Genomic DNA, 227,893 nt, shown 5'->3' with positions numbered 1-227,893 from the left:
TCGCGGCGGAAGTCGGCGCCGACATTCTCCGGCAAGGCGGCAACGCGGTTGATGCCGCGGTCGCCACTGGCTTTGCGCTTGCCGTCACCTATCCACGCGCCGGGAACATCGGCGGCGGCGGCTTCATGGTGATCCATTCGGCCGAGCGCAATGAAGACGTCGCCATCGACTATCGCGAGACCGCACCGGCCGCCACCACGCGCGATATCTTTCTGGGACCGGACGGCAAGCCCGATACCGACAAGTCGCGCAATTCCGCGCTTGGTATCGGCGTGCCCGGCACGGTGGCCGGATTGGCGCTGGCGCTGGAGAAATACGGCTCCGGCCGCTTCACGCTAGCGCAAATCCTTAAGCCCGCCATCGAGCTCGCACGAGATGGTTTCGTGATCGCCGACGACACCGCCGACACGCTGCCGGACCTGTATCGCCGGATGGCGCGCTGGCCGAACTCGGCCAAGACGTTCTCCCGTGACGACGGCACGGCGCTGCGAGAGGGCGACCGTCTGGTTCAGGCCGATCTCGCGGCAACGCTGTCGGCGATTGCCGAGCAGGGACCGCGCGGATTTTACCAGGGGCCGGTCGCCGAATGGCTGGCAAAAGCCGTCCGCGATGCCGGCGGCATCATGACGGCGGACGATCTCAAATCCTATGAGGCAGTGATCCGCAGTCCCGTGCGCGGCAGCTATCGCGGCTACGAGATCGTGTCGATGCCGCTGCCCTCGTCCGGGGGCACGGTGTTGCTGGAGGCGCTGAACATTCTCGAAGGGTTTCCCATGGCGGACATGAAGCAGGGCTCGGCGCCCTCGTTGCATGTCATGATCGAGGCCATGAAGCGCGCGTACGCCGACCGGGCGCGCTATCTCGGCGATCCCGCCTTCGTCAATGCGCCGGCGAACATCCTGATTGCGAAGGATTACGCGGCGAAGCAACGCGCCAGCATCGACCTTGCGCGCGCTACGCCCGCCGAGGCGTTATCCGTGAGCCTGCCGCGCGAGGGCAGCAATACCACGCATTATTCCGTCGTCGACGCCCGCGGCAATGCCGTCAGCAACACCTATACGCTGAATTTTTCCTATGGCGTCGGCCTCGTCGCCGATGGCACCGGCGTGCTGCTCAACAACGAGCTCGACGACTTCACCGCAGCACCCGGCGCGGCGAACGCGTTCGGCCTGGTCGGCTTCGAAGCCAATTTGCCGGGCCCGGGCAAAAGGCCGCTGTCGTCGATGTCGCCCACCATCGTGCTGAAGGACGGCAAGCCGGTGCTGGTGACGGGCTCGCCGGGCGGCAGCCGCATCATTTCAGCCGTGCTGCAGGTCGTGGTCAACGTGCTCGATTACAAGATGGACGTCGCCACCGCCGTGGCCGCACCCCGGCTGCACCATCAATGGATGCCGGACGTGGTACGCGTGGAGCGCGGTTTCCCGCAGGAAACGCTGGATGCGCTAAAGGAGAAGGGCCATCAGGTGGTCGAGCCGCTCGGCCAGACCTCGGGCAATTCGATCGCCGTCACGCCCAGCGGCCTGCTCGGCGCCCCCGATCCGCGGACAAGAGGAGCAGCGGCGGTAGGGCATTAAGCGCAGCGATGGGACAATGAAGCCACGCACTCGTGAGGGACGTACCAGTGGAAGGGTTCCCTCCCCCCTTGCGGGGGAGGGTTAGGGAGAGGGGTGCCACTTGCTCGACTGTTCGACGCATCGCACGGACAAGGCTCTCGGCTTCGCCGATCGCTTCGCGAGGTTCGTTGACCCAGGATCAATTATGTCTGCCGTTAGCGCCCGTGGCTTACCCTCTCCCCAACCCTCCCCCGCAAGGGGGGAGGGAGCCGTTCGTTCGTGCGTCCATAACTGGAGGTTCTCGTCATGACATCCCTCAAAGGCAAGACGTTGTTCATCTCCGGCGCCAGTCGCGGCATTGGGCTGGCGATTGCGCTTCGCGCCGCGCGTGACGGCGCCAATATCGCGATTGCGGCGAAGACCGCCGAGCCGCATCCGAAACTCAAGGGCACCATCTACACCGCGGCGGAAGAAATTCGCGCCGCCGGCGGCAAGGCGTTGCCGGTGCTGTGCGACATCCGCGACGAGGCGCAGGTGATGGCGGCGATCGAGCAGACCGTCGCCGAATTCGGCGGCATCGACATCTGCGTCAACAACGCCAGCGCCATCAGCCTGACCAACTCGCAAGCAACCGACATGAAGCGGTTCGACCTGATGTTGGGCATCAACACCCGCGGCACGTTCATGGTGTCGAAATACTGCATCCCGCATCTGAAGAAGGCGGAAAACCCGCACATACTGATGCTGTCGCCGCCGCTCGACATGAAGACGAAATGGTTCGAGCATTCCACCGCCTATACGATGGCGAAGTTCGGCATGAGCATGTGCGTGCTGGGCTTGTCGGGTGAGTTGAAATCCGCCGGCGTCGCCGTCAACGCGCTATGGCCGCGCACCACCATCGCCACCGCCGCGGTCGGCAACCTGCTCGGCGGCGAGGCGATGATGCGCGCCAGCCGCACGCCCGAGATCATGGGCGACGCCGCGCACGCGATCCTGACCAGGCCGGCTCGGGAATTCACCGGACAGTTCTGCATCGACGACAAGGTGCTGTACGCGTCCGGCGTCAGGGATTTCGAGCACTACCGCGTCGATCGGTCCGTGCCGTTGATGTCGGATTTCTTCGTCCCCGACGACGACGTGCCGCCGCCCGGCGTCACCGTGCAGGCGCTGCCCTCGGTCGGCGCCGCGCAGACGTCGCGCTAGAAGCCCGTGGAGCATGTGAACTTGCGAAAGTGGATCGCCCCGGCTGGTGAGGGAAGTGATCGCGGCGGTGCAGCCATGAGAGACCGTCAGTGCGAGGAGATGTCACCGCCCGACCACATACGGCCCGCCCTTTTCCAGCGCGCGCGCATAGGCCGGCCGACCCTGGATGCGTTCGAGAAACGCCATCGCCTTGGGATGGCCCTGCTCCAGCCCGCCGCGCGCCGCGGCGGCTTCCAGCGGAAAGCTCATCTGGATATCGGCGGCGGTGAATTCATTGCCGGCGAACCATTCGCTCTTGCCGAGTTCGCTCTCCCAGTAATCCATGTGCTGCTTGAGCTGCGGATTGACCAGGGTGGTCAGCGCCGTGTTGGAGACCTTGCGCACCAGCGGCCGCAGCAGCGCGGGCGCGCGCTTCGGCATCAGCGTGAACAGCAGCTTCAAAAGCAGCGGCGACATCGCGGAGCCTTCCGCATAGTGCAGCCAATAAGTGTAGCGCAGCCGCTCCGGCGTGTTCGGCGGCGGGATCAGTCGACCATTGCCATAAGTGCCGACGATGTATTCGCAGATCGCGCCGGACTCGGCGATCGTGTTGCCGTTGTCGGTGATGACGGGCGATTTGCCGAGCGGGTGAATGGCGCGCAGCTCCTTCGGCGCGCGCATGTCCGGCTGGCGCTGATAGCGGACGATCTCGTAAGCGACGCCAAGCTCTTCGAGAAGCCAGAGCACACGCTGGGAGCGTGAGTTGTTGAGATGATGAACCGTCAGCATGGCGTCCCCCTGGAGTTGGCGTGGCGTTGGTGCCAGCCGGGGGATGGAAAGTCGAGACGACCTTGAGTCAGGTCATATTTTACCCGGGGAATATTGACATCCAAAATTTATCCGGGTAAATATAGCACACCGAAAATCCAGAGTATCTCCAATGGCTGACGCGTCTCGCCCCCTGTTCACAGCCTTCATCGGCCCGCAACGCCTGGCGGCCGGCCCCCACGCCGAGGTCGCACTGGCGGTCATGCAGGCTTCCCGCAGGCCTGCCGTGCTGCCGATCATCATATTCAACGACGCGACCGGCCAGCCGATCGATCTCGACCTTCGCGGGGCCGAGGGCGACGTTATTGCCCGCCTGCCGCAACCGGCCTCGCCTCCGGAAGTCGAAGCCGATGAGGCTGCGGCGGCGATTGAGCCGCGCGGACGGGGGCGGCCCAGGCTCGGCGTGGTAGCGCGCGAGGTGACGCTGTTGCCGCGCCATTGGGAATGGCTCGGGGCGCAGCCCGGCGGAGCGTCGGTGGCGTTGCGCAAGCTCGTCGACGAGGCGCGCCGCGCCAATGGCGATGCGGATCGCGCCCGCGCGGCAAGGGATGCCGCCTATCGCTTCATGTCGGTGATGGCCGGCAATCTCGCCGGCTTCGAGGAAGCCTCGCGGGCGTTGTTCGCCGATGACCGGCGGCGCTTCGTCGCTCTCGTCGCCGGCTGGCCCGACGATATCCGCGACCACGTCGTCAAGCTCGCCTTCAGCGATCGCACCGAGCCATAGGCGCGATCGCCCTTCAGCCGAATTTCCAAAGTCGCTCGCCCGCCACGCCTTCCAGAATATTACGATCGTCATAGTGCTGTGGACGCGCCGGCTGCCTTGCGTCACAATGCGCCAAAACGTCCAAGGAGACTGCCGTGAGTTCAAATCCGCAATTCCTGTTCGATTTCGGCAGCCCCAACGCCTTCCTCAGCCATGAAGCGATTCCGGCGATCGAAAAGCGTACCGGCGTCAAGTTCGAATATGTGCCGATCCTGCTCGGCGGCATCTTCAAGGCCACCAACAACAAGTCGCCCGCCGAAACGCTCGCTGGCATCAAGAACAAGCGCGAATTCCTCGCGCTGGAAACCGAACGCTTCGTGAAGCGCTTTGGGGTCAAGCCCTACGTCTGGAACCCGTTCTTCCCGGTCAACACGCTGAACCTGATGCGCACGGCGGTGGCAGCCCAGTTCGAGGGCGTGTTCGAGAAGTATGTCGATGCTGCCTTCCACCACATGTGGGTCGAGCCAAAGAAGATGGATGATCCCGAAGTCGCAGCCAAGGCGCTGACCTCGTCCGGCCTGGATGCTGCCAAGCTGCTGGCGCGATCGCAAGATGCGGATGTAAAGGCCAGGCTGATCGAGAATACGCAAAACGCGGTCGACCGTGGCGCGTTCGGCTCGCCGACGTTCTTCGTGGGCAAGGAAATGTTCTTCGGCAAGGAACAACTTCGCGAAGTCGAGGAAATGATTTCGGGGAAGTAGCTGCCCAGACCAGACCACATGGTAGGCAAGCGAATGGTGAGTAGCGAATAGCGAATAGTTGGGAGTAGATTGCAGCCAGCATCTTCCTACTCGCCATTCGCTACTCGCTATTCGCCCGTTCCAAAATCAACAATAAGGAAAGTTGATCCATGCGTATTCTCGTGGTCGGGGCCGGCGCCATCGGCGGCTATTTCGGCGGCAGGCTGCTTCAGGCAGGAAACGACGTGACGTTCCTGGTCCGGCCGAAGCGCGCATCCGAACTCGCAAGCGCCGGTCTCGTCATCAAGAGCCCCGCCGGCGACGTGACGCTCGAGAACCCGCCGACCGTGCAGGCCGACAAACTCACCGAGACATTCGACGTCGTGCTATTGAGCTGCAAGGCGTTTGACCTGGAGGATGCGATCAAATCTTTTGCTCCTGCAGTCGGGCCGCAAACCGCAATCATCCCGCTGCTCAACGGCATGCTGCACCTCAGCGTGCTGGACAAGAAATTCGGGGCCGACCGCGTGCTCGGCGGCCTCTGCGCGATCGCGGTGACGCTCAACGAGGCCCGCGAGGTAGTTCAGCTCGCGCCGATGCAATCGCTAAATATTGGCGAGCGCGACGGCTCGATGTCGGAGCGGGTGCGTGCGATTGCAAAAGTGTTCGACAGCGGCAAGTTCGGCGCCGCGGCCAGCGAACACATCATGCAGGACATGTGGGAGAAGTGGGTTTTCCTTGCTTCGCTCGCAGCCTCCACCTGCCTGATGCGCACCTCAGTCGGCAACATCCTGGCAGTGGCTGGCGGCAAGGATTTTCTGCTCGGCATGCTCGATGAATGCAGCGCGATCGCAAAGGCGTCGGGCTACGAGCCGACGGGACCGTTCTTCCAGCGTACCAGCGGCTTGTTGACCACCGAGGGCTCGCCGATGACCGCCTCGATGTTCCGCGATATCAAGGCGGGACTGCCGGTGGAAGCCGATCATGTGATCGGCGATCTCGTCGCACGCGCCGACGCGGCGAAGATTCCGGTGCCGAAGCTGCGCATCGCCTATACGCATCTGAAAGCGTATGAGAAGCAGCGGGGGTGAGGTTCACATCCGGTGTCGTCCCTGCGTTCGCACTAGGGCATCTACACGCTTGCCGGGCCATATACGAGGAGTTGGAAGCGAGCCATTCCCATGTGGAAGGTGATTGGTCCAGGTGGGCGATGAGAGGCGTAACCGGTCCATCCGCCGAGCTTTGCGATGATCCATGCCGCCCAGGCGACAGTGTTGGGGCGATGGTGGTTCTTCTGGAGCTCGGTGCGGCCTTTCAGGGTTTTGTTGATGGCCTTGAGCGCTTCGATCTCGTCCGGCGTGAACACAAATTCGACCTGCAATTGTTCGCCGCCATTGCGGGCTTGAACGAGCTGGATGACGATACATGCTACTCTGGTGGCGATCGCCACGAGTTTGATCAGGCCTTCAGCGCTGTCGAGCTGACTATCCTCGATGCGCAGACCCTGGCTCTTCAGCGAGCGAAAGAGCTGTTCGATGATCCAGCGCTGCTTGTACCAGGAGACGATCCGCCAGGCATCGGCGGCGGTGACGACCGGATGAGTGGTCAGGAGCAACCAATGAATGGGCTTGGCGCTCTTCGGGGGGTGCAACTCGACGACCTCCACGAAGCTGACTTTGACGCCCTGTGGCAGGTCTTTCACGCCGGGGCGCTGCGGTCGTTTGAGCACAACGGTTCCCAGGCGCATGGAGAGGTGGGCCTGGCGACCGTGGCGATCCATTCGCTTTGGTAGATCGATCACCGCCTTGTCGCAGAAGCGGGCCCGCGCGACCGCCTGATAAAGCGTGCCGCCATCGACCAGCGCATGGTCGTGCATGGCGCGCGACAGGAGGTGGACATTGTCAGCGGGTGTCAGCGACCAGTGAGCAAAGAAATCCCCCTCGCGGTCGTTGACGACGGTGATCATACGAGCAGCGACCAGAACCTCGCAGCCTTGCTTAGCCGTCGTCACCCAGCGCGCCGATTCCTTGTCGGCCAAGGCGCGCTTCTCGTGAGCGATCCTGGCCTTGCGCTTGCGCGTCCACACCTCACCGCCGGTGAGCCCGAGACAGACCCCGCTATCGGCATCGACCGCCATCATGGCATGCAGCAGCACGCCGCGAGCATTGCCTTTGCCGACCTTGCCCAAGTCGCGCCGATGTCCCGGACGAGTGTGGAAGTTGATCTCGCTGGTGTCCTGGATCGACAGCACATGACGCCCGCTGACCGCCATCGACGTCTGCAGGCTCCAGCCTTCAATCAGCTTGTCGATCGTGACTTGCGGATTGTTCACAAACCGCCAGAACGCCATGTTCGCGGCCCAGTTGCCCTGCGCCATCTGGCGCAAACAGACACTGCGCGTGCAAAGCATAGCCCGGAGAAGCGCCGCCCCCTTTTATCGAGGCGAACGTCTCCAAACTTACCCAGGGACAAATCCGGTTCCTGCTGCATCTCTGGCGCTCCTTCGAATCAAAGCGCCAGAGAGAGAATCATACAAAACGCTGCGGCGAACGCACATCATGCCGCCCCGAGTCAATCTGTCGCGTCCCCAAGACGTGTAGATGCCCTAGTGCGAACGCAGGGACCCATAACCACCAACGCAGATTGTTAGCGCAAACCAGACCTACATCACCCAAACGGAGAAGCCGCGGCGTATGGGTCCCTGCGTTCGCAGGGACGACGTCAGAGATGCGCGAGATAATGCGCGAGCGCCTCGATCTCTTCCTCGCTGAGGGAATAGGCGATGTCCGTCATCGCAGCCATCGCGCCGCCGGATCGCACTCCCGATTTGTACTCGCGCAGCGCCTTGACCAGGTATTCTTCGCGTTGGCCGGCGACGCGGGCGACCCCCTTGGTGCCGGCGTAGCTATCGGTGTGGCATGACGCGCAGCGCCGGCCTACGGCCGCCTGCTCGCCCTTCTTCGACAAATCAGGATTGTCGTCAGGCTTGGGCGCTTTCGGCGGTTCGAGCGAAGCGTAGTAGGCACCGAGGTTGCGAATATCCTCATTATTGAGCTGTTCGACGATCGGCTGCATTTGTTCGTTCTTGCGGGTGCCGGCACGAAAGAACACGAGCTGCCACTGGATGAATTGATCAGGCTGCGCCGCCAGCGAGGGAGTGTTCTCGATCTGCGAAATGCCACCCTCGCCATGACAATCGACGCACAGCTCGGCTTTCGCCTTGCCGGCCGCGATATCGGCGGCGCGGGCGAGCGGCACGCAAATCACGAGCGCCAGCAGCGACCCCATCAATGCACTTCGCATTTCAACTACTCTCCGACCTGTGCATCAAACAGCAAAGGCTGCGGCCACCCGTTCCCCAGGCAAACCGCAGCCTCTGCCAGCTCAAATCCTACTTCTTGGTGTAGCTGATGCGGTAGATCGCACCGGCCCAGTCGTCGGCCACGAGGACCGAACCGTCCTTGTCCAGCAAGATATCGTTCGGCCGGCCGAGGTAGCCCTGGTCGCCTTCGAGCCAGCCAGAGGCAAAGATCTCCGATTTGGCGTTCTTGCCGTCGGCATCGACGATGACGCGCTTGATCCGGGCGCCCTGGTACTTATGCCTGTTCCAGGAGCCGTGTTCGGCGATCAGGATGTTGTTCTTGTACTCGGCCGGGAATTGATCGCCGGTATAGAACTTCATGCCGAGCGGCGCGACGTGCGCGCCCAGATTGACGACGGGCGGCGTGAATTCCGAACACTTGTGGCCCATCGCGAATTTCGGGTCCGGCATATCGCCCTGGTGGCAATAGGGATAGCCGAAATGCTCGCCGATCCTGGAGATCATGTTCAGCTTGTCGCTCGGCATGTCGTCACTGACCCAGTCGCGGGCGTTCTCGGTAAACCAGTATCGCCCGCTGCGTGGATCGATGTCGCCGCCGACGCTGTTGCGGACGCCGAGCGCCCAGATTTCGGCGTTGCCGGTCTTGGGATCAACGCGGCGTATTTGCGAAACGCTGGTCGGCGGAATGCCGATGTTGAAGGGAGGACCGAACGGCAGGTAAAACCAGCCATCCTTGTCGACGGTGATGTATTTCCAACCATGAGCGATGTAGGACGGCATGTCGTCATACACCACCTTGCCGGCGCCGAGGTTGTCGAGATTGGCCTCGGCATTTTCGTATTTGATCAGCTTGTCGACCGCGACGACGTAAAGCGCGCCATCGAGAAAGGCGAGGCCGGTCGGCATCTTGAGACCCTTGAGAATGGTCTTGACCTCCTTCTTGCCGCCATTGTCCTTGATCGCATAGACATTGCCGAGGTCGAACGAGCCGACGAACAGCGTGCCCTTGTCGCCCCACGCCATCTGCCGTGCGGACAATACGTTAGACGCGTAGACTTCGATCTTGAAGCCGTCGGGCAGCTTGATCTTCTTCATCAGCGCCGCCAGTTCTGCGTCCGAGGCGCCGGTCGGCGGCCCTGACGGCGGAGCGAGGCCCTTTTGTTGTTCGGTCTCATCGCCGAGGAACCAGTCCGGCGGCGGATTGGTCCAAAAATCCTTGGTGCCGGACTCGTATTTCTTCAGGGCCTTCTGCTGCGCGCTGGCCTGGCTGACCCCCGCGACAACGAGAATGGCTGCGAGCGCAAGAATAGATCGATTGAAAGCCGATTTCATCGCGTCACTCCCCTAGTGCAGCCTGGCGGCTGCGCCTGTTATTATTTTGAACGTTCGAGAGGCGAATTTGGTCTGGTGAAGTAGGACAGACCAAAAAATGGTAGCACATCCGCTGCCGGAGAGAAGCGCGCGGCGCGCGGCTCGGTACGACCAAGACAAATTGTGAGACGGATTGCCAAGCCGCACGTTAATACGCTCTTGCAATCCGCTCTTGCGCCCGCTGCATCGCAATATCCGCGTCGAGCTAATGCGCGCAAGGCGCACGAGTGGGCGGCGTTCCACATCAAGCGGACTGCTTGCGCTGGCACCCAATTGGTAAACGAACAACGCAATTGTGGTTCATTTCATACAGGAGCGGATCAAACCCTGAGAAAACCATTCGGCATATCCTTCAATGTCAGTCTCCCCTCGCCCGGGTTTGAGCGAGCGTCCGTATGGGCAACAAGCGGATCATCCTGCTCTCGGACGGCACCGGCAATTCCGCCGGCAAGGTCTGGCGGACGAATGTCTGGCGTGTGTTCGAATCGCTGGATCTGACGAGTTCGCAACAGATTGCGTTCTATGACGACGGGGTCGGCACCTCGTCCTTCAAGCCGTTCGCGATCCTGGGCGGCGCCTTCGGCTTCGGCCTGAAGCGGAACGTGCTCGATATCTACAAGTTTGCCTGCCGCAACTATCGCTCGCATCTGGACTATCTGGCGCTCGAGGCTGCCGCTGCGAAGGCCGAGGGTCGCGAGGAGAGATACGGTCCCTGGCAGAGCGACGACATCTTTGCATTCGGGTTCAGCCGGGGGGCCTTCACCATCCGCGTGGTGAACGGGCTGATCTGCGAACAGGGCCTGGTGAAATACCAGACCGAAGAGGAGCTCGATCGAAAGGTCGCGGCGGCCTACCGCGCGCACCGGGCAGAGACGTTCAAATCGCAGTTTCAGGTCGAATGGGCATTTCGAAAGCTGCGCAACCTGTTCGTGTCAGCCAAGCACGACAAGAACGAGCGCCCGGTCGATCACATCGCCTTCCTCGGCCTTTGGGATACCGTCGCCGCTTACGGCCTGCCCATCGACGAAATGACCCGCGGCGTCAGCCGCTATCTCTGGCCGCTCGAACTGCCGGACCGACAGCTTCACCCACTGGTGCGCAAGGCCTGTCACGCGCTCTCGCTCGACGATGAGCGCACCACGTTTCATCCGCTGCTGTGGGACGAGAGTCCGGAGACCGTTGTCACCGGTACCCGGAAGACCAGTTCGGAACGGATCACCCAGGTCTGGTTCGCCGGCGTGCATTCCAACGTCGGCGGCGGATATCCGGACGACTCGCTCGCCCATGTGTCGCTGACCTGGATGTTGTCAGAGGCGCGCAGCCGCGGCCTTACCTTGAAGGCGGCGCCGGGAGCCGATCCCGACGCATTCACGCGGGTGCGGTCGACCCAGGACAAGGACGGCCGCATCTACGATTCCCGCAACGGGCTCGCCGGCTACTACCGCTACGGGCCACGGAGCGTGGCCGCGCTGTCGGATACGAAATTTTCCGACGACAAGCGCGATTGCGTGAAGATTGCAGTGCCGAAGATCCACGAAAGCGTGTTCGACCGGATCTCCGTCGATGCGCATCTCTACGCGCCGGTCGCACTGCCACCGGTCTACGAAGTATTGACCTACGACGAGAGGATCGTCACCCCGGACAAGCTGACCGTCCCGCCGGGCAGACCGAAATATGAGAGCCTGGCCTCCGCCCGTCGGCGCGAGCTCACCCAGGAGCACGTCGTCGGAAGTTCGATCTGGCGGCGACGCATCATCTATTTCCTGACCGTCATCGCGTCGCTCTATTTGCTGACCTATCCGCTTACATCCACCGCGCCGGCGGCCGCCGAATTCACCACGCCCCTGCGGCCGCTTTCCGACCTCATTCGGATGGTCGGGCTCGCGTTGCCGGGCGCGGCCTCGCGCTGGATCAACGCCTATGCGAGGGAGCCGCTCTGGTTTGTGCTTTGCGCCGGTCTTGTCGCGCTGCTGCTATGGTTGAGCGCCAGCCTTAAGAACCGGATCACCGATCAGATGCGCCGCGCGTGGCGCGTGAGCCTTGCAAAGGTCGACTTGCACCGGAGCGAATCCAAACCAAGGCTCGGCCTGAGCACATCGCAAATGGTGGTGCTGGCTGGCCTGCTCTTTATCGCGCTCTATCCGCTACCGGGCTGGACCGGCTACAGCCTGCCAAAGCTGTCTGCCTCGCCGCAGACCTTCATCGACCGGATAACCCACCCCTATTTCCAGTTCTTCGCCTTTGCCGTCCTGGTCACCATGTTGCTCCCCGACAGGACGATCGCGCGCTTCAGACTGAAGGACGCCTACCGGCGATTGCTCACCAACGTCAAACTCAAGGTCGCGCCTGCATTCTTTGCGGTTTTCTTCCTGGTCGGCGGCATCGCTTTCGCCAGCCACTATCTTTTCAACATTCGCGACAGCCTTGGCCACTTCTGCCAGCCAGCGGAAAAGCCAATCACGCTGGAGGTGTGCGATCCCGATGATATGAAGCTGTGCAAGCGCGCGCCCGACGGCAGCTTCCCTGGCACCTGCACGTCGGCGGCGTGCCGAGGGGTCAACTTGGCCGCATTCAACACCGCCGACCTTTGCACACCCGTGGGCGTCATGCTCGAGAGGCGCGGACATTATCAGTTCATCCTGGAGAAGGATGGCGACTGGTCGTTTCTCGGCGCGCCATCGGGCCCGGGCGGAATGCCGCTCCGTGCGTTCCTGCCCAACTGGAAGAAGGACGGTGCAACCGATCCGACCGTTCTGCTGGGCCGATTCGCTTTGCTGGCGGCAGCTTACCCGCTCAAGCGAACGCTCGACCGGCCCTTTGGCCACGTTATCCTTCGCTACGGCGAGACCGGCAATGAGGAGAACTTCATTGATGGCGAGCCAGCGAACGGCCGCCTTGACGAGAAATTCAGAGCGACCCGCGACGGGCAGTTGTTCGTCTATCTGAACCAGCCGGTCAGCGGCGTCTTTCCGGGTCTGTTTCGCAACGTGAATTCGGGAAAGGCCCGGATCTGGGTCTATCGCATCCCGAGGTGAGCCACCCGTCAGGAGATGCCGCCGCCGGAGGCGCACCCGTTGCCGGCGGTAAACGAAAGGCCGCCAAATGGCGGCCTTTCGTTGGATCTAGTGCTTTGCCATAGAGAAAATCTGGAGCGGGCGAAGGGGCTCGAACCCTCGACCCCGACCTTGGCAAGGTCGTGCTCTACCACTGAGCTACACCCGCATCCGAGATGGCGGCGATCGCTCGCCGTCAACGGCAGACCTATGCCAAATGCGGGCTGCGAATGCAACAGTCCGCGCACGGTCCGAAGCTTTTCCGGATAATCCGATTTCTTTGACCAAATAGGCTCGAATCGGTCCGAAACAACGGCAAAATGGAATTTATCGGGCCTCGTGCCATCACCGGGAACCCAGAATTAGCCACCCGCGCGATAGCCCGATTCGCGGGCCGCTGGCCCCGGGGCCACTCGGACGGCTCGGAACGCCGGCCAGAGCGACGGTTGCACCCTTCATCCGTCGAATGCCCATGGCCAACACAGCCTGCAGAAGACGGCGAAGCCGGACCGATTGATTTTTGCGGCCAAGCCGCCATCTAGCGAACGAGAACTTGGTGCCGGACCGTGCTAGAAGCAGCCCGACCCGCAGCCGATATTCTGCGTTCCTTCTCGAGACATCAGGTGAGGATACCGTGACGATAGTTGAGCAGGGCGGCGGCCCGGCACCGCAGGCAGTACCCGATCTGATCAAGGAGACGACCACCCAGACCTTCGTGAAGGATGTCATCGAGGAATCGAAGCGCCAGCCGGTGCTGATCGACTTCTGGGCGCCCTGGTGCGGCCCCTGCCGTCAGCTCACGCCGGTGCTGGAAAAGGCGGTTCGGGCCGCCAAGGGTAAGGTCAAACTGGTCAAGATGAATATCGACGAGCATCCGGCCATTCCGGGCCAGATGGGCATCCAGTCGATCCCGGCGGTGATCGCGTTCGTGGGCGGCCAACCCGCCGATGGTTTCATGGGCGCGGTGCCGGAGAGCCAGGTCAACGCCTTCATCGACAAGCTCACCAAGGGCATGACGGCGCCGGGTGAGCCGAACATTGCGGAGATCCTGAAAGAGGCTGAGGCCGTGCTGGCGGAAGGCGATCCGGCCGCCGCAGCACAGATTTATGCCGAGATACTCGGTTTCGATGCCACCAATATCGCCGCACTGGCCGGACTGGCGAAGTGCTACGTGACGACGGGTGCCGTCGAACAAGCCAAGCAGACGCTAGCGATGGTGCCGGAATCGAAGCGCAACGATGCCGCCGTCAAGGCGGTGCAGGCCTCGATCGATCTTGCCGAGCAGGCGCAGTCGGTCGGCCCGGTGACCGAGCTCGAACAAAAGGTCGCCGCAAACCCGCTCGACCATCAGGCGCGATTCGACTTGGCCACGGCGCTCAATGCGCTCGGCAAGCGCGCGGAGGCGACCAACCAACTGCTGGAAATCGTCAAGCGCGATCGGAAGTGGAACGACGACGGCGCGCGCAAGCAGCTCGTGCAGTTCTTCGAGGCGTGGGGCGGCACCGACGAGGCAACCGTCGAGGGACGCAAGCGGCTGTCGACGATCCTTTTCTCGTAGGACGTATTCCGCGCGCGGGACATGGTTTTGTGAAGAGAACACCCACCAAACCAACGAACTGACCGGGACTGCAGATGCCGATCAATGCCGAATACCGCGGACCCGGCGAGCTTCCCGAAATCATTCCGGTATTTCCGTTGCCGGGTGCGCTGTTGCTGCCGCGCGGCCAGATGCCGCTCAATATTTTCGAGCCGCGCTATCTCGCGATGGTGGACGACGCGCTGCGCGACGGCCACCGGCTGATCGGGATGATCCAGCCGGACATTTCCCACTCCAGGGACGAGACAAGGCCGGTGCTGTTCCAGGTCGGCTGCGTCGGCCGCATCACCCAGCTCGCCGAATCCGGCGACGGCCGCTACATCCTCGAATTGACCGGGGTCGCGCGCTTCAAGGTGGTCGAGGAAATCGCAGCGCTGACTACGTACCGGCAATGCAAGGTGGACTTCTTCCCCTATGCCGATGATTTCGTCGCGCGCAAAGGCGAGGAGGAAGTCGACCGCACGGCGTTGCTCGACGTGCTGAACGATTTTCTAAAAGCCAACAATCTGAAGGTGGATTGGGAAGGTATCGAGAGCGCGCCGAACGAGGCGCTGGTCAATGCGCTCGCGATGATGTCGCCGTATGGTCCGGCGGAGAAGCAGGCGATGCTGGAGGCGCCGGACCTGAAAACCCGCGCCGAGATCCTGATTGCGGTGACCGAAATGGACCTCGCCAAGAAGCGCACCAGCGGCGACACCGGGCTGCAGTAGATGCAACCCACTCCCCGAAGCGGTTCAGGCACGTTGCGAGGCCTGCCGCTAATCCACATGTACCCTGCTTGACGCCCCTTCAGTGCGCCATGGTCCGAGCAGCCTTGCGCCGTCGCGCCGGTTGAGCCTGGGGGCGCACCATTGACGGAACGCTGGCGCCACTCATTGGTCGGCCAAGATAATAGCCCTGCATTTCAGTGCATGCCTCTGCATGGAGGATTTCGAGCTGTTCCTCGGTTTCGACTCCTTCGGCCGTCGTCGTCCTGCCGAGATTGACCGCAAATCGAACCACCGCGCGAGCAATCAGGCGCGATTCCTCCTTTGCATCCGACAATGCGTTGACGAAGCTGCGATCGATCTTGATCTTGTCGAATGGAAACCTCTGAACGAGGCTTAGCGATGAATAGCCGGTCCCAAAATCGTCCAGGGCGATTCGCACACCCAATTTGTGTAACTGATCGAGCGCAGCGAACACGGCCTCGCTGTCATGCATGGTGACCGTCTCGGTGACCTCGAGCTCAAGTCTTTGTGGCGCAATTCCCGAATTCGCGAGCGCCGCCACGATGATCGAAACCAGCTCTTTGCTCCTGAATTGAGCGGGTGACAGGTTTACTGCGATCCGCAGATCGGTGGGCCATTTGGCCGCCTCGGCACAGGCGGCCCTCAGCACCCATTCTCCGAGAGGCACGATCAAGCCTGTTTCTTCCGCAAGCGGGATAAAGTCGGCAGGCATGACCAGGCCGCGCTGAGGATGATGCCAGCGCAACAGCGCCTCAAAGCCGCTGGTTTCTCCGCTCGCAACATTGACAATCGGCTGGTAGTGGAGCTCGAATTCACCCTTGGCAAGCGCATCACGCATATCGCGCTCCAGGTTGCGCCGGGCACGCATGAGCTGGTCCAGCTCGGGCTCGAAGAAGCGGAATGCGCCGCGTCCGCCGCTCTTGGCGGAATAGAGCGCGAGATCTGCGCTCTTCAGGATCTCGTCAGGGCTGGTTCCGTCGCGCGGCGCGATAGCAATGCCGATGCTGGTGCCGATGGTCACCCGATGGTCGCCGAGATCGAAAGGTTCGCAGAGCGCGTGGCTGATTTTCTCGGCGAGGGCCGCGGCTTCGACGACGGGATTGGTCACATAGTCGATAACGGCGAACTCGTCGCCGCCCAGCCGTGCAATCAGCGCCGTATCGCGGATGCATTCGAGCAGCCGCGCGGCGACGGCTTGCAGCAGCTTGTCACCTGTCGGATGACCGAGCGTGTCGTTGACTTCCTTGAAGCGATCGAGATCGAGCATCAAGACGGCAAGACCGGATCCGCCCTCGCGGATGATTGCAAGCGCGTGCTCCATGCGCACTCTCAGCCGCACGCGATTTGGCAGGTCGGTCAGCGCGTCATGCTGGGCCATATGGATGATCCGGGCTTCGGAGCGCCGCTGCTCGGTGACGTCGAGGTGCGTCGCCACCCACCCGCCGCCTGCCATTGGCTGTCGAGTCACGCAGATCAGCCGGCCATCGGCAAACTCGTCGATGCGGCTTGCGGTTGCGTTCACGGGCAGCGCGTTGATGGTCGAGACTAATTGCTGCGCAGCCTCGCCCTTGAGGATACCGGTGGCGATGCGATGCTGGATGATCTCGCGGTGCGGTGTCCCCGGTCTCAGCAGTTCCGGCGGCAGCCTGTACATTTCGGCATAGCGGGCATTGCAGACGACGAGCCGCTTTTCTGCATCGAACATGCAGAGGCCCTCACCCATGTGATTAATGGCTGTGTCCAGCCTGAGCTTCTGTTCTTGCAGTTCTCGCTGGGAGCGTTCGACCTGCTGCCGGGCGACCGAAAGCTGGCTGATTATTTCCTCGAATTTGCTGGTGCGGCTGGCGAGGCGGCGATCCGCCAACACGCCAATCAGGCTCATTCCGAGCACCGATAAAGCCACGCCGGCGATCGCCAGGGCAAGGAAGCCGGGAGAGAGCGACAGCGTGTGGGATGTCTGCGTCGGGTCGGGCACGATCTGCACCGCGCCCATGGCGGTGAAATGATGCGAGACAATTGCAAGGGTCAGCATGAGCGCCGCTGCCAGCGTGCCCCTTTTTTCCTTATAGCCAAGCGCAATCGCCAGCGCGGCAGAACTGAAGAATATGCCGAGGCCGATCGAGACAAACACGAGGTCGAGCGACCAGGTTACGTGGCCCGGCACTTCGAGCGCCCACATGCCGAGATAGTGCATGCTCGCAATGCCTGCGCCTATGACGGCACCGCCGGCTGCCGCGCGCCACCGTCCGGAATTCCTGACAGCAAGTCCAAAGCCACTGGATGTCAGTATCATCGCTGCGGCAAGCGACAGCGCCGTCAGGACGAGGCCGTAGTCGGTTGATACGCCAGGCTCGTAAGCGAGCATTGCGACGAAATGCGTCGCCCAGATTCCGTATCCGATCGCAGCGCCTGCAATTGCGATCCAGATCAGCCGCGTTCGGGCCTGTGAAGCAATTGCGCGATGAAAGATGTTGACGGCAACGGTGCTGGAAACGAGGCAAACCAAACCAGCGAGCAGAACAAGCCGCCAATCGTGCTCGGCAATAAGGCAATTAAAAACGCGGAACATATTACGGGCCCCATCGTCAATGCTGCCGATGAAAGCGCGTAATTGGCATTGTCCCGTTAATTTCGTGCAATACCGGGTTCCATGCTTATTGGGCCGTAAATGCAATCGGCGCAATGACAGCCGAATCCCCGTAAAACCACCGGAAGCCTGTTACCTTGATACCGTAATGATTGCGCAACAGGTCGAGCGACGTAGCACTAGTTGCCAGGAGCGTGGGCTAATATCCCGCAATTGCCAGTACCACGACGGCGCCAAGGGCTTTCCAGCCGAAGCCGCGTCCGCGCGACCACCACGCATTGGCGGCGGCGGCAAAGGCGTAGACCGCGACGATCGTTGCGACGATCCAGTGCCGCGCGCTCTCCGATCCAAACGAGGGCGCGGCAATCAGCAGCACTCCGCCGCCGATCCAGGCCACCGTACCCGCCTGCCATACCAGGCGGATGAGGGTGCGCAGGCTTTCGGGCTGAATGGTCGCCTTGGCGAACACCTTGGTTTCCCCGAGCACGCCATGGATCAGGGCCACCGTTATGCCGGCGACGCCGGCGCATTGCAAAATCAGATCGCGCATCGATAACGTCTCCATACACTGCTGTATGGCATGCGCTGCATTCTGGCGCCTGTCAATACAGTGGTGTATGGTGGTAAGATCGCGGAACCCAGATGAGCAATCAACTAGCGGCAAAGGACTGGCTCGATCAGGGCCTGAAGACGTTGGCGACCCGTGGCTTCACCGCACTGAAGGCGGAGCCTTTGGCCAAGGCGATGGGAGTGTCGCGCGGCAGCTTCTATTGGCATTTCGCCGATATCGGCGCGTTCCATGCCGCAATCCTCGCACGCTGGCATGAGGTCGCGGCCGAGCAGATCATCGCCAATGTCGAGGCGGCCTCGAAGGACGAGAACCCGCTCGCGCTGCTGCTGCGCCGCGTGTTCGGCGAACGGCTGACGCTGGAACGGGCGGTCCGCACCTGGGCGAGCGTCGATCCTGCCGCCCGCGCCGCCGTGCAGGCGATCGACCGGCGCCGGCTCGGCTACGTCGAAGGTCTTCTGATGCAATCCGGATTGTCGACGGATGTGGCCCGCGCCCGGGCGCAAATCCTGTATTGGGCATTTCTCGGCTTTGCGCTGTTGGATCAGCCATTGCCGAAGGCACGACAAGAGGCCGTGGTCGACGAATTGGTACGGATGTCAGCGTCATGACACCTCGCGATTTGGTATGCTAAGGGGCTACGCCTATCTGGAGAGAGTAAATGACAGCCCCGCCCGAACGCCTCGACGGCACCGTCGATCGAAAGTTGCTGGAGATCCTGGTCTGTCCGGTGACCAAGGGTCCGCTCGAATTCGATTCGAGCCGGCAGGAATTGATTTCGCGTTCCGCCAAGCTCGCCTATCCGATCCGCGACGGCATCCCGATCATGCTGCCGGAAGAGGCGCGGAAGATCGAGTGACGAAGCCGGCGAATGGTGAGTGGCGAACAGCGAGTGGTCTATTCGCCACTCCCTATTCGCCATTCGCCTTCTACAGCGCCTCGCCCTTCAACAATCGCGGCACCTCGCCCGACAATCCCGCTGCCTGGCGGATGAACAAGTTCTTCAGCGGCGGCGCGCGATCGACGAGGCCGAGCCCGATATCCCGCACGGTTCGCAGCAGCGTCGATTCGTTCGAGAACAGAAAATTCAGCGAGTTGGTCGCAACGCCCATGGCCATGGTGTCGAACCGCCGCCAGCGCTGGTAGCGGTCGAGCACATCGGCCTGCCCAGGATCGATGCCGAGCCGGGCCGCATCGACCACGACTTCGGCCAACGCCGCGACGTCCTTCAGGCCCATATTGAGCCCCTGCCCCGCGATCGGATGAATCACATGCGCGGCGTCGCCGACCAGCGCCAGCCGCTCGGCGATGAATGAGCGCGCAACGAAATAGCCGAGCGGAAACGCGCGCGGCTTGTCGAGCGCCTTGATCTCGCCGAGGTGCAGCCCGAAGCGCTTCTCGAGCTCATCGTGGAATTCGGCTTCGCCAAGCGCAGTGATGCGTGCGGCCTCGTTCCGGTTCTCGGTCCACACCAGCGACGAGCGCTTTCCATTCAGCGGCAGGATCGCGAACGGACCCGCCGGGAGAAAATGCTCTTCGGCACGACCGTGATGATCCCGCTCATGGCCGACGGTGACTACGATGCCGGATTGATCGTAGTCCCAGCCATGGGTGGCAATGCCGGCGCGCTCGCGCAGTCTTGAGCGCGCGCCGTCGGCGGCGACCAGCAGGCTTGCCTCGATGACACCGCCGTCGGCGAGCGTCACGGTGACGCCATCGGAACGTGAATCGTAAGTCGAAACGGCGGTAGCCCGGAGATCGATGCCATCGGCCTCGGCGCGCTCCACCAGCGCGTCGATGAGGCGGCGATTCTCGACCATGTGGGCAAACGGCTCGCCGGGTTCGACATCTCCCGCAAACGTCAGGAATACCGGGCGTGTCGCGTCATCCAACCTGGAGTCGGTAACGACCATGTCGAGGATGGCTTGCGAATCCGACACCTGATTCCAGACGCCGAGCGTCTCAAAAAGCCGCCGGCAGGCGGCCACAATGGCGGTCGCGCGTGGGTCGCGGCTCGGCCGCTGCCCGAGCGCGGGATCGGCGACGACAACGGGAATCTCCGCGCCAAGGCCCTGGCGGAGCGCCAGCGCCAGCGCCAGCCCGGCAAAGGCGCCGCCGCAGATGACAATACTTCGCTGTGTCGCCATGCCATCCGTACCTGGTTAGCCCTCAGACCAGACTTGCTACCTGATAATAGCTGGGCGAAACAGAGCCGAGAAACAAGGTCCTTAACCAGATGTCATTCCGGGGCGCACTTAGCGCGAACCCGGAATCCAGAGGTTTGGCACGAGATTCTCAGGGGCGCAAAGGGCGCCCCGTAGTTCGCCTCTTCGAGGCGCCCCGGAATGACGGCGCCTCCACGAATTGAAAGCACCACCATGTCCAAAGGCCTGATTGACCTGATTTCCATCCTCGATCTGGAGCCGCTCGAGGTGAACCTGTTCCGCGGCAACAGCCCGAAGACGAGCTGGCAGCGGGTGTTCGGCGGACAGGTGATCGGGCAGGCCATGGTCGCGGCATGCCGCACTGTCGAAGGCCGCCTGCCACATTCGATCCATTGCTATTTCATCCTGCCCGGCGATCCGCAGATTCCGATCGTCTACGAGGTCGAACGGCTGCGCGACGGCAAGAGCTATTCGACAAGGCGCGTCACCGCGATCCAGCACGGCAATGCGATCTTCTCCATCATGGTTTCTTTTCATGCCGAGGAGGAAGGCGCCTTCGACCATCAGGACAAGATGCCGGACGTGCCGCCGCCGGAGAAACTCACCGCCGAGGAAGTGGCAAAACAGCCGATGTTCCGCGAGATGCCGGAATTCATCCGCCGCTACTACGAATCCGACCGGCCGATCGAACTGCGCCCGGTCGAGCTCGGCCGCTATTTCGGCCAGAAGATCGACGACGGGCGCATCCATGTCTGGATCCGCACAGCAGCCAAGCTGCCCGACAATCCGGCGCTGCACATGTGCGCGCTGGCCTATGCGTCGGATTTCTCGCTGCTTGACGCGGTGATGGCGCGCTACGGCCGCACGCTGTTTGACAAGCGCATGATGCCGGCGAGCCTCGATCACGCGATGTGGTTTCACCGACCGTTCCGCGCCGACGAATGGCTGCTCTACGCGCAGGATTCGCCGAGCGCGCAGGACGGCCGCGGATTGACCCGCGGCCTGATCTTCAAGCCTGACGGCACACTGGTGGCGTCGGTCGCCCAGGAAGGCTCGGTCCGCCAGCGCAAGTAAGAGCGTGACCTCTTACGCTTTCGCCAGCGTTCCGCGCTCGGCCAGCGCGAATTGCGACGCGTACCAGCGTGCGTACCAGGCCAGCATCCACGGGATCGGAATGATGAAGATGCAGGCGATCACGAACACGATGGTTCGCCACAGCACTTCCAGTCCGGACGCGGTGAAGATGACCTCGCGCTGCGTGCCGTCGATGTTGCGGCAGATCCAGCGCATCCAGGCCGTGACCACCCAGGCCCAGCCGACGATGGTAATGAAGGACACATACAACAGCACATGCCAGCCGACATAACCCAACGCGCTGCCGTTGAAGGCGATCGGAAGCGGCTGGTCATTGGAGCTCAGGTTGGAAGCGATCCAGCGAATGACCATCCAGGCCAGCACGGCCTGAACCGGGATCGAGAGGTATTGCAGGTAATAGAGGTCGGCCGAGCCCACATAGGTCAGAATGCCCATGGCGATGAAGACGTACCAGATGTCGAAAGGCTGGCCGGTGAAAGCAAGGTTCGGCCGGCCCGGCACGTAGAGCCGGGAAAAGATCCAGCGATAGAACCAGGTCGCAACCCAGGGTGCCGGAATCACCAACACCATGCCGATGACGAACACAAGGCTGCGTCCGAGGAGCTCCCACAGCCCGACATCGATCGATAGCGCACCGCCGCCGTACCCTCCACCTGCAGCCGTAGGTGGGCCACCAGTTTGCGCGAAGGCGGGCGGGCCAGATCCGCCGGGTATCATCCCCGGAATTTCTCCTGCCCGCTGCCAGCCCGACATTCCCTCGGTCCAGACCAGCGTATCCGCCCCGACCATGCCGCGGGTGATGAGGTCGCGAAGCTGGGCCTCCGGATAAGGGCCCTGTTGCTGTCCGTTGGCTGCATAAAACCACGATCGGTTCGACATTTTATTTCCTTGAGCCGTGGAAAATGGAGGTAGCCGGCGGGCGGCTGGGGGTGAAACCGCATTTTGGCGGACGTTACAGGTGCCTGTACAGTGATCGATGTCACCAGCTCGAAATGTTTTCCCCTTCTACCTGCAACTTTTTTGTGCCATTTGCCCAGAAAGATGCCAGATTTGCGTCGGCGGTCCGCCGTCGGGGCACCCAGCCTGTTGCGTGCTCAAAAATACCCCAGAGAAATGAAGGCCTGACCATGAAGCTCGTCGTCGCGATCATCAAACCCTTCAAGCTTGACGAGGTACGCCAGGCGCTGACGGCCATCGGCGTCCACGGCATGACGGTGACGGAGGTCAAGGGTTACGGCCGCCAGAAGGGCCACACCGAAATCTATCGGGGCGCCGAATATGTCGTGAACTTTCTGCCCAAGCTCCGAATCGAAATTGCGGTCGCCTCCGACGTTGCGGACAAGGCGGTCGAGGTCATTACCGCGAACGCGCGTACCGGGCAGATCGGTGACGGCAAGATCTTCGTCACGCCGATCGACCATGCACTGAGAATCCGCACCGGCGAGACCGATAGCGACGCGCTCTGAGACATCACGGAATTCGAGGCGCGGCGGCAACGACGCTGAACGCGCGAAGCCAAGAAGCGGCAACGAAACGACAACCGGCCGGGGGAATTTTATGGGGGCACCATCGTATCGTGCAGCAGGCAATGCTGCGCTCATTGCTCTTGCGGCGAGCTTCGCACTCATCACGCCGGCGCAAGCCGAGACGTCCACCATCAGTGCCGCCGACACCGCGTGGATGATCGTCGCCACCGCGCTGGTGTTGATGATGACGATACCGGGCCTGGCGCTGTTCTATTCCGGCATGGTGCGCAAGAAGAACGTGCTGGCGACCATGGCGCAAAGCCTTGCCGCGGTCGCGATCATCTCGATTCTCTGGGTAGCCTTCGGCTATTCGCTGGCTTTTGTCGGCGATGGCGCCTGGATCGGCTCGCTCGATCGCTGGTTTCTGACCGGCATGACGATGGAGAGCGTCAATCCGGCGGCGAAGACGATTCCGGAAGCGCTTTTCATGCTGTACCAGATGACGTTTGCGATCATCACGGTGGCGCTGGTGGCGGGCGCGGTGGCCGACCGGATGCGGTTCTCGGCCTATCTCCTGTTCTCCGTCGGCTGGTTCATGTTCGTCTATGTGCCGCTCGCGCACTGGGTGTGGGGCGGCGGTTTTCTTGCCACCATGGGCGTGCTGGATTTCGCCGGCGGTCTCGTCGTGCATCTTTCCGCCGGCGTCGGCGGACTGGTGGCCGCGATGGTGATGGGCCGGCGTCACGGCTATGGCAGCGAGAACCTCGCGCCGTTCGACCTCTCGCTCGCCGTGATCGGCACCGGATTGCTGTGGGTCGGCTGGTTCGGCTTCAACGGCGGATCGGCGCTGGCCGCGAACTCGCGCGCGGTCATGGCGATCACCGCGACGCATCTGGCCGCCTGCGCCGGCGCGCTGACCTGGGCCGCGATCGAATGGGCAACACGACGCAAACCGTCGGTACTCGGCATGATCTCGGGCGCGGTTGCAGGCCTCGGCACAATCACGCCAGCCTCCGGATTCGTTGCGCCCTGGCATGGCGTCGTGATCGGCGTCGTCGCGGGAACGCTCTGCTTCTGGGCCTGCACCTGGCTCAAGCAGCGCTTCAAATATGACGACTCGCTCGACGTGTTCGGCGTTCACGGCATCGGGGGATTGACCGGCACATTGCTCGCCGGCGTCTTCGCGGTGAACGCGATCGGGGGCACTGCCGGCCTGATCGAGGGCAATGCGCAGCAGGTACTGACCCAGCTCTATGGCGTCGCGGTCACGCTCGTCTGGTCTGGCGGCATTACCTTTATCCTGCTCAAGCTGGTGGGCGTGTTCGCGCCGCTGCGGGTATCTTTCCAGCAGGAGCTGGAAGGCCTCGACATCTCGCAACACGGCGAAGCCCTGCAATAGGCCACCCACCGAATTACCGTTTGCTCTGCTGCTGGGCACGATTGCGGCCGGCCGTCAGGCCCTGCCCACGTTTTGGGCACGTCTGACTACGCTTTGGGCGCGGCGGAATGGCGCGGGAAGATGCAACTCTCGCAAAGGGCGAAAAGGTCCGGATTCATAGTCTGTTAGGGAACGATCCCGATCTGGCACGGCATTTGATTCTAAGGGTCTCGGCTGTGCCCGCGTAGTGAACATCTCCGCGTGGTGAACCTCAGTCGAGAACGCCCGGTCCGCTGACCCGGGCCCAAGCGGGGACCAAGACCCATGAAAATTGTTATGGCGATCATCAAGCCATTCAAACTCGAAGAAGTCCGGGACGCCCTGACCGCCATAGGCGTTCACGGCCTCACGGTGACGGAAGTCAAAGGCTATGGCCGCCAGAAGGGCCATACGGAAATCTATCGTGGCGCCGAATACGCCGTGAGCTTCTTGCCCAAGATCAAGATCGAGGTCGCGGTCGCCTCGGATCAGGTCGACAAGACCATCGACGCCATCACATCGGCTGCCAAGACCGGACAGATCGGCGACGGCAAGATCTTCGTCATCAACCTCGACCATGCGGTACGCATCCGCACCGGCGAGGCAGATGCCGCGGCCCTCTGATTTCGCGCACAAACCTTACCACTCAGGAGTAAAATCAAATGACGTTTAAACGTCCCTATAGCGCGGGACTGGCGGCCCTCGCAGTCGGCCTGTTCGCCGCGACCGCTGCCTACGCCGAGCCTACGGTCAACAAGGGAGACAACGCCTGGATGCTGACGTCGACAGTGCTGGTGCTGTTGATGACGATTCCGGGTCTGGCGCTGTTCTATGGCGGTCTCGTCCGCTCCAAGAACATGCTCTCGGTGCTGATGCAGGTTTTCTATACTGTCTGTATCGTCACCCTGCTCTGGGCGCTCTACGGCTACAGCCTTGCCTTCACCGGCGGTTCCGACTTCATCGGCGGCTTCTCCAAGGCCTTCCTGATGGGCGTGACCACAGATTCGAAGGCGGCGACCTTCAGCGTCGACGCCAACATCTCGGAGCTGGTCTATATCTGCTTCCAGATGACCTTCGCGGCGATCACGCCGGCCCTCATCGTCGGCGCCTTTGCCGAACGCATGAAGTTCTCGGCGATCGCGTTGTTCATCCCGCTCTGGGTCACGCTGATCTATTTGCCGATCGCCCACATGGTCTGGTACTGGCCTGGTCCGGATGCGATCACCGATGCCGCCAAGGCGCTTGCCGCTGCGGCTGATGGCGCAGCGAAGACCGCGGCGCAGGCCAAGCTCGACGAGATCAACGCCGACGCCGGCTGGATCTTCAAGAAGGGCGCGATCGACTTCGCCGGCGGCACCGTGGTGCACATCAATGCCGGTATCGCCGGTCTTGTCGGTGCGCTGCTGATTGGCAAGCGCGTCGGTTACGGCAAGGAGCTGATGGCTCCGCACTCCCTCACCATGACCATGATCGGCGCTTCGCTGCTCTGGGTCGGCTGGTTCGGCTTCAACGCCGGATCGAACCTCGAAGCCTCCGGCGGCGCCGCGCTCGCCATGACCAACTCCTTCGTTGCGACCGCAGCGGCGGCGATGGCCTGGATGTTCGCGGAATGGATCGTCAAGGGCCACCCCTCGGTGCTCGGCGCGCTGTCGGGCGCGGTCGCGGGCCTCGTCGCCGTCACGCCCGCGGCCGGCTTCGCCGGTCCGATGGGAGCGATCGTGCTCGGTCTCGTGGTCGGCGTCGTGTGCTTGTTCTTCTGCACCGTGGTGAAGAACTCGCTCGGCTATGACGACTCGCTCGACGTGTTCGGCGTCCACTGCGTCGGCGGCATCGTCGGCGCGCTCGGCACCGGTATCCTGGTGAATCCGGCCCTCGGTGGCACCGGCGTCATGGATTACGTCGCGGGCAAGATCGCAGACTACGACTTCGTCGCGCAGATGACCTCGCAGCTCTGGGGTGTCTGCACCACGCTGGTGTGGTCCGGCATCGGCTCGGCGATCCTGTTCAAGGTCGTCGATGTGATCGTCGGCCTGCGCGTCAACGTCGAAACCGAGCGTGAAGGCCTCGACGTCACCGAGCACACCGAGCGCGCCTACAACATGTAAGTTCTCCCTGGGTGCGATCTCTTAGAAGGGATCGCATCCACAACTCCGGTTCGGGCACATACCCGGCAATGCCCTGACCGTTGAGGGGCTCCAGCGCAAGCTGGAGCCCCTTTCTTTTTGTGCCGCTATTATTCCCGTTCCGGCGCGATCAGTTCGACAGTAGGGAAATAGGTTCGATAACGCCTTGCATCGCGTGTTAGCAGAGGTAGCTGTTCGACAGCGGCGTGAGCGCCAATGAATAAATCCGCCAGCACGCCAGTGCGAAGGCCCCCGGCGCCGCGGTACCGCAGGTAAGCCTTGCCCGCGAGAAAGAGCGCGGAGCGCGGGATCGCCGCCAGTTCGATGTCCAAATTGCGGAGCATCGCGTCCACGCTTTCGACCGTGGCGTAGCGCGTCGATATCTCGGCGTAGATGACATCATTGATGATAAGCGGCCCGGACGAGGCCGCTTGTTCGAGCCGTTGTTGCGACCAGTCCGCCCATGTTTCACCGTCGGTGACGACATCCAGGAGGACGTTCGAATCGACGAGCGTCATTCCGGTTCGCCACGCAAGAGAGCCATCAGCTCATCGGTCGTCATGCCTGGCCCAGCCGACCCTCGCGCTTTGGCAAACCTGCTAGGCGGCCGAGGCCCATCGGCTTTTTCGATCACCACACCGCCATCGGCGCTGCGGCGGAAATCCACCTGGCTGCCAGGCTGAATCCCCAAATAGTCGCGGACACGTTTCGGAATTGTCACTTGGCCCTTGCTCGTGACTGTCGTCGCCATGGCGGAACTCCCGGAAGTAATACCAGTTGAAAATATGGTAATACCCCGCAAATTGTCCAGACCAGCCGATGGTTAATCGCGTCTTAACCTCGCCGTATCTATGGTGGTTTGATGGGTTTCCGGGGCTCGCTTAAGTCCTTTGACCGCTTTTGAAAGTGCTGGCGTTTCAGACATGGCAATGATCGCCTCTTCCGGCGTGGCGCAGGGCGCCGGCAGTGCAACCCCTGCCGGTCAGGCCGAACGCTCGCCGTTCTTGCGCACGACCGAGCTGCTGGCGCCCTACCAGCCGGCCAAGCCATTGATCACGCTGTCATTAGGCGAGCCGCAGCACCCGGTGCCTGGCTTCGTCGGGCCGGTGCTGGCGAAACACATTGCCGAGTTCGGCCGCTATCCGTTAGCTAAGGGCATCGAGCCGTTCCGACGCGCCGCCGCCAGCTGGCTTTCGACCCGGTTCCAGCTCCCCCGCCCGATCGACCCCGAGAGCGAAATCCTGGTGCTGAACGGCAGCCGCGAAGGGCTGTTTTTTGCGGCGATCACCGCCGCCCGCTATGTTGGCCCGCGCAAGGGCAGGCCCGCGATCCTGATGCCTAACCCGTTCTATCCGGCCTATGGCGCAGGCGCCCGGGCCGCTGGTTGCGAACTGATCTACCTGCCGACCACACTCGCCAACGGATTCCTACCGGATCTCGATACGCTCGACGAGGCGACACTGGCCCGAACCGTCGCGATGTTCATTGCCTCGCCCGCCAATCCGCAAGGCGCCGTCGCCTCGCGCGACTACTTCACGCGGCTGAAGACCCTCGCCGACCGCTACGGCTTCATGATCCTGAGCGACGAGTGCTATTCGGAAATCTACACCAGGCAGGCGCCGGGCAGCGCCCTGGAATGCGCCGGGCCTGATTTCACCAACGTCGTTGCATTCCAGTCGCTGTCGAAGCGTTCCAATCTGCCGGGCATGCGCGTCGGCTTTGCCGCCGGGGATGGAAAGTTCCTCGCTGCCTTTCACGAGTTGCGCAACGTCGCGGCACCGCAGGTGCCGGTGCCGCTGCAACACGTCGCGGTCGCCGCCTATAGCGACGAGACGCATGTCGAAGAAAACCGCAGGCTTTATCGCATCAAGTTCGATCTTGCCGATCAGATCCTGGGCAGCCGCTACGGCTATGTGCGGCCTGCCGGCGGCTTCTGCGTCTGGCTCGACGTATCCCAGCGCGGCGGCGACGAGGCGGCGGCGGTGAAGCTTTATCGGGATGCTGGCGTCCGCGTGATCCCCGGCAGCTATCTGTCGCGGCTGCAGCCCGACGGCTTCAATCCCGGCGCGGGCTACATCCGTCTCGCGCTGGTCTCAGACAGTGAATCAACGGCCGAGGCATTGCACCGGCTGGTCGAAATTCTGGATTAATCGCAGGGCCCCAATGAGCATGCCAGCGATCGAACGTGTCATTCCCCTGGTCGGTCATCTGCCGGTCTCGATCCGCGAGGCCCTGGCGCGGCGGCTGCGCGAGCTTGCCGGCCTCAGCCTGATCGCGCTGTCCGGCGTGGCGGCGGCGGCGCTGATGACGTGGTCGGTGCAGGACCCAAGCTTGAGCCACGCGACGTCGCGCCCGATCCGCAACGTTCTCGGCTACCCCGGCGCAATCGGCGCCGATCTGTTGATGCAGATTCTCGGCCTCGGCGCGATCATGCTGATCCTCCCCGTCGCGGTGTGGGGTTGGCGCATGCTGACCCATCGCGCCTTCGACCGCGAAGCGCTACGCCTTGGGTGCTGGATTCTATCCACGGTGATCGCGGCAGGCTTTGCAAGCTGCTGGCCGCATGGCGGCGCGTGGGCACTGCCGACCGGGCTTGGCGGCGTCGTCGGCGACGCGCTGGTGCGTGCCCCCGCCGTCGTGTTTGGCCCAGCCGGCTTCACCTATCGTCTCGTGCTCGGCATCATCCTGTTTGCGGCGATGGCTGCGGCCTTTCTGTTTGCCAGCGGCTGGGGCTCGCGCCCGAAAGAGGAAGAGCTGACGCCGATCGAGGACGATGACGCGCCCTTCGTTGAAGAAGAGGATCGCAGTTCGGTATCGCTCGGATGGGTGTACCATGCCCTGATGAGCGCAAAGGCTCGGCTCGGATGGCTGATGGGCGTGGCCTACCGATCGCTGGTGTCGAGTTCGCCGCCGCCTCGCAAGTCCTCATTCGAACGTCAGGAACCGAGCCTCGGCGGTCGCTCCGCGCCGGCATTGGCCCCGCAGCAAGAGGAATTCGAGGACGAGGAAGAAGAGGAAGAGGAGGACGAGGAAGTCCCGGCCGCACGCGCTCCGCGTAAGAAGCCTGCACCGCGCGCGGCGGCGCGCAAGTCCGACAAGTTCGAACTCCCTTCAGTCTCGATGCTGACGGCGCCGAAGGCGTCGGACCGGCAACCGCTCAGCAAGGCCGAACTGGAGGCCAATTCGCGCGCGCTGGAAGGCGTGCTCGGCGATTTCGGCGTCCGCGGCGAGATCGTCAAAGCCAATCCCGGCCCGGTCGTGACGCTGTACGAACTCGAACCGGCGCCCGGCATCAAATCCTCGCGTGTCATCGGCCTTGCCGACGACATCGCCCGCTCGATGAGTGCGCTTTCGGCGCGCGTCGCCGTGGTTGCCGGCCGCAATGCCATCGGCATCGAGCTACCGAATGCGCATCGTGAAAAAGTTTACCTGCGTGAATTGCTGACCACAAAGGACAGCAACGAGTCGACGGTGAAGTTGCCGCTCTGCCTCGGAAAAAACATCGGCGGCGAATCCATCATCATCGATCTTGCTCGCACGCCGCATATGCTGATCGCGGGCACCACCGGCTCCGGCAAATCAGTCGCCATCAACACCATGATCCTCAGCCTGGTCTATCGCCTGAGGCCGGATCAGTGCCGCCTGATCATGGTCGATCCCAAGATGCTCGAGCTCTCCGTCTATGATGGCATCCCGCATTTGCTGACGCCGGTCGTGACCGACCCGAAGAAGGCGGTGGTGGCGCTGAAATGGGCTGTGCGCGAGATGGAGGAGCGCTACAAAAAAATGGCCAAGCTCGGTGTGCGCAACATCGACGGCTATAACCAGCGCCTCGTCGAAGCCAAGGCCAAGGGCGAGGAGCTGACGCGCACGGTGCACACCGGCTTCGACAAGGAAACCGGGAAGGCGATCTACGAGGAAGAAAAGCTCGAGCTCGAGCCGCTGCCCTATATCGTCATCATCGTCGACGAAATGGCCGACCTGATGATGGTGGCCGGCAAGGACATCGAAGGCGCGGTGCAGCGCCTGGCGCAGATGGCGCGCGCCGCCGGCCTGCACGTCATTCTCGCGACGCAGCGTCCGTCGGTCGACGTCATCACCGGTACCATCAAGGCTAACTTCCCGACCCGCATCGCATTCCAGGTCACGTCGAAAATCGATAGCCGCACCATTCTCGGCGAGATGGGCGCCGAGCAACTGCTCGGCCAGGGCGACATGCTCTATATGGCCGGCGGCGGTCGCATCAGCCGCGTGCATGGACCATTCGCTTCAGACGAAGAAGTCGAGAAGGTGGTGCGTCACCTCAAGACGCAAGGCGCACCGGAATATCTGGAAGCGGTCACTGCGGAGGAACCGAGCGAAGAAGACGGCGCGGTATTCGATTCCACCGGCATGGGCGGCGATGGTGGCGGTGACCTGTTCTCGCAGGCGGTTGCGATCGTCAAGCGCGACCGCAAGGCCTCGACGTCCTATATTCAGCGCCGGCTGCAAATCGGCTACAACCGCGCCGCTTCGCTGATGGAACGAATGGAACAGGAAGGCATCGTTGGGCAGGCGAATCACGCCGGCAAGCGCGAAATTCTGGTCGAGGAGGAAGAGGGCGGATTCTAAAGCGCCGAACGTGGATTCGGCGCAACGATTTCACGGAAAAACGATATCTCCTTTGGTCGAAGCGCGATAAACTGGCCGGCAGCGGGATGCCTCGTCGAATAGAGATCCGAAATATCTGATGACACAACAACCCACCCATCGCGGGCTGCGCTCCGGACTGGCCCTTTTGATCGCCACATTCATCGCCGGCTTCGCGACATCGGCTCTCTCGCAGACCGTGCCGGTTCCGAAGCCCGCGCCCAAGGCCCGCGACGCCAGCATGCAGATGAGCGCACAGGAAAAAGCGCCGATGACCACCGGTGCCACCCAGGCGCCGCCAAATCCGGTGCTTCCGGACCCGCGCCGCAATGTCCCGGCCAATGTTTTTGCAACCTTTGATGCCAACCAGAAGGCGCAGGCTGCGCGGGTGAGTTCATATCTATCGTCGCTACAGACGTTGGTCGGAAATTTCGTGCAAGTCGGCCCAGACGGCAGCAGGACCAAGGGCGATTTCTACATTCAGAAGCCGGGCAAGGTACGTTTCGAATATGACGACCCGAGTCCGATCGCGATTATCGCCGATGGTTCATCGCTGGCCGTGCGCGATCGCAAGCTCGCCACCCAGGACATCTATCCGCTGTCGCAAACGCCGCTGCGTTTCCTGCTGTCGGACAGGATCGATCTGTTGAAGGACACCAATGTCGTCAGCGTCACGGCCGATGACGTCTACATCAGCGTCACCATCGAGGAGAAGCAGGCCCTGATCGGCACCAGCCGATTGATGCTGATGGTTGGCGTCAAGGACGGCCAGCTCAAGCAATGGACGGTGACCGACCCGCAGGGTTACGACACCACGGTTGCGGTCTACAATCTGGACTCGTCCAAGAAGGTCGACCCCGGCCTGTTCAAAATCGACTTCACCAACTATTTCACTCCGGCGAACTGAGCGACGGCGTTCGTTCTCCTTCTTTCTGCGGAGCCGCAGGGTGGGCAAAGCCACCGGTCGCGCGAATGCGCGCCCAGCGACGAGCGCAGGGCGCTCGCGGAGTGATGACAGGCTCCGCGTGCCCACCATTTTCATCGAGATTGGGGTGCATGGTGGGCACGGCGCTGAGCACCTTTGTCCCACACTACGAAATTCCACCTGTGGACAATGCGCGCGACGTCATCATGAACCGTGGTAAGACGCGGCTCCCATGCGTTTTTCCCTGACAACGTGGAATATCAACTCGGTGCGCCTGCGCATCGATATCGTCGCCAAATTCCTCAAATCGGCGCGACCGGATGTACTGTGCCTGCAGGAAACCAAATGTATCGACGATGCTTTTCCGCTGAAGCGGTTCAAGCGTCTCGGCTATGAGCATGTCGCGCTGAACGGGCAGAAGGGCTATCACGGCGTCGCTATCGTCTCGAAACTGCCCTTCGATACCACCGATATCAGAACCTTCTGCGAAAAGATCGATTCGCGGCATATTTCGGTAGCTTTCGGCGAGAAGGCCCAGCTTGCAAAGCCACTGGTGCTGCACAATTTCTACGTTCCGGCCGGCGGCGACATTCCCGATCCCGCGCTCAATCCGAAGTTTGATCACAAGCTGAAATTTCTCGACGAGATGAAAGCCTGCGAACCGCTGCATCCGCGTGGTGACGACCGGCATATCCTGGTCGGCGACCTCAACGTTGCACCACATGAAAACGACGTGTGGTCGCACAAGCAGCTTCTGAAGGTCGTCTCGCACACGCCGATCGAGTGCGAAAAGCTCCTGGCCGCGCAGGCCCATGGCGAATGGTTCGACGTCGCGCGCGAACGGATCCCGCTTTCGGAAAAGGTCTATACGTGGTGGAGCTACCGCGCCGCCGACTGGACGGTGGGCGACCGTGGCCGTCGGCTCGACCACATCTGGGTCTCGCGCGCGCTGAAGGACGCCGTCAGCGATTTCAGGATTACCCGCGATGCGCGCGGCTGGGAGCGTCCATCGGACCACGTGCCTGTCACGGTGACGCTGGAGGTGTAGGTTCTTCGTCGCCCCTGCGAACGCAGGCGCCCGGACGGCGGAGCTCAAATACTGAGTTTCGCGCCCGCCATCAGAATATCGCTGGCGAGCTGGCTGGTCCGGGTGGCGAGTTCATCGCGCAGGCGGCGCGCCGCGGCGGGGTCACTTTCGAGCACGCGCTGAAACAGGCTGCGTGACACCCGGATGGCCGAGGAATGATCAACCGCGACCGCGCTGGACGGCCGTTTCATGGCCACGATCAGCGCCAATTCGCCGATCAGGGCCCCGGGGCCCGCAACGACTTCAGCGCCGCCGTCTTCGACGCGGAACGAACCTCGCTGAACGATGTAGCCCGCATCCGCGTCATCGCCCGCATTGAACAGATAATCGCCGGGAGAGAAATCGCGCTGCTCCGAGCCGATCGCCAGCATGCGCAGCGCCGCCGTTCCCAACAGGCGTAATGTCGGGACCCGCTCAAGCAGGGCTACATCATCGTCGATCGACATGGACCGTTGACCGGGATGCGCGAAAATTACGAATCGTGGCTGCGAATCGTATCACGGCACCAGTTTGTAACCACCGGCTTCCGTCACCAGGATTTCCGGGTTGGCCGCATCTTTCTCGATCTTCTGCCTGAGGCGGTAGATGTGGGTTTCCAGCGTGTGCGTGGTAACGCCCGAATTGTAGCCCCAGACTTCCTGCAGCAGCGTCTCGCGCGACACCGGCAGTTGGCCGGCGCGATAAAGGAAGCGCAGGATCGCGGTTTCCTTCTCGGTCAGTCGCACCTTTCTGGCATTGGCGGCGGTCAGCATCTTGGAGCCGGGCCGGAAGCTGTAAGGACCGACGGAGAATACCGCGTCCTCGCTGGCCTCGTGCTGGCGGAGCTGCGCCCTGATTCGGGCGAGCAGGACGGCAAACCTGAACGGCTTGGCGACGTAGTCGTTGGCACCCGATTCGAGCCCCAAAATAGTGTCGGAGTCGGTGTCGTGGCCAGTCAGCATGATAATTGGCGCCTTGAAGCCGCCCTTGCGAAGGCTGCGCACGACCTCCCTTCCATCCGTATCCGGCAGGCCGACATCCATCAGCACCAGATCGGGGGAATTGGCTTTGGCGGCGCTGGCGCCCTTGGCGCCGGTATCGACTGCGGAGGCTTCGAATTCCTCATGCAGCGACAATTGCTCCACCAACGTATCGCGCAGATCGGTGTCGTCATCCACGATCAGGATCTTGCGGGCATTGGGCATAGGATACGATCCTCTTGAGGCAGGCGGCGGACACAAGCGAGAGCGTCTCAAAGCCGGGTCTTGGTCGATAACAACCTGATTCGCAGGCAAACTTCACAAGCAAGCCGGGTTATCAGGCACTGATTCGCATTGAGGTAGGAGATTGTTACAGTTTCACAAGCCGAACCGCAGTCTATCCCAAATTTGAGGCGCGTTTGGATGAATGTCCTGTAATGCCGCCAAATAGAGCAATTGAGGTAGGGCAAGCAACCCCCGGGTTCGGGTATTGGCATGGAAAGTAACGCCATTTCAATCACTTATCAGACATATGCGCGTGATCGGCCGTTGACGGCGATCCGGGTCCGCAGGGCTGCCGGCGACCCCTGCCGGGGCTGGCTGACGGCGGACGGTTGGACCGTGCCGGTGGCACTTGGCCGCGGCGGCATCCTCGTCAACAAACGGGAGGGCGACGGCGGCACGCCGCGAGGCACCTATCATCCGCTGCAATTGTGGTGGCGCGCCGACCGCCATCCCAGGCCGCGGACCTATCTGCCGGTCCGGCCGATCCGGCCCGAAGATGCCTGGTGCGAGGACCCGCAGGACCGCCGTTATAACCAGCCAATCCGTCTGGTCCGGGATCAGGCCGGTGACCGGCTGACGCGCGAGGATCACCTCTACGACTTCATCATCGAAATCGATCACAACAGCGCGCCGCGAATTGCCGGCCGTGGCAGCGCCGTGTTCCTGCATCTGGCGCGGACCAATTTCTCGCCCACGGCGGGATGCGTCTCGATGACGAAATCCGCCATGCTGCGGCTGCTGCGGCGGATGGGACCGCAGACTAAAATCATCATCGGCTGATGGGGAAGCGAAAACAATGCTCGACAGGAACGCAATAACGGCCGCGTCAAAGATCCTGCACGACCACTGGCGCGCCGGCACCAAATTTTCCGGCCTCGACGAATCGCTGCGGCCGCGCGATCGCATTGAGGCCTACGCGATCCAGGCGGGAATCGAAAAATACTCGTCCGATAGCTTGTTCGGCTGGAAGATCGCGGCCACCAGCGAGGCCGGACAAAAGCACATCAACGTCGACGGCCCGATGGCTGGGCGCATTCTGGCCGAAACCGTCATCCACGACGGCGGAACGGCTTCGATGGCAGGCAACGAAATGCGCGTCGCCGAACCCGAATTCGCCTTTCGCATGCGTGTCGATCTGCCGGCGCGCTCCACGCCCTATACGACGCAGCAGGTTCTCGATGCGGTCGACACGCTGCATCCGGCCATCGAAATTCCGGATTCGCGGTTTGAGAATTTCGTTACCGCCGGCGAAGCCCAACTCATCGCCGACAATGCCTGTGCGCATCTGTTCGTGTTGGGGCCGGCGGCAACCGCCGACTGGCGTTCAATGGACCTCGTCGAGGAACGGCCGGTTATCACGATGCGCGGCCAGCAATTCGTTGGCCACGGCAAGAACGTGTTGGGCGATCCGCGCATTGCGCTGACCTGGCTCGCCAATGAACTGCGCCAGCTTGGCGTGATGCTGAAGGCCGGCCGCGTCGTCACTACCGGCACCTGTCATGCACCGCTGCCGATTCAGTCAGGCGATTTTTGCGCAGCTGATTTCGGTTCGCTCGGCAACGTGTCGGTGAGGTTCGAATAAGCGTTGCTCACAATCGATGTCGTCCCTGCGAACGCAGGGACCATAACCACCGTCGCTCGTTGGCACGGAAAGTAACTACCCCATCACCTTACCGGTAAGCCCGCGGCGTATGGGTCCCTGCGTTCGCGAGGGACGACGGCACAGACTTTTATCGCGCGCCAAAAATCGCCGAGCCGATGCGCACATGCGTCGCACCCATCTGGATCGCGACTGCAAAATCGGCGCTCATGCCCATCGACAGATTTTTCAGCCCGTTGCGCGCGGCGATCTTGGCCGTCAACGCGAAATGCGGCGCCGGCGCCTCGTTGACCGGCGGGATGCACATCAAACCGGAAATGACCAGGCCGTATTTGTCGCCGCAGCTCGCGATAAAGGCATCTGCCTCGCCGGGCGCGATGCCGGCCTTCTGCGGTTCCTCGCCGGTGTTGATCTGAACGAACAAGTCCGGACGCTTGTTCTGCGAATTGATTTCCTTGGCGAGCGCTTCGCAGATGCTGGGTCGGTCGACCGAGTGGATGGCATCGAACAACGCGACGGCCTCCTTCGCCTTGTTGGATTGCAGCGGCCCGATCAGGTGCAACGCAGTTCCGGGATAGGCCAACACCAGCGCCGGCCATTTCGCTTTGGCCTCCTGCACGCGATTTTCGCCGAACACGCGCTGCCCGGCCTCGAGGACAGGCGAAATGGCCGTGGCGTCGAACGTCTTCGACACCGCGATCAGCGTCACCGATGCGCGCTCGCGGCGCGCCTCCTTGCAGGCGCGCGCGATCTCTTGCTCCACCTGAGCCAGGCCATTTGGTAAAGACTTGGTTAGCGGTGTCGCCATCTCTCTCGCGTGATGTCCTGATTTCGGTCGGATGTTTTACGGCATTTCCTCGAATTTTACCAAGTTCGAGAAAGCCTTTTTGAGCCCTTCACACTACCGTGCCGTGTGGGGGGCATGATGTCTGGCGTTACTTTCAACCGCAAACGGGTCAAACTCAAGAAGCTTCTGGGAATCCGGGCACGGCTTGCGCTGCTCGCCGTGATGCTGGTGGCGCCCTTGATGCTGGAACGGGTCCGTTCGCTCGAAGACGCGCGCGCCAAGCAGATCGCGATGGCTTCGGAGGAATACGCCAACATTACGCTGCACACTGCGGAGACCCAGCGCGAGGTCGTCTCCTCGGTCGAAGCCATGCTGAAATCGGCTGCCTATATCCGCGCCTCCAGCGGCATCGGGCGCAGTTGCGAAATCTTGCGCGCCAGCCTGCCGACCAACCTGCCCTGGATCCGCAGCATCATGATCGTCAGCAAGGACGGCGTGGTGCAGTGCTCGACGCTGAACATGCTGGTCGGCCTCAACATCGGCGACCGTGAGTATTTCCGAAAAGCACAACAGACCCGCGACTTCGTTTTCAGCGACTATTTGTTCGCCAGGGTAAGCAATAGACCGATCCTGATGGCGGCCTATCCAGTAGCCGCAATCAATCAAGAAGAAGACGCCGTGGTGGTCGCCGGCATCAATCTCGACTGGATGTCGAAGATCATGGCCAAGCTCGGCGGACGGCCGGGGATTTCAGCGCTGCTGGTCGACGGCGCCGGCGTCGTGCTGGCCGCGCCGGCGGATGAGGCCAGCATGATTGGCAAGCCGCTCAACAACGTGCCGCTGCTGACGGCCATCGCTCACAAGGCGCTTGTTTCCGACACCCCGATGGGCTCGCTTTCCTTCACCGCAGCCGACGGGTCGCAACGCGCGATCAGTTTCGCGCGCATTCCCGGCACGCAGTCCCGGCTGATCGTCAGCATCGACGAGGCCAAAATCACGGCGGCGATCAACCGCGATATCCGCACCGCCTACCTGCAGCTCGGACTAGTCTGCCTGTTCGTGTTGCTCGGCGCGCTGATCGGCGCGGAAAAGCTCATCATCAACCCGATCGAAGTCATGACCGGCATGGCCAGGCGATTCGGCGAAGGCGACTGGTCGGCCCGCGTCTCGCACAGCCGCCTGCCGTCGGAATTCATGCCACTGGCCCGCGCCTTCAACGCGATGGCGGCGCAACTCAGCCAGCGCGAACGCGAGCTCGTTGCCACCAACGACCGGCTCACCGTGATGGCCTCGATCGACATGCTCTCCGGCCTCGCAAACAGGCGCGGTTTCCAGAGCCGGCTCGATTTCGAATGGATGAAGGCGCAGCAGTATCATAGCGAGCTGTCGCTGCTGATGATCGATGTCGATCACTTCAAGCTCTACAACGACACCTATGGCCACCCCGAAGGCGACGCCTGCCTCACCCGGATCGGCGAAGCGCTGGCCAGCATCGCCGCCGATAATCTGGGCTTTGCCGGCCGCTATGGTGGCGAGGAGTTCTGCCTGCTGCTGCCGAACACCAGCACGCAGAAAGCACTCGAGATCGGTGAAACCGTGCGCGCCACCGTTCAAGCTCTCGCCCTGCCACACATCACCTCGAGCTACTGCACCGTCACCGTCAGCGTCGGCGTCGCCGCGACGCTTCCGAACGACGCCCAAACTCCTGGTGACCTGATCGAGGCGGCGGACGCCGCCCTCTACGCCGCCAAACACCGCGGGCGAAATACCGTGGTCGAGCACGGCTTTGCAAAGCTGGTGGACGAGGCGGGGATCGCGATGGCCGGGTGAGCGGACGCTCCACGCCATCGGCTAAAACGCTCTTCTCACTGTCCCAACCCGTTGACCCCGCAGCCGCTTCTGTGGCCTAGTCCGCCGTCCTCTGGACGGGACCCGAATCCACAAAAAGCCTACGATTCCATGACCTCCGAACGTTACAACGCCCGTGATTCCGAGCCGCGCTGGCAGCGCCAGTGGGACGAAAAAGCGATCTTCGCCTCGAAAAACGACGATCCGCGGCCGAAATACTACGTGCTCGAGATGTTCCCCTACCCGTCCGGGCGCATCCATATCGGGCATGTGCGGAACTACACGCTGGGCGACGTGCTGGCCCGCTTCATGCGCGCCAAGGGTTTCAACGTGCTGCACCCGATGGGCTGGGACGCCTTCGGGCTGCCGGCCGAGAATGCCGCGATCGAGCGCAAGGTCGCGCCCAAGGCCTGGACCTACGACAATATCGCCGCGATGAAAAAGCAGTTGCGGTCGATCGGGCTGTCGCTCGACTGGTCGCGCGAGTTCGCGACCTGCGATCCCGCCTATTACAAGCATCAGCAGAAGATGTTCTTGGACTTTCTGCGCGCGGGACTGGCCGAACGCGAGAAGCGCAAGATCAACTGGGATCCGGTCGACATGACCGTCCTCGCCAACGAGCAGGTGATCGACGGCCGCGGCTGGCGCTCCGGCGCCGTCGTCGAGCAGCGCGAGATGAACCAGTGGGTCTTCAAGATCACGAAGTACTCGCAGGAACTGCTGGACGCGCTGGATGGGCTGGATCGCTGGCCGGACAAGGTCCGGCTGATGCAGCGCAATTGGATCGGCCGCAGCGAAGGCATGCTGGTGCGTTTCGCGCTCGATCCGGCCACAACGCCGACGGGCGAATCCGAGCTGAAAGTCTTCACCACGCGACATGACACGCTGTTCGGCGCAAAATTCATGGCGATTGCAGCGGACCATCCGCTGGCGCAGGCTGCGGCTGCGAAGAACCCGAAGCTTGCGGAATTCATTGCCGAGGTCAAACGGATCGGCACCGCGCAGGAAATCATCGATACCGCCGAGAAGCAGGGTTTTGACACCGGCATCCGCGCGGTCCATCCGTTCGATCCGAGCTGGAAGCTGCCGGTTTACGTCGCCAACTTCGTGCTGATGGAATACGGCACGGGCGCGATCTTCGGCTGCCCGGCGCATGACCAGCGCGACCTCGATTTCGTCAACAAATACGAGCTCGGCAACACACCGGTGGTCTGTCCCGAAGGCCAGGACCCAAAAACCTTTGTTATCACCGATACCGCCTATGACGGCGAGGGCCGCATGATCAATTCTCGCTTCCTCGATGGGATGACCATCGAGCAGGCGAAGGAAGAGGTGGCGAAGCGGCTCGAAGCAGAAGTTCGCGGCAATGCGCCGGTCGGCGAACGCAAGGTGAATTTCCGACTGCGCGACTGGGGCATTTCGCGGCAGCGTTACTGGGGCTGCCCGATCCCGGTGATCCATTGTCCGAAATGCGACGTGGTGCCGGTGCCCGACGCCGATCTGCCGGTGACGCTGCCGGAGGATGCCACCTTCGACAAACCCGGCAATGCGCTCGACCATCATCCGACCTGGAAGCACGTCACCTGCCCGAAATGCGGCGGCAAGGCGCAGCGCGAAACCGACACCATGGATACCTTCGTAGATTCGTCCTGGTATTTTGCGCGCTTCACCGATCCCTGGAACGAGAAGGCGCCGACCACGCCCGATGTCGCCAACCGGATGATGCCGGTCGACCAGTATATTGGCGGCGTCGAGCACGCGATCCTGCATCTGCTCTACAGCCGCTTCTTCGCCCGCGCGATGAAAGCGACCGGCCACATCGGCATGGACGAGCCGTTCGCCGGCATGTTCACGCAAGGCATGGTGGTGCACGAGACCTACCAGAAAGCCGACGGCTCCTATGTGACGCCAGCCGAGGTGAAGGTCGAGACCGGCGGCAATGGCCGCCGGGCCACGCTGCTCGACAGCGGCGAAGAGGTCACGATCGGCGCGATCGAAAAGATGTCGAAGTCGAAGAAGAACACCGTCGACCCCGACGATATCATCGCGACCTATGGCGCCGACGTCGCGCGCTGGTTCATGCTGTCGGACTCGCCGCCGGATCGCGACGTGATCTGGAGCGACGAGCGCGTGCAGGGTGCCTCACGCTTCGTGCAGCGGCTGTGGCGGCTGGTCAATGAATCCGCCGAAATCGCCAAGGTGGCCCCGGCCGCGCGGCCGGCTTCGTTCGGAGTGGACGCGCTTGCCTTGCGAAAAGCGGCCCATGGCGCGCTGGACAAGGTGTCGTCCGGGATCGAGCGGCTGCATTTCAATGTTTGCCTTGCTCATATCCGGGAATTCACCAATGCGCTGGCCGAGGTGCTGGGCCGTGAGGAGAAGCCGGCGCCGGATCTGGCCTGGTCCGTCCGGGAGGCGGCAATCATCCTGGTTCAATTGTTCTCCCCGATGATGCCACATCTGGCCGAGGAGTGCTGGCAGGTTCTGGGGCAGTCCGGGCTGATTTCGGAGGCCAACTGGCCCCAAATCGAACGCGATCTGCTGGTTGAAGACACTGTGACGCTGGTGGTCCAGGTCAATGGCAAGAAGCGGGGTGATGTTACCGTGCCACGGGTCGCCCAAAATCCGGAAATTGAGGCTGCCGTTTTGGCGCTCGATGCGGTAAAACTCGCCCTCGGCGGCAAGACCGTCCGCAAGGTAATCGTAGTTCCCATGAGGATCGTGAATGTCGTTGGCTAGGACCCGGATCGCCGTTCGGCTCATCGCCGTCGCCGCTCTGGCGGCGCTCACAGCGGGCTGTTTCCAGCCGATGTATGCCGAACGCACGGACGGCAAGCCCGGCTTGCGCGAAAAGCTGATGGGCGTGGAAATCCCGCCGGTCGACAAGAACAACGCCTCGCGGGAAGCCCGAATTCAGGTCGAGATCCGCAACGCGCTGGCGTTCAAGCTCTACGGCAACGCCACCGGCATGCCGCCGACCCATCGGCTGGTGCTGCGATTTAACACCACGCGCAGCTCGCTGATGATCGATCCGAACACCGCGTTGCCGACGAGCGAAAACTACGGCATCGATGCGCAGTACAATCTGATCGACCTTGCGACCAACAAATCGGTTATGACCGGGACGACCTTCTCCCGCGTGTCCTATGACACCTTCCAGGGCCAGATGCAGCGCTTCGCCCGCGCCCGCGCATTCCGCGACGCCGAGGACCGCGCCGCCAACGAGATCGCGGAAAACATCCAGACTCGGCTCGCGTCCTACTTCTACGCCGGCACCTGACAACGATCGTCATTCCGGGGCGCGCGAAGCGCGAACCCGGAATCTCGTTCCGACAATCTCCAGATTCCGGGTCTGAGGCCTTCGCCCGCATCCCGGAAATGACGAATGAAGGTCCGTCGTGGTCGCACTCCGCGGAAAAGACATCGACGCTTTTCTCGCCCGGCCCGATGCCGGCCGCCCTATCATCCTGCTGTACGGTCCTGACGCCGGTCTCGTGCGCGAGCGCGCCGACGCGCTGATTGCATCGGCAGTCGACGATCCCAATGATCCCTTTTCGCTGGTGCGGCTCGACGGCGACGAGCTGGCGGCCGAGCCATCGCGACTGGTCGACGAGGCGATGACGATCCCGATGTTCGGCGGCCGGCGCGCCATTCGTGTGCGCGCTGGCTCCCGCAGTTTTGCCAGCGGCGTCGATACGCTGGCTGATTCGCCGATCAAGGATTGCCGCATCGTGATCGAGGCCGGCGAGTTGCGGCCGGAATCGCCGCTGCGCAAGGCCTGCGAGCGCGCCAAGAGCGCAGTCGCCATCGCCTGCTATCCCGACACCGAGCGCGACCTCGCGAGGCTGATCGAGGAGGAACTACGGACTTCCAATTTGCGCATCGCCTCCGATGCCCGCGCCGTGCTGATGTCGCTGCTCGGCGGCGACCGCCAGGCCTCGCGCAACGAGCTCCGCAAGCTTGCTCTCTATTCCCACGGCAGGGGCGAGATTGCGCTCGACGACGTCATAACCGTCGTGTCCGATGCGTCCGAACTAAAACTCGACCCGATCGTCGATGGCGCGTTCGCCGGCAAGCCTGACCTGGTCGAAAGCGAATTCGCCAAGGCGATGGTCGCCGGCACCTATCCTGGCGTCATCATTTCGGCCGCCCAGCGTCAGGCTGCCTGGCTGCACAAATCGGCGCTTGCGGTTGCTGACGGAACGCCCGTCTCCACCTTGCTCGAGGGCGGCTATCCGCGTCTGCACTTCTCGCGAAAGGGCGCCGTCGAAATCGCGCTGCGCAATTTCAGCGCGCCGCGGCTGGCCGGGATCATTGACCAGCTCGCGACCGCCGCGCTCGACATGCGCAAGCAGGCCTCGCTGGCGTCAGCCATCGCGCTGCGCACGCTGCTGTCGATTGCGGCGAATGCGAAGCGAAGGGGATAAGCTATCAGGCCAGAATCTCGGCGTCGTCCCTGCGAACGCACGGACCCATAACCACAGGATCTTGTTGACTAGGAAGGCCGTCGAGCAGTTCGCCTAATAAATTCCGCCGCGGCGTATGGGTCCCGGGTCGCGCGGAGCCTGTCATCGGGCGCGCGTTCGCGCGACCCGTTGGCTTGCCCGGGACGACGGAGATATCTCAACTCCCCTTCTCCAGCCGCCGCATCACTTCGTCGAGTTGTTCGAGGTTGCGGTAACTGATCTGGACTGTGCCGCCGGGATCGCGGTGGTTGACGGTCACTTTGAGGCCGAGCGCGTCGCTGACGCGTTTCTCCAGCGCGATGGTGTCGGGATCCTTTGTCTTGCCGCCACCGCTGCGCGCCTTCTGCGGCTTGCGCTCTGGCACGCCCTCTTCGTGGGCAAGCGCCTCGGTCTGACGCACGTTGAGGCCTTCGGCGACAATGCGCTTGGCGGCCGCCAGCGGATCGGGCACGCTGATCAGCGCGCGGGCGTGTCCCGCCGACAATTCACCGCTCGCGATAAGGGCCTGCACCTCCGCCGGCAGCTTTGTCAGCCGCATCATGTTGGCAACGTGGCTGCGGCTCTTGCCGACTTCCTTGGCGATGTCTTCCTGGCTTCGTTTGAATTCGTCGGCCAGCGCGTGATAACCTTGCGCCTCTTCCATCGCGTTGAGGTCTTCGCGCTGCACGTTCTCGATGATCATGATCTCGAGTGCGTCGCTGTCGCTGACATCGATGGGAACGATCGGCACCTCGTGCAAGCTGGCGAGCTGCGCCGCCCGCCAGCGCCGTTCGCCAGCGATGATCTCATAGCGGTCTTGCGCGCCTTTCACCGGCCGCACCACGATCGGCTGGATCACGCCGTGCTGCTTGACGGAGGAGGCGAGCTCGCCCAGTTCGGCATCGGAAAATGTCCGGCGCGGGTTGCGGGGATTTGGTTTTAAAAATTCGATCGGTACCTTGCGCTGGTTGCGCGGCCGTTCGACATGCGCGGCCTCGCCGCCGACGTCCCCGATCAGACTTGCGAGACCACGACCCAGTCGCGAACGCGTTTCGTCGGCCATCGCCGCCAACTCCCTAGGATTCACTTGGCTACTCCACTACAGAATTCGATTGCCAGTAGGGTGGGCAAAGCGACGCGTGCCCACCAGCTTTCGCGACGGCGCGCGTAGGATGGGTAGAGCGAAGCGAAACCCATCTCCTTCATCGCGCGCCTTGATGGGTATCGCTGCGCTCAACCCATCCTACATTCCCTCTAATGCGTCCGCAGCTCGCGCTCGCGCTGGATCACTTCCGTCGCAAGCTTCAGATACGCTTCGCTGCCGACGCATTTGAGATCGTAGACCAGCACCGGCTTGCCGTAGGACGGCGCCTCGGAGATGCGGACGTTGCGCGGGATCATGGTGTCGTAGACCTTGGAGCCCATGAATTGCCTGACGTCAGCGACCACCTGGTTCGACAGGTTGTTGCGCGAGTCGAACATCGTCAGCACGATGCCGTGGATCGACAGGTTCGGATTAAGCGTCGAGCGCACCTGCTCCACCGTCTGCAGCAATTGCGACAGACCTTCGAGCGCAAAAAACTCGCACTGCAGCGGCACCAGGATCGCGTCCGACGCTGCCATCGCGTTGACGGTGAGCAGATTGAGCGACGGCGGACAATCGATCAGCACATAGGTGTATTCGGTGTCGGGCGCCGCGTTCTTGTTCAACGCCGCGATCGCATCGCGCAGGCGGAACGCGCGGCCCGGCGTCGTGCCGAGTTCGAGCTCGAGGCCCGACAGATCCATCGTCGAGGACGCGATGTGCAGCCGCGGCACCGCGGTGGCAACCACCGCGTCGCGCAGCGGCGCTTCACCGATCAGCACGTCGTAGGTCGAGCAGTTGCGGTTGCGGCGATCGATGCCAAGGCCTGTCGAAGCGTTGCCTTGCGGATCGAGATCGACGATCAGCACGCGCTCGCCAATCGCGGCGAGCGCGGTGCCAAGATTGATCGCTGTGGTAGTTTTGCCGACGCCACCCTTCTGGTTGGCGAGCGACAGGATGCGTGGATGAGGCGGTGGAGTTGGCTCCCTATCCTCTTGATATAATTCATCTAATTCGGTCATGCCCGATCGCCATGTGTGATCGCGGAAGGGTTGCGCCGCTCGATGCGATCGAGTTCGACGATCCAGCCGTGCCCGCCCGTTCGGCTGGAATGGAGTCGCGGTTCAATATTCCAATATTTGGTGGCCTCGGTCAATTCGGCCTCTACATCTTGACCCTTGAGAAACAAAGCTTTTGCGCCTTCTCTCACAAACGGCTCCGCGAAGCCGACAAGCTGATGTAATGGAGCCAGCGCCCGCGCGGTGACGCAATCGACTCGGCCACCGATTCTATCCACAATATCCCCGATTCCTGCCAAATGCACGGTCGCAGCCGCAGATGTCACGCGGACCGCCTCGCGCAAAAAGGCTGCCTTTTTGGCGTTTCGCTCGACCAAATGGACGTTGGCGCCCGGCGTCTGCGCCAATGCGCATGCCAGCACCACGCCGGGGAAGCCTCCACCGCTACCGAGATCAACCCAGATTTTTGCGGACGGCGCCAGGTCGAGGAGTTGCAGTGAATCGGAGATGTGACGAGTCCACAGATTCGGAAGCGTCGATGGCGCCACTAGATTCGTCTTGGACTGCCATTCGATGAGGAGGTCGACATAGTGCTTCAGCCGCATCTCCGTTTCACGTGAAACGGGGGTGAGGGCCAGAGCGGCGGCCTTGTCTGAGGGCAGGACTGGGGAGAGGCTGGGAGCGGCGGCCTTCGCCATAATGGTCTCGCTGAGCGCAGCATGGTAGGATGGGTGAAACGAAGCTACACCCATCAATCGCCGGAGCACCCGGCGATGGGGTATCGCTACGTTCCATCCTACATTCTTGTTTCACGTGAAACAGATTTTTACGCACTCACCTTCGCGTTCTTGCGCCGCGCTTCGCGACGCAGATACGCCGCCAGGATGCCCAGCGCCGCGGGCGTCAAACCGTCAAGCCGACCCGCCTGCCCCACCGTCCGCGGCCGTGCCGCTTCGAGCTTGGCGCGCGCTTCGTTGGAAAGTCCGGGCACGTCGGCATAGTCGATATCGGTCAGGACCAAACCCTCGTCGCGCCGAAAGGCATCGACATCGGCGGTCTGGCGCTTGAGATAGACATCGTATTTGGCGTCGATCTCGAGATGCACGGCGATCGACGGATCGATGGCCAAGAGCTCCGGCCAAATGCTGCGCAGGGCAGTCCACTCAATCTCCGGGTAAGCAAGCAATTCAAACGCCGAGCGCCGATGGCCGTCCCGGTTCAATGCCAGGCCATGCTTCGCAGCTTCGCTGGGGGTGATCGCCAGCGACTTGGCGAGCGACTTCGCGGACTCCAACGCGGCCATCTTGCCGCGATGCCGCTGCGAGCGCACCTGTCCTACGCAGCCCAAGGCGATGCCCTTGTCGGTCAGACGCTGGTCGGCGTTGTCGGCTCGAAGCGTCAGGCGGTACTCGGCCCGCGAGGTGAACATCCGATATGGTTCGGTGATGCCGCGGGTCACGAGGTCGTCGATCATCACCCCAAGATAACCGTCAGCGCGATCGAGCACGATCGGATCGGCGTCACCCGCCATCAATGCAGCGTTCAGACCGGCAACGATTCCCTGGGCCGCCGCCTCTTCATATCCCGTCGTGCCGTTGATCTGCCCGGCCAGGAAGAGACCCGGCAGGCGCTTGGTCTGCAGGGTCGGCTCCAGTTCGCGCGGATCGACGTGATCGTATTCGATGGCATAGCCCGGCCGAACCATCTTCACCCGTTCAAGCCCGGGGATGGTCGCGAGGATCGCGAGCTGAACTTCCTCCGGCAGCGAGGTCGAGATGCCGTTGGGGTAGACGGTGGAGTCGTCGAGCCCCTCCGGCTCCAGGAAGATCTGGTGGCCATCACGATCGCCGAATCGGACAATCTTGTCCTCGATCGAGGGACAATAGCGTGGGCCGCTGCTCTTGATCTGCCCGGAATACATCGGTGAACGATGCACATTGGCCCTGATCACCTCGTGGGTCGCCGGGGTCGTCCGGGTGATCCCGCATTGAATCTGCGGCGTCGAGATCCGATCGGTCATGACCGAGAACGGCTCAGGCGGATCGTCGCCGGGCTGCATTTCAACGGCGGCCCAGTCGATGGTCGTGCCATCGAGCCGCGGCGGCGTGCCGGTCTTCAGCCGTCCAAGCGTAAAGCCGGCGCGCTCGAACGAGGCCGACAGCCCCATCGCAGGCGCCTCCCCGACCCGGCCCGCGGGCCAGTTCTTCTCACCGAGATGGATCAGCCCGCGCAAAAAGGTCCCCGTCGTGATGACCACGGCGCCCGCCGAAAGCTGCCTTCCCTCGACCAAGCGAACTCCAGCGACCCGGCCGTTCGAGACGATCAGTTCGTCCGCTTCACCTTCGATCACGCTGAGATTGGCTGTCTCCTGGATCGCCGTCTGCATGGCCGCAGCATAAAGCTTGCGATCTGCCTGGGCGCGCGGTCCGCGGACGGCCGGACCCTTGCGGCGGTTCAACACCCGAAACTGTATACCGCCGGCGTCGGCCACCCGGCCCATCAGGCCATCGAGAGCATCGACTTCGCGGACCAGATGACCTTTGCCGAGACCGCCGATAGCGGGATTGCAGGACATTGCCCCGATGGTCGCAAACCGATGGGTCACCAAGGCCGTCTTCGCACCCATCCGCGCAGCCGCGCTCGCGGCCTCACAACCGGCGTGGCCGCCACCAATAACAATGACGTCGAAGGCGTCTGCTTGGAAAATCATGCCGCGACTTCTATCGCGGAGTTGGAGAACGCGGAAGAAAGAATTGTTTGGATGGGAATTTGAGGGCCCGGTGTTTCACGTGAAACATTCCAGGGCTCACAGATCTGTTTCACGTGAAACGGGGTGGTAGGGAAGCCTTACTTTCCCACACAGAACTCCCGGAAGATAACGTCCAGAATGTCCTCGACATCCACGCGCCCCAAGAGCCGCCCCAGCGAATGGGCTGCCATGCGCAATTCTTCCGCCGCCAGCTCCTCGCCCCGCCCGACTACCTGAACACAGCGCCGCAACGAGGCCGCGGTCTCCTGCAAGAGTAGGCGCTGCCGGGTTCGGCCGATCAGGCCACCCTCGCTTCCGCCAAAGTAATTCTGCGTGAAACCAACCAGGGCCGCGATCAGCTCGGGCAAGCCATCGCCTCGGCTCGCCGAGATCTGAAAACCGCCCTGCCCTGACGCATCGGCCAATGGCCGACCTATCTGTTCGAGATCGATCTTGTTTCGCACGCTCCAAACCGGCGCATCCCAATCGTGGTCGATCGTTGCCCCCGGCGAGTCGGAGAGCCACAGCACGAGATCCGCATCCGCGGCCCGGGACCTAGCGCGACGGACGCCCTCCTGCTCGACTGGATCGTCCGTCTCACGAATCCCAGCGGTATCGATCACGGTCACTGGATAGCCGTCGAGATCGAGCTGCACCTCAATAATATCACGCGTGGTGCCGGCGTGCGGCGAGACGATCGCGACCTCGCGGCGCGCGAGCTGATTCATCAGCGTCGATTTGCCGACATTCGGCGGTCCGGCGATCGCGACGACGAGGCCATCGCGAAGCCGCTCACTCCGCCCCTGCTCCGCCAGGACTTCCTCGATCTCAGCCAACAGCACTTCGACTTTCGCCAACGCCGGCGCGATCAATTCGGCAGGCACGTCTCCCTCATCCGAAAAATCGATCCCAGCCTCGATCAGGGCCGACGCTTCGATGATCCGCGCACGCCAGTCGCGAGCTCGGTCACCAAGCAGCCCCTTCAATTGGCGCAGCGCCTGGCGCCGCTGCCGATCGGTATCGGCATGGATGAGATCGTCGAGTCCTTCGGCTTCGGTGAGGTCGAGCTTGCCGTTCTCGAAGCCGCGCCGGGTAAATTCGCCGGGCTCGGCCGGACGCACATTTTCAAACGCAGAAAGCGCCGCGAACAACGCGTCCAGCACCGCGCGCCCGCCATGGACGTGAAATTCCGCGACGTCTTCCCCGGTCGCGCTGGCCGGACCCGGAAACCACAACACCACGGCATCATCGATCGGCCGCTGGCCGACATCATGGAGGAGCGCCCGCGTGGCCATTCGCGGCGACGGCAATTTACCAGCCAGCGCCGTCACGAGCTTCCCGGCCTGCGGACCCGAGACGCGCACCAAGGCAATCGCGCTCGGTGGCCGGCCCGACGATAGCGCAAAAATGGTTTGGTCCCGCGGATGCATAGCCTATTTGTGCGGGAGGTCCTGAAAAGGCAACGCGATTCGATTCGGCGGCTGAGAACGCAGGCCGACGTCCGCTGACCTTATTGCAGCAAAGGTGCAGCAGCTATGCTGCAAAACTGGAAGAGGCGCCCCTGCCCTGATCTCAGTTCGAAATAAACCATATGAAATTCAATGGCTTATTTGGTTAACCAATCAATAACGCCAGTTTTCCGATGCTGCATCGGTGCCGCAGCGATGGCCGCAGCATGAAAAAAGGGCGCCCCGCGGTGCGAGACGCCCTCCCCTAAGCCTGGCTTGGCGGCTCAGGTATTCATCGAGTCGAAGAACTCGGAATTGTTCTTGGTGTTGCGGAGCTTGTCGAGCAAGAAGTCGATTGCGTCCATGGTGCCCATCGGATTGAGGATCCGGCGCAGCACGTACATCTTCTTCAGAAGCTGCGGATCGGTGATCAGCTCTTCCTTGCGCGTGCCGGAGCGCGAGATGTCGATCGCCGGGAAGGTCCGCTTGTCCGAGACCTTGCGGTCGAGGATCAGTTCGGAGTTACCGGTGCCCTTGAATTCTTCGAAGATGACTTCGTCCATGCGGCTGCCGGTATCGACCAGCGCGGTGGCGATGATCGTCAGCGAACCGCCCTCCTCGATGTTGCGCGCGGCGCCGAAGAATCGTTTCGGCCGCTGCAGCGCGTTGGCGTCGACACCGCCGGTCAACACCTTGCCGGATGACGGCACCACGGTGTTGTAGGCGCGGCCAAGACGCGTGATCGAGTCGAGCAGGATCACGACGTCGCGGCCGTGCTCGACCAGGCGCTTGGCTTTCTCGATCACCATTTCGGCGACCTGAACGTGACGCACCGCCGGTTCGTCGAACGTCGAAGACACCACCTCGCCCTTCACCGATCGCTGCATGTCCGTGACTTCTTCCGGACGCTCGTCGATCAGAAGCACGATCAGATAGCACTCCGGATGATTGGCCGTGATCGAGTGCGCAATGTTCTGCATCAGCACGGTTTTGCCGGTGCGCGGTGGCGCCACGATCAGCGCGCGCTGGCCCTTGCCGATCGGGGCGACGATATCGATCACCCGTGCAGAAAGGTCTTTTCGCGTCGGGTCTTCGAGCTCGAGACGAAAGCGCTGATCCGGAAACAGCGGCGTCAAATTATCGAAGTTGACCTTGTGCTTGGACTTTTCCGGATCTTCGAAATTGAGCGTGTTGACTTTCAGCAGCGCGAAATAGCGTTCGCCTTCTTTCGGGCTGCGGATGTGGCCTTCGATGGTGTCGCCGGTGCGGAGTCCGAAGCGGCGGATCTGCGACGGCGAGACGTAGATATCATCGGGGCCGGGCAGGTAGTTGGCGTCGGGCGAGCGCAGAAAGCCGAAGCCGTCGGAGAGAACCTCGACGACGCCTTCGCCGATAATGTCGATTTCCTGGATCGCGAGTTGCTTGAGAATGGCGAACATCAGCTCCTGCTTGCGCATGGTGCTGGCGTTCTCGACCCCGCTCTCTTCGGCGAACGTAACGAGCTCGGCCGGCGTTTTCGATTTGAGGTCTTGGAGTTTCATTTCCCGCATTGGGGTGGTCCTGTGGAGTGTCTTTTAAGAAGGATGCGAAGCTGGCTTTGGGGAAAGCCGGACACGAAAAATGGAAGGTCCGCAGGTCTAAGCAAGGAAAGCGCCGGTGAGGCTTCAAACCTGATGCGGCGGCCGGTCCAATGAAGGAGCCGGAACGCAGCCACATCCGCCTGCGTGGGGTGGGATTTCGATAATATAGAAAATCGGCCGCCGCTTCGCAAGCAGGTGAAAAACCGACCGACCCACGAAAAGGGCGCCCTAGAACGGCTTCACGATCACCAGGATGACGATAAAGATCATCAGGACGGTTGGTACCTCATTGATAATACGAAAGAATTTCTGGCTTCTGGTATTCCGGTCGGCAGCAAAATCCTTAACCCAGCGAGAAAAAAAGCCGTGGACACCCGACAGGATAAGCACCAGCGTCAGTTTGGCGTGAAACCAGCCGGAAGTGTACCAATGTCCGCTCCAGGCCATATAGATGCCGGCCAGCCACGTGACGATCATCGCGGGGTTGATGATCACCTTCAGCAGGCGCCACTCCATCACTTTGAAGGTTTCGGATTGCTTCGATCCGACCTCGGTTTCGCAATGATAGACGAACAGCCGCGGCAGATAGAGCATGCCGGCCATCCACGAGATGACGGCAATCACATGCAGCGCCTTGATCCACGGGTAGGCCGTGATCGTGATCCACTCGTACATTGCAGCCGCCCTGATCTCCGGAACGTTCCGATCTTCTGAAGCGTTGCGAAGAAGCTCCGCAAGCGTGGGACGCAAGACATATCCGCAAAGCACCGCTTCCCTAAACTAATAATTTTAGAATCTTAGGTTTGAGTCTAAGTGACGGTGATTTGGACTCATACAAAATCGTCCAGCCTCTTTGCGAGGCTTGTTCACATCCATCACCAATTCTGGCCAAACACTGGATCGTCCTGATAACACCACGTGCATCAATCGCTTGCGATGTTTTGTGGTCAGCTTATGAAGAGACAAATCCACATCTTCTCACTATCATTGCCGCGAGGCGTTGGACTTGTCCTCGCGTGAGGCCCTGTGAAGAAACCAAGGGTTTTCCCGAAGGCGGCGATCCAGGGCCCGATATCTCGGTTAAGCTCCACAGGATTCACAGGAATACACAGGGGTTCTGGTGCCCACGACCGGCAACTATTTTCATCTTCATCTGGTCTCGGACTCGACCGGCGAGACGCTGATCACGGTGGCGCGCGCGGTCGCCGCGCAATACGCCAACGTGACGGCGGTCGAGCATGTCTATCCGCTGGTGCGCAGCCAGAAGCAGCTCGACCGCGTGCTCGACGAGATCGAGGAGGCACCGGGCATCGTGCTCTTCACATTGCTGGAAAAGGACCTAGTCGCCCGGCTGGAAGCCAAGTGCAGGGATATCAACATACCGAGCCTCTCCATCATTGGTCCGGTGATGCAGTTGTTCGAAGCCTATCTGGGGGCGGCGACGACGGGCAGGGTAGGCGCCCAGCACGTTCTGAACGCGGAATATTTCAAGCGCATCGACGCCCTGAACTACACCATGATGCATGACGACGGACAGCACGTCGAAGGCCTGGAAGAGGCGGATGTCGTTCTCGTCGGCGTATCCCGCACCTCGAAGACGCCGACTTCGATCTATCTCGCCAACCGCGGCGTCCGTACAGCGAACGTGCCGCTGGTCCCTGGCATTCCGCTGCCGCACCAACTGGAGGCACTGAAAAAGCCGCTGGTCGTCAGCCTTCATGCGACGCCGGAGCGGCTGATCCAGGTCCGGCAAAATCGCTTGCTGAGCATGGGCGCCGATACCCCCAATGATGATTACATCGATCGTCAGGCAGTGGCCGATGAAGTAGCCTATGCCCGAAAACTGAGCGCCAGATTCAGTTGGGCGCAGCTCGACGTGACACGGCGTTCGATCGAGGAAACCGCGGCGGCGGTGCTAAAATTGTTCACCGATCGCCCAGCGGCAGCGGCTTCCGGAATGACGCAGCCAAGATGACCATTTGGCGTGGACAACACCAGCTGATTCTCGCCTCTCAAAGCCGCGCGCGGCAAATGCTGCTTGCCAATGCCGGCATTTCCTTCGACGCCGTTCCTGCCGATATCGACGAACGATCCGTGCAGGAGAATTCAGGTCTTTCCGCGCCCGGTGAAATCGCCGGCCTCCTGTCGCGCGAGAAGGCGTGTTTCGTATCGTCGAAAAATCCCGGCCGTTATGTCGTCGGCGCCGATCAGACGCTGGCTTTGGGAAGCCGGCTGTTCACCAAGCCGGCTAGCCGCGCACAGGCCGCAGAGCAATTGCGCCTGCTTGCCGGCCAGACGCACGAGCTGCACTCCGCCGTTGCGGTTGCCCGCGACGGCAAGCTAGTATTTTCCGATGTTTCGGTCGCGCGCCTGACCATGCGCGCTCTAAGCGGGGCGGAGATCAGAGCGTATCTGGACGAGGCCGGCGAAGCCGTGACATCCAGCGTTGGCGCCTATCAGCTCGAAGGACTGGGCATACATCTATTCGATCGCTTCGAAGGCGATCACTTCACGATTCTCGGCCTGCCGTTGTTGCCGTTGCTTGCATTCTTGCGCCGCGAACGACTGTTGGGAATTTGATATCCTCATGAGAGTGACGAACCCTATGCGGATTCTCGGACTCACCGGCTCGATCGGGATGGGGAAATCCACCACCGCAAAACTGTTCACCGAGGCGGGCGTGCCGGTTTACGACGCCGACGCAGCCGTTCACAAAATCTATGAAGGCGAGGCGGCGCCCGCGATCGAAGCCGCGTTTCCCGGCACGACGGTGGACGGCAAGGTCGATCGCGCCAAATTGTCCGCCAAGGTGGTGCATGACCCTGCTGCCATCAAGCAGCTCGAGCAGATCGTTCACCCAATGCTCGGCGCGTCCCGCCAGAAATTCCTCGATGAGGCCGAGCGGTCCGGCGCGCCGGTTGTCGTGATGGACATCCCGCTGTTGTTTGAAACCGGCGGCGAGAAACGCGTCGATGCGGTAGTCGTGGTCACGACCGATCCGAAAACCCAGCGTGAACGAATTTTGGCGCGCGGCACCATGACATCAGAGGCGCTCGACGCCATTCTGGCGCGGCAATTGCCCGATGCCGAAAAGCGCAAGCGCGCGGATTTCGTGGTGGATACCTCGCATGGGCTGGACCCGGTGCGCGCGCGGATCCGCGACATTCTGGCCGAGGTTGTTAAGATGCCGCAGCGGCGGACCTGATTCGTCGAAACTTCGGTCTCTCACATCCATGCGCGAAATCGTTCTCGATACCGAAACCACGGGCCTCGATCCGCTGCGCGGCGATCGGCTGGTCGAAATCGGCTGCATCGAGATCTTCAACCGCATGCCGACGGGGCAGACGTTTCACCGCTACATCAATCCCGAGCGCGACATGCCGGCGGAAGCCTTTGCCGTGCACGGCCTGTCGACCGAGTTCCTCGCCAGCAAGCCGCTGTTCACCGAAGTGGTTGAGGAGTTCCTGGAATTCATCGGCGACGCACCGCTCGTCATCCACAATGCCTCATTCGACATCAGCTTCATCAATGCCGAGCTCGACCGCATCAAGCGGCAGCCGATCTTGCGCGACCGGCTGGTCGATACGCTGCTGTTGGCGCGCCGCAAGCATCCCGGTGTATCGAACCGGCTGGACGATCTCTGCTCGCGCTATGCGATCGACAATTCCCGCCGCACCAAGCATGGCGCGCTGCTCGACGCCGAGCTCTTGGCCGAAGTCTATATCGACCTGATCGGCGCGCGGCAGTCGCAACTGATCCTGGCGTCGGAAACCCGCATCACGGTTGCCAGCGGAATTGGTGATACGCCACGCCGGCAGCGCGAAATACCGCTGGCGCCGCGAATCACCGACGCGGACCGCGAGGCCCATCGCGCCTTCATCGCCACGTTGGGCGACAAGCCGATCTGGAACGATTTTCTTCCGGCAGCGGTCTAGCGGCAAACAAGACGCCGCTCGCCCTTTAGCTCGGCTTTGCGCCCGAGGTGGCCTGTGCCGCAGCCTGCCGTTCCATGTTCTGGCGGTACAGGCCGACAAAATCGACGGGGTCGAGCATCAAAGGCGGGAAGCCGCCGTCGCGCACCGCGGTTGCGATGATCTCGCGGGCGAACGGGAACAACAGCCGCGGGCATTCGATCATGACCAGCGGATGAAGCTGTTCCTGCGGCACGTTGACGATGCGGAACACGCCCGCATAGGCGAGTTCGAAACTGAACATCACTTTGCTGGCATTTTCAGCCTTGCCCTCGATCGAGAGCGTCACTTCGAACTCGTTTTGCGCGAGATTGTTCGCCGAAACGTTGATCTGGATGTTGATCGCCGGCTGCTGCTGTTGCGGCGCCAGCGAGGAGGGCGCGTTCGGATTCTCGAACGACAGGTCCTTGGTGTACTGTGCCAGCACGTTGAGCTGGGGAGGGGCCTGTTCGGGAGGCGCGCCGTTGCCGTTGGTCATGAAATCTCTCCTGAAGCGCTCGCGAGCGCGGCCCGGGTTCGTCTGAGAATGCGTTTTCCGGGCGAGTGGCTATCATAGCCGCGGCTCATTCCACAAGGACGACGGCTCGCGGGCAGACCAGCCCGGCCGTCAATTATGGCGGATATGCCTAATACCGCCCCGCCAGCCGCGCAAAATGTACCGTAAATAATTGAATGTGCGTGATTTCCGGCCATGATCGGGTTTCCCCTCGCCGCCAAAACGCGCTACAATTAGCCCGCGCCAAAACGCGCCATTGGCCGGGCGCAGTTTCATGCCTACATGCTGCAGTCTCGATCGATGATGTAATCTCTGCCGTTCTCAGGGAAATCTCGTAAGAGAGCTTCTCACCAGGGAACGCTCGACCGCCGGGCCCGTTGCCGGCGCTGGAACCAGAAAGCGAATACGACGTGGATATTTATACCATCATCTTCCTGGCGCTGGCGGTCTTTATCTTCCTGCGCCTGCGCAGCGTCCTCGGACAGCGCACCGGGAGCGAACGTCCGCCCTATGATCGCGCCGCTCCCAACGTCGTGCAGCGTACGCAGGACAACAACGTCGTTCCCATGCCGGGTACCGTCATCGATCAGACGCCGCTGGCGCCGAATGCCGATGTTGCGCCGGCCGATCGCTGGAAAGGCATTGCCGAGCCGGGCACGCCGCTCGCCGCAGGTCTCGATGCCATCACCGCCCAGGATTCCTCATTCGATCCGCGGCACTTTCTCTCCGGCGCCCGCAGCGCCTACGAGATGATCGTGCTGGCCTTCGCCAATGGCGACCGCCGGGCGCTGAAGGATCTCCTGTCGAGCGAAGTCTATGAGAGCTTCGAGGCCGTGATCAAGGATCGCGAGAGGCACGAGCAGAAAACCGAAACGCGGTTTGTTTCGATCGACAAGGCCGAGCTGGTGAATGCGGAAGCCCGCGACCGCGCGGCGCAACTGACGGTTCGCTTCGTGTCGCAGATGATTTCGGTCACACGCGACAAGACCGGCGCCATTGTCGATGGCAACCCCGATAAGGTCGCCGATATCACCGATGTCTGGACTTTCGCCCGCGACACGAGCTCTCGCGATCCGAACTGGAAGCTGGTTGGCACTGGAAGCGCGGGCTAAGACGCGAAGCCTTGCGGGGCTTGCGCTGGGCGTGCTCGCTTTGGCGTGCTCGATCGCACCATCGGATGCCGCGGCAGTGCGCCATTCTCGCGCGCAAAAGCCTTCGCATCCGCTGCCTGTCCGGCAGCTGCCATACCCACTACTCGAATTCCCGTTTCAAATTAGCGGCGGCCAGTATGCGCCGGTCGCCTGGTCCGAGATCGCGGGCTGGCGCGAGGACGATCATCTCGCCGCCTACAAGGCATTTCGCACGAGCTGCAGGCCGATAGCGGCGCAGCAAAAGCCGCCCGCCGATCCAAAGGCACTCGGTATGTCGCTCCGCGATCCCTGCCGTATCGCCAAGGGCCTCGAAGTATCAGATGGCGTGAAGGCGAGGGCCTTCTTCGAGGAGCACTTTCTTCCCTTGCGCATTTCGCGGCTTGGTGAAGGCGAGGGTTTTGTTACCGGCTATTACGAACCCATCGTCGACGGCTCACGGACGGAGAACGAGGTCTACAAGGTACCGGTCTATCGCCGGCCCTCGAACCTGTTCGTCCGGGGCACCACGCAGAGCTCGGCCGGCTTGCCCAACAAGGGCCAGGTGTTCCGCAAGATCGGCCGCCGCAAGCTGGTGCCCTATTACGATCGCGCCGAGATCGAGGATGGCGTAATCGCCGGCCGCGGCCTCGAAATCTGTTGGCTGAAGGACCAGACCGACCTGCTATTCTCGCAGATCCAGGGCTCGGCGCGGGTCAGCCTCGACGACGGCTCGACCGTTCGCATCAATTACGATGCGCATAATGGTTTTCCCTATACGCCGGTCGGCCGCATCCTGATCGAACGCAACATCATCCCCAAGGATCAGATGTCGATGCAGAAGATCCGGGAATGGATGGAACAGAATCCTAACGAGGCCGACGAGCTGCGGCGGCAGAACAAGTCCTACGTCTTCTTCCGCGAGGTGCAGCTTTCCGACAAGGACGAGGCGGTTGGTGCCCAGGGTGTGCCGTTGACGCCGGGCCGGTCGATCGCGGTCGACAAATCACTGCATGTCTATGGCACGCCGTTCTTCATCGAAGGCGAACTGCCGATCGAATCGGAGCGATCGAAGACACCGTTTCGCCGCCTGATGATTGCGCAGGACACCGGCTCCGCCATCGTCGGCCCCGCGCGCGCCGATCTCTACTTCGGCGCCGGCCTCGACGCCGGCAAGGTGTCCGGCCGCCTCCGCCACAGTGCCCGCTTCGTGATCCTGGTGCCGAAGAGCCTTGATCCGGTGGCGCGTGGCCGCAAGATGCCGGTGCCCGACGAACGGCCGTCGGAGACGATCGCAAAACTGTTCCCGCAAACCGATCCATCGAAGGATCCGTCCAAGGATCCGAAGAATGCCGGAAAGCCGTCCGATGTAACGGCGGCGACCAACGCCAAGCCCGCGATGCAGGTGACGACATCGTCTGCAACCAGGCCCTCGTCGGCCCAGGCCGCCGTAGCAGAGCCAATACCGCTTCCAGAACCGCGGCCGAAGGTTGAAGCGGTTTCGGCAAAGCCGCAGCCGCGTCACCTGCGCCCATATCGCCATCGTCGATGAAACGCCGGTCGTCGAGTTTGATTCCCGAATTGCCGGAGCCGCCGCGCCGCAAGCGCGGCCTGAGCGAAGAGGAGCGCGCGCTGTGGGAGAGCGTCGCCAAGCAGGTCAAGCCGCTGCGCAAGCGGCACCGCGCCTCGAAGCCGTCGGCTGCTCCGGCGGAAGCCGAGCACAAGATGGCTCCGAAAGCCGCCGCTTCACCGAGGCACGTCGCGCCGGCGCGAATGGTTGCGCCTTCAAAGCCGGAACCGCCGCCGCTGGCGCCGATCGGCCGTCGCGAGCGATCGCATCTGTCGCGTGGTCGCAAGGAGATCGATGCAAGGCTCGACCTGCATGGCATGACGCAGACGCGCGCGCATCGCGCGCTGTTAGGTTTCCTGCAGCGCGCCCATCATGACGGGCTGAGCTTCGTGCTCGTCATCACCGGCAAGGGCAAGATGGGTGCTGAGTCCGAGCGCGGCGTGCTGCGCCGTCAGGTGCCGCAATGGCTCGGACTACCGGAATTCCGCGCGCTGGTAGTCGGCTTCGAGGAAGCCCATATCGGCCATGGCGGCGAGGGTGCGCTGTACGTGCGCGTGCGACGTGCGCGTTCCTAATCTCGCTTAAAGCGTTTTCAAGCGAAAGCCCGCCCCGGACTTGATCCGGGGTGGACACCGGTTCGCATCAAGAAAACGCGTCAAAACAAGGATCTGTTGATGGCTACAAAATAAACCGGCTCAAATCCGTGTTCTTGGCGAGATCGCCGATGTGCTTCTGCACGTAGTCGGCGTCGACCTTGAAGGTCTCGCCATGGCGGTCCGGTGCGGAGAATGAAATCTCGTCGAGCACGCGCTCCATCACCGTCTGCAGCCGCCGCGCGCCGATATTCTCGACCGTCGAATTGACCGCGACGGCGACATCGGCCAGCGCATCGATCGCGTCGCCGGTGATGTCGAGCGTCACGCCTTCGGTCTGCATCAGCGCGACATATTGCTTGATCAGCGATGCCTCCGGCTCGGTCAGGATGCGGCGCATGTCGTCGCGGCTCAGCGCTTCCAGTTCGACGCGGATCGGCAGGCGGCCCTGCAATTCCGGCAGCAGGTCCGAGGGCTTTGCGATGTGGAAGGCGCCGGAGGCGATGAACAGGATATGGTCGGTCTTCACCGCGCCGTGCTTGGTCGTGACGGTGGTGCCTTCGATCAGCGGCAGCAGGTCACGCTGCACGCCCTCGCGCGAGACGTCGCCGCCGACGCGGCTTTCGCGCACGCAGATCTTGTCGATCTCGTCGAGGAATACGATGCCGTTGTTCTCGACCGCGGCGATCGCCTCCAGCACGAGCTGATCGTTGTCGAGCAGCTTGTCGGATTCCTCGTTGACGAGGATTTCATGCGAGCCCTCCACCGTCAGGCGACGGGTCTTGGTCCGCCCGCCAAGCTTGCCGAAGATGTCGCCGATCGAAATCGCGCCCATCTGCGCGCCCGGCATGCCCGGGATCTCGAACATCGGCATGCCGCCGGACGACTGCGTCTCGATCTCGATTTCCTTGTCGTTGAGCTCGCCGGCGCGCAGCTTCTTGCGGAAGGAATCGCGCGTGGCCGGGCTCGATGCCGGGCCGACCAGCGCATCGAGCACGCGTTCCTCGGCGGCGAGTTGCGCGCGGGCCTGCACGTCCTTGCGTTTGCGCTCGCGGACCTGGATAATCGCGACCTCGACGAGGTCACGGATGATCTGCTCGACGTCGCGCCCGACATAGCCGACCTCGGTGAATTTCGTGGCCTCGACCTTGAGGAAGGGTGCGCCGGCGAGCTTTGCCAGCCGCCGCGCGATCTCGGTCTTGCCGACGCCGGTCGGCCCGATCATCAGGATGTTTTTCGGCAGCACCTCTTCGCGAAGCGAGCCGGTGAGCTTCAGCCGCCGCCAGCGGTTGCGCAGCGCGATCGATACCGCGCGCTTGGCGTCGGCCTGGCCGACGATGAAGCGGTCGAGTTCGGAGACGATTTCACGGGGAGAAAAGTCGGTCATACGTCCATCTTATACGGATAGGGTCGGTTGCGGGAGGCGACGCGTCAGCGCCAGTGGTGTCAATTTCAGTATCCCGGCACGCAATGGCCGCCAGCCGGCGCTCAGCAACAGCACGAACGCACCGAGCACCAATACGGTGAGCGGGATTGTCATGTCGGAAATGCCTGACTGCCGAATCAACGCCCAGAAGGCCACGCCAGCGTAGGAAAGACCTGATACCAGCATCGCGCGCCGGTCGATCAGAATAGCGACAAAGCTCAGTGCCAGAAACAGTGCCAGTATCAAGACGGCTGTGCCCTGATCGAGCTTTGAGGCTTGCGTCACGAGGCCACGGGTCACGGAGTGGACGATCAGCGGTGCGGCCAGCAGGTGCAGCCAGAACGCTACATCGGTTCGCCTTGTCCGCCGCTCCAGGTCGGCCATGTCGAACTGCATCGCCAAAGCGAAAACGGCAAGACCGCAAATCAGAATTGCGGCGTTATAGGCAATGGACGGCAGGTCCGGCGCCAGTCCGTAAAAGAGGCTGAGCACGGTGGCTGTCAGGGCGGCGCAGCCGGCAGCAATGGTAATTGGCACTCGAAATCGCCAATAATGCAACGCGACCAGCAGCACGGTAATAAACGCAGCGCTCGCCACGATATTCGGTCGACTGATGTAGATGTCGAGCAAGCGGCCCAGGCCGTGATCAGAAAAACCAGAGGTACCGGCATCGATCGCATGGCTGGCGGCGAAAAAGACTGCACACGCAAATACGACCAGAAGCACGATGCTAGGCAAGGCCATGCGCCGGATACGGGTGAAGAACTCGGCAAGCAGCCACGCTGCAGCTGCTATTGCGATGCTGGCGCCGAGCCCGCCTGCGGCCCGCGTCGCGAAAAATCCAATTGCGCCGAGAAACATGGCGAGGCCAATGGTGACGAAGATATCGCTGAAGCCGCCAATGAAGCGAAGCTGCTCGTCGTCGGGTGAGGCGGGCAATTCTGGCGGCTCGCCGGCATTTTCCAGTGCGCGCAGGCGTTCCGCCTGCTCGGCCGTGATGATGCCGCGCTCGACCCCTTTCGCCAAAATCTCGCTTGCCATCATCGACACTGGAACCTCTGGGATTAAGTAAGCCGGATTGGAGCCGTCGCAAGCAGCGGATGCGATCGCCTCTAGATGATCGGTGGCCTCGCCTGCCAAGCCTTGATCGCATCGAAGGGATGGATCAGCATGATGATGTTGAGCGTCAGATTGTCGCGAATGTGGAGCGCCAACACCAGCTCGAACAGGATCACGAGCGCCAAGGTGAAGGCCACCGGCAGCTTTTTCGCCAGCAGGAAGCCGCCGATCATCGCCAGCGAATCCGAGATCGAGTTGACGATGGTATCGCCGAAATAATCCAGCGAGATCGTGCCGGCACGGTAGCGGTTGATGATCCAGTCGGAATTCTCGACCAGTTCCCAGCCGCCTTCCAGCAGCATGGCGAGGATCAGGCGGCCCTGCCAGGCGAGGCGAGGGAATACAAGGACGGCCGCGCCATAGAACAGGATGCCGTGCAGGACGTGCGAGAGCGTGTACCAGTCGGCAACGTGCTGCGAGTTCTCCGAACTCTGCACCACGCCGTGCCAGAGCTTGACGTAGCCGCAGGCGCAGATCGGCAGGCGTCCCATCCCGTACAGGATCGCGGCTTGGGCTGCGAGGATAGCGACAGCGATCGAAAGCCAGTGCCAGCCTGAAAGCGTGCGGGTAATCGGCGCGTTGTCGATGCGGCTGGTCGAGGTCATGCGTTGCGGACCATCAGAAGAGCGGGGCCATCAGGTGTATCGACCATGCCGGCTTTTTCAAAGCCCGCTTTCTGGTAGGCGCAAACCGCCCTTGTGTTGGCCGGGTCGGGATCGGTGACGATGCGCGGTGCGCCATTACGCAGGCGCTCGCCGACGAAGGCGCGAATGAGCGCCGAGCCATGGCCGCGCTCGATCAGGCCGGGCTCGCCGATGAAGAGGTCGATGCCGCGGGTGCCGTCCGGATGCTCGCCGAAGCCGGTATTCCACTCCGTCAGTGCATAGCACTGCAGATAAGCGAAATCGCTGCCGCCGGTCGAGACGATGAACTGGTCCATCGCCGGTTCGTTCAGGTCGCCGCTGACTAGGTCAAATTGTTCGGCCGGATCGCCCCACCATTTTACGACATGCGGCTCCGCCAGCCAGCGGCGAACCAGCGGCAGGTCGTCCATAGCCATCGGGCGGAAGACATATTCCGGCGCCATGACCGGCGGCTCCCCTCAGAGCGTTTCGATCGTGACGTTCCGGTTGGTGTAAACGCAGATGTCGGCAGCGATATCGAGCGCCCGGCGCACGATGGTTTCGGCGTCCTTGTCGGTATCGACAAGCGCGCGGGCGGCCGCCAGGGCATAATTGCCGCCGGAGCCGATCGCCATCACGCCGGCTTCCGGCTCCAGCACGTCGCCGGTGCCGGTCAGGACCAGCGAGACGTCCTTATCGGCGACGATCATCATCGCCTCCAGCCGGCGCAGATAGCGGTCGGTCCGCCAGTCCTTGGCCAGTTCGACCGCCGCGCGGGTCAATTGCCCCGGATATTGCTCAAGCTTGCTCTCCAGCCGCTCGAACAGGGTGAAGGCATCGGCGGTCGCCCCGGCAAAACCGCCGATCACGTCGCCCTTGCCGACTTTCCGGACCTTTTTGGCGTTGGCCTTGATGACGGTCTGGCCGATCGAGACCTGACCGTCGCCGCCGATTACCACTCTGCCGCCCTTGCGGACCGTCACAATCGTGGTGCCGTGCCAGATCGGCAGGTTGTTTTCAGATGCTTGCATGGATCGCCCTCTTTCCAGTCAGATTTAGGGGTTGAGGGGAGGGGTTACAATCGCGCCGTTTCACCCCTGAATCCGGTCACCATGGGCTGAAGTTCAGCCCTTCAAACGTCATCCCGCAGTAGCGAAGGTGACATCCGCCTGTTAAAAGGGCCGCGTTTTCGGCCCCAAGCGGCCCAAGGGAAGCAGTTTTCATGCGCACAGCGTCCATCAAGCGCAAGACCAAGGAAACCGACATCGAGGTCGCGGTGAACCTCGATGGCACGGGCGTGTCCAAGGTTTCGACCGGCATCGGCTTTTTCGACCATATGCTCGATCTCTTGGCCAGGCATTCCCGCATCGACATCACGGTCAAGGCGGATGGCGATCTGCATGTCGACCACCACCACACCACCGAGGACGTCGGCATCGCGCTGGGCCAGGCCGTCAAGCAGGCGCTCGGCACCATGGCCGGCATCACCCGCTATGCCTCGATCCACATGCCGATGGACGAAACGCTCTCGCGCGTCGTCATCGACATTTCGGGCCGGCCGGTGCTGGTGTTCAAGGTCGACTTTCCGCGCGACAAGGTCGGTCAGTTCGATACCGAGCTGGTGCGCGAATGGTTCAACGCCTTCACCATCAACGCCGGCGTGACTTTGCACGTCGAGACCTTATATGGCGAGAACAGCCATCATATCGCCGAATCCTGTTTCAAGGGTCTGGCGAGGGCGCTTCGTGCCGCGGTTGCGATCGATCCGCGCGCGGCGGGCGAGGTGCCTTCCACCAAGGGTCAGCTCGGCGGCTGATTGCCTGTTCTCGTTTTCGTTCGCGGCGGAGAGATTCGATGCCGGTCTACACAGTGCATGCTCCCATAGCCAATGGCGCCGATCTTCCGGCGACCGACAAATTCGTGTTTGTCCGTGACGGCTTCCATTTCTGGGCTGCGGTCGCGGGCGTGATCTGGCTTTTGTGGCATCGGCTGTGGCTGGCGCTGATCGGCTGGATTGTTCTGATGACAGCCGTGCAGTTCGGGATGTCGGCGCTGGGCGCCAGCCGCGGGACGATCTTCGCTGTTGATGTCCTGCTCGCCATCCTGATGGGCCTCGAAGCGGCCAGCCTGCGGCGCTGGACGCTGTCACGGCGCAATTGGCGCCAGCTCGATATCGTGGTTGCCGACGACGAGGAAGCTGCCGAACACCGCTTCTTCGAACGCTGGACCGGCCGGCAGCGCGGGCTGATCAACGACCAACGGTCGGTCGACCGCGGCGCACCGCCGCCGACCCGCAACATTCCGGGCCAGTCGTTCTCCAAACCACCGCCGCCCTTGCCGCAAGGCGGAATCATCGGCTTGTTTCCGGAGCCGGGAGGGCCACGATGACCGTTGCGATCGTCGATTACGGCTCGGGCAATCTTCACTCGGCGGCAAAGGCCTTTGAGCGCGCCTCGCGTAGCATGGAAGATCCGCAGAAGGTCATGGTGACGCGCGATCCGGAGGCCGTGTACCGCGCCGACCGCATCGTGCTGCCCGGCGTCGGCGCCTTCGCCGATTGCCGCCGCGGCCTCGATGCGGTGGACGGCATGCTTGACGCGATGACGGAAGCCGTGCGCGTCAAGGCGCGGCCTTTCTTCGGCATCTGCGTCGGCATGCAGTTGATGGCGACGCGCGGCAAGGAGCACGTCACGACCGAGGGCTTCAACTGGATTGAAGGCGACGTCGAGAAGATCTCGCCGCGCGAGGAAAATCTGAAAATCCCGCACATGGGCTGGAATACGCTTGACCTGGTCCGCGAGCATCCGGTGCTGGAGCGGCTGCCGCTCGGGCCGAAGGGCCGCCATGCCTATTTCGTGCACTCCTATCACCTCAACGCCTCCAATGAGGCCGATGTGCTGGCGCGTGCCGACTACGGCGGGCCGGTGACCGCGATCGTCGGCCGAGACACCGCCATCGGCACGCAGTTTCACCCCGAGAAGAGCCAGCGTTTCGGCCTGGCCCTGATCTCGAACTTTTTGAAGTGGAAGCCGTGATCCTCTTTCCTGCCGTCGACCTGAAAAACGGCCAATGCGTGCGCCTCGAGCAGGGCGACATGGCGCGCGCGACCGTGTTCAACCTCGATCCTGCGGCGCAGGCGCGCGCTTTTGCCGAGCAAGGGTTTGAATATCTCCACGTCGTCGATCTCGACGGTGCCTTTGCCGGCAAGCCGATGAACGCGCGGGCGGTTGAGGCGATGCTCAAAGCGGTCACCATGCCGGTGCAACTCGGCGGCGGCATCCGCGATCTCAAGACTGTGGAAGCCTGGCTCGACAAGGGCATCGCCCGGGTCATCATCGGCACCGCGGCGGTGCGCGATCCGGAGTTGGTGAAGGGTGCGGCGAAAAAATTCCCCGGCCGCGTCGCGGTCGGACTCGATGCGCGCGATGGCAGGGTTGCGGTGGAAGGCTGGGCCGAGACCTCGCAGGTGACCGCGCTCGAAATCGCGCAACGGTTCGAGGATGCCGGTGTCGCTGCCATCATTTTCACCGACATCGCGCGCGACGGCCTGTTGAAGGGCCTCAACCTCGATGCCACGATAGCGCTCGCAGAGCGTATTTCCATTCCCGTGATCGCATCCGGCGGGTTTGCCTCCATTGAGGACGTCAAGGCGCTGCTCGAGCCGCGCGCCAAGAAGCTCGCTGGCGCCATTGCCGGCCGCGCGCTCTATGATGGGCGGCTGGATCCCGCCGCCGCTTTGACGCTGATCCGCAGCGCGCGCGCCGCGGCCTAGGAGTTTTCGCGATGTTCAAGGTCCGCGTCATTCCCTGTCTCGACGTCAAGGACGGCCGCGTGGTCAAGGGCGTCAATTTCGTCGACCTACGCGACGCCGGTGATCCTGTCGAGGCGGCGATCGCATATGACGCGGCCGGCGCCGATGAATTGTGCTTCCTCGACATCACTGCCACCCACGAAAACCGTGGCATCATGCTCGATGTGGTGCGGCGCACGGCGGAAGCCTGCTTCATGCCGCTGACGGTCGGCGGCGGCGTCCGTACCATCGAGGACATCAAGACGCTGCTGCGTTCTGGCGCCGACAAGGTCTCGATCAACACGGCAGCCGTCTCCAACCGTGAGTTCGTCAAGCAGGCGGCGGAAAAATTCGGCGAGCAGTGCATCGTGGTCGCGATCGACGCCAAGCGGGTCAAGCGCGGCGGCGGCTCGGACCGCTGGGAGATTTTTACCCATGGCGGGCGCAACTCCACCGGGATCGACGCCATCGAATACGCGCAGGAAGTGGTCTCGCTCGGCGCCGGCGAGATCCTGTTGACCTCGATGGATCGCGACGGCACCCGCCAAGGCTTCGACCTGCCGCTGACGCAGGCCATCGCCGACAGTGTCCCCGTACCGGTCATCGCCTCTGGCGGCGTTGGCAATCTCGACCACCTCGTCGACGGCATCCGCCAGGGCCATGCCACCGCGGTGCTGGCCGCCTCGATATTCCACTTCGGCGAATTTACCATACGCCAAGCCAAGGAGCATATGGTGCGCGCCGGGCTGCCGATGCGGCTCGATCCCTGACGACTCCCTGTCACAAAAGTGCTAAGTCCTTGCCCGGGACGGCGTCCTGGCCTTTGGTCGGTCGCGAGTGTTGAGTTCGGTTGATGTCGCGTTTTACGATCCATGATCTGGCCGCCACCATCGATGCACGGGCCGCATCGGGAGGAGAGGCGTCGTACACCCGCAAATTGCTCGACAGGGGCGCCGAGCACTGCGCCAAGAAGCTGGGCGAGGAAGCGGTGGAGACCGTGATCGCGGCGGTCGAGAACAACCGCAGCCACCTGATTGCCGAAAGCGCCGACCTGCTGTTTCATCTGCTGGTGTTGTTGAAGTCGCGGGGCGTGAAGCTGGAGGACGTCGAAGCCGCGCTGGCGCAGCGGACCTCGATGTCCGGGCTCGAGGAGAAGGCGTCGCGCAAGCGCGACTAGCCGAGAGGGCAGCTCATGGATATCCGCACCCCGGAACAGCAATACAATCCCTACCGTATCTTCACGCGCGAGCAGTGGGCGCGGTTGCGCGACGACACGCCGATGACGCTGGAGCCGGGCGAATTCGAGCGGTTGCGCTCGATGCATGACCGCCTTGACCTGCAGGAGGTCGAGGACATCTACCTGCCGCTGTCGCGACTGTTGTCGATCTATGTCGATGCGACCGATCGGCTCTTCCGGGCGCAGCGCCAGTTTCTCGGTATCCGCGACCGCAAGGTCCCCTACATTATCGGCGTCGCCGGCTCGGTCGCCGCCGGCAAATCGACCACCGCCCGCGTGCTGCAGGCGCTGCTGGCGCGCTGGTCGCCCCGCCCCAAGGTCGACCTGGTGACGACCGACGGGTTCCTGTTTCCCAATGCCGTGCTCGAGCGGCAGGGGCTGATGCAGAAGAAGGGCTTTCCCGAGAGCTACGATCTGCCGATGCTGCTGGCGTTTCTTTCCGACATCAAAGCCGGTCGCCGGCCGGTACGCGCGCCGGTCTACTCGCATCTGGTCTACGACATCGTGCCGAACGAGTGGATCGAGGTCGATCGCCCGGACATCCTGATCGTCGAGGGCGTCAACGTGCTGCAGACCGGCCGACTGCCGCGCGACGGCAAGGCGGTGCCGGTGGTGTCGGACTTCTTCGACTTCTCCGTCTATATCGATGCCGAGGAACCGGTGCTGCGCGAATGGTATGTGCGGCGCTTCCTGGCGCTCAGGGACACCGCGTTCCACGACCCCAAATCGTACTTCCATCGCTACGCGGTGCTCTCCGACGAGGAGGCGACCGCGACCGCGATCGCGATCTGGGAGCGCACCAACCTCGCCAACCTCGAGGACAATATTTTGCCGACCCGGCCGCGGGCGACGCTAATCCTGAAAAAACGCGCCGATCATCTGGTCGAGACGGTGGCGCTGCGGCGACTGTGATTGCTGTCGTCCCTGCGTTCGCACGGACGACGTCGAGTTTTGTTTCGACCTCACGCCGCGATGTGCCGTGACGCGATCAGCCCGGCGAGCGCCTCGGCGAGTTTTTCGCGGTCGAGCGGCTTGATCAAGAATCCGTCCATGCCGGCTTCGAAGCAGGCGTAGCGATCTTCCACCAGCGTGTTGGCGGTGAGCGCGAGGATCGGCGTCCGGCTGCCCGGCTCGCCGGATTCGAGGGTACGAATCCGTTTGGTGGTTTCGATGCCGTTGAGCTGCGGCATCTGGATGTCCATCAGGACGAGATCGTAGGGGCTGCCCGCGGATTTCGCCGACAGCCAGGACTCCAGCGCCTCGGCGCCGTCGGTGGTGATGACGGCGTGATGGCCGAGCCGGCTGAGCAACGATCGGATCAACAGCGCATTGATCTGGTTGTCCTCGGCAACCAGGATCGACAGGCCCTTGGCTGACGGCTCGGCCGGCGTCTCGCTTGGGTCGATGGCCGGATCCAGGCTCGGTGCGGCCACTTCCGGCGCGGCCGTCATGCGCGCCGCGAGCGAGGCTGCGCGCAGCGGTTTGACCAGATAGCCGGTGAGGGCGGAAGTGGCGGATGGTTGCATTTCGTGCCGCGTCGCCGGCGTAAACATCACGATGCGCTGGGTGGCATGAAGGCGCGCGGCTTCGCCGAGCCGTTCGATTTCGGCGAGCCCCAGCGCGTGATCGATCAGCACGGCGTGCCAGGCGCGCTCGGGCAGCAGGGCCTCTGCGACGTTGGCGTCTGATACCATGCAGGTCTGCCCGCCCCAGCGCTGCAGCCGCCGCGCGGTCAGCGAGGCCTCGATGCTCGCGGGGGAGACCAGCATGATCGAGTGGCCGGAAAGAGCCGGCGCCGCAAATGAGATTTGTTCGCCGCCCGCGGCGGCAAGGGGAAGCGATACCTCGAATGTCGAGCCCATGCCGGGCGTGCTCGCCAGCGCGATGCGGCCGCCCATGCGCTTGACGATACGGTCGGAGATGCTCAAGCCGAGACCGGTGCCGCCGTAGCTGCGGGCGATCTTGTCGTCGGCCTGCTCGAACTCGCGAAAGATCCGCTCGCGTGCTTCGGGGGCGATGCCGATGCCGGTATCGCGCACCAGGAAACTGATTTCATTGGGCCAGATGCCGGGCTCGACGATCAGGGCGACACCGCCGGTGGAGGTGAATTTTATCGCATTGCCGGCGAGATTGAGCAGCACCTGCCTCAAGCGAGCTGCGTCGCCGATCACGTGCGTCGGCAGCCGTTCGTCGACATAGGCGGCCACCTCGATCTTCTTGGCCTCCGCGCGCGGCGCGAGCAATTCGGTGATGTCCTCGATCAGGCCCGACAAGGCGAACGGACGATGTTCGAGGTCGATCTTGCCGGCCTCGATCTTGGAATAATCCAGCAGTTCCTCGATCAGCGAGAGCAGCGCGTCCCCGGAGGTCTTCACCGCCTTGACATAGGTCGCCTGTTCCGGCGTCAGCGGTGTATCCATCAATAGGCCGCTCATGCCGATGATGCCGTTGAGCGGCGTGCGGATCTCGTGGCTCGCCATCGCGAGGAAGCGCGACTTGGCGCGGCTTGCGGCGTCCGCCTGATCGCGGGCCTCGGTCAGCGCGCGTTCGCTCTCGGTGCGATCGGTAACGTCGCGGCCGACGCTTTGCATTTCCGCTCGTTCTCCGGCGTCGTTGCGGACGAACCCTTCGCGCCATGCGATCCAGCGCGGGCCGAGCGGTCCTTCGATCCGCTGGTCGTGAACGCGGGTGCCGGTCGGTTCGAGCGCGGTGTCGCCCTGCTCGAGAACGGTAAGCGCGAAGCGGCTGCCGATCAGCGCGTCGCGCGGCATTTGCGCCAGCTCGCAATAGGCGTCGTTGGCGTAGGTGATGCGACCCTCGCCGTCGCGCAGAACGATCAGATCGCCCTGCGATTCGAACAGCCGTCGGGTACGCTGCTCGGCTTCCTGCAATTCCCAGTTCCGGTCAGCCAACGCTTCGTTATGCAGCGCGACCTTGCGCATCTTCTTGCGCAGCAGGCGAAGCCGGAAGCTGAAGGTGGCGAGCGCGACGCAGGCGATAGCAAACAGGAAGGCGACGCCGATTGCAAAAGAGTGCGGATCATAGCCGGAGTTTTCCGTCTTGGCTCCAGTGATGAAGCCAAAGGCTCCGCCGAACACGACCGAGAAGATCATTAAGGAGCGCAGCGCGAAGGTAAGCCAGGGATGACGGCGGCCGAAGCGGCGAAAGCGAAGTTTGATCCGGAAAGTCCGTCCCATCGCCAATGACCCTAAGCTTGCTGCTTGAATTGAACCGGCCTGCTTCGCCGCCTCTCGCGGAAGAACGATGCGTCGCCGATGTTGCAAAGTGCTTGAGGCTCCCAGCGGCATCACGGCCGCGATGAGAACAAGGTGAATGAAAGGTTAACCGAGCATGGTCCGGACCCGGAGGGCCGCGTTCGCGCAAAGTGGCAACCGGCTTTCCGAAAAGACCATGCTCCAAACCTAGAGCGACGCCGCTTCGATGCGGTGGCGCTCGCCACGAGCGCCGACGATCAGGGCGGCGGCATCGAGCAGCGAAAAGCTCTTCGAAGACACGAAGATGCGGTGCTCGGCCGGTCCATCCCTGGAAAGGTAGATCACGGGATCGGAGCTTGAGGGATTTCGGGAGATCGCAATCAGGAGCGGCGGCGCATTGCTCGCGCAGGCGCCGGCTTCGGCCGTATCGATATCGTCGATCACGGTGAAGTCGGCCGCTTCCGCGTTGTCGGTAATCTGGACCCGCACCGTCGCGCGGCCCGGATCGCTGGTGAAACTGACGTGCCGGTGCGCCTGCCAGGAGAGGGCGGCGATCTGGACGGAAGTGCCTGATAATTCGATGCAGGGCCGCGGACCGACCAAAAATTCGCCGCGCGCGAACAGCGCGACAATTGCCAGCGGAATCACCGAGGCCAGAATCTTCAAACGCAACATGATACGCTACTCGCTCACCATAAGTCCGCGACATGGGACCTATGGTTGGCAGAGGGTAAAGGAAACTAGTTACCGCCGCGTTGACGCGGGTTGTTTTTGCGCGGCTCAGCATCTTTGGTGCGAGTGAGGCGAAGCGGGCTGGCGGGCGAACGACGTGGTGGGATGTCACACCCCGCGAAGGCGCGGTATTCAGTACGCTGCGGCCCATCCACGTCATTGCGAGCGGAGCGAAGCAATCCATCTCTGCGCGCATGTGGTGACGATGGATTGCTTCGCTCCGCTCGCAAGGACGGGAAGATAGCGACGCACACACCACTGTCGTCCCCCGCGAAGGCGGGGGATCTACCGTGATGTTCGTCAAGAGGTCGATCATGGGCGAGAGTGCGGCATCGTGCTCGCCGGTCAAGGCGACCGCTGCGCGGCGGCGATGCCGGCCTTGACCGGCTGCGCTCGCTGCCGCGTTGGCTTGCCATGATCGAAGGCTCATGCCGCAGGCCTGGCTGCGTGTCTCCAATCTGATCGGTCACGGATCATGGCGTTGAGCGTCACCAGCATTTTGCGCATGACGGCGGTGAGCGCGACCTTGCCCAGGCGATGATTGTCATCGACCAGATGTCGGTAGAAGGCCTTCATGACCGGATTGTGCTGGATCGCGCTGCGGGCGCCGTTGAAGAGCACTTTGCGCACGCTGGAGCGGCCATGACCAATGGACGCATGCCCGTGCTGCTTGCCGCTGTCGCGCGTGTGCGGGGCAAGGCCGCAAAGGGCCGCGATTTTCTTGCCTGACAGATGTCCGAGTTCCGGCAGGTCCGCGATCAATGTTTCCGCGATGGCGGGGCCGACACCGCAGAAGGTTTGCAGCCGCCGGCTGGTCTCGGCATGCGCGGAGCTTGCGATGCGTTCGGCGATGGCCTTGTCGACCGTAGCGAGTGAACGCTCAAGGGCGGCAATGACCGCCCGCAGGCTCTTGCGCACAATGGCGCTGTCTGCCACGTCGCAGCGGCAGGTCTCGGCATGCAGCAGAGCCTGTAACTGCCGGCGCCGCGATGCGAGTTCACGTAAGACCTCATCGGCCTCTGGAACCGACTCGATGTCGCGGCGAGCGAGCTCCTCGGCGGCAAAGTCGGCCAACAATTTGGCGTCGATGCGGTCCGTCTTGGCCTTGATGCCACGCCGCCTGCGATAGGCGACGACTTCGTTCGGGTGCACCTGCTTGAAGGCGACCTTCGCGCGGCGGAGACACCGTCGCAGAAGCCGCTCATAGCCGCCCGTCGGCTCGAACGCGACCAGGCCGATCGAGCCGGCCCCGATCTGCATAAACCAAGCGTCAATCGCTCGCTCACTGTTCGCGATCCGCTTGACCCGACTGTCACCCGCGATCGCAATGTCGATCCACTCCTTGGCAACGTCCACCCCGATCACCATCTTGTCCATGTGGCTGTTCTCCGACAGAATATGCATCTGGTCGGCACGCCGGATTGCAATGCGGGCTCAGGCCCTCTCTACCGTGCGCGTGTCAGACCGTAACGCCGGCGGTCCTAAGATTCCCACGGTCTTGCAGGACCTGACCAGTACTCGAGGGGCCGCCGGCGCCCCATCCAACAGGATGGCGACGCCATCATGCAATCCAGTACGCCGCGGCTTATCGGTTCTATCACCGGCGTCTCTGGGTCGCCTGGTCAAGCCGGGCGATGACGACTGAGTATGAGGAGCCGATCTCGCGACGCGTTGCGCCCGACCTGCTCTCAACTGTCGAGATCATCACGCAGGCTGTGCCCGGCCGCGCGTTACTGTTCGGCTGCGGTGACGACCACCGGCCGGATGAAGGCGGCGATGACAGCGAAGACGAACAGCTCAGCACGACGACCGGTCTCAGGTACCTTGCCGGGCTGCGCATCATCTTTCGTTGACGTGTCGACCATGTACCGACCTGCCGTCTCGGAAATCGAACAACCAGCGAGCCGGCCACACGTTCCCCTTGTGCTAGGCTATTCTGCCGCCATCGGACGAAGGCGACGCCATTCCGCCCCACTCCTAGATGCGCCACCGGGCCCGCTGGCAGCATGATTGCGTGCCAGGGGTCACTCATTGATCAGGATCAAAAGAAGAATGATAAATGAATGAATTATTTTATGCTCTTTCGGCATCCCGCGTGCCGAACGGGGATGGTGCGACGCGCTACGCCGCGCGCCGCAGATCCTCCGCCAGCGCGCGATACGATAGCGCCTCCGCCAGATGCAGCCGGCCGATCTTTTCCGCACGATCGAGATCGGCGAGCGTGCGCGCGACGCGCAGCACGCGGTGATAGCCGCGCGCGGTCAGCTTCATGGTTTCGGCGGCGTCGCGTAAAAGTTTTTGGCCTTGTGCATCCGGCTGCGCGATCGTCTCCAGCAGCGAAGCCGGCGCTTCGGCATTGGTGCGGATGTGCGGCATGCCGGCCGCGGCGTAGCGCGCGAGCTGGATACTGCGGGCAGCGGCGACACGGGCTGCGACTTCGGCAGAGCCTTCGCTTGGCGGAGGAAGTATCAGATCGGCGGCGGTGACCGCCGGTACCTCAATGCGCAGGTCGATGCGATCCATCAGCGGGCCGGAGATGCGCATCTGGTAATCCGCGGTGCAGCGGTCGACCGGTGCGCGCCTGCAGGAATAGCCGGGATCATAGGCCTGGCCGCAGCGGCAGGGGTTCATCGCCGCGACCAGCATGAAGCGCGCCGGGTAGGTGACACGGTGGTTGGCGCGGGACACCGAGACCTCGCCGTTCTCCAGCGGCTGGCGCAGCGAGTCGAGCACGCGCGGATCGAATTCGGGCAGTTCGTCGAGGAACAGCACGCCCTGATGCGCCAGCGAAATCTCGCCGGGTCTGGCGCGCAGGCCGCCGCCGGTCAGCGCAGCCATGCTGGCGGAATGATGCGGTGCGCGGAATGGCCGCCGCGCGGTCAGCGCGCCGTCGCGGATTTCGCCGGCGACGGAGGCGATCATCGACACTTCCAAAAGTTCGGATGGCGACAGCGGCGGCAGGATCGAAGGCAGCCGCGCCGCCAGCATCGACTTGCCCGCACCGGGCGAGCCGATCATCAGCAAATGATGTCCGCCGGCCGCCGCGATCTCCAGCGCACGCTTGGCGCTCTCCTGGCCCTTGATATCGCGCAAGTCGAGATGCGTCGCTTCCGGCTCGTGCACTTTCGGCTGCGGCCGCGACAGCACCTGCGTGCCTTTAAAATGGTTGGCGATCTGGATCAGCGATTTGGCCGCGATGATCTGGATGTCCGGGCTCGCCCAGGCCGCTTCCGAGCCGCACGCCGCTGGACAGATCAGTCCTTCCTCGCGTGCGTTCGCGCCGATCGCCGCCGGCAACACGCCCGCAACGGCTGCAATCGAGCCGTCGAGCCCCAGTTCGCCCAGCACGGTAAAGCCGTTGAGTGCGTCCGGCGGGATCGCGCCGATCGCCGCCATCAGGCCGAGCGCGATCGGCAGATCGTAATGGCTGCCTTCCTTCGGCAGATCGGCCGGCGCGAGATTGACGATGATCCGCCGCGCCGGCAGGGCCAGCCCCGAGGCGATCAGCGCCGAGCGCACCCGCTCGCGCGCCTCCGACACCGCCTTGTCGGGCAGACCCACAATGGCAAAGGCCGGCAGCCCAGGCGCGACCTGCACCTGCACGTCGACCGCGCGGGCCTCGATCCCCTCAAAAGCTACGGTAGATACCCGCGCAACCATGCTGCCCCCCGCGACGCAATCGAAGGTAGCGGGGAACCGGGGAGCAAGTCAAGAACATTAAGAGAACATTGTGCACCTAGGGCCTGTCAGCGCACATCCTGCATCGACATACCGGTGCTCAACCGATCGTCGACATCTCGACCGGCACTAGCGCTCCGTTCGCATGTACGGGCTGTGCTCAGAAACAAGCTTCAGCGCCGGATCATCAGCGAGAACGCGCACCGCCTCTGTCTTTGCAGGGCTCTCATTCTCAGGGTTACCCCGGACGCTCCACACAGCGAGCCAGACGACGAGCATTCCGGCTCCGATAGCCACCATATCCTTGGTCATTTGCCGGGCCTCCAAACTGGCTGCCAAGCGCTGAGGAAAGACCAATTTCGGCGAAGCGGGATGGTTCCTAAGGTGGGCCTTTCGATGAAGGCCCTCGACGACGCATCTCACCCGCACGCATGCAGGTGTGCGGCAGCACCTGGATGATCCGGGGCCGACCACCGGCCGACCCCAAATCAAGCGTCCTTCTCAGAGCTGCATGTTCATCGGTTCGGGATAATACCTGAAACCGTCGCCGTTCTTGGCGACGTGGCCGTAGCCGGGCCAGGCGAAGTGATAGGACATGACCGGGATCTTCTGGGCGGCGAGCATGTCCAGCATCTTCACCCGCGAGGCGGCCGCCTGCTTTGGGTCGCTGTCGTAGGAGAATTCCATCCGCGGTTTCTCCAACAGCAGCACCGCGTGATGCGAGAGGTCGCCGAGGAAGCAGAAGGATTTGCCTTTCGAACTGACCATGAAGATGGTGTGGCCGACGGTGTGGCCGGGCGCTGCGAGCGCGGTGACGCCGGGCAGGAATTCCTGGTTGTCCTTGATGAAGACGATGCGGTCGCGCACCGGCATCAGGTTCTTGCGGGCGTGGATGATAAAATCCTTCAACGGACTGCCGAGCTTGCCTTCATCTGTCCAGAAATCGAAATCGCTCTGGGCGATGTAGACCTGCGCGTTCGGGAATAGCGGCTTGTCGTCGGCGCCGACCAGGCCGCCGATGTGATCGATATGCGCATGCGAGCACACCACGGCGTCGATATCGCTCGGCTTGATGCCGGCCGCCATCATGTTCTTCTGCTGCTGGCCGGTGGTCGGGCCGAACGCCTTTGACGTGCCCATGCCGGTATCGAACAGGATCAGCTTGTCGCTGGTATTCACGATCGGCGAGTTCTGTTCGAGCACGACGTGGTCCGGATTGAGGAAGTTGTCGGACAGCATCTTCTTCACTTCTTCCTTCGGCACGCCGGTAAACGTGCCGGAGGGATCGCCGAGCGGCAGCGGGCCGTCGGAGACGACGGTCACTTCGGCGTCGCCGAGCATGAAGCGGTGCCAGTAGGGCGTCTGCGTGCCAAGTTTTGGCGCCTTGGCCAGCGCGCTGCCGCCGAGCATCGTTGAAGCGCCAAGACCCATTCCGAGTCCTGCGCCGAGCGCAAGCAAAGACCGTCGCGAAAGATTCGTCGTCATGCCTCTTCCTCCACAAATTTAATTGATTGCAGTACGTGCCCGGACGAACTCATCCGTGCCTGCAGGCTGCTCCCGCTTCCCGAAATTGGCAAGTGGGATGAGGAGGCACGACAGGGATGCGAAAATGACAATGGCACCGCGGCGCGTCGCGGCGATATTGCAGGACAGGTTTCGAAGGTCGGCATCGACGGCTACCAATCGTAGTCGTCGTACATCCACTCCCTTGGGTATCGAGGCCGCGATCTCGCTTGCGGCGGCGACCGTTCGGGCTTGCGCAAGGTCGGAGCCGGCTGGGTCGGACGCGCTGACGTCTTGGGCGGGGTCTGCTCGGAAACCTTCGCGAGTTCGCGTTTCATCTCTTCCTGGCTTGCCTTCATCTCCCCAATGGCTTTTGCGTTGTCGCTGGCCATTTGTTGCTGGTTCGCCTTGAGCTGTTCGATGGTTCGCTCCAGGTTCGCGAGGTCGCGCGCGATCGTTTGCAGCAACTGTGTCTGTTCGGGGGGCGCGGCGGTCGTTGGCGGCGAGGCGTCTTGCGGCGGTGCGGCCTGAGCCAAGGTCGGTGCTTGCAGTGGCGATACTTGTGGTGGTGATGCTTGCGGTGGTGGTGCAGTTTCAGCCGCGGCTACGTGAACGGTTGATGGATCGGGCTGCGCGGGAGATGGCGGATCTTCCGGCGGCGACGATGGCGTTGAAGCGGGCTGCGGCGCCCACCAGGCGATAACCGGCTTGGCCCCGTCGCCATAGGACGATTGCAAAACGAGGGCAGCGACAATGATGCACGCTGCCAGAGGCAAAGCAACGAGGGTCCGGAGCGCCGGCCTTTTTTCCGGTGATGGCGCGCCAGGTCGCGGCGGGTCGGGTCGGGCCGGAGCCGATGCATCGCGTTCCATCTTTGCAAGCTGTTCAGTCAAGCGCGTGAGCTGCTCATCCGCGCGCTTGATCTGTTCGTGGGCGTGCGAGAGCCGCTCGTCGGCGCTCACGACCTGGGGATCGCGCCTTTCAGCTTCTTTCGGAGGTGGTGTGGAGTTCATTGGCGTTTTCCTCTTCGTCCAATGTCGTCCGAAGGTGGCCGGTCGGCCATCCGGCAGCGCTTCGTGCAGTCTTGCCCACAGCATGGCCGCATGATGGTAGAATATGGGATCACACGGCGATAGCGCATTCAATCCGGCAGGCTACGGCCGATGACGCAGAACGACGCGGCTCTCCTCGCCGGTTCCAATCGGCCGGCGCACGCAATTCATCCGGCCTAAGTCGCGGATGAGCGCGCAGCGAAATTATTTCCCGGCGCGCTTCTTCTCGATGGTATCCCAGATCTTTGCCGCCACGTCCGGGCCGTTGAGACGCTGGATGGCGCGGATGCCGGTCGGGCAGGTCACGTTGATCTCGGTGAGGTTGCCGTCGATCACGTCGATGCCGACGAACAGCAGGCCGCGTTCGCGCAAGTCCGGGCCCAGCGTGTCGCAAATCTCGCGCTCGCGCGGGGTAAGGTCGGTCGCCTGCGCGGCGCCGCCGCGCACCATGTTGGAACGGAGGTCGTCGGGGGCCGGCACGCGGTTGACGGCGCCGGCGAACTCGCCGTCGACCAGGATGATGCGCTTGTCGCCGTGCTTCACCTCGGGGAGGAAGCGCTGGATCACCCAGGGCTCCCTGAAGGTGACGGAAAACATGTCGAACAGCGAGCCGAAATTCATGTCCTGAGGCATCACGCGAAACACCGCCGCACCGCCATGGCCGTGCAGCGGCTTCATGACGACCGCGCCATGCTCATCACGGAACGAATTGATTTCGTCGAGGTTACGCGAGATCAGCGTCGGCGGCATTAGCTGCGGAAAGTTCAGCACGAACATCTTTTCCGGCGCGTTGCGCACGCTGGCGGGATCGTTGACGACCAGCGTCCTGGGATGGATTCGTTCCAGCAAATGCGTCGAGGTGATGTAGGCGATATCGAACGGCGGCTCCTGCCGCAACAGGATGACGTCGAAGGCTTCGAGCGGCTCGCGCTTCGGCTCTCCCAACGTAAAGTGATCGCCGACCTCGTCGCGCACCGTGAGGCGCTGCACCGGCGCCACCAGCTCCTCGCCGCGCAGCGAGAGCTGGTCCGGCGTGAAATAGGAAAGGCTGTGCCCGCGCTTTTGCGCTTCCAGCATCAGGGCAAAGGTCGAATCGCCGCGGATGTTGATACGCGCGATGGGGTCCATCTGGACGGCGATATTCAGTTTCATGAGTTGAGGGTCCGCAGGTCAGGAGGGATTGGTTCAGGTGCTGGCGTCGAATGCCGCTAACAGATGGCGTGGCAGACGCCTGGGCGCAATCAGGACGGCGTCAAAACGGAGCTCGAATTCGGCATGCTCGGGATGCGCCATCAGCCAGGCTTGGGCGGCGTCGATGATGCGGGCCTGCTGGCGCGGCGTGACGGCATAGGCGGCGTCATCGAGGCTGGCGCGCGCCTTGACCTCGATGAAGGCAATCAAACTGCGCTTCCTCGCCACCAGGTCGATCTCGCCATAGGGGGTGCGGAAGCGTTTGGCCAGGATGCGGTAGCCTTTTGCCATCAGATAGGCCGCGGCGCGGCTTTCGGCGGAAAGCCCGGTGCGAAATGCCGCAACCCGCTCGGGCGCAGCGAGTTTCGTGGTCGCGTCAGGCGGCGTGGTGCCGTCAGTCTTCGCCATCGTCGCCCCTGACTTCTTTGGCGAGCTCCAGCGCGCGGGCATAGACTTCGCGGCGCGGGCGGCCCGAAAGCTCGACCGCATGCGCGACGCTGTCCTTGACGCTTTCGCGCGCCAGCGACGATCGCAGCAGGTCGTCGAGGTCGTGCTGGGTCATGACATCGGCGTTCTTGCGCGGCGGGCCGACCACGAGCACGAACTCGCCACGGGTTTCCAGCGTGGCGGCCGTCCTTGCCAGCTCGGCGATGGGGGCGCGCTTGATGTCTTCGTGCAGCTTTGTGAGTTCGCGGCAGATCGCGGTGTCGCGCCCGGCCATGATCTCGGCGAGGTCGGCGAGCGTTTCCTGCACGCGGTTGCCGGATTCGAACATCACCAGCGTGGCATCGATCCTTGCCAATTCGGCCAGCCGGGTCCGCCGCGAGACTTGCCGAGCCGGCAAAAATCCCTCGAAGTAAAACCGGTCGGTCGGGAGTGCTGCGACCGAAAGCGCCGTCAGCACCGAGGACGCACCGGGCACCGCGATCACGGCATGGCCGGCGGCAGAGACCTCGCGCACCAGCTTGAAGCCGGGATCGGAGATCAGGGGCGTGCCGGCGTCCGACACCAGGGCGATGGAAGCGCCCTGCGCCAGCCGCTCCAGGATTTTCGGCCGCGCCATCGCCGCGTTGTGCTCATGATACGGCTTGAGTTCCGCCGAGATCGCATAGCGCTCGATCAGGCGGCGGGTGATGCGGGTGTCCTCGCAGGCGATGATGTCGACGCCGGCCAAGGTCTCCAGCGCGCGCAGAGTGATGTCGCCGAGATTGCCGATCGGGGTTGCCACCAGATAGAGGCCAGGAACCGGCTTCGGGGCATTAAGAAGGTGGCCGCCAATCAAAAATGTTCTGTTGGCCGAACCCGGTTCGGTATCGGAGCCGTAGCTTGAACTGGGTTTGGCGCGCATGACGGCAATCTAAAGGGGTCTTGGGGCAAGCGCCATATCTGGCGGGATGGCGGCAAGGGCGGAGAGTTCCCCGCGGGAAGACAATGCGCGGCGAGGTGTTAATCCTTTTGTTTTGGTTAACTAATCCTCGACAATATGCAGAATCCCAATTGGGTTCAGTAGCGGTTCAGGTGCCTCGGCCCAGAAGGCCGGAATCCTGGCCGACGGCGGTCGGTCAAGAGAAGAGACAGAATGGAAGGCCCGTTCAATCGCAAGCTTGGATCCCCGGACTCGCGGCCGTCGGGCCCGACCCGGCGGACGGCAGTCGGTCTTATCCTCGGCGCGCCCCTGCTCGGCGCCTGCTCCGGTGGTGGACAGATTTCCAACCCGTTTGGCCCGTCCGCGCCCGAGGGGCCGCCAGGCCCGCAGCAGCAGCCGCTCGCCGTCGGCACCGGGCAGGTCAAGGTCGGCCTGATCCTGCCGCTTTCGGCCGCCGGCAATGCCGGTGTCGCCGCGCAATCGATGAAGAACGCGGCCGAGATGGCGCTGGCGGAATTCCAGAATCCGAACATCCAGCTTCTGATCAAGGACGACGGCGGCAGTCCGCAGGGCGCCCAGCAGGTCACCCAGGAGGCGCTCGGCGAGGGCGTCGAAATCGTTCTGGGCCCGCTGTTTGCGGCCTCGGTGCCGGCGACCGCGCAACTGACGCGCGCGCGGAGCATTCCAGTGATCGCGTTCTCGACCGATTCCAGCGTCGCCGGACGCGGGGTTTATCTGCTGAGCTTCCTGCCCGAATCAGACGTCAACCGGATCGTCGATTATTCGGCCAGCATCGGAAAGCGATCGTTTGCGGCGCTGTTGCCCGACAACGCCTATGGCAATGTGGTGGAAGCGGCGTTCAAGCAGGCGGTCGGCCGCAAAGGCCGCATCGTCGCCTTCGAAAAATACACCGCCGATCGTGCCGGCGCGGCGCGGACGGTGGCGCAGTCGCTCGGCTCGGCGGACGCGCTGTTCATCGCCGACGACGGTGAATCGGTCGTGGCAGCGGCGGATGCCTTGACCTCGGCGGGCGCGAACTTGCGAAACATCCAGTTGCTCGGCACCGGGCTCTGGGACAATCCGCGCATCTATGCGAGCGCGACGCTGCAGGGCGGGCTTTATGCTGCACCGGATCCGTCGGGCTTCCGCGCCTTCTCCGGCCGCTACCGCGCCAAATACGGCACGGACCCCGTGCGCACCGCAACGCTCGCCTATGATGCCGTCGCGCTGGTTGCTGCGCTGTCGAAACAGCAGGGCGGCCAGCGCTTTGCGCCGGAGACGCTGACCAACCCGTCGGGCTTTGCCGGCATCGACGGGCTGTTTCGATTCCGTTCCGACGGCACCAACGAGCGCGGGCTTGCGGTGATGAAGGTCGCAAGCGGCGGCAGCACGCCGGTTGCCGGATCGCCGAAGAGTTTTGGGGCGTGATCCTTCGTCGCCCCTGCGAACGCAGGGGCCCAGAGCCACCATCGTTGGTTTTGAGAGACGCCGTCGCCTTGTGCCCTTTACGCGGGTTGCGGCGTATGGGTTCCTGCGGTTCGCAGGAACGACGGCTGTTACGCGGCGAGATCCGCCACCACCGCGTCGAGCACCGGAAAACCTTCCTTCGTCACGCGCAATCTTCCGTCGGAGTCGACGGATATCGCGCCTTCCGCGCGCAGGATGGCGATGCGGCTCGGATCAAGCGCGCGACCCGACAGTGCCGCATAGCGCCTGGGGTCGATGCCTTCGGCGAGCCGCAAGCCCATCAGCAAGAATTCGTCGGCGCGTTCTTCGCTGTTGAGGTGGTCATCGGTGACGACGCCGTGGCCGTTGGCCTCGACGCGCATCAGCCAGGCCTCCGGGCGCTTCTCGGTCGCGGTGGCGTGTCGCGCGCCGTCGATGTCGAGGCGGCCATGCGCGCCGGGACCGATGCCGGCATATTCCTCGCCGCGCCAATAGACGAGATTGTGCTGGCACTCCGCGCCTTCGCGCGCGTGATTGGAAATCTCGTAGGCCGGCAAGCCATGATGCGCGCAGACTTCCTGCGTCACGTCGTACAGCGCACGCGCCACCGCCTCGTCCGGCGTCTTGAGTTTGCCCGCCGCATGCAGGCCGAAGAACGGCGTGCCTTCCTCGATGGTGAGCTGGTAGAGCGAGAGATGCTCGGCGGCTTCGGAAATCGCGAGCTTCAGTTCATCCGCCCACATAAGCGGGGTCTGGTCGGGGCGGGCGTAGATCAGGTCGAATGAATAGCGATCGAACGCGGCGCGCGCGATCGCGACCGCGTCGAGCGCCTCGCGCGCGGTATGCAGCCGTCCGAGCGCTTTCAGCGAGGCGTCGTCGAGCGCCTGCACGCCGAGCGAGGCGCGGTTGACGCCGGCTGAGCGATAGCCGCGAAACCGCGTCGCTTCTACGCTGGTCGGATTGGCTTCGAGCGTGACCTCGACATTGCCGGCGACGCGCCAATGCTTTCCGATCGCATCCAAAATCGCGCCGACGGTCTGCGGCTGCATCAAGGAAGGCGTGCCGCCGCCGAGAAAGATCGATGTGACGGTTCGCCCCGGTGCGCGCGCCGCCGTGGTTTCGATCTCGCGCGCAAACGCGCGCGCAAAACGTTTCTCGTCGATCGGTGCGTGGCGGACGTGGCTGTTGAAATCGCAATAGGGGCATTTCGACAGGCAGAACGGCCAGTGCACGTAGACGCCGAAGGCATCTTTGGGGCGGGGTCGCTCGCGACTAGCCAAGGCAGATCTCCGCCAGTTTGACGAAGGCTCGTGCCCGGTGCGACAGGCCAAGCCCAAGCGGCGGCAGGCCGTGCTTTTCGATGGAAGTCATCTCGCCAAAGGTCCGCGTGTGCCCGTCGGGCAGGAATACCGGATCATAGCCAAAACCGGCGGTGCCGCGCGGCGGCCAGACCAGGGTTCCGTCGGCGCGGGCCTCGACCTCTTCGAGATGGCCATCGGGCCAGGCGACGCACAGGGCCGAGACAAAATGCGCACTTCGCTTGTCGGGCGCGGTGGCGCCGCGCTCCTGCAACAGGCGCTCGACCCTGGTCATCGCCGCCATGAAATCCTTGCCATTGCCGGCCCAGCGCGCCGAATAGATTCCGGGCGCGCCGTCGAGCGCATCGACTACGAGACCGGAATCATCGGCAAAGGCCGGCAATTGCGCGGCTTTCGCCGCCGCGATCGCCTTGATCGCGGCATTGGCCCGAAACGTCTGGCCGGTTTCCTCGGGCTCGCCCAGACCCAGCTCGCCCGCGGAAACCGCCTCGACGCCGTGCGGCGCGAGCAATTCCTGCATCTCGGCGAGCTTGCCGGGATTGTGGGTCGCGATCACGAGCCGGCCGGTGATTCGACGGTGCATGTGCGATCAGACTACGCCACAGCCAGCTTCTGCAAGTCCACCAGACGCGCGACACCCTTGCGCGCCAGTTCCATCAGCGCCAGGAACTCGTCTTGTGAAAACGGCGTCTTCTCAGCGGTGCCCTGCACCTCGATGATGCGGCCGTCGCCGGTCATGACGAAATTGGCATCGGTCTCGGCCTCGGAATCCTCGGCATAGTCGAGGTCGAGCACCGGCGTGCCCTGATAGATGCCGCAGGAGATCGCGGCGACATTGTCGCGCAGCACGTTGGCTTTCAGCATGTTGCGGTTCTTCATCCAGCCGATGCAGTCGGCCAGCGCCACCCAGGCGCCGGTGATCGAGGCCGTGCGCGTGCCGCCATCGGCCTGGATCACGTCGCAATCGACCGTAATCTGGCGTTCGCCGAGCGCTTCGAGGTCGACGGCTGCGCGCAAGGAGCGGCCGATCAGCCGCTGGATCTCGACGGTGCGCCCGCCCTGCTTGCCGGCGGCGGCCTCGCGGCGGGTGCGCTCCAATGTGGCACGCGGCAGCATGCCGTATTCGGCGGTTACCCAGCCGCGACCCTGGCCCTTCAACCAGGGCGGCAACCGTTCTTCCAGGGTGGCTGTGACCAGCACATGGGTGTCGCCGAACTTCACCATGCAGGAACCTTCGGCATATTTGACCACGCCGCGTTCCAGCGACACGGGGCGCAACTGATCGGGCGCACGGCGGCTCGGCCGCATGGGGAATCCTTCCAAATCGAGCGAAAATTCGTTCGCGGTGCTTGTAGGAGGGGGAGCGGGCAGCGGCAAGGGTTTTTGCCTTGTTTCGGGGTAGAGGTTCGGTTCTGAATCAATCAGAACCGAACCTCTACCTTCGTGTTTTGACGCGTTTTCTTTACGCGAACCGGCGGCCGCCCCCGGATCACGTCCGAGGGCATGCTTCGCTCGAAAACGCTATGTGAAGCGGACGCTTGTCATCGGCGCGCCGGATCGACAAATTAGGGGTATCAGGGAGTTAACAGTGGCCCACCACGATCCGATTGGCCTGATCGCGCCGCATGCGGGGCTCGCCCAGCTCAACGAGCGCTCGCGCGACATTTTTCGTCAAATCGTCGAGAGCTATCTCGCGACCGGCGAACCCGTCGGTTCGCGCAACGTCTCCCGCTTGATCGCGGTGCCGCTGTCGCCGGCTTCCGTCCGCAATGTGATGTCGGACCTCGAAGCGCTCGGCCTGATCTACGCGCCGCATACCTCGGCCGGCCGCCTGCCGACCGAACTCGGCCTGCGCTTCTTCGTCGACGCCCTGATGCAGGTCGGCGACCTCACCGAACCCGAACGGGAATCGATCCAGAACCAGCTTGCCTCCGTCGGTCGGGCGCAGTCGGTCGAGGCGGCGCTCGGCGAGGCGCTGACGCGGCTGTCCGGCCTGACCCGCGCGGCCGCCGTGGTGCTGACCGCAAAATCCAATTCGCGGCTGAAACACATCGAATTCGTGCGGCTGGAGCCGGAGCGCGCGCTGGTGGTGCTGGTCGGCGAAGACGGCCAGGTCGAAAACCGCGTGCTGACGCTGCCGCCCGGCGTGCCTTCCTCGGCGCTGACGGAGGCGAGCAATTTTCTCAATGCGCGGATTCGCGGCCGTACGCTCGCTGAAGCGCGCCTCGAACTCGAAACCGCGATGGCGCAGAGCCGCATCGAGCTCGACCAACTGACGCAGAAGGTGATCGAGGCGGGGATTGCGAGCTGGTCGGGCGGCGAAAACGAAGACCGGCAATTGATCGTGCGCGGGCATGCCAACCTGCTGGAAGATTTGCACGCGCTCGAAGATCTCGAACGCGTCAAGTCGCTGTTCGACGATCTCGAGACCAAGCGCGGCGTGATCGACCTGTTGGGCCGGGCCGAGCGCGCCGAAGGCGTGCGGATCTTCATCGGATCGGAGAACAAGCTGTTCTCGCTGTCCGGTTCCTCGACCATCATCGCACCCTATAGCGACGCTTCGCACCGCATCGTCGGGGTTCTCGGCGTGATCGGGCCGACTCGGCTGAACTATGCGCGGGTGATTCCGACGGTGGATTACGCCGCCCGCATTGTCAGCCGGATGCTGGGCGGCTGATCCGCCACGAATCGACCTTAATCAGGGCTGGTTGCGCTTGATTTTCGGCCCCTAAAGCACGATATCCCCCGGCAGCAAATCCCCATCCAACCAGAACCGTTTTTTGAGAAGGCAGTCTTATGACCGATCCCAACCGGCCGAGTGACGACGGGGCACAACCCGCCAACCAGACCGGCGAGCCCGTGGTCTCAAAACCCTACATCATGCCCGACGATCCCGAGGATGGATCGGTCGAGGCGTTGACGAAGGAAGCGGCGGGAGCGCGCGACAAGATGCTGCGCACGCTGGCTGAGATGGAAAACCTGCGCAAGCGCACCGCCAAGGAAGTCGCCGACGCGCGCGCCTACGGCATCACCGGCTTCGCCCGCGACATTCTCGAAATCGCCGACAATCTGCAGCGCGCGCTCGATGCCATGCCGGCCGAGACCAAGGCCACCGCCGATCCGGCGCTGAAGGCGTTCATCGAAGGCGTCGAGTTGACCGAGCGCTCGCTGCTGAACACGCTGGAGAAGAACGGCGTCAAGAAGTTCGATCCATCGGGCGAGAAGTTCGATCCCAATTTCCAGCAGGCGATGTACGAAGTCCCCGATCCGTCCGTTCCCGCAGGGACGGTGGTTCAGGTCGTGCAGGCCGGCTTCATGATCGGCGAACGCATACTGCGCCCGGCGCTGGTCGGCGTGTCGAAGGGCGGCGCCAAGGCGGCACCGGCCGCCAACAATGAGCCGAACAGCGCGGCGTAAATAGGCGCGCAAGTCGTTTCGAACCATGAAGGCCCCGCTGCGGAAGCTCGGCCTTCATCCTTCGAGACGCGCGCAGGCCGCTCCGCAGGGATGAGCGGTCTACGGAGTATCACCGAAGGCGGTTGACGCGGGCCTATGCTTACAGCGGCCTCTCGTCCGCCCTTGGCCGGTAGGTCCCAAAACTCCAGAGATTGCCTTCCGGGTCGCGGCAGGCGAAATCGCGGCTACCATAGTCGGTGTCGCGCAGGTCCATTTCAATGATGGCGCCGGAGGCTTTGACCTTCGCATGTAGGGCGTCGGGATCGTCGACCGCGACATACAGCGCGTCCGTGCGACGGCCGCCGATATCGCCGACGAGCTTGCCGTATTCGTCCTCCCTGCTCTGGCCGAGCATCAGGATCGAGGGTCCAAAGGCAAGCTCGGCGTGATGGATGGTGCCGCCGTTCCGGTAGACGGCGCGTTCGGTGAAACCAACAACTTCCTTGAGCCAGCGGATCATCGCTTCGGCATCCCGGCAGCGCATCGTCGGATAAAGGCGCGGCGCTTCGCTTTTGCTTGGACTGGTCACCGGCAACCCCTCGCATTGCGTTACCTCACTAGTATCGCGAGGCGAGGGCGGTCGGCTTGAAGATTTGTTACCTGACCGGCTACGCGTCCAGTGCGTCCAGCGGGCGCAGCAGGCGGCTGTCAGTCAGCGCCAGCCGGTGGGCCCAGGCCGTTGGCGATTCGCCGGCAAGGGTTGAAAATTCGCGGGCGAGATGCGCCTGGTCGGCATAACCGCTTTCGGCCGCAATCCCTGCCCAGCCGCCTCCCGCTCCCGTCCGCGCCAGTCGGCAGGCTTCGTGAAAGCGCATCATGCGGGCGACCGGCTTCGGCGCCAGACCAATTTCCGCTCGGAAGCGATCGACCAAGTGCTTGCGGCTCCAGCCGATCTCTCTTGCAAGCGCAGTGATGCGCACGCTGCCCGCGCTGCGTGCGAGCCGTCCATAGGCGAATGCGATCTCGGGCGAAGGCCGATGGCTGGCACGCCCTGCAACAAAATCCTCGACCAGATCGAAGCGATCCTGCCAGCAGGATATCGCGCCAAGCCGCTCGCGCAGGTGCGGTCCCTCAGGCCCCAGTACGTCACCGATGTCGACCATGCGCGCGGTGAGATCGGCGACGGCCCCGCCAAAGAAGCGATAGGCGCCAAGCGGCGTGAAATCCACCTGCACGCATTCGGCGCCGCCATCGGATTCGATATGAACCGGACCGGCATAAAGCCCGGCGGCGAAAGTCGGCTGCCGATCATCAGCGTCAGGATCGCGTCCGAGAGCGATCAGGAACGGTGTGCCGAAGCTGATGATCAGCGGGACTACCAGACCTGCGGTTTCGCGCTGGAAGAACCGGCCGGGCGCGGTTTCGCGATAGCCCGTCATGCCGGCGATCAGGCCTGTCATGCGCTGCGATGGCGCACGACGAATCATCTCGAACGCGAGTGGAGCCGCTGGACCTGACATCCCAAACCCCCGAAGCGGGCAAGACGAACGCACTAGGCCGCGATATCGCCCGACTGGATGCGCTTGACGCCGGCCTTGGTCATGTCGGCCCAGGCTTTTGCGAGCGAGCCCTGGGTGTCGATGCCGCGGCAGGCGTCCTCGATCACGTAAGTCTCGAAGCCCGCCTTGCGCGCATCCAGCGCGCTCCATGCCACGCAGAAATCGGTCGCGAGGCCAGCGAGGAAAACCCGCTTCACCTTGCGCGCCTTCAGGTACGCCGCGAGCCCCGTCGTGGTCTTGCCGTCGGCCTCGGTGAAGGCCGAATAGCTGTCGATGTTCTTGCGAAAACCCTTGCGGATAACGAGGCCGGCATGCGGGATCGCGAGGTCCTTTGACAGCGACGCACCCTCGGTCCCCTGCACGCAGTGATCCGGCCACAGCACCTGATTGCCGTAGGGGAGATCGATGGTTTCGAACGGCTTCTTGCCGGAATGGGTGGAGGCGAACGAGACGTGGCCCGCGGTGTGCCAGTCCTGCGTCATCACCACATTGGCAAAGCCCTTGGCGATGCGGTTGATGACGGGCACCACTTGATCGCCGTCTTTCACGGCAAGGCTGCCGCCTGGCAGGAAGCAGTTTTGCACGTCGATGACGAGGAGCGCGGAGGCGTTGTCGGGTTTCATCGGTGCAGCCCATGGCGTCGTTGGAACGAGGGCGAGGACGGATGCCGCGCCAAAGCCTGTCAGAACCAGTCTGCGAGAAAGCATAGCGCGTCTCCCTGCCATGAACCCGGCAGGGGAAGGCTAGTTCCATTGGTGTACGAACGAAAGCCCGAAATTTCAGCGCGTCCTGAATATCAGGGCGCGCTTTTTTCGAATTCGCGATCAGGCTCGCGGCCGGATTCCGTCGCGCACGGCGCGGAAGCGTGGAAAGGCCTTGGTCCAATCATCGCGCGGCGAAGAGCCGATGATGCGCATCGAGGTCTGGGCGCCGAACCGCAGCCATTGCACGATCGTCACCGGCGTATTGTCCTTGCCGCTGATGGCGTCGATCCGGGTCTCGTAGCCGGGCTGGCCATCGATGCGGACCGGCTCCGACATCGTGATCCTGCCATCGCGGACGCCGGGAATGGTGGTCGCGATCTGCTGGGCAAAGCGGCCGCGGTCGTCAGGCGACGCCGCCGTCGAGCCGATCAGGCCGATGATCATGAACGGCGCGACCTCGAAGCCCTTCTTTTCGTCGCTGTCGGAGAGAATGAGGGCGGCGCCCGGCGCCAGCGTACGGACGTTCTTGAAGCTCGAGAGTTCGCCGATCTTGAACGGCATCATCCCGAGCTGTTCCTCGACAGGAACCTCAACGCGGATCACGGCAGATGCGAACATCTGGCGCACGGCATCGTCGGTATAGATCTTCGAGGCGTTCTCCGGCACCTGCACGGCGACGTAGCCGGAGAAGGTAGGGCCGGGCAGGATCATGGAATAACGGCGCACGCTGGTGGCGCCGTCCTTGGCGTTTTCGACGGTGTAGTAGGCGAGCCCCGCTTTGGTCTCGATGCTTTCCGGCTTGATGCCGCCAGTGCCGCCGGGATTGGCCTTGAAGGCATTGGCGACCTCGCCATAAGCCTCGGCGGGCAGGTCGGCGACCAGCACCTTGACGCCCTGGTCTTCGGTCTCGAATCCCGTGAACGCCCTCGCCTTGTTGAGGCCGACCAGCGGCGTCATGCCGACCCTGGCGCCCGGCGGGAAAACCGGGTCCGCGGCGAACGCGGAGGAGGTGGCGGCAACGAGGAGGGCAACCGCAGCAAAATATCTAAGTGGCTTCATGGAGGGTCTACCGGGTTTGCATGGAGGCCGTTCAAAGATCGGACGGTGGTGGAATCTGGGCCTCGGGGCGCGACTGGGTCGTTCCGTTCGGCCCGCTTTTAGCGGTTTTGGTGTCCCTGCAACAGGGCAGGACGGGCGTCCGTTCCCCCGCCTCGCTCCTATTTCGCGGCATTCTGCCCGGCCTCCGAGCTCTTTTTTTGGGCGCTTCCAGCGGCCAAATACCGCGTCCCCTCAACCGGCGGCCGGTCCACGCCGTGAGGATGCTGCCGTATCGCTGTGCAACGCTTCGGGGTGTGAGCGATAAAGGAGTTGCCGATTTCTTAACGCCGGTCACGGCACGGGGGCCGGCCCCAGGCGGCACAATCTTTCAAACGCCAGCCTTTTCAGGCCCTAAGCTTGCGCTCGGTCCTTGCAGGCACAACCCCCCCTCCTATATGAGGCTCACCGTCGCAATATCGCGAGTATTTGAACGTTGGGGGTTCGGTTAGGTGCGCCGTCCAGGGCCCAGCCAACCTGCCGCAAAAAGAAGGATATGAGGACCATGGGAAAGGTCATTGGGATCGATCTCGGCACCACGAACTCGTGTGTCGCCGTAATGGATGGCAAGACTGCAAAAGTCATCGAGAACGCGGAGGGCATGCGCACCACGCCCTCGATCGTTGCCGTCACCGATGACGGCGAGCGCCTCGTCGGCCAGCCTGCCAAGCGCCAGGCGGTGACCAATCCCGAGCGGACATTCTTCGCGGTGAAGCGCCTGATCGGCCGCCGCTATGACGACCCGATGGTCGAGAAGGACAAGAAGCTCGTTCCCTACAAGATCATCAAGGCATCGAACGGCGACGCCTGGGTCGAGGCCGACGGCAAGACCTATTCGCCCTCGCAGGTCTCCGCCTTTATCCTGCAGAAGATGAAGGAGACCGCGGAAGCCCATCTCGGCCAGAAGGTCGACCAGGCCGTCATCACCGTTCCCGCCTACTTCAACGACGCGCAGCGTCAGGCCACCAAGGATGCCGGCAAGATCGCTGGTCTTGAAGTGCTGCGCATCATCAACGAGCCGACGGCGGCAGCGCTCGCCTACGGTCTCGACAAATCGAAATCCGGCACCATCGCGGTTTACGACCTCGGCGGCGGCACCTTCGACGTCTCGATTCTCGAAATCGGCGACGGCGTGTTCGAGGTGAAGTCGACCAACGGCGATACCTTCCTCGGCGGTGAAGATTTCGACATGCGCCTGGTCGGTTATCTCGCCGACGAATTCCAGAAGGAGCAGGGTATCAACCTGCGCAACGACAAGCTCGCCCTGCAGCGCCTGAAGGAGGCGGCCGAAAAGGCCAAGATCGAGCTGTCTTCGACGACGCAGACCGAAATCAACCTGCCGTTCATCACGGCCGACCAGACCGGGCCGAAGCATCTGACGATGAAGCTGACGCGCGCCAAGTTCGAGGCTCTCGTCGACGATCTCGTTCAGAAGACCATCGAGCCCTGCCGCAAGGCGCTGAAGGACGCGGGGCTCACCGCCGCCGAAATCGGCGAAGTGGTGCTGGTCGGCGGCATGACCCGCATGCCGAAGGTCCAGGAGGTCGTGAAGCAGTTGTTCGGCAAGGAGCCGCACAAGGGCGTCAACCCGGACGAAGTCGTCGCCATCGGTGCGGCCATTCAGGCGGGCGTGCTGCAGGGTGACGTCAAGGACGTGCTGCTGCTCGACGTGACACCGCTGTCGCTCGGCATCGAGACGCTGGGTGGCGTGTTCACCCGCATCATCGACCGCAACACCACGATCCCGACCAAGAAGAGCCAGGTGTTCTCGACCGCCGAGGACAACCAGAATGCCGTTACCATCCGCGTCTTCCAGGGCGAGCGTGAAATGGCGGCCGACAACAAGGTGCTCGGTCAGTTCGACCTGATGGGCATTCCGCCGGCGCCGCGCGGCATGCCGCAGATCGAGGTCACCTTCGACATCGACGCCAACGGCATCGTCAATGTCTCGGCCAGGGACAAGGCGACCGGCAAGGAGCAGCAGATCCGGATTCAGGCATCCGGCGGCCTCTCCGAAGCCGACATCCAGAAGATGGTCAAGGACGCCGAGGCCAACGCGGCCGAGGACAAGAAGCGACGCGAGGCGGTCGACGCCAAGAACCATGCCGACGCGCTGGTGCATTCCACCGAGAAGGCGCTGGCCGAGCACGGTTCGAAGGTGGAAGACTCAGAGCGCCGCGCCATCGAGGACGCCGTCAGCGATTTGAAGGAAGCGCTGAAGGGCGACGACGCCGAGGCCATCAAGGCCAAGACCAACACGCTGGCGCAGGCTTCGATGAAGCTCGGCGAGGCCATGTACAAGCAGCAGGCCGAGGCGGACGCCAAGCGGGATGCTGCCAAGGATGACGTGGTCGACGCGGAGTTCACCGAGGTCGACGACGACAAGAACAACAAGAAGTCAGCATAAGCGGGCTTTCGATCATGACCCTCATCCAAAAGAGCGCACGGCTCGCGTTCGATGGGTGGGGGTCATTTTTCTTTAAGCCGATGGCGGCATCTTCGATTGAAGGTGCTTTCGGCATGAAGGCGAATTTCGGGCGGGTTTGACTGATGTCCACCAAGCGCTGCTATTACGAAACCCTGGAAGTCGAGCGGAACGCGGACGAATCCAAGCTCAAGTCGGCCTTCCGCAAGCTCGCGATGAAATGGCATCCGGACAGGAATCCAGGTGATGCCACCAGCGAAATGAAATTCAAGGAAATCAACGAGGCCTATGAAGTCCTGAAAGACGGCGACAAGCGCGCCGCCTATGACCGCTACGGCCATGCCGCGTTCGAGCAGGGCATGGGCGGCGGTGGTCCTGGCTTCGGCGCCGGCTTCGCCTCGTCGTTTTCAGATATTTTCGAGGACCTGTTCGGCATGGCCGGGCAGCGCGGGCGCGGCGGCGGACGCGAGCGCGGCGCCGATCTGCGCTACAACATGGAAATCACGCTGGAGGAAGCCTACCTCGGCAAGACCGCGCAGATCGAAATTCCGGTCTCGGTCACCTGCGAGCCCTGTTCGGGCACCGGCGCCAAGGCCGGCACCAAGCCGAAGACCTGCGCGATGTGCGGCGGCGCCGGCCGCGTCCGTCAGGCTCAGGGCTTCTTCACGCTGGAGCGGACCTGCCCCGGCTGTCAGGGCCGCGGTCAGATGATCGAGGACGCCTGCCCGAATTGCGCGGGCACGGGACGGGTGACGCGCGATCGAACGTTGTCGGTCAACATTCCGCAGGGCGTCGAGGACGGCACGCGTATCCGGCTGGCCGGCGAAGGCGAGGCCGGTGTCCGCGGCGGCCCGCCCGGCGACCTCTACATTTTCTTGTCGCTGGCCACCCACGAATTCTTCCAGCGCGACGGCGCCGATTTGCACTGCCGGGTTCCGATCTCAATGGTCGCGGCCGCGCTCGGTGGCGAATTCGAGGTGCCCACCATCGACAAGGGCATGACCAAGGTGAAGGTGCCGGCGGGAACGCAGTCCGGCCGCCGCTTCCGCATTGCATCAAAGGGCATGCCGGTGCTCCGATCGCGCCAGACCGGCGACATGTATGTCCAGGTCATGGTCGAAACGCCGCAGAATCTGACCAAGAAGCAGCAGGAACTGCTCGCCGAGTTCGAAAAGCTGTCCTCCGGGGCAACCCAGCCGGAGGCGTTAGGCTTCTTCACCAAGGTCAAGGACTTCTTCGGCAGCCGCGCTGGCTCCTGAACCGTATGCACGTCGCCGGGGCGAGCGCGGTTCTCGCCCGGCAGTCATGATTCATTCAGCTTGCACAGGGTGTTATCGCCGGATCGCGGGCACTTTAGCGCGTCTGGCGCATTACCGTCTGGCTTGACCATATCCCCGTCGACCTATACGTGTTCATGACTGTTTTTTGACATTCCCGCCCGTCAGCGGGTCCCGCCTGGTAGCGACATGCCTTTGCAATCGTCCGTGCGTGCGTTGAAGAAGCCTCGTCTCGACGACGAGGTGCGCTTCCTTCGTTCATGGATTGAAAAGCCGCTGCACATGGGCGCGGTGATGCCGTCGAGCAAGGTGCTCGCCCGCACCATGGCGCAATATGTCGATGTCGATTCCGAAGGGCCGGTCGTCGAACTTGGGCCCGGGACCGGCGCGATCACCAACGCGCTGATCGAACACGGCGTGGATCAGAAGCGGCTCGTGCTGGTTGAATATAATCCGGGTTTCTGCGCCCTGCTGCGCGATCGCTATCCTCAGGCCAAGGTCGTACAGGGCGATGCCTACACGCTTCGCGCTTCGCTCGGAGATGCGCTGGATGCGCCGGCGTCTGCCGTGATCTCCGGCCTGCCGCTCGTGACAAAACCGATGCTGACCCGCCTAAAGCTGATCCGCGACGCCTTCCTGGCGCTGGCGCCGGGCGCGCCCTTCGTGCAGTTCACCTATTCGGTGGCGCCGCCGATTCCGAAATCGCTGCCGGGCGTGTCCACAGAGGCCTCCGAGCGGATCTGGATGAACCTTCCGCCCGCGCGGGTCTGGGTGTATCGCAAGGGCTAAGCCCGTCCGCCTGCGCGGACGGTTGGCCCCGAGTGCGATTTCTAAGAAATGTCCGCGTTGAAAATCCTCGTGATCCCGGGATCGCTCCGCACCGGCTCGCTCAATGCGAGGCTGGCGGCGGTGGCCGTGCACGAACTGGCGCAGGCCGGCGCCGAAGTCACCCGCATCTCGCTGGTTGATTTTCCGCTGCCGATCTATGATGGCGACCTGCAGGCGAAATCGGGCGTGCCGAAACACGCGGTCAACCTGAAGCGGATGATGGCAGCCCATCATGGCGTGCTGATCGTGACGCCCGAATACAATTCCTCGGTGCCGGCGCTGGTGAAAAACACCATCGACTGGGTCAGCCGGGTGCAGGACGCGCACGAGACCCGCGGCCAGGTGTTTCGCGATCGGGTGTTTGCGATTGCGTCGGCCTCCGGCAACCGGCTCGGTGGCGCCCGCGCGCTGGCCGCGCTGCGGCTGATCCTGTCGGCGTGTCATGCAACCGTGATACCGAACCAGTTCGCGCTGGCATTCGCCGACGATGCCTATGACGAGATGGACCGCCTGAAGAATGCTGCTGATGCCGAGGGGCTGAAAGCGCTGGTGCGGCAGTTGATCGACGTTTCCCAACGCATGATGTGAGGTGACATGCAGCCAGCCAGTATCGCGCCGAAGGATCGGCTGATCGTTGCGCTCGACCTGTCCGGAGTGACTGAAGCGGAAGCGTTGATCGCGCGGCTCGGCGACAGCGTGAGCTTCTACAAGATCGGCTATCAGCTCGCCTATGCCGGCGGCTTGCCGCTGGCGCAGCAACTGGCGAAGTCAGGCAAGAAGGTTTTTATCGATCTCAAGCTGCACGACATCGGCAATACGGTGGCGCGCGGCGTTGAGAGCGTCGCCAAACTCGGCGCGACCTTCCTAACCGTGCACGCCTATCCTCAGACCATGAAGGCCGCGGTCGAGGCGCGCCAAGGCTCGGGTCTGAAAATCCTCGCCGTCACCGTGCTGACCTCTTATGACGATGGCGACCTGCATGCCGCCGGCTATCGTCTCAACGTCTCCGACCTGGTGGAAGCGCGCGCCCAGCAGGCGCAGGTGCTCGGCGTCGACGGCCTCGTCAGCTCGCCGGAAGAGGCGGCCGCGTTGCGCAAGATCGTCGGTCACCAGATGCATCTGGTGACACCGGGTATCCGCCCGGCGGGCGCTGCGACCGGCGACCAGAAGCGCATCATGACGCCGGCGAGGGCGATTGCCGCGGGTGCAGACTATCTGGTGGTCGGACGCCCGATCACGGAAGCCGCCGATCCCAGGCTTGCTGCGGATGCCATTCAGGCGGAAATCAAGCAGGCGATCACGTAACAACAAGAAGGAGATTGAGATGGCCAAAGGATACTGGATCGGACGCGTCGACGTTCACAATGACGAGGGCTACAAGCCGTATATGGCGGCCAATCCGGCCATCTTCCAGAAATTCGGCGGGCGCTTCATCGTGCGCGGCGGCAAGTTTACCGCGGTCGAAGGCCAATGCCGCTCGCGCAATGTGGTGATCGAATTCGACAGCTATGAGAAAGCGCTGGCCTGCTACAATTCGCCGGAATACCAGGCCAACATCAAGGTCCGTCAGCCGCACTCCATCGCGGACCTCATCGTCATCGAGGGCTATGACAGCCCGCAGCCCTGAGCGCTATTCTTACGCACGACATCTACGCCCCTCAGGGCCTCCGCAAAGGTGCGAGGTCCCGTGGAAGCGGCTATTTCCGCGCCGCTTCGCGGGACCCCATCCCATCAAGAAATATGTGCGAATGTTTCCGATCGTGCTTGGCCGATCGGCTCCCGTCGAAAATAGCAGATAGCTGATCGTCATTCCAAGCGAACGCGGGTCTGCGGGCCCAACGTCCGCTATCCGACATTTCTTTTGTCCCCAACTGGGGATTGTGACGCCGCCCCGGCTTCATCAAGTTGCGCGCCATCGAACTCCACATGGATCGTGATGGAAATCGAGCCAACACAAAATCGCTAGTGCATGACGGGCCGCGAGCCGACCCGCATCGCGAACGCGCGGGCGCAAGGAGTAGAAACCATGGCACTCATCAATGGAACGGCTGGCGACGACACATTACCTGGCACGGCAATGGACGACCAGATTAACGGCCTCGCCGGCATGGATACGATAACTGCGTTGGAAGGCGATGACGAGGTGAGCGGCGGGCCCGGCGACGATGTAATCGACGGCGGGGCGGGCAACGACACGCTGAATGGCAATGCCGGGAATGACGAGGTCACCGGTGGCGATGGCGATGATGAGATCAATGGTGGCGCCGGAGACGATACGCTGAACGGAAATGCCGGCATGGACACGATCAATGGAAACGCCGGTAACGACATTATCGACGGCGGAGCCGACGATGATGTTCTGTCTGGTGGCGCAGGCGATGACGACATCCACGGTGGAGATGGAAACGATACCGTTAGCGGCAACGCCGGTGTCGATACCCTCTGGGGCGATGCCGGTGACGACACGCTCAATGGCGGTGCCGGCAACGACGAGCTGAACGGCGGTGACGGCGTCGATACGCTGAATGGCGGTCTCGGCGATGATGTCCTGAACGGCGACGCGGGAACCGATACGCTCAACGGCGGCCTGGGCAATGACGAGTTGAACGGCGGTGCCGATAACGACGTTCTGAATGGTGGCGCCGGCAACGATACGCTGAATGGCGACGACGGTGACGACACCATGAATGGTGGCGCCGGCGCGGATACCATGGATGGCGGTGCCGGCAACGATACGATGTCTGGCGACGCCGGCGACGACGTCATGGCCGGTGGCGCGGGTGACGACGTCATGAGCGGCGGCGACGGAGACGACGAGCTCAGCGGTGGCGACGGCACCGATACGTTGGACGGCGATGCCGGAGATGACACGCTCGATGGCGGCGACGGCAGCGATACGCTGAATGGCGGCGACGGAGCCGACATACTGGCGGGCGGTGCCGGCGCCGACACTCTGAACGGCGATGCCGGTGACGACGAGCTGGACGGCGGCGCTGGCGCCGATGTCCTCAATGGTGGAGCCGGCGACGATCTGCTGACCGGCGGTGGCGGAACGGATACGCTCAACTTCGGCGATGGAACCGGAGCCAGCTTCGGCGACGACGAAGTCACCGATTTCAGCTTTGACGACGGCGATCAGATCAATGTCGATGCCGCAGTCGGATTTGATCCGACCACGGTCGTCGTCGATGACGACGGCACCAATACGGTGATAGACTTCGGCTTCGGCAGCATCACGCTCGATGGAATCTCGGGTGGCGCAACGGCATTCACGTCGATCGACGACATCAACGACGCCGCCGGCGATACGCTTATCGAAATCGTGTAATGCCTGCTTCGGTGGGGCGGCCGCCGGGCCGCCCCGCTCCGGCCCTCTGCAGTACTCAATTCGTGACAGTGCCGGCCGCTCATGCACTTGCGTACTCGTTGTGAAACCCCAGCGCCTAGCCAGCGCTCGCTGCTTGGATTGATTCCGGGGCGATCCGCATTGATGTGGATCGTCGCATTCAGCGTGTCGATCAACATGCTGCTCCTGGTCGTGCCCTTGTACTCTATCGAAGTGTTCGATCGGGTGATCAGCAGCGGTAGCGTCGAAACGCTTGTCGGTCTCACCGTGATCGCCGTAATTGCTCTTGTTTTCTGCGCCGCGTTCGACACCCTGCGCAGCCGGCTACTCAGTCGCTTTGCGGTTAGATTTGAGCGCTACCTCGCTCCCATCGTGCTTGAAAGCATGATTGTTGATGCCACCAATCGCGGCGACAGCAGGGCGCAAGATCTTGTAAGGCTACGCGAGTTGAGGACGTTCCTTTCCAGCGCAACGATTGCATCGCTGCTCGATGCTCCCTTTCTTCCGGCGTTTATTTTCATCCTGTTCTTTCTGCACCCCTGGTACGGCCTGATTGCGCTGGTCGGATCGGCGATTCTGCTCGCCATGGGCATCGCCAGCCGCTGGATCGCGCGCACTGAAATTGCGCAGTCGTCCCAGGCCGCACAGAAGACCCAGGCTGCTCTCGACGGAATTGTCCGGCATTCCGCTCTGGTGCGTGCGATGGGCTGGACCAGAGGTGCCATCCGCGAATTCATGGACCTCAACGACCAGGCCTTGTCTCCCGTGGTTCGAGCCAGCGAGCGCGTTTATGCAATCGGCGCTGCGGCGCGCATGGTGAGAACGATATTGCAGGTAGCCGCGATCGGCGCAGGTGCCTGGCTCGTTCTACAGAGCGAAGTGCTGGCGGGCAGCCTGATTGCGAGTTCGATCCTGATCGCCCGCACGCTGCAGCCGATGGAGGGTCTGATCTCGGCGCGGCGCGTGCTTACATCCGCGCGCGAGGCCTGGACACAAGTTCAGGCTGCTGCAGCGCCGGTTCTTGTTCGAGAGAAACGTACGCTGCTTCCGTCGCCATCCGGCAGAATTGAAGTCGAGCGGGTGACATATCGGACGGCTACGATGCCGCGCCCAATCCTCGCAGGCATAAATTTTCGATGCCCGCCCTCCAGGCTAGTCGTCGTGATCGGCCCAACTGGCGCCGGAAAATCGACCTTGCTGCGCCTGATGGCAGGGCTGGAACGACCGAGTGGCGGCACGATCCGGCTGGACGACGCGGCCCTGCATAACTGGGACCCTGACCAGCTTGGTCAGTTTGTCGGTTACCTTCCTCAGGACGTGCAGCTTCTGGGCGGCACGGTGGCCGAAGCTATCGCCGGCTTTGAAGAGCATGCGCGTGACCAGGACATCGTTGCCGCGGCCATGCTCGCGCAGGCTCATGAGATGATCCAGTCTCTGCCAGCCGGCTACCAGACCGAAATAGGGCGCGACGGTAACAAGCTTTCCGGTGGCCAGCGCCAGCGTATCGGTCTTGCCCGTGCCTTCTTTGGCAATCGCAAATTAGTCCTGCTGGATGAACCAAATGCCAATCTCGACCCGGAGGGCGAGCAAGCGCTATGTTCCGCCATCGAGCTGGCGAAAGCGCGCGGCACGACACTGGTCATTGTCACCCATCGGCCTCGACTATTGACCATCGCAGATGCAGTGCTCTTTTTGAGGGATGGCGTGCAGCTCGCTTTCGGGCCGCCTGATGACGTTCTCCGTTTCCCTGTCACCTCCGTCTCGAAGCCGCACGTAGTCCGGCACAGTACGGAATCTCCGAAACTGGCCACGGGGAGAACTGCTCGATGACGGAAAGAGGTCAAGATCGTGCAGTCGTCGTTCCCCACAAGGAACGGCCACGATCCGATATGCGGCGGATCGTCGGATGGGGATGCGTGCTGCTCGTTCTGCAATTCTGCTGCTTCGGGGTGTGGGCTATGACAGTCCCGCTTCGCGGCGCGGTTGTGGCATCAGGTGTCATAAAGGTTCATTCGAAGCGCAAGGCAGTCCAGCATCTTGAAGGAGGAATAGTAAGATCGATTCACGTCAGGGAGAACGATCAGGTCAAGGCCGGCCAGCTCATCGCCCGGCTCGACACCACCCAGATTGAAGCAAACCTCGGCTCGTTGGCGACGAAATATTTCTCGGTCCTGGCGATGGAGGCGCGGCTGGCGGCAGAAGAGGCCGGCGCAGAATCGATCTTGTTTCCTGACGAACTGAAGAAAAACGCGAACCATGCGTCCGCGCGCATTGCCATGCAAACGCAGGAGGCCGAGTTTGCGGCGCGACTGGCCGCGATCGAGAATGAGCGCAAAATGATCGATCAGCAGATGCTGCAATTGACGGACTCCATCCGCGGCCTCGAAAGCAGCACCAAGGGTGTCGAGCAGCAACTTGCGTTATTGCAAGAGGAAATAGCTGACACCAGCTATCTCCTCTCAAAGGGCCTCGCCCGAAAGCCACGGCTGTTGGCCCTGAAGCGAGCCGAAGCCGAAGCCAGCGGGCAGATTGCTCGCAATTCGGCGTCGGTGGCGGAGAAGCGAGGCAAAATGGCGGAGCTCGAGGACAGGCGTCGACAACTCGGCTTCAATCAGAATCAAGAAGTCGCGAAGCTGCGGCATGCGGCGAGCGAAGAGATTGGGGATCTGCGACATCGAATTGCCGCTTTGCGGGATCAATTGAGCCGGTCTGAACTGCATGCTCCCGAGAGTGGAAAGATCGTGGGCCTCAACAGCCGAGATCTTAGAGCCGTGCTTGCGCCCCGCGAAACGCTCCTCGAAATCGTTCCAACAGAGGACCGGCTTGTCATCGAGGCAGCATTGAAACCAATAGATCGGGAGGAGGTTCATGCCGGACAGGCCGCGCGCGTGCGGGTTCACGCCCTGAATATTCGTCGCCGCCCCATGCTCGATGGAAGAGTCGTCGCCGTGGCGGCAGACGCGCTGACCGATGCCAAGAGCGGCGTCACGTCCTACATGGCGGAGGTGGAACTCGATACCGACGCGCCGACCGCCTCTTACTTCTCTTCGTTAGTGCCGGGAATGCCCGTTGAGATATTTATCGAGACGGGAGAAAGAACCTTTGCGGAATATTTACTGCAGCCAATGGAACTGCGTATCAACCGCGCGTTTAAGGAGCACTAAGCCGTCGGCATGAGTTCGACGGCATCTTGTTACGGGAGGCGCCCGTGCATGAAAATGGCAAAACACTACCCTCCAGGCAGGGTGGATTTCGCTTCAATGACGCTGAGCGCGGCGAGCCTCTTCAGTACGCCGAAGACCCTCCGATAGGGGGCCCTGCGAAGCAAGGCCCAGACCGGAGCGCGATGGAATATTTCGGCAAGGCTGTCGCCGAACTGTTCGATTGCAACAGTTGCTACGTCGCGGCCATGTCTCACACCGGTGGATCGGAGCTTAACGAGGTCCGGATCGGACACGCCGCAATCGATCCCTCGTGCACCATGACCGTCGCCCGAATTGCCCGCAAGGGCGCCGGGGCAGATTGCGCCTTTCTCGAACCTGTCAACGCACGCACCACGTTTGTGCGGAGACTGATCGGCTCCGAGCCAGGAACAAGCGGTCATTCCGTCATCGGCAGATTTGCCTCTCGCGACAGATCGACCGTAGTGTTTGTCGCAGGTTGGCGGCAGGCTGCGCTGGTTCGGGCCGAAATTCCGTGTCTCGCGCGTGCGGTGCGTACGGTTTGGGAGACGGCTCATTCCCTCGTGCAGTATTCACCCAATCGACATCCGGACGCAGAAATCTGGCTGGAAAACCTGGCATTCCCTGCGTTCATCGTGGACGAAGGCCTGCATGTTCACGAGGTCAACCGCTGTGGTCGAGCACTATCTGCAAGGGGCGAACTTCTCAAGGTGGATGGTGGCAGGCTCGCAGGGTCCAGCAGACTGGTAACCGAGCGTTTGAGGGTGGCGATCCGCGAGGCGTTGATTCCCAGGCCCGGTCAGGGCTGGCTGAACACAACCGTGCCCCTCTCTACCGAGCGTCAGCAGTTTGCCTTCGCCAAGATCGGAGCCGCACCAACACATTGCGACAGGGGGATGGCGTTGGTCATCGTGCCGCAATTCGATGAAGTGCTGGGGGCACACCGTATTGCATCCGCCTTCGGCTTGAACTGGGCTGAAGAGAGAATCATCGCCCGGATTCTTCAATTCCAGAGTCCACGTGATATCGGCGCCGACCTTCGGTTGACCGAGGCGACCGTAAGAACCTACACCAAGCGCATTATGCTCAAGTTGGGAATTAATCGGCAGGCCGAGTTCTTTCTGCTTTATCATCTCACGCAGTCCCCATTCGGAGCCGGCAGGCGCGAAAAGGCTGTCGCGCCGATGTCACCGGATTGCCGGTTGCTCTGTGCGGCTGATAAGCGGCCTCCGAATTGATGCGCCAGCTTTTGCGATGGTCCAGGACTTCAAGCGTCGTGTGACTTCTTATCGAGCCTTTGCCATCGCGGCGGCACTGGGCTTTTCTTCCAATGCGATCGCCGAGAGCATTCAATTGAGCATGCGCGTGGCACCTACAAGGCCACATATGGCGTGGAGCGCGACGGCCGGATGGTTCTGGAGAGAAAGCTGGAACTCACCCTCTAGAGCAACCCGTCTTCGGGGCATCTGGTTTCCGTCGGCGGACACGACGCCGACCGATCCCGATCATGGCAGGATCGAGTAGGGCAGGGCAGGATCGCCACCCTGATTGCCCTCTCGCCTCCGCCCGTCCGGATCGCTTTGGCCGCCGGCGGGAGCCGCAAAAGCGCCTGATTGGTTGCCGGAACGGCCTCATCCCGCTATAGGGCGTGCAGAGGTAAAAGCCATGGCCGATATGCGATTGATCGTAGCGGGGGCTGGCGGCCGGATGGGCCGCGCGCTGGTGCGCGTCATTTCGGAAACGCCGGGTGCGGTGCTGACCGGGGCGCTGGAAGCGCCGGGCTCGGAACTTCTGGGCAAGGATGCCGGCGTGCTCGCCGGCCTGCCGGCCAATGGCGTCGAGTTGTCGGCGGACCTCTGGAAGCTGTCCTCCAATGCCGACGGCATTCTGGATTTCACCGTGCCCGCCGCCACCATCGCCAATGTCGCGATCGCTGCCGAACGCGGCCTGGTGCACATCGTCGGAACCACCGGCCTGTCGGTATCAGACATGGCGGTCATCAAGAGCGTCACCTCGCGTGCGGTGGTGGTGCAGTCCGGCAATATGAGCCTCGGCGTCAATCTGCTCGCCGCGCTGGTCAAGCGTGTCGCGCAGTCGCTGGACGAAAGTTTTGACATCGAAATCCTCGAGGTGCACCACAAGGCCAAGATCGACGCGCCCTCGGGCACGGCCTTCCTGCTCGGTGAAGCTGCCGCCGCCGGCCGCGGCGTCGACCTCCACGCCCGCTCCGCGCGCGGCCGCGACGGCCAGACCGGCGCCCGCCGACCCGGCGATATCGGCTTCGCTTCGCTTCGCGGCGGCACCGTCACCGGCGATCACTCCGTGATCTTCGCGGGTCCGATGGAGCGGATCGAACTGACCCACCGCGCCGAGGACCGGACCATGTTCGCGCAGGGCGCGATCAAGGCGGCGCTGTGGGCGCGGGGCAAGACGCCCGGCTTCTACACGATGACCGACGTGCTGGGGCTCGCAGACTTCTAACCATCGAAAAACGGAATCCTGGAATGAGCGATCGTCTTCTCGTGCTCGTGCGGCACGGCCAGAGCGACTGGAATTTGAAGAACCTGTTCACCGGCTGGAAGGACCCCGACCTCTCCGAACTCGGTGTATCGGAAGCAAAAGAGGCCGGCCGCAAGCTGAAGGCGCAGGGATTGACGTTCGATGTCGCCTTTACCTCGGTGCTGAAGCGGGCGCAGCGCACGCTCGACCTGGCGCTGGCCGAGATCGGCCAGACCGGATTGCCGACCAAATGCGATCTGGCGCTCAACGAACGCGATTACGGCGAGCTCTCGGGACTCAACAAGGATGACGCCCGCAAGAAATGGGGTGAAGAGCAGGTCTTGATCTGGCGCCGCTCCTATGACGTGCCGCCGCCCGGAGGCGAAAGCCTCAAGGACACGCTGGCGCGCGCGCTGCCGTATTACGTGCAGGAGATTCTGCCTGGCGTGCTGCGCGGTGAGCGCACGCTGGTCGCCGCCCACGGCAACTCGCTGCGTGCGCTGATCATGGTGCTGGAGAAGCTGACGCCCGAGCAGATATTGAAGCGCGAACTCGCGACCGGCGCGCCCGTGATCTACCGGCTCAATGCCGATTCGACGGTCGCGTCGAAGCTCGATCTGGCGGCGTAGGTAGGCAAAGCCAACGGGTCGCGCGAATGCGCGCCGGCGACGAGCGCAAGGCCGCTCGCGGAGTGATGACAGGCTCCGCGTGCCCACCATTTCAGTTGACGATCAGGAGAGATGGTGGGCACGGCGCAAGAGCGCCTTTGCCCACCCTACGAAATTCAATGCAATCCGACCTGCCCCGCTTCCCAGCCGAGCATCGCCTGCTTGCGCGTGATGCCCCAGTGATAGCCGGTTAGGGCGCCGCCTTTGCCGAGGGCGCGATGGCAGGGCACCACGAACGACACCGGGTTGCGGCCGACCGCGGCGCCGACCGCGCGCGAGGCTTTCGGGCTTTTGATCTTGGTGGCGATGTCGGAATAACAGACCGCGCGGCCCATCGGGATCTTCAACAGCGTCTCCCACACCCGCACCTCGAAATCGGTGCCGATCAGCACCACGCGCAACGGCTGGTCCGGCCGCCACAGCCGCGTATCGAAGATGCGTTGGGCGAGGCCAACGGTGCCGTCATGGTCCTCGACATAGGTCGCATTCGGCCAGCGCCGCTTCATGTCGGCGAACGCCGTCGGCTCGTCGCCGGGATCGGCGAAGGCGAGCCCCGCAAGGCCTCGCTCGCTCGCGATCACGATGGCCGTGCCGAATGGCGAAGCATGGAACCCGTAACTCAGCGTCATGCCGGCGCCGCCATTCTTCCATTCGCCCGGCGACATCGCTTCATGGGTGACGAAGAGATCATGCAGCCGGCCCGGGCCGGAAAGCCCCGAGTCGAGCGCGGCATCGAGCACGCTCGCGGAATCGCGCAACAAGCCCTTCGCATGGTCCAGAGTGAGCGCCTGCATAAACGCCTTCGGCGTCAGTCCGGCCCAGCGGCGGAATAGATGGTGCAGTTCGTCCGGCGTCACGGCGGCGGCATCCGCCATCGCTTCGATGGTCGGCTGCGCGCGCCAATGTTCCGAGATGAACGCGATGGCGCGGCGCACCGAGTCATAGTCGCGCAGCGCGGCGCTCTGGTGGCCCGGCTTGGCCAGGCGCTGGTCATGTATGGCTGATATCATCATAGGGTCTGATTTAGGGGGCATGCGGCCTCCAAACCACCCGATTTCTGACAACCACCTCAAGCCACCGGATTATAGGTCGGCCCGCGCTTGGCGACCTGTAGTGCGGCCAATAAGGCTTTGGCAAAGCTGGCTTTTTCGTCGGGTCCCAGGACTTGGCCGATCGATACCCGGTGGCCGCGGGAGACCAGGTAAAGCCGCTCGATGCCGAATTCCGGGTCGCCGGTCTGCTCCAGTTGCACCCAGAGCGGATTGCACGACCATTCCATCAGATGGCCGCGATGGCTGACCCGCCGGACGCGCAACTCCGTCGGCGTCACCATGATGTCCTCGGTGGCATCAGCACTGCGAAAATTGACCCGGAACGCCCAGTAAATCACCAGCACATCAAGGCCGAAAAAGCCGACCACTGGCCAGGCGCCCATCAGCATAAATGCGATGCCGGCGACAAAGCTCACGCCGCCGATGAAAATCATCAGCACCAAAAAGCCGGTGCGGTTGAGCGAACGATGCGGCGTCACCCGCGCCGAAAACAGCGTCGGCTGATCAAGCGTCGGATCAAAGTCGTTGCTTGCGGTCATCGCGTATCAGTATATCCCCGATCATGGCCAAAATCATCCGCGCTTCCGGCGCCAAGACCAATGTTCCGTCCGTGCCGAAGAAGCCGACGAAGAGGGGCGCCAAGGCGTTGCCCAAGCCGAAGAAATCGCCGAAGCCAAAACCCTGGACGCCGGCCGAGATCCACGAGGCCTTCAGCCGATTTCGCAAGGCCAATCCGGAGCCGAAGGGCGAACTCGAACATCTCAACCCTTACACGCTGCTGGTGGCGGTGGTGCTGTCGGCGCAGGCGACCGACGCCGGCGTCAACAAGGCGACGCGCGCGCTGTTTGCGGTGGCCGATACGCCGGAGAAGATGCTGGCGCTCGGCGAAGACAAGGTGCGCGACTACATCAGGACCATCGGGCTCTATCGCAACAAGGCGAAAAACGTCATCGCGCTATCGCAAAAGCTGATTGATGAATTCGGCGGCGAGGTGCCGCGCACCCGCGCTGAAATCGAATCGCTGCCCGGCGCCGGGCGCAAGACCGCCAACGTCGTGCTCAACATGGCCTATGGCGAACACACCATGGCGGTCGATACGCATGTGTTCCGCGTCGGAAATCGCACCGGTCTCGCGTCCGGCAATACGCCGCTCGAGGTCGAGCTAGGGCTGGAAAAGGTGATCCCGCCGGAATTCATGCGGCACGCCCATCATTGGCTGATCCTGCACGGGCGCTATACCTGCCTCGCGCGCAAGCCGCGCTGCGAGGTGTGCTTGATCAACGATCTGTGCCAGTGGCCCGAAAAGACGGTGTGAGTCCCTTCTCCCTCTCCTCGCGAAGAGCGGGAGAGGGAGAAGATTACACCACCGGCATGCCGGGCTTGCGCGCGGGCTCGATCAACTCCGGCCGCGGGCCCGACAGCTGCTTGTGCATGTGGACCATGAAGGCCATGCCGAACAGCGGCGTCGCCAGATTGACGATCGGGATCGACACGAACGCCGCAATGAAGAGGCCCGCGGTAAACACGGTCGCCGCGTGGTCCTTGCGCATCGCCTTGGCTTCCGTCGGCGGGCGAAAGCGCATGGCGGCGAGTTCGAAATATTCGCGGCCCAAAAGCCACGCCGTGGCGATGAAGAAGATCAGGAAGCCGGCGCCTGCGAACAGCACGAAGGGCAGCGCAATCAGGTAGACCAGAATGGTGAGCAGCGCCGTCTTTATGCCCTCGGGGATGGCGACGCCGAGCGGCAGCGCGTCGCCTGGACGCTCCGCCGGATAGTGTTCGCGCTCGACATGCTCGGCGACGTCATCGACGAACACGCTCGCAACCAGCGAGGTGACCGCCGGCATCAAGAAGATCCCGCCGAGCACGACGCCAAGGCCGGCTGCGATCGAGATGATCCAGGAAAGGATATTGAGCGACGTGTGGAAGCCCGGGCCGAGCATCGCCTCGGCCCAGACTTCGCCGTACTCAGCGAACCAGCTCAACGCGCGCTGCAAGCCAACGGCCAGCACCGTAATCAGCACCAGCGCCAGCCCGATCGAGCGCCACAGGATGGTGCGCATCGGCGGCGACAGGATCTGCGAAAGCGCCTTGGCGGCGGCGTCCAACATGGCGGTTCTGCCTCTTGTGAAAAAGCCCTCGCGAGAGGTAGATAGCCGCAAGGGCTTCGGCAAGAGCCTGCCCCTCCCGGGAGGCGAGACTGCCGTCAAGAACAATGCCGCATGAGGCTGCCATGACCCGTGTCCAGGAAATCTATCCCGACAACAAGATCGTGCTGCGCGAGGTCGGTTTGCGCGACGGCCTGCAGCTCGTGAAGATATTTCCGTCCACATCCGCCAAGCAGCGCTGGATTCGCGATGAGTATGCCGCCGGTGTGCGCCATTTCGAGGTTGGCTCGTTCCTGCCGCAAAAGACGTTTCCGCAGTTCGCCGATGTGCACGACATCATCGGGACCGTGGCGTCGCTGCCCGGCGCCTACGGCATCGCGCTGACGCTGAACGAGCGTGGCGCCAACGAGGCGCTGGCGTCTGGCGTGGCCGAAGTCGCTTCGGTGGTTTCGGCTACTGAAGAACACAGCCAGGCCAACGCCAACCGGTCGCGGGTGTCAGCGATCGCCAACGTCAGGCGGCTCTGCGAATTGCGCGAGGCCAGCGCGCACCGACCGGTGGTGAACGCCGCGATCTCGATGGCGCTGGGCTGTTCGATCGTAGGTCCCGTAGACCCTGCCGAAGTGCTGCGGCTGACGGAAAAGCTGTTCGAGGCCGGCGTCGACATGGTCGCGATCGCCGACACGGTCGGCTATGCCGGGCCGAAGCAGGTCGGCGAACTCGTCGCAGGCGCAGTGAAGATCGCAGGTGGAAAGCCGATCTGCATTCACCTGCATGACACGCGCGGCATGGGGATCGCCAACGCTTCCGCCGCGCTCGATGCCGGCGCGCGCGTGCTCGATGGATCGCTCGGCGGCCTCGGTGGTTGCCCGTTCGCGCCGGGCGCGACCGGCAACGTGGTGTTCGAGGATCTGGTGTTTCTGTGCGAGAGCAAGGGATTTGCCACAGGCATCGATATTGAAAAGTTGATCGCAGTGCGCGGCATTCTGAAATCGGAAATGCCGGGTGAGACGCTGTATGGCGGGCTGGCACGCGCCGGATTGCCGCGCGGGAAGGCGGCGACGGCGGCGTGATGGGCGTCGACTGAGTTGGCTTACGACGACGCTTCTACACGGGAAGTATGTTCCCTCCCCCCTTGCGGGGGAGGTTAGGGAGAGGGGTGGCCGCAACGGCAGTGCTCGTTGTCAACGGGACCCGTGGGCAAAGCTATCGACGATCTGTCCGGTCCGTGCGCGTGGAGAGAACCCCTCTCCCCAGCCCTCCCCCGCAAGGGGGGAGGGAGCTCACCGTTCGTGCGGTGAGAGTGTCGCACATTGCCCTATCGTCGTCCGGAGCGACTCCTACAGCCGCGCCAGCCGCAATCGTAGCGCGTTGCCGACGACGCTGACCGACGATAGCGCCATCGCCGCCGCCGCGATGATCGGTGACAGCAATAGCCCGAACGCCGGATAGAGAATGCCGGCGGCGATCGGGATGCCGGCCGCGTTGTAGATAAAGGCGAAGAACAGGTTCTGCCTGATATTGCGCATGGTCGCCTGCGACAGCCGGCGGGCGCGGACGATGCCGCCGAGATCGCCCTTCAGCAACATGACGCCGGCGCTTTCCATCGCAACATCCGTTCCCGTGCCCATTGCAATGCCGACTTCGGCTGCGGCGAGCGCCGGCGCGTCGTTGACGCCGTCGCCGGCCATCGCAACGATCTTGCCGGCCTTCTGCAGTTTTGCGACCACCGCGCTCTTCTGATCGGGCAGTACTTCCGCCTCGACCTCGGCGATACCAAGGCCGCGTGCGACGGCGTTCGCCGTGGTCCTGTTGTCGCCGGTCAGCATGATGACCTTGATGCCGTCCGCCGCAAGTGCATTCAGGGCGTCAGGTGTCGACGCCTTCACGGGATCGGCGATCGCGAACAATCCCGCAAGCTTGCCGTCAACCGCCATGTTGATCACCGTCGCGCCGTCGCCGCGCAGACGTTCGCCCTGTTCGTTCAACGGGCTGGCATCGATGCCGAGGGACTGCAGGAAGTTCGCGTTGCCGAGCACGATGGTCTTGTCGTCGATCTTGCCGGTGGCGCCCTTGCCGGTCGGCGAATCGAATGTTTCGACCTTGCCGAGATCGAGATTGCGCTCTTTGGCCGCCCGCACGATGGCGTCGGCCAGCGGGTGTTCGCTCGCCCGCTCGACACTCGCCGCCAGCCGCAGAATTTCTGCCTCTTCAAATCCCGCGGCCGTCACGACGCTGACCACCTTCGGCTTGCCCTCGGTCAGCGTGCCCGTTTTGTCGACCACCAGCGTGTCGACCTTCTCCATGCGCTCCAGCGCCTCGGCATTCTTGATCAGAACGCCGGCCTGGGCGCCGTGGCCGACGCCGACCATGATCGACATCGGCGTGGCGAGGCCGAGCGCGCAGGGGCAGGCGATGATGAGGACGCTGACGGCGGCGACCAGGCCAAATGCCATGCGCGGCTCCGGTCCGAACCAGGCCCAAGCGCCGAATGCGATCAGCGCCACGGCGATGACAACGGGCACGAACCAGCCGGAAACCTGATCGGCCAGCCGCTGGATCGGCGCACGGGAGCGCTGCGCATCCGCCACCATTTTCACGATCTGGGAAAGCAGCGTATCGCGGCCGACTTTGTCGGCGCGCATGATGAAGCCGCCGGACTGGTTGAGCGTGCCGGCGATGACCTTGCTGCCGGGCTCCTTGCTGACCGGCATGGATTCGCCCGTTACCAGCGCTTCGTCGACCGAGGAGCGGCCTTCAAGGATGACGCCGTCGACCGGCACCTTTTCGCCGGGCCGGACCCGCAGTTTGTCGCCCACCGCCAACGCGTCGATCTCGACCTCATGATCCGTGCCGTCGTCGCCGATGCGGCGCGCGGTCTTCGGCGCAAGCTGCAGCAACGCCTTGATCGCGCCTGACGTCGCTTCGCGGGCGCGGAGTTCGAGCACCTGGCCCAGCAGCACGAGCACGGTGATGACCGCCGCCGCTTCGAAATAGATCGCGACTGCACCGCCATGGCCGCGGAAGGTGGCCGGGAAGATGCCGGGCGCAACCGTCCCGACCACGCTGTAGGCAAAGGCCACGCCGGTGCCCATCGCGATCAGCGTGAACATATTGAGATTGCGCGTTACCAGCGACTGCCAGCCGCGCACGAAGAACGGCCAGCCGGCCCAGAGCACGACCGGGGTGGCGAACGCTAGCTGAATCCAGTTCGACAGCGTCTGGTCGACCCAGCCATGGCCGCCGACGAGGTGGCCGCCCATTTCGAGGACGACGGCCGGCAGCGCGAGCACAAGGCCGATCCAGAAGCGGCGCGTCATGTCCGCCAGTTCTGGATTGGGCGGCGCATCGAGGCTTGCCACCTCCGGCTCCAGCGCCATGCCGCAGATCGGGCAGCTTCCGGGACCGACCTGGCGGATCTCGGGGTGCATCGGGCAGGTGTAGATCGTGCCCTCCGGTACGGCGGCCTTCGGTGCCTTGTCCTTATGGAGATAAGGGACGGGATCGGCGGCGAATTTGGTGCGGCAGCCGGCCGAGCAGAAATGAAAGGTCTCGCCGTGATAGTCGAAGCGGTGCTTGCTGATCGCGGGGTCGACGGTCATGCCGCAGACGGGATCGCGCACGGTTGCCGAGCCGGCGGCTTGATGGCCGTGGTGGCTGTGACTGGCGTGGTCATGCCCGCCGCAGCACGCGCCCTTCGAAGCGCCGTTTCGATCGGCGTTTTCATTGTTGTTCATCATCATCTCCGGCACTTGAAACCTATACCCTGTAGGGGTATATAAGCCGCATGCGAAAAGACATCAAGGCATCCTGTCAGAAGCGTCTCAACCGGATCGAGGGCCAGGTCCGCGGCCTGTCACGAATGGTTGATGAGGACCGTTATTGCATCGACATCGTCACCCAGATCTCCGCCGTCCGGGCCGCGTTGCGGCGCGTCGAGGAGGAGGTCTTGCGGGATCACGTGGCGCACTGCGTCGAGCACGCCATCACCAGCGGCAACAAGGCCGATCAGCGCGAAAAGATCGCTGAACTGATGGACGTGATCGGGCGCTCGGACCGGTAGCATCGCGGCAATGGTCTCGTGAGATGGTCGGCGATTGTTGCTTCCGAGCCAGCCGCCGCCTTGATCCAGATCAGTGTCAGTCGTGCCGGTGCGTGTGCCTGCGCGCCCGCGGCTTCTTGGCCGACGCCGTCGGGATCATCACCACGCGTCCGTAACGCACGCCGCGCTCGGCGATGATGTGATCGGCCAGGTGTTGGACCTCGCCGCTTGCACCCTTCAGCGCCGTCACCTCCATGCAGCTATCGTCGTCGAGATGCACATGCAGCGTCGCCAGCGACAGATCGTGATGGCCGTGGAAATTCTGTATCAGCCGTTTTGAGAGATCCCGCGCGGCATGATCGTAGACGTAGACCAGTGCAGCGACGCATTGGCCCGACGGCGTGGCGTTCTCGGCGCTTTGCTGCAGGCCAGCGCGGGCGAGATCGCGGATGATCTCGGAGCGGTTCTGGTAGCCGCGGGCTTCCGCGGCCGCGTCGATCTCGGCAAGCAGTTCGTCTTCGATGGTGATGGTGATCCGTTGCATCCCAAATCCGTCCTGACGCAGTATGATATTCCTGTTGAGTCGTCATACTTCACTTGCTAACATGAGGCGCCCGGTCAAATCGAACTGATGCGGTCGCGCGCCGACTGTAGCAGTTATCATGCGGGGGCATGAGCGTTGCGTAGAGCTGCCTGGGGAGTGTTTTCCGCCGCGTCATTATTTGTCATGGTGCCCGCAGCGGACGCGCAGAACGTCGCGGCGCCGGCGTCCGGCGAGCTTCCTGCTGTGACCGTCTATCCCCCCGAAGCGAGGCCGCGCAACCGGCCCAGGCCGCCGCGCCGCGAGCGTACCGCGCGAAATCCATCAGCAATTCAACCAAGCGTGCCCGTTCCACCGCAGGTCAGCACCGGCGTGACGTCGGAGTCCGCGACTGCAGGGCCGGCATACATGCAGCCCACCGCTGCCAGCGCCATGACCATCAGCGGCGCGGAAGTGAACGCGCAGCCATTCGCGCGCGTCGGCGAGGCGCTGGAGGTGGTGCCAGGGCTGATCGTCACCCAGCATTCCGGCGAAGGCAAAGCCAACCAGTATTTTCTGCGCGGCTTCAATCTGGATCACGGCACCGACCTCGCCATCACGGTCGACGGCATGCCGGTCAACATGCCGACCCATGGCCACGGTCAGGGCTATGCCGACATCAATTTCATGATTCCCGAGCTGGTGCAGTCGATCACCGTGCGAAAGGGGCCTTACTTCGCCGACCGCGGCGACTTTGCCTCCGCGGGCTCCGTTGCCATCGACTATATTAACAGGCTCCCGAAGAACATCGCCGAGCTAACGTTCGGAAGCTTTGGCTACCGCCGCGCGCTGGCGGCAGGATCGACAGCGGTCGGCGCGGGCACGTTGCTCGCCGCCTTCGAGGGCGTCAGGAATGACGGTCCGTGGGACGTGCCTGACAATGTGCGCAAGCTGAACGGCGTGCTGCGCTACAGCCAGGGCACCGCTACCGACGGGTTCACGCTGTCGGCTATGGCCTATTCCAACGGCTGGAATTCGACCGACCAGGTGGCGCAGCGCGCGATCGACCAGGGTTTGATCGGCCGGTTCGGGACGCTCGATCCGACCGATGGCGGCGTCTCGAGCCGATTTTCGCTGTCGAGCAATTGGGCGCAGTCGAGCGAATACGGACAGAGCAAGGTCAACGCCTATGTGATCAATTCGTCGCTGCGGCTCTACAACAACTTCACCTATTTTCTCGACGATCCCGTCAATGGCGATCAGTTCAGCCAGATGGATCGACGCACGGTCTATGGCCTTAACGCCAGCCACGCCTTCGATGTACGCGTGGGCGGGATCGAAACGCAGACCCGCATCGGATTGCAAACGCGCGGTGATGATATCCGGGTCGGCCTGTTCAAGACGTTGCAGCGCGAGACGCTTTCGACCGTTCGCGAAGACAGCGTGAGAGAAGGCAATGTCGGCCTGTGGGCCGACACGACGGCGCGCTGGACCGACTGGCTGCGCACCACGGTCGGTATCCGCGAGGATTATTTTGCGGGAAGGGTGCTGAGCGATACGCCGCAAAATTCCGGCAACGCGCAGGCGTCGATGGCGAGCCCCAAGGCCGGGTTTGTGCTGGGGCCATGGTATCGAACCGAGTTCTACGGCAATGCGGGCTACGGCCTGCACTCTAACGATATCAGAGGCGCAACCATCACCGTCGATCCGATCGACAAGGTGACGCCGCAGGATCGCGTGCCGCTACTGGTGCGATCAAAGGGCGCCGAGATTGGCGTCCGCACCAAGGCGGTCGAAGGCCTCACCAGTTCACTTGCGGTGTTCGTGCTGGACTTCGATTCGGAGTTGCTGTTCGTCGGCGACGCCGGGACGACCGAAGCCAGCCGGCCGAGCCGGCGCGTCGGCGTCGAATGGACCAACCAGTATCAGGTGCTGCCGTGGATGCGGCTCGATTTCGATGTCGCCTATACCCGCGCCCGCTTCACCGATTTCGATGCCGCCGGCAACTTCATCCCGGGCGCGCCGGCGTGGGTCGCGAGCGGCGGTGTGACATTTGGCGGTGAGGCCGGCTGGTTCGGCGCGCTGCGGGGACGCTACTTCGGCCCGCGTCCCCTGATCGAGGACGACAGCGTCCGCTCGCAGTCAGCGCTGATCTTCAATGCACGCGCGGGCTACAAATTCGACAATGGCCTGCGGCTGCAGCTCGACGTGCTCAATCTCTTCAACGCAAAGACCAACCAGATCGAGTACTACTACCTGTCGCGATTGCCGGGCGAGCCGATTGACGGTGTCGCTGATCGTCATGTGCATCCCGCCGAGCCGTTGGCGGTGAGGCTGACCCTAGCGGGGAAGTTTTAGATTGTAGGGTGGGCAAAGGTGCTCTTGCGCCGTGCCCACCATCTTTCCAGATCGTTGGCTTTGATGGTGGGCACGCTTCCGCCGTCGCTCGTTGAGCTACGGCGGACAAGCCGCTTTGCCCGCCCTACACCGTCATCTCCGATGTCCGCGGCTTCATGCGGCGCTCCGGCGGGCGGACCGGGACATATTCGACGGCGAGATAATGTTCCGACACGGTGATGCGTTCGACCATCGTCGCAACAGTCACTTCTTCAGCCGCAGCCGGAAGCGGCGTCTCTTCGTCAATCTCTTCAGGAACAAGCGGCGGCGACTTGACCTCTGGAAACACACCGAATTGGCCCGCTACCTCCGGGAGCGGCTTCTGTTTGTCGGCCCAGTGCAGGGCCGTGTAGTCGAAGCCGTGCACGATGGTGGGTTTGACGACTTCGAAATAGGGCGAGATGTCGAAATCGCGCGGCATGTAGAGCGAGGAATCACGGATATGCAGGATTTCGCGCCGGGCCTTTCGCGAGGCGGCGCGGGTAATCTTCGGCAGGATCGGATAGCGCACGGCGTCGAATGCCTGCGCGATCAGCGCCGAGCAGATGATCTTGGTGGGATCGCCGGAGCCGAACGCGATCATGCGCCGCCGCCATCGCTGCGGTATCGGCAATGGAATCAGATAGCGCATCAGGTCGACGATGTTCTTGGTGTCGTAGCCGAAGCCGATCCGGTTGATGGCGTAGCGGCACACCGTGGTGCGGTCCTCGTAGGACAGGCCGACCGGCCGACAGATCCGGGTGTGATAGGGAAAATATTTCGACAGCGGCGCTGAGGTGACGCCCTCGCCGATATTGGCCTCGATCAGCACATGCGGCTCGCCGTCGGGCTCGGTGGCGCCGTCAACCGGGCCGACATAGAGCGCGCCATGCGACCAGGTCGATTGCGTGAGGTATTTGATGATGCCGGAGATCCGGTTGTTGCCTTCGACCAGCAGCACATCGCCGGGCTCGATGACGCCGCGCAGATGTTCGGGATCGCTGGGCGTGAACGGCTCATAGCCCGGGACTTCCTTCTGCAGGTAGCCCGCGATCAATTGGCCGATGGTGTCGAGCATTACGCCCATGAAACTCCCCCAGAGCGGCTTTTCTTCCGCTTTTTTTGTTTCCTTATCATGGTCGCAAGCCGTTTCAATTTAGTTCATGCGGGAGGCGGGTCAATCATGATTGATTTACCATGAGTGTTGCTGCGTCACGTGAGATGCTGCACAGTTCGCTAGCTGTTCTCGCGTCCTTCAGGTCCTGGAAACCATGACATGACATTGACCCGCCGCACCTTTCTGTCGGCGTCCGCAGGCCTGGCGGCGGTTCCGGTTTTGTCTGGTTCACGTGCGGGGGCCGCGCCCTTGCCGCGGGATGCCGACATCGTGGTGATCGGCGCAGGCGCGGCCGGCATTGCTGCGGCGCGGCGGATCATGGCGGCGAACCGCAGGGTGATCGTGGTGGAGGCGGCAAGCCAGATCGGCGGCCGCTGCCAGACCGACGTTTCGACTTTCGACGTACCGTTCGACCGCGGCGCGCGCTGGATGCACAATCCCGAGACCAATCCGATGATCAAGCTGGCGCGGGCGGCCGGGCTCGAGATCACGAGCGCGCCATCCGGCCAGAAGATCCGCATCGGTCGCCGCAATGCCCGCGCCGGCGAGACCGAAGAGTTTCTGGCGGCGCTGGTTCGTACCAACCGCGCCATCGACGACGCCGCGCGGCGGTTCGATGTTTCCTGCGCCTCCGTGCTGCCGAAGGATCTCGGCGTTTGGGCGGGCACGGCAGAATTTGTGCTCGGGGCCGGCTTCTCCGGCAAGGATCTGAACGACGTCTCGGTCGGTGACAAGTCGCGCGCGCAGGACCGCAACATCGCGATCGGCTGCCGCCAGGGACTGGGCACGCTGATCGCAAAACTTGGCGAGCAGGTGCCGGTGGCTCTGTCGACGCCCGCCAATCGCGTCGTCTGGAGCAACCGCGACGTCATGGTGGAAACACCTGCCGGAAAGATCGTCGCCCGCGCTGCCGTCGTCACAGTGTCGAGCAACGTGCTGGCGGCCGGCAATATCAAATTCGCGCCCGACCTCCCGAAGCGCATGCTCGACGCGGCTTCGAAACTCAGCCTCGGCAGCTACGACCGGATCGCGCTGCAGATGACGGGCAATCCGCTCGGCCTCGCCCGTGACGACGTCGTCATCGAGCAGAGCAATTCGACCAAGACGGCGCTGATATCAGCCAATATCGGCGGCTCGTCGCTCTGCACCCTCGATGTCGGCGGCTCGTTCGGCCGCGATCTTTCCGCGCAGGGCGAGAAGGCCATGGTGGCATTTGCAGTGGAATGGCTGACGAAGCTGTATGGCAGCGAGGCGGCCGCCGCGGTGACGAAATCGAGCGCGACGCGCTGGAACGCCGCGCCGTTCGCGCTCGGCGCGATGTCAGCGGCCGGTCCTGGCGGGCAGTCATCGCGAAAGGTTCTGACCGATCCGATCGGCTGCATGTATCTCGCGGGCGAGGCGACCCATGAAACGCTGTGGGGAACGATCGACGGCGCCTGGGAGAGCGGCGAACGCGCGGCGGACGCGGCACTGCGGCGGATCGGCGCGTTGAAGGACCCCGAACCGGAGGCGCGGCCGGCGAAGCAGCGGCGGCGCGCGCCGTCTCCGAGCAACTGATGGCCCGTCCCAAAGCACTGATCTCCTGGTCGAGCGGCAAGGATTCAGCCTTTGCGCTGCATGAAGTGCTGCGCGCGGGAGAATTCGAGGTGGTCGGCGCGCTGACCACGGTGACCGAGACGTTCGGCCGCGTCTCGATCCATGGCGTGCGGCAGGAGATCTTGCAGGCGCAATGCGAGGCCGCCGGCCTGCCGCAGCGGGTCGTGGCAATTCCCTATCCCTGTCCGAACGAGATTTATGAAGCGCGGATGGGCGAGGCAGTCGCGCAAGCGGTTGCCGACGGCGTCACGCACATGATCTTCGGCGATCTGTTCCTGGCCGACATCCGCGCTTATCGCGAACAGAAGCTGGCAGGCACCGGAATCACGCCGCTGTTTCCGCTCTGGGAGCGGCCAACGCCGGAGCTGGCGCGAGCAATGATCGCAAGCGGGCTGGAAGCCCACATTGCGACCGTCGATCTGAAGAAGCTGCCGGCGGAATTTGCCGGTCGGAAATTCGACGCAACGCTGCTCGCCGACTTGCCGGACGGTATCGATCCCTGCGGCGAGAACGGCGAGTTTCACACCTGCGTCGTGGCAGGGCCGATGTTTTCGCGGCGGGTGGCGGTAACATCAGGCGAGCGCGTCGAGCGCGACGGTTATGCGTATTGCGACCTGGTGATGGATAATGAATCCGTCGTCGCGGCCAAGCCAACGGGTCGCGCGAATGCGCGCCCGATGACAGGCTCCGCGCGAGCCTGGACCCATAACCACAGTTGCTAGTGCTGTAGCACGCTGGGGCTACATCCAATTCGAACGTCAAACGCTTGTGGTTATGGGTCCCTTGCGTTCGCAGGGACGACGGCGTCAGCGCAAAACACCATCCAGCGCCGGCAGGCCGAAGATCACCGCGGCCGCGATCAGCGCGTAACAAATCGAGCGGAATACGGCTTCGCTGGCCTTGCCGAACAGCGATGCGCCGAACCAGACGCCGGTGCCGTAGACGGGGCCGACCACCAGCGCGAACTTGATCGCATCCATCGTGATCAGCCCGGTCGCGGCGTAACTCACGGCGGAGAAGAAATCCGAGGCGCCGAAGAACAGCACGATGTTGGCGCGGGCGATCACGGACGGAATCGGGCGGCCGAGCCAGTAGCCGACGATCGGTGGGCCGCCGGTCTGGGCGAGGCCGCTGCAAAAGCCTGACAGCCCGCCGATGCCGATCGAGACCGCCACGTGGTCCTTGCCGCGGTAACGCCAGCCCGAGAGCAGCAGCAACAGCAATGCGAACACGAAGACGGAAATGACCCAGCGCGTCGTCACCGGCTCTAACCGGCTCAGGAAATAGGTCCCGATCGGCACGCCAATCAGGGCGCCCAACACTATGACCGCAGTCGCCTTGCAGTCAGCCTTCTCCCACGCATTCGGCAACAGCGGCGCGGCGGCGACGAAATCGATGATCAGCAGCAGTGCGGCCACCAGCCGCGGGTCGGCGATCGAGCTGGCCAGCGGCATGAAGATCAGCGCCGCGCCGAAGCCGGAAAAACCCCGCGCCGTTCCCGAGACGAAGGCGACTGCGCAAATCGCGAGGGCGACGTTGAGACTGATGTCGGGTGGAATCAGGCCAAGCGAGTTCATTCTTTAGCGCCTGAGATTGGGTTGAGCTGCGACCGCATCAGAGGTGGGCTCCTTCTCCCGCTTGCGGGGGAAGGCTGGGATGGGGTGTCGCAACAAATGAGACTGTTCGAGAGGAGGGAGCCCCCACCCGCATCGCATCTTTCGATGCGATGCGACCTCCCCCGCAAGCGGGAGAGGTTGCAGCTCGTCGTGCGGTTATCCTGTCAGACCCGTCGGCTCATCCCCGCAACGTGCCGCCGGTCTTCTTCGTCACTTCGGCCACGATCTTCGCCGCTACGGCGTCGATCTCCTGATCCGTCAGCGTCTTCTCGCGCGGCTGGATCGTTACAGCGATCGCGATCGACTTTTTGGCCGGATCGATGCCCTTGCCTTCATAGACGTCGAATACGGCTACGTCCGTGATCAGCTTCTTGTCCGCGCCTTGCGCCGCGCGCACCATGTCGCCGGCCTTGACGGCGCGATCGACGATGAAGGCAAAGTCGCGCGATACCGGCTGGAACGCGGAGAGTTCGAGCAGCGGCTTGGCGCGGGTCGGCCTCTTCTTGGCGTCGGGAATGCGGTCGAGGATCACCTCGAACGCGATCATCGGGCCATCGGCGCCGAGCGCCTCCAGCGCGCGCGGATGCAGCTCGCCGAAATAGCCGAGCACGTTCTGCGGTCCGATCTGGATCGTGCCGGAACGGCCGGGATGCAGCCACGCAGGTCCACCGGGAACGATCTGCAGCGCCTGCATCGGCGCGCCGGCCGCCGCGAGCACCGCGAACGCATCGGCCTTGGCGTCGAGCGCGTCGGTCTGAGCAGAGCCGGACCAGTGCCGGCCCGTGCCGTTCGAAGAGGCATAGCCGTGGCGCACGCCGGAGGCTGCAACCAGTTGATCTCCCGGCTTGTCGCCGGCGAAGACCTGTCCGACTTCGAACAGTGCCAGATCCGGAACACCGCGGTTGATATTCGCCTGCGCCGCCGTCGCGAGACCGGGCAGCAGGCTCGGCCGCATGTCGGACATATCAGCCGCGATCGGATTGGCCAGCGACAGTTCAGGGTGGCCGCGGCGGTTCGCCAGCGCATGGTCAGGCAAAGCGCTGGGCGGATCGCGGTCGAACATCTCAGCGTGCGGCTTGGAGATGAACGACCACGTCACGGCTTCCACCATGCCGCGTGTGGCCAGCGCGCGCTTGGCGCGGCGGGTGCGGGACTGAATCGTGGTCAGCACTGGCTTGCGCGCTTCGTCGCCGCGCTCGAACGGCGTCATCGGCACCTTGTCGACGCCGACGATGCGGACGATTTCCTCGACGATGTCGGCCTTGCCGTGCACGTCGGTGCGCCAGGAGGGAACGGCGACCTTCACCACCGGGCCGTTGCCGGCCACCATGAAGCCGAGATGGCCGAGGATGCGCCGCATCTCGACCAGCGGCACCTCGATTCCCGCCACACGTTTGACCTCGCTCAGCGGGAAATCGATGATGCGGTCATCGCCGAACGCATTGCCGACGACCACCGTCTCGGACGGCGTGCCGCCGCAGAGCTCCATCACCATTTTGGTCGCGAGCTCGAGCCCCGGCACCATGAAGGCCGGATCGACGCCGCGCTCGAAGCGGTAGCGCGCATCCGAATTGATGCCGAGCTTGCGCCCGGTTTGCGCGATGTTGATCTCATTCCACAGCGCCGATTCGATCAGCACGTCTGATGTATTCTCGTCGCAGCCGGAAGTCTCGCCGCCCATGATGCCAGCGAGCGATTCGACGCCGTGCTCATCCGCGATCACGCAGATCGAGGGATCGAGCGTGTAGGTGCGGCCGTCGAGCGCCAGCAGGCTCTCGCCTTCCTTGGCGCGGCGCACTGTGAGATTGCCCGTCACCTTCCTGGCGTCAAACACATGCAGCGGGCGGGCGCGGTCGTAGGTCATGAAGTTGGTGATGTCGACCAGCGCATTGATCGGCCGCAGCCCGATCGCGGTCAGCCGCGTCTGCAGCCATTCCGGCGAGGGGCCGTTCTTGACGCCGCGCACCAGCCGCAGCGCGAAGCCCGGACACAGCGTCGCATCTTCGACCGTCACTTTCACCGGGCAGGGGAATTCGCCCTTCACCGGCCTGATGCCGGGGTCGATGAGCTTGCCCATATCGGCGGCGGAGAGATCGCGCGCGATGCCATGCACGCCGGTGCAGTCCTGCCGGTTCGGTGTGAGGTTGATTTCGAGCACGGGATCGCCAAGCCCAGCCCATTCGGCATAACCCTTGCCGATCGGCGCATCGGCCGGCAATTCCATGATGCCGTCATGGTCCTCGGAAAGCTGCAGCTCCGCCGCCGAGCACAGCATGCCGCGGCTCTCGACGCCCCGGATGGTGCCGACGCCGAGCGTGATGTTCTTGCCCGGGATGAACGTGCCGGGCGGCGAGAACACGCTGACGAGCCCAGCGCGCGCATTCGGCGCGCCGCAGACCACCTGCACCGGCGCAGCACCATTGCCGGTGTCGACCATGCAGACCCGCAGACGATCGGCATTGGGGTGCTGCTCGGCCGAGATCACCCGCGCGATGGAGAATGGCGCGAGCGCCTTCGCCTTGTCCTCGATGCTCTCGACCTCGAGCCCGATCATGGTGAGCTTGTCGGCAAGCTTTTCCAGCGGCTCGTCGGTGTCGAGATGTTCCTTCAGCCAGGAGAGCGTGAATTTCATTGTGCGTTCCTAGAAAACCTCGACCAGCCGGAATCGTTCACACATCAGCGTCATGTCTTCGCTGAACCGGCCTAGCCGTCCGAAATAATTGCGGTGTGCCTGCCGCCAGTAGGCGAGACTGCGGTCGCCTTCGCCTTCTTCACAGGCAAAGGCAGCATCCACCTCGGGGAAGCGGCGGTAGCTGACTTCGATCGTCTCAATCACGCAACGTGGCTCCCCGCGCCCGTCGAGCACAATCCATTGCTCGCCCGGCGTCGACGTGTTCGGCTCGTCCTCAGTAGAGCAGGTCGCGGTCTTCACGCCCTTGATCACTAGGTCGAGCAGTTCGTCGGCAAGCTCCGGCCCGTCGCCGAACGCGAAGGAGCGCAAACCCTGATATTTCGCAGGGACGGCACTCACGTGCTCAATCCCCCCGCCAGCGTCGGCACGTCGAGCGCCTTGAAGCCGTAATGCGAGAGCCAGCGCACGTCGTTCTCGAACAATTGCCGGAGATCGGACATGCCGTATTTCAGCATCGCGATGCGGTCGATGCCCATGCCCCAGGCAAAGCCCTGATAGACATCAGGGTCGATGCCGCAGGCGCGCAGCACGTTCGGATGCACCATGCCGCAGCCAAGAATCTCCAGCCAGTCCTCGCCCTCGCCGAAACGGATCTCGCCCTTGTCGCGGCGGCACTGAATGTCGACCTCGAGCGAGGGCTCGGTGAACGGGAAGAACGACGGGCGGAACCGCATGTTGATATGGTCGACCTCGAAGAACGCCTTGCAGAACTCGTGCAAAATCCATTTGAGGTGGCCGAGATGCGAGCCCCTGTCGATGACGAGGCCTTCGACCTGATGGAATTGCGGCGTATGGGTCGCGTCCGAATCGATGCGATAGGTACGGCCCGGGCAAACCACGCGGATCGGCGGCTTTTGCGACAACATTGTGCGCACCTGCACCGGCGAGGTGTGGGTACGCAGCAGCATGCGCGAACCATCTTCCTTCGGATTGAAGAAGAAGGTGTCATGCATCTCCCGCGCCGGATGGCCCTCGGGGAAGTTCAGTTTCGTGAAATTGTAATCGTCGGTCTCGATATCAGGACCTTCGGCGATCGCAAATCCCATGTCGGCGAAGATCGTGTTGACCTCCTCGAAGACCTGGCTCAGCGGATGGATGCGGCCCTGTTCGGCAGGCGTCTCACGCAACGGCAAGGTGACGTCGATGGTCTCGGAGGCAAGCCGGGCATCGAGTGCGGCCGACTTCAGGATGTCGCGGCGCGCCGAGAGCGCTTGCGTCACCTTATCCTTGGCGAGGTTGATCGCGGCGCCTTGTGTCTTGCGCTCGTCCGGCGACATCTTGCCGAGGGTGGCGAGCAGCGCGGAGATTGAGCCCTTCTTGCCGAGTGCTGCGACGCGCACGGCTTCGAGCGCGGCTTCGTCGCCGGCGGCAGCGATCTGGCTGAGAATTTGGGATTCGAGTTGAGCTAGGTCGGACATGGCGACGGTACCTTTGGGCAACGCGCGCTCGCAGTCCAAACGGGACCCTCACCATCCGCGACTTGTCCGCCGAAGCTCAACGAGCGAAGGCGGAAGGCGGATGATCCAGTAACCCCCGGAGTCAAAATGTCGGTCGGTGGTTACTGGATGCCCCGCCCCAGTGCGCAATTGCGCACAAGGCGGAGCATGACACCGGAATTGCAAGAACGCCGCAGCGATTGCGAATTAGGCCGCCAGCGCGGCCTTGGCCTTCTCGGCAATCGCCTGGAACGCCGCCGGCTCGTTGATGGCGAGATCCGACAGCACTTTTCGATCCACCGTGATGCCCGACTTCGAGAGGCCGTTGATAAAGACGCTGTAGGTCATGCCGTACGGACGCACGGCGGCATTGAGCCGCTGGATCCAGAGTGCGCGGAAGGTGCGCTTCTTGCGCTTGCGGTCGCGAAACGCATATTGCCCGGCCTTCTCGACCGCGGCCTTGGCGGCGCGGATGGTGTTCTTGCGGCGGCCGTAAAAACCCTTGGCGGCCTTGTAGACTTTCTTGTGCTTGGCGTGAGCGGTCACACCGCGTTTGACGCGAGACATGACTGGTATCCTTGATCAGAAATAAGATGACGAGATCGCCGCGCGGGCGCGGCTCGGCTGTAATGACGTGAACGCGATCAGGCGTTCGGCAAGAAGTACTTCTTGACGTTGTCGCCGTCGGTCTTGAACAGCACGCGGGTGCCGCGGAGCTGACGAATCTGCTTCTTCGTCCGCTTGATCATGCCGTGGCGCTTGCCGCGCTGGGCGTGCATCACTTTGCCGGTGGCAGTCACCTTGAAGCGCTTTTTAGCGCCTGACTTGGTCTTCAGCTTGGGCATTTGGCTCTCCTGTGGCCGCAGAAAAACGCGCCCGAGGGGCGCTTTTGCGGCTTAAAATGCTCGTTAGAGCGTTGAAAGTGCTCAGGTTTTTCTCAAAAGCGAGGCAACCCGCACGGGCATCGACACGGCAGCCCTTGATCAGCCGGGCGATGAAGGTCGGGCTTATGGCAGAGGAAGCGCCAAATGGCAACGATGAACCGCGAAAGGCAGTGTCGCTACCTACCCGCTGACGTCATTTAACCATCCGCGCCCGGAGCAGGAACAAATGGCCCATTTTCAGCGATTGATCGCCCGTTTTGGCGCTTCTTTTGGCCTGCGCGCCGCGCGCTGGCTTCCCGTTTTCGTCGCGCTGGCCGTGATGGCAGCCCCGGACACAGCCGAAGCCGCGCGGAGGGGAAGCAGGGCGGTCCGAGCCTATGATGGCATCTGGAACGTGGTGTTTGCCACGACGCGGGGTAATTGCAGTTCCGGTTATCGCGTTCCCTTCACCGTTATCGGCGGCCGGGTTTCATCGGCTGGCGGCGGCAGGGTTTCAGGATCAGTCAGTCGCACTGGTGCGGTTGCGGTCAGTGTTTCGCTCGGCGCATCCCGCGCGAGCGGCGGCGGCCGGCTTGTGGGCAGCTATGGCGCAGGCCGGTGGCGCGGCATCATCACCGGCGACTACTGCAGCGGCACCTGGCAGGCCACGCGGACCTAGATCCAGCTCGTGTCCCGGACGCGATGCAGCGCCACAAGCGCGTGAACGCGCTGTTGGCGTTGCGCAGCATCCGGGGAACGCAACCGGCACCAACGAAAACGGCCCGCCGGGTCATCCGACGGGCCGCTTTCGATTCTACTAACTCAACTTAGCGCGGCGCCAGCACCATCACGACCTGGCGTCCCTCGAATCTGGCGTCCTGCTCGACCTTGGCGAACTCGGCGACGTCGGCCTTCACCTTGTCCAGGAGCTTGGTGCCGATTTCCTGGTGCGCCATTTCGCGGCCACGGTAGCGCAAGGTGATCTTGACCTTGTCGCCTTCCTCGAAGAACCGCTGCATGGCACGCATTTTCACGTCGTAATCGTGATCGTCGATCATCGGCCGCAGCTTGATCTCCTTGATCTCGACGATCTTCTGCTTCTTGCGCGCCTCGGCGGCTTTCTTCTGTGCCGAATACTTGAACTTCCCGTAGTCCATGATCTTGCAGACGGGAGGATTGTTGTTCGGCGAAATCTCGACAAGATCCATACCCGCCTCGAGCGCCATCTTGATGGCGACCACGGTCTCGACCGTTCCGTGGTTGGTGCCGTTCTGATCGATCAGTTGGATTTGCGCGTTGCGGATATCATCATTGGTGCGCGGCCCGTCTTTGGTTGCAGCGGGCGGGGCTCTGTTGGGACGGCGAATGGGTAACTCTCCAAAGTTGTGAAAGAAGGGCCGCAGTTTGAAGCAATACGCTCAAGACAGCAAGCGAACTCGCGGTCTGCACCCGAAAACCGTCAAATGCGAGGCATTTCGGTCACGTCCGGCAAATATAGCGCGGCGGCCTGATCCGCAAGCGCCGGGCCGTCTCGTGCTTGACCGATAGAGCGCGCTCGCGGACAAAGCGGCAGGGCGAGAGTGACAGATCCATGACTGATTCAGCGACAAATTCAGCGCAAATCGACCAGGAACCGACCTTTATCGAGGTGGGGGAGGGTGCCGGCCGCCGCCGGATCGCGGTGCGCGTCCGCGCCGGCAGCGGGCCCGGGCTATTCTGGCTCGGTGGCTTCAATTCCGACATGCGGGGCACCAAGGCGCTCGCGCTGGACGCTTGGGCTGCGGAACATGGCCGGGCCTGTATTAGATTCGATTATTCCGGCCACGGCGAATCCGGTGGGGCTTTCATCGATGGCACCATCGGACGCTGGCTGGAAGACAGCGTTGCGGTATTCGAGCAGTTCTGCCGGGGCCCGCAGGTCGTGATCGGCTCATCGATGGGCGGCTGGCTGGCGCTCCTGCTGGCGCGCGCCATCGCCGAGCGTGAGGCAGCGCCTGCGACGCTTGCTGGCCTGGTGCTGATCGCACCGGCGCCTGATTTCACCGAGCAATTGATGTGGAACAGCTTCTCCGACGAGGTTCGCGAGGAGATCAGGACCAAGGGCGTGTGGATGCGGCCTTCGGAGTATGGCGATGGCGCACCCTATCCGATCACGCGCGCACTGATCGAGGAGGGCCGCAACCACCTGTTGCTCGGCAGCGCCATCGAGGTCGGATGCCCCGTGCGCATCCTGCAGGGTGCGCAGGATCCCGACGTGCCCTGGCAGCACGCCTTCGCGCTGGCGCACCGGTTGCCGGCCGAGGACGTGGTGCTGACCATGATCCAGGACGGCGACCACCGTCTGTCCCGCCCGCAGGACATCGCGCGGATCATCGCTGCGGTGGCGGAGATGGGGTAAGTTCTCACCGGTAGCTACGGTGTCATCGTCCGCGAAGGCCTTCGCGGGGCATGACGAGTTCGGGAGGCAACACCGTGAACACCACAACCATGCTCCGCGCCTTCTGCGACGCGGTCGAGCAGCGCAACGGCAGGGCGTTCGCGGAACTGTTTACGGAGGACGGCGTCTATCACGACGTGTTCTATGGTGCGTTCGAGGGCCGAGCCAAAATCGCTGACATGATCGACGACTGGTTCTATCGCACGGCGACCGATTTTCGCTGGGACATGCATGATCCCGTCAGTGACGGCCACACGCTCTATGCGCGCTATACGTTCAGCTATCGTTCGACGCTGCCGGAAGCAAAAGGGGCGCGGGCGATGTTCGAGGGCGTCTCGATCATGCGGCTGCGCGACGGCAAGATCATGGAATATCACGAGGTCGCCAACACCGCGCCGGCCTTCGTCGACCTCAAATTCGCGCCTGAGCGGATCGCCAAGATCGTTGCCAAGCAGGGCGCAGCGCTGAAGACGCGGCCGGAGATGAAGCGGCATTTGGCCTGAGCGCTAATCTCTCCGCCGTCATTGCGAGCGAAGCGAAGCAATCCATAGTTCGGCGTATGCGGGACGATGGATTGCTTCGTCGCTTCGCTCCTCGCAATGACGGGTGAGATCTACGGCGGCGGCACGTTCGCCACCGGCTTGCGTTGCGCCAGGGTTAGGCGCCACTCTTCGCGCACATTTATGTCAGCCTCAGCGCTTATCGCCCTCGCAGCCAGCGCGTCGAATCTCTCCTGCTCCATCAATTGCGACAGCGCCCAGACCGCTGCGCCACGCACGAGCGGGCTTGCATCGTCAAGCAATCGCTCTGCTTCAACCGCCAGCGCCGCATCCCCGGCATTGCCGATCGCGATCAGCACGTTGCGGACAAACCGGTCACGGCCGATGCGCTTGACCGGCGATTTCGAAAACAGAGCGCGAAATGCGACGTCATCGAGCCGCGCCAACTCCCCTAGCGAAGGCGCGCGCAATTCCGCGCGCGCGGCGAGTTTGGTTTCTCGGCCTTTTTGCGCGAATTTGTTCCACGGGCACACGGCGAGGCAATCGTCGCAGCCATAGATGCGGTTGCCGATGCTCTTGCGAAATTCGTGCGGGATCGGGCCCTTGTTCTCGATCGTCAGGTAGGAAATGCAGCGCCTGGCATCGAGCTTGTAAGGTGCGGGGAACGCAGCAGTCGGGCAGATCTCCTGGCAGGCGTTGCAGGTTCCGCAATGGTCGGTGTCGGCAGTGTCGCGCGGCAGCTCGGCGGCGGTGAAGATCGCGCCGAGAAACAGCCATGAGCCGAACTCGCGCGAGACCAGATTGGTGTGCTTGCCTTGCCAGCCTAGCCCTGCCGCCTGCGCCAGCGGCTTTTCCATCACCGCTGCGGTATCGATGAACACTTTCACTTCCTCGCCCGATGCCGCGACCAGCCACCGCGCCAGCGTCTTCAGCCGCTTCTTGATCACGTCGTGATAGTCGTCGCCCTGGGCATAGGCGGAGATTGCGCCGCGTGTGCGCTTTTCGAGGAGCGCGAGCGGATTGTCATCGGGTCCGTAATTGAAGCCGAGCATGATGATCGACCGCACGCCCGGCCATAGCACGCACGGATCCATCCGCCGCTCGGGCTGAGCGGCGAGCCAGTCCATGTCGCCATGCGCGCCGGCATCGAGGAACTCGCGGAAGTACTTTCCGGCATTGCCGAGCGCGCCGGGATCGGTGACGCCGATGCAATCGAAACCGAGCGTCGCGGCTTCGCGCATGAGCGCGGACTTTAGATCGCTGGCGGAGAGCTTGACGGCCTGGTTCAGAAGTCGAGGTCCACGTAGGTGCGTGACGCCGGCACGCCCGCCAGCCACTCGCTCAAGAGCGGGCGGAACGACGGGCGGGATTTCACCCGCGCGTACCACATCTTTGCCGCTTCGTCCTCGCTCCATGGCACATCGCCCAGATAATCGATCGCCGAAAGGTGCGCCGCGGCGGCGAGATCCGCGTAGCTCAGCCGGTCGCCGGCGAGGAAGTTCCGCGTCTGCGCCAGCCAGCCGATATAGGCCAGATGATAGCGCACATTGGCCTTGGCTGCGCGGATCACATCGGCCGCCGGCGCGCCGCCGCCATTCTCCTCGCTCATGAAACGCTTATAGATGCGCTCGGTTACCAGCGGGTTCGAGGCCTCCTCGAAGAATTTTTCGTTGAACCACGCCATCAGCCGGCGCACCTCGACGCGCTCCGCCATCGACGCCGGCAACAGCCGCCGCTCGCCGGCCTCCAGGCCGTGCGTCTCGTCGAGATATTCGGCGATGACGCCTGCGCCGGGAATCGGCGGAAAACCGTCAGCCATCAGCACCGGCGTGGTGCCCGCGGGATTGAGCACGAGAAACCCTTCACGCCGCTCCCAGGCTCGCTCTTCCACCAGGCGCAGGTCGAGGCCGTGTTCGCCCAGCACCAGGCGAATGAAGCGCGAATGCGGACAGAACGGATGATGATAGAGCGTGTACATGAAATCCTTGAACAATTCGCGGCGACGCTCAAGGAACCCGAGCGGTCGAGCCGCGTCATGCGAATCGCAACACTAGAGCCTATTCGGTTCTGCCTGAAATCAGAACGGAATAGGCTCTAGCCTTTGTTTTGACGCGTTTTGTTTGCGCGAACCGGGATTCAGTTCGCCCGAAAACGCTATAGCCAAGCCGGCGCAAGAGGCAACTGTCTTTGGCGTATTTTTTTGCGATTGCGGCATGGGGATGAATAGGCGAGAAGGACGCGGTTTTTCCAGACAAAACGGACCCCCATCATGATGTCGGATGTAGTGAAGGCGGTGGTTCTCGGCATCATCGAGGGCGTCACGGAATTCCTGCCGGTTTCGTCGACCGGCCATATGCTGGTCGCGCAACGATTCTTCGGGCTTGGCGAGGGCGCGTTCTGGCAGAGCTTTGTCGTGTTGATTCAGCTCGGCGCGATCCTCGCCATCGTCATGCTCTATTTCGTCAAATTGTCGCGCGTCGCGCTTGGCATGTTCACCAACCCCGACGACCGGCGTTTCGTGATCGGCGTATTGCTGGCGTTTCTGCCTGCGGTGGTCATCGGCCTGGTTGCCGGCAAGTACATCAAGGAGTTTCTCTTTAATCCATGGGTGGTGTGCTTCACCCTGATCGTCGGCGGTGCAATTCTGTTGTGGGTCGATCAACTCTATCTCAAGCCGACGCAGCACGATGCCACGCGCTATCCGCTGCTGATGTATCTGTGGATCGGCATTGCGCAATGCGTAGCGATGATTCCCGGCGTGTCGCGCTCCGGCGCCAGCATCGTGGCGGCGATGCTGCTCGGCGGTGACAAGCGATCGGCCGCGGAGTTTTCGTTCTTTCTCGCGATCCCGACCATGATCGGCGCGTTCGCCTATGATTTCTACAAGAACCGCGCCGAGATGACGACCGATCACATCGGCATCATCGCGGTCGGCTTCGTGGTCTCGTTCATCACCGCGGCGATCGTGGTGAAGACGTTCCTCACCTACGTCACCCGCCACGGATTCACGTTCTTTGCGTGGTGGCGCGTCGCCATCGGCGCGCTCGGCCTGATCGCACTGGCGCTGGGGAGGTAGGTCTCTGTCGTCCCCGCGAACGCGGGGACCCATGACCACAAATCTCGATTGTTGAAATGCGCGGGAGCTCCAGCTCAGCATAACCACAGACACCTGTGGTTATGGGTCCCTGCGTTCGCAGGGACGACGAAAACCTACGCGCTCTTCCTTTGAAACTGCCCGGCGGCGCGGAAGCGCCAGAGATATTGCGGGGCGATCGCTTCCATCGCTTCCGGCGTAATGCCGAGCCCCTGCAGCGTCAGGCCAGCCGCCTTCGCTTCGTCCGACACGACATTGTCGACTTGCAGCATCGCCACCTGGTCCGGCGTCAGCTTCAACGGACCCGGCGCGAATTGCAGGAACTGCGACTTTAGCCTCGCCAGTCCCCACGGCAGCGAAATCAGCATGCGCTTGCGGTCGGTGATCTTGAGGATGATTTCCATGATCTCGCGCATGGTCAGCACGTCAGGCCCGCCGAGCTCGTAGGTCGCGCCCGGCTTGGTCTTGTCCTCAGCGGCGTCGGCGACCGCGTTGGCGACGTCGGCGACATAGGCCGGCTGCACCCGCGTCTCGCCGCCGCCGATCAGCGGCAGGAACGGCGATATCCGGGCAAGCGACGCAAAGCGGTTGGTGAACTGATCCTCGGGCCCGAACAGCAGCGACGGCCGCAGGATCGTGGCCGATGGCGCCGCCGCCAGCACGGCCTTCTCGCCTAAAGCCTTGGAGCGGAAATAGGCCGAGGGCGAGTTCTCGTCGGCGCCGATCGCCGATACATGCACCATCTGCGCGCCGATGGCGGCGGCGGCCTTGGCGATGGTTTCGGCGCCTTTGGTCTGCACCGCGTCGAAGGTCTGCGCGCCGCTCTCGGCCAGGGTGCCGACCAGGTTGACCACGGTTTCGGAACCGCGCATCACCGCCTCCACCGAAGCCGGGTAGCGCAGATTGGCCTGCACGGGGTGGATCTGGCCAACGCGGCCGAGCGGTTGCAGGTGCCCGGCCAGTTCGGGCCGCCGCACCGCTACCCGAATCCGATAGCCGCGCTTGGCCAGCGCCCGGACCACGTTTCGCCCCAGAAAGCCCGATCCGCCAAATACCGTGATGAGCGTTTCCAGGTTCGCTGCCGCGTGCGACGTCATCGGGGTCAATTCCTGCCGGTCAAATTCGAAGATATCGGTGGGATTTAGCGGATTCGCGATACGCCAACGTGGGCCCGCTGTACAGCGGATTTCGGATGGCATTGAAGCGATTTGACAAGCGCGTGACTGATCCTTACTAACCCGCCCGGGCCCAGGTGGCGGAATTGGTAGACGCGCTGGCTTCAGGTGCCAGTGGCTTCACGGCCGTGAAGGTTCGAGTCCTTTCCTGGGCACCATTGCCCTTGCCCAAGTATTGCCTCCCAAGTATTGCCCATGCCCAAGTCATGTGAGCGGCTGGCGAGGCGCCGGCCGGACGCGCCCGAACATGGGCCATAGCCGTCCTATTTGATCTGATCGCCGACAGGAGCAGCATCCTGCGGATTCGGCAGCGCAGCGAAACAGCCCCGTTTCCCCACCCGACCGGTTGCCAGCGAGCCGGCTTCCATGGCTAAATGGAACTGTACGTTTGTTTTTAAGACAAGGGATATGCTGCAGTCCGGGCGAGCGTATAATTGCCGCTGGAGAATACCCATGACAGGGACCGTCAGGCTGCCGCGCAAGCTGTCCAAAGAGCGGAAGCCGGCCCTGCCTTCCGGCAGCGGGCTCGTCGTCTTGCGCGAAGCGGGCGATGGCCTGACTGGCGGACAAAATCACGGCGAACTCCGCAATTCCCGTCCTATAAGCCATGCCCAACCGCTCGCCTCCGGCGGTTTCGGGCGCTAGTGTTTCCGCCGAATCGACTGAAGACACGAGGCTTCCCTTCATGACAATCCGCCTGCATCGCGGCGACCTGCCCGATCTGTCCCGCTACAAGGATTCGGTGGCGATCGATACCGAGACCATGGGGCTCAATCCGCATCGTGACCGGCTCTGCGTGGTGCAGATGTCGAATGGCGATGGCAGCGCTGATGTCATTCAGATCCCGAAGGGCCACACCGACGCGCCGAACCTGAAGGCGCTGCTCGCCAATCCCGCCATCACGAAGATCTTCCACTTCGCTCGCTTCGATGTCGCCGTGCTCTACAACACCTTCGGCGTGATGCCGCAGCCGATCTATTGCACCAAGATCGCCTCGCGGCTGAGCCGCACCTATACCGACCGCCACGGCCTGAAGGACCTGGTGCGCGAGGTGCTCAACATCGATCTGTCGAAACAACAGCAGTCGAGCGACTGGGGATCAGAGAGTCTGAGCGAGGCGCAGCTCGCCTATGCCGCGTCCGACGTGCTGCATCTGCATGGCCTTCGCGAGCGGCTCGATGCCATGCTGGCGCGCGAGGGACGCACGGCGATGGCGCAGGCCTGTTTCGATTTCCTGCCGACCCGGGCAAAACTCGATCTCGGCGGCTGGGAGGCCGAGGACATCTTCGCGCATTCGTGACCGGGACCATTTGAAGCGCCTGGCTGCCCGCCTCCGCCCCGTTTCGGTCACACTCATCGCGAGTGTCCGGGCTGCATAATCCCGCGATTGCGGGTAGGATGACGCCCTCTTGGGCGTCTTTGGAGCCGCGGTGAACTCGATACAGAACCCAGCCTTTGCCACCGGAATGGAGGCGCGCTTCGCTGCGGCCGCCCGTCACAGCCGGATGGTGCGGGTGCTGCGGGTCGCGGTTCCGGCAGCCGTGCTGCTGGCCATGGCCGGGATCGTCGTGATCTCGATCTTTAATCCGTTCCGCATCACGGGGCTCTCGAAGCTGCCGGTCGACATGGGCAATCTCGTAGTGTCAGGCACCAAGATCACCATGGAAACGCCGCACCTTGCCGGCTTCTCCACCGACCAGCGCCCATACGAATTGTGGGCCAAGGCGGCGATCCAGGATCTGGCCAACCCCGATCACGTCGAACTCCAGACGCTGCGGGCCAAGGTCATGATGGAGGACAAGAGCACCGTGACGATGGATGCCCGCACGGGGTTTTTCGACAGCAAGCAGCAGATGCTCGACCTGCGAAAGGACATCTTCCTGCAATCCTCCACCGGCTACGAGGCGAAACTGTCGCAGGCCTATGTCGATATCAACAAGGGAACGGTGACCTCGGACGAGCATGTCGACGTGAAATTGCTGAACGGTACGCTCATCGCCGATCGGCTCAGGATCATCAACAGCGGCGAGATCGTGCGCTTCGAAGGCAATGTCGTGATGAACCTGATCATGGAAAGCCCTCCGACGCCTGAGCCTGAGCCCGAGCCGCAGCCAGCGCCCAAGACGCGGTCCATCAGCGGCAAGTCCGCCAACACGAAATGATATCTATGATGCAGTTGTTCTCGCGCAGGTTTGCGGCGGCAGCTCTTGTGCTCGCGTTGACCGCCTCCGATGGCGCCTTCGCGCAAGGTGCCATGTCGGGCGTGCCGAATGCGATGCAGGGTTTTTCGCAAAACCGCGATCAGCCGATTCAAATCGAGGCGGCGTCGCTCGAGATGCGCGACAAGAAAAAGGAGGCGACCTTTTCCGGAAACGTGAAGGTCGTGCAGGGCGATACCACCATGACCTCGAAGTCGCTGGTGGTGTTTTACGATTCCGGTCCGGCATCGGACGCGCCGCCCGTTGCACCCAAGGGATCGAAATCCGCGTCGATGCAGTCCGCGAGCCCCGGGCCTGGCGGCAGCTCGTCTATCCGCCGGCTCGAAGCCAAGGGCTCCGTCGTGGTCACGCAGAAGGACCAGGTCGTGACCGGCGAGACTGCGATTTTCGACACGCGGGCCAACCTCATCACCATGGTGGGCGGGGTCGTGCTGACCCAGTGCAAGAACGTGCTCAAGGGCGACCGCCTCAAGGTCGACATGACGACCGGCGTGTCGCGCGTCGAATCCGACAGCGGCAAGGTGCAGGGCATGTTCATCCAGGGAGAGAATTGCGGGTCGGGATCGGGCGGGTCGAAGCCCGCGCCGGTCCAGATACCCTCGCTGATCCCCGGTAAAAAATAAGCCAGATCAGCGTCTTAAAGATTATTTGGGCCGGTCACGGTTGAAGCCGGTAGCGCGAGCCTGTATCTACAAGGCAGGGCGCACGGCGGGGTGTTTCGCTGGGCAGGGACATCCATTCATTCATGGTTCGCTAGCGAAGCGATTCGCCGGCGGGCGCGTCGCGGAATCACCGTGAAAGGCTTAAGCGAAGCGGGATGGTGGATTTATTCGGCATGTTCCGTCGACGCCCCGCGAAACGCGGCCCTGTAGGCTTTGCGCGTTCGCGCGAGGACATCACCGCGCTCGGCGATTCCTTCGGCGACATGCTGGCGAGCCCGGTGCGCGATGCGCCGCCAATGGCGCGTTCGGCCTCGCTGCCCGGCCTGCAATTGCCGCAGCCCGAGCCCCACGTCGAACCCCGCGAGGAGAGAGCGCGTTCACGGCCACAGGCGCCTCGCGCCAAGGCCAATGGCGGCGAAGCGCCGCGCCTGATCAAGCGGCCCGGCTTTCTCGCTGTGCACAGCGTGGAAAAGAGTTTTGGCACGCGGCAAGTGGTGCGCGGCGTCAGCATCTATGTTCGCCGCGGCGAGGCGGTCGGTCTGCTCGGCCCGAACGGCGCCGGCAAGACCACCGTGTTCTACATGATCACCGGCCTGATCAAGGCGGATCGCGGCGCCATCGAACTCGACGGTCACGACGTGACGAAGCTGCCGATGTATCAGCGCGCGCGGCTCGGCATCGGCTATCTGCCGCAGGAAGCCTCGATCTTTCGTGGCCTCACCGTCGAACAGAATATTCGCGCCGTGCTGGAAGTCGTCGAGCCCAACCGCAAGAAGCGGGAGGCCGAACTCAATTCGCTGCTCGACGAATTCAACATCACGCGCTTGCGCAAATCGCCATCGATCGCGCTCTCCGGCGGCGAGCGCCGCCGCGTCGAAATTGCGCGCGCGCTGGCGACGCGTCCGAACTACATGCTGCTCGACGAGCCCTTTGCCGGCATCGATCCGATCGCGGTCGGCGACATTCAGGACCTGGTCCGCCACCTCACCAACCGCGGCATCGGCGTCCTGATCACCGACCACAATGTGCGCGAAACGCTCGGCCTCACCGACCGCGCCTATATCGTCTATGCCGGTCAGATACTGACCGAGGGCAGTCCGGAAGAGATCGTCAACGATCCGGATGTACGCCGTCTTTACCTTGGTGAGGAATTCCGACTATAGCGCACGACCGCAAAAATATCGGCGGTTCGGTCATAAGGTATTGCGCTCAATCAGGATTTTCTGGCGCGCCCGGGAGCGGCTCGGCTTCCCGCGGTCGCTGATCGCGCCATAGCCCAATTTTCGCATTCGTCAAGGCGTGTACAAGGGCGTTGGACTAATATAAGCAAGAATCGGACCAACTTTTGGTGGATCGGTTCTTGGCCTCATGGCGCTGACGCAGAGATTAGAGTTCCGGCAGTCGCAGTCGCTGGTGATGACGCCGCAATTGATGCAGGCGATCAAGCTGCTGCAACTGTCGAATCTCGACCTCTCGGCTTTCGTCGAGGAGGAATTGGAGCGCAATCCGCTGCTGGACCGGGCCAGCGACGGCCCCGAACCGCCGGTTGCAGGCGAGCCGGTACCCGAACGCGCCGAATTCTCCGATTCCGGCAGCTATGGCGAGGATGGCGGCGGCGATGCCTCCGATATGGGCACCGGCCCAGGGAGCGAGACCTTCGAGCCCGGCCAGGAGGACTGGCTGAACCGCGACCTCGGCAGCCGGACCGAGATCGAGCAGACGCTCGACACCCCGCTCGACAACGTCTTTTCCGAAGAGCCCGCCGAAGCCGCCGCGCGCGCCGCACAGGACGCGGCGCCGACCGCCTACACCGAGTGGGGCGGAGGCGCCTCCAATGACGACGAATATAATCTGGAAGCCTTCGTCGCCGCCGAGGTGACGCTATCCGGCCACCTCGCCGAACAGCTCGCGGTCGCCTTCAGCGCGCCGGCGCAGCGCATGATCGGGCAGTACCTGATCGACCTGGTCGACGATGCCGGCTATCTGCCGCCGGATCTGGGGCAGGCTGCCGAGCGGCTGGGCGCCTCGCAGGCGGACGTCGATGCGGTGCTCGCGGTGCTGCAGACGTTCGATCCGCCCGGCGTCTGCGCGCGGAACCTGAGCGAATGCCTCGCGATCCAGCTCCGCGAACTCAATCGCTACGACCCGGCCATGCAGGCGCTGGTGGAAAATCTCGATCTGCTGGCGAGGCGCGACATTGCGTCGTTGCGCAAACTGTGTGGCGTCGACGACGAAGACATCACCGACATGATCGGCGAGATCCGGCGTCTCGATCCGAAGCCCGGCCTCAAGTTCGGCTCGGCGCGCACGCAGACCATGGTGCCCGACGTCTATGTGCGGCCCGGCCCGGACGGCGGATGGCATGTCGAACTCAACAGCGACACCTTGCCGCGCGTGCTGGTCAATCAGGTCTATTACACCGAGCTGTCGAAGACGATCCGCAAGGACGGCGACAAATCCTATTTCAGCGACTGCCTGCAGAACGCGACCTGGCTGGTGCGCGCACTCGATCAGCGCGCCCGCACCATCCTGAAGGTCGCCACCGAAATCGTCCGCCAGCAGGATGGGTTCTTCACCCATGGTGTCGCGCATCTGCGACCGCTGAATTTGAAAGCGGTGGCGGACGCGATCCAGATGCATGAATCCACGGTGTCGCGGGTCACCGCCAACAAATACATGGCGACCAATCGCGGCAGTTTCGAGCTGAAATATTTCTTTACCGCCTCGATTGCTTCGGCCGACGGCGGCGAGGCGCATTCGGCGGAGGCGGTCCGCCACCACATCAAGCAATTGATCGATGCGGAAGCGCCGAGTGCGATCCTGTCCGACGATACCATCGTGGAACGATTGCGCGAATCGGGCATTGATATTGCCCGCCGCACGGTCGCGAAGTACCGCGAAGCCATGCGCATTCCTTCTTCGGTCCAGCGCCGCCGCGACAAACAGAGCATGCTCGGTAACGCCCTTTCCGCTCCCGCCACTTCCTCCGACCGGTCCCGCGATGCGGCGCCGGCCTGATTGCGTTCGCGTCAGATCGCGATAGTGTCAGGTCCCCGACAGAGCGCGGCCCGGAAAGCGACGCCGGCTTTCCGAATGGGCCACGCTCCGGCAACACCAGAGTAGTCGAGGCATCAAGCGAGGCATCAAATGACCCTTCGAATCTCCGGGAAAAGCATCAGTGTCGGCGAGGCGCTTCGTTCGCGCGTCAGCGAGCGCACCGATGAGGTCTTGAGAAAATATTTCGACGGCAATTATTCCGGCCACATTACGCTGAGCAAGGATGGCTTCGGCTTCCGCACCGATTGCGCGCTGCACCTGGACTCCGGGATTACGCTGGAGGCCGATTCCAATGCTCCCGATGCCTATGCCAGCGCCGACCAGGCGCTCTTGATGATCGAGAAGCGCCTGCGCCGCTACAAGAGCCGGCTAAAGGACCGCTCGGCCCGGAAGGCCTATGCGGCCTCCGCGGCGCTGGCCGAGATCGATACTCCGGTGCTCGATGCGTCGAGCTATGTGCTCGAGGCGCCGACGGGAGGCGACGAGGAGGTCACATCCTATAGCCCCGTCATCATCGCGGAGGCGACCACGTCGCTGAAGCGGCTTTCGGTCAGCGAGGCGGTCATGGAACTCGATCTGACTGGGGCCGCCTGCATCGTGTTTCAGCACGGGTCCAGCGGCCGGGTGAACATCATTTACCGCCGGCCGGATGGCAATGTCGGCTGGATCGACCCTCCCTCGGTTACCCCCTGAGAATCATGCCCATGGCATTGACGCCCCCACTGGCCCTCCCTATGGTCCGCCGCTCTTTAAGCAGGGCGCAGGAACTGGCCCTTCGGGAGTTGGCACCGTGCCTGCGTTGGAGTAGAAGCCGTGCAAATCGGGACCCGGGCTTAACCCCGCCTCCCGTCTCATCTTCTTGACGCCCCGGTTCTAGAACCTATCTCGCAACCTGACGGTTTAATTCACCTCGGAACGCCCCATGACGATTACCGATCTGGTCGCACCCGAGGCGATTCTCCCCGCTTTGAAGGTCATCAGCAAGAAGCAGGCGCTGCAGGAGCTGGCCGCGCGCGCTTCCGCCCTGACCGGCCAGAACGAACGCTCGGTGTTCGAGGTGCTGTTGCAGCGGGAGAAACTGGGCACCACCGCGGTGGGCTATGGCGTCGCCATTCCTCACGGCAAACTGCCGAAACTGGAAAAGCTGTTCGGGCTGTTCGCCAGGCTGGAACGCCCGATCGATTTCGAGGCGATGGACGGCCAGCCGGTCGACCTGATCTTCCTGCTGCTGGCCCCGGAAGGCGCCGGCGCCGATCATTTGAAGGCATTGGCCCGAATCGCCCGGCTGTTACGCGACCAGGACGTCGCCAAGAAGCTGCGCGCCTCCCGCGACGCCCAGGCGATCTATTCGGTGCTGGCGTTGCCGCCGGCGAGCGCAGCGTAATTCCGCGCGTCGGAACGGTTTCCTGGCGGTAGTACGCCAGAATAAACGCAATTTTAAGCTAAATAGCAGCTTATTTCGGGCGCTGGGATTTTTTACTAGGCCCGGAGAACATTGCCATGACGCTGCGCCTGACGATTTCGCGCGCAATTTTGATTTTCGGATTGGTTACCGCCTTAGGACTCGGTGCCGTGATTGCCACCAGCGTTTATGCGCTGTCGCAGCTCAAGGTCGGAGGTCCGCTCTATAGCCAGATCAAGCTCGGCAACGACCTGATCGCCGACATCCTGCCTCCGCCGGAATACGTCATTGAGGCCTATCTCGAGGCCACCCTCGTGCTGCACGATCCGGCGCAGCTTTCGTCGCATCGCGACCGTATTGCGCAGCTCAAGAAGGAATATGACGAGCGGCACGATTTCTGGACCAAATCCGATCTCGATCCGGTGCTGAAGACGAAGTTGGTCGAGAAGTCCGACAGCGAGGTGCGCCGCTTCTGGACCGCAATCCAGGATGGCCTGTTACCTGCGCTCGCCAAGGGCGACGGTACGGCTGCGGCGAAATCCTATGCCGAGATCACCGCACGCTATACCGCGCACCGCGCCATCATCGACGACATTGTCAAGCAGACCAACGAGCAGAACGCGGCGACGGAGGTCGCGGCAACGGGGCGCGTCAGCACGTTCACGTGGGTGCTGTGGGGCGTTTCGGCCGCGGTGTTTCTGGTCATCGGCGCCGGCATTTTCGGTGTGGCATTCGGCGTCATACGCCCCATCGCCGAAATGACCGACGTGATGAAAGGCCTTGCCGGCGGCGATCTCTCTGTCTCGGTCCCGGCCCTCAGCCGCGACGACGAAGTCGGCGCCATGGCGCGCGCGGTTCAGGTGTTCAAGGACAACGCGCTGCGCGTTCAGTCGATGGAACAGGAGCAGGCAAGCCTGAAGTCGAAGGCCGAAGGCGAACGCAAGGCAGCGATGCAGCAGATGGCCGACGGCTTCGATGCCGCGATTGGAAAGATCATTCAGACCGTATCGACCGCCTCGTCCGAACTCGAATCATCTGCCGGACAACTAACCAAGACCGCCGAAGTGACCCAGATGCTCTCGGCAACCGTTGCCTCCGCATCGGAGCAATCCTCGGCCAACGCGCAGTCCGCCGCGGCGGCCGCGGAAGAGATGGCCTCGTCGGTGTCGGAGATCGGCCGCCAGGTCCAGGATTCGCACAAGATATCCCGCGAGGCGGTCAGCCAGGTCCAGCAGACCAATGCGCGGATTGCCGATCTCGCGCAGTCCGCCAGCCGGATCGGCGAAGTGGTCAAGATGATCAGCGCGGTCGCCGAGCAGACCAACTTGCTGGCGCTGAACGCCACGATCGAAGCGGCGCGCGCCGGTGAGGCGGGACGTGGATTTGCCGTCGTCGCCTCCGAGGTCAAGGCGCTTGCCGCGCAGACCGCGAAAGCGACCGAGGAAATCGGCGAGCAGATCGGCCAGATGCAATCGGCGACCAATCAGTCGGTGTCGGCGATCCAGGAAATCGGCGGCACGATCGGCCGCATCGCGGAAATCTCGCAGGCAATCGCGGCAGCGGTGGAAGAGCAGGGTGCAACAACCCAGGAAATCTCGCGCAACGTGCAGCAGGCGGCGCAGGGTGCCACGCAGGTCGCAGGCAGCATCACCGACGTCAACCGCGGCGCGACCGATACCGGCGCGGCATCGACGCATGTGCACGGTCTGGCCCGCTCGCTGCTGGGACAGAGCAATCATCTCAAGGGCGAAGTGGAGAAATTCCTCTCGACCGTCCGCGCGGCCTAGAGCATGATCCGGTAAAGCGCGAAGCGGTTTTCCGAAAAGATCATGCTCAAACAAAGAGATGAGATCATGATGCGATTCTACGAAATCGCATCATGATAAAAGCGGATTGGAATTTGCTATTGACGAAGATACGCGGGCGATGCCCGCGTATCCGAAACCCTCTTCTCGCATTCACTCGGCATCAGACCAGTCGATGCCGGCGAAGCTTCGTCAGTGACAGCAGCAGGTGCTGCGTCAGCGACAGCAGCAAGAGCTGCGTCAGTGCACGCTGACGGCCTGAAGCTCGTTGCTCCATGCGTTGGCGATCGCAGCTTCCCGGCTGTCGGTCAGCATGATCGGGGTGCCGTCGGCGGCATGCAGCGCGAACAGTTTCAGCCCCGGCGCGATTTTCGGCGCCTGCGGAAACAGTCCCGGCACGTCCTCGGAACGGACTTGTTTCACGTAGGCGATATGGCCTTCACCAAGATGGGCCAGCGCCTCAACGGAAACCTTTTCGGATTCGAAGGTCACACTCACGTCACTCATGGTCTCGACTCCTCTGGAGACTAAGCGGTCGAGTCCGCTCCTTGTTCCACTATTATTCGTGCTCATTGATAGCGATTGTCTTAACGACCCTTTCAGGTTCCGGCCTGGCAAGGTCAATCGACAACAGCCCGTTTTTCAAATCCGCGCCCAGCACCTGCATCCCCTCCGCCAGCACGAAGGTGCGCTGGAAGTGGCGCGCGGCGATGCCGCGATGGATGTACTGCCGAGCCTTGTCGTCCTGCTGGCGGCCCCGGATCACGAGTTGGTTTTCCTCAATGGTCACATCGAGTTGGTCACGGGTAAAACCCGCCACCGCCAGCGTGATGCGCAACCGTTCGGGTTGGCCGTTGGCGCGGTCACACCGCTCGATGTTGTAGGGAGGATAGCCGTCGGCGCCTTTGACAACGCGATCGAGCGCACGCTCGATTTCGTCGAACCCAAGCAGGAACGGACTTGATAACGAAGGAACACGAGACATCACAAAGTCCTCTCGAAGCGACTTTGAGGGGCCCTTGCGGCGCCCCATTCAACCGGCCGGCCGACTTGCCGTCCGGTCAGAAGGGAATATGGGGGTGATTTGGGGAGGGTTCAAGCACCTCTGAATGCAGCGTAAATCGGCGATGGTGGGGTTTTCCACCGTCCGGATCATCCCGGAATGACGGATTACCCGCCCACGCGCTTCCTTCCATCGGCGGTAAAGAGATGCAGCTTGTCGGGCGCGGCGACCGCCGTGATTCGCTCGCCGATGGCGGGACCGATGGCGCCGGCAATCCGCACGATGATTTCCCCCGGCGGCAACTCGCCCGGGGTGGCGGCTACCCCCTGCATTTCCTGCTGCCTCGTCCCGTAGACGAATGTCTCGGCGCCGACGCGCTCGATCGCTTCCACGGTGAGGCCGAGCGCCACGCCGCCGGACACCGTTTGGTTCGAGATCACAAAGTCCTCAGGCCGGATGCCGATGATGCCGGCTTCGGCGGCTCTGATATCGCCGGCCAGTTGCGATTTCAATTCGGAGCGCAGCGGCATCAGGTTCATCGGCGGGGCGCCAATGAAGGAGGCAACGAAGGTGGTGGCGGGCCTCTGGTAGATATCCAACGGATTGCCGATCTGCTCGACCTGGCCGCCGTTCATCACCACGAGAATGTCGGCCAGCGTCATCGCCTCGAGCTGGTCATGGGTGACGTAGATCGATGTCGTGGACAGCCGGCGCTGCAATTTGCGGATTTCGACGCGCATGGCGATGCGCAGTTTGGCATCGAGGTTCGACAGCGGCTCGTCGAACAGAAACACCTTTGGCTGCCGCACGATGGCGCGGCCCATCGCCACGCGCTGGCGCTGGCCGCCGGACAATTGCCGCGGCTTGCGTTCGAGCATTGCGCCGAGTTCGAGAATGCGCGCGGCTTCCCCGACGCGCGTCTTGATCTCGTCCTCCGCCATGCCGCGGTTGCGCAGGCCGTAGGCCATGTTGTTGTAGACGCTCATGTGCGGATAGAGCGCGTAGTTCTGGAACACCATTGCGATGTCGCGATCGGCCGGCTCGATCTGGTTGACGACGCGCCCGCCGATATCGATCTCGCCGCCGGTGATGGTCTCCAGCCCCGCGACCATCCGCAGCAGCGTGGACTTGCCGCAGCCGGATGGGCCGACCAGCACGCAGAACTGGCCGTCGCCGACCTCGAAATCGATGCCCTTGATGGCCTCGAAGCCACCAAGGTAGGTTTTGCGGACGTTGCGGAGCGTTACATTGGCCATCGAGTATTCGCCATATTCACTTTTCCGTCTGGACCAGGCCGCGGACGAACAGCCGCTGCATGAATATGACCACCGCGACCGGCGGCAGCATGGCGAGGACCGCAGTCGCCATTGCGAGCTGCCATTCGGCCAGCTCGTCGGTCGCCACCAACATCTTCTTGATGCCAATCACGATGGTCTGCATCGAATCCTGCGTGGTGATCAAAAGCGGCCAGAGATATTGATTCCAGCCATAGATGAACTGGATGACGAACAGCGCCGCCATGGTCGTCACCGACAGCGGCAAGAGCGTATCCCAAAAGAAGCGGAAGGGGCCGGCGCCGTCGATCCGCGAGGCTTCCAGGAGTTCATCCGGCACCGTCATGAAGAACTGGCGGAACAGCAGCGTGCCGGTGGCGGATGCAATCAGCGGCAGGATCAGGCCGGCATAGGTGTCGAGCAGGCGCAAATCGGCGACTACCTTGTAGGTCGGGTAGATGCGCACTTCGACCGGGAGCATCAGCGTGATGAAGATGATCCAGAACGCGGTCTTGCGGAAGGGGAAGCGGAAATAGACCACCGCATAGGCCGACAGGATCGAGATGAAAATCTTGCCCACCGCAATGCCGATCGCCGAGACGAAGGAATTGATCAGCATGTTGGCCACCGGCTCGCGGCTGGTGCGCGAACCGCCGACGAAGATGGCGCGGTAGTAATTTTCCAGCGTGCGGCTGCCGGGCGACGCCGGCATGTGGCCACCGACTACGGTCGCCGCGTCATGGGTCGAGGCGACCAGCGCGAGATAAACCGGGAAAGCGACGATGAACACGCCAAGCGTCAGGATGGCGTAGGCGATGAAATCGGTGAGCGGGCGGTGCTCGACCATCAGTACTGCACCTTGCGTTCGACATAGCGGAACTGGATCGCGGTCAGCGCGATCACGATGACCATCAGCACGACCGACTGCGCCGCCGAGCCGCCGAGGTCGCCGCCGAGACGGCCGTCGGCGTAGACCTTGTAGACCATGGTGGTGGTGGCGCCGGCGGGTCCGCCGCCGGTGACAGCGTCGATGATGCCGAACGTGTCGAAGAAGACGTAGACGACGTTGACCACCAGCAGGAAGAACGTCGTCGGCGACAGCAGCGGGAAGATGATGGTCCAGAAGCGGCGCACCGGCCGGGCGCCGTCGATGGCGCTGGCCTCGATCACGCTTTTCGGGATCGATTGCAGGCCGGCCAGGAAGAACAGGAAATTGTAGGAGATCTGCTTCCAGACGGACGCCATCACCACCAGCATCATGGCGTGGTTCTCGTTAAGCAGCGGATTCCAGTCGAGACCCATGCCGCGCAGTGGGCGCGCCAGCATGCCGAGCGAAGGCTGGAACATAAAGAACCAGAGCACGCCGGCCACCGCAGGCGCCACCGCATAGGGCCAGATCATCAGCGTCTTGTAGGCGGGCGCGGCCTTCAGATTCTTGTCGGCCTGGGTTGCGAACAACAGCGCGATCGAGAGCGAAAGCGCCGCAACCAGCGTCGAGAAGATCACCGTCGTCAGCATCGACCGGTAATATTCCGGCTGAGCGAACAGGGCCTGATAATTTTCCAGCCCCACGAATTCGGAGACCAGGCCGAACGCGTCCTCGCGCAGGAAGGACTGCCAGATCGCCTGGCTTGCCGGCCAGTAGAAGAAGACAACCGTGATGACGAGCTGCGGCAGCAGCAGCAGATAAGGCAACAGGCGATTGTTGAAGACGGTGGACTTTTCCATTCAGGCGTCGCGGTCTTACCGGTGATGCAAGCGCTCCCTCCCGCATTGCAGGAGGGAGCGCCGGTAGTCTGGTTCAGCTTCGCCTACTTTGCAGTCTTCTCGAAAGTGCGCAACATCGCATTGCCCCGGGAGACGGCGGCATCGAGGGCTTCCTTCGCGGATTTCTTGCCGGCCAGCGCCGCCTCGATCTCCTCAGACCAGAGGTCGCGCATCTGCACCATGTTGCCGAAGCGCAGGCCGCGCGAGTTCTCGGTCGGCTCCTTGTTGGTGAGTTCCTTCAAGGGAGTCTGCAGGGTCGGGTTCTTCTCATAGAAGCCGTCCTTGATCGACTTCTCGTAGGCCGCCTTGGTGATCGGCAGATAGCCGGACTCCTGATGCAGCTTGGCCTGGCGGTTGGTGTCCGACAGGAAGGTGAAGAACTTTGCGACGCCCTTATACTCTTCCGGCTTCTTGCCGCCCATCACCCAGAGCGACGCGCCGCCGATGATCGAGTTCTGCGGAGCGCCGGCGACATCAGGGTAATAGGGCATCGGCGCCGAGGTGAAGTCGAATTTTGCGGTGCCCTTCGCAGTGCCATAGTAGCCGGACGAGGTCAGGAAGATCGCGCACTCGCCGGAGCCGAAGCGGGCTTCGTTGGTGCTGAGGCGCCCACCATAGTCGTAGGTCTTGTCCTTCTGCAGGTCGACGAGGTTCTGCAGGTGCTTCACATGCAGCGGCGAGTTGAACTTCAGCTCAGTGTCGAAACCGTCGAGGCCGTTGGCCTTGGTGCCGATCGGCACATTGTGCCAGGCGGAGAACTGCTCGATATGCGCCCAGGGGGCCCAGGCGTTGGAGAAGCCGCAGGTATCGTGGCCGGCTGCTTTCAGCTTTTTGGCGGCGGCGAACACGTCGGGCCAGGTTTTCGGGATTTCCGTGACACCGGCCTTCTTCAATTCGTCCTTGTTGACCCACATCACCATCGAGGACGAGTTGAACGGGAACGACAGCATCTCGCCCTTGGAGGTCGAGTAGTAGCCGGTGATGGTCGGCAGGTACGCCTTGGGATCGAACGGCTCGCCGGCATCCTTCATGAGCTGGTAGACCGGCTTGATGGCGCCTTTGGCACTCATCATGGTGGCGGTGCCGACCTCGAACACCTGCATGATGTGGGGTGCGTTGCCGGCCCGGAACGCCGCGATGCCGGCGTTCATGGTGTCGGGATAGCTGCCCTTGTAGGACGGGATGATCTTGTAGTCGGACTGGCTGGCGTTGAATTCCTCGGCAAGCCTGTTGACGACATCGTTGTTGCCGCCGGTCATGGCGTGCCACCACTGGATCTCGGTCACAGCGTGGGCAGGTGTTGCGAACGCCAGCGCAGCAGTGACTGCCGCGGCTGGGCCAAATTGTCGAAATGCCATGTAATTCCTCCGGGTTGGGGTCGTCACCTTCGTTTCGCGCGATAACAGCGCCGGATGACGTGCAAATGACCCTATAAGCGAAAGGATGCTAGTGGGAAAGCGTGCGCGGAGGGAAGCCGGAAAATAGGCGAAGGCGCCAATGATACCTGTCGCCCCTGCGAACGTGTTTGGTCCTATAACCACAGCCGTCTGTGGTCGAAGCAGAGCGGCTACCATAGCGCCCAAAGCGAAGCCGCGGCGTATGGGCCCCTGCGTTCGCAGGGGCGACGAGGTTTAGCGCTTGCGTTCGGGGCCGCAGACCGCGCCCTTGGCGACCAGCGCCTCGATCTCGCCCTTCGAGTAGCCGAACTCGCCCAGCACCTCCGATGTGTGCTGGCTAAATTTCGGCGGCGTGCGGCGCAGGCTGGGCTTGGTCCGCTCCAGCCGGATCGGGGAGGCGACGCCCTTGTACCAGTCCTTTTCAATGATATCGCCACGATGCAGCGTATGCGGATTGGTCAGCGCCTGGTCGATCTTCTGCACCGGACCGGCCGGCAATCCCGCCGCCAGCAGCCGATTGCAGAGCGGTTCGGCCTCGTGCTGGCTGAACACGGCAGCGAGCTCGGCGCGCAGCGCCTCGCGGTTGGCGATCCGGTCCTTGTTGCGGGCAAAGCGCGGATCGGTGCCGAGTTCGGGCTTGCCGATTTCCTTGGCGAGCTTGCGGAAGGTGCCGTCATTGCCGACGCCGATGAAGATGTTGTCGGTCTTGGTCGGGAAGATCGCGTAAGGAACGAGGTTCGGGTGCTCGTTGCCGGTAAGCGACGGCGGCTTGCCATGCATGAAATAGTTCGCGGTGTGCGGATGCATGATCGCGAGGCCGGTTTCATACAGCGTGGTTTCGAGAAACTGGCCGAGCCCCGAACGCTGCCGCTCCGACAGCGCCATCAGGATGCCGATCGCCGCGTAAAGCCCGGTGGTGATGTCGACCAGGGGAACGCCGATCCGCATCGGGCCGCTTTCGGGCGAGCCGGTCGCCGCGATCATGCCGGTCATGGCCTGGATGATCGCGTCATAGCCGGGATTGCCGCCGCGCGGACCGTCGGCGCCGAAGCCGGAAATCCGGCAGTGCACCAGTCTTGGAAACTTCGCGCGCAAGACGTCGTTGCCGATGCCCCATTTGTCGAGCGTGCCCGGCTTGAAATTCTCGATCAGGACGTCGGCCGTCTCCAATAGCTTCATCAGCACCGCGCGCCCATCTTCGGACGCGAGGTCGATGCCGATCGAGCGCTTGTTGCGGTTGATGCCGACGAAATAGGCCGCATCCTCCTCGTGGAACGGAGGGCCCCAGTCGCGTACCTCGTCGCCGGCCGGCGGCTCGACCTTGATCACGTCGGCGCCGTGGTCGGCGAGGATTTGCGTGCAATAGGGGCCGCCAAGCACGCGCGTCAGATCGATCACGCGCAGGCCGGTCATTGCGCCGGGAGAACTCATGGAGAAGACCTTCGCTCAGGATGAGAATGGAGGCTTTGAGCTAGCGGTCTTCAGGCGCGGCGGCAATGGCGTCTCGCGCACAGGCGCATGACGCGGCCGCCGTAGCACGAGGTGAAAATTCCACGGGACGAACGGCCCGCCGATACCAGCGGCGGGCCATCGGGCAGCGCCGTCAGACGACGGTCAGGCGCACGTCGACATTGCCGCGCGTGGCGTTGGAATAGGGGCACACCTGGTGGGCCTTCGCGACCAGGGCCTCCGCATCCGCCTTGGGTACGCCAGGCAGCGAAACGGCGAGTTCGATATCGAGGCCGAAGCCGCCGGCCGAGCGCGGGCCGATGCCGACGGTGGAGGTCACCGAGGCGTCCGCCGGCACCTTCGGCCCGCCCTGCGAAGCCACGAATTTCATCGCGCCGATGAAGCAGGCGGCATAACCGGCCGCGAACAGTTGCTCAGGATTGTTGCCGGCGCCACCGCCGCCGCCGAGTTCTTTCGGGGTGGCGAGCTTGACGTCGAGTGCGCCGTCGAGGGTGGCGGCGTGGCCATCGCGGCCGCCGGTTGCCTTGGCGCTGGTCTTGTAGAGCACGTTCACGGACATGTCGGTCTCCTCTGGGTTGGCCGTTTCGGTGGACTATGTATTGCACACAATTAGATTTTGCACAATCTACATTATTGCAGAGGCCGCGATTTAATTGTATGCAATTGAAATCAAGCGCTTACGGCTCCGAATCGGGGCAGGGGCGCCGCCCGTTGACGAGGTTGTGATGGCCAGAAAACACGCGGCAGACCTGCCGCTGAAGCTCGACAATCAGCTCTGCTTTGCGGTGTATTCCACCGCGCACGCGTTCAACCGCGTCTACAAGCCGCTGCTCGACCGGCTCGGACTCACCTATCCGCAATATCTGGTCATGCTGGTGCTGTGGGAGCGCGATGGCGTACCGGTGAAAGACATCGGCGAGCGGCTGCATCTGGACTCCGGCACGCTCACGCCGCTGCTCAAGCGGCTGGAGGCGGCTGAGCTCATCAAGCGGACACGCAGCACCGAGGACGAGCGGCAGGTGCTGATCGCGCTGACGTCAAAAGGCGAGGCGCTGCGGGAGAAAGCGCGGGCTGTGCCGCAGGCGATCCTGGCGGCGTCGGCCTGCTCGGTCGGCGAACTCGTGGCGATGAAGAACGAGATCGTCGCGTTGCGCGACCGGTTGAATGCGGTGGTGGGGGAGTGAGGGACGGGCGGCTAGAGGCGCTTCTTGGCGAAGCGTGGTGGAGCCAGGCGGGATCGAACCGCCGACCTCTTGCATGCCATGCAAGCGCTCTCCCAGCTGAGCTATGGCCCCGTAAGAATCGCGCGCCTCAATTCGGCGTGCGGGCAATGACCCTGAACCACAGTTTAGGGCCGATCTCAAGTCTCTTCGTCACCTCCGACGTCGCCGATGATGTCGGTAACGTCCTCATCGCCCTCTTCCTCGTCAGGAATGAAGGTGGAATCGTCGTCGTCATCGTCCTCGATGGTCTCGTCGATCTCGATATCGTCTTCCGATTCGGGAACCACGGCCTTGACCTTGCCGGTGTTCTCCTCGGCATCGGCCTCCTCGAGCGAGACCAATTCTTCTGCCTCGGCGGCCTCCGGCATATCGGCAGCAGCGGTAGCCGACGCGGCGGCTGCCGCGCGCGCGGCATCGCCACGGGCGGCTCGCGGCGGCGCGATCGGGGCAATCGGGACGACCTCGCCGGTGTAGGGCGAAATCACCGGGCTCTTGTTCAGGTCATAGAACTTTTTACCCGTCGTCGGGCAAATACGCTTGGTTCCGAGATCGGCTTTGGCCACGTGTAGATCCTGGGAAATTCTGAAAAACGGTGCTTCACTTGGCTAGTTGAGGGGCCGGTGTCAATAGCGCTTTGAAGCTTTTGAAGGCGGCGTGACGCCGTGTGGTCCATGTGATACTGCCGCCCCCGCAGAGGACCACCATCTTGACCCATTCAACCACCCAGACCCCGCTGGAATCCCGCGCCAGCGGTCCCTTGGCCGGGAAAGTCCGCGTTCCCGGCGACAAGTCGATTTCGCACCGCGCACTCATCCTGGGGGCGCTTTCGGTCGGCGAAACCAGGATCTCCGGCCTGCTCGAGGGCGAGGATGTCCTCAACACCGCCAAATCGATGCAGGCGCTGGGCGCCCAGGTCGAGCGAACCGGGCCGTTTGCCTGGCAGGTCAGGGGCGTGGGCGTGGCAGGCTTCGCCCAGCCGGCCTCCCCGCTCGATTTCGGCAATTCCGGCACCGGGTGCCGGCTGGTGATGGGGGCTGTGGCCGGCTGTCCGATCACGGCCGTGTTCGACGGCGATGCCTCGCTGCGCTCCCGTCCGATGCGCCGGATCCTCGATCCCCTGGAACTGATGGGGGCGAAGGCCGGGGAGACCAAGGAAGGCGGCCGCCTGCCGCTGACGCTGCATGGCGCCCGCGATCCCGTGCCGATCCTGTATCGCACCCCGGTGGCCTCGGCTCAGATCAAGTCGGCGGTGCTGCTGGCGGGACTTGCCGCGCCTGGTGTCACGACCGTCATCGAGCAGGAAGCCAGCCGCGACCACACCGAACTGATGCTGAAACATTTCGGCGCGGATATCGTCTCGGTCAGGGAAGGCAGCCACGGCCGCAAGGTCGCGCTCACCGGCCAGCCCGAACTGCATGGCGCCGAGGTCGTGGTGCCTGCCGATCCATCCTCGGCGGCATTTCCAATCGTGGCGGCGCTGATCGTCGAGGGCTCCGACGTGACTTTCTTCGACGTCATGACCAACCCATTGCGCACCGGCCTGCTCACGACGCTGCGCGAGATGGGCGCCGCCATCGAGGAAAGCGAGGTTCGCGGCGACGCCGGCGAGCCGATGGCCCGCTTGCGCGTGCGCGCCTCAAAACTGCGCGGCGTCGCGGTGCCGCCGGAGCGCGCGCCCTCGATGATCGACGAATATCTGGTGCTCGCGGTCGCAGCCTCCTTTGCCGAAGGTACCACCATCATGCGCGGCCTGCAGGAACTGCGCGTCAAGGAGTCCGACCGACTGGAGGCGACCGCCGACATGCTGCGCGTCAACGGCGTCAGGGTCGAGATCGCGGGCGATGATTTGATCGTCGAGGGTCGCGGCCACGTGCCTGGCGGCGGTCTCGTCGCCACCCACATGGACCACCGGATCGCCATGTCGGCGCTGGTGATGGGGCTCGCAGCCGACAAGCCGGTCAAGGTCGACGACACCGCCTTCATCGCCACCAGCTTTCCGGATTTCATTCCGATGATGCGATCGCTGGGAGCTGAGTTTTCATGAGGCAGGCGCGATGAGTGCAGCCTTCGATCGCGATGCGCTCCTGGACGCTTTCGATCAGATCGGGCGTGCTGCGATCGAGGCCGGAACGAAGTTGCAGATCGCGGTGTATGGCGGGTCCGCGCTGATGCTGGCGAGCAATTTTCGGCTTGCGACCGAAGACGTGGATATTCGCGAACTTGGAACCGATTGGCCTGAATGGCTTTCGCAAGCCGTAACCGAAATCGCAGCCAAAAACGGTTGGTCGGCGACCTGGTTCAACGATGCGGTAACTTTTCATCTGAGCCCGCTGGCAAGCCATGACCGGGATCACCTCGCCTATGGTACCTTTCCAAGGCGTAGCGAGCATGTCGGTCTATCGGTGTTCATCCCGACCGCGCGCTATATGCTGGCGTTGAAGCTGAAATCGCTGCGCATTTCAGACTTCGACAAAGGCGCGCAAGACATGTCGGACGCCGCTCATCTCTTGAAGGTCCTCGGGCTGACGGATGTTGAACAGGCGATAGGTGTGTTGGCCGAATTTTTCCCGAGGAGTGCTGCAGATGCAGACAAGCAGCGCTTCGTGCTAAAACGTCTGCTCGCTGGAGATACTGCTATCGATGCGCCCCAATACCCTCGCACAGACGGCTGATCGAATCATGGCAGGGGAAACGCGCGACAAGGCGTTGTCGGAATTTCTTGACGAATTCTATCTCGCCGGAACGACCGCGCAGAGAGTAGCCATGCTCCGCGATGAGCCTAGGCCGACGGGTGACGCCCATCTCGAGGGATTGCTGGGGGCGGTCGCGGAATATCTCGCTCATCAGCATGGTCTGCCAACCGTCCCTGCGTGGGCTTTTTCGCCGAACAGGTATCTCGACCATGCGTGGCATGCGTCACCGTTTGCTGATGACGGTATGCGCGAATACCTGACCTTCAGCAGCCCGGCCGAGTTTGCTTCGCGCAACATTTTCACCGAAGAACGGCCGCTGCGACGGGCGCGCGGCCCTCATCCATCCAGGCCATAGGCAAACATGATCATCGCCATCGACGGACCGGCGGCATCCGGCAAGGGCACGCTCGGCAAACGCCTCGCTCATCATTACGGCTATCGCCACCTTGATACCGGCGTGATCTATCGCGCGGTGGCGAAGGCGTTGCTGGACGAGGGGTTCGATCTGACGGACGAGGCGCGGGCGGTCGCTGTCGCGATGGAGCTTGATCCCGAGAAGTTCGGACATCCAGAGCTGAAGACGCAACGGATTGGGGACGCCGCCTCAGTGGTGTCGGCGATCCCCAGCGTGCGCGAGGCGCTGGTCAATTTTCAGCGCCAGTTCGCGGCCGGTCCGCCGGGCGCCGTGCTTGACGGGCGCGACATCGGAACCGTGATCTGCCCGAATGCCGACGTAAAGATTTTCGTAGTCGCCGATCCGCAGGTGCGGGCTCGCCGCCGGACGCTCGAAGCCCGCGCGCGGGGCGAGGAGGCCGATGAGGCGCTGGTGCTGGCCGATATCCTCAAGCGCGACGAGCGGGACCGCAATCGCACTGCCGCCCCGCTCAAGGCGGCCGACGACGCCCATGTCCTGGATAATTCCAATCTCGACATCGAGGCCGGCGTTCGCGCCGCGATTGCCATCGTCGAGGCCGTCCGCGCCCAGCGGAAATAGCCAGGATTTGACCCGTCGCGGCGGCCCGAACCGCCTGCAAATCGGGCATTTCCGGCTTGCCGAAAATGGCCCGTGGGGCTATATCCACGCCCATCCGGGCCGCCATCGATGAGATCAGGGCTGTCCGAGCGGGCCGGCCGGAGGTTTGAACCTCCCGCCGTCATTGGAGGAAAGCCTGCTCCAGGTTCTTGAAGTCGATATGCTCGTTTCAGGCTCCGGATTTCTGACGCTACGCGCACTCTTCCGCTGAACCGGTACCCGCTTTTGCGGAATGCGCGACATCAAACGTATCGAACGTGCAGGCATGCTGCCGGCCCGCTTTTGCGCCCTCCGCAAATGCGGTCGTCAGGGTTTGCGGACCCCTGACACTTCACGCGCGATGCGCCCTTTAACCCGAACGGTCGGCAATATCCCGCATTGGAGAACAAATGGCTTCGACTACTGCTGCTTCTTATAATCCGACCCGCGACGATTTCGCTGCGATGCTGGACGAGTCCTTTGCCGGCGGCAATCTGCAGGAAAGCTCCGTCATCAAGGGCAAGGTGGTTGCAATTGAAAAGGACATGGCCGTCATCGATGTCGGCCTGAAGACCGAGGGCCGCGTGGCGTTGCGCGAATTCGCCGGCCCCGGCCGCGAAAGCGATCTCAAGGTCGGCGACGAGGTCGAGGTGTTCCTCGACCGGATCGAGAATGCGCTCGGCGAAGCCGTGCTGTCGCGCGACAAGGCGCGCCGCGAGGAAAGCTGGGGCAAGCTCGAGAAGGCCTTCAACAACAACGAGAAGGTTCACGGCGTCATCTTCAACCAGGTCAAGGGCGGCTTCACCGTCGACCTCGACGGCGCTGTCGCCTTCCTGCCGCGCTCGCAGGTCGATATCCGCCCGATCCGCGACGTCGCTCCCCTGATGAACAACTCGCAGCCGTTCCAGATCCTCAAGATGGATCGTCGCCGCGGCAACATCGTGGTGTCGCGCCGCACGGTTCTCGAAGAGACCCGCGCCGAGCAGCGCCAGGAGCTGGTGCAGAACCTCGAAGAGGGTCAGGTGATCGACGGCGTGGTCAAGAACATCACCGATTACGGTGCGTTCGTTGATCTCGGCGGCATCGACGGCCTGCTCCACGTCACCGATATCGCCTGGCGCCGGGTCAATCACCCGACGGAAGTGCTGACCATCGGCCAGACCGTGAAGGTCAAGATCATCAAGATCAACCACGAGACCCACCGCATTTCGCTCGGCATGAAGCAGTTGCTGGACGATCCGTGGCAGGGCATCGAGGCGAAGTACCCGCTGAACGCGCGCTTCACCGGCCGCGTCACCAACATCACCGACTACGGCGCTTTCGTCGAACTGGAGCCGGGCATCGAAGGCCTGATCCATGTCTCGGAAATGTCGTGGACCAAAAAGAACATGCACCCCGGCAAGATCGTTTCGACCTCGCAGGAAGTCGAAGTGCAGGTGCTCGAAGTCGATTCGGTCAAGCGCCGCATCTCGCTCGGCCTCAAGCAGACCATGCGCAACCCCTGGGAAGTCTTCGTCGAGAAGTTCCCGGTCGGTTCGGTGGTCGAGGGCGAGGTCAAGAACAAGACCGAGTTCGGTCTGTTCCTCGGCCTCGACGGCGACGTCGACGGCATGGTCCATCTGTCCGACCTCGACTGGAAGCTGCCGGGCGAGCAGGTCATCGACAATTTCAAGAAGGGCGACATGGTCAAGGCCGTGGTGCTCGACGTCGATGTCGAGAAGGAACGCATCTCGCTTGGCGTCAAGCAGCTCGAAGGCGACCCCTTCGCAGAACCCGGCGACGTCAAGAAGGGCGCGGTCGTGACCTGCGAAGTGCTCGAGGTGAAGGAAGCCGGCATCGAGGTGAAGATCTCGGGCACCGACTTCACCACCTTTATCAAGCGCTCCGAACTGGCCCGTGACCGCAACGATCAGCGCGCCGAACGCTTCGCCGTCGGCGAGAAGGTCGATGCCCGCGTGATCCAGTTCGACAAGAAGGCCCGCAAGGTGCAGGTCTCGATCAAGGCGCTGGAAGTTGCCGAAGAAAAGGAAGCCATCGCGCAATACGGCTCCTCCGATTCGGGCGCGACGCTCGGCGATATTCTCGGCACTGCGCTCAAGAACCGCGAGAAGTAAGCGTTCGCTTATTGCCTGCGACATCAGGCCCCGGTTTCGACCGGGGCCTTTTTTCTATCCGTGGTCCCGGACAAAGCCAACGGGTCGCGCGAATGCGCGCCCGATGACAGGCTCCGCGCGATCCGGGACCCACAGGTGGATTGTATTGGGCGCGCTGGAGCCCCATCGAATGCGACAATCAGCGCCTGTGGCTATGGGTCCCCGCGTGCGCGGGGACGACGAGGGAGCCTTGCTTTCTTCATATTGCATCGCAATTGATGTATTCAGGTAACGCTTCGCTCACGCTGCGACTGCAAAACGGGCTGATGCTTTCAGGAGAATTTCGATGTCGCTCGATTCGGACGTGATCGTCGATCGCCGCAGGATCCGCCGGAAGCTCACGTTCTGGCGCATCATGGCTGGCCTGGTGACCATCGCGGCGATCGTCGCCGCCGGTGCAATCGCGACAACGAGCGGGCCGGCTGCCCTGACCCCATCGGGGTCGATCGCGCGTGTCAATATCGAAGGGCTGATCCGCAGCGACCAGCAGCGCGTCGAGGCGCTGGAGCGGCTGGAGAAATCGAGCCATGCTGCGGTTATCGTGCACATCAATTCGCCGGGCGGCACCACGGCCGGCTCCGAGCAGCTCTACGACTCGCTGGTGCGCCTGAAGGCCAAGAAACCGCTCGTCGTGGTGGTGGAGGGGCTGGCCGCGTCGGGTGGTTACATCTCGGCGATGGCCGCCGATCATATCGTCGCCCGGCAGAGCTCGCTGGTCGGATCGATCGGCGTGCTGTTTCAATATCCGAATTTCACCGAGCTGATGAAGACCGTGGGCGTCAAGGTCGAGGAGGTGAAATCCTCGCCGTTAAAGGCCGCGCCCAATGGTTTCGAGCCGACCAGTCCTGAAGCGCGCGCTGCGCTCGACGCGCTGGTGAAGGATTCCTATGCCTGGTTCCGCGGCCTGGTGAGGGAGCGGCGCGGCATGGACGAGGCACTACTCGACAAAGTCGCGGACGGACGGGTCTTCACCGGCCGCCAGGCGGTCGAACTGAAACTGGTCGATCAGCTCGGCGATGAAAAAGCAGCCGTTGCATGGCTGGTCGCCGAGAAGAAGATCAAGAAAGATCTGCCGGTGCGCGATTACAAGCTGAATCCACAGCTTGGCGACCTGACGTTTCTGCGAACGGCGGCTTCCATCGCGTTCGAGGCGCTCGGTTTGAGTTCCATTGCACGCCAGATTGAACAGGCCGGCGTCGCCCAGGCGGTCGATCAGCTCGCGCTCGACGGCATGCTGGCATTGTGGCGCCCCGCAGCCTCCAACTGAGCCGCAGCGGCTGCCCTTCGTGACGTTCTCCCGCATTGCGGGTGTTGCCACAAACCCCTTCCGGGCCGTTTGTCACACCATTTCGCGCTGCCCAAAAGTGAATTAGCGTCTTGACAGTGCAAGGCATTTTCACGGAAATGGAAGTCCGCACGATCCCGGACCCCAACTTCGATGATCAAATCCGAACTTGTTCAGCGCATCGCCGAGCACAACCCGCACCTCTATCAGCGGGATGTGGAGAACATTGTGAACGCGATCCTCGATGAGATCGTCGCTGCCTTGGCGCGCGGCGACCGTGTCGAGCTGCGCGGCTTCGGCGCCTTCTCGGTCAAGCATCGCCCGGCGCGGGCGGGGCGCAATCCGCGCACCGGTGCCCATGTGCCGGTCGACCAGAAGAGCGTCCCGTTCTTCAAGACGGGCAAGGAAATGCGCGAGCGGCTGAACCGCGACAACGGCTCGCCCGAGGCCGGCGCGTAACCAATTTTTGCGATCTGTAGCCGTGTTGCGGGCCTCGTGCCCGCCTTTCTCCATCACTGCGAGAAATGGTCATGCGAAAGTTCTTCACGGCGCTGGTCGTCATTCCCTTAGGGCTGATCTTCATCATTTTCGCCGTCGCCAACCGCCATTTCGTGACGGTATCGTTCGACCCCTTCAATTCGACCGATCCGGCAATCGCGGTGAGCTTGCCGCTGTTTGCCGTGATCATCACGGTGGCCATTTTGGGGGTGGCGGCGGGCGGCATAGCGACATGGTTCCGCCAACGGCACTGGCGCCGTGCGGCGCGCCAGCATGAGGCGGATGCCCGCCGGGCAAGGGCGGAGGCGGCCGACTTACGAGCCGCGGCGGCAGTTTCGCGGGGCCATCAGCAGCGGCTTCCGGCACCGTCCCAGTATGGCTTCTACGGGGCCGCCGGGCGAGACAAGCAGGGCGCGACGTTGTAGAACCCGCCCCGTCAGCCCCTGTTCCAGCCGGTTACGGGGCGAAATATGCGCCCGAGAGACCATGTCCCTGCTCGTCAAAATTTGCGGCCTGTCCACGCGTGAGACGCTCGAGGTAGCGCTTGAGGCGGGTGCCGACATGGTGGGATTCGTGTTCTTCTCCCCGTCGCCGCGTCATCTCAGCCTCGAGACGGCGCGCGAACTCGGCCGGCAGGCCAAGGGCCGCGCGGCCAAGGTGGCATTGACCGTCGATGCCGACGACGCGACGATCGAAAATATCGCCGAGACGCTTCAGCCGGAGCTGCTGCAACTGCACGGCAAGGAAAGCATCGCGCGGGTGCGCGACATCAAACAAAAATTCGGACTGCCGGTCATGAAGGTGATCGCCGTTGAGACCTCGGCCGATCTCGCCGCGCTGCCGGGCTACGCGAGCGTTGCCGATCGCATCCTGTTCGATGCTCGCGCTCCCAAGGGCGCCACCCGTCCTGGCGGGTTGGGGACCGTGTTCGACTGGCACGTTTTGGAAAAGCTCGATCTCCAATTGCCCTTCATGGTCTCCGGCGGGCTCAGCGCCGACAATGTCGCGGACGCCATTCGCGTTACCCGCGCCGGCGGCGTCGATGTATCCTCGGGCGTGGAAAGTGCGCCCGGTGTCAAGGATCCCGAACTGATCCGCCATTTCATTCGCGCCGCGCGCGCCACCGAAGAATTGATGGTCCGATGAATCAACGCCTGCCCAACTCATTCCGCACCGGTCCCGACGAGCGCGGGCATTTTGGCAATTTCGGCGGCCGTTTCGTCGCGGAAACGCTGATGCCGCTGATCCTCGACCTGGAAAAGGCCTATGCGGCAGCCAAGGCCGATCCGTCGTTCCAGGCCGAGATGAACGGCTATCTCAAGGATTACGTTGGTCGGCCATCACCGCTCTATTTCGCCGAGCGGCTCACCGAGCATCTGGGCGGCGCCAAGATTTACCTGAAGCGCGAAGAGCTGAACCATACCGGCTCGCACAAGGTGAACAACGTGCTCGGCCAGATCATGGTCGCGCGCCGCATGGGCAAGAAGCGCATCATCGCCGAGACCGGCGCCGGCCAGCACGGCGTCGCCACCGCGACGCTGTGCGCGCGCTTTGGTCTCGAATGCGTAGTTTATATGGGCGCGGTGGACGTCGCCCGTCAGGCGCCGAACGTGTTCCGCATGGAGATGTTGGGCGCCAAGGTCGTGCCGGTGCAGTCGGGCACGCGCACGCTGAAGGACGCGATGAACGAGGCGCTACGCGACTGGGTCACCAACGTGCACAACACTTTCTATTGCATCGGCACGGTGGCGGGGCCGCATCCCTATCCGATGATGGTGCGCGACTTCCAGTCGGTGATCGGCGAGGAAACGCGCAAGCAAATGCAGGAGGCCGAAGGCCGGTTGCCGGATTCGCTGGTCGCCTGCATCGGCGGTGGCTCCAACGCCATGGGCCTGTTTCATCCGTTCCTCGACGACCCCTCCGTCGAAATTTTCGGCGTCGAAGCGGCCGGTCATGGACTGACGCAACTGCATGCCGCCTCGATTGCCGGCGGCCGGCCCGGCGTTCTCCATGGCAACCGCACCTATCTCTTGATGGACGATGACGGCCAGATCCAGGATGCGCATTCGATCTCGGCGGGCCTCGACTATCCCGGCATCGGCCCGGAGCATTCCTGGCTGCACGAGACCGGCCGCGTCACTTACCTTTCCGCGACCGACGACGAAGCGCTCGCCGCCTTCATGCTGCTGTCGCGACTGGAAGGCATCCCACCCGCGCTGGAGTCTGCGCACGCGATCGCCAAGCTCACGGAGCTCGCCCCGAAGCGGCCGAAGGACCATCTGATGGTGGTCAATCTTTCCGGCCGTGGCGACAAGGACATTCCGCAGATCACGGAGATCTTGAAAGGCAGGAAGCAGTGACCACCCGCATCGACGCACGCTTTGCCGAACTCGCAAAAGAAGGCCGCTCGGCGTTTGTCACCTTCCTGATGGCCGGCGATCCCGATCCCTTAACTTCGCTCGACATCATCAAGGCGCTGCCCAAGGCGGGCGCCGATATCATCGAGATCGGCATGCCCTTTACCGATCCGATGGCGGACGGGCCGTCGATCCAGGCCGCGGGCCTGCGCGCGCTCAAGGGCGGCATGACCCTGCGGAAGACGCTCGAGATGGTGCGCGGCTTCCGCAAGGAGGACGACACCACGCCGCTGGTGCTGATGGGCTATTACAATCCGATCTATATTTATGGGGTCGACAAGTTCCTCGCCGACGCCAAGACCGCCGGCGTCGATGGCCTCATCATCGTCGACTTGCCGCCGGAGGAGGACGATGAGCTCTGCATTCCCGCGCTGCAGGCCGGGCTCAACTTCATCCGGCTGGCGACACCTACGACCGATGATAAACGCCTGCCCGCCGTGCTCGCGAATACTTCCGGCTTTGTCTACTACGTCTCGATCACTGGCATCACCGGCGCTGCGGCGGCCGATTCGAAGGTGGTCGGCGATGCGGTGGCCCGTATCAAGCGCCACACCAAGCTTCCGGTGTGCGTCGGCTTCGGCATCCGCACCCCGCGGGCGGCGCGCGCGATTGCCGAGAAGGCCAATGGCGCCGTGGTCGGCACCGCCCTGGTCGATGCGTTGCGCGACAGCCTTGATACCCAGGGGCAGGCAACCACCAAGACCGTGGCCGCGGTGGCCGATCTCGTGGCGTCGCTGGCGCAGGGCGTCCGGGGCGCGAAGCAGGCTGCGGAATAAGCCACAATTTACGTGGAAATAGGCGTGGCATGATCCGGAAAAGTGGAGACCGGTTTTCCGAAAAGATCATGCCCAAACTAGTAGGTGGCGGCTTGCCGGGTTCAAGCCGGGCCGCCATATATTCCAGTCAATGCGTTCAACCGCATTCGGAGCGAACCATGAATTGGCTCACCAATGTCGTACGGCCGAAAATCCGCAGCATCCTGCGCCGCGAGACGCCGGAGAACCTGTGGATCAAGTGCCCGGATTCCGGGCAGCTCGTGTTTTACAAGGACGTCGAGGCCAACCAGTTCGTCATTCCCGGCTCGAACTACCACATGCGCATGGGCGCGGTGGCGCGGCTGAAGTCGATCTTCGACAACGAGACCTGGTACGACATCGCGCTGCCTGAAGTGACAGCCGATCCGCTGAAGTTCCGCGATGAACGCAAATACGCCGACCGCATCAAGGACGCCCGCGCCAAGACCGGGCTGAACGACGCCATCAAGGTCGGCTACGGCAAGCTCGAAGGCGCCGGCGTCGTCATCGCGGTGCAGGATTTCGATTTCATGGGCGGCTCGCTCGGCATGGCCGCAGGCGAGGCGATCGTGCGCGGGCTCGAACTGGCGGTGGAAAAGAAGTCGCCGTTCATCGTGTTCGCGGCTTCCGGCGGTGCACGCATGCAGGAAGGCATCCTGTCGCTGATGCAGATGCCGCGCACCACCGTCGGCGTACAGATGCTGCGGGAAGCGAAGCTGCCCTACATCGTGGTGCTGACCAATCCGACCACCGGCGGCGTGACCGCATCCTACGCCATGCTGGGCGACGTGCAGATCGCCGAACCCGGCGCGCTGATCGGTTTTGCCGGCGCGCGCGTGATCGAGCAGACCATCCGTGAAAAATTGCCGGAAGGGTTCCAGCGCGCCGAATATCTGCTCGACCACGGCATGATCGACATGGTCGTGCATCGCCACGAGATGCGTTCGACGCTGGCGCGGCTGTGTCGGCTCCTGACCAAATCGCCGCCGCTTGACGTCGCCTCAAAGCCTTTGCCGCAGGTCATAGACCCGGCCCAGATCGTCTCGGCCCCGGAAGCGGTGCCGGCTGCGCCCCACGCGTGAGCCTGCCTACCGCCAGATCCCAGCCGCTCGGTGAGTTGATCGCGCGGCTGTCTGCCTTGCATCCGAAGCGCATCGATCTCAACCTTGATCGGATGCACCGCGTGCTGGCGCGGCTCGATCATCCGGAGCGGTCGTTGCCGTCGGTGATCCATGTCGCCGGCACCAATGGCAAGGGCTCCACCATCGCTTATCTGCGCGCGATCCTGGAGGCTGCAGGCCTGCGCGTGCACGTCTACACCTCGCCCTATCTGGTCAGGATCAACGAATGCTTCCGCCTGGGCGAGAAGGGCGGCGGCCGGCTGGCTGATGATGCTGAACTGCGCCGGGTGCTGGAGTATTGCGAGCAGGTCAACGCGGGCGATCCGATCACGATTTTCGAGATGGAGACCGTGGCGGCGTTCTGCCTGTTCGCGGAGCATGACGCCGATGTCGTGCTGCTGGAAACCGGGCTCGGCGGAAGACTCGACGCCACCAACGTCATCGACCGGCCGATCGCGACCGTGATCGCGCCAGTCAGTATGGACCATACGGAATTTCTCGGTAACACGCTGACCGCGATCGCCGGCGAGAAGGCCGCCATCATCAAGCGCGGTGCACCGGTGATCTGCGCCGAGCAGGCGCCGGAGGCGATGGCGGTGATCGAGGCGCAGGCCGACCGCATGCGCGCGCCGTTGCATGCTGCCGGGCAGCAATGGCATGTCGGCGTCGAGCGCGGGCGGCTGGTCTATCAGGACGAGCGCGGCCTGATGGATCTTGCGGCGCCAAAGCTGTTCGGGCGGCATCAATTCGACAATGCCGGCCTTGCCATCGCCACGCTGCGTGCGATCGAGGCGTTCAGGATCGGAATGGCGGCGTTCGAGACCGGCATCGTAGGCGCAGAATGGCCGGCGCGGATGCAGCGGCTGGTCTCGGGCGCACTGGTCGATCAGGGGCCGAAGGGCTGCGAGATCTGGCTCGATGGCGGACACAATGCGGAAGGCGGCCGCGTCGCTGCGGCCGCGCTAGGCGATCTCGAAGAGCGGGTGTCGCGGCCCCTGGTGGTGATCGCGGGCATGATGGCGAACAAGGATGCCGGCGCGTTTCTCGCCAATTTCGCAGGACTGACGCGGCACATCGTGGCGGTGCCGATTCCCGGGCGCGACAATGCGATGCCGCCGGACCGGCTGGCGGATGCGGCGCGCGCGCTCGGCATGCGCGTGGAAAATGCTGCAAGCGTCGAAACGGCGCTGCACGCGCTCTCGCGTCTCGCCTACGAAGTGCCGCCGCGGATTCTGGTCGCCGGCTCGCTCTATCTCGTCGGCCATGTGCTTGCCATCAACGGCACGCCGCCGGCATAGTATTCCCAAAATTAAATGACCGCTGGAATCGCTTCCAGCGGCCGCCCGGGAAAAAATATCGATTGCTTAATGAAACTAGCCAGCCCCGGTCTTTGCCAAGACTAGCCAAGACGCCTGAGAGCTGCGAGTCGGAACCTTCGTTCCGCAATAGGAAGTAAGGATAATGTTGCAGGGTGGCTTCACCCAAATGAGGTAGATGGCGCAGCATCGTTCTTGCAGGGCCGCACGACAATCATCAAAGCTGGAAGCCCCATGCGTTTTGCCGCCATTGCCGACGTGCACGGAAATTATCTCGCGCTGGAAGCCGTGCTGGCCGACATCCGCGCGCTGGGCATTGGCGAAATCGTCAATCTCGGCGACATGGCGAGCGGACCGCTCGACGCGCGACGCACCATGGATGCGCTGATGGCGCTCGACGCCGTTCACGTACTAGGCAATCATGATCGCTATCTGATCGACCGGCCGCCGGAGAAGATGGGATCATGGGACCGGCCGGCGCACGCGCAACTCGAAGAGCGCCATCTCGATTGGCTGCGCGCGGTGCCGAAGACGGCCGTGTTTCGCGATCGGGTCTTCCTCTGCCATGCAACGCCCGAGCATGACGAGGTCTACTGGCTGGAAACGGTGTTGCCCGACGGCACAGTGCGAATGTCATCGCTGGATGAAATCGAGGAGCGCGCGCGGGGCGTCACGCAGTCCCTGATCCTCTGCGCGCACACCCATCTTGCCCGCGCGGTCAGGCTTCGCGATGGCCGATTGATCGTCAACCCCGGCAGCGTCGGCTCGCCCGGCTATCGCGACGTGCATCCCTTTCCGCATGTCGTCGAAGCCGGCACGCCGGATGCGCGTTATGCGATCCTCGAACTTGCTGACGGTGCCTGGCGCGTCGCGTTCCGGCATGTGCCATATGATCACGAGACGATGGCCGCGCTCGCGCAACGGAACGGTCAGGCCGGGCTCGCCAGCGCGCTAGCGACAGGATGGATCAGATAGCTCCAAAACCGGCACCGGTGCAGCCGATGCATGACTACGACGCGGAATACCGCCGCCTGAAGATAGCCGGTCACCGGGGGTGGTCAGGAAGTGCGCAAGAGCGGAATCTTGCGCGCATGACCGATACCCTCGATCGGCTCGAGCGGGAATTCCTGCCCTCGCCGCCGGCGAGAATTCTCGAGCTAGGCTGCGGCAACGGCATGTCGTGGTCACTGCTGATGGCCGGAAAGGGCTACGAGGTGCACGGCGTCGACATTTCGGAAACGGCGATCGTCTGGGCAAAAGAGCAATTCGCCGAACGCGGGCTTTCCGGCGCTTTCCGGGAAGGCAATGTTTGCGAGATGCCGTTCATTCCCGACGCGTCGTTCGATGTCGTGATGGACGGCAGTTGCCTGCATTGTCTGATCGGATGCGATCGAACCCGGTGCCTTCAGGAAGTTCATCGAATTCTTCGACCCGATGGCGTCTTCGTCGTCAGCACCATGTGCGGCTTGCCGAAATCCGACGAGGCCAAGGCGCGCTTCGACGCGGCAAACTTTCAGCAATTGCAGAACGGCCGTCCGTACCGAACGCTGAAGCCGCTGACGGATATTGAACGCGAACTGATGGACGCGGGCTTCGAGGTGCGGGACAGCAGAGTGAGCGTCAATTCCTGGTGGGATCATGTCACGGTGGTTTGCCGCGTCGGAGACGGTCAAAATTCATCCAGGTAATTACCCGCTGCCGGCTTATGTTCTCGCAACGCAAACGGCCGGCTATTCGCCGGCCGTCCTCGGAAAAGTTATTAAGGGGTCGATCAAACCGCCGCAGTGATCCACTGCTGCAGCTTCGCCTTCGGCGCGGCGCCGACCTGGCGGGAGGCCATCTCGCCGCCCTTGAAGATCATCAGGGTCGGGATTGACATCACGCCGTATTTGGAGGCCGTCTTCGGGCTCTCGTCGACGTTCAGCTTCACGATCTTGACCTTGTCGCCCATGGCGCCGGAAATCTCGTCGAGCGCGGGCGCGATCATGCGGCAGGGGCCGCACCATTCGGCCCAGAAATCGACGACCACCGGCCCGGTCGCCTTGAGCACTTCGGCTTCGAAATCGGCGTCAGAAACCTTGCCAACGGCCATCGGAATTACCTCGTTCGGTTAGAAATTAAGGGGCGCGGTCAAGAATCGCGCCCGGGGATGATAGTGGCAAACCTATGAACGCGACCCTGCTGGGTCAAGCGCGGTCACGCCGAGATGATGGATGCCAGCTCGGCCTCCAGCGCGGAAGCGGAAATCTCCATCAATTCAGAGGTTTCGGTCCAAAGCAGCGCCGCCCGCACCGGGCGTTGGGGATAGAGCTTGCCGAGCACCGCCCGGTACAGCGCGAGCTGGCGGACATAGCCCCTCGGCGTTTCCTCGGGCCGGCCCGGCGGGGCGTGGTTGGTCTTGAAATCGACAATCAGGATCTCGCGCTCGGTCACCACGAGGCGGTCGATCTGCCCGGATACCAGCACCGGCCGGCCGCCCGGCCGCTCCAGCCGCCCGACGATCGAGACTTCGGCGCGGCTTCCGGGGGCGAAAGCGTGCGCAAACCGCGCATCGGCGATCAAGGCGAGCGTGCTTTCGGCCAGCACCTGCCGCTCCTCCTCGGTCCAGCCATCGGCATTGCGGGCCAGATAGGTCAGCGCGGCCTCGCGGCGGCGCTCGGCGGCGACATCGGGCAGCGACTGCAGAAGCCGGTGCACCAATGTGCCGCGCTGCAGAGCGCGGGCGCGCTTCGTGAGCGACTCCGCCGTACGTACCGGGCGGCTGTCGCTGTCAGCGGGGTCCGAAGGCCGCAACAGACTTTCCGGGGAAATCTCGGGCTGCGCCGGCGTCAGTAGCCAGGTGGGCAGCACGATCGGCGCCGCCGGGGACGACGCGGCAGGCGGAGCGGCCGAGGGTGCGGACTCCTCGGGCCGCGTATAACGCTTTACCCGGCCGATGGCGGTCTCGATCTCCTGAAGCTGCAAGGCGGAGCCGTCGAGCCCCTTGGCGATCAGATCGTACCACGACAGCGGCCGGACGCTCTTCATATTGCCGGGCAAGCAGCCGCCGACGATCAGGCGGTCCGCTGCACGCGTCATCGCGACATAGAGCAGGCGGCGGTATTCATCCTCGGTATCGTCGATCATCGCGGCGCGGGCGGCGGCGACAGCCGGGGGGTCCTCCGCCTTGCGGCCGGCCCACACCACCACACCCGGCGCATGCGGATCGGCATTGCCCAGCGGCAGGTTGATGAGCTTCAGCCGCTGCGTATCCGAGGGAGACGTCGTGGTGTCCACCAGGAACACGACGGACGCTTCCAGGCCCTTGGCGCCGTGCACGGTCATGACGCGAACCTCGTCGCGCGAGATCTCCATGTCGCGCTTCACTTCGAGATCGGCGGTGCGCAACCAGGCCATGAAACCCTGCAGCGAGGCCGGCGCCTTGCGTTCATGGCTCAGCGCCAGCTCCAGAAACTCATCCAGCGCGTCGTTCGCCTCGTGCCCAAGCCGCCGCAGGATTCGTGCGCGGCCGCCATCGCCGCCGAGCAGCCAGGCATAGAACGCAAACGGCGTTTCGCTGGCAAAGCGGCGCTCGCACTGTTCGAGCCGCCACAGTGCATCCCTCAGCCGGCCATCAGCCGCGGCGCGCGCGGCCAATGCGGTGCGCAACGATCCCTTGCGCTGCCAGGCGATCTTGAACAGGTCGTCATCGTCGAGCCCGAACAGCGGGCTCTTCAGCGCCACTGCCAGCGCCAGATCGTCCTGCGGCAGCAACAGCGCGTCGGCCAGGTTCATCAGGTCGATGATCGCGATGTGCTCGGTCAGCTTGAGGCGGTCGGCGCCGGCGACCGGGATACCGGCGTGCTTCAGCGCCTGGATCACGGCGTCAAACGCGTTGCCGCGCCGGCGCACCAAGACCAGCATGTCGCCATAGCGCAGCGGACGGCGGTCGTTCTTGCTGCCGGTCATCGCACCGCTGCCGACCAGCGCCTTGATCTCCGCCTGGATGCGCCGGGCCAGCTTCACTTCGGGGCTGGTCGCGGAGACGCCGTCGAACGGCGCGCGCCAGCCTTCGATATCCTGCCGATCATCGGCTTCCGCCAGCTCCCAGAGATCGATCTGGCCGGGACCTGCATCGGCCAGCGCGTGATGGATCGGATTGCCGATATCGACCGCGTGAATGCTGCGGTAGATATCCTGCTCGCGAAACACCTGATCGACCGCGTGAAGGATCTCGGGCCCGGAGCGGAACGAATAGGTAAAGGAAACCGGATCGAACTTCAGTCCGGCGCCCTCGAACTTCCTCTGCAACGCCCGGCGGCGCAGGTCGAATTCGCGCGGGGCGGCGCCCTGGAACGAAAAGATCGACTGTTTCTCGTCGCCGACCGCGAACACCGTTCGCACCACGCCGTCGCGCGCGCCGGCACCCGAAGTGAATTCGGAGATGATGTGCGCGACGATGTCCCATTGCCGCGGGCTGGTGTCCTGTGCCTCGTCAATCAGCACATGGTCGACGCCGCGATCGAGCTTGTAATGCACCCAGCCCGAGGAGACGCGGTCGAGCATTTCCAGCGTCTTGTCGATCAGGTCGTCATAGTCGAGCAGGCCGCGCTCCTGCTTCTCGCGGCGATAGTTCGCCGCTGCAGCGGTTGCGATATATAGCAGCGCCTCAGTACGGTCGCGTGCCACCAATGCGCGGCGACGTTCGATCAGGGGAAGCACGCGGCTGACTTCCGAATCGAACAATCGACCAACCGCAGGATTCTTTTTGACAAAGCTGTTGGTGACGACCGTTGCTCTTGGCGTGCGTTCATCTGTGAGAAATAATCCGAGATACGCGTCAACTTGGGCAGCCCCGGTAAATGCCAGCGCCTCTCGAAGCCGATCGGCCTGTTTCTGGTCGGCTTTACTGCTAGTATCCAGAACCAGGGCGACTTCCTGCCATTGCGATCGCGGCAGGTTGGGTCCTTCAACGATCTCACGCTCGACGTCTTCAATGCGATCATCGGGACCGACGCCGAGTGCTGCTGAAATCTGCGCTGCGGCTGCCTGCGCGTTGCCGGCGGCATCCGTCCAGGCCATGAAATGATCGCGGCTGAGACAGGCCTCGCGCACGACGTCCTTGAAGGTGACATCGGCAGCGCTCGCCATCGCCGTCATCAGCGCGCGCCCGGTCGCGCTGTCAGGGTTGCGCGACGCCTCGAGGAAGACGGCGAGATTGGCGCGCTCCATCATCTCATTCTGGTCGCGCTCGTCGAGCACGGCGAACCGCGCCGGCACATTGGCCTCGAACGGAAACTGCTGCAGCAGCCGCGTGCATAGCGCGTGGATGGTCTGCACCTTCAGCCCGCCCGGCGTCTCCAGCGCGCAGGCGAACAGTTTGCGCGCCGATTTGCGCAGGCGTGCGCTGGGATGGGGAATGCCGGCCTCGCGGATCGCCGCATCCAGCGCGTCGTCGTCGAGCGTCACCCAATGGCCCAGCGTGGTGAACACGCGCTCCGCCATGTTGGCGGCGGCGGCCTTGGTGAAGGTGATGCAGAGAATTTTCTCCGGCGCCACACCGTCGAGCAAGAGCCGGATCACCCGCTGCACCAGCACATGCGTCTTCCCCGAGCCGGCGTTTGCCGAAACGAAGGCGGACGCGGCCGGATCGGACGCGCGCGCTTGCGTCGCACGAACGGCGTCGGGGATGATGCGCCGGGCCTTCACCATTCCTCGATCCCCAGCCCGCCGGCCGCCGACCATTCCTTGATCCGGGCGAGGTCGTCATAGGCGCCGTAGCGGTTCGACCACATCGACAGGTTCAGAGAGGTATAGGCGGTCTCCACGTTCTCGAATTTGCGGATCAGCGCCTCGAGCTGTTCGCGCGCGTAGTCGGCCGCTTCGTCCGGCCGCTGCGGCGTATCGTTGTTCCTGATTTTCAGTTCCAGCGAGCGCTGCTCGCCGGGCGGATTGTTGCCGCTGAGCCTGACATAGACGAGTTCGCCGACGGATGAGCCGGCGTGGATATTCTCAAACCCGCCCTCGCGCAGGATTGCGGCCTCCAGCGTCAGTTGCGGCGACAGGCCCATCCGCACCTGCTTGCCGGTCGGCGGCTGTCCGGTCTTATAATCGAGGATCGCAAAGCTGCCGTCATGGCGCTGCTCGATCCGGTCGGCGCGCGCGGACAGCGTGAAGATGCGCTCGCTATCGAGCGGAATCTTGATCTCGCCCTTGATCTCGGCGGCAATCTTCTCGATGTCGTCGCGCCGCGCCTTTTCCCATTCCGCAAACCAGGCGGCGATGCGCTGAAACCGCGGCCACCACAGGGCGCGTGCCTCCGGCCGCTCCATCAGCGGGGCGAAATATTTCTCGCCGATGCCGCGCAGCGCCTGCGCGGGCTCTGGCGGAAGGACGTCGGCGAATTCTTGCGTGAATTCGCCGAGCGCGTCATGGATCGCCGAGCCGCGGTCGGCCGCCGACAATGGCATGTCGACGGGATCGAGCGGATCGAGGCGCAAAATATGCTTTGCGTAGATCGTATAGGGATCGCGCAGCCAGTCCTCGATCGCCGTGACCGACAGCTTGAGTGGCCGCGTCTCGACCGGTGGCTTCGGCGCGGGCTGCTCGATCGGCTTGACCTCGTCGGGCTGATCCAGTTCGGCGGCGAAGCGGACGTAGTTTTCTCCGGCACGTTTGGCTTCCTCCCAGCGCGGTTCACCGGCCACCGCCTCCAGGCGGTGCAGGAAGCGCGAGGCGACCGCCGGCGCGCCGCCGACTTTCGCCGCATGGGTGAGAATCACATCTGGCGTGCCCAGCAATTGCGCGAAGTCGTGGGCTGAGAGGCCGATGCGCCGCTCCGGCAGGTCGAGACCGAGTTCATGGCGCATCGGCCGGCTGAGCCATGGATCGACTCGCGGCGCCGGCGGCCACACGCCTTCGACCAGCCCGCCAAGGATGACGCGGTCGGATTCGGTCAGCCGCGCTTCGAGCTGGCCGTAGATCTGGAGCTGCGCGTCGGCGGATTCCGGACGCCGCACCATGCGGTCGGCATAGGCAGTCTGGAACACATCGGGGTAATCGCCGAGCTGAACCATCAGGCCGCTCGGCTTTTGCTCGGCCAGCAGGTCGTCGAACGCCGCTGACAATGCCGAGCCCTGCGCCTCCTCGAAGACGATCGCAATTCCGTTTTGATCCGAGGACAGCGCGATCAGCGTTTCACGATGGCGCAGCGCCAGTTCGGCGAAATCGTACGGCTTTGATGAGCCCATGATTTCCAGCGGCGATAGCGCCTTCTGCAACGCCGCGATCAGCGCCTGGGCCTGATCGAGTTCGTCATCCCTTAGTTTCGCGCGTGGCTCCGAGGCGTGAAGCGAGGAAGCTTCCTTGCGCCGGAGTTTTCCGAGCTCGACGCGGACGCGATCGAAGTCGCGCGCCAGGCCGGCCGTTCCTGCCTGCGGCCGGGTGCCGCGCAGCAGCGCCAGTTCGAGGGTCTCGATGGCGTGCTTGAACGCGCCGAATGCACCACCAAGCCGAAACAGCGGATGTTTCAGTAGCGCGAGCAGCGTCGGGGGCTCCAGCCCCTGGGCGGCGGCTTCTGCGGCGAGGCGGGCAAAAATGCCGCATGGCGTGTCCATCAGCGCGTCGCCACCGGAATCATCAAATTCGAGATTCCAGCGCCTCAGCGCCGCCATCACCCGCCGTGCCAGCGCGCGATCCGGCGTCACCAGCGCGGCGGATTTACCGAGGTGCCGCGCCTCGCGCATCGCCACCGCAATCGCCAGCGCTTCCATCTCCGAATTGGGCGCTTCGACGACGGCGAGATTTGCCATGCCGGCAGCGATCTTCGCGGCAACATCCGGCTGCGCCAGTCGGTCGTGCCATTGCTCGGTCGCCGTCGACGGGCGCATCGTCTCCGATACCAGTACTTCCCGGCCCTGCTGTGCCGGCGTGCCGAGAATTTCGACGTCGCTTCGCTTGAAGCCAAAGCGATCCAGCAATCCATGCATCGCGAATTGCGGGTGGTTCGAGGAGGGCTGCGTGGTGAATTTGCCGTGCGCGTCCCTGACGCCGCCAATCGTCTGCCAGGCTTCCTCGTCGAGATCAGTGTCGAGCCCCGGCAGCACCACCGCGCCCTGCTTCAGATGGGCTACGGCAGTGAGGAACTTCGCGGTTGCCGGCATTGAGCCGGTCGAACCTGCCGCCACCACCGGTCCCTCATGATGTGCGGTCAGGCGCGCGGCTTCCGCCTCAATCAGGCGGTCGCGCCGTTCCGCAGGTTCGATGCGGCCGATTTCCTTTAAGTGTTCCGGCCATGCCTTGCGCGCGATGCGCAGGAATTCCAGCGAGTGCTGCCAATATTTGTCGAACTGGTCGGGTACCAATTTGTCGAGTGCCTCCCAGGCGACGCCGCGCGTCACCATGTCGTCCATCAACCGCGCCAGATCGCCGGCTAGCGCCAGCGTCGAGGCCGGGCCGCCGACCACGAGCGGCGCCGACACCGGGCTTTTTGCCCATGCCGCAACCAGATGCGCCAGCGTCAGGCGGCGCTCCAGTTCGCCAAGTTTTGGCGGAACGTCGAGCGGCGCGACGCCGCTGAATTGTTCGGAACCTTCCGCAAACGCCAGCTCGTCCTCGTCGATGTCGCCGAGCGCTACGATGCGCGGCAGGATCGCAGCATCGGTCTTCAGCTCATCAAGAAATATCTCCCGCGCCAGCCGCCCGGCGCGCCGGGTCGGCAGATAGAGCGTCGCCGTTGCGAGATTCAGCGGATCCTTTCGCGCCTCGAATCCCTCGACCAGCCGGCCGTCGACCAGCGCCGCGATGACGGTGCGCAGGAACGGTGCGGAGACGGGAACGCTGAAAACGCGCATGGGCTTCCTGATTCGAGGTCAGACGCCAATATAGGGAGCGAGGAGGGAGAGGTCATGCGGGTGAGGCCGGCGTCCCCGCTACTCACTGCCAAAGCAGTCGCCATTCTACTTTGCATGGGGTTGTTTTCGCGGTTTTTGTCTGAGCCCTGCGGGCGGACCGCCGAAGAGCGCGTAGGGTGGGCACGCTGCGCCCACCCCACGAATCTGTGGGCGATAGCTACGCCACGCTCTCCAGAAACGCCTCTTCCGCCGCTTGCACTGCGTCGGGGGTTCCGACGTGCATCCAGACGCCGTCGAGCCTCAGGCCAAACAGCCGCTCCTGCTCGTTGGCGCGGTCGAACATCTTGGTCAGCGAGAACTCGCCGATGGGTGCGTCGGCAAACAGCGCGGGCGACATGATCGCGGCCCCCGCATAGACGAACGGCACCACCTGGTGTTCGCGCCGCTTGCGCAGCGCGCCATCCGGCAGCATGGCGTAGTCGCCACGGCCGGCATAGCCGATGCTGCTCGTGGTCGGCGCCATCAAGAGCAGGATGTCCATGCGATCGGGATCGAAGGTTTCGGCAAGCCGCGTCAGATTGGGCCGCACGCCGTCGATCCACATCGTATCGGCGTTGACATGGAAGAACGGCTCCTTGCCGAGCAGCGGCAGCGCCTTCACCACCGCGCCACCGGTGCCGAGCACCTGGTCGCGTTCGTCGGAAATGATGATGCGGGGCCGGCTACGGTTCGCCGTGTGCTGGATGATCTGGTCCGGCAGGTAATGCACGTTGACCACGGCCTCGCCGACGTCGGCGCCGGCTAGCTTGTCGAGCACGTGATCAAGCAACGGCTGGCCGGCCACACTCACCAGCGGCTTCGGCATATGGTCGGTCAGTGGGCGCATGCGCAAACCGAGACCGGCGGCAAGGACCATGGCTTTGGTAGGCGTAACGGACATTTTTGGAGTTTCTCGAACCATCAAATTGCGCCGCGGATCATACCACGGCGCTTCGCATGAACCCAGCCAACCATGAGGCCTTAGTGGGCGCACATGACGGCCGTACGACGGCGCCGGCGCTTGCCAACTTCAGGCGTCAGCGTCCTCGGCCCCGCGCTTGGCCATTTTCTTTTTCTTGTCGCCCTGCTTCAGGAAATTGACGCCGATCTGGTCGCCATTGACCCAGGCCAGCTCGCAGCGCCGATAGGCCAATCCCGTCGACGACAGCAGCAGGAAGAATTCCTTCAGATGCAGGCCCTCGACCGAGCCTTCGACCGTCAGCTTGGCGCCGGTCTCGGAGACGTCTTCCATCACGCAATCACGCCGCCAGGTGCCGTCGATTCCCATCATGTGCGCCGCAAAGCCGCGCTCGAACACGACTCGATCTCCCTTGCGCCGTTCCGCCGCCGCCATGGCCGTCCTTCCGTTTCAAAAGATGCTGGCCACGCCTGCGCAGCGCGCCGGTTCCAGATTAAATGCGGGGTGGCTAACAGGAGGTAAATCAGGACAGCGGCGGCGGCACGTTGGCGGCATACCATTCGCGAAACGCCGCCAGCGCGGGGTGCGCCAGCGAGCGGTTCAGGTAGGTCCAGATCCGGGGCTGGTGGCGCAGATATTGCGGCTTGCCGTCGCGCCCGTTGAGCCGGGCGAAGGTACCGAGCAGGCGCGTATTACGCTGCGCCGACATGATGGCGTAGAGCTCGGCAAAGCTGGCCGGATCGAATTGGCCATCTGCCGCGCGGCGCGCCTTGATGTAGCGGGTCAAAAGCGACAACTCGAGTGGTTCGGGGACGTCGATCCGCGCGTCCTGCAGCAGGGAAACCAGATCGTAGGCGGCAGGGCCCAATGCGGCGTCCTGGAAGTCGATGATGCCGACACGTAAAATCCCGGTGCGATCGTCGAGCCAGATGATGTTGGGCGAATGAAAATCACGCAGCACCCAGGTTCGCGGAGCAGCCGCCGGCTTTTCGAGTAGCGTTCGCCACATCGCGATGAATTCGTCGCGTTGTTGCGGACTGACTTCAGCGCCGCGAACCGGCAGATACCATTCGAGCATCAGCCCGATCTCCACCAGCCATGCATCGATATCGTAGACCGGAATTTCGTAAGAGCCCTGCTGCCCAAGCGGCGCCGTTTCGGGCAGGGTTTCGCGGTGTAACGCCGCGAGCATGTCGGTTGCCGCCTCATAGCGCTCGGCGACCGGCCGCGGCGGATCGCCTTCGACGATGCCGGCGCTGCCGAAATCCTCGGTGATCAGAAAACCGGAATCGAGATCGGCGTGGCGGATCGCGGGCGCCGAGAAGCCGTGTGCACGCAGGCCATTGTCGATGGCGACGAACGGCTTGACATCCTCGGCGAGATGAACGGCCGCGCTGTAGGATTTTCCGCCATAGATCGCCGGTCCATCCGGACGGCGCGGCGAATTCATCAGGATGGATGTGCCATCGTCGCCGATCAGACGCGCATAGGAGCGCGTCGAGGCGTCGCCGGGCATGCGCTCGCGCGCTGCATCCAGAAAGCCTGCCTCAGCGAGAAATTTGCGCAAGCTGCTTAGTCGCGCCACCTGCGCCGCTGCCTTGCCATAGCCGGTGATTTCGGCGGCCCGTGCGCTCGATCCGAGCGCGGGACGATGGCTGAAGGCGATGTCAATGCGATCTTCGGGCAGTGCGTCGGGTGCGCGCTCCGGCCACTCGATCAGCGCCAGCGTGTCCTCCGGCAGTGGCGACAAGCCGATTTCCTCCAGCTCGCTCGAATCGTTGATGCGGTAGAGATCGGCGTGGACAATCGGAAATGGCAGCTCGTAGCTCTGCGCCAGCGTGAAAGTCGGGCTCGGCACTTCGAGCGCGGGATCGTCGGCGAGATAACGGATCATGGCGCGCGCCGCCGCGGTCTTTCCCGCGCCGAGATCGCCCGACAGCGTAATGACGTCGCCGGGGCCGACCAGCAGCGCGAGGTCGGCCATCAGATGCGCCGTTGCCGCCTCGTTCGCCAACGCCACCGTAAATGTCGCGGGCGCGGTCATTCGGCAGCGTTACGGTGGGCGTTCTGGTCGATCGGGAAATCGCAGGTGACGGTCGTGCCTCTGCCGACGACTGAGTCGACGCGCACCTTGCCGCCATGCAGTTCGACGAACGAGCGTACCAGCGACAGGCCGAGGCCGGCGCCGCGGTGGCGCGAGCCGTGGGAGTGGCTCTCGAACCAGTCGAATACCTTGTCTTTCACCTCGGCGGGAATGCCGGGGCCGGAATCGGAGACGGTGAAGATCACGCGGTGCTCGGTTCGCCGCGCGCTGATCGTGACCGCGGCATCGTGCGGCGAGAACCCGACGGCGTTGGCAAGCAGGTTATAGAGCACTTGCACCACGCGCCGCTCGTCGCCGGTGAAGTTGCCGATCTCAGGATCGATATCGACCTTGAGCTCGATGCGGTCGGTCGCCAGCCGGTCCTGGATGCCTTCGGCGGCGGCCTGAATGGCTTTTTCGATATTGACCGGGCCGAGCTCGAGCTTCATGGCGCCGGCATCAATGGTGGCGAGATCGAGGATGTTGTTGGTGAGAGCGAGCAGCGCGTTGGTCGACTTGGTAACGTAGTCGAGATACTCGGCCTGCTTAGGCGTCAGCGGGCCGGTCGAGGGATCGCTAAGGAAATGTGCAAAGCCGATGATGGTGGTCAGCGGTGCGCGCAGCTCGTAAGACACGTGGTGGACGAAATCCACCTTCATCTGGTCGGCAGCTTCCAGCGCCTCGTTGCGCTCGCGCAGCGCGCGCTCGACATTTTCGGTGTCGGTGATGTCCTGGAACGTCAAAAGCGTCGCGCCGTCGGGTAGCGGCATGGTCATGCAATCCAGCACGCTGCCGTCCTTGCGTTCGAGTTTCAGCGCCACCTGCGCCCGGTTCTCGATCGCGGTGATCGCCTCGCGCAGCGCCCGCCAGGTCAGCGCGTCGTCGAACAGCGGCTTGCACCACGCTTCCACGGTCTCGATGTGGGGCTGCTCTTTGAGCGATTCCGCCGAGAGCTTCCACATTTTCAGGAAAGCGGGATTGAACAGTTCCACACGGCCGTTGCTACCGAACACGGCGACCGCTTCAGCCAGATTGTCGAGCGTTTCATGCTGGACCCGGGTCAGCCGGTCATAGCGGCGTGCGAGATCGAGGCTCTCGGTGACATTGTCGAACAGATAGGTGACGCCGCCTTCGAGGTTCGGCGTGGTGACGACGCTGACGGCGCGGCCGTCGGGCAGAAACCAGGTGTAGTTCTCCGGCTCGACGGCGCGGTAGGCGTTGTGGAGCTTGGCCTTCCAGGCGCGGAAATCGGGCTGTTCGGGCAGTTTGCGCGCCGCGCGCAGCCGGTCGAGCACGCTTGAATCGTCGGGGTTGGAATCGAGGAAGGCTTGATCGAGGCCCCACAGCCGCCGGTAGGATTCGTTGTAGAAGGCAAGCCGCCGCTGGCCGTCGAATACGGCAACCCCCGACGACAACTGGTCGAGGGTGCGGCGGTGGGCTTCCGCCATCCGCTCCATGGCGTCGCGCAACTGGGTCGCCTCGCTGGCGTCGATGGCGATGCCGGCGCTGCCGCCGCCGAGCTTGAGCGCCTGAACATCATAGATGCGTCGCTCGCCGCCGACCACGATCGGCAGCCGCGCGGCGTAGGTGGAATTGTCGTTCAGCACCCGGCCCATCTCGGAACGTTGGTCGTTCTCCAGGAGCTCGAGGTTGCGGTAGATCGTGTCCGCGACGCTTGCGCCTTCGGTGGCCCGCACATAGGCCGCGTTCGCGTAACGCAGATTGCCCTCGGCGCTCTTGGCCCAGATCGGCCAGGGCGCCGCGGCGGCGAAGTTGCGCAACAACTCGGTCTCCTCCAAAAGCGTCCTGTAGCGGAGATTGGATTCGGCGAGTTCACGGCGCAAGCCGCCGAGTTCGCGAATCCGCACAATGGCTTGTCCCCCAATGGCACGGCCCATCGCTTCGATGGCGCGGCCGCTCGAGGTGGAGAGGTTGAGCAGAAAACCTTCGCCAGCCTCGCGCAGCGCGTCGACCGCACGGTCCATGCGCAGCGCCGGTTCCGGCGGCAGCCAGGTTCCAAAGGCGAGAATGCGTTGCGGCGAATTCGACAGTGCTTCCTGCGAGATCAGAAGCGAAGTGTCGCCGCTGATCTGGGGCCGGTTGTCCCCCGCGGCCCAGGCGATCAGGATCTGCGGCTCGGCGAACAACAGCGCGCGCAGCCGGTCGGCCTGTACCTGCAGATCGGCGATGTCGGAGCGCAGGTCGAGTTCCGTCCGGGTGGCCCGAATGCGCGTGCGCATTAGCAGGATTGCGGCCACCACGGTAAAGCCGAGCAGCGATAGCGCCGTGGTCAGCGCCGCGAACTCCTGGTGATTGAGGGCGAACAAGGCGGAAATCGCCTGCGTGATGGTCAATTCGTCGGCCAAAGCGGGCTCCGGCAGCGCTGAGAAGGCGGTGGCGAGCGCAATCACGCCGTGGCGCGCCAGCGAGGTGCACGACAGCAGGGTTCGACGCATCGCAGCGACTACGCCCGACATTATTTGCCCCAAGAACGCATGACTGCAGGCACCACCCCCAGCGCATAATCCGCCAAAATGTGAGCGGTTTGCGTTGAGATTGTGCGCCGACTAAGGATTGAGCGCGCCCGGACACAAAACCGGACCCCACTTTTGCTGGTCGCGCTCTACACGAATCGGGTCGAGAGTATCCCCTTCGGAAGTCGACCGGTAAGAGTCCAGACCGTGAACGCAAAACTGCCTGTGAAAAAATCAAGGCGGCGTCGTTCCGAACCGTTCAAATTGAAAGGATTCAGCGGCCGGTCGAGCCAAAACCGCCACTGCCACGGCCGGTTGCCGTCAGCGAAGTGACGGGAACCAGTTCCGCTTGCACCACAGGCGCGATCACCATCTGCGCGATGCGCTCGCCGCGCTTGATTGGAAAGGGCGTATTGCCGTGGTTAATCAGGAGCACGTTGATCTCGCCGCGGTAATCCGCATCCACCGTGCCGGGCGAGTTCAGCACCGTGACGCCGTGTTTGGCGGCAAGCCCGGAGCGCGGCCGCACCTGCGCCTCATATCCGGAAGGCAGCGCGATCGTCAGCGCGGTCGGCACCATCGCGAATTTTCCGGGCGGGAGGATCAGCGGCGTATCCGCCGGCACCGCCGCGAGCAGGTCGAGCCCGGCGGCATCGGCGCTCTGATAGGCCGGCAGTGCGAGGCCCTCACCATGTGGCAGTTGGCAGACGTCGACCTTCACCATCACGCTCACGAATTCTTCTCCATGGTCTGCGCAATCTTCGCCACCAGTTCGGCTGCGACCTGTTCCTTGGTCATCACCGGCCAAGACTCCACTTTAATGCTGTCGACGTTGATCTCCTCGCCATCGCGCGTCAGCAGGTGAACAGTGTTGCGGTCGCCGCCCATCACACCGGAGGCAGGCGAAACGTCATTGGCGACGATCCAGTCGCAGCCCTTGCGCACGATCTTGGCCTTTGCATTGTCAATCAGATGTTCGGTCTCGGCGGCAAAACCGATCACCAGCGGCGGACGCTTCTCCTTCAGTTTCGAGATCGTCGCCAGAATGTCGGGATTTTCCACCAATGCGAGCTGCGGCATGCCGGCGGACGTCTTTTTTAGTTTCTGCTCGCCTTCATTGGCAACGCGCCAGTCGGCAACGGCGGCGGCGAAGATCGCGATGTCCGCCGGCAAGGCGGCTTCCACCCGATGCAGCATGTCACGCGCCGATTCGACCCGGATCACCGTGACGCCGGGGGGATCGCGCAAGTCGACCGGGCCGGACACCAGCGTGACGTCCGCGCCCGCGGCCTGTGCCGCGGCGGCGATGGCAAAACCCTGCTTGCCGGAGGAGCGGTTGGCGATATAGCGCACGGGATCGATCGCCTCATGCGTCGGCCCTGCCGTGATCAGCACGCGCTTGCCCGCGAGCGGACGCGGTCGCGGCGGGCGCAGGATATCGATGGCCGCGGCGGCAATCTCGACCGCCTCCGACATCCGCCCGATGCCGGCCTCATTGGACTCAGCCATTTCCCCGGCGGTGGGGCCGATCATGTGAACGCCGTCGCGGCGAAGCTGCATGACGTTGCGGCGGGTGGCGGCGTTGTTCCACATCAGGGGGTTCATCGCAGGCGCCAGCAGGATCGGCCGGTTGGCTGCCAGCAGGATGGCGGTAGCGAGATCGTCGGCATGGCCGTGCGCCATCTTCGCCATCAGGTCGGCGGTCGCCGGCGCCACGATGATCAGATCGCATTCGCGCGCCAGCCGGATATGGCCGGCGTCGAATTCGCTCTCGGGATTGAACAGGTCCGTATAGACGCGCTCATGCGACAGCGCGCTGGCCGAAAGCGGCGTGACGAATTGCTGGGCGGCCTTGGTTAGCACGCAGCGGACGTGAATGTGTCGCTCCTTCAGCCGCCGGATCAGCTCCAGCGACTTGAACGCGGCAATGCCGCCGCCGATGATCAGGGTGACGTTCCGCGTGCTGGAGGCGCTGGCCGACGGCGCTGCCTCTGCGGAGGGTAGTGTGGCGCCTGATAGTTCGGGACGCCCTTGGATGAGTTCTCCCAGGATGACCCGGACTTCCTCTTCGACGGAGCGGCCGTTTCCCGCCGACCGGAGCCGCAAATAGGCTTTGACGGCTTCATCGAGTTTTCGGATGGTCAGGCTGGCCATAGGGCGGCCTCCGGCAAAAATTATGCAGTCAATGCTAGCAAGATATGCCGGCATTGCAATCACAACTGCAGGATCGCAAGCAGAATTCCGATAAAGGTCGCCGCAATGATCCAGAGCGCCACCGTGCGCCAACGGCTCTTGCGGCCTTCGGCACGGCCCAGGGCCGCAATAGTCTCCGGCGACAGCGTCAGGCCCTCGCGGGTCATCTTTTCCATGTTCTCAATCACGGCAACCGCCCGCGAGGCGATCGCCGGCAGGCCCGTCATCACGCGGCCGAGTTCGCCGGCGCCGGTCATGGCGCCCTGAACCCGCCCGAGCGGGCCGAGATTGCGCTCGATCCATTCGCGCACCACCGGATCGGCCACCTTCCAGATATCGAGCTTGGGGTCGAAGCCGCGCGCGACGCCTTCGACCACCACCATGGTCTTCTGCAGCAGGATCAGTTCGGGCCGGGTCTGCATGTCGAACAGGCCGGTGACCTCGAGCAGCAGGGTCAGCAGCTTCGCCATCGAGATTTCTTCGGCGGTGCGGTTGTGGATCGGCTCGCCGATGGCGCGGATGGCCTGCGCGAAATTTTCCACCGAATGATGCCCCGGCACGTAGCCGGCCTCGAAATGGACTTCCGCGACGCGACGGTAGTCGCGCGTGATGAAGCCCAACAGAATTTCGGCGAGGAAGCGCCGCTCCTTCACGCCGAGCCGGCCCATGATGCCGAAATCGACCGCCACAAGCCGTCCGGTGTCGTCGAGAAACAGATTGCCGGGATGCATATCGGCATGAAAGAAGCCGTCGCGCAGCGCGTGGCGCAGGAAACTCTGGATCACCTTGCGCCCGAGGTCGGGCAAATCGACTTGCGCTGCTTCGAGGCGCGCATGGTCGTTCAGTGCGATGCCGTCAATCCACTCCATCGTCAGCACGTTATGAGTGGTGCGGTCCCAGTCGACCGCCGGCACGCGGAAATCCGGATCGTCGCGGGTGTTCTCCGCCATCTCGGAAAGAGCGGCAGCCTCAAGCCGCAGGTCCATCTCCATCGCGACCGTGCGCGACATCGTGTTGATGACCTCGATCAGCCGCAGCCGCCGCGCTTCGGCCGAATGCGCTTCCGCGTTGTGCGCGACAAAGAAGAAGTCGGAGAGGTCGCGGCGAAAGCGCGAGGCGACGTTGGGCCGGAGCACCTTTACCGCGACCGGCTGGCGCACGCCATTGCGCTCGATCTCGCCGCGATGCACCTGCGCGATGGACGCGGCGGCGACCGCCGGGCCGAGGCTGACAAAGGCCTTAGCCACAGAGCGTTCCAGCGACAGTGCGATCACCGCCTCCGCTTCACTTTGCGAAAACGGCGGCAGCCGGTCCTGCAGGCTTTCCAGGTCGCGCGCCATCGCAACCCCGACCACGTCGGGGCGGGTCGCCAGAAACTGTCCGAGCTTGAGGTAGGCCGGTCCCAGCCGCGTCAGCGCGCGGGATAGTCGCGGGCCGGATTTGGCACCGGGCCGCTCGATCAATCGCGCCAGCCGCAGCGCGAGCTGCCCGGGCGCCGGCACCAGGCTCGGATCAACGACGCCGAACACGCCCTCGCGCGCGAACACGTAAGCGGCGCGGACAAGCCGCGCGATGTGGGTCGCCGCAGAAATCACAAGCGCCAGCCCGAATGCAGCGCCACGATCCCGCCGGACAGGCTTTCCCACTTCACCCGCGCAAAGCCGGCGCCGCGGATCATCTCGGCAAATACATTGGGCCGGGGAAATTTCCGGATCGATTCGACGAGATACTGATAGGATTCGGCATCGCCGGTCACGGCGCGGCCGAGCGGTGGGATCACCTTGAACGAGAACTGGTCGTACAGCCAGTCCAGTCCGGGAACGTCGACGGTGGAGAATTCCAGACAGAGGAATCGGCTGCCCGGCCGCAGCACGCGATAGGCTTCGCGCAGCGCAACATCGATCCGCGGCACGTTGCGAATGCCGAAGGCGATCGTGTAGGCGTCGAACGAACGATCCGGGAAAGCCAGCGTCTCGGCATTGCCTTCGACGAAGGACACCTGATGGTCGAGATGCTGCGCCAGCGCGCGGTTGTGACCCACTTCCAGCATATCCGTATTGATGTCGCAGACGGTGGCGCGGAAGCCAAAGCCTGCGGCCTTGGCCGCGCGGAAGGCGATGTCGCCGGTGCCGCCGGCGACATCAAGCAGCGCAAACGGCGCATCACTTTTCGGCGGGTTGAGCGCCGTGATCATGATGTCTTTCCAGACCCGGTGCAGGCCCGCCGACATCAGGTCGTTCATCAGGTCATAGCGCCTTGCCACGCTGTGAAACACGTCGTTCACCAGCGACTGCTTGTCCCCTAAGGGCACGTCCCTGAAGCCAAAATGGGTGGTTTGATCCGGCCGATCCATTAGATGTACTCCACTACCGGACCATAGCGCGCCCGTCGCAATGGCGCTATCACGTCACCTCCATAAGGTGAATGCCTGCATGCCTGAATTGCCCGAAGTTGAGACCGTCCGCCGCGGCCTGCAACCCGCCATGGAGGGGTCGAAAATCCTCAAGGCGGAAGCCCGGCGCAAGGATTTGCGGTTTCCCTTTCAAAAAGACTTTATCGCTCGGCTGGAGGGCCAGACGGTGACCGGCCTTGGCCGCCGCGCCAAATATCTGATGGCGGACCTTACCTCCGGCGACGTGCTGCTGATGCATCTGGGCATGTCCGGCTCGTTCCGGGTGCTCGATGGCGGCGCTAACAATGCGCCCGGCCAATTCCACCATCCGCGCAGCGAGGACCGCGCGCATGATCACGTGGTGTTTCACATGTCGTCGGGCAGGTCCGTCGTGTTCAACGATCCGCGCCGCTTCGGTTACATGAAGATTATTGCCCGCAACGTGCTGGAGGATGAACCGCTATTGAAGGGTCTCGGGCCCGAGCCGCTCGGCAACGAATTCGACGCCGCGATGCTGGCGCGGTCCTGCTTCAACAAGAAGACCAGCCTGAAGGCCGCGCTGCTCGACCAGCGCGTGGTTGCCGGCCTCGGCAATATCTACGTCTGCGAGGCGCTGTACCGCTCGCATCTTTCGCCGCGCCGGTTGGCGGCGACGCTGGCAACGAAGACGGGCGAGCCGACCGACCATGCCGGGCGGCTGGTGAATGCAATTCACACAGTGCTCAATCAGGCCATCAAGGCCGGCGGCTCCTCGATCAACGATCATCGGCTGACCTCGGGCGAACTCGGCTATTTCCAGCACTCGTTCCAGGTCTATGATCGCGAGGGCGAGAAGTGCCAAACTAAAGGCTGCGGCGGTGTCGTGCGACGCTTCGTACAGAACGGCCGTTCAACCTTCTGGTGTCCGAAATGTCAGAAATGACCATCACGCCGACGCTCGAAACGAGGCGACTGATCTTGCGGCCGCTGGCGCTATCCGATGCGCCGGCGATCCAACGTCATTTCAACAACTGGAATATCATCCAGCATCTCGCATCGGTTGTCCCCTGGCCATATCCGGAGGACGGCGCGACCACTTTCATTACGAGGGAGTTGGAGAGGGTCGCCGCAGGGGAAGAGATCTATAATTGGATGCTGGTGTTGCGCGGCGGTGATGGCGAGGCGATCGGGAATATTCGCTTTCGCCCGAGGGCGGATAATGCGAAGGGCAACCGGGGCTTCTGGCTCGCGGAGCGCTATTGGAATCAAGGCCTGATGAGCGAAGCCGTCGCGGAGGTGAACAATTTCGTCTTCGGCGTACTCGGCCTCGAGGTTTTCTACGTCTGTAACGCGGTAACCAATGAGGCATCGCGCCGGGTCAAGCAAAAGACCGGTGCCGAATTGGTCGGCTACACCGAGCTTGCCCATCACAACGGTCAGACGCTAGCGGAACGATGGCGTGTGACGCGGGAACAATGGCTGCGCCGGAACAGGTAGGCGGAGCGAAGCAATCCAGCGGGGCTGGTCGGCTGGATTGCGTCCGTCTTCCCGCGAAGCGGGAATGTCAGACTCGAGCCGGCGCTCTCAGGAAGAGAGCGCTGTCGTTCGCGATGACCGGCAGCGCAGCCATAGCCGGAAGTATCGCAGGCGTTTCCACCAACTCCTCGATAATCGGCTCGTCGCCGGCCGCTGCCATATTGCCGAGCTGCACTTCGATCCACTGCCACAGAGCGCGGATTTCCTCGGCAGATTTGCCGCACGGCGCGTATTCGCAGACCGCAAGTCCGGCGCTGAGCGCATCCTGATGATCGTTGCGCATCACGATGAAGGGTTTGGCAAGGATATCGCCGATGTCGAGCGCGGCCTCGTCGCTCAGCGCGGTCTCCGCGCTGGTGAGGCGCGTGCCCCGGATCGGCGTCTGGTTCAGGACATAGGCGAACGGCTTGCGCCAGGCCCTGACGACGCTGAGCGTCGGGGCGGTCGCCTCAATGTCCGCGATGCTCGGGCGCGTCGGGATCAGGCAGAAATCCGCATAACGAATCGCTGAATTGGTCGCGGCGCTGACGCCGCCGGCGGTATCCACGATCGCTACCGTCACGCCCTCGCGGTCGAGCGATTGCAGGCGTTGCTCGACCTCCCTGGCGGCATAGACCGGCTCGACGACCGGCGCGGCATAGGGGCGGCGGCGCTTCCAATTGGAAAGGGTGCCCTGCGAGTCCGTCTCGATCAGGCGGACATTGTGCCCGGCCCGGATGGCGGCAAGCGCAAGGCTGATGGCGAGCGTGCTTTTGCCGGAGCCACCCTTCTGGGTGGCCAATACGATCGTCTGCATTTCAGATCCTTTGGATGGCTTTCAGGCATTTTGGTTACGGCACACGAGCCGCGCCGCATTCTGCGACGCCGAGTTACGCGCTCGCTCAGACGTGCCCAGCCCGATCCAAAGGTCAGGGGATCGCGGTAGTCCGAATCAGTCAGCTTGCAATGATGCCCGATTATGGAAGTGTGGTCATCCGGGCAAATACTGCCGTGTGGGGCATCGGCGCCCGATCATCGACGGCATGGCCCATATCCGGCGGGCCGATGGCCGCCACCATGCCACTCGCCGACGTCATGCGGCCTGCTGGCGTGCGGACGGCACACCCGGCGGTATAGGTCCCGGCTCTGCGGTGCACCGCTGACGCGCTGCACCGCGTCCGGGACACGAACTCCTACTTCCTGACGCAGATCACGCGGACCACCGACGCCTTGGCGTCCGTCGATCCGTCAGCCGCGTTGATGCCGTTGGCCTTGAGGAAGTCGCGTACCGTTTCGGCGGTCACCAGCATCGCTTGCGCTGCCGGCACGCCATTGGTAGGTCCCGCCACTTGAACCGGCTTCAACAGCGCGATGCCGGCGAATTTGCCGTCGCCGTCCTGCGCGGGCGCGCCGGAGAAGCCAAGCGCCGGCGCGGGCGTCAGCGCGATATCGCTGCTGCCGCCTAGCTGGGCCACCGTGGCCTTGGTGCTGGTCACCGCCACGCCGCCGCCCTGGTTCTGCGGATCGGCAATGCCGGTGAGGTCGAGCGCCGGCTTGGTGGCGGCATTGGCGAGATTGAGCGCCTTCAGCCCGCGCGCGCCATAGATGCGCAAGAGCGCCAGATCGTGCTCCTTGTCCTCGGCGACACGGTCGGCATTGCCGAACCCTGCGATCGCGACCGTGAGGCAGCCGTCGGTGATCTGGCGGTCGGCCAGAATCGCGCCATCGTCGCCGACGACGACACCGGTGCCGTACTCCACGCTCTTGCGCGGGGGAGGCCCCGCCGTCTGCACGGCCGCCGGAAATGCGTTGAACGCGCTCGACATCGCGATCACCACGGGCTCGACGGTGTTTTCGGTTGCCTGGTCGTACATGATGGTGAGGATGCGGACCTCGTCGCCTTTGAAGGTGCCGCGCATATAAAACTTCTTCAGGCCCTGCAGGCCGGACAGGACGAAGAAATCCGGCTTGACCACGGTGTAATCGATGGTGCGGCCCGGCTCTTTCTTCTCGCGCTCGGCGAGTTTTGCCGTGGTCGGATTGGCTTCCTTGCGCCGCGAAAGCTGGATCTGGATCGTGCCGGTTGGTGACGTCCATTTGGTGCCGTTGGCGTCGCTGGCCTGCTGCGGCACCAGCTTGGTGGGAATGCCGAGCCGCGCGCTAGTGCCGGGATCGATGACGATTTTCCAACCGACGCTTTCCTGCTTTTTTCTGGCAGTATCGGCGAGGAGGCCGCGCTCCTGCGGATTGAGCACGCCGGTTGATTTAGCCCCGCGCGACTTCTGGAATTCCTTGATCGCATTGACCATGCGCTCGCTGACGTCGCCGGTGATGGCGCCGTTATATTGCCCGACCCACGCGAGGTCCGACTGCAGCGCCAGCCGCTCGGCCTGGCCTAAGGCCTTCGCCGTGTCCTCCGGCTTCTGCAGCGCGGGACGGATCGGCACCGTCGTGACTTGCTTCGGCTTGGCGCCCGCCGTGGAAGGGGGCATCATTTGCGCCTGCGCGGCGGTCCCGGAGATCACAAAAGCCGAGGCTGCGATCATCAATGTTGCTGAAAGCACCAATCTCATGACAAATCCCGGCAGAATAACGAGAGTGCGATCATTGACGCCCGGCCAATTAAGCACATCTGCTTAGTCGGCAACAACCGCGCCCCGGTTCAGGGGGATTATCGCCTCATCCTGAGGAGCCGCGAAGCGCGTCTCGAAGGATGAAGGCCCGGCTGGGGCCGCATGGTATCCCGGCGATGCGAAGCATCGTCCGGTAGACGCGCGTTCCGCGCTCCTCACCATGAGGGTTTGCCAGCGAAGGAAGGACAGCACACGACCATGTTGAGCGCCGACGAACTCGAACGCTACGCCCGCCATATCGTGCTGCGCGAAGTCGGCGGTCCCGGGCAGGCCGCCCTGAAAGCGGCATCCGTGCTGGTGATCGGCGCCGGCGGACTTGGCGCGCCCGTCCTGATGTATCTGGCGGCGGCCGGTGTCGGCAGGCTCGGCGCTGTCGATGACGACGTGGTCTCGCTGTCCAATCTGCAGCGGCAGATCATCCACGCCACGCCGGACATCGGGCGGCCCAAGGTCGACAGCGCCGCGGAGACCGTTCACGCGCTCAATCCCCACGTTCGTTTCGAGGCGCATGGCGTGCGTCTCGATGCGGGGAACGTGATGTCGCTGATCGACGACTACGATCTCGTGCTCGACGGCTCCGACAATTTCGAGACCCGCTATCTGGTTTCCGATGCCTGCTTCTTTGCCGGCAAGCCGCTGATCACGGCGGCGCTCGGGATGTTCGACGGATCGCTGACCACGATCCGGGCGCATGAACGAGACACCGGCGGCCACTTCAATCCGACCTATCGCTGCCTGTTTCCCGAACCGCCGCCGCCCGGCACCATACCGGCCTGCGCCGAGGCCGGCGTCATGGGCGCGCTGGCGGGCATGCTCGGCTCGATGATGGCGTTGGAAGCGATCCGCGAGATCGTCGGCTTCGGCGAGAGCCTGGTCGGCCGACTGGTGATGGTCGATGCACGCGCGATGCGGTTTGAAACATTGCGCTACGCACGCGATCCGCAAAACCCGCTCAACGGCGATGCGCCTACGATCACTGATTTGAGCGGGCACGCGGCGTAGTATTCACCGCTTCTCGCTGTCCATATGCGCAAGCTGCGACTCCGGATAGCGCGCCCCGGCCGCCACGCCGGGCGGAAACGCCTCGGCCAGCGCGGACAAGTGAGCCCGCGTCAGTTTTACATCGAGCGCGCCGAGCGCCTCAGCGAGACGGTCACGGCGGCGGGCGCCGACCAGCGGCACGATGTCGTTGCCCTGCGCCGCGACCCATGCAATCGCGACCTGTGCGGGGGAGGCGCCGAGCTCGCTTGCAATCGCACGCAATGAATCCACCAGCGCCAGATTGGCGTCGAGATTGCCTCCCTGGAAACGCGGGCTCATGGCACGAAAATCCTTGGTCCCGCGATCGGCCGTCCAGTGTCCGCTGATCAGCCCGCGCGACAGCACGCCATAGGCCGTGATGCCGATGCCGAGTTCGCGGCAGGTCGGCAGGATGTCATCCTCGATGCCGCGCGAGATCAGCGAGTATTCGATCTGCAGGTCGGTGATCGGGTGCACCGCATGGGCGCGTCGAATGGTCTCCGCGCCGACTTCCGACAGGCCGATATGCCTGATCCAGCCGGCCTTCACCATGTCGGCCATCGCACCGACCGTCTCCTCGATCGGCACGGCCGGATCGAGCCGCGCCGGCCGATAGATGTCGATGGTCTCGACGCGGAGCCGCTGCAGCGAATAAGCGAGGAAATTCTTGATCGCCGCCGGACGGCTGTCATAGCCGGACCAGTTCTTTGCGGGGTCGCGCAGCGCGCCAAACTTGACGCTGATCTGGATATTGTCGCGGCCGCGCGCAGCGAGCGCTTCGCCGATCAGCATTTCATTGTGACCCATGCCGTAGAAATCGCCGGTGTCGAGCAGGGTGATGCCGGCATCGAGCGCGGCGTGGATGGTGGCGATGCTCTCGCTGCGGTCGGCCGGGCCGTAGAAGTCTGACATGCCCATGCAACCGAGGCCGATGGCAGAAACGGTTGGGCCGGTAGAGCCGAGTTTGCGTCGTTCCATGGCGGTTCTCCTCGTAGTCGGCGCCGGATCTGCGCCGTGATGACGAGGCGGATATGGACCTTTTCGACTGAGCCGGTAAGATGGACAATTCCAAACAGCTTGTTCACTATGTCGAACAATGAAAGATCTCGACCTCCGCGACCTCGACGTTTTTGTTGCCGTGGCGCGCACCCGGAATTTCCGCCGTGCCGCGATCGAGCAGGGCGTCTCCGTCTCAAGCATCAGCCAGCGGCTGCGCGACATGGAAGAGCTGCTCGGTGTGCGCCTGATGAATCGTACCACGCGCAGCGTAGCCCTCACCGAAGCCGGCGAGTTGTTGCTGGGGCGCGTCGGCCCGGCGCTCTCGGATGTCGGCGCGGCGCTCGATCAGGTGCGCGGCCTGCGGGCCGTGCCGTCGGGGCGTTTGCGCATCAACGCTCCGCCACCGGCAATCGACCTGGTGATGGCGCCGATGGTCGCGCCGTTTCTCGAGAAGCATCCCAAGATCGAGCTGGAGATCGTCGGCGAGAGTTCGTTTGTCGATATCGTCGCCGGCGGGTTCGACGCCGGCGTGCGCTATGGCGAACATCTGGCGCAGGACATGATCGCGGTCTCGCTCGGGGCGCCACAGCGTTACGCAGTGGTGGCGTCGAAGGAATATGTTGCTCAGCATGGTCGACCGGAAGTGCCGAAGGATCTGCTCGACCATGCCTGTATCCGCACCCGCTTCGGCAGCGGCGCGATGCTGGATTGGGAGTTTGAGAAAGCGGGCCGTGTCGTGAAGGTTTCACCGCCGGCCAAGCTGGTCGCGACCCATCTGGGGCTGGCGTTGCGCGCCGTCCATGACGGGGTGGGCTTCTGGTTGACGTTCGAAGGTTATGTTCGGTACGGCATCAAGTCGGGCGCGCTGGTCAGCGTGCTCGACGACTGGTGCCCGCCGTTTCCGGGACCGTTTTTGTATTATCCGAGCCGTCGCCAGCCGCCGCCGGCGCTTGCCGCGTTCGTGGCGTTTATTGCGGATTGGCGGAAGCGGGAGAGGCGGAAGAGCGAAAAATCTATCGTCGTCCCGGCCAAGCGAAGCGCGAGCCGGGACCCATAACCACCGATGTTGCTTGTCAGGAAGACCTTAGGCCCTAGCGTGTCGTAACCACAAAGGCCTGTGGTTATGGGTCCCTGCTTTCGCAGGGACGACTTCGTTGAAGCCTCCCGCTCACAGCATGCTGGGCAGCACGCGATCTGGCGGCTTGTGGTTGTCGAGGAAGGTCCGGATGTTGATGATCACCTTCTCGCCCATCTCGACGCGGCCTTCGATGGTGGCCGAGCCCATATGCGGCAACAGCGTCACCTTGCCGGCTTTCGCCAGCCGAACCAGTTTCGGATTGACCGCGGGCTCATGCTCGTAGACGTCGAGGCCGGCGCCGCCGACGTCACCGGCTTCGAGCAGCTTGATCAGCGTGTCCTCGTCGATCACGCCGCCGCGCGCGGTGTTGACGATGTAGGCGTCTTTGCGGATCAGCTTGAGCCGCCGGGCCGACAACAGGTGATAGGTTGCCGGCGTGTGCGGACAGTTCACCGAGATGATGTCCATCCGCGCCAGCATCTGGTCGAGGCTTTCCCAATAGGTCGCGCCGAGTTCCTCGGCAATAACAGGCGCCACCGGACGGCGGTTGTGATAGTGGATCTGCAGGCCGAAGGCGCGCGCGCGGCGAGCCACCGCCTGGCCGATGCGGCCCATGCCGATGATGCCGAGGCGTTTGCCGCCGATGCGGTGGCCGAGCATCCAGGTCGGCGACCAGCCCGGCCAGTTCTTGCCGTCGGGGAGGATCGTTGCGCCTTCGATCAGCCGCCGCGGCACCGCGAGAATCAGCGCCATGGTCATGTCGGCGGTATCTTCGGTCAAAACCTTCGGCGTGTTGGTCACGGTGATGCCGCGCGCATGTGCTGCCGCGACGTCGATATTGTCGACGCCGTTGCCGAAATTGGCGATCATGCGCAGCTTGCAGTCAGGGTGCTTGAGCATCTCCTCGCTGATCGTGTCGGTGACGGTCGGCACCAACACGTCAGCCGAGCGGCTGGCTTCGGCAATCTGCTGCGGCGTCATCGGCGTGTCGTCGAGATTCAACGTCGCGTCGAACAGCTCGCGCATCCGGGTCTCGATTGAGTCCGGCAATTTGCGAGTGACGACGACGAGAGGTTTTTTCTTGATCGACATGTCCTGCTCTCATGAGGGAGGTGCGCAGACGCGCGCCGTTCAGACCTCATTAACCCGGTTGTTCGACACTGCGATGGCCACGCGGTCTCGGTATCCGGCTGTTTGCTGAGGTTAAGTCCCTTGGGTTCCCCAATACTTGCCTCGGATTTTCGGCGGAAAATCCAGGCGTTCTGGTTCTAGGCGTTCCGTCCTCTCTATCAGAAGACCGGGCCAAGACAAGAACCCTCGGCCGTCGCAAGCCGGATGCGGCCAAAGCGGGGCACGGGGTCTGGGGTTTCGGGCGTTAGCGGGCGGTTTCAACTCGGAGAATTCGAGTTGGGCGTGGCTCGGCAGGAGACGGGTTGATGGCGTTGGGGCGTTTCTGTTCGGTAGCGGTGCTGGCGGCGTGCTGGCTTGTCGCTTCCGTCAGCACAGGGTTTTCGGCCAAGGATTCGGCCACCACCACGAGCGGCCTGCCGGTGCCACGATATGTCAGCCTCAAATCCGATCATGTGAATGTGCGGGCCGGTCCGACCAAGGACAACGACGTCGCCTGGGTCTATACCCGCTCGGGCCTGCCGGTCGAAATCACCGCCGAGTTCGAGAACTGGCGGCGCGTGCGCGATTCCGAAGGCGCCGAGGGCTGGGTCTATCATTCGCTGCTGTCCGGCCGCCGCACTGCGGTCGTCACCATGAAGAGCAAGGACGAGTTGGCGTCGCTGTACGATAGTCCCGATCCGACCAGCGCGGTTGCGGCCCGCCTGCAAGCCGGCGTCGTCGCGCAAGTCAAGAAATGCGCCAATGGCTGGTGCCGCGTCGTCGGCAACGGCTTTGACGGCTGGATCGAGCAGCAGCGCCTATGGGGCGTGTATGCAGACGAGAGGGTGGATTGAGGATCTTGGTCGTCCCTGCGAACGCAGGGACCCATACGCCGCGGCTTCTCAATAGGGCGCGCGGGTAGACGCCTTTCCTCACAACATAGATTTGTGGTTATGGGTCCTGCGTTCGCAGGGACGACAGCTAGCGCTTCTTGCGCAGTCGCACGACCATGTCGACGCGTGCGATCTCGTAGCCCTCGGGCACGTCGGGCATCTTCGACAACACTAGATGCGGATCGGGAATGTCGACCAGCTCATGATTGTTCTCGAGATAGAAGTGGTGATGCGCGGTGACGTTGGTGTCGAAATAGGTCTTGGTGCCGTCGACCGAGACCTGGCGCAACAGGCCGGCGTCGGTGAGCTGATTAAGCGTGTTGTAGACGGTGGCCAGCGACACCGGAACCTTGGCGAGCGTCGCTTCTTCGTAGAGCATTTCCGCGGTCAGATGGCGGGCACCCTTACCGAACAGCAGCCAGCCCAGCGCCATGCGCTGGCGGGTGGGCCGAAGACCCGCGGCCTGCAGCATTTCGTTGACGTCGTGCCATGGACAACCGGTCAACGCCGGCTGGTGTCCGGAGGCGCGGGCAGCCGGATCGATACCGTCGTCGTTCAGGGGCGAGGTCTGGTCGTTTCTGTCCACTTCGGTACCACACGCGCTAACTTGGGCAATATTCTTGCCCAATATAAAAGGAAATCAGGTAGATGCAAGTTTTTCGCAACTAGAACCGGCCCAAGGTTAAGAGGAACCAGCGTGACTATGGGGCGTTTTAGCCCGTTCCAGTGCTTTGCCGGGCCGTAATGCCTATGTTACAGAGCGCGCGGACCACATATGCGATTTCGGCAGAGACTAGTGCCGATAGCACCCTAAGTAGCGCCAAATTGCGGGAGACAACGTTCTCCCGTGGGGAAACGGGTCCGGTTCGCTCAAAAGCGCTCCATCGGGACATCTTAAGGTGAGGCTGAATACGATGCTGGATCGGCGCAGCGGTTATGAATACGAGGATTTGCTTGCCTGCGGCCGCGGCGAGATGTTCGGCCCCGGAAATGCGCAGCTACCGCTGCCGCCGATGCTGATGTTCGACCGCATCACCGAGATCACCGACAAGGGCGGCGAGTTCGGCAAGGGTCTGATCCGCGCCGAACTCGATGTGAAGCCGGACCTGTGGTTTTTCGGCTGCCACTTCAAGAATGACCCGGTCATGCCGGGCTGCCTTGGCCTGGACGCGATGTGGCAGATGGTCGGATTTTACCTCGGCTGGATCGGCGGCGAGGGACGCGGCCGGGCGCTGGGGCTCGGGGAATTGAAGTTCTCCGGCCAGGTGCTGCCGAACGCCCGCAAGGTTGTGTACAACATCGACATGAAACGCGTGATGCGTTCAAAGCTGGTGCTCGGCGTCGGCGACGGCTGGCTTTCCATGGATGGCGAGATTATCTATCGCGCCAAGGATCTGAAGGTCGGGCTGTTCAAGCAGGGCTCCGCGCCGGGCGGCTGAGCAACACGATCACGCAGCAACAAACCTTCACAGAACACGTAAACGGCGAGGCGAGGCGATCATGAGGCGGGTTGTCATCACGGGGATGGGTATCGTCTCATCCATCGGAAACAACACCCAGGAAGTGCTTGCGAGCCTTCGCGAGGCAAAATCCGGCATCACGCGTGCGGAAAAGCACGCCGAGCTCGGTTTTCGCTCGCAGGTGCACGGCGCGCCAACGCTCAATCCCGCTGACGTCATCGATCGTCGCGCCATGCGATTCCTTGCCGAAGGAGCGGCTTGGAATCACGTCGCGATGGAGCAGGCGATCCGCGATTCCGGCCTTGAACCCAACGAAGTCTCCAATGAGCGCACCGGCATCATCATGGGGTCGGGCGGCCCGTCGACGCGGACGCTGGTGGAAGCGGCCGACATCGCGCGCACCAAGGGTCCGAAGCGGATCGGCCCGTTCGCGGTGCCGAAGGGCATGTCATCAACGGCCTCGGCGACATTGGCGACCTGGTTCAAGATCAAGGGCGTGAACTATTCGATCTCGTCGGCCTGCGCGACCTCGAACCATTGCATCGGCAACGCCTATGAGACGATCCAGATCGGCAAGCAGGATGTGATCTTCGCCGGCGGTTGCGAGGAGCTCGACTGGACCCTGTCGGTGCTGTTCGACGCCATGGGCGCGATGTCGTCCAAATACAACGACACGCCGGCGACGGCCTCGCGCCCCTACGACATCAGCCGCGACGGCTTTGTGATCGCGGGCGGAGCCGGCGTGGTGGTGCTGGAAGAGCTCGAACGTGCCAAGGCGCGCGGCGCACGCATTTACGGCGAACTGGTCGGCTATGGCGCGACGTCGGACGGTTACGACATGGTGGCGCCGTCGGGCGAAGGCGCCGAGCGCTGCATGCGCATGGCGATTTCGACGGTGAAGACGCCGATCGACTACATTAATCCGCACGCCACCTCGACGCCGGCCGGCGATCCGCCGGAGATCGAGGCGATCCGAAAGGTGTTCGGCACCGGCGACAAGTGCCCGCCGATCTCGGCGACCAAGGCGTTGACCGGCCATTCGCTCGGCGCTACCGGCGTGCAGGAGGCGATCTACTCGCTTCTGATGCTGAACAACGGCTTCGTCTGCGAGAGCGCCCATATCACCGAACTCGATCCGGTGTTTGCCGACATGCCGATCGTGCGCAAGCGCATCGACAACGCCAAGCTCGGCACCGTGCTGTCGAACTCCTTCGGCTTCGGCGGCACGAACGCCACGCTGGTGTTCAAGCGGCTGGATGCGTGATGTACTCGTCATGCCCCGCCACCCGGGTCTCGCCTTCGGCGAGCCCGATGACAGGCTCCGTCGGGGCATCCAGTGCGCCGCGGCCTCTCGGCTAAATCACTGACGCCTCTGGAATACTGGATCACCCGCATTCGCGGGTGATGACGTCGAAGACAATGGGAGCGAGCGTACGATGCAAGACCTGATGAAAGGCAAGCGCGGGCTGATCATGGGCGTCGCCAATGATCATTCGATCGCCTGGGGCATCGCCAAGACGCTTCACGCGCAGGGCGCCGAACTCGCCTTCACCTATCAGGGCGAGGCGCTCGGCAAGCGCGTCAAGCCGCTGGCGCAATCGCTCGGCGTCGATACGGTGCTGTCGTGCGACGTCGAAGACCTTGCCAGCGTCGATTCGGTTTTCGCGGCGCTGAAGGCCAAATGGGGCGGGCTCGACTTCGTCGTCCACGCGATTGCGTTCTCCGACAAGAATGAGTTGAAGGGGCGCTATGCCGATACCACGCGCGAGAACTTTTCGCGCACCATGCTGATCTCCTGCTTTTCGTTCACCGAAATCGCCAAGCGCGCCGCCGAGCTGATGCCCGAGACCGGTGGCTCGATGATCACGCTGACCTTCGGAGGGTCGGTGCGCGTGATGCCGAATTACAACGTGATGGGTGTGGCGAAAGCGGCGCTGGAAGCGTCAGTACGCTATCTCGCCGCCGACTTCGGCCCGCGCAAGATCCGCATCAATTCGATCTCGGCCGGCCCAGTGCGCACGCTGGCGGGCTCCGGCATCGGCGATGCGCGCGCGATGTTCGCCTTCCAGCAGAAACACTCGCCGCTCGGTCGCGGCGTGACGCTGGAAGAACTCGGCGGCTCCGCGCTCTATCTGTTGTCCGACCTGTCAGGCGGTGTCACCGGGGAAATCCACTACGTCGATTCCGGTTACAACGTGATCTCGATGCCGCGACCCGAAGAGCTGAAGGGAACGGCCGAATAGCCCATTTCTCGTCATGCCCCGCGTATGCGGGGCATCCAATACGCCGCGGCCTCTCGTTTCAATCACCAACGTCTCTGGGATACTGGATCACCCGCCCCAGTGCGCAATTGCGCACAAGGCGGTGATGACGGCGAGGTTCACCCCGCCGCGATCTTCTCCGCGCGCTGAAAGGCCGGACGCGCCGCGCAGCGGTCGATATAAGCGTCGAATGACGGCCGTGGCGGCACCATCTTGAACATCCGCACCGCAAAATTCAGCCCCGAGCCGAGCATGATGTCGGCGGCCGAAAACTTCTCGCCGAGAATCCAGGGGCCCTTCTGCAGGGCGGCATCGAGCACGTCGAACGTTTGGGTCGCACTGCCCCATGACGCTGTACTCGACGGCACCTCCAGCTTCGTGAAGAGCTGGATCAGCGCCGGTTCGATGCAGCTCGGCGAGAAGAACAGCCACTGCAGATATCTTGCGCGCAGCGGATCGGTGGCGGCCGGCGCAAGGTGGGTTTCGGGATAGCGGTCGGCGATGTAGGCGCAGATCGCTGCCGCCTCCCCGAGCGCGGCGTCGCCGTCCTTCAATCCCGGCACCTTGCCCATCGGATTGATCGCTAGATATTCCGGCGCCTTCTGCGCGCCCGTAGTGATGTCGGTGAGCACGCGTTCATAAGGCAGCCCGGCTTCTTCCAGCAGCCAGATCGCGGAGAAGGAGCGGGAGCGCGGCGACCAGTAGAGTTGGATCATGGGACGAACCTTTCTTCGGCGTGGACGAACAGCGCTTGTTCATTGCGCGTCTGCCGCGAATTGGCAACGCACTACGCCTGGAACTAACGAGCCGTGCTCCAACGATATGTTGGTCAACTTCACTTCGCGCAGCAGATCGGTTGGCGATTTCCAGAGACTCTAACCACCGGGGCCCCGCCATGCAGGAGTGCTCAATCGTTCTTGAGATAGTCAGGCAGCGTCTGATCGAGCCTTGCCGCAACCAGCGCACGGGTTCTTTCGCGAAGCATCGCATTACCCGGAACGGCTGTCGCCGGCTCGGGAAACAGCGAGTTGTCGAGTTTGGTGAGCGGATCCTCGGTCAGTCGCAAGCCTTCGGCCAGTCGCGTGCCTAAGCCAGCGAACGGACGACCAATAGTCTCGTAGTTGCCGCCGTCGAGCAGAGTCACGCCAACATTGGCGAACAGGTGCGAGTGCCTGACGACTGATCCTAGTCCGCGACTATATGCGCCGATGCCGTCAAGCATCAGATTGGTGCCCGGCACCTGCCCCTTGAATCGGGTTATAACAAGGTAACGCTCGCAGTTCGCAGCCGGCGTGATGCTTCTGACGATCGCCGGCAGGCCCTCGCGGGGATCGGGTAAGAATCGTGACGTCGGATTATAGAAGGGCTCAAACGCGCCCTTCGGATAGGTGATCCTCCGTACGGCTGGATCAGTGCCGGTTGCCGCGCGTACCCGCGCGACTACGAGATCATCGAGTCCCCACCCCTCGACCGTGACCGCGCTCTCCTCGGTCTCAAATATCGTGAGGCCAAATCTTTGTACGGCAAAGCGGTCCCCGAGCGCCGAAATGACGCCAAGTCGGCAGGGACCCTTTTCCGCAGCAAGTGGTTGCTTCGCGGCCGCCTTGGCCTTGGGCGCCGCCTTCTTTGCGGCGGCTCTTGCGGGTGTCGATGCCGCCGGGGCACTGGTTGCTGAAGGGGACTGGGCCCACCCGTCTACCGCGAAGCATGACACGAGGATGGCGGCAGCGAAGCTACGGAACATGGCCTGAAGAACGAGAGTTGATGACAGTGAGCAAATAAACTAGAGGATGCGGGCTCCGTTCGCAAGCCGAGCGATGGCCTTCACGCCGATTTTCGCCAGCGATAATATTTCATGAAGCGGCCGGTCATCGGCTCTTCCTTCTCGAACACAAAGCCCTCGCGCTCGTACCAGCGCCAGACCTTTTCGTTCTCGCGCACGCAGCGCAGCCAGATTTCGTCCGGCAGATGTCTGCGCGTAAAGGCGAGTAGTTGGCGTCCGACGCTGTTGCCCTGATATTCCGGCGCGACGAACAACTGGTCGAGATAGCGATCTGAAAGATGCAACGCGAGCATCGCCGCCAGTTTCCCGTTGTCGTCGGCGACGTAAAGGCTCCAACCCTTCTCCACCTCCACCGGGACACGCGCGCGCAACTTTGCCAGCAGGGCGTCGCTGGCATCTTCCAATCCGGTCGAGACCCAACTGTCCATCCAGACCCGGGCGATACGGTCATACTCGTCTGGTCGGGCGAGGCGGATGATGATTTGTGACACGGTGATATCTCCCGAGGCGCCTGATGCGTCAGGTCCGTGATTTCCGTGATGACGATCCCGTCTTGCGCTGTTCGCGCAATGCGTCGGCTGCGAGGCAAACCACTTCGGAGATTTGCTGGAGCTGTCCGGCGAGCGGGCTCGTCTTGCGCCAGACCATGCCGATGGTTCGCGACGGCTGCGGATTCCTGAAGCGGGCAACGGAGACCGGCGCCGAGCGGGTTTCCACCGCGACCGCCATTTCCGGGATCAGGGTGACGCCGATACCGGCGCCGACCATTTGCACGAGCGTCGACAGCGAGCTCGCGTCCAGAACTTCCCGCGGCGGCGAGGACTGCATGTTGCAGAACGACAGCGCCTGATCGCGGAAGCAGTGGCCCTCCTCGAGCAGCAAGAGCCGCATTTCGCGCAGCGTGTCGTGGCTCGGTACCGGCGTTCCTTCATCCTCGCCCGGCCGCACCAGCAGGAAATTCTCAGAAAAGCACGCGACCTCGGTCAGTGAAGGCTCCGACACCGGCAGCGCAACGATCGCGGTATCGAGCCGGCCCTCGACAACTTCCTTGATCAGCTTCGGCGTTAGCGTCTCGCGCACGTGAATGTCGAGCTCCGGATGCAGGCGCGCGAGATTCTCGATTACCTTCGGCAAAAGATAGGGCGCAATCGTAGGAATCATGCCGATGCGTAAGCGCCCTGCGAGCCGGTCACGCGAGGCACGGGCAAAATCTCCGAGTTCATCGACCGAGCGCAGGATGTCGCGGACACGCTGGACGATCTCTTCGCCGAATTTCGTCAGCGTCACCTGTCGCGCACTTCGCTCCAGCAGCACGCCGCCCAGGACCTCTTCCATTTCCTTGATTTGCATCGACAGCGCCGGCTGCGAGATCGAACATGCCTCCGCTGCGCGTCCGAAATGGCCGTGACGTGCCAGCGCATCGAAATAGCGAAGCTGTCTGAGTGTCATCTGGATCATCAGAATATCTTATCAGCTCGATCATTAAAATCAACTTCACCTGATGGAAGGCTCTGCTTAGAGTGCTTCCAATCCGAACAGGAAGCGACCTCAGGAGACAATCATGGATGACAAGACCAAATGCCCGTTCTCGGGCGGCAATCGCGCACGCACGAACCGCGACTGGTGGCCGGACGCGCTCGACGTGTCGGTTCTTCACCGCAATTCCACGCTCTCCGATCCGATGGGCGAGGCGTTCGACTACGCCAAGGAATTCAAGACGCTCGACCTCAATGCCGTGATCAAGGACCTGCACGCGTTGATGACGGACTCGCAGGAATGGTGGCCGGCCGACTTCGGTCACTACGGCGGCCTGATGATCCGCATGGCGTGGCACAGCGCAGGCACCTACCGCATCACGGATGGCCGCGGCGGCGCCGGCGCCGGTCAGCAGCGCTTCGCGCCGCTGAATAGCTGGCCTGACAACGCCAACCTCGACAAGGCGCGCCGGCTGTTGTGGCCGATCAAGCAGAAATACGGCCGGAAAATCTCATGGGCCGACCTGATGATTCTGGCCGGCAACGTCGCGCTGGAATCGATGGGCTTCAAGACGTTCGGCTTCGCCGGCGGCCGCCCCGACGTCTGGGAGCCCGAGGAGCTGTTCTGGGGGCCTGAGGGCACCTGGCTTGGCGACGAACGCTATAGCGGCGAACGCCAGCTCGCCGAGCCGCTCGGCGCCGTGCAGATGGGCCTCATCTACGTCAACCCGGAAGGGCCGAACGGCAATCCGGACCCGATCGCGGCGGCCAAGGATATCCGCGAGACCTTCTTCCGCATGGCGATGAACGACGAGGAAACCGTCGCCCTGATTGCGGGCGGCCACTCGTTCGGCAAGACCCACGGCGCCGGCGACCCGTCGCTGGTCGGAGCGGACCCGGAAAGCGGTGCGCTCGAGGATCAGGGCCTCGGCTGGAAGAGCAAGCATGGCACGGGCGTCGGCGCCGACGCCATCACCGGCGGCCCTGAAGTCACCTGGACGCAGACGCCGACCAAGTGGAGCAATCTGTTCTTCAAGAACCTGTTCGAAAACGAATGGGAACTGACGCAGAGCCCGGCTGGCGCGAAGCAGTGGAAGGCAAAAGGGACGGAAGCCACGATCCCGGACGCCTACGACAAGTCGGAGAAGCATGTGCCGACCATGCTGACCACCGACCTGTCGCTGCGCCTCGACCCGGCCTACGAGAAGATCTCGCGGCGCTTCTATGAGCATCCGGATCAGTTCGCGGATGCGTTCGCGCGTGCCTGGTTCAAGCTCACGCACCGCGATATGGGCCCGATCGCGCGTTACCTCGGCCCGCTGGTGCCGAAGGAAACGCTGATCTGGCAGGACCCGATTCCGGCGGTCGATCATCCGCTGATCGGCGAGCAGGACATCGCCGCGCTGAAGGCGAAGATTCTCGCCTCCGGCCTGTCGGTGTCCCAGCTCGTCTCGACTGCATGGGCATCGGCCTCGACGTTCCGCGGCTCCGACAAGCGTGGTGGCGCGAACGGCGCGCGGATTCGCCTCAGCCCGCAGAAGGACTGGGAGGTCAACCAGCCGGCCGAGCTCAAGACCGTGCTGCAGAAGTTAGAGTCGATCCAGAAGGAGTTCGGCAAGAAGGTTTCGCTTGCCGACCTGATCGTTCTCGCCGGCTGCGCGGCGGTCGAAAAAGCCGCCAAGGACGCCGGACTGGACGTCAAGGTTCCGTTCTCGCCGGGTCGCATGGACGCCTCGCAGGAGCAGACCGACGTCGAATCCTTCGCCCCGCTCGAACCGCGTGCCGACGGCTTCCGCAACTTCGTCAGCGCCAAGAAGCACCAGTTCATGAAGCCTGAGGAAGCATTGGTGGACCGGGCGCAGTTGCTGCGGCTGACGGGGCCCGAGATGACAGTTCTCGTCGGCGGCCTGCGTGTCCTCGGCGCCAATTTCGGCGGGTCGAAGCACGGCGTGTTCACCCAAAAGCCCGGCACGCTGACGAACGACTTCTTCGTCAACCTGCTCGACATGGGCACGCAATGGCAGCCCGCCGGCTCCGACGGCGTATACGAGAGCCGAGACCGCAAGACGAATGCCGTCAAGTGGACCGGCACCCGCGTCGACCTGATCTTCGGTTCGCACTCGCAGCTCCGCGCCTTCGCGGAAGTCTATGCGTGCACGGACTCGAAGGAGAAGTTTGCGAAGGATTTCGTGGCGGCGTGGACCAAGGTGATGAACCTCGATCGATTCGACATCGCCTGATCCTGGCAAGAGCCATCCGGAAAATAAAAAAGGGCGGCCGAGAGGCCGCCCTTTTCACTTGGGATGCGCTCAAACGCCGAGTGTACCGGCCTTCGCCGCGGCATAACGCTCGGCGATCTTGGCCCAGTTCACCGTATTCCACCACGCTTTCAGATAATCCGCGCGGCGGTTCTGGTAGTTCAGGTAATAAGCGTGCTCCCAGACGTCGTTGCCCATCAGGGCGCGCTTGCCGTCCATCATCGGATTGTCCTGGTTCGGACGGGTCTCGATCGCAAGCTTGCCGTCCTTGCCCACCGTCACGAACACCCAGCCCGAGCCGAACTGGCGTCCGCCGGCAGCATTAAAATCGTTCTGGAATTTTTCCATGCCGCCGAGATCGCGGTCGATCGCCGCCAGCACCTCGCCTTCCGGCTTGCCGCCGTTCGGGCCCATGATCTCCCAGAACATGGTGTGGTTGGCATGGCCGCCGAGATTGTTGCGGACGGTGAATTTGATGCTGTCGTCGAGCGCATTCAGGTTGCCGAGCACGTCCTCGATCTTCGCCGTCCCCAATTGCGCATTGGTCTTGGCGACGTTGTTGAGGTTGGCGACATAGGCTGCATGGTGCTTGCCATGGTGGATTTCCATCGTCTTGGCGTCGATGTGGGGTTCGAACGCGTTGGTCGGATAGGTCAGCGGCGGCAGCGTGAACGGCCCGGTTGGGGCGGCGGCCGGGGCGGGAGCGGCGGCCTGCGCGAAGACGAGACGTGGGGCTGTAGCCACGGCCGCGATACCGGTTGCAGCAAACATCAAGTGGCGCCGGGACATGGATGACATCGACTTCTCCTTATGTAGGTGAGCTTGGTGAGTATGTGTGGACGGGACGCCGCAGGCCGCTGCACGCGGCAAGTTACCGGCGAGGGGCGCGATCGGGTTTCGTTTTCTTTCCTCATAGCCCTGCGACGGAATCGCACAGGTGTGCGCGGTCCTGGCAGTGTAACTCGGGCCGCCAACAAAAAAGGGCGACCGTTTGGCCGCCCTTTTGTTCACATTTTAGCGATGCCTTACTCGCCGGCGGCTTCACGCGGCGCCTGGCCTTCCGCCTTCTGTTTGGCCTCGAGGTCCTCGCCGGTCACCTGATCGACCACCTTCATCGACAGCCGTGTCTTGCCGCGGTCGTCGAAGCCCAGCAGCTTGACCTTGACCTTGTCGCCTTCCTTAACGACGTCGGAGGTCTTCTGCACGCGGCTGGCGGCGAGCTGGCTGATGTGGACCAGGCCGTCCTTGGCGCCGAAGAAGTTCACGAAGGCGCCGAACTCCATCACCTTGACCACGGTGCCCTCATAGATCTGGCCGATCTCCGGATCGGAGGCGATCGACTTGATCCACTTGATCGCGGCCTTCATCGCCTCGCCGTCGTTGGAGGCGACCTTGACGGTGCCGTCGTCCTCGATGTTGACCTTGGCGCCGGTCTTTTCGACGATCTCGCGGATCACCTTGCCGCCGGTGCCGATCACTTCACGGATCTTGTCGGTCGCGATCTTGAAGGTCTCGATGCGCGGCGCGTATTCGCCGAGCTCGGCGCGGGCGTTGGTCAGCGCCTTGGCCATTTCGCCGAGGATGTGGACACGCCCTTCCCTCGCCTGACCGAGCGCGACCTTCATGATCTCCTCGGTGATGCCCTCGATCTTGATGTCCATCTGCAGCGAGGTGATGCCCTGGTCGGTGCCGGCGACCTTGAAGTCCATGTCGCCGAGATGATCCTCGTCGCCGAGAATGTCGGACAGAACCGCAAAGCGCTGGTCTTCCAGGATCAGGCCCATCGCGATACCAGCGGTCGGCCGCTTCAACGGAACGCCGGCATCCATCAGCGCCAGCGAAGCGCCGCACACCGATGCCATCGACGAGGAGCCGTTGGATTCGGTGATCTCGGAGACCACGCGCACCGTGTAGGGGAATTCGTGGTGCAGCGGCAGGACCGGGTGGATCGCGCGCCAGGCGAGCTTGCCGTGGCCGATCTCGCGGCGCTTGGTGCCGCCGAGGCGTCCGGTTTCACCGACCGAGTAGGGCGGGAAGTTGTAGTGCAGCAGGAACGTTTCCTTATACGTTCCCGACAGCGCGTCGATGTACTGCTCGTCCTCGCCGGTGCCGAGCGTGGTCACGACCATCGCCTGGGTCTCGCCGCGGGTGAACAGCGCCGAACCATGGGCGCGCGGCAGGACGCCGACTTCGGCGATGATGTTGCGCACGGTCTTGACGTCGCGGCCGTCGATGCGCTTGCCGGTATCGAGAATGTTCCAGCGAACGATCTTGGCTTCGAGCTCCTTGAACACGCCGGCGATGCGCAGCTTGTCGTATTTCGGCTCCTGGCCTTCCGGGAAATAGTGCGCAATCACCTTTTCCTTGGCCTTGCCGACCGCTGCATAGCGCTCCTGCTTGACCGGAATCGCGTAGGCCGAGCGCAGGTCCTGCTCGACCAGGCCGAGCATTTCCTTCTCGATCTCGCTGTTGTCGATGATGGTGACTTCGCGCGGGTCCTTGGCGGCCTTTTCGGCCAGCTCGATGATCGCCTTGATCACCGGCTGGAAGTGGCGGTGACCGAACATGACCGCGCCGAGCATGATCTCTTCCGAGAGCTCCTTGGCTTCGGATTCGACCATCAGCACCGCGTCCGACGTGCCGGCGACGACGAGGTCGAGCTGCGTGTCGGTCATTTCATCGAGCGTCGGGTTGAGGATGTATTCGTCGTTGCTGAAGGCAACGCGCGCGGCGCCGATCGGTCCCTTGAACGGAGCGCCCGACAGTGTCAGCGCGGCCGAGGCGGCGACCATCGACAGCACGTCGGGATCGTTCTCCATGTCATGCGAGAGCACGGTGACGATTACTTGGGTTTCATTGCGCCAGCCGTCGGCGAACAGCGGACGGATCGGGCGGTCGATCAGGCGGGAGACCAGCGTCTCCTTTTCGGTCGGACGTCCCTCGCGCTTGAAGTAGCCGCCGGGAATGCGGCCCGCGGCGTAGGTCTTTTCCTGGTAGTCCACGGTCAGCGGCAGGAAGTCGACGCCTTCGCGCGGCGCTTTGGCGGCAACGACGGTGGCAAGCACCACGGTCTCGCCATAGGTCGCCATCACGGCGCCGTCGGCCTGACGGGCGATCTTGCCGGTTTCCAGCTTGAGGGGACGTCCACCCCAGTCGATCTCGACGGAATGCGTATTAAACATAGTGGTCTTCTTTCATGGGTTCACGAGAGAGCGGAGCCCAAAAACACAAAGACCATGCGCAAGATGGCGGGACGCTGATCGCAACATGAGATCAGCACCCGGCGATCCTGCCATGGTCTTTATCTTTCGGATGGCGTCCATCCTCCCGGCAGTCATGGGCACCTTGCCCTGTCCAGCGGCCGGATTGCTGCTGGACGTTTGTCGAGCACGATCCTTGTCGGATGATGCTCCTTGCGCATGATCGTCTCCAAAAACTGGAGTCCGCTTCTTCGGAAAATCATGCGAAAACGCGCGCAAACTGCGCGCGCGCACACTCAAATCAACGGCGAATGTTATGCTTTTCGAGCAACGCCTTGTAACGCGCCTCGTCCTTCTTCTTGATGTAGTCGAGAAGCGAGCGGCGCGTCGACACGAGCTTCAGGAGGCCGCGGCGTGAATGATTGTCCTTCACGTGGGTCTTGAAGTGGCCCGTGAGATTGTTGATGCGTTCCGACAGGATCGCAACCTGGACCTCGGGCGAGCCGGTGTCGCCGGCTTTGGTGGCATTCGTCTTGATGACTTCCGCTTTGCGTTCGGCGGTAATCGACATCGTCAAACTCTCTCATTGCTGCGACCGGGACTGGCAGTCAGCCCGGTCAGGTTGAACACGCGCTTGGGGATGAGTTCGCCATTGCCAATTTCAGCAAGCGCCAACAGGCGGCCTGCCACCGTGACATAGACTGTGCCGCTACTATTGGGCGCATCCCGTCCGCGCAACAAAACGGCCTGGCCCCTGTGGAGCCTTGCCGCATCAGCCCGTGTGACGGCCAGTGCCGGGATGTCGTCCAGCGCGGTCTCAACGGGCAAAAGCGCGTCGGCGAGGCTTCCCTCGCCAGACGCGGCTCTATTGCATAAAGCCTCCAACTCTTCCAGCGGAATCATGTCCGTCTCGCGGAACGGGCCGACCAACGTCCGCCGCAACGCGCAGATATGGCCGAAACAGCCCAGAATCCGGCCGATATCGCGGGCCAGGGCCCGGACATAGGTGCCCTTGCCACACTCCGCCTCGAACACGGATTGGCCGTTATCTCCATGTTCTACAAGGGTTAATTCGTGAATTTCGACCGGCCGTGGCTTCAATTCGACGGTTTCGCCGTCCCGCGCCAGGTCATAGGCGCGCTCGCCCTGGACCTTGATCGCCGAATATTGCGGCGGGATCTGCTCGATCAGCCCGGTGAACTGGGGCAGCAGGGCCCGGATCGCGTCCGCTGACGGGTGGAGTTCGCTGCGCTGGGTCACCCGCCCCTCGGTATCGTCGGTGTCGCGCTCCTCGCCCCAGGCGACCGTGAAGCGGTAGCGCTTGCGGCCGTCCATCACGAACGGAACCGTCTTGGTGGCCTCGCCGAGCGCGATCGGCAGGCCGCCGGACGCTAGCGGATCGAGCGTGCCGGCATGGCCGGCGCGCTTGGCCTGGAACAGGCGCTTGAGAATGGCAACCGCGTGCGTCGAGGTCATGCCGATCGGCTTGTCGAGAATCACCCAGCCATGAACATCGCGCTTGTCGCGCCGCGGCTGGTTGTTCTGGCGCGGCTGTTTGGTGTGGCGCGGATCGTTGTTGTCGCGGCGATTACTATCGTCCGCGCGGCGTTCGCCGTTGTCGACGCGGCGTTCACCATCGTTGCGTGAATCGGAAAAATTATTTTTTTCAGGGTCGTGCGAATCGGCAGTTTGCTGCTCGATCGCGCGGTTGGCAGCGGTCGTAACCATCACTTGTCGTCCGAATCGGGTGCGAGGTCTCTTTGCACCGCAGGTGTTCGCAGTAATTTCTCGATCCGTTCCGCTTCGTCGAATCGTTCGTCGACGCGAAAGCGAAGGTCGGGAGCAAATTTTAAGTTAACGCGATGCGCGATCTCGCCGCGCAGGAACTTCTTGTTGCGTTCGAGCGCCGCAATCACGACGTCGGTGTCGCGTCCACCGAGCGGCATCACGTAAATCGTCGCGAGCTTCAGGTCCGGCGACATTCGCACCTCGGGAACGGTGATGATGTGGCCTTCGAGGTCGGGGTCGTGCACGTTACCGTGCGACAGAATATCGGCGACCGCATGGCGCACCGTTTCGCCGACGCGCAATTGTCGTTGCGAGCCGCCGGGAGCGGAACCCTTGTTGTGGTGGCGGGGCATTGTCGAAATCCCAATTGTCGTCATCACCCGCGACAGCGGGTGATCCAGTATTCCGTGCTCAAGTTAATTGCGATGGCTACTGGATGCCCCACCCCAGTGCGCAATTGCGCACAAGGCGGGGCATGACGGTTTAGTTCAAAAATTCCAAGCTCTTCGTAAGACTTGGACTTACAGAAGACTTGGACTTACAGAGAGCGCTGGATCGTCTCCACGCGATAACACTCGATCACGTCGCCGACACGCATGTCGCCGTAATTCTCGAACGCCATGCCGCATTCCTGGCCGGACTGCACTTCCTTCACTTCGTCCTTGAAGCGTTTCAGCGTCGAAAGCTTGCCTTCGTGCACGACGACGTTGTCGCGGATCAGGCGAACATTGGCGCCGCGCTCCACGGTGCCGTCGGTGACGCGGCAGCCGGCGACCTTGCCGACCTTGGAAATGTTGAACACTTCCAGGATCTGCGCATTGCCCAGCATGGTTTCGCGCAGCGTCGGCGCGAGCAGGCCGGACATCGCCTTTTTGATGTCGTCGACGAGATCATAGATGATGTTGTAGTAGCGGATCTCGATGCCGTTGCGCTTGGCGGCCGCGGCAGCTTCCTTGTTGGCGCGCACCGAAAAGCCGATGATCGCGGCATTAAAGCCTTCCGCCAGCGTGACGTCGGATTCGGAGATGCCGCCGACGCCCGCGTGCAGGATGCGCGCGGCGACTTCGTCGGTGCCGAGCTTTTCCAGCGAACCCAAAATGGCTTCGAGCGAGCCCTGCACGTCGGCTTTGACGATCAGCGGGAATTCCTTGCGGCCCGCGGTCTTGAGCTGCGACATCATCTGCTCGAGCGAGCCGCGCATGCCGGAAATCGAGGCAGCGGCGTTCTCGCGCTTCTGGTGGGCGCGATAGCTCGTCACCTGGCGGGCCCGGGCTTCGTTCTCGACCACCGCAAGGCGGTCGCCGGCTTCCGGCGGGCCGTTGAAGCCGAGCACCTCGACCGGCACCGAAGGTCCGGCTTCGTCGATGTTCTCGCCCTGATCCGAGATCAGCGCGCGGACACGGCCCATTTCGGCGCCGGCCACGATGATGTCGCCAACCCTGAGCGTGCCGCGCTGGACCAGCACGGTCGCAACCGGGCCGCGGCCGCGATCGAGCTTGGCTTCGATCACGGTGCCTTCGGCAGGCCGTTCCGAATTGGTCTTGAGGTCGAGCAGCTCGGCCTGCAGCGCGATCATTTCGAGCAGCTTGTCGAGATTGGTCTTGTTCTTGGCGGAGACCTCGACGTCGACGACTTCGCCGCCGAACGATTCGACCTGAACCTCGTGCTGCAGCAGTTCGGTGCGCACGCGTTCCGGCTTCGCGTCCGGCTTGTCGATCTTGTTGATCGCCACGATCATCGGCACCTTCGCCGCCTTGGCGTGGTTGATCGCCTCCACCGTCTGCGGCATGACGCCGTCATCGGCCGCCACCACCAGGATCACGATATCGGTGACCTTGGCGCCGCGCGCACGCATCGCGGTGAACGCGGCGTGGCCGGGCGTATCGATGAAGGTGATCTTCTTGCCGCTTTCGGGCGAGGTCACCTGATAGGCACCGATATGCTGGGTGATGCCGCCGGCTTCGCCCGACACCACGTTGGCGTGGCGCAGTGCGTCAAGCAGCGAGGTCTTGCCGTGATCGACATGGCCCATCACGGTGACGACCGGCGAGCGCGGCTCGGTATCGGTGGAATCGTCGACGACGTCGAACAGGCCTTCTTCAACGTCGGACGCGGCGACGCGCTTGACGGTGTGGCCCAGTTCCTCGGCGATTAGCTGCGCGGTATCGGCATCGATCACGTCGGTGATCTTGTGCATCGCGCCCTGCTTCATCAGCAGGCGGATGACATCGACCGCGCGCTCCGACATGCGGTTGGCGAGTTCCTGGATCGTGATCGCTTCCGGAATCGTGACCTCGCGGACCAGCTTTTCCTTCGGCTCGTTAGCGGCATGGCCCTTCAGGCGCTGGGTGCGGCGGCGGAACGAGGCGATTGAACGCTCGCGCACGTCATCATTGAGCGCGGTGACCACGGTCAGGCGGCCGCGCTCCTTTTGCGGGCCGGGCTTGTGGGTGGTCTTGGGAGCGGCTACGGGGCGCATGGCGCCGCCGGGGCCTCGCCGAATCTGACGCGGACCTTCGTCTTCATCGGAACCGTCGGCGGCAACGCCCGGGGCACGCGCGGGCGGCACGGCTGCCGCCGGCCGGGCGCCGGCCGGGCGGGCCGCGGCGGGTCGCGCTGCGGCGGGTGCCGGCGTCGCCGCGGGCTTGGCCTCGGTCTCGCCAAATCGCTTCTTCGCCTCGACTTCGGCCTTGCGCTTGGCTTCCTCTTCCAGGCGGTGCCGTTCTTCCTCGGCTTTGCGGCGGGCTTCGGCGGCCTCACGTTCGGCCTGTTCGATGCCTTCACGGCTGGCGCGGCGCTTGGCCTCTTCCTCGGCCAGACGGCGTTCCTCGATTTCGCGCATCTTGGCGTCGGCCAGCGCGCTAGCGCGGGCGGAACGCTCGTCTTCCGTCAATGTTCGCAGCACCACGCCCGAACCGCCGCGCGGCCCGGCACCCGGCGTTGCTGCCGGGCGGGAGAGGGGGGCCTTTGCGGCGGGCGCCGCCTTGGCGGCGGTCGGCTCGGGCGCATGCGTCTCAGTGGCGGGCGCGTCGCCGCCGACGCGGCGCTTGCCACGCTTTTCGACCACGACCTGCTTGGTCCGGCCATGGCTGAAGCTCTGGCGCACGGTGCCCGTCTCGACCCGCGGCTTCAGCGTCAAGGTCTTGGTCGGAACACTCAAAGTCTTGTCGCCAGGCGTTTTGGTATCAACCATTCAGCAGTCCTAATCTCGTTAGCGTTGTGCGTTTTCCGCACCGTCATTGAAGCAGGTCTTCGGAACCAATCTTCGTCAGTCAGAATTTCTGGCCGCCATCCCGGTCTTGTCGTCATCGTCCGTCCGGTATCGAACCAGGATCTGGCAGCGCGACAGGAACGTCTTGCTCGCCGGGCCCGCGAGCAGCGCAGCATGTATCACATTTGACCGGCCCAGTGCCAAATCCAATTGTGCCGAGGTTAAAGCACTAACAATCGGCAAATCCCGCGATTCACCGGTATTTCGGCCCCTTTGCCCGGCGATCGCGTCCAATTTGCGGATTCCGTCGGCCGCGCCGTCGGAAGCGTGGACCAGGACTTCGGCCCTGCCCTGCTCGAGCAGGCCCTCGACCTTGGCAAAGCCGGAAATCACCTGACCGGCCTTGGCCGCCATGGCCAGTGCCTCGGTGCAGCTTCGCTCCAGCAGGGCCTCGGTATCGGCGGGAAGGGTCGCCGCGACCCGGACGTCGCGCTTGAACCCTCTGGTAAATTGGTGACGCCGCACCGCTTCCGCAACCGTCCGGCGCGAGGCCGATACCCAGAGGCCGCGGCCGGGCAGCTTGCGTTTCAAATCGGGGATCACCTCGCCCGAGGGGGCGACAACGAACCGGATCAGCTCGTCGACCGGACGCACCTCGCGACTGACCGCGCACATCCGCATGGTCGCGGACTTGTCGGTCCGCGGCCCATGGTCGAGATCGGGGTCAGCCAAAGCAAGCATGCGTGTTTTGTAGCTCCAGTCATCTGCGCACGGTCTGCGCGCAGAAAAGAGTTTCGGTTTTGCGGAACACCCGCATTACGCCGTCTGGTCTTCGGTGGCTTCAGCCGTCTCGGATTGCTTGGCGAGTTCGGCCTCGGTGATCCAGCCGGCAATGACGCGAGCCTGCATGATCATGGCTTCCGCATCTTCGCGCGAGATCTCGTTGGCGTCGAGAATGCCGGGATGCTTGGTCGGCTCGCCGCCTTCCTTGCGCTCGGTCCAGCCGACCAGATCGTCGGTGGCGCAGCCCGCCAGATCCTCGACCGTCTTGATGTCGTTTTCGCCGAACTTCACCAGCATCTTCGAGGTCACGCCGGGGACCTTCTTCATTGCATCTTCCACGCCGAGTTCCTTGCGCTTGTTTTCCAGCTCGGTTTCGAGCTGCTCCAGATATTCTCTCGCCCGGCTCTGCAGCTCGTTGGCGGTTTCCTCGTCGAACCCTTCGATGCCGGCCAATTCCTTGGCATCGACCAGCGCCAGTTCCTCGACCGACGTGAAGCCTTCGGATGCCAGCAACTGACCCACCACTTCGTCGACGTTCAGCGCTTCCATGAAAACGCGGGTCGAGTTCTCGAAATCGGCCTGACGGCGCTCAGATTCTTCCTGCTCGGTGAGGATGTCGATATCCCAGCCGGTCAATTGCGAGGCGAGGCGCACGTTCTGGCCGCGACGGCCGATCGCCAGCGAGAGCTGGTTGTTGGTGTCGGGAACCACGACCTCGATCCGCTCGCGGTCCTCGTCGATGACGACCTTGGCGACTTCGGCGGGCGCCAGCGCGTTGACGACGAAGGTTGCGATGTCGGGCGACCACGGAATGATGTCAATCTTTTCGCCCTGCAGTTCGTTCACCACCGCCTGCACGCGCGAGCCACGCATGCCGACGCAGGCGCCGACCGGATCCACCGAAGAATCCCGGGAAATCACGCCGATTTTCGCGCGCGAGCCGGGATCGCGGGCCACCGCCTTGATCTCGACGATGCCGTCGTAGATTTCCGGCACTTCCTGCGCGAACAGTTTGGCCATGAACTGCGGATGGGTGCGGGAGAGGAAGATCTGCGGTCCGCGGGTTTCGCGGCGGACGTCGAAGATGTAGGCGCGGACGCGGTCGCCGTTGCGGAACACCTCGCGTGGCAGCATTTCGTCGCGGCGGATGATGGCTTCGCCGCGGCCGAGATCGACGATCACGCTGCCATATTCGACGCGCTTGACGACGCCGTTGACGATGTCGCCGATGCGGTCCTTGAATTCCTGGTATTGCCGGTCGCGTTCGGCCTCGCGCACCTTCTGCACGATCACCTGCTTGGCGGATTGCGCGGCGATGCGGCCATATTCCAGCGGCGGCAGGGTATCGGCGATGGTGTCGCCGACCTGGGCGCCCGGATTGGCGCGCTGCGCGTCCGCCAGCGAAATCTGGTTCGCCGAGTTCTCGACGTGATCGACCACCAGCATGTGGCGGGACAGCCGCAGTTCGCCCTTCTTGGCGTCGATCTCGGCGTGAACATCGGTCTCGCTGCCGTAACGGGCGCGGGCCGCCTTGGCGATGGCGTCTTCCATCGCGGCGATCACGATGCCGCGGTCGATCGACTTTTCGCGGGCAACCGCGTCTGCGATCTGCAGCAACTCGAGTTTGTTGGCACTGACTGCCATGGTCTAGTCTCCTTCGGTAGGATCGATCTCGCCCCTGCGGAGTCTCTCTGCAGCGAGGCGGTGTTTCTTTGTATTCGTCGGCTCCGGCTTCTTGCCGATCTTCGGTTTCTTGCCCTTCGCCGGATCGCTCTTTTTTGCGTGCGGCGGAGGCGGCGGCACCAGCCCGAGATTCTGCTTCAACTCGCGCTCGGCTTGCTTGCCGCGCCGCATCGATTCAGCGATCAACTCGTCGGTCAGAACCAGCCGGGCGTCGGAGATGTCTTCCATCACCAGGAGCACGTCGGCATCTTCGTCCGCGCGTGTGTCATCCCGATGTAGCCGCACGGCATTGCCTTCGACACCTGCCAGGAGCCCGCGGAAGCGCTTGCGGCCCTGATGGGCGACCGCCATTTCGATCTTCACGAGATGACCGGCGTAGCGCTCGAAATCGGAACGGCGTACCAGCGGGCGGTCGATGCCAGGCGACGAAATCTCCAGACGGTAGGCGCGGTCGATCGGATCGGCGACGTCGAGCACCGGCGACAGCGCCCGCGAGATCGCCTCGCAATCCTCGATCTGCATCGAGCCGTCGGGCCGCTCGGCCATGATCTGGACGGTGCATCCGGCATCGCCGGAAATCTTGATCCGAACCAGCCGGTAGCCCATTCCCTGCAAAACCGGGCCGGCCACAGCCGACACCCGCGCCGCCACGCCCGGCTCGACGACGAGACGGGGCTCGGCCAAGAGGTCGGCATCCTCGGGAACAGCAGTTGGATCGGTCATGTCCAGGGTCAAAAGCGTCTTACTTGCATGGGTTTAGGCCGGGCCTAACCGGAGGTCCGGCCGGTTCCCCGAACCGCCCTTGAGGCCCGTTCTGGGCAAGGCGGGTTCAGGTAATAAAAAAGAGCGGGTCCCGGGGGGCCCACTCTCAATACGCGATCGTATGAGAACCATAAGTTGCCGCGGATATAGCGGTTTTTCCGCAATCCGACAAGGCCCACAATCCCGTTAAGGCCGATTTTGCCAAGCTTTGAGAGCGGGGTAAAGCCTAACCCTTCATTCATGAACGCTGCCTAGATTTCCCGAAAAACCAGCCAATTTTGGCCGGTTTAGGTGGGTTTATGATTGTTTCACCATCGCTGATCCCTGAACTCGACGACATTGTCAGTCGTGGCGACCCCAAGCGCCGCGCCGATGCCGCGCGTCGTATCAGCGAGCTTTTCCTGCAGGGTGCAGCAAGCTTCCGCCCCGATCACGTCGATTTTTTCGACGGCGTCCTGACCAGCCTCGTTCCGCATGCCGAGATCGAGGCGCGCGCCGAGTTGGCCGAGCGCTTGTCGACGCTGGCGAATGCGCCGAGTGGCCTGGTCGGCCAACTCGCCCATGAGGATGAAATCGCCATTGCAGGCCCGTTGCTGCGCCGCTCGCCGGTCATCGACGAAAAGATGTTGCTCGAAATTGCGTCCATGAAGGGCCAGGGTCATCTGCTGGCGATGGCGGAGCGGCCGACGCTTTCGGCCGATCTCACCGACGTCATGATCGCCCGCGGCGACCGCGCGGTGGTCAGGCGCGCCGCCGGCAATGCGGGCGCGGCCTTTTCATCGGAGGGCTATTCGACGCTGATCAAGCGCGCCGGCCAGGACGGCGTGCTGACGATCAGGCTCGGCCAGCGCGACGACCTGTCACCTACGCAATTGAAGGAGTTGCTCTCCGGCTCCATCGACATCATCCGTCGCCGCCTGTTCCAGGTCGTCAAGCCCGAGCGGCAGGCCGATATCAAGCAGGCAATGACTGCTATCGCCGGCCCGTCCGAACGCGAGGAGCGACGCGACTTCGTGCCGGCGCAGCGCACGGTGCTGAAACTCCACCGTGAGGGCGCGCTCGGCGAAGGCGCGCTGCTCAACTTTGCCAGGGCCTTCAAATACGAGGAATCCATCGCCGCGCTGTCGGCGATGACCGGCGTCAAGATCGAAACCCTCGATCGCCTGATCAGCGGCGATCGCCACGATCCGATCCTGATCGCCGGCAAAGCCATCGATCTCGAATGGGCGACGGTGCGCGCACTAATCATCCTTCGGCTCGGTCCGAACCGGACGGCATCACCTGCCGACATCGAAAGCGCGCGTGTGAACTACGTGCGCCTGATGCCTATGACCGCCCAGCGCGTCGTCGAGTTCTGGAAGACGCGGTAGCAGTCTCGCCGGCCGCCGGCGTCATTGCGCGTAGCGGCGGACTTCGTTCTAGCGGAGTTGAGCGTAGGGTGTAGCATTCATCAGCAGCACACCAAACAGAAGAACCAGATAGAGTATGGAAAACGCAAACAGGCGACGAGCAGGCCGCCGTTGCTTATCGTCGCTGCGATGTACTTGCCATGAAAGAAAAACCATGATCGCCCCAAGGATCGCCGCAGCCGCGCCATAGATCGCTCCGGCGAACCCCAGCGCCCAAGGTAGCAGTGAGATCAGAGCGAGAAAAACGCTGTAGAGAAGAATCTGGCGTTTTGTTTCGGCCTCGCCGGCTACGACCGGCAGCATCGGCACGCCGGCCCTTGTATATTCTCCAGCAAGATTGAGCGACAGTGCCCAGAAGTGGGGTGGCGTCCAAAGGAAGATGATCAGGAACAAGATAAGCGGCTCGATCCCGGCATTTCCTGCGGCAGCAACCCAGCCGATCACCGGAGGAAGTGCGCCAGCAGCACCGCCAATGACAATGTTCTGCGGTGTGCGGCGCTTGAGCCACATCGTGTAGACGACGACATAAAAGAAAATTGTGAAAGCAAGCAGCGCAGCCGCAGCCAAGTTCAGTAAAGTGCCGAGAGCCAGAACGGCGCACACGCCGAGCATCAGTCCAAAAACCAATGCTTCCGAGCGAGATACGCGGCCGCTGGGAATGGGACGCATGGCGGTGCGCGCCATCACCGCATCGATGTCGGCGTCGTACCACATATTGAGAGCACCTGCAGCGCCGGCTCCGGCAGCTATGCAAAGAAGGGCGACGATACCGGCGAATGGATCGATGTCGCCTGGCGCGACCATGAGACCGACGAGTGCCGTAAAGACGACCAGCGACATAACGCGCGGCTTTGTCAGCGCGACATAATCCCCGACGTTGGCATACCTGCCGCGAAGGAGAATCGAGCGATTGATTTGCATGAGACTGATGCCCCCTGTTGCAAGCGGATCGGCGACGCCTTGAAGCACCTCCGCGCGAAGCAAAAATAACTATGTCGGTGACGCGAAGAACAGAACCCGGATGAGGTGCGTGTACTCGGATTCGAACACCATGATGGCCACGAACACCAGCACCAGCACCGGCGGCAGCAGGATCGCATAGGCCAGGGCCAGCCGCTCCCAGGCCATGTGCATGAATACGGCGACGATCAGGCCGGCCTTCAGCACCATGAACAGCAGGATCAGCGACCATCTGAGATAGCCGTGCAAGCCGAAATAGTCGACAAGATAGGAGCAGGTGCTGAGAACGAACAACCATCCCCAGACCACGAGATAGAGCTTGATCGGGTGCTGCTGCCCTTCTGCGTGCGCGGCTCCAGCAGCGACTGCGACTGCCTCATGCGTGCGAGTGTGCAGCGAAGGTTGTTGGGTTCCCAAATCTACCGCCACGTTTGTCATGCGCTGACCTCACCAAAGATAGAAAAACGCAAAGATGAACACCCACACAAGATCGACGAAGTGCCAGTACAGGCCCATTATTTCGACGATCTCGTAGTTCCCCTTCCGACTCGTGAAGAATCCGCGTCGTCCGTAATCAAAATCTCCGCGCCAGACCTTTCGCGCGATAGCGATCAGGAAAATCACGCCGAAGGTCACGTGCGTGCCGTGGAAGCCGGTGATCATGAAAAAGCTGGAGCCGAACTGCGCCGCACCCCAGGGGTTCTCCCAAGGCCGCACTCCCTCCATGATCAGCTTGGTCCACTCGAAGGCCTGCATCCCGACGAACGTTGCGCCAAGTGCTGCCGTAACCAGCATCAGGACTGCAGTTTTGACGCGATCGCGGCGGTAGCCGAAATTAACGGCCATCGCCATCGTCCCGCTGCTGCTGATCAGGATGAAGGTCATGATGGCGATCAGGATGAGCGGGATGTGATGCCCCCCAATCTCGAGAGCGAACACCTCACTCGGATTGGGCCACGGCACGGTCGTGGACATTCGCGCCGTCATGTACGAGAGCAGGAAGCAACTGAAGATGAAGGTGTCGCTCAGGAGGAAGATCCACATCATGGCCTTCCCCCAGGACACGTTCTTGAACGCGCGCTGATCCGAGGACCAGTCGGCGGCGACACCCTTCAAGCCGGCAGTCCGCGCAGGCGACTGTCCATGGGTTGTCAGCGCAGTCTCTGCCATCTGGGTCCTCCCTAGCTGAGCAACCGGCGACAGATGTTGACGAAATCGTCCGTCCAGCCCGTCAGCAGGCCAAGCACGACGAGCCATACCAACAGCAGGAAATGCCAGTAGATGACACAGAGCTCCACGCTCAGGCGTAGCTGGGGCATCTCAGCGCCACGCCACACCTTGGCGGTCGTTCTCCCCAGGGCCGCCAGACCGCCCATCAGATGCAGCCCGTGCGCCGCGGTGATCAGGTAGAAGAAGGAATTGGCTGGATTGGAGGCCACGAAATACCCCGCGACGCTTAGCTGTCGCCACGCCAGCAACTGCCCGATCAGGAATATGATGGCGGATGCTCCTCCCGCGCAGATGCCGACGATTACACCATCCATGTTGTTCCGTTGCACGGATACGTATGCCCATTGCATCGTGACACTGCTCAAAACCAGGACGCCGGTGTTGAACCAGAGCAGTGCCGGGACAGGCAGTGCCCGCCAGTCCACCATGTCCATGCGCATGGAGTAGGCGCTGATGAAGAGCGCGAACAACGAGGTGGCGACAGCGAGAAACACTCCCAATCCGAGCTTCGCCGCCGGCACGGTCATCGCTCCCGTGCCCGGGAAGTCATCGATCGAACCTTCTTCCAGCCAGGGCTTGGCTGTCAGCCGTTGCTGTGACAGCCACCATCCCACGATGACCGCAATCACCGCCATGAACAGGACGATGGCGCTCACGGCGTGGCTCCCTGGAGGGCCCGTGTCGCCGGCGGCTGGTTCTGCGGAATGAAATCTTCCTTGGCGCCTGGCACGCTATAGTCATACGCCCAGCGATAGACCACCGGGAGCTCCTTGCCCCAGTTGCCATGTCCAGGCGGCGTCTCCGGCGTCTGCCATTCCAGTGTTGTCGCCCGCCACGGATTGCCGCCGGAAGGCCTGCCCTTGAAATAGCTCCAGACGAGGTTGAACAGGAACACGATCTGGGCGAGGCCCACGATCAGCGCCACCACGCTCATGAAGGCATTCAGTGTATGCACGGATGGCGTGATGAACGCCGCTTCGCCGATCTCGTGATACCGGCGCGGCACCCCGAGCAGTCCAAGGTAGTGCATGGGAAAGAAGATCAGGTAGGCGCCGAGGAACGTGACCCAGAAATGGAACTTGCCCATCCAGTCATCCAGCATCCGGCCGGTGACCTTGGGGTACCAATGATAGATCGCGCCCAGCACGACCATGATCGGCGCCACGCCCATCACCATGTGGAAATGCGCGACAACGAACATGGTATCCGAAAGCGGGACATCCACGACGACGTTGCCGAGGAAGAGACCGGTGAGCCCGCCGTTCACGAACGTTATGATAAAGCCGAGGGCGAACAGCATCGGCACCGTGAGATGAATGTCGCCGCGCCACAGGGTTAGCACCCAGTTGTAGACCTTGATGGCGGTCGGGATGGCGATGATGAGCGTCGTTGTGGCGAAGAAGAACCCGAAGTGCGGGTGCATGCCGCTCACATACATGTGGTGCGCCCACACGATAAAGCTGAGTGCGCCGATCGCCACAATGGCCCAAACCATCATGCGATAGCCGAAGATGTTCTTTCGCGCATGCGTGCTGATCAGATCGGAAACGATGCCGAAGGCGGGCAGGGCGACGATATAGACTTCGGGATGACCGAAGAACCAGAACAGGTGCTGGAACAGGATCGGGCTGCCGCCGCCATACTTCATCTGCTGCCCCATCTCGACGAGTGCGGGCATGAAGAAGCTGGTTCCGAGGAGGCGGTCGAACAGCATCATGACGGAGGCGACGAACAGCGCCGGGAAGGCCAATAGCGCCATGATGGTGGCCGTGAAGATGCCCCATACTGTCAAGGGCAACCGCATCAGCGTCATGCCGCGGGTGCGCGCCTGCAGCACCGTCACCACGTAATTCAATCCACCCATGGTGAAGCCGATGATGAACAGGATCAGCGAGGACAGCATGAGAATGATGCCCCAGTCCTGCCCGGGGGTGCCGGACAGAATCGCCTGCGGTGGGTATAGCGTCCAGCCGGCGCCGGTGGGCCCGCCGGGTACGAAGAAGGTCGAAGCCAACACGATGACGGCGAGCAGGTAGACCCAGTAGCTCAGCATGTTCACGTAGGGGAAAACCATGTCCCGGGCGCCGACCATCAGCGGGATCAGGTAGTTGCCGAAGCCTCCCAGGAACAAGGCTGTCAGCAGGTAGATCACCATGATCATGCCGTGCATGGTGATGAACTGGAGATACTGGCTTGCATCGATGAAGGAGAATGTGCCCGGAAATCCCAGTTGCAGGCGCATCATCCACGACAGCACCAGCGCTACCAGGCCGATTGCCGTCGCCGTCAGCGAGTATTGGATCGCGATGACTTTGGCGTCCTGCGAAAAGACGTACTGCGTCCACCAGCTTTTGGGGTGATAGAGTTCGACCTCTGCCACTTCGGCAGGCGGAACGTCGACGGTTGCTTCATATGGAACATCGACCATAGAAATACCTCCTCGGTCGTTTCCGTCGGGGGTGAAGACCCGGTCTCACGCGCCCGATCTATCTTCGCAGCGGCACCTACTTGCCGCCTGATCTGTATGTCGCCTTCGTAACGGCGCTTCGGCCTGACAATTCCGCAAACGTCTTCTGTTGCTCTAGCCAGGCGTGATATTCGCTTTCTTCCTCGACGACGACTTTCGCCCGCATCTGCGCGTGCGCTGCGCCGCACAACTCGGCGCACAGCACGTCGAACGTTCCGGTTCGGATCGGAGTCATCCAGAAATAGGTGACCATGCCGGGCACCATATCCATCTTGGCCCGGAATTCAGGCACATAGAAATCGTGCAGGACGTCGACTGAGCGGAGCAAAACCTTGACCGGCTTTCCAACCGGGAGGTGCATCTCGCCACTTTCGATCACGACGTCGTCCTGCCCGTGCGGGTCGTCGCGATTCAAGCCCATAGGGTTCTCGGCACTCACGTGGCGGACATCGGTCGTGCCCATCCGGCCATCCTTCCCCGGCAGGCGGAAGCTCCATTGCCACTGCTGGCCCATGACCTCGATCTCGGTAGCGTTCGCCGGAACCGTGACGAACTGGTGCCAGACGAACAGGCCAGGCGCCAACATGGCTGCGACGCCGACGGCGGTACCGATGCTGAGCCACCACTCGAGCTTCTTGTTCTCCGGATTGTAGTGCGCCTGTCTTCCTTCCTTGTGATGGAAGCGGAAGACGCAATAGGCCATGAAAGCGATCACCGCGAAGAAAACCGCCCCAGTGATCCAGAAGGTTATGTTGATGGTGTCGTCAATGTAGCGCCAATTGGTGGCGATCGGCGTCCACCACCACGGGCTGTAGATGTGAAACAGCACCGAGCCGACTGCGACCAGAAGCAGGACAATGGCGACAATCATCCCTCATTCCTCCTTGCCACCTAAGGCAATGGAGACAAATCAGAGGGCGGAGCTCGCATCTGTCTTGATGGCCGACTGCGCCATCGCAGTGCGTCTTGCCTCGCCCACTTTGACCGGTCGCGACATCCAAACGTGGCGCCGAGCACACGTTACGACCGATTACCATCAAATCTGGGGCGTCAGGAGTGAGGATGGTACGCGTCGGGGCTGGCGTCAATAGATCACTTCAGCGTCTGCGCGGATGCCGCAAGCCGGCCGAGCGTCAGCCGGCACAATCGTTTGAGATGACGCAACGCACCAAATGACCGTGAACGTGCACTGTTCACCGAACCGTGAGCGCTGTTCGGTTCGCTTAGCGCTAAGCTGTGAGGGAGGTCGCGACAAGTTTCGTCCGGCTAAGCTCCTTTCGATGCATTTGGGTTTGCCGTACTCGGCTCGACCGCGACTCTCGCACACCAGGGCGGAGACGCGCATGTTGCGGCGCGTCGTTTCGACCGCCGCAACTGTGAGCACGGGAGGGTGCGTCCATGGCCACTGTCTATTCCGACAACATCTCAAAAGTTGCACGGCACGTATTCGGCGACGCCGCCACATATCCCGTTCGCAAGATCAAACTATCCGACCTGGGCGAGGCGCTGCGCCTGGGCTGGGAAGACTTCAGTGCGATGCCAAGTCACGCGGTCGTCCTGTGCGTGATTTATCCCGTTCTCGGTATTTTTCTGTTCAGGTTGGTCCTTGGCTATTCGGTATTGCCGCTGCTGTTTCCGCTGGCAGCCGGGTTTGCCTTGATTGGCCCCTTTGCCGCGATTGGTCTCTACGAACTCAGCCGCCGCCGCGAGCGCGGCGAGGAGGTCGGCGCATGGGATGCGCTTTCCGTGCTGCGCGCTCCGGCTTTCGGGGCCATGATCGAGCTCGGCGTGCTCCTGCTCGTTCTGTTCGGGGCCTGGATCGGCGCTGCGAACGCTATCTACGTCTCGATCTTCGGCCACGCTCCGGCTGCGAGCATTCCCGATTTCGCAACGCGCGTGCTGACGACGCCGGAAGGATGGTCGCTCATCATCGTCGGTTGCGGCGTTGGTTTTCTGTTCGCGGTCGTGGCGCTGTGCGTCAGCGTTGTGTCGTTTCCATTGATGCTCGATCGCCATGCGACTGCAATCGACGCCATCCGGACGTCGCTGCGGGCTGTCATGATGAATCCGGTTGCCATGGCCGGGTGGGGGCTGATCGTCGCGGCGCTGCTGGTTGCCGGCTCGCTGCCGGTCTTCGTCGGTCTCGCCGTCGTTCTGCCCGTGCTCGGTCATGCCACCTGGCATCTGTACCGGAAAGTGGTGGAGCCGGATCCCAACCCTCCGCAGCAAGAACCCCGCCTGCGGAAAGGACACCGCTACGCCGCGGATTTCCCGGCCAATCTCTTCCCGTGGAGCCGTGAGCGTTAGCGTGTGGCGGTGAAATAGAACGGGGGATGGCGCCATCGAGTGGCCGTCGCCCTTCGAGGGCCGCGCTTTGCGCGGCCACCCCGGGATGAACGCGATCGCGTTCATCCCGGGGTGACGGAGCACATTGATTGAAGCTTGCTTTATCAGGCTCTAGAAATTGGCCCCCGACACCAACAGAACTCCTCCGAGTGCCATAAGGAGAATGCCCGGCCAATTCGCGCCAAGCCCCAAGAATCGCACGCTGCGCTGTGGCGGCTCCAACGTCTGGCGAACCGGTCCGGCGGAATCCCGGCCGCTAAGCGGTCCCCGCCAAATAGTGGTGCGCGCCATATACAGGAGTCCGCCGATAACGAGGAGCGCGCCAAGTCCCATCAGGAACATTACCGCCTCTCAATTCGTCGCTGCCCCGCACAATATGGCGTGGACTCAAGTATCCGGGCTCCAAAACGTTCCGGCCAGGCGCTGTAATTCAGCAGGTCGCTTTGTCCGACATGGGTGACGTCTGGCCGACCCGCCGAAACCGCAGATAGGCCGCCACTCTTCCCTCGCGTTCAGCTTTGCGGCCGTAGCGCGTCATCGTGTAGCGGTCCCAGGGCTTTTGCCAGTCGGCGGCACGCTCGGCGGTCCAGACAAAATCCGGCGAGCGCATCAGATGCGTCAGCGTCCAGGCACAGTAATCGTCAATGTCGCTGACGAAACGAAACTCGCCGCCGTCTTTAAGGATACGCGCCATCGCCTTCACCGTTGCGTCCTGCACGAAGCGCCGCTTCCAGTGCCGCCGCTTCGGCCAGGGATCGGGATGGATCAGGTCGATCCGCGCCAGCGAACGCGGCGGCAGCCAGGCGAGCAGTTCCGCGGCGTCGCCGGCATAGAGCCTGATATTGCCGATGTCGTGTACCTCGATCTGCGTCAGGATCTTGGCCATGCCGTTGACATACGGCTCGCAGCCGATGAATCCGATGTTCGGATAGGCCTGCGCTTCCGCGATCAGATGTTCGCCGCCGCCGAATCCGATCTCGAGCCTGACATCCGTAGCTCGGCCATCGAACAGATCGGTAAGCCGCCCCGGCACAGGCGTCGCAATGTCGAGCGCGAGTTGCGGCAGCAGTTTGTCGATCAGGTCGGCCTGGTGGATGCGGAGCTTGTGGCCCTTGCGGCGGCCGAAGAACGAACCGTGCGCATGTGCCGACGCGCCGTCATCGGGCGGTGCGTCGCGGTCGCCGGTGTCGCGCGGGGCGGTCATCATCGCAGCGTCTGATAGAGACGGTACAACAGCCGCGCCCTCGGTTCGATCGAGGAGATGTACATCTGCTCGTAATGGGTATGCGCGCCCTGGCCGTCGACGCCGAGGCCGTCGAGGGTCGCGGTATGCGGCGCGGTGAAATTGCCGTCGGAGCCGCCGCCGGTCGAGGTGTCGACCAGATCGAAGCCGATCTCCGCCGCAATCGTCCTGGCGTGCTCGTAGAGCGCGGCACCGGCATTGCTTTTTTCGTATGGCGGTCGATTCAACTCGCCGATCACTCTGACGCTGACGCCCTCGGTGCGCGATTTCAGATTGAGGATTCTTGACGCGAGCTCGTCGGCATCCGACATCGTCGGCACGCGCAAATCGACCTCGGCGTAGGCTTCTTCCGCGATCACGTTCGGCCTGGTGCCGCCGCGGACAACGCCGACATTGACGGTGATACCGCGCGCAAGATCGTTCATCGCCTCGAGCGTCTGGATGACATTGCCGAGTTCGCGGATGGCGCTGCGGCCGTCCTCCGGCCTGGTACCGGCATGCGAGGGCACGCCCCTGATGAAAACCTCGAACCGCCCGACACCCTTGCGTCCGGTGACGATCTTGCCGCCGTCGCGCGCCGGTTCGGTGACCAGCACATATTTGGCCTTGCGTCCCTCGGCCTCGATCAGCGCGCGCGAGGTCGGACTGCCGATCTCTTCATCGGAGACATAGAGCTGCGTGATGCCGAGCGACGGCCGCGCACTGTCGGCGCAGACTTGCCGAAACGCGTGATAGGCGAGATAGGCGCCGCCCTTCATGTCGTAGATGCCCGGGCCGAATGCGCTGTCGCCCTCGATCCGGAATGGCAGCCGCTCGATGAATCCAAGCTGATGCACCGTATCGAGATGGCTCAGCACCAGGATGCCTGGTTCGTCCTGTCCCCATGACGAGCGCGCCACCAGATGATCGCCGCAGCCGAAATGCCCGGCGATCCGCTCTAGCGTCGCGGGCAGGCCGCGATAGCCTTCAGCGACGAGGTCGACGAGCTTATTGACCTGCTCGGGCGCTTCGGTTGGGCTCTCGATCTCAACCCAGCGGCGGATGCCCTCGAGGATCGGCGCGGGGTCGAAGGGATTGTCTGTCGTCATGTCGTATCCGATACGGCGTCATGCCCCAATGCGCAATTGCACATCGTAGGCCCGCGCCAATGCAGGCGCGAAATGACGGCATATTCCGGAATACGAAATTCTCAAACCGTGCGGGATGAAAGTCAGCGCGGGTCCGGGCCGTCGCGCGACGCGATCTGCTCGACCAATTCGACGATGGAGCGGCGCATTTTGGAATCGGTGATGCGCGTGAACGCGCGCGTCAGCGCCAGACCCTCTGACGTCGCGAGGAAATCGGACACGTAGGCCGGAGAGGCACCGTCGCCAAACCCGTCCGCATTCGCTATGCCGCTCGGCCCGCCATCGAACAGAAACGATACCGGCACCTGCAAAATCTCGGAAATCTGCTGCAGGCGGCTGGCGCCGACCCGGTTGGTGCCTTTTTCGTACTTCTGGACCTGCTGGAACGTGAGGCCGAGCGCTTCGCCCAGCTTTTCCTGACTCATGCCCAGCATGATGCGGCGCATCCGGACGCGGCTGCCGACATATTTGTCGACCGGATTGGGCGCTTTGGTGGACATCTGCATCACTCCTAGGATTGCGCGCCGGGAATGAGGCAGTGGAAATTCGCAGTGGAAATTCTATGCCTCAGGCGCGCCGGTACCGTCATATCCTGCTCGGAGGATCGGGTAGAATTGCGGACGATCTGAGCAACGGAAGTGACTGGTTGTCGTTTTTGGCTTGCAAGCGCAGAAAGCGAATCGCAGGCTGTCTGTCAACTGGCGGAACCGCGCACGCAGCTTTTTTAGTAAACCAGTGACAACTCGGTCATGTGCAAATCTCAGGCAGCGTGCTTCGCAACGCGGCGTCTGACGACGACCAACAAGGCTGCGGCCACAATCACGGCCGCCGGGATATCTCCAAGGCGAGCATAAACCGTTGGCGACAGCGCGAACGGCAGGCTGGCATCCAGCACGCCTTCGATGCCGAGGCCGAGCTGTGCCACAATTCGCCCCGAGGGATCGATCACCGCCGAGATGCCGGTGTTGGCGGCGCGCACCATCGGCAGACCCTCCTCGATCGCACGCAGCCGCGCCTGCTGCAGGTGCTGGTAGGGGCCTGTTGAATTTCCAAACCAGCCGTCATTGGTCAGGTTGACGATCCAGCCGGGGCGGTCGTCACGCGCTGCAAGATTTCCGGGAAAAATCGCCTCATAACAGATCAGCGGTAGCGCGCGCGGCGCATTCGGTATCTCCATCGCGCGGAGCCGCGTGCCCGGAATGAAGCCGCCGTGGACTTTTGTAAGCTGCACGAACCCGAGCTTTTCCATCCATTCCTGAAACGGCAGATACTCGCCGAACGGCACCAGATGCAGCTTGTCGTAGACCGACAGCACGCTGCCGTCATGGTCGATCACATAGATCGAATTGTAGGCGCGCGAGACACGCACGCCGGGCGGGGTGTCCGGAGCGCGCACCGAGCCGGTCATCAGCACCGTGCCCTTGGGCAGAAGCTCGGCGATCTGTGCCATCGCATCGGCTTCGCGCGTCAGGAAAAATGGGAAAGCCGATTCCGGCCAAATCAGGATTTGCACGTCGCGCACGCCGGTGGACTGCGGGCCTGAAGCGCGGTCGGACAGAGCAAGGTATTTCTGCATCACCTCCGCTTTGGCGCCATAGTTGAATTTGACGTCCTGCTGCAGGTTCGGCTGCATGATACGTAGCTTGACCTTGGCCAGGGCCGTCGGCTGCAGCGACAGCCGCACAGCGCCGTAAATTCCCATCGCCACGAGCAGCAAGAGTGCCGCCACCGGCGCGATCCAGGGCTTGCGGCCGCGCGATGAACCGTCGATCAGCGCCGCCGGGCTGGCAAAGATCGCAACGCTGAGGAAGGTCATGCCCCACAGCCCGATCAGCGACGCCGCCTGCGCCAGCGCCAAGGGCTCCGACAGCGCGTAGCCGAAGGCATTCCAGGGAAATCCCGATAGCACATAGCCGCGCAGCCATTCGCTGACCGTGAGCCCGATCGCGAGCGCCAGAACGCGCGATGCATCCCGCGTCCAGATCAGCCGCGCCAGTGCGAAGCCGAGCGCCGGAAACAAGGCGAGATAGGCCGGCAGGCCGAGCACCGCGAACGGCATCAGCCAGGCAAAGGTCGGCGCGTCGACCAGGAAAGCGTTGCCGATCCAGTAGAGCCCGGGCACGAAATAGCCGAGCCCGAACCAGAAGCCCGCCATCGCCGCCGCCGGCAACCCCCGCCATTTTCCCGCCGCCGCGCCGTCGATCAGCCAGACCACGACCGGAAACGTCACAAACAGCACCGGCCAGGCGTTGAACGGCGCCATCGAAAGAGCCGACATTGCGCCGGCGACGAGCGCAATCGCTGCGCGCTTCCAGCCCCAGGCCAGGATGATCGAAAGTCCCGCGGCGCGGAATTTGCTGGTTGGGATCACTGCGAGCCGGCTCCATCGCCGGAAGCCGGCGGCGTATTGTCATTGGTCGGCGGCGTGCTGGTGTCGGGCGTGGCCTCGCGGCGGCTTCGCTCGCGCGTCGCGCGCGGCGCGGGGCGTTCTTTCCGGATCCCGATCCGCAGCCGCTTGACCCGCCGCGGATCGGCATCGAGCACCTCGATCTCGAAATTGCCCGGACCGGCAATGACCTCGCCGCGCACGGGCAGCCGGCCGACCTGGGACACCAGATAGCCACCGAGGGTGGCGACTTCCTCGCTCCCCTCGCCGGTCACGAACTCCTCGCCGATCATCTTGCGTGCATCCTCGAGGCTGGCGCGGGCATCCGCGATGAAGGCGTTATCTCCCTGGCGGACGATCGATGGCGGCTCGTCGCTGTCGTGCTCGTCGTCGATTTCGCCGACGATCTGCTCGACGATGTCCTCGATCGAGACCAGCCCGTCGGTGCCGCCATATTCGTCCACCACCAGCGCCAGGTGGATGCGCGAGGCCTGCATCTGCGCCAGCAGATCGATCGCCCGCATCGACGGCGGCACGTACAGGAGCTTGCGGATGATGTTGGTCTCGGCCAGAGGCATCGCGAGGTCGACCGCGCGCAGGTCGAGCCCCGCCGGGAACGGCTTCTTGCGCTTGGGCTTGGTGGTATCGCCGACGCGCGCCTTCGCGGTCATGAACGCCAGCAGGTCACGGATGTGAACGATGCCTTCGGGGTCGTCGAGGGTTTCGTTGTAGACCACGAGCCGCGAATGCGCCGCGCTCTCGAACAGGCTCATTAATTCGCCGAGCGGAATATCTCGCTTGACGGCGACGATGTCGGCGCGATGCACCATCACGTCAACGATCCGCCGCTCGTTGAGGCCGAGGATGTTGCGCAGCATGGTGCGCTCGATGGCGGAAAAGCCGGCATCGTCAGGGGTGGACGTATCGAGCACGACCTGAAGGTCGGCGCGCACCGATCCCGCCCTCCAGCCGAACAGTGTGCGGATCGCCCGTATCAGCCAGCTCTCGGCGGCCGGACGCAGCACCTCGCCTTCCTGCACCACCACCGGCAAGTTGCGCGTGTTGCGCGGGTTGTCCTGTATCGGGTCGGAGTCCGGCATTTCAGTCCATCCGCCCCCGGTCCGCATACGGATCGGGAATGCCGAGCTGCGCGAGTATCTCCCGTTCGAGATCCTCCATGGCCTCGGCGTCGTCGTCCTTTTCGTGGTCGTGCCCGATCAAATGCAGGAACCCGTGAACCGCAAGATGGCTGAGGTGATGGTCGAACGGCTTTTCTTCCTCATCGGCCTCTTTCCGGGTGGTCTCATAGGCGATGGCGATATCGCCGAGCATACGCGGCGCGTCCGCAGGCGCGCCCGCGGCCGGCTGCAGCGCCGGAAACGACAGCACGTTGGTGGGCTTGTCGATGCCGCGCCAGTTGCTGTTCAGCGTGCGGATTCCAGCATCGTCGGTCAGCATGACCGCGAGTTCCGTGTCGCCGACGTCAGCATCGGCGATTTCGGCCGCCGCATTGATGGCGCGATGGATCACCGCCTCGGCCTCCGGCTCGGTCTGCCAGCAATCGGCGACGACGAGAACTTCGGTGAGGGGAAGGACGGACGACACGAGCGTTCCAGCGGTTGCAATGTTGGGGTTGCGGCCCCGGCCTGCCGGCGGCAGGTCCGGGCGCGAAGAGTTTGCGGTCAAGATTTTCCGGTTGCCGGTTTCTGCGGCAATCCCTCATAGGCGGCGACGATCCGCGCCACCAGTTCATGGCGGATGACGTCTTCCGCGGTGAATTTCACCTGCGCAATGCCTTCGACGTTGTCGAGCAGCTTGCAGGCCTCGGCAAGCCCCGAAGCCTGTCCGTTCGGCAGGTCGACCTGCGATGGATCGCCGGTGACGATCATGCGGCTGTTCTCGCCGAGCCGGGTCAAGAACATCTTCATCTGCATCGATGTGGTGTTCTGCGCTTCGTCGAGGATGATCACGGCATTGGTCAGGGTGCGGCCGCGCATGAAGGCCAGCGGCGCGATCTCGATTTCTCCGCCCTGCAATGCACGTTCCACCACCCGCGCGTCCATCAGGTCGTACAGCGCGTCGTAGATCGGCCTCAAGTAAGGATCGACTTTTTCGCGCAAGTCTCCCGGCAGGAAGCCGAGCCGCTCGCCGGCCTCGACCGCAGGCCGCGACAGGATGATGCGATCGACTTCCTTGCGTTCGAACAATTGCGCGGCATGCGCCACCGCAAGCCAGGTCTTGCCGGTGCCGGCCGGGCCGATGCCGAACACCAACTCGTGGCGTTTCAGCGCGCGGATGTAGGAATCCTGCGCCGCCGTGCGGGCGCGCACCGGACGCTTGCGCAGGTTGATGGTCTCGAACGAGGGTTTTGCGGTCTTGGCGTCGAACTCGAACAGCGAGCCCTGCGCGAGGACGGCGCGGATCGCGCCTTCGACTTCGCCCTGCGAGAGGTCGTGGCCTTGCACGGCCTGTGAATAGAGCGTCTCCAGCACGCGCCGCGCGGCGTCGCAGCCGTCACGCGAGCCGGCGATGGTGATGTGGTTGCCGCGGGAATCGACCACAACGCCGAGCCGCCGTTCGACCAGCGCCAGGTTCTGGCCGTAAGGGCCGACGAGGGCGGAAGCGGCGCGGTTGTCGTCGAAATCGATGACGACTTGGGTCTCGGGCGGAATTTGCATGTCGCGATCAAATTTGCGGCTGGGAGCGAGCGAAGATGAATCCGATGCGCTTTTTGGCAAGGGTTCAGGCTCCCCAAGTTTCTTGAGAAGATCTGGTCATGTATGAAAGCACTGAGGATCCGGCCCGCGTTGAGTGGCCAGCGAGTTCGCCGAGCAGGCTGTAACGCTCCAGGCTCTCGATCCTGACCGGCAGCACCTGTCCGATGATGTCGGGCGAGGCAAACACATGCGCGGGCTGAAGATAGGCGGTGCGGCCGACGATCTGGCCGGGATTGCGGGCCGCGCGTTCGAACAGCACATCGACGGTATTGCCAATCATGGCCGTGTTGAAGGCCGATTGCTGACTGTCAATCAATTCCTGGAGCCGCACCAATCGCTCGTCCATTTCAGCCGCTGACACCGTCTCCCGCATGTCCGCCGCCGGCGTGCCGGGCCGCGGCGAATACTTAAACGAATAAGCCGCAGCGTACCCGATTTGCGTGACAAGCGCGAGGGTCGCGGCAAATTCTCCCTCGGTTTCGCCCGGAAAACCGACGATAAAATCCGATGAAAATGCAATATCTTGGCGCGCCGAGCGAAAACGGTCGATGACGCGGCGGTAGTCATCGGCGGTATGCCTGCGGTTCATGGCGGCAAGAACGCGGTCGGAGCCGGACTGCACCGGAAGATGGACGAACGGCATCAGGCCCGCGAGATCGCGATGCGCTGCAATGAGCGAATCGTCGACGTCGCGGGGGTGGCTGGTCGAATAGCGCAGTCGCACGATGCCCTCGATTTCCGCCAGGCGATGCAGCAGTCTGCCAAGCGGCCAGGTCCGTCCATCGGGGCCGCCGCCATGATAGGCGTTGACGTTCTGCCCGATCAGGGTGATCTCGCGCACCCCGTTGTCGGCCAGCCGCTTCACGTCATCGACGATTTTTGCGACCGGGCGCGAGACTTCCGCGCCGCGCGTATAGGGCACCACGCAGAAGGTGCAGAACTTGTCGCAACCTTCCTGCACGGTGACGAAAGCGGAGATGCCGCGCGCGCGGATCGCATCCGGCTTGGGGGCGGGGAGAAAACCGAACTTGTCTTCGACTGGAAATTCGGTTTCCAGCGCGCGACCTTCGCTCTTCGCGCGCGCCAATAGCTGCGGCAAATGGTGATAGCTTTGCGGCCCGACCACGACGTCAACCGTCGGCGCGCGGCGGATGATCTCTTCGCCCTCGGCTTGCGCGACGCAGCCGGCAACCGCAATGCGCATCTCGCGCCCGTTGCGTGCCGCCTCGTCCTTGGCGACGCGCAGCCGGCCGAGTTCGGAGTAGACCTTTTCGGACGCCTTTTCCCTGATATGGCAGGTGTTGAGGATCACCAGATCCGCATCGTCAGCGTTTTCAGTCTCGACAAAGCCCTCGCCCGCCAGCGTATCCACCATGCGCTGTGCATCGTAGACGTTCATCTGGCAGCCATAGGACTTGATGTGCAGCTTGCGCGGCGGCTTCATGGGACCTTGGATATCGGGCTTGAGTGGCGCCAATCCGGCGCGCGGGGCTTACTTATAGGCTAACCCGTTGAAAATCCAGCGTGTGGGACGTCATTCCGGGGCGATGCGGCAGCATCGAACTATGGGGCGCCCCCTGCGCCCTGAGAATGTCGAGATTCCGGGTCTGGTCCTTCGGACCATCCCGGAATGACAGGCATGTTCAGTTTGCAGCACCCCAGAGATCGAACAGTTCGGGCGGTGGAACCTCCACCCACTGGTTGCCGAGGTTAATGCGGTAGGGGGTGCTGCTCGAAGGCCCCGATGGACGCCACAATCCTGGATCGACGAGGCGACCGTTGGCACGCACCCATCGAGCGATCGGCTCGAGCGCCGCCGCCTGCTTCGCGGGCGCCAGGGTAAATCCGCCAAGCATCACGAAGCGCAGTTGCCTGTCGGAGACCAGCCGTTCGATGTCGGAAGGTTTCAGGATCGGATCGTCGCCGAGATATCCGCCCATTGCCATGACAGGCAGGCCGGTCGAGATAATGAGTGGCGCGGCGACGTTTGCGTTGGGAACCGCGACGAGAAAGTTTGCGGCCTCGCGATTGGCGATCAGGTAGCCGGTGAGTTTCTTGCGGAAGGCTTCCAGCCGCCATGTCCGCAATGCCACACTTTCAGTATCTGGCGGTGCGAGCAGCGCGCTCATGTTGGCGACCGGCGCCGCTAAGTTCGGGCGCCGCAGAACGACGCTCGCGGCGGTCAATGCCGGCGGAACCAGCAGTGCGCCGATCGCTGTGACCGCGAAGAGTTTCGATAATGTGTTCTGCAGCGGAAATACGTAGAGGGCGGCCGCGCACATCGTGGCGATTCCGACCGATGTCAGCCATGTCAGGCTGAGCCAGTCAGATCCGATCGTCTCGGATTGCGCGGTGCACAGATAAACCTGCCACGCGGCCGTGACCGCGATGATCAGCGGCAGGAATATCCGCGCTGGTGTACCCATCTTCCATCTTGACCAAAGCTCGACGACGGCGATGCCGGAAAGTACCGCAAGCGGTGGACCGAGCACGGCGACATAGTAGGTGTGGATCAGCCCGCTCGCAAAGCTGAGCACGATACAGTACATCAAGAGCCAACCGGTCCAGACGGCAGCGGCGATGCGGCGTGACGCCGGCGAGGCCGGAGCCGATGCATC

Annotated in this window: 212 protein-coding genes, 3 tRNA genes and 2 pseudogenes (2 of these 217 running past the window's edge); 103 read left to right on the top strand and 114 right to left on the bottom strand. The window is 63.1% G+C overall.

Features of this window, described 5'->3' with window-relative positions; genetic code table 11:
* Both ggt and V1278_RS03460 read left to right on the top strand, forming a co-directional pair.
* Window positions 1-1,574: the 3' portion of a gamma-glutamyltransferase gene (gene ggt, locus V1278_RS03465; protein ID WP_334379714.1), read on the top strand. It extends 166 nt beyond the left edge of the window; 1,574 of the gene's 1,740 nt are visible here — the last part of the coding sequence; its start codon lies off the left edge, out of view; the stop codon is at window positions 1,572-1,574.
* A 285-nt stretch (window positions 1,575-1,859) separates the two neighbouring features.
* Window positions 1,860-2,756 carry an SDR family oxidoreductase gene (locus tag V1278_RS03460; protein WP_334365719.1) on the top strand — a complete coding sequence of 299 codons (897 nt, stop codon included), beginning with the start codon at window positions 1,860-1,862 and terminating at the stop codon, window positions 2,754-2,756.
* Window positions 2,757-2,858: 102 nt separating this feature from the next.
* Here the strand turns inward: V1278_RS03460 and V1278_RS03455 are convergent, their stop codons facing one another.
* Window positions 2,859-3,524, bottom strand: a complete 666-nt coding sequence (locus tag V1278_RS03455; protein ID WP_334379713.1) for a glutathione S-transferase family protein — start codon at window positions 3,522-3,524, stop codon at window positions 2,859-2,861.
* Between the two features lie 151 nt (window positions 3,525-3,675).
* Between V1278_RS03455 and V1278_RS03450 the strand changes: the two genes are divergently transcribed.
* From V1278_RS03450 to panE, 3 genes are all read left to right on the top strand, one after another.
* Window positions 3,676-4,287, top strand: coding sequence for a DUF2239 family protein (locus V1278_RS03450; protein ID WP_334379712.1), 612 nt, complete (start codon window positions 3,676-3,678; stop codon window positions 4,285-4,287).
* Window positions 4,288-4,421: 134 nt separating this feature from the next.
* Entirely contained in the window at window positions 4,422-5,027 is a 606-nt protein-coding gene (locus V1278_RS03445; protein ID WP_334365740.1) for a 2-hydroxychromene-2-carboxylate isomerase, read from the top strand.
* A 149-nt stretch (window positions 5,028-5,176) separates the two neighbouring features.
* Window positions 5,177-6,097: a 2-dehydropantoate 2-reductase gene (panE, locus tag V1278_RS03440; RefSeq protein ID WP_334379711.1), complete on the top strand. Its 921-nt coding sequence runs from the start codon at window positions 5,177-5,179 to the stop codon at window positions 6,095-6,097.
* A gap of 41 nt (window positions 6,098-6,138) precedes the next feature.
* Here panE and V1278_RS03435 read toward each other — a convergent pair whose 3' ends face one another.
* The 3 genes from V1278_RS03435 to V1278_RS03425 form a co-directional block, all read right to left on the bottom strand.
* Complete coding sequence (locus V1278_RS03435; protein WP_334368994.1) at window positions 6,139-7,383, bottom strand: IS4 family transposase; 1,245 nt, start codon at window positions 7,381-7,383, stop codon at window positions 6,139-6,141.
* Between the two features lie 344 nt (window positions 7,384-7,727).
* Window positions 7,728-8,309 (bottom strand): c-type cytochrome, encoded by a 582-nt coding sequence (locus V1278_RS03430; protein ID WP_334365742.1) that lies wholly within the window; start codon window positions 8,307-8,309, stop codon window positions 7,728-7,730.
* Between the two features lie 88 nt (window positions 8,310-8,397).
* Complete coding sequence (locus V1278_RS03425; protein ID WP_334379710.1) at window positions 8,398-9,660, bottom strand: PQQ-dependent sugar dehydrogenase; 1,263 nt, start codon at window positions 9,658-9,660, stop codon at window positions 8,398-8,400.
* Window positions 9,661-10,094: 434 nt separating this feature from the next.
* Here V1278_RS03425 and V1278_RS03420 point away from each other — a divergent pair, with 434 nt between their 5' ends.
* Window positions 10,095-12,734: a DUF2235 domain-containing protein gene (locus tag V1278_RS03420; protein ID WP_334379709.1), complete on the top strand. Its 2,640-nt coding sequence runs from the start codon at window positions 10,095-10,097 to the stop codon at window positions 12,732-12,734.
* 112 nt (window positions 12,735-12,846) lie between these two features.
* Here V1278_RS03420 and V1278_RS03415 read toward each other — a convergent pair.
* Window positions 12,847-12,921, bottom strand: a tRNA-Gly gene (locus tag V1278_RS03415).
* 465 nt (window positions 12,922-13,386) lie between these two features.
* On the opposite strand from V1278_RS03415, the gene trxA (V1278_RS03410) reads away from it, so the two are divergent.
* Both trxA (V1278_RS03410) and V1278_RS03405 read left to right on the top strand, forming a co-directional pair.
* Window positions 13,387-14,310 carry a thioredoxin gene (trxA, locus tag V1278_RS03410; protein WP_334365751.1) on the top strand — a complete coding sequence of 308 codons (924 nt, stop codon included), beginning with the start codon at window positions 13,387-13,389 and terminating at the stop codon, window positions 14,308-14,310.
* Window positions 14,311-14,384: 74 nt separating this feature from the next.
* Complete coding sequence (locus tag V1278_RS03405) at window positions 14,385-15,059, top strand: LON peptidase substrate-binding domain-containing protein (protein ID WP_334365752.1); 675 nt, start codon at window positions 14,385-14,387, stop codon at window positions 15,057-15,059.
* A 79-nt stretch (window positions 15,060-15,138) separates the two neighbouring features.
* Here V1278_RS03405 and V1278_RS03400 read toward each other — a convergent pair whose 3' ends face one another.
* The gene (locus V1278_RS03400; RefSeq protein WP_442893785.1) at window positions 15,139-17,586 is read right to left on the bottom strand and encodes an EAL domain-containing protein; all 2,448 of its coding nucleotides are present in this window, start codon (window positions 17,584-17,586) and stop codon (window positions 15,139-15,141) included.
* On the opposite strand from V1278_RS03400, the gene V1278_RS03390 reads away from it, so the two are divergent.
* Window positions 17,542-17,691: a hypothetical protein gene (locus tag V1278_RS03390; RefSeq protein WP_334369290.1), complete on the top strand. Its 150-nt coding sequence runs from the start codon at window positions 17,542-17,544 to the stop codon at window positions 17,689-17,691. The genes V1278_RS03400 and V1278_RS03390 overlap by 45 nt on opposite strands.
* A 175-nt stretch (window positions 17,692-17,866) precedes the next feature.
* On the opposite strand, the gene V1278_RS03385 is transcribed toward V1278_RS03390, so the two are convergent.
* Window positions 17,867-18,217: a hypothetical protein gene (locus tag V1278_RS03385; RefSeq protein ID WP_334379708.1), complete on the bottom strand. Its 351-nt coding sequence runs from the start codon at window positions 18,215-18,217 to the stop codon at window positions 17,867-17,869.
* A 92-nt stretch (window positions 18,218-18,309) separates the two neighbouring features.
* Between V1278_RS03385 and V1278_RS03380 the strand changes: the two genes are divergently transcribed.
* Together V1278_RS03380 and V1278_RS03375 are read left to right on the top strand one after the other, a co-directional pair.
* Window positions 18,310-18,846, top strand: a complete 537-nt coding sequence (locus tag V1278_RS03380) for a TetR/AcrR family transcriptional regulator (protein WP_334379707.1) — start codon at window positions 18,310-18,312, stop codon at window positions 18,844-18,846.
* 50 nt (window positions 18,847-18,896) lie between these two features.
* Window positions 18,897-19,094: a Trm112 family protein gene (locus V1278_RS03375; RefSeq protein WP_334365755.1), complete on the top strand. Its 198-nt coding sequence runs from the start codon at window positions 18,897-18,899 to the stop codon at window positions 19,092-19,094.
* Between the two features lie 70 nt (window positions 19,095-19,164).
* On the opposite strand, the gene V1278_RS03370 is transcribed toward V1278_RS03375, so the two are convergent.
* The gene (locus tag V1278_RS03370) at window positions 19,165-20,382 is read right to left on the bottom strand and encodes a ubiquinone biosynthesis hydroxylase (protein ID WP_334379706.1); all 1,218 of its coding nucleotides are present in this window, start codon (window positions 20,380-20,382) and stop codon (window positions 19,165-19,167) included.
* Between the two features lie 231 nt (window positions 20,383-20,613).
* Here V1278_RS03370 and tesB point away from each other — a divergent pair, with 231 nt between their 5' ends.
* Window positions 20,614-21,474, top strand: coding sequence for an acyl-CoA thioesterase II (tesB, locus tag V1278_RS03365; protein ID WP_334379705.1), 861 nt, complete (start codon window positions 20,614-20,616; stop codon window positions 21,472-21,474).
* A 12-nt stretch (window positions 21,475-21,486) separates the two neighbouring features.
* On the opposite strand, the gene V1278_RS03360 is transcribed toward tesB, so the two are convergent.
* Window positions 21,487-22,374, bottom strand: coding sequence for a DUF4339 domain-containing protein (locus tag V1278_RS03360; RefSeq protein ID WP_334379704.1), 888 nt, complete (start codon window positions 22,372-22,374; stop codon window positions 21,487-21,489).
* 248 nt (window positions 22,375-22,622) lie between these two features.
* On the opposite strand from V1278_RS03360, the gene V1278_RS03355 reads away from it, so the two are divergent.
* The 4 genes from V1278_RS03355 (at window position 22,623) to V1278_RS03340 (ending at window position 26,483) form a co-directional block, all read left to right on the top strand.
* Window positions 22,623-22,961, top strand: a complete 339-nt coding sequence (locus tag V1278_RS03355) for a P-II family nitrogen regulator (RefSeq protein ID WP_028348351.1) — start codon at window positions 22,623-22,625, stop codon at window positions 22,959-22,961.
* 91 nt (window positions 22,962-23,052) lie between these two features.
* A complete protein-coding gene (locus V1278_RS03350; RefSeq protein ID WP_334379703.1) occupies window positions 23,053-24,360 on the top strand; it encodes an ammonium transporter in 1,308 nt (435 codons plus the stop codon).
* A gap of 303 nt (window positions 24,361-24,663) precedes the next feature.
* Window positions 24,664-25,002, top strand: a complete 339-nt coding sequence (locus tag V1278_RS03345; protein WP_008142813.1) for a P-II family nitrogen regulator — start codon at window positions 24,664-24,666, stop codon at window positions 25,000-25,002.
* A 38-nt stretch (window positions 25,003-25,040) separates the two neighbouring features.
* Window positions 25,041-26,483 carry an ammonium transporter gene (locus tag V1278_RS03340; RefSeq protein WP_334379702.1) on the top strand — a complete coding sequence of 481 codons (1,443 nt, stop codon included), beginning with the start codon at window positions 25,041-25,043 and terminating at the stop codon, window positions 26,481-26,483.
* Window positions 26,484-26,611: 128 nt separating this feature from the next.
* On the opposite strand, the gene V1278_RS03335 is transcribed toward V1278_RS03340, so the two are convergent.
* Both V1278_RS03335 and V1278_RS03330 read right to left on the bottom strand, forming a co-directional pair.
* A complete protein-coding gene (locus V1278_RS03335) occupies window positions 26,612-27,019 on the bottom strand; it encodes a type II toxin-antitoxin system VapC family toxin (protein WP_334379701.1) in 408 nt (135 codons plus the stop codon).
* The gene (locus tag V1278_RS03330; RefSeq protein WP_057844908.1) at window positions 27,016-27,252 is read right to left on the bottom strand and encodes an AbrB/MazE/SpoVT family DNA-binding domain-containing protein; all 237 of its coding nucleotides are present in this window, start codon (window positions 27,250-27,252) and stop codon (window positions 27,016-27,018) included. Before V1278_RS03330 ends, V1278_RS03335 begins: the two co-directional genes overlap by 4 nt.
* 172 nt (window positions 27,253-27,424) lie before the next feature.
* Between V1278_RS03330 and V1278_RS03325 the strand changes: the two genes are divergently transcribed.
* From V1278_RS03325 to V1278_RS03310, 4 genes are all read left to right on the top strand, one after another.
* Window positions 27,425-28,651: an aminotransferase class I/II-fold pyridoxal phosphate-dependent enzyme gene (locus V1278_RS03325; protein WP_334379700.1), complete on the top strand. Its 1,227-nt coding sequence runs from the start codon at window positions 27,425-27,427 to the stop codon at window positions 28,649-28,651.
* A 13-nt stretch (window positions 28,652-28,664) separates the two neighbouring features.
* Window positions 28,665-31,112 carry a DNA translocase FtsK gene (locus tag V1278_RS03320; protein WP_334379699.1) on the top strand — a complete coding sequence of 816 codons (2,448 nt, stop codon included), beginning with the start codon at window positions 28,665-28,667 and terminating at the stop codon, window positions 31,110-31,112.
* A 118-nt stretch (window positions 31,113-31,230) separates the two neighbouring features.
* Window positions 31,231-32,037: an outer membrane lipoprotein carrier protein LolA gene (locus tag V1278_RS03315; RefSeq protein WP_334379698.1), complete on the top strand. Its 807-nt coding sequence runs from the start codon at window positions 31,231-31,233 to the stop codon at window positions 32,035-32,037.
* 250 nt (window positions 32,038-32,287) lie between these two features.
* On the top strand, window positions 32,288-33,103 hold the full coding sequence (locus V1278_RS03310) for an exodeoxyribonuclease III (protein WP_028348342.1): 816 nt from the start codon (window positions 32,288-32,290) through the stop codon (window positions 33,101-33,103).
* 44 nt (window positions 33,104-33,147) lie between these two features.
* On the opposite strand, the gene V1278_RS03305 is transcribed toward V1278_RS03310, so the two are convergent.
* The gene (locus tag V1278_RS03305; protein WP_334379697.1) at window positions 33,148-33,588 is read right to left on the bottom strand and encodes a cyclic nucleotide-binding domain-containing protein; all 441 of its coding nucleotides are present in this window, start codon (window positions 33,586-33,588) and stop codon (window positions 33,148-33,150) included.
* Between the two features lie 51 nt (window positions 33,589-33,639).
* Window positions 33,640-34,326 carry a response regulator transcription factor gene (locus tag V1278_RS03300; protein WP_028348340.1) on the bottom strand — a complete coding sequence of 229 codons (687 nt, stop codon included), beginning with the start codon at window positions 34,324-34,326 and terminating at the stop codon, window positions 33,640-33,642.
* A gap of 270 nt (window positions 34,327-34,596) precedes the next feature.
* On the opposite strand from V1278_RS03300, the gene V1278_RS03295 reads away from it, so the two are divergent.
* Both V1278_RS03295 and V1278_RS03290 read left to right on the top strand, forming a co-directional pair.
* A complete protein-coding gene (locus tag V1278_RS03295; RefSeq protein WP_334379696.1) occupies window positions 34,597-35,166 on the top strand; it encodes a L,D-transpeptidase family protein in 570 nt (189 codons plus the stop codon).
* 16 nt (window positions 35,167-35,182) lie between these two features.
* Window positions 35,183-35,968 (top strand): 2-keto-4-pentenoate hydratase, encoded by a 786-nt coding sequence (locus tag V1278_RS03290; protein WP_334379695.1) that lies wholly within the window; start codon window positions 35,183-35,185, stop codon window positions 35,966-35,968.
* 148 nt (window positions 35,969-36,116) lie between these two features.
* Here V1278_RS03290 and V1278_RS03285 read toward each other — a convergent pair whose 3' ends face one another.
* Entirely contained in the window at window positions 36,117-36,794 is a 678-nt protein-coding gene (locus V1278_RS03285; RefSeq protein WP_334379694.1) for a YggS family pyridoxal phosphate-dependent enzyme, read from the bottom strand.
* Window positions 36,795-36,911: 117 nt separating this feature from the next.
* Here V1278_RS03285 and V1278_RS03280 point away from each other — a divergent pair, with 117 nt between their 5' ends.
* The 4 genes from V1278_RS03280 (at window position 36,912) to holA (ending at window position 43,045) form a co-directional block, all read left to right on the top strand.
* Window positions 36,912-38,603, top strand: coding sequence for a diguanylate cyclase domain-containing protein (locus V1278_RS03280; RefSeq protein ID WP_334379693.1), 1,692 nt, complete (start codon window positions 36,912-36,914; stop codon window positions 38,601-38,603).
* A 129-nt stretch (window positions 38,604-38,732) separates the two neighbouring features.
* Complete coding sequence (gene leuS, locus V1278_RS03275) at window positions 38,733-41,357, top strand: leucine--tRNA ligase (protein WP_334379692.1); 2,625 nt, start codon at window positions 38,733-38,735, stop codon at window positions 41,355-41,357.
* On the top strand, window positions 41,344-41,898 hold the full coding sequence (gene lptE / locus V1278_RS03270; protein WP_334379691.1) for an LPS assembly lipoprotein LptE: 555 nt from the start codon (window positions 41,344-41,346) through the stop codon (window positions 41,896-41,898). The genes leuS and lptE overlap by 14 nt, the downstream gene beginning before the upstream one ends.
* Before the next feature lie 118 nt (window positions 41,899-42,016).
* Entirely contained in the window at window positions 42,017-43,045 is a 1,029-nt protein-coding gene (holA, locus tag V1278_RS03265) for a DNA polymerase III subunit delta (RefSeq protein WP_334379690.1), read from the top strand.
* Between the two features lie 196 nt (window positions 43,046-43,241).
* Here the strand turns inward: holA and V1278_RS03260 are convergent, their stop codons facing one another.
* From V1278_RS03260 to hemJ, 7 genes are all read right to left on the bottom strand, one after another.
* Window positions 43,242-44,126 carry a ParB/RepB/Spo0J family partition protein gene (locus tag V1278_RS03260; RefSeq protein ID WP_334365772.1) on the bottom strand — a complete coding sequence of 295 codons (885 nt, stop codon included), beginning with the start codon at window positions 44,124-44,126 and terminating at the stop codon, window positions 43,242-43,244.
* 191 nt (window positions 44,127-44,317) lie between these two features.
* Window positions 44,318-45,169: a ParA family protein gene (locus V1278_RS03255; RefSeq protein ID WP_334379689.1), complete on the bottom strand. Its 852-nt coding sequence runs from the start codon at window positions 45,167-45,169 to the stop codon at window positions 44,318-44,320.
* A complete protein-coding gene (gene rsmG / locus V1278_RS03250) occupies window positions 45,166-45,864 on the bottom strand; it encodes a 16S rRNA (guanine(527)-N(7))-methyltransferase RsmG (RefSeq protein WP_334379688.1) in 699 nt (232 codons plus the stop codon). The genes V1278_RS03255 and rsmG overlap by 4 nt, the downstream gene beginning before the upstream one ends.
* Window positions 45,865-45,992: 128 nt before the next feature.
* Window positions 45,993-47,876 (bottom strand): tRNA uridine-5-carboxymethylaminomethyl(34) synthesis enzyme MnmG, encoded by a 1,884-nt coding sequence (gene mnmG, locus V1278_RS03245; RefSeq protein ID WP_334379687.1) that lies wholly within the window; start codon window positions 47,874-47,876, stop codon window positions 45,993-45,995.
* 137 nt (window positions 47,877-48,013) lie between these two features.
* Window positions 48,014-49,345: a tRNA uridine-5-carboxymethylaminomethyl(34) synthesis GTPase MnmE gene (gene mnmE / locus V1278_RS03240; RefSeq protein WP_334379686.1), complete on the bottom strand. Its 1,332-nt coding sequence runs from the start codon at window positions 49,343-49,345 to the stop codon at window positions 48,014-48,016.
* Between the two features lie 302 nt (window positions 49,346-49,647).
* The gene (gene rho / locus V1278_RS03235; RefSeq protein ID WP_057834504.1) at window positions 49,648-50,913 is read right to left on the bottom strand and encodes a transcription termination factor Rho; all 1,266 of its coding nucleotides are present in this window, start codon (window positions 50,911-50,913) and stop codon (window positions 49,648-49,650) included.
* A 258-nt stretch (window positions 50,914-51,171) separates the two neighbouring features.
* On the bottom strand, window positions 51,172-51,618 hold the full coding sequence (gene hemJ, locus V1278_RS03230) for a protoporphyrinogen oxidase HemJ (RefSeq protein ID WP_334365777.1): 447 nt from the start codon (window positions 51,616-51,618) through the stop codon (window positions 51,172-51,174).
* A 445-nt stretch (window positions 51,619-52,063) separates the two neighbouring features.
* On the opposite strand from hemJ, the pseudogene V1278_RS03225 reads away from it, so the two are divergent.
* The 4 genes and pseudogenes from V1278_RS03225 (at window position 52,064) to dnaQ (ending at window position 54,878) form a co-directional block, all read left to right on the top strand.
* A pseudogene (locus V1278_RS03225) lies at window positions 52,064-52,904 on the top strand (pyruvate, water dikinase regulatory protein).
* 10 nt (window positions 52,905-52,914) lie between these two features.
* On the top strand, window positions 52,915-53,523 hold the full coding sequence (locus V1278_RS03220) for a Maf family protein (protein ID WP_334379685.1): 609 nt from the start codon (window positions 52,915-52,917) through the stop codon (window positions 53,521-53,523).
* 25 nt (window positions 53,524-53,548) lie between these two features.
* Entirely contained in the window at window positions 53,549-54,148 is a 600-nt protein-coding gene (gene coaE / locus V1278_RS03215; protein WP_334384087.1) for a dephospho-CoA kinase, read from the top strand.
* The gene (dnaQ, locus tag V1278_RS03210) at window positions 54,072-54,878 is read left to right on the top strand and encodes a DNA polymerase III subunit epsilon (protein WP_334379684.1); all 807 of its coding nucleotides are present in this window, start codon (window positions 54,072-54,074) and stop codon (window positions 54,876-54,878) included. Before coaE ends, dnaQ begins: the two co-directional genes overlap by 77 nt.
* Before the next feature lie 25 nt (window positions 54,879-54,903).
* On the opposite strand, the gene secB is transcribed toward dnaQ, so the two are convergent.
* Window positions 54,904-55,392, bottom strand: coding sequence for a protein-export chaperone SecB (gene secB, locus V1278_RS03205; RefSeq protein WP_334365781.1), 489 nt, complete (start codon window positions 55,390-55,392; stop codon window positions 54,904-54,906).
* Window positions 55,393-55,820: 428 nt separating this feature from the next.
* On the opposite strand from secB, the gene V1278_RS03200 reads away from it, so the two are divergent.
* From V1278_RS03200 to V1278_RS03190, 3 genes are read left to right on the top strand one after another with little or no spacing between them, the layout of a single operon-like run.
* Complete coding sequence (locus tag V1278_RS03200; RefSeq protein ID WP_334365782.1) at window positions 55,821-56,522, top strand: Tim44/TimA family putative adaptor protein; 702 nt, start codon at window positions 55,821-55,823, stop codon at window positions 56,520-56,522.
* Window positions 56,500-58,089: a murein transglycosylase A gene (gene mltA, locus V1278_RS03195; protein ID WP_334379683.1), complete on the top strand. Its 1,590-nt coding sequence runs from the start codon at window positions 56,500-56,502 to the stop codon at window positions 58,087-58,089. Before V1278_RS03200 ends, mltA begins: the two co-directional genes overlap by 23 nt.
* Window positions 58,086-58,682 (top strand): Smr/MutS family protein, encoded by a 597-nt coding sequence (locus V1278_RS03190; RefSeq protein WP_334379682.1) that lies wholly within the window; start codon window positions 58,086-58,088, stop codon window positions 58,680-58,682. Before mltA ends, V1278_RS03190 begins: the two co-directional genes overlap by 4 nt.
* A 103-nt stretch (window positions 58,683-58,785) precedes the next feature.
* Here V1278_RS03190 and hslU read toward each other — a convergent pair whose 3' ends face one another.
* The 5 genes from hslU to hslV are packed head-to-tail and all read right to left on the bottom strand — an operon-like array spanning window position 58,786 to window position 62,899.
* Window positions 58,786-60,087, bottom strand: coding sequence for an ATP-dependent protease ATPase subunit HslU (gene hslU / locus V1278_RS03185; RefSeq protein WP_334379681.1), 1,302 nt, complete (start codon window positions 60,085-60,087; stop codon window positions 58,786-58,788).
* A gap of 9 nt (window positions 60,088-60,096) precedes the next feature.
* Complete coding sequence (locus tag V1278_RS03180; protein ID WP_334379680.1) at window positions 60,097-61,266, bottom strand: hypothetical protein; 1,170 nt, start codon at window positions 61,264-61,266, stop codon at window positions 60,097-60,099.
* Entirely contained in the window at window positions 61,239-61,850 is a 612-nt protein-coding gene (locus tag V1278_RS03175) for a DUF2585 domain-containing protein (protein WP_334379679.1), read from the bottom strand. The genes V1278_RS03180 and V1278_RS03175 overlap by 28 nt, the downstream gene beginning before the upstream one ends.
* Entirely contained in the window at window positions 61,847-62,332 is a 486-nt protein-coding gene (locus V1278_RS03170; RefSeq protein WP_334379678.1) for a GNAT family N-acetyltransferase, read from the bottom strand. The genes V1278_RS03175 and V1278_RS03170 overlap by 4 nt, the downstream gene beginning before the upstream one ends.
* 15 nt (window positions 62,333-62,347) lie before the next feature.
* The gene (hslV, locus tag V1278_RS03165; protein ID WP_334365788.1) at window positions 62,348-62,899 is read right to left on the bottom strand and encodes an ATP-dependent protease subunit HslV; all 552 of its coding nucleotides are present in this window, start codon (window positions 62,897-62,899) and stop codon (window positions 62,348-62,350) included.
* Window positions 62,900-63,090: 191 nt separating this feature from the next.
* Between hslV and hisB the strand changes: the two genes are divergently transcribed.
* The 7 genes from hisB to coaA all read left to right on the top strand — a co-directional run bounded on the left by hisB (window position 63,091) and on the right by coaA (window position 67,807).
* Window positions 63,091-63,684: an imidazoleglycerol-phosphate dehydratase HisB gene (gene hisB, locus V1278_RS03160; RefSeq protein WP_028348312.1), complete on the top strand. Its 594-nt coding sequence runs from the start codon at window positions 63,091-63,093 to the stop codon at window positions 63,682-63,684.
* Between the two features lie 38 nt (window positions 63,685-63,722).
* Window positions 63,723-64,256 carry a DUF2628 domain-containing protein gene (locus V1278_RS03155; protein ID WP_334365789.1) on the top strand — a complete coding sequence of 178 codons (534 nt, stop codon included), beginning with the start codon at window positions 63,723-63,725 and terminating at the stop codon, window positions 64,254-64,256.
* A complete protein-coding gene (gene hisH / locus V1278_RS03150) occupies window positions 64,253-64,903 on the top strand; it encodes an imidazole glycerol phosphate synthase subunit HisH (RefSeq protein WP_334365790.1) in 651 nt (216 codons plus the stop codon). The genes V1278_RS03155 and hisH overlap by 4 nt, the downstream gene beginning before the upstream one ends.
* Window positions 64,891-65,640, top strand: a complete 750-nt coding sequence (gene hisA, locus V1278_RS03145; RefSeq protein ID WP_334365791.1) for a 1-(5-phosphoribosyl)-5-[(5-phosphoribosylamino)methylideneamino]imidazole-4-carboxamide isomerase — start codon at window positions 64,891-64,893, stop codon at window positions 65,638-65,640. The genes hisH and hisA overlap by 13 nt, the downstream gene beginning before the upstream one ends.
* Before the next feature lie 11 nt (window positions 65,641-65,651).
* Complete coding sequence (hisF, locus tag V1278_RS03140; RefSeq protein WP_334365792.1) at window positions 65,652-66,428, top strand: imidazole glycerol phosphate synthase subunit HisF; 777 nt, start codon at window positions 65,652-65,654, stop codon at window positions 66,426-66,428.
* Between the two features lie 83 nt (window positions 66,429-66,511).
* Window positions 66,512-66,835, top strand: coding sequence for a phosphoribosyl-ATP diphosphatase (locus V1278_RS03135; RefSeq protein ID WP_334379677.1), 324 nt, complete (start codon window positions 66,512-66,514; stop codon window positions 66,833-66,835).
* Window positions 66,836-66,850: 15 nt separating this feature from the next.
* Complete coding sequence (gene coaA, locus V1278_RS03130; RefSeq protein ID WP_334365794.1) at window positions 66,851-67,807, top strand: type I pantothenate kinase; 957 nt, start codon at window positions 66,851-66,853, stop codon at window positions 67,805-67,807.
* Window positions 67,808-67,857: 50 nt separating this feature from the next.
* Here coaA and V1278_RS03125 read toward each other — a convergent pair whose 3' ends face one another.
* From V1278_RS03125 to V1278_RS03115, 3 genes are all read right to left on the bottom strand, one after another.
* Window positions 67,858-70,092, bottom strand: a complete 2,235-nt coding sequence (locus V1278_RS03125; RefSeq protein WP_334379676.1) for a PAS domain-containing hybrid sensor histidine kinase/response regulator — start codon at window positions 70,090-70,092, stop codon at window positions 67,858-67,860.
* Window positions 70,093-70,317: 225 nt separating this feature from the next.
* Entirely contained in the window at window positions 70,318-70,785 is a 468-nt protein-coding gene (locus V1278_RS03120) for a hypothetical protein (RefSeq protein ID WP_334379675.1), read from the bottom strand.
* Between the two features lie 483 nt (window positions 70,786-71,268).
* Entirely contained in the window at window positions 71,269-72,219 is a 951-nt protein-coding gene (locus V1278_RS03115; protein ID WP_334362844.1) for an IS110 family transposase, read from the bottom strand.
* Between the two features lie 257 nt (window positions 72,220-72,476).
* Between V1278_RS03115 and V1278_RS03110 the strand changes: the two genes are divergently transcribed.
* Window positions 72,477-72,695 carry a hypothetical protein gene (locus tag V1278_RS03110; protein ID WP_334379674.1) on the top strand — a complete coding sequence of 73 codons (219 nt, stop codon included), beginning with the start codon at window positions 72,477-72,479 and terminating at the stop codon, window positions 72,693-72,695.
* A 268-nt stretch (window positions 72,696-72,963) separates the two neighbouring features.
* Here the strand turns inward: V1278_RS03110 and V1278_RS03105 are convergent, their stop codons facing one another.
* The 7 genes from V1278_RS03105 to rsmI all read right to left on the bottom strand — a co-directional run bounded on the left by V1278_RS03105 (window position 72,964) and on the right by rsmI (window position 79,614).
* Window positions 72,964-74,502, bottom strand: coding sequence for a YifB family Mg chelatase-like AAA ATPase (locus tag V1278_RS03105; protein WP_334379673.1), 1,539 nt, complete (start codon window positions 74,500-74,502; stop codon window positions 72,964-72,966).
* A gap of 147 nt (window positions 74,503-74,649) precedes the next feature.
* The gene (locus V1278_RS03100; RefSeq protein ID WP_334379672.1) at window positions 74,650-74,832 is read right to left on the bottom strand and encodes a hypothetical protein; all 183 of its coding nucleotides are present in this window, start codon (window positions 74,830-74,832) and stop codon (window positions 74,650-74,652) included.
* A gap of 189 nt (window positions 74,833-75,021) precedes the next feature.
* Entirely contained in the window at window positions 75,022-76,005 is a 984-nt protein-coding gene (locus V1278_RS03095) for an MBL fold metallo-hydrolase (protein WP_334379671.1), read from the bottom strand.
* 191 nt (window positions 76,006-76,196) lie between these two features.
* A complete protein-coding gene (locus V1278_RS03090) occupies window positions 76,197-77,036 on the bottom strand; it encodes a hypothetical protein (protein ID WP_334379670.1) in 840 nt (279 codons plus the stop codon).
* Between the two features lie 243 nt (window positions 77,037-77,279).
* Entirely contained in the window at window positions 77,280-78,227 is a 948-nt protein-coding gene (gene gshB / locus V1278_RS03085) for a glutathione synthase (protein ID WP_334379669.1), read from the bottom strand.
* A 33-nt stretch (window positions 78,228-78,260) separates the two neighbouring features.
* The gene (locus V1278_RS03080; protein ID WP_057844830.1) at window positions 78,261-78,674 is read right to left on the bottom strand and encodes a YraN family protein; all 414 of its coding nucleotides are present in this window, start codon (window positions 78,672-78,674) and stop codon (window positions 78,261-78,263) included.
* The gene (gene rsmI / locus V1278_RS03075) at window positions 78,661-79,614 is read right to left on the bottom strand and encodes a 16S rRNA (cytidine(1402)-2'-O)-methyltransferase (protein ID WP_334379668.1); all 954 of its coding nucleotides are present in this window, start codon (window positions 79,612-79,614) and stop codon (window positions 78,661-78,663) included. The genes V1278_RS03080 and rsmI overlap by 14 nt, the downstream gene beginning before the upstream one ends.
* A 231-nt stretch (window positions 79,615-79,845) precedes the next feature.
* Here rsmI and V1278_RS03070 point away from each other — a divergent pair, with 231 nt between their 5' ends.
* Window positions 79,846-81,060, top strand: coding sequence for a penicillin-binding protein activator (locus tag V1278_RS03070; protein ID WP_334365803.1), 1,215 nt, complete (start codon window positions 79,846-79,848; stop codon window positions 81,058-81,060).
* 128 nt (window positions 81,061-81,188) lie between these two features.
* Here the strand turns inward: V1278_RS03070 and hemW are convergent, their stop codons facing one another.
* Genes hemW through rph form a run of 3 tightly spaced genes read right to left on the bottom strand, consistent with a single transcriptional unit; the run spans window position 81,189 to window position 83,705 of the window.
* Complete coding sequence (hemW, locus tag V1278_RS03065) at window positions 81,189-82,358, bottom strand: radical SAM family heme chaperone HemW (RefSeq protein ID WP_334379667.1); 1,170 nt, start codon at window positions 82,356-82,358, stop codon at window positions 81,189-81,191.
* Window positions 82,351-82,980, bottom strand: a complete 630-nt coding sequence (gene rdgB / locus V1278_RS03060) for an RdgB/HAM1 family non-canonical purine NTP pyrophosphatase (RefSeq protein WP_334379666.1) — start codon at window positions 82,978-82,980, stop codon at window positions 82,351-82,353. Before rdgB ends, hemW begins: the two co-directional genes overlap by 8 nt.
* An 11-nt stretch (window positions 82,981-82,991) precedes the next feature.
* Entirely contained in the window at window positions 82,992-83,705 is a 714-nt protein-coding gene (rph, locus tag V1278_RS03055) for a ribonuclease PH (protein ID WP_065726161.1), read from the bottom strand.
* A 280-nt stretch (window positions 83,706-83,985) separates the two neighbouring features.
* On the opposite strand from rph, the gene hrcA reads away from it, so the two are divergent.
* Together hrcA and grpE are read left to right on the top strand one after the other, a co-directional pair.
* Entirely contained in the window at window positions 83,986-85,074 is a 1,089-nt protein-coding gene (hrcA, locus tag V1278_RS03050; protein ID WP_334379665.1) for a heat-inducible transcriptional repressor HrcA, read from the top strand.
* Window positions 85,075-85,193: 119 nt separating this feature from the next.
* Window positions 85,194-85,814 carry a nucleotide exchange factor GrpE gene (grpE, locus tag V1278_RS03045; protein ID WP_334379664.1) on the top strand — a complete coding sequence of 207 codons (621 nt, stop codon included), beginning with the start codon at window positions 85,194-85,196 and terminating at the stop codon, window positions 85,812-85,814.
* 139 nt (window positions 85,815-85,953) lie between these two features.
* On the opposite strand, the gene V1278_RS03040 is transcribed toward grpE, so the two are convergent.
* From V1278_RS03040 to V1278_RS03025, 4 genes are all read right to left on the bottom strand, one after another.
* Window positions 85,954-86,382 carry a VOC family protein gene (locus tag V1278_RS03040; protein ID WP_334365809.1) on the bottom strand — a complete coding sequence of 143 codons (429 nt, stop codon included), beginning with the start codon at window positions 86,380-86,382 and terminating at the stop codon, window positions 85,954-85,956.
* A 79-nt stretch (window positions 86,383-86,461) separates the two neighbouring features.
* Window positions 86,462-87,313 (bottom strand): AraC family transcriptional regulator, encoded by an 852-nt coding sequence (locus tag V1278_RS03035; protein WP_334379663.1) that lies wholly within the window; start codon window positions 87,311-87,313, stop codon window positions 86,462-86,464.
* Window positions 87,314-87,345: 32 nt separating this feature from the next.
* On the bottom strand, window positions 87,346-88,059 hold the full coding sequence (pncA, locus tag V1278_RS03030) for a bifunctional nicotinamidase/pyrazinamidase (RefSeq protein WP_334379662.1): 714 nt from the start codon (window positions 88,057-88,059) through the stop codon (window positions 87,346-87,348).
* A 117-nt stretch (window positions 88,060-88,176) separates the two neighbouring features.
* Complete coding sequence (locus V1278_RS03025) at window positions 88,177-89,115, bottom strand: hypothetical protein (RefSeq protein ID WP_334365812.1); 939 nt, start codon at window positions 89,113-89,115, stop codon at window positions 88,177-88,179.
* A gap of 541 nt (window positions 89,116-89,656) precedes the next feature.
* Here V1278_RS03025 and dnaK point away from each other — a divergent pair.
* From dnaK to V1278_RS02965, 12 genes are all read left to right on the top strand, one after another.
* Window positions 89,657-91,558: a molecular chaperone DnaK gene (gene dnaK / locus V1278_RS03020; protein ID WP_334365813.1), complete on the top strand. Its 1,902-nt coding sequence runs from the start codon at window positions 89,657-89,659 to the stop codon at window positions 91,556-91,558.
* Between the two features lie 143 nt (window positions 91,559-91,701).
* Window positions 91,702-92,835: a molecular chaperone DnaJ gene (gene dnaJ / locus V1278_RS03015; RefSeq protein ID WP_334379661.1), complete on the top strand. Its 1,134-nt coding sequence runs from the start codon at window positions 91,702-91,704 to the stop codon at window positions 92,833-92,835.
* A 207-nt stretch (window positions 92,836-93,042) separates the two neighbouring features.
* Window positions 93,043-93,642, top strand: a complete 600-nt coding sequence (locus V1278_RS03010) for a class I SAM-dependent methyltransferase (RefSeq protein WP_334365815.1) — start codon at window positions 93,043-93,045, stop codon at window positions 93,640-93,642.
* Window positions 93,643-93,690: 48 nt separating this feature from the next.
* Window positions 93,691-94,269: an NADPH-dependent FMN reductase gene (locus V1278_RS03005; RefSeq protein WP_334365816.1), complete on the top strand. Its 579-nt coding sequence runs from the start codon at window positions 93,691-93,693 to the stop codon at window positions 94,267-94,269.
* Window positions 94,270-94,275: 6 nt separating this feature from the next.
* Complete coding sequence (pyrF, locus tag V1278_RS03000; RefSeq protein WP_334379660.1) at window positions 94,276-94,986, top strand: orotidine-5'-phosphate decarboxylase; 711 nt, start codon at window positions 94,276-94,278, stop codon at window positions 94,984-94,986.
* Between the two features lie 19 nt (window positions 94,987-95,005).
* On the top strand, window positions 95,006-95,308 hold the full coding sequence (locus V1278_RS02995; protein WP_334365818.1) for a DUF1330 domain-containing protein: 303 nt from the start codon (window positions 95,006-95,008) through the stop codon (window positions 95,306-95,308).
* A gap of 342 nt (window positions 95,309-95,650) precedes the next feature.
* On the top strand, window positions 95,651-97,009 hold the full coding sequence (locus V1278_RS02990; RefSeq protein ID WP_334379659.1) for a calcium-binding protein: 1,359 nt from the start codon (window positions 95,651-95,653) through the stop codon (window positions 97,007-97,009).
* 162 nt (window positions 97,010-97,171) lie between these two features.
* Window positions 97,172-98,857, top strand: a complete 1,686-nt coding sequence (locus tag V1278_RS02985; RefSeq protein ID WP_334384086.1) for a type I secretion system permease/ATPase — start codon at window positions 97,172-97,174, stop codon at window positions 98,855-98,857.
* Window positions 98,854-100,191, top strand: coding sequence for an HlyD family type I secretion periplasmic adaptor subunit (locus tag V1278_RS02980; RefSeq protein WP_334379658.1), 1,338 nt, complete (start codon window positions 98,854-98,856; stop codon window positions 100,189-100,191). Before V1278_RS02985 ends, V1278_RS02980 begins: the two co-directional genes overlap by 4 nt.
* A 182-nt stretch (window positions 100,192-100,373) precedes the next feature.
* A complete protein-coding gene (locus V1278_RS02975; RefSeq protein ID WP_334379657.1) occupies window positions 100,374-101,447 on the top strand; it encodes a helix-turn-helix transcriptional regulator in 1,074 nt (357 codons plus the stop codon).
* Window positions 101,448-101,874: 427 nt separating this feature from the next.
* Window positions 101,875-102,690, top strand: a complete 816-nt coding sequence (gene dapB / locus V1278_RS02970; protein ID WP_334379656.1) for a 4-hydroxy-tetrahydrodipicolinate reductase — start codon at window positions 101,875-101,877, stop codon at window positions 102,688-102,690.
* Window positions 102,691-102,713: 23 nt separating this feature from the next.
* Window positions 102,714-103,337: a 2,3-bisphosphoglycerate-dependent phosphoglycerate mutase gene (locus V1278_RS02965; protein ID WP_334365828.1), complete on the top strand. Its 624-nt coding sequence runs from the start codon at window positions 102,714-102,716 to the stop codon at window positions 103,335-103,337.
* A 155-nt stretch (window positions 103,338-103,492) separates the two neighbouring features.
* Here the strand turns inward: V1278_RS02965 and V1278_RS02960 are convergent, their stop codons facing one another.
* Complete coding sequence (locus tag V1278_RS02960; protein ID WP_334384085.1) at window positions 103,493-104,389, bottom strand: bifunctional helix-turn-helix domain-containing protein/methylated-DNA--[protein]-cysteine S-methyltransferase; 897 nt, start codon at window positions 104,387-104,389, stop codon at window positions 103,493-103,495.
* Window positions 104,390-104,445: 56 nt separating this feature from the next.
* Window positions 104,446-104,967 (bottom strand): DUF2244 domain-containing protein, encoded by a 522-nt coding sequence (locus V1278_RS02955; protein WP_334379655.1) that lies wholly within the window; start codon window positions 104,965-104,967, stop codon window positions 104,446-104,448.
* A gap of 23 nt (window positions 104,968-104,990) precedes the next feature.
* On the opposite strand from V1278_RS02955, the gene nth reads away from it, so the two are divergent.
* On the top strand, window positions 104,991-105,743 hold the full coding sequence (gene nth, locus V1278_RS02950; protein WP_334365830.1) for an endonuclease III: 753 nt from the start codon (window positions 104,991-104,993) through the stop codon (window positions 105,741-105,743).
* A gap of 43 nt (window positions 105,744-105,786) precedes the next feature.
* Here the strand turns inward: nth and V1278_RS02945 are convergent, their stop codons facing one another.
* The gene (locus V1278_RS02945) at window positions 105,787-106,539 is read right to left on the bottom strand and encodes a sulfate transporter family protein (protein ID WP_334379654.1); all 753 of its coding nucleotides are present in this window, start codon (window positions 106,537-106,539) and stop codon (window positions 105,787-105,789) included.
* Window positions 106,540-106,661: 122 nt separating this feature from the next.
* Here V1278_RS02945 and V1278_RS02940 point away from each other — a divergent pair, with 122 nt between their 5' ends.
* Window positions 106,662-107,609, top strand: a complete 948-nt coding sequence (locus tag V1278_RS02940) for a hydroxymethylglutaryl-CoA lyase (protein ID WP_334379653.1) — start codon at window positions 106,662-106,664, stop codon at window positions 107,607-107,609.
* A 267-nt stretch (window positions 107,610-107,876) separates the two neighbouring features.
* On the opposite strand, the gene V1278_RS02935 is transcribed toward V1278_RS02940, so the two are convergent.
* The gene (locus V1278_RS02935; protein ID WP_334379652.1) at window positions 107,877-110,273 is read right to left on the bottom strand and encodes a heavy metal translocating P-type ATPase; all 2,397 of its coding nucleotides are present in this window, start codon (window positions 110,271-110,273) and stop codon (window positions 107,877-107,879) included.
* Between the two features lie 50 nt (window positions 110,274-110,323).
* Here V1278_RS02935 and V1278_RS02930 point away from each other — a divergent pair, with 50 nt between their 5' ends.
* Window positions 110,324-110,599, top strand: a complete 276-nt coding sequence (locus tag V1278_RS02930) for a metal-sensitive transcriptional regulator (RefSeq protein ID WP_334365835.1) — start codon at window positions 110,324-110,326, stop codon at window positions 110,597-110,599.
* Between the two features lie 76 nt (window positions 110,600-110,675).
* On the opposite strand, the gene nikR is transcribed toward V1278_RS02930, so the two are convergent.
* Window positions 110,676-111,122 (bottom strand): nickel-responsive transcriptional regulator NikR, encoded by a 447-nt coding sequence (nikR, locus tag V1278_RS02925; RefSeq protein ID WP_334379651.1) that lies wholly within the window; start codon window positions 111,120-111,122, stop codon window positions 110,676-110,678.
* 183 nt (window positions 111,123-111,305) lie between these two features.
* Here nikR and V1278_RS02920 point away from each other — a divergent pair, with 183 nt between their 5' ends.
* Entirely contained in the window at window positions 111,306-113,456 is a 2,151-nt protein-coding gene (locus V1278_RS02920) for a TonB-dependent receptor (protein WP_334384084.1), read from the top strand.
* A 124-nt stretch (window positions 113,457-113,580) separates the two neighbouring features.
* Here the strand turns inward: V1278_RS02920 and V1278_RS02915 are convergent, their stop codons facing one another.
* Window positions 113,581-114,561: a YiiX/YebB-like N1pC/P60 family cysteine hydrolase gene (locus V1278_RS02915; RefSeq protein ID WP_334379650.1), complete on the bottom strand. Its 981-nt coding sequence runs from the start codon at window positions 114,559-114,561 to the stop codon at window positions 113,581-113,583.
* 189 nt (window positions 114,562-114,750) lie between these two features.
* Here V1278_RS02915 and V1278_RS02910 point away from each other — a divergent pair, with 189 nt between their 5' ends.
* Both V1278_RS02910 and V1278_RS02905 read left to right on the top strand, forming a co-directional pair.
* On the top strand, window positions 114,751-116,148 hold the full coding sequence (locus V1278_RS02910; RefSeq protein WP_334379649.1) for a flavin monoamine oxidase family protein: 1,398 nt from the start codon (window positions 114,751-114,753) through the stop codon (window positions 116,146-116,148).
* Window positions 116,148-116,909, top strand: a complete 762-nt coding sequence (locus tag V1278_RS02905) for an ATP-binding protein (protein ID WP_334379648.1) — start codon at window positions 116,148-116,150, stop codon at window positions 116,907-116,909. The genes V1278_RS02910 and V1278_RS02905 overlap by 1 nt, the downstream gene beginning before the upstream one ends.
* A gap of 84 nt (window positions 116,910-116,993) precedes the next feature.
* Here the strand turns inward: V1278_RS02905 and V1278_RS02900 are convergent, their stop codons facing one another.
* From V1278_RS02900 to rpmI, 6 genes are all read right to left on the bottom strand, one after another.
* Window positions 116,994-117,764: a sulfite exporter TauE/SafE family protein gene (locus tag V1278_RS02900; RefSeq protein WP_334379647.1), complete on the bottom strand. Its 771-nt coding sequence runs from the start codon at window positions 117,762-117,764 to the stop codon at window positions 116,994-116,996.
* Window positions 117,765-117,981: 217 nt separating this feature from the next.
* Window positions 117,982-120,435 (bottom strand): phenylalanine--tRNA ligase subunit beta, encoded by a 2,454-nt coding sequence (gene pheT / locus V1278_RS02895; protein WP_334379646.1) that lies wholly within the window; start codon window positions 120,433-120,435, stop codon window positions 117,982-117,984.
* A 9-nt stretch (window positions 120,436-120,444) separates the two neighbouring features.
* On the bottom strand, window positions 120,445-120,834 hold the full coding sequence (locus V1278_RS02890; protein WP_334379644.1) for an ASCH domain-containing protein: 390 nt from the start codon (window positions 120,832-120,834) through the stop codon (window positions 120,445-120,447).
* Entirely contained in the window at window positions 120,831-121,913 is a 1,083-nt protein-coding gene (gene pheS / locus V1278_RS02885; protein WP_334379643.1) for a phenylalanine--tRNA ligase subunit alpha, read from the bottom strand. Before pheS ends, V1278_RS02890 begins: the two co-directional genes overlap by 4 nt.
* 225 nt (window positions 121,914-122,138) lie before the next feature.
* Window positions 122,139-122,498 carry a 50S ribosomal protein L20 gene (rplT, locus tag V1278_RS02880; RefSeq protein WP_028347928.1) on the bottom strand — a complete coding sequence of 120 codons (360 nt, stop codon included), beginning with the start codon at window positions 122,496-122,498 and terminating at the stop codon, window positions 122,139-122,141.
* 77 nt (window positions 122,499-122,575) lie between these two features.
* Window positions 122,576-122,776 (bottom strand): 50S ribosomal protein L35, encoded by a 201-nt coding sequence (rpmI, locus tag V1278_RS02875; RefSeq protein WP_008539890.1) that lies wholly within the window; start codon window positions 122,774-122,776, stop codon window positions 122,576-122,578.
* Between the two features lie 265 nt (window positions 122,777-123,041).
* Between rpmI and V1278_RS02870 the strand changes: the two genes are divergently transcribed.
* Window positions 123,042-123,473, top strand: coding sequence for a hypothetical protein (locus V1278_RS02870; RefSeq protein ID WP_442893691.1), 432 nt, complete (start codon window positions 123,042-123,044; stop codon window positions 123,471-123,473).
* Window positions 123,474-123,621: 148 nt separating this feature from the next.
* Here the strand turns inward: V1278_RS02870 and infC are convergent, their stop codons facing one another.
* Complete coding sequence (gene infC / locus V1278_RS02865; protein WP_028347926.1) at window positions 123,622-124,161, bottom strand: translation initiation factor IF-3; 540 nt, start codon at window positions 124,159-124,161, stop codon at window positions 123,622-123,624.
* A 224-nt stretch (window positions 124,162-124,385) separates the two neighbouring features.
* Between infC and V1278_RS02860 the strand changes: the two genes are divergently transcribed.
* Both V1278_RS02860 and V1278_RS02855 read left to right on the top strand, forming a co-directional pair.
* Window positions 124,386-125,192 carry an alpha/beta hydrolase gene (locus V1278_RS02860; protein WP_334379641.1) on the top strand — a complete coding sequence of 269 codons (807 nt, stop codon included), beginning with the start codon at window positions 124,386-124,388 and terminating at the stop codon, window positions 125,190-125,192.
* Window positions 125,193-125,266: 74 nt separating this feature from the next.
* On the top strand, window positions 125,267-125,734 hold the full coding sequence (locus tag V1278_RS02855; RefSeq protein WP_334379640.1) for a nuclear transport factor 2 family protein: 468 nt from the start codon (window positions 125,267-125,269) through the stop codon (window positions 125,732-125,734).
* A gap of 110 nt (window positions 125,735-125,844) precedes the next feature.
* On the opposite strand, the gene queG is transcribed toward V1278_RS02855, so the two are convergent.
* Window positions 125,845-127,068, bottom strand: a complete 1,224-nt coding sequence (gene queG / locus V1278_RS02850; protein WP_334365852.1) for a tRNA epoxyqueuosine(34) reductase QueG — start codon at window positions 127,066-127,068, stop codon at window positions 125,845-125,847.
* Window positions 127,017-127,709 (bottom strand): glutathione S-transferase family protein, encoded by a 693-nt coding sequence (locus tag V1278_RS02845; protein ID WP_028347923.1) that lies wholly within the window; start codon window positions 127,707-127,709, stop codon window positions 127,017-127,019. The genes queG and V1278_RS02845 overlap by 52 nt, the downstream gene beginning before the upstream one ends.
* A gap of 291 nt (window positions 127,710-128,000) precedes the next feature.
* Between V1278_RS02845 and V1278_RS02840 the strand changes: the two genes are divergently transcribed.
* Complete coding sequence (locus V1278_RS02840) at window positions 128,001-128,807, top strand: undecaprenyl-diphosphate phosphatase (RefSeq protein ID WP_334365854.1); 807 nt, start codon at window positions 128,001-128,003, stop codon at window positions 128,805-128,807.
* Window positions 128,808-128,941: 134 nt separating this feature from the next.
* On the opposite strand, the gene V1278_RS02835 is transcribed toward V1278_RS02840, so the two are convergent.
* Complete coding sequence (locus V1278_RS02835; RefSeq protein ID WP_334379639.1) at window positions 128,942-129,922, bottom strand: complex I NDUFA9 subunit family protein; 981 nt, start codon at window positions 129,920-129,922, stop codon at window positions 128,942-128,944.
* A gap of 149 nt (window positions 129,923-130,071) precedes the next feature.
* On the opposite strand from V1278_RS02835, the gene V1278_RS02830 reads away from it, so the two are divergent.
* From V1278_RS02830 to V1278_RS02785, 10 genes are all read left to right on the top strand, one after another.
* A tRNA-Leu gene (locus V1278_RS02830) sits at window positions 130,072-130,158 on the top strand.
* Window positions 130,159-130,453: 295 nt separating this feature from the next.
* Window positions 130,454-130,645 (top strand): hypothetical protein, encoded by a 192-nt coding sequence (locus V1278_RS02825; protein ID WP_334365856.1) that lies wholly within the window; start codon window positions 130,454-130,456, stop codon window positions 130,643-130,645.
* A gap of 40 nt (window positions 130,646-130,685) precedes the next feature.
* Window positions 130,686-131,300 (top strand): ribonuclease D, encoded by a 615-nt coding sequence (locus V1278_RS02820; RefSeq protein ID WP_334365858.1) that lies wholly within the window; start codon window positions 130,686-130,688, stop codon window positions 131,298-131,300.
* 130 nt (window positions 131,301-131,430) lie between these two features.
* Window positions 131,431-132,162 (top strand): LPS export ABC transporter periplasmic protein LptC, encoded by a 732-nt coding sequence (gene lptC, locus V1278_RS02815; RefSeq protein ID WP_334365859.1) that lies wholly within the window; start codon window positions 131,431-131,433, stop codon window positions 132,160-132,162.
* A complete protein-coding gene (locus V1278_RS02810; protein WP_334365860.1) occupies window positions 132,159-132,842 on the top strand; it encodes an LptA/OstA family protein in 684 nt (227 codons plus the stop codon). Before lptC ends, V1278_RS02810 begins: the two co-directional genes overlap by 4 nt.
* A gap of 194 nt (window positions 132,843-133,036) precedes the next feature.
* Complete coding sequence (gene lptB, locus V1278_RS02805) at window positions 133,037-134,044, top strand: LPS export ABC transporter ATP-binding protein (protein ID WP_334365861.1); 1,008 nt, start codon at window positions 133,037-133,039, stop codon at window positions 134,042-134,044.
* Between the two features lie 205 nt (window positions 134,045-134,249).
* Window positions 134,250-135,899, top strand: a complete 1,650-nt coding sequence (rpoN, locus tag V1278_RS02800) for an RNA polymerase factor sigma-54 (protein WP_334379637.1) — start codon at window positions 134,250-134,252, stop codon at window positions 135,897-135,899.
* Window positions 135,900-136,028: 129 nt separating this feature from the next.
* Complete coding sequence (hpf, locus tag V1278_RS02795; protein WP_334379636.1) at window positions 136,029-136,631, top strand: ribosome hibernation-promoting factor, HPF/YfiA family; 603 nt, start codon at window positions 136,029-136,031, stop codon at window positions 136,629-136,631.
* Between the two features lie 229 nt (window positions 136,632-136,860).
* The gene (gene ptsN, locus V1278_RS02790) at window positions 136,861-137,322 is read left to right on the top strand and encodes a PTS IIA-like nitrogen regulatory protein PtsN (protein WP_028347914.1); all 462 of its coding nucleotides are present in this window, start codon (window positions 136,861-136,863) and stop codon (window positions 137,320-137,322) included.
* A gap of 116 nt (window positions 137,323-137,438) precedes the next feature.
* Window positions 137,439-139,127 (top strand): methyl-accepting chemotaxis protein, encoded by a 1,689-nt coding sequence (locus tag V1278_RS02785; RefSeq protein ID WP_334379635.1) that lies wholly within the window; start codon window positions 137,439-137,441, stop codon window positions 139,125-139,127.
* A gap of 258 nt (window positions 139,128-139,385) precedes the next feature.
* Here the strand turns inward: V1278_RS02785 and V1278_RS02780 are convergent, their stop codons facing one another.
* The 8 genes from V1278_RS02780 to V1278_RS02745 form a co-directional block, all read right to left on the bottom strand.
* Complete coding sequence (locus tag V1278_RS02780; RefSeq protein WP_028347912.1) at window positions 139,386-139,652, bottom strand: DUF1150 family protein; 267 nt, start codon at window positions 139,650-139,652, stop codon at window positions 139,386-139,388.
* A 52-nt stretch (window positions 139,653-139,704) separates the two neighbouring features.
* Window positions 139,705-140,130, bottom strand: a complete 426-nt coding sequence (locus V1278_RS02775) for an Hsp20 family protein (RefSeq protein ID WP_028347911.1) — start codon at window positions 140,128-140,130, stop codon at window positions 139,705-139,707.
* 185 nt (window positions 140,131-140,315) lie between these two features.
* Window positions 140,316-141,404 (bottom strand): sn-glycerol-3-phosphate import ATP-binding protein UgpC, encoded by a 1,089-nt coding sequence (locus tag V1278_RS02770; RefSeq protein ID WP_334379633.1) that lies wholly within the window; start codon window positions 141,402-141,404, stop codon window positions 140,316-140,318.
* A 16-nt stretch (window positions 141,405-141,420) separates the two neighbouring features.
* Complete coding sequence (ugpE, locus tag V1278_RS02765; protein WP_334365866.1) at window positions 141,421-142,269, bottom strand: sn-glycerol-3-phosphate ABC transporter permease UgpE; 849 nt, start codon at window positions 142,267-142,269, stop codon at window positions 141,421-141,423.
* Window positions 142,269-143,150, bottom strand: coding sequence for a sn-glycerol-3-phosphate ABC transporter permease UgpA (gene ugpA, locus V1278_RS02760; protein ID WP_065746392.1), 882 nt, complete (start codon window positions 143,148-143,150; stop codon window positions 142,269-142,271). Before ugpA ends, ugpE begins: the two co-directional genes overlap by 1 nt.
* Window positions 143,151-143,233: 83 nt before the next feature.
* Window positions 143,234-144,547, bottom strand: coding sequence for a sn-glycerol-3-phosphate ABC transporter substrate-binding protein UgpB (gene ugpB / locus V1278_RS02755; RefSeq protein WP_334379632.1), 1,314 nt, complete (start codon window positions 144,545-144,547; stop codon window positions 143,234-143,236).
* Window positions 144,548-144,820: 273 nt separating this feature from the next.
* The gene (locus tag V1278_RS02750; protein ID WP_334379631.1) at window positions 144,821-146,017 is read right to left on the bottom strand and encodes a CaiB/BaiF CoA transferase family protein; all 1,197 of its coding nucleotides are present in this window, start codon (window positions 146,015-146,017) and stop codon (window positions 144,821-144,823) included.
* A 172-nt stretch (window positions 146,018-146,189) separates the two neighbouring features.
* The gene (locus V1278_RS02745) at window positions 146,190-146,615 is read right to left on the bottom strand and encodes an organic hydroperoxide resistance protein (protein ID WP_065746395.1); all 426 of its coding nucleotides are present in this window, start codon (window positions 146,613-146,615) and stop codon (window positions 146,190-146,192) included.
* Between the two features lie 166 nt (window positions 146,616-146,781).
* Here V1278_RS02745 and V1278_RS02740 point away from each other — a divergent pair, with 166 nt between their 5' ends.
* Window positions 146,782-147,240 (top strand): MarR family winged helix-turn-helix transcriptional regulator, encoded by a 459-nt coding sequence (locus V1278_RS02740; protein ID WP_334365869.1) that lies wholly within the window; start codon window positions 146,782-146,784, stop codon window positions 147,238-147,240.
* 35 nt (window positions 147,241-147,275) lie between these two features.
* On the opposite strand, the gene V1278_RS02735 is transcribed toward V1278_RS02740, so the two are convergent.
* Window positions 147,276-147,351, bottom strand: a tRNA-Ala gene (locus tag V1278_RS02735).
* 65 nt (window positions 147,352-147,416) lie between these two features.
* Window positions 147,417-147,842 (bottom strand): TIGR02300 family protein, encoded by a 426-nt coding sequence (locus V1278_RS02730; protein ID WP_028347902.1) that lies wholly within the window; start codon window positions 147,840-147,842, stop codon window positions 147,417-147,419.
* A gap of 143 nt (window positions 147,843-147,985) precedes the next feature.
* Between V1278_RS02730 and aroA the strand changes: the two genes are divergently transcribed.
* The 15 genes from aroA to V1278_RS02655 all read left to right on the top strand — a co-directional run bounded on the left by aroA (window position 147,986) and on the right by V1278_RS02655 (window position 162,256).
* Window positions 147,986-149,323 carry a 3-phosphoshikimate 1-carboxyvinyltransferase gene (aroA, locus tag V1278_RS02725; protein ID WP_334379630.1) on the top strand — a complete coding sequence of 446 codons (1,338 nt, stop codon included), beginning with the start codon at window positions 147,986-147,988 and terminating at the stop codon, window positions 149,321-149,323.
* A 91-nt stretch (window positions 149,324-149,414) separates the two neighbouring features.
* Window positions 149,415-149,951: a hypothetical protein gene (locus tag V1278_RS02720; RefSeq protein WP_334365873.1), complete on the top strand. Its 537-nt coding sequence runs from the start codon at window positions 149,415-149,417 to the stop codon at window positions 149,949-149,951.
* 7 nt (window positions 149,952-149,958) lie between these two features.
* Window positions 149,959-150,327: a hypothetical protein gene (locus tag V1278_RS02715; protein WP_334365875.1), complete on the top strand. Its 369-nt coding sequence runs from the start codon at window positions 149,959-149,961 to the stop codon at window positions 150,325-150,327.
* A gap of 6 nt (window positions 150,328-150,333) precedes the next feature.
* Entirely contained in the window at window positions 150,334-150,966 is a 633-nt protein-coding gene (cmk, locus tag V1278_RS02710) for a (d)CMP kinase (protein ID WP_334379628.1), read from the top strand.
* 428 nt (window positions 150,967-151,394) lie between these two features.
* Window positions 151,395-153,098 (top strand): 30S ribosomal protein S1, encoded by a 1,704-nt coding sequence (rpsA, locus tag V1278_RS02705; RefSeq protein ID WP_028347899.1) that lies wholly within the window; start codon window positions 151,395-151,397, stop codon window positions 153,096-153,098.
* A gap of 325 nt (window positions 153,099-153,423) precedes the next feature.
* Entirely contained in the window at window positions 153,424-154,404 is a 981-nt protein-coding gene (sppA, locus tag V1278_RS02700; protein WP_334379627.1) for a signal peptide peptidase SppA, read from the top strand.
* 171 nt (window positions 154,405-154,575) lie between these two features.
* Window positions 154,576-154,881, top strand: a complete 306-nt coding sequence (locus V1278_RS02695; RefSeq protein WP_057844774.1) for an integration host factor subunit beta — start codon at window positions 154,576-154,578, stop codon at window positions 154,879-154,881.
* A gap of 71 nt (window positions 154,882-154,952) precedes the next feature.
* Window positions 154,953-155,345 carry a LapA family protein gene (locus V1278_RS02690; RefSeq protein ID WP_334379626.1) on the top strand — a complete coding sequence of 131 codons (393 nt, stop codon included), beginning with the start codon at window positions 154,953-154,955 and terminating at the stop codon, window positions 155,343-155,345.
* 61 nt (window positions 155,346-155,406) lie between these two features.
* Entirely contained in the window at window positions 155,407-156,066 is a 660-nt protein-coding gene (locus tag V1278_RS02685) for a phosphoribosylanthranilate isomerase (protein WP_334379625.1), read from the top strand.
* Window positions 156,063-157,280 carry a tryptophan synthase subunit beta gene (gene trpB, locus V1278_RS02680; RefSeq protein ID WP_334379624.1) on the top strand — a complete coding sequence of 406 codons (1,218 nt, stop codon included), beginning with the start codon at window positions 156,063-156,065 and terminating at the stop codon, window positions 157,278-157,280. Before V1278_RS02685 ends, trpB begins: the two co-directional genes overlap by 4 nt.
* Window positions 157,277-158,113 (top strand): tryptophan synthase subunit alpha, encoded by an 837-nt coding sequence (gene trpA, locus V1278_RS02675; RefSeq protein WP_334379623.1) that lies wholly within the window; start codon window positions 157,277-157,279, stop codon window positions 158,111-158,113. The genes trpB and trpA overlap by 4 nt, the downstream gene beginning before the upstream one ends.
* Before the next feature lie 158 nt (window positions 158,114-158,271).
* On the top strand, window positions 158,272-159,213 hold the full coding sequence (gene accD / locus V1278_RS02670) for an acetyl-CoA carboxylase, carboxyltransferase subunit beta (protein WP_334379622.1): 942 nt from the start codon (window positions 158,272-158,274) through the stop codon (window positions 159,211-159,213).
* Window positions 159,210-160,550, top strand: coding sequence for a bifunctional folylpolyglutamate synthase/dihydrofolate synthase (locus V1278_RS02665; protein WP_334379620.1), 1,341 nt, complete (start codon window positions 159,210-159,212; stop codon window positions 160,548-160,550). The genes accD and V1278_RS02665 overlap by 4 nt, the downstream gene beginning before the upstream one ends.
* Window positions 160,551-160,802: 252 nt before the next feature.
* Window positions 160,803-161,543 carry a metallophosphoesterase family protein gene (locus V1278_RS02660; protein ID WP_334379619.1) on the top strand — a complete coding sequence of 247 codons (741 nt, stop codon included), beginning with the start codon at window positions 160,803-160,805 and terminating at the stop codon, window positions 161,541-161,543.
* Window positions 161,544-161,659: 116 nt separating this feature from the next.
* Window positions 161,660-162,256 carry a class I SAM-dependent methyltransferase gene (locus V1278_RS02655; RefSeq protein WP_334379618.1) on the top strand — a complete coding sequence of 199 codons (597 nt, stop codon included), beginning with the start codon at window positions 161,660-161,662 and terminating at the stop codon, window positions 162,254-162,256.
* A gap of 83 nt (window positions 162,257-162,339) precedes the next feature.
* Here the strand turns inward: V1278_RS02655 and trxA (V1278_RS02650) are convergent, their stop codons facing one another.
* The 11 genes and pseudogenes from trxA (V1278_RS02650) to ubiE all read right to left on the bottom strand — a co-directional run bounded on the left by trxA (V1278_RS02650) (window position 162,340) and on the right by ubiE (window position 179,460).
* Window positions 162,340-162,660 (bottom strand): thioredoxin, encoded by a 321-nt coding sequence (gene trxA / locus V1278_RS02650; RefSeq protein WP_016847387.1) that lies wholly within the window; start codon window positions 162,658-162,660, stop codon window positions 162,340-162,342.
* Between the two features lie 72 nt (window positions 162,661-162,732).
* Window positions 162,733-166,259 (bottom strand): annotated as a pseudogene (gene addA, locus V1278_RS02645) (double-strand break repair helicase AddA).
* Window positions 166,253-169,399 carry a double-strand break repair protein AddB gene (addB, locus tag V1278_RS02640; RefSeq protein ID WP_334379617.1) on the bottom strand — a complete coding sequence of 1,049 codons (3,147 nt, stop codon included), beginning with the start codon at window positions 169,397-169,399 and terminating at the stop codon, window positions 166,253-166,255. Before addB ends, addA begins: the two are co-directional and overlap by 7 nt.
* Window positions 169,400-169,616: 217 nt before the next feature.
* Complete coding sequence (locus V1278_RS02635) at window positions 169,617-170,339, bottom strand: nucleotidyltransferase family protein (protein ID WP_334379616.1); 723 nt, start codon at window positions 170,337-170,339, stop codon at window positions 169,617-169,619.
* A 129-nt stretch (window positions 170,340-170,468) separates the two neighbouring features.
* Window positions 170,469-170,792, bottom strand: a complete 324-nt coding sequence (locus V1278_RS02630; protein ID WP_334365888.1) for a PilZ domain-containing protein — start codon at window positions 170,790-170,792, stop codon at window positions 170,469-170,471.
* A gap of 88 nt (window positions 170,793-170,880) precedes the next feature.
* Window positions 170,881-172,401: a tRNA (adenosine(37)-N6)-threonylcarbamoyltransferase complex ATPase subunit type 1 TsaE gene (tsaE, locus tag V1278_RS02625; protein ID WP_334379615.1), complete on the bottom strand. Its 1,521-nt coding sequence runs from the start codon at window positions 172,399-172,401 to the stop codon at window positions 170,881-170,883.
* Complete coding sequence (locus V1278_RS02620; protein ID WP_334379613.1) at window positions 172,398-174,917, bottom strand: PAS domain-containing sensor histidine kinase; 2,520 nt, start codon at window positions 174,915-174,917, stop codon at window positions 172,398-172,400. The genes tsaE and V1278_RS02620 overlap by 4 nt, the downstream gene beginning before the upstream one ends.
* Before the next feature lie 271 nt (window positions 174,918-175,188).
* Window positions 175,189-175,638 carry a dUTP diphosphatase gene (dut, locus tag V1278_RS02615; RefSeq protein WP_442893786.1) on the bottom strand — a complete coding sequence of 150 codons (450 nt, stop codon included), beginning with the start codon at window positions 175,636-175,638 and terminating at the stop codon, window positions 175,189-175,191.
* Between the two features lie 5 nt (window positions 175,639-175,643).
* Window positions 175,644-177,068, bottom strand: a complete 1,425-nt coding sequence (coaBC, locus tag V1278_RS02610) for a bifunctional phosphopantothenoylcysteine decarboxylase/phosphopantothenate--cysteine ligase CoaBC (protein WP_334379610.1) — start codon at window positions 177,066-177,068, stop codon at window positions 175,644-175,646.
* A 59-nt stretch (window positions 177,069-177,127) separates the two neighbouring features.
* A complete protein-coding gene (gene ubiB / locus V1278_RS02605; RefSeq protein ID WP_334384082.1) occupies window positions 177,128-178,702 on the bottom strand; it encodes a 2-polyprenylphenol 6-hydroxylase in 1,575 nt (524 codons plus the stop codon).
* Window positions 178,699-179,460 (bottom strand): bifunctional demethylmenaquinone methyltransferase/2-methoxy-6-polyprenyl-1,4-benzoquinol methylase UbiE, encoded by a 762-nt coding sequence (gene ubiE, locus V1278_RS02600; protein WP_334379608.1) that lies wholly within the window; start codon window positions 179,458-179,460, stop codon window positions 178,699-178,701. Before ubiE ends, ubiB begins: the two co-directional genes overlap by 4 nt.
* Window positions 179,461-179,539: 79 nt before the next feature.
* Here ubiE and mutM point away from each other — a divergent pair, with 79 nt between their 5' ends.
* Window positions 179,540-180,421, top strand: coding sequence for a bifunctional DNA-formamidopyrimidine glycosylase/DNA-(apurinic or apyrimidinic site) lyase (gene mutM, locus V1278_RS02595; RefSeq protein ID WP_334379606.1), 882 nt, complete (start codon window positions 179,540-179,542; stop codon window positions 180,419-180,421).
* Complete coding sequence (locus V1278_RS02590; RefSeq protein WP_442893787.1) at window positions 180,418-180,975, top strand: GNAT family N-acetyltransferase; 558 nt, start codon at window positions 180,418-180,420, stop codon at window positions 180,973-180,975. The genes mutM and V1278_RS02590 overlap by 4 nt, the downstream gene beginning before the upstream one ends.
* Before the next feature lie 67 nt (window positions 180,976-181,042).
* Here the strand turns inward: V1278_RS02590 and V1278_RS02585 are convergent, their stop codons facing one another.
* Together V1278_RS02585 and V1278_RS02580 are read right to left on the bottom strand one after the other, a co-directional pair.
* Window positions 181,043-181,810 (bottom strand): ParA family protein, encoded by a 768-nt coding sequence (locus V1278_RS02585; RefSeq protein ID WP_334379605.1) that lies wholly within the window; start codon window positions 181,808-181,810, stop codon window positions 181,043-181,045.
* Window positions 181,811-182,186: 376 nt separating this feature from the next.
* Window positions 182,187-183,566, bottom strand: a complete 1,380-nt coding sequence (locus V1278_RS02580; protein WP_334379604.1) for a serine protease — start codon at window positions 183,564-183,566, stop codon at window positions 182,187-182,189.
* 258 nt (window positions 183,567-183,824) lie between these two features.
* Here V1278_RS02580 and V1278_RS02575 point away from each other — a divergent pair, with 258 nt between their 5' ends.
* Window positions 183,825-184,628 (top strand): HesA/MoeB/ThiF family protein, encoded by an 804-nt coding sequence (locus V1278_RS02575; protein ID WP_334379603.1) that lies wholly within the window; start codon window positions 183,825-183,827, stop codon window positions 184,626-184,628.
* A 3-nt stretch (window positions 184,629-184,631) separates the two neighbouring features.
* Here the strand turns inward: V1278_RS02575 and V1278_RS02570 are convergent, their stop codons facing one another.
* Complete coding sequence (locus tag V1278_RS02570; protein WP_334379601.1) at window positions 184,632-185,624, bottom strand: aldo/keto reductase; 993 nt, start codon at window positions 185,622-185,624, stop codon at window positions 184,632-184,634.
* Between the two features lie 118 nt (window positions 185,625-185,742).
* On the opposite strand from V1278_RS02570, the gene V1278_RS02565 reads away from it, so the two are divergent.
* Entirely contained in the window at window positions 185,743-186,702 is a 960-nt protein-coding gene (locus tag V1278_RS02565) for a LysR family transcriptional regulator (protein WP_334379599.1), read from the top strand.
* 111 nt (window positions 186,703-186,813) lie between these two features.
* Here the strand turns inward: V1278_RS02565 and V1278_RS02560 are convergent, their stop codons facing one another.
* The gene (locus tag V1278_RS02560; protein ID WP_334365902.1) at window positions 186,814-187,815 is read right to left on the bottom strand and encodes a 2-hydroxyacid dehydrogenase; all 1,002 of its coding nucleotides are present in this window, start codon (window positions 187,813-187,815) and stop codon (window positions 186,814-186,816) included.
* A gap of 344 nt (window positions 187,816-188,159) precedes the next feature.
* On the opposite strand from V1278_RS02560, the gene V1278_RS02555 reads away from it, so the two are divergent.
* Window positions 188,160-188,687: an SH3 domain-containing protein gene (locus V1278_RS02555; protein WP_334365903.1), complete on the top strand. Its 528-nt coding sequence runs from the start codon at window positions 188,160-188,162 to the stop codon at window positions 188,685-188,687.
* A gap of 127 nt (window positions 188,688-188,814) precedes the next feature.
* Here the strand turns inward: V1278_RS02555 and irrA are convergent, their stop codons facing one another.
* Window positions 188,815-189,285 (bottom strand): iron response transcriptional regulator IrrA, encoded by a 471-nt coding sequence (gene irrA, locus V1278_RS02550; protein ID WP_334369096.1) that lies wholly within the window; start codon window positions 189,283-189,285, stop codon window positions 188,815-188,817.
* 355 nt (window positions 189,286-189,640) lie between these two features.
* Between irrA and fabA the strand changes: the two genes are divergently transcribed.
* The 3 genes from fabA to fabI all read left to right on the top strand — a co-directional run bounded on the left by fabA (window position 189,641) and on the right by fabI (window position 192,429).
* Window positions 189,641-190,165 (top strand): 3-hydroxyacyl-[acyl-carrier-protein] dehydratase FabA, encoded by a 525-nt coding sequence (gene fabA / locus V1278_RS02545; RefSeq protein WP_057844746.1) that lies wholly within the window; start codon window positions 189,641-189,643, stop codon window positions 190,163-190,165.
* Between the two features lie 61 nt (window positions 190,166-190,226).
* Complete coding sequence (fabB, locus tag V1278_RS02540; RefSeq protein WP_334365904.1) at window positions 190,227-191,450, top strand: beta-ketoacyl-ACP synthase I; 1,224 nt, start codon at window positions 190,227-190,229, stop codon at window positions 191,448-191,450.
* A 172-nt stretch (window positions 191,451-191,622) separates the two neighbouring features.
* Entirely contained in the window at window positions 191,623-192,429 is an 807-nt protein-coding gene (gene fabI / locus V1278_RS02535; RefSeq protein WP_334365905.1) for an enoyl-ACP reductase FabI, read from the top strand.
* A gap of 137 nt (window positions 192,430-192,566) precedes the next feature.
* On the opposite strand, the gene V1278_RS02530 is transcribed toward fabI, so the two are convergent.
* The 4 genes from V1278_RS02530 to V1278_RS02515 all read right to left on the bottom strand — a co-directional run bounded on the left by V1278_RS02530 (window position 192,567) and on the right by V1278_RS02515 (window position 195,688).
* Window positions 192,567-193,163, bottom strand: a complete 597-nt coding sequence (locus V1278_RS02530; RefSeq protein ID WP_334379598.1) for a glutathione S-transferase family protein — start codon at window positions 193,161-193,163, stop codon at window positions 192,567-192,569.
* Window positions 193,164-193,354: 191 nt separating this feature from the next.
* Window positions 193,355-194,191 (bottom strand): hypothetical protein, encoded by an 837-nt coding sequence (locus V1278_RS02525; protein WP_334379597.1) that lies wholly within the window; start codon window positions 194,189-194,191, stop codon window positions 193,355-193,357.
* An 80-nt stretch (window positions 194,192-194,271) separates the two neighbouring features.
* Window positions 194,272-194,721: a GNAT family N-acetyltransferase gene (locus tag V1278_RS02520; protein WP_334379595.1), complete on the bottom strand. Its 450-nt coding sequence runs from the start codon at window positions 194,719-194,721 to the stop codon at window positions 194,272-194,274.
* A gap of 28 nt (window positions 194,722-194,749) precedes the next feature.
* Complete coding sequence (locus tag V1278_RS02515; protein WP_334365909.1) at window positions 194,750-195,688, bottom strand: LysR substrate-binding domain-containing protein; 939 nt, start codon at window positions 195,686-195,688, stop codon at window positions 194,750-194,752.
* Between the two features lie 103 nt (window positions 195,689-195,791).
* On the opposite strand from V1278_RS02515, the gene katG reads away from it, so the two are divergent.
* Window positions 195,792-197,945: a catalase/peroxidase HPI gene (gene katG, locus V1278_RS02510; protein WP_334379594.1), complete on the top strand. Its 2,154-nt coding sequence runs from the start codon at window positions 195,792-195,794 to the stop codon at window positions 197,943-197,945.
* Between the two features lie 69 nt (window positions 197,946-198,014).
* Here the strand turns inward: katG and V1278_RS02505 are convergent, their stop codons facing one another.
* From V1278_RS02505 to rimP, 9 genes are all read right to left on the bottom strand, one after another.
* A complete protein-coding gene (locus V1278_RS02505) occupies window positions 198,015-198,761 on the bottom strand; it encodes a superoxide dismutase (protein WP_334379593.1) in 747 nt (248 codons plus the stop codon).
* Between the two features lie 227 nt (window positions 198,762-198,988).
* Window positions 198,989-201,145 carry a polyribonucleotide nucleotidyltransferase gene (gene pnp, locus V1278_RS02500; RefSeq protein ID WP_334379591.1) on the bottom strand — a complete coding sequence of 719 codons (2,157 nt, stop codon included), beginning with the start codon at window positions 201,143-201,145 and terminating at the stop codon, window positions 198,989-198,991.
* Between the two features lie 319 nt (window positions 201,146-201,464).
* On the bottom strand, window positions 201,465-201,734 hold the full coding sequence (gene rpsO / locus V1278_RS02495) for a 30S ribosomal protein S15 (protein WP_028347859.1): 270 nt from the start codon (window positions 201,732-201,734) through the stop codon (window positions 201,465-201,467).
* Between the two features lie 2 nt (window positions 201,735-201,736).
* A complete protein-coding gene (gene truB, locus V1278_RS02490; protein WP_334379590.1) occupies window positions 201,737-202,891 on the bottom strand; it encodes a tRNA pseudouridine(55) synthase TruB in 1,155 nt (384 codons plus the stop codon).
* On the bottom strand, window positions 202,891-203,304 hold the full coding sequence (gene rbfA, locus V1278_RS02485) for a 30S ribosome-binding factor RbfA (RefSeq protein WP_065746435.1): 414 nt from the start codon (window positions 203,302-203,304) through the stop codon (window positions 202,891-202,893). The genes truB and rbfA overlap by 1 nt, the downstream gene beginning before the upstream one ends.
* Window positions 203,305-203,489: 185 nt before the next feature.
* Complete coding sequence (gene infB / locus V1278_RS02480) at window positions 203,490-206,144, bottom strand: translation initiation factor IF-2 (RefSeq protein ID WP_334379588.1); 2,655 nt, start codon at window positions 206,142-206,144, stop codon at window positions 203,490-203,492.
* Window positions 206,145-206,219: 75 nt separating this feature from the next.
* Complete coding sequence (locus V1278_RS02475; RefSeq protein ID WP_334365915.1) at window positions 206,220-206,903, bottom strand: RNA-binding protein; 684 nt, start codon at window positions 206,901-206,903, stop codon at window positions 206,220-206,222.
* Window positions 206,904-206,978: 75 nt separating this feature from the next.
* On the bottom strand, window positions 206,979-208,589 hold the full coding sequence (nusA, locus tag V1278_RS02470; protein WP_057844732.1) for a transcription termination factor NusA: 1,611 nt from the start codon (window positions 208,587-208,589) through the stop codon (window positions 206,979-206,981).
* 3 nt (window positions 208,590-208,592) lie between these two features.
* The gene (gene rimP, locus V1278_RS02465) at window positions 208,593-209,351 is read right to left on the bottom strand and encodes a ribosome maturation factor RimP (RefSeq protein WP_334379587.1); all 759 of its coding nucleotides are present in this window, start codon (window positions 209,349-209,351) and stop codon (window positions 208,593-208,595) included.
* 338 nt (window positions 209,352-209,689) lie between these two features.
* Between rimP and V1278_RS02460 the strand changes: the two genes are divergently transcribed.
* Window positions 209,690-210,760: a DUF2336 domain-containing protein gene (locus tag V1278_RS02460; protein WP_334379586.1), complete on the top strand. Its 1,071-nt coding sequence runs from the start codon at window positions 209,690-209,692 to the stop codon at window positions 210,758-210,760.
* Window positions 210,761-210,808: 48 nt separating this feature from the next.
* On the opposite strand, the gene V1278_RS02455 is transcribed toward V1278_RS02460, so the two are convergent.
* The 6 genes from V1278_RS02455 to V1278_RS02430 form a co-directional block, all read right to left on the bottom strand.
* Complete coding sequence (locus tag V1278_RS02455) at window positions 210,809-211,720, bottom strand: heme o synthase (protein WP_334379585.1); 912 nt, start codon at window positions 211,718-211,720, stop codon at window positions 210,809-210,811.
* A gap of 69 nt (window positions 211,721-211,789) precedes the next feature.
* Window positions 211,790-212,197, bottom strand: coding sequence for a cytochrome C oxidase subunit IV family protein (locus V1278_RS02450; protein ID WP_334365919.1), 408 nt, complete (start codon window positions 212,195-212,197; stop codon window positions 211,790-211,792).
* 9 nt (window positions 212,198-212,206) lie between these two features.
* Window positions 212,207-212,929 carry a heme-copper oxidase subunit III family protein gene (locus tag V1278_RS02445; protein WP_334365920.1) on the bottom strand — a complete coding sequence of 241 codons (723 nt, stop codon included), beginning with the start codon at window positions 212,927-212,929 and terminating at the stop codon, window positions 212,207-212,209.
* 11 nt (window positions 212,930-212,940) lie between these two features.
* Window positions 212,941-213,645: a cytochrome c oxidase subunit 3 gene (locus V1278_RS02440; protein WP_334365921.1), complete on the bottom strand. Its 705-nt coding sequence runs from the start codon at window positions 213,643-213,645 to the stop codon at window positions 212,941-212,943.
* The gene (locus tag V1278_RS02435; RefSeq protein WP_334379584.1) at window positions 213,642-215,417 is read right to left on the bottom strand and encodes a cytochrome c oxidase subunit I; all 1,776 of its coding nucleotides are present in this window, start codon (window positions 215,415-215,417) and stop codon (window positions 213,642-213,644) included. The genes V1278_RS02440 and V1278_RS02435 overlap by 4 nt, the downstream gene beginning before the upstream one ends.
* 76 nt (window positions 215,418-215,493) lie before the next feature.
* Window positions 215,494-216,327: a cytochrome c oxidase subunit II gene (locus tag V1278_RS02430; protein WP_334365923.1), complete on the bottom strand. Its 834-nt coding sequence runs from the start codon at window positions 216,325-216,327 to the stop codon at window positions 215,494-215,496.
* 527 nt (window positions 216,328-216,854) lie between these two features.
* On the opposite strand from V1278_RS02430, the gene V1278_RS02425 reads away from it, so the two are divergent.
* Window positions 216,855-217,763 (top strand): DUF2189 domain-containing protein, encoded by a 909-nt coding sequence (locus V1278_RS02425; protein WP_334365924.1) that lies wholly within the window; start codon window positions 216,855-216,857, stop codon window positions 217,761-217,763.
* Between the two features lie 469 nt (window positions 217,764-218,232).
* On the opposite strand, the gene trmB is transcribed toward V1278_RS02425, so the two are convergent.
* The 9 genes from trmB to V1278_RS02380 all read right to left on the bottom strand — a co-directional run.
* Window positions 218,233-219,006, bottom strand: coding sequence for a tRNA (guanosine(46)-N7)-methyltransferase TrmB (gene trmB, locus V1278_RS02420; protein ID WP_442893788.1), 774 nt, complete (start codon window positions 219,004-219,006; stop codon window positions 218,233-218,235).
* Window positions 219,006-220,133 carry a M20 family metallopeptidase gene (locus tag V1278_RS02415; protein WP_334379582.1) on the bottom strand — a complete coding sequence of 376 codons (1,128 nt, stop codon included), beginning with the start codon at window positions 220,131-220,133 and terminating at the stop codon, window positions 219,006-219,008. The genes trmB and V1278_RS02415 overlap by 1 nt, the downstream gene beginning before the upstream one ends.
* 122 nt (window positions 220,134-220,255) lie before the next feature.
* Complete coding sequence (locus V1278_RS02410) at window positions 220,256-220,672, bottom strand: helix-turn-helix domain-containing protein (RefSeq protein ID WP_334365927.1); 417 nt, start codon at window positions 220,670-220,672, stop codon at window positions 220,256-220,258.
* A 260-nt stretch (window positions 220,673-220,932) separates the two neighbouring features.
* Window positions 220,933-222,543: an apolipoprotein N-acyltransferase gene (gene lnt / locus V1278_RS02405; protein WP_334379580.1), complete on the bottom strand. Its 1,611-nt coding sequence runs from the start codon at window positions 222,541-222,543 to the stop codon at window positions 220,933-220,935.
* Window positions 222,540-223,658: a hemolysin family protein gene (locus V1278_RS02400; protein ID WP_334365929.1), complete on the bottom strand. Its 1,119-nt coding sequence runs from the start codon at window positions 223,656-223,658 to the stop codon at window positions 222,540-222,542. The genes lnt and V1278_RS02400 overlap by 4 nt, the downstream gene beginning before the upstream one ends.
* Before the next feature lies 1 nt (window position 223,659).
* The gene (gene ybeY / locus V1278_RS02395) at window positions 223,660-224,163 is read right to left on the bottom strand and encodes an rRNA maturation RNase YbeY (RefSeq protein ID WP_334379579.1); all 504 of its coding nucleotides are present in this window, start codon (window positions 224,161-224,163) and stop codon (window positions 223,660-223,662) included.
* 77 nt (window positions 224,164-224,240) lie between these two features.
* On the bottom strand, window positions 224,241-225,296 hold the full coding sequence (locus tag V1278_RS02390) for a PhoH family protein (RefSeq protein ID WP_035726726.1): 1,056 nt from the start codon (window positions 225,294-225,296) through the stop codon (window positions 224,241-224,243).
* A gap of 4 nt (window positions 225,297-225,300) precedes the next feature.
* Window positions 225,301-226,719: a tRNA (N6-isopentenyl adenosine(37)-C2)-methylthiotransferase MiaB gene (gene miaB, locus V1278_RS02385; protein WP_334379578.1), complete on the bottom strand. Its 1,419-nt coding sequence runs from the start codon at window positions 226,717-226,719 to the stop codon at window positions 225,301-225,303.
* Between the two features lie 199 nt (window positions 226,720-226,918).
* Window positions 226,919-227,893 carry the 3' portion of an ArnT family glycosyltransferase gene (locus tag V1278_RS02380; protein WP_334379577.1) on the bottom strand. 960 nt of this gene lie beyond the right edge of the window, so 975 of the gene's 1,935 nt are visible here — the last part of the coding sequence; its start codon lies off the right edge, out of view — the gene reads right to left on this strand; its stop codon occupies window positions 226,919-226,921.

The sequence above is a fragment of the Bradyrhizobium sp. AZCC 1577 genome, from assembly GCF_036924575.1.
Classification (GTDB): domain Bacteria; phylum Pseudomonadota; class Alphaproteobacteria; order Rhizobiales; family Xanthobacteraceae; genus Bradyrhizobium.
This window is presented reverse-complemented; position numbering and strand designations above follow the sequence as displayed.

Coding starts and splice junctions, on each gene's coding strand:
- infB (WP_334379588.1), bottom strand. CDS start 206,144: ATGGTTGATACCAAAACGCCTGGCGACAAGACTTTGAGTGTTCCGACC.
- tesB (WP_334379705.1), top strand. CDS start 20,614: ATGTCCAAAGGCCTGATTGACCTGATTTCCATCCTCGATCTGGAGCCG.
- hisH (WP_334365790.1), top strand. CDS start 64,253: ATGACCGTTGCGATCGTCGATTACGGCTCGGGCAATCTTCACTCGGCG.
- V1278_RS03380 (WP_334379707.1), top strand. CDS start 18,310: ATGAGCAATCAACTAGCGGCAAAGGACTGGCTCGATCAGGGCCTGAAG.
- V1278_RS02840 (WP_334365854.1), top strand. CDS start 128,001: ATGATGTCGGATGTAGTGAAGGCGGTGGTTCTCGGCATCATCGAGGGC.
- V1278_RS03430 (WP_334365742.1), bottom strand. CDS start 8,309: ATGCGAAGTGCATTGATGGGGTCGCTGCTGGCGCTCGTGATTTGCGTG.
- rbfA (WP_065746435.1), bottom strand. CDS start 203,304: ATGCCCCGCCACCACAACAAGGGTTCCGCTCCCGGCGGCTCGCAACGA.
- pnp (WP_334379591.1), bottom strand. CDS start 201,145: ATGTTTAATACGCATTCCGTCGAGATCGACTGGGGTGGACGTCCCCTC.
- dapB (WP_334379656.1), top strand. CDS start 101,875: ATGGCCGATATGCGATTGATCGTAGCGGGGGCTGGCGGCCGGATGGGC.
- V1278_RS02565 (WP_334379599.1), top strand. CDS start 185,743: ATGAAAGATCTCGACCTCCGCGACCTCGACGTTTTTGTTGCCGTGGCG.
- V1278_RS03300 (WP_028348340.1), bottom strand. CDS start 34,326: ATGCCCAATGCCCGCAAGATCCTGATCGTGGATGACGACACCGATCTG.
- V1278_RS03450 (WP_334379712.1), top strand. CDS start 3,676: ATGGCTGACGCGTCTCGCCCCCTGTTCACAGCCTTCATCGGCCCGCAA.
- V1278_RS02745 (WP_065746395.1), bottom strand. CDS start 146,615: ATGTCCGTGAACGTGCTCTACAAGACCAGCGCCAAGGCAACCGGCGGC.
- V1278_RS02655 (WP_334379618.1), top strand. CDS start 161,660: ATGACCGATACCCTCGATCGGCTCGAGCGGGAATTCCTGCCCTCGCCG.
- V1278_RS03360 (WP_334379704.1), bottom strand. CDS start 22,374: ATGTCGAACCGATCGTGGTTTTATGCAGCCAACGGACAGCAACAGGGC.
- addB (WP_334379617.1), bottom strand. CDS start 169,399: ATGCGCGTTTTCAGCGTTCCCGTCTCCGCACCGTTCCTGCGCACCGTC.
- V1278_RS02505 (WP_334379593.1), bottom strand. CDS start 198,761: ATGTCATCCATGTCCCGGCGCCACTTGATGTTTGCTGCAACCGGTATC.
- V1278_RS02810 (WP_334365860.1), top strand. CDS start 132,159: ATGATATCTATGATGCAGTTGTTCTCGCGCAGGTTTGCGGCGGCAGCT.
- V1278_RS02900 (WP_334379647.1), bottom strand. CDS start 117,764: ATGAACTCGCTTGGCCTGATTCCACCCGACATCAGTCTCAACGTCGCC.
- hpf (WP_334379636.1), top strand. CDS start 136,029: ATGACCCTTCGAATCTCCGGGAAAAGCATCAGTGTCGGCGAGGCGCTT.
- V1278_RS02740 (WP_334365869.1), top strand. CDS start 146,782: ATGGCCAGAAAACACGCGGCAGACCTGCCGCTGAAGCTCGACAATCAG.
- V1278_RS03330 (WP_057844908.1), bottom strand. CDS start 27,252: ATGGCGACGACAGTCACGAGCAAGGGCCAAGTGACAATTCCGAAACGT.
- rpsO (WP_028347859.1), bottom strand. CDS start 201,734: ATGTCGATTACCGCCGAACGCAAAGCGGAAGTCATCAAGACGAATGCC.
- V1278_RS03100 (WP_334379672.1), bottom strand. CDS start 74,832: ATGACCAAGGATATGGTGGCTATCGGAGCCGGAATGCTCGTCGTCTGG.
- accD (WP_334379622.1), top strand. CDS start 158,272: ATGAATTGGCTCACCAATGTCGTACGGCCGAAAATCCGCAGCATCCTG.
- V1278_RS03310 (WP_028348342.1), top strand. CDS start 32,288: ATGCGTTTTTCCCTGACAACGTGGAATATCAACTCGGTGCGCCTGCGC.
- V1278_RS02920 (WP_334384084.1), top strand. CDS start 111,306: ATGGTGCCCGCAGCGGACGCGCAGAACGTCGCGGCGCCGGCGTCCGGC.
- V1278_RS03255 (WP_334379689.1), bottom strand. CDS start 45,169: ATGACCGAATTAGATGAATTATATCAAGAGGATAGGGAGCCAACTCCA.
- V1278_RS03035 (WP_334379663.1), bottom strand. CDS start 87,313: ATGTCAGGTCCAGCGGCTCCACTCGCGTTCGAGATGATTCGTCGTGCG.
- V1278_RS02975 (WP_334379657.1), top strand. CDS start 100,374: ATGGAATATTTCGGCAAGGCTGTCGCCGAACTGTTCGATTGCAACAGT.
- lptE (WP_334379691.1), top strand. CDS start 41,344: ATGTCGTTGGCTAGGACCCGGATCGCCGTTCGGCTCATCGCCGTCGCC.
- V1278_RS03335 (WP_334379701.1), bottom strand. CDS start 27,019: ATGACGCTCGTCGATTCGAACGTCCTCCTGGATGTCGTCACCGACGGT.
- V1278_RS02515 (WP_334365909.1), bottom strand. CDS start 195,688: ATGATCCAGATGACACTCAGACAGCTTCGCTATTTCGATGCGCTGGCA.
- V1278_RS02945 (WP_334379654.1), bottom strand. CDS start 106,539: ATGTTGGACGCCGCCGCCAAGGCGCTTTCGCAGATCCTGTCGCCGCCG.
- coaA (WP_334365794.1), top strand. CDS start 66,851: ATGGATATCCGCACCCCGGAACAGCAATACAATCCCTACCGTATCTTC.
- V1278_RS03375 (WP_334365755.1), top strand. CDS start 18,897: ATGACAGCCCCGCCCGAACGCCTCGACGGCACCGTCGATCGAAAGTTG.
- V1278_RS03455 (WP_334379713.1), bottom strand. CDS start 3,524: ATGCTGACGGTTCATCATCTCAACAACTCACGCTCCCAGCGTGTGCTC.
- V1278_RS02560 (WP_334365902.1), bottom strand. CDS start 187,815: ATGTCGATCAAGAAAAAACCTCTCGTCGTCGTCACTCGCAAATTGCCG.
- V1278_RS03080 (WP_057844830.1), bottom strand. CDS start 78,674: ATGGCGAAGACTGACGGCACCACGCCGCCTGACGCGACCACGAAACTC.
- V1278_RS02905 (WP_334379648.1), top strand. CDS start 116,148: ATGGCCCGTCCCAAAGCACTGATCTCCTGGTCGAGCGGCAAGGATTCA.
- nikR (WP_334379651.1), bottom strand. CDS start 111,122: ATGCAACGGATCACCATCACCATCGAAGACGAACTGCTTGCCGAGATC.
- V1278_RS03425 (WP_334379710.1), bottom strand. CDS start 9,660: ATGAAATCGGCTTTCAATCGATCTATTCTTGCGCTCGCAGCCATTCTC.
- V1278_RS03025 (WP_334365812.1), bottom strand. CDS start 89,115: ATGAAGCCACTTAGATATTTTGCTGCGGTTGCCCTCCTCGTTGCCGCC.
- V1278_RS03105 (WP_334379673.1), bottom strand. CDS start 74,502: ATGGTTGCGCGGGTATCTACCGTAGCTTTTGAGGGGATCGAGGCCCGC.
- V1278_RS02785 (WP_334379635.1), top strand. CDS start 137,439: ATGACGCTGCGCCTGACGATTTCGCGCGCAATTTTGATTTTCGGATTG.
- V1278_RS02580 (WP_334379604.1), bottom strand. CDS start 183,566: ATGAGATTGGTGCTTTCAGCAACATTGATGATCGCAGCCTCGGCTTTT.
- nth (WP_334365830.1), top strand. CDS start 104,991: ATGGCCAAAATCATCCGCGCTTCCGGCGCCAAGACCAATGTTCCGTCC.
- rpsA (WP_028347899.1), top strand. CDS start 151,395: ATGGCTTCGACTACTGCTGCTTCTTATAATCCGACCCGCGACGATTTC.
- V1278_RS02835 (WP_334379639.1), bottom strand. CDS start 129,922: ATGACGTCGCACGCGGCAGCGAACCTGGAAACGCTCATCACGGTATTT.
- V1278_RS02780 (WP_028347912.1), bottom strand. CDS start 139,652: ATGAGTGACGTGAGTGTGACCTTCGAATCCGAAAAGGTTTCCGTTGAG.
- V1278_RS02415 (WP_334379582.1), bottom strand. CDS start 220,133: ATGACGACAGACAATCCCTTCGACCCCGCGCCGATCCTCGAGGGCATC.
- V1278_RS02445 (WP_334365920.1), bottom strand. CDS start 212,929: ATGGCAGAGACTGCGCTGACAACCCATGGACAGTCGCCTGCGCGGACT.
- tsaE (WP_334379615.1), bottom strand. CDS start 172,401: ATGACCGCGCCCGCGACATTTACGGTGGCGTTGGCGAACGAGGCGGCA.
- V1278_RS02960 (WP_334384085.1), bottom strand. CDS start 104,389: ATGATGATATCAGCCATACATGACCAGCGCCTGGCCAAGCCGGGCCAC.
- rimP (WP_334379587.1), bottom strand. CDS start 209,351: ATGACCGATCCAACTGCTGTTCCCGAGGATGCCGACCTCTTGGCCGAG.
- V1278_RS02525 (WP_334379597.1), bottom strand. CDS start 194,191: ATGTTCCGTAGCTTCGCTGCCGCCATCCTCGTGTCATGCTTCGCGGTA.
- cmk (WP_334379628.1), top strand. CDS start 150,334: ATGATCATCGCCATCGACGGACCGGCGGCATCCGGCAAGGGCACGCTC.
- V1278_RS03315 (WP_334379698.1), top strand. CDS start 31,231: ATGACACAACAACCCACCCATCGCGGGCTGCGCTCCGGACTGGCCCTT.
- V1278_RS02585 (WP_334379605.1), bottom strand. CDS start 181,810: ATGCAGACGATCGTATTGGCCACCCAGAAGGGTGGCTCCGGCAAAAGC.
- V1278_RS02475 (WP_334365915.1), bottom strand. CDS start 206,903: ATGCTTGCTTTGGCTGACCCCGATCTCGACCATGGGCCGCGGACCGAC.
- V1278_RS03170 (WP_334379678.1), bottom strand. CDS start 62,332: ATGGCGCCGGAATATGTCTTCCGCCCGATGGCTATGGACGACCTGCCG.
- V1278_RS03405 (WP_334365752.1), top strand. CDS start 14,385: ATGCCGATCAATGCCGAATACCGCGGACCCGGCGAGCTTCCCGAAATC.
- hemJ (WP_334365777.1), bottom strand. CDS start 51,618: ATGTACGAGTGGATCACGATCACGGCCTACCCGTGGATCAAGGCGCTG.
- V1278_RS03280 (WP_334379693.1), top strand. CDS start 36,912: ATGTCTGGCGTTACTTTCAACCGCAAACGGGTCAAACTCAAGAAGCTT.
- V1278_RS02430 (WP_334365923.1), bottom strand. CDS start 216,327: ATGATTGTCGCCATTGTCCTGCTTCTGGTCGCAGTCGGCTCGGTGCTG.
- V1278_RS02940 (WP_334379653.1), top strand. CDS start 106,662: ATGACCCGTGTCCAGGAAATCTATCCCGACAACAAGATCGTGCTGCGC.
- V1278_RS03155 (WP_334365789.1), top strand. CDS start 63,723: ATGCCGGTCTACACAGTGCATGCTCCCATAGCCAATGGCGCCGATCTT.
- V1278_RS02410 (WP_334365927.1), bottom strand. CDS start 220,672: ATGTCCACCAAAGCGCCCAATCCGGTCGACAAATATGTCGGCAGCCGC.
- V1278_RS02620 (WP_334379613.1), bottom strand. CDS start 174,917: ATGTCGGGCGTAGTCGCTGCGATGCGTCGAACCCTGCTGTCGTGCACC.
- V1278_RS03355 (WP_028348351.1), top strand. CDS start 22,623: ATGAAGCTCGTCGTCGCGATCATCAAACCCTTCAAGCTTGACGAGGTA.
- V1278_RS03095 (WP_334379671.1), bottom strand. CDS start 76,005: ATGACGACGAATCTTTCGCGACGGTCTTTGCTTGCGCTCGGCGCAGGA.
- trpB (WP_334379624.1), top strand. CDS start 156,063: ATGAATCAACGCCTGCCCAACTCATTCCGCACCGGTCCCGACGAGCGC.
- V1278_RS03110 (WP_334379674.1), top strand. CDS start 72,477: ATGACGACTGAGTATGAGGAGCCGATCTCGCGACGCGTTGCGCCCGAC.
- V1278_RS02990 (WP_334379659.1), top strand. CDS start 95,651: ATGACGGGCCGCGAGCCGACCCGCATCGCGAACGCGCGGGCGCAAGGA.
- V1278_RS02590 (WP_442893787.1), top strand. CDS start 180,418: ATGACCATCACGCCGACGCTCGAAACGAGGCGACTGATCTTGCGGCCG.
- leuS (WP_334379692.1), top strand. CDS start 38,733: ATGACCTCCGAACGTTACAACGCCCGTGATTCCGAGCCGCGCTGGCAG.
- V1278_RS02965 (WP_334365828.1), top strand. CDS start 102,714: ATGAGCGATCGTCTTCTCGTGCTCGTGCGGCACGGCCAGAGCGACTGG.
- V1278_RS02980 (WP_334379658.1), top strand. CDS start 98,854: ATGACGGAAAGAGGTCAAGATCGTGCAGTCGTCGTTCCCCACAAGGAA.
- dnaK (WP_334365813.1), top strand. CDS start 89,657: ATGGGAAAGGTCATTGGGATCGATCTCGGCACCACGAACTCGTGTGTC.
- V1278_RS03135 (WP_334379677.1), top strand. CDS start 66,512: ATGTCGCGTTTTACGATCCATGATCTGGCCGCCACCATCGATGCACGG.
- nusA (WP_057844732.1), bottom strand. CDS start 208,589: ATGGCAGTCAGTGCCAACAAACTCGAGTTGCTGCAGATCGCAGACGCG.
- V1278_RS02985 (WP_334384086.1), top strand. CDS start 97,172: ATGTGGATCGTCGCATTCAGCGTGTCGATCAACATGCTGCTCCTGGTC.
- V1278_RS02995 (WP_334365818.1), top strand. CDS start 95,006: ATGGCCAAAGGATACTGGATCGGACGCGTCGACGTTCACAATGACGAG.
- hslV (WP_334365788.1), bottom strand. CDS start 62,899: ATGCAAGCATCTGAAAACAACCTGCCGATCTGGCACGGCACCACGATT.
- ugpB (WP_334379632.1), bottom strand. CDS start 144,547: ATGGCATTTCGACAATTTGGCCCAGCCGCGGCAGTCACTGCTGCGCTG.
- V1278_RS02820 (WP_334365858.1), top strand. CDS start 130,686: ATGACAATCCGCCTGCATCGCGGCGACCTGCCCGATCTGTCCCGCTAC.
- V1278_RS02570 (WP_334379601.1), bottom strand. CDS start 185,624: ATGGAACGACGCAAACTCGGCTCTACCGGCCCAACCGTTTCTGCCATC.
- rpoN (WP_334379637.1), top strand. CDS start 134,250: ATGGCGCTGACGCAGAGATTAGAGTTCCGGCAGTCGCAGTCGCTGGTG.
- V1278_RS03175 (WP_334379679.1), bottom strand. CDS start 61,850: ATGACCTCGACCAGCCGCATCGACAACGCGCCGATTACCCGCACGCTT.
- dnaJ (WP_334379661.1), top strand. CDS start 91,702: ATGTCCACCAAGCGCTGCTATTACGAAACCCTGGAAGTCGAGCGGAAC.
- hslU (WP_334379681.1), bottom strand. CDS start 60,087: ATGACCGACTTTTCTCCCCGTGAAATCGTCTCCGAACTCGACCGCTTC.
- V1278_RS02630 (WP_334365888.1), bottom strand. CDS start 170,792: ATGGCGGCGGCGGAACGGCGCAAGGGAGATCGAGTCGTGTTCGAGCGC.
- truB (WP_334379590.1), bottom strand. CDS start 202,891: ATGGTTACGACCGCTGCCAACCGCGCGATCGAGCAGCAAACTGCCGAT.
- V1278_RS03220 (WP_334379685.1), top strand. CDS start 52,915: ATGACCATTTGGCGTGGACAACACCAGCTGATTCTCGCCTCTCAAAGC.
- miaB (WP_334379578.1), bottom strand. CDS start 226,719: ATGAAGCCGCCGCGCAAGCTGCACATCAAGTCCTATGGCTGCCAGATG.
- ugpE (WP_334365866.1), bottom strand. CDS start 142,269: ATGGTCGAGCACCGCCCGCTCACCGATTTCATCGCCTACGCCATCCTG.
- V1278_RS03340 (WP_334379702.1), top strand. CDS start 25,041: ATGACGTTTAAACGTCCCTATAGCGCGGGACTGGCGGCCCTCGCAGTC.
- V1278_RS03125 (WP_334379676.1), bottom strand. CDS start 70,092: ATGGGACGGACTTTCCGGATCAAACTTCGCTTTCGCCGCTTCGGCCGC.
- fabI (WP_334365905.1), top strand. CDS start 191,623: ATGCAAGACCTGATGAAAGGCAAGCGCGGGCTGATCATGGGCGTCGCC.
- coaE (WP_334384087.1), top strand. CDS start 53,549: ATGCGGATTCTCGGACTCACCGGCTCGATCGGGATGGGGAAATCCACC.
- rdgB (WP_334379666.1), bottom strand. CDS start 82,980: ATGCACCGTCGAATCACCGGCCGGCTCGTGATCGCGACCCACAATCCC.
- V1278_RS03460 (WP_334365719.1), top strand. CDS start 1,860: ATGACATCCCTCAAAGGCAAGACGTTGTTCATCTCCGGCGCCAGTCGC.
- V1278_RS02750 (WP_334379631.1), bottom strand. CDS start 146,017: ATGAGTTCTCCCGGCGCAATGACCGGCCTGCGCGTGATCGATCTGACG.
- rho (WP_057834504.1), bottom strand. CDS start 50,913: ATGCGGGAAATGAAACTCCAAGACCTCAAATCGAAAACGCCGGCCGAG.
- V1278_RS03115 (WP_334362844.1), bottom strand. CDS start 72,219: ATGGACAAGATGGTGATCGGGGTGGACGTTGCCAAGGAGTGGATCGAC.
- V1278_RS02400 (WP_334365929.1), bottom strand. CDS start 223,658: ATGCCGGACTCCGACCCGATACAGGACAACCCGCGCAACACGCGCAAC.
- gshB (WP_334379669.1), bottom strand. CDS start 78,227: ATGAAACTGAATATCGCCGTCCAGATGGACCCCATCGCGCGTATCAAC.
- V1278_RS02690 (WP_334379626.1), top strand. CDS start 154,953: ATGCGAAAGTTCTTCACGGCGCTGGTCGTCATTCCCTTAGGGCTGATC.
- hisB (WP_028348312.1), top strand. CDS start 63,091: ATGCGCACAGCGTCCATCAAGCGCAAGACCAAGGAAACCGACATCGAG.
- rsmG (WP_334379688.1), bottom strand. CDS start 45,864: ATGGCGAAGGCCGCCGCTCCCAGCCTCTCCCCAGTCCTGCCCTCAGAC.
- rph (WP_065726161.1), bottom strand. CDS start 83,705: ATGCGGCCGAGCCGCCGTGCGCCCGATCAGTTGCGCCCCGTGTCGCTG.
- katG (WP_334379594.1), top strand. CDS start 195,792: ATGGATGACAAGACCAAATGCCCGTTCTCGGGCGGCAATCGCGCACGC.
- V1278_RS03435 (WP_334368994.1), bottom strand. CDS start 7,383: ATGGCGCAGGGCAACTGGGCCGCGAACATGGCGTTCTGGCGGTTTGTG.
- trxA (WP_016847387.1), bottom strand. CDS start 162,660: ATGGCCGTTGGCAAGGTTTCTGACGCCGATTTCGAAGCCGAAGTGCTC.
- mutM (WP_334379606.1), top strand. CDS start 179,540: ATGCCTGAATTGCCCGAAGTTGAGACCGTCCGCCGCGGCCTGCAACCC.
- V1278_RS02635 (WP_334379616.1), bottom strand. CDS start 170,339: ATGTCCGTTACGCCTACCAAAGCCATGGTCCTTGCCGCCGGTCTCGGT.
- mnmE (WP_334379686.1), bottom strand. CDS start 49,345: ATGCATCCGCGGGACCAAACCATTTTTGCGCTATCGTCGGGCCGGCCA.
- V1278_RS02530 (WP_334379598.1), bottom strand. CDS start 193,163: ATGATCCAACTCTACTGGTCGCCGCGCTCCCGCTCCTTCTCCGCGATC.
- grpE (WP_334379664.1), top strand. CDS start 85,194: ATGACCGATCCCAACCGGCCGAGTGACGACGGGGCACAACCCGCCAAC.
- V1278_RS03005 (WP_334365816.1), top strand. CDS start 93,691: ATGTCCGCGTTGAAAATCCTCGTGATCCCGGGATCGCTCCGCACCGGC.
- V1278_RS03285 (WP_334379694.1), bottom strand. CDS start 36,794: ATGGCGACACCGCTAACCAAGTCTTTACCAAATGGCCTGGCTCAGGTG.
- V1278_RS03325 (WP_334379700.1), top strand. CDS start 27,425: ATGGCAATGATCGCCTCTTCCGGCGTGGCGCAGGGCGCCGGCAGTGCA.
- coaBC (WP_334379610.1), bottom strand. CDS start 177,068: ATGGCCAGCCTGACCATCCGAAAACTCGATGAAGCCGTCAAAGCCTAT.
- V1278_RS02955 (WP_334379655.1), bottom strand. CDS start 104,967: ATGACCGCAAGCAACGACTTTGATCCGACGCTTGATCAGCCGACGCTG.
- V1278_RS03345 (WP_008142813.1), top strand. CDS start 24,664: ATGAAAATTGTTATGGCGATCATCAAGCCATTCAAACTCGAAGAAGTC.
- hisF (WP_334365792.1), top strand. CDS start 65,652: ATGTTCAAGGTCCGCGTCATTCCCTGTCTCGACGTCAAGGACGGCCGC.
- pheS (WP_334379643.1), bottom strand. CDS start 121,913: ATGTCCGACCTAGCTCAACTCGAATCCCAAATTCTCAGCCAGATCGCT.
- V1278_RS02845 (WP_028347923.1), bottom strand. CDS start 127,709: ATGTACACGCTCTATCATCATCCGTTCTGTCCGCATTCGCGCTTCATT.
- pncA (WP_334379662.1), bottom strand. CDS start 88,059: ATGCTTTCTCGCAGACTGGTTCTGACAGGCTTTGGCGCGGCATCCGTC.
- V1278_RS03295 (WP_334379696.1), top strand. CDS start 34,597: ATGGAAAGTAACGCCATTTCAATCACTTATCAGACATATGCGCGTGAT.
- V1278_RS03070 (WP_334365803.1), top strand. CDS start 79,846: ATGGAAGGCCCGTTCAATCGCAAGCTTGGATCCCCGGACTCGCGGCCG.
- V1278_RS02695 (WP_057844774.1), top strand. CDS start 154,576: ATGATCAAATCCGAACTTGTTCAGCGCATCGCCGAGCACAACCCGCAC.
- V1278_RS02425 (WP_334365924.1), top strand. CDS start 216,855: ATGGCCACTGTCTATTCCGACAACATCTCAAAAGTTGCACGGCACGTA.
- rpmI (WP_008539890.1), bottom strand. CDS start 122,776: ATGCCCAAGCTGAAGACCAAGTCAGGCGCTAAAAAGCGCTTCAAGGTG.
- V1278_RS02935 (WP_334379652.1), bottom strand. CDS start 110,273: ATGAACAACAATGAAAACGCCGATCGAAACGGCGCTTCGAAGGGCGCG.
- V1278_RS03090 (WP_334379670.1), bottom strand. CDS start 77,036: ATGAACTCCACACCACCTCCGAAAGAAGCTGAAAGGCGCGATCCCCAG.
- trmB (WP_442893788.1), bottom strand. CDS start 219,006: ATGACCGCCCCGCGCGACACCGGCGACCGCGACGCACCGCCCGATGAC.
- V1278_RS03350 (WP_334379703.1), top strand. CDS start 23,053: ATGGGGGCACCATCGTATCGTGCAGCAGGCAATGCTGCGCTCATTGCT.
- secB (WP_334365781.1), bottom strand. CDS start 55,392: ATGACCAACGGCAACGGCGCGCCTCCCGAACAGGCCCCTCCCCAGCTC.
- V1278_RS02455 (WP_334379585.1), bottom strand. CDS start 211,720: ATGCAAATCAATCGCTCGATTCTCCTTCGCGGCAGGTATGCCAACGTC.
- V1278_RS02915 (WP_334379650.1), bottom strand. CDS start 114,561: ATGGGCGTAATGCTCGACACCATCGGCCAATTGATCGCGGGCTACCTG.
- V1278_RS03320 (WP_334379699.1), top strand. CDS start 28,665: ATGAGCATGCCAGCGATCGAACGTGTCATTCCCCTGGTCGGTCATCTG.
- V1278_RS03370 (WP_334379706.1), bottom strand. CDS start 20,382: ATGGCGACACAGCGAAGTATTGTCATCTGCGGCGGCGCCTTTGCCGGG.
- V1278_RS02910 (WP_334379649.1), top strand. CDS start 114,751: ATGACATTGACCCGCCGCACCTTTCTGTCGGCGTCCGCAGGCCTGGCG.
- V1278_RS03190 (WP_334379682.1), top strand. CDS start 58,086: ATGAAACGCCGGTCGTCGAGTTTGATTCCCGAATTGCCGGAGCCGCCG.
- V1278_RS03290 (WP_334379695.1), top strand. CDS start 35,183: ATGCTCGACAGGAACGCAATAACGGCCGCGTCAAAGATCCTGCACGAC.
- V1278_RS02450 (WP_334365919.1), bottom strand. CDS start 212,197: ATGACAAACGTGGCGGTAGATTTGGGAACCCAACAACCTTCGCTGCAC.
- dut (WP_442893786.1), bottom strand. CDS start 175,638: ATGGTGAAGGTCGACGTCTGCCAACTGCCACATGGTGAGGGCCTCGCA.
- V1278_RS03010 (WP_334365815.1), top strand. CDS start 93,043: ATGCCTTTGCAATCGTCCGTGCGTGCGTTGAAGAAGCCTCGTCTCGAC.
- V1278_RS02685 (WP_334379625.1), top strand. CDS start 155,407: ATGTCCCTGCTCGTCAAAATTTGCGGCCTGTCCACGCGTGAGACGCTC.
- V1278_RS02860 (WP_334379641.1), top strand. CDS start 124,386: ATGACTGATTCAGCGACAAATTCAGCGCAAATCGACCAGGAACCGACC.
- rplT (WP_028347928.1), bottom strand. CDS start 122,498: ATGTCTCGCGTCAAACGCGGTGTGACCGCTCACGCCAAGCACAAGAAA.
- V1278_RS03305 (WP_334379697.1), bottom strand. CDS start 33,588: ATGTCGATCGACGATGATGTAGCCCTGCTTGAGCGGGTCCCGACATTA.
- V1278_RS02930 (WP_334365835.1), top strand. CDS start 110,324: ATGCGAAAAGACATCAAGGCATCCTGTCAGAAGCGTCTCAACCGGATC.
- V1278_RS03420 (WP_334379709.1), top strand. CDS start 10,095: ATGGGCAACAAGCGGATCATCCTGCTCTCGGACGGCACCGGCAATTCC.
- V1278_RS03120 (WP_334379675.1), bottom strand. CDS start 70,785: ATGTTGCGTTTGAAGATTCTGGCCTCGGTGATTCCGCTGGCAATTGTC.
- ptsN (WP_028347914.1), top strand. CDS start 136,861: ATGACGATTACCGATCTGGTCGCACCCGAGGCGATTCTCCCCGCTTTG.
- fabB (WP_334365904.1), top strand. CDS start 190,227: ATGAGGCGGGTTGTCATCACGGGGATGGGTATCGTCTCATCCATCGGA.
- V1278_RS03390 (WP_334369290.1), top strand. CDS start 17,542: ATGAAAGATGTTGACGGCAACGGTGCTGGAAACGAGGCAAACCAAACC.
- V1278_RS03385 (WP_334379708.1), bottom strand. CDS start 18,217: ATGCGCGATCTGATTTTGCAATGCGCCGGCGTCGCCGGCATAACGGTG.
- V1278_RS02435 (WP_334379584.1), bottom strand. CDS start 215,417: ATGGTCGATGTTCCATATGAAGCAACCGTCGACGTTCCGCCTGCCGAA.
- fabA (WP_057844746.1), top strand. CDS start 189,641: ATGCTGGATCGGCGCAGCGGTTATGAATACGAGGATTTGCTTGCCTGC.
- rsmI (WP_334379668.1), bottom strand. CDS start 79,614: ATGCGCGCCAAACCCAGTTCAAGCTACGGCTCCGATACCGAACCGGGT.
- V1278_RS02775 (WP_028347911.1), bottom strand. CDS start 140,130: ATGTCTCGTGTTCCTTCGTTATCAAGTCCGTTCCTGCTTGGGTTCGAC.
- V1278_RS02715 (WP_334365875.1), top strand. CDS start 149,959: ATGGCAGGGGAAACGCGCGACAAGGCGTTGTCGGAATTTCTTGACGAA.
- V1278_RS02575 (WP_334379603.1), top strand. CDS start 183,825: ATGTTGAGCGCCGACGAACTCGAACGCTACGCCCGCCATATCGTGCTG.
- lptB (WP_334365861.1), top strand. CDS start 133,037: ATGGTGGATTTATTCGGCATGTTCCGTCGACGCCCCGCGAAACGCGGC.
- V1278_RS02770 (WP_334379633.1), bottom strand. CDS start 141,404: ATGGCCAATGTAACGCTCCGCAACGTCCGCAAAACCTACCTTGGTGGC.
- V1278_RS02660 (WP_334379619.1), top strand. CDS start 160,803: ATGCGTTTTGCCGCCATTGCCGACGTGCACGGAAATTATCTCGCGCTG.
- V1278_RS02460 (WP_334379586.1), top strand. CDS start 209,690: ATGATTGTTTCACCATCGCTGATCCCTGAACTCGACGACATTGTCAGT.
- panE (WP_334379711.1), top strand. CDS start 5,177: ATGCGTATTCTCGTGGTCGGGGCCGGCGCCATCGGCGGCTATTTCGGC.
- ugpA (WP_065746392.1), bottom strand. CDS start 143,150: ATGGAAAAGTCCACCGTCTTCAACAATCGCCTGTTGCCTTATCTGCTG.
- pheT (WP_334379646.1), bottom strand. CDS start 120,435: ATGAAATTCACGCTCTCCTGGCTGAAGGAACATCTCGACACCGACGAG.
- V1278_RS02870 (WP_442893691.1), top strand. CDS start 123,042: ATGGCCCATTTTCAGCGATTGATCGCCCGTTTTGGCGCTTCTTTTGGC.
- mnmG (WP_334379687.1), bottom strand. CDS start 47,876: ATGATTTTCCAAGCAGACGCCTTCGACGTCATTGTTATTGGTGGCGGC.
- pyrF (WP_334379660.1), top strand. CDS start 94,276: ATGCAGCCAGCCAGTATCGCGCCGAAGGATCGGCTGATCGTTGCGCTC.
- V1278_RS03260 (WP_334365772.1), bottom strand. CDS start 44,126: ATGGCCGACGAAACGCGTTCGCGACTGGGTCGTGGTCTCGCAAGTCTG.
- V1278_RS02825 (WP_334365856.1), top strand. CDS start 130,454: ATGACAGGGACCGTCAGGCTGCCGCGCAAGCTGTCCAAAGAGCGGAAG.
- ubiE (WP_334379608.1), bottom strand. CDS start 179,460: ATGGATCGGCCGGATCAAACCACCCATTTTGGCTTCAGGGACGTGCCC.
- sppA (WP_334379627.1), top strand. CDS start 153,424: ATGTCGCTCGATTCGGACGTGATCGTCGATCGCCGCAGGATCCGCCGG.
- dnaQ (WP_334379684.1), top strand. CDS start 54,072: ATGGGCTGGACCCGGTGCGCGCGCGGATCCGCGACATTCTGGCCGAGG.
- V1278_RS02555 (WP_334365903.1), top strand. CDS start 188,160: ATGGCGTTGGGGCGTTTCTGTTCGGTAGCGGTGCTGGCGGCGTGCTGG.